Annotated in this window: 225 protein-coding genes, 3 tRNA genes, 14 pseudogenes and 1 other annotated feature (2 of these 243 running past the window's edge); of the genes and pseudogenes, 41 read left to right on the plus strand and 201 right to left on the minus strand. The window is 39.8% G+C overall.

The annotated features are described in order from the left end of the window. The 4 genes from L6410_RS05180 to xerS all read left to right on the plus strand — a co-directional run. Positions 1-350: the end of a hypothetical protein gene (locus L6410_RS05180; RefSeq protein WP_024397526.1), read on the plus strand. The gene continues 1,480 nt to the left of window position 1, outside the view; only the last 350 of its 1,830 coding nucleotides appear in the window; the start codon falls outside the window, past its left edge; it ends in the stop codon at positions 348-350. A gap of 91 nt (positions 351-441) precedes the next feature. After that, the gene (locus tag L6410_RS05185; protein WP_237396511.1) at positions 442-1,500 is read left to right on the plus strand and encodes a sensor domain-containing diguanylate cyclase; all 1,059 of its coding nucleotides are present in this window, start codon (positions 442-444) and stop codon (positions 1,498-1,500) included. A gap of 74 nt (positions 1,501-1,574) precedes the next feature. After that, positions 1,575-2,288: an EAL domain-containing protein gene (locus L6410_RS05190; RefSeq protein WP_024392139.1), complete on the plus strand. Its 714-nt coding sequence runs from the start codon at positions 1,575-1,577 to the stop codon at positions 2,286-2,288. Between the two features lie 274 nt (positions 2,289-2,562). Beyond that, positions 2,563-3,633 (plus strand): tyrosine recombinase XerS, encoded by a 1,071-nt coding sequence (gene xerS / locus L6410_RS05195; RefSeq protein ID WP_237396716.1) that lies wholly within the window; start codon positions 2,563-2,565, stop codon positions 3,631-3,633. Between the two features lie 69 nt (positions 3,634-3,702). Here xerS and L6410_RS05200 read toward each other — a convergent pair whose 3' ends face one another. From L6410_RS05200 to L6410_RS05330, 27 genes are all read right to left on the minus strand, one after another. Next, the gene (locus L6410_RS05200; RefSeq protein ID WP_237396513.1) at positions 3,703-5,211 is read right to left on the minus strand and encodes a phosphohexomutase domain-containing protein; all 1,509 of its coding nucleotides are present in this window, start codon (positions 5,209-5,211) and stop codon (positions 3,703-3,705) included. A gap of 176 nt (positions 5,212-5,387) precedes the next feature. Next, positions 5,388-6,329 carry a sensor histidine kinase gene (locus L6410_RS05205; RefSeq protein WP_237396515.1) on the minus strand — a complete coding sequence of 314 codons (942 nt, stop codon included), beginning with the start codon at positions 6,327-6,329 and terminating at the stop codon, positions 5,388-5,390. Then, positions 6,326-6,994 (minus strand): response regulator transcription factor, encoded by a 669-nt coding sequence (locus tag L6410_RS05210; RefSeq protein WP_024381849.1) that lies wholly within the window; start codon positions 6,992-6,994, stop codon positions 6,326-6,328. Before L6410_RS05210 ends, L6410_RS05205 begins: the two co-directional genes overlap by 4 nt. Before the next feature lie 39 nt (positions 6,995-7,033). After that, complete coding sequence (locus L6410_RS05215) at positions 7,034-7,291, minus strand: type II toxin-antitoxin system RelE family toxin (protein WP_024397534.1); 258 nt, start codon at positions 7,289-7,291, stop codon at positions 7,034-7,036. After that, a complete protein-coding gene (relB, locus tag L6410_RS05220; RefSeq protein WP_024385224.1) occupies positions 7,275-7,526 on the minus strand; it encodes a type II toxin-antitoxin system RelB family antitoxin in 252 nt (83 codons plus the stop codon). Before relB ends, L6410_RS05215 begins: the two co-directional genes overlap by 17 nt. Before the next feature lie 90 nt (positions 7,527-7,616). Continuing rightward, a complete protein-coding gene (locus tag L6410_RS05225) occupies positions 7,617-9,587 on the minus strand; it encodes an FtsX-like permease family protein (RefSeq protein WP_237396518.1) in 1,971 nt (656 codons plus the stop codon). Continuing rightward, complete coding sequence (locus tag L6410_RS05230; protein ID WP_024407069.1) at positions 9,588-10,340, minus strand: ABC transporter ATP-binding protein; 753 nt, start codon at positions 10,338-10,340, stop codon at positions 9,588-9,590. 8 nt (positions 10,341-10,348) lie between these two features. Then, positions 10,349-10,738 carry a NisI/SpaI family lantibiotic immunity lipoprotein gene (locus tag L6410_RS05235; RefSeq protein ID WP_105139035.1) on the minus strand — a complete coding sequence of 130 codons (390 nt, stop codon included), beginning with the start codon at positions 10,736-10,738 and terminating at the stop codon, positions 10,349-10,351. A 12-nt stretch (positions 10,739-10,750) separates the two neighbouring features. Continuing rightward, positions 10,751-10,891 (minus strand): hypothetical protein, encoded by a 141-nt coding sequence (locus tag L6410_RS05240; RefSeq protein ID WP_237396520.1) that lies wholly within the window; start codon positions 10,889-10,891, stop codon positions 10,751-10,753. 140 nt (positions 10,892-11,031) lie between these two features. Then, positions 11,032-12,198: an ATP-grasp domain-containing protein gene (locus tag L6410_RS05245; protein WP_237396535.1), complete on the minus strand. Its 1,167-nt coding sequence runs from the start codon at positions 12,196-12,198 to the stop codon at positions 11,032-11,034. A 17-nt stretch (positions 12,199-12,215) separates the two neighbouring features. Beyond that, the gene (locus tag L6410_RS05250; protein WP_024392152.1) at positions 12,216-12,962 is read right to left on the minus strand and encodes an esterase family protein; all 747 of its coding nucleotides are present in this window, start codon (positions 12,960-12,962) and stop codon (positions 12,216-12,218) included. A gap of 29 nt (positions 12,963-12,991) precedes the next feature. After that, positions 12,992-13,819 carry an alpha/beta hydrolase gene (locus L6410_RS05255; RefSeq protein ID WP_237396718.1) on the minus strand — a complete coding sequence of 276 codons (828 nt, stop codon included), beginning with the start codon at positions 13,817-13,819 and terminating at the stop codon, positions 12,992-12,994. A 108-nt stretch (positions 13,820-13,927) separates the two neighbouring features. Next, positions 13,928-14,938, minus strand: a complete 1,011-nt coding sequence (locus L6410_RS05260; protein WP_237396537.1) for a DNA glycosylase AlkZ-like family protein — start codon at positions 14,936-14,938, stop codon at positions 13,928-13,930. Positions 14,939-15,004: 66 nt separating this feature from the next. Continuing rightward, on the minus strand, positions 15,005-15,841 hold the full coding sequence (locus L6410_RS05265) for an AraC family transcriptional regulator (protein WP_014636394.1): 837 nt from the start codon (positions 15,839-15,841) through the stop codon (positions 15,005-15,007). 76 nt (positions 15,842-15,917) lie between these two features. Beyond that, entirely contained in the window at positions 15,918-17,252 is a 1,335-nt protein-coding gene (gene trmFO / locus L6410_RS05270; protein ID WP_237396538.1) for a methylenetetrahydrofolate--tRNA-(uracil(54)-C(5))-methyltransferase (FADH(2)-oxidizing) TrmFO, read from the minus strand. Positions 17,253-17,529: 277 nt separating this feature from the next. Beyond that, complete coding sequence (locus L6410_RS05275; protein WP_172040354.1) at positions 17,530-18,282, minus strand: HAD family hydrolase; 753 nt, start codon at positions 18,280-18,282, stop codon at positions 17,530-17,532. A gap of 134 nt (positions 18,283-18,416) precedes the next feature. Beyond that, positions 18,417-18,908, minus strand: coding sequence for a YkgJ family cysteine cluster protein (locus L6410_RS05280; protein WP_237396539.1), 492 nt, complete (start codon positions 18,906-18,908; stop codon positions 18,417-18,419). A 51-nt stretch (positions 18,909-18,959) separates the two neighbouring features. Next, positions 18,960-19,607, minus strand: a complete 648-nt coding sequence (locus L6410_RS05285; RefSeq protein ID WP_237396541.1) for a Maf family protein — start codon at positions 19,605-19,607, stop codon at positions 18,960-18,962. A gap of 51 nt (positions 19,608-19,658) precedes the next feature. Further along, the gene (nt5e, locus tag L6410_RS05290; protein ID WP_237396543.1) at positions 19,659-21,851 is read right to left on the minus strand and encodes a cell surface ecto-5'-nucleotidase Nt5e; all 2,193 of its coding nucleotides are present in this window, start codon (positions 21,849-21,851) and stop codon (positions 19,659-19,661) included. 335 nt (positions 21,852-22,186) lie between these two features. Next, the gene (locus L6410_RS05295; protein ID WP_237396545.1) at positions 22,187-23,458 is read right to left on the minus strand and encodes a dihydroorotase; all 1,272 of its coding nucleotides are present in this window, start codon (positions 23,456-23,458) and stop codon (positions 22,187-22,189) included. A 30-nt stretch (positions 23,459-23,488) separates the two neighbouring features. Further along, positions 23,489-24,142, minus strand: a complete 654-nt coding sequence (locus L6410_RS05300) for a uracil-DNA glycosylase (protein WP_237396547.1) — start codon at positions 24,140-24,142, stop codon at positions 23,489-23,491. A 9-nt stretch (positions 24,143-24,151) separates the two neighbouring features. Beyond that, on the minus strand, positions 24,152-25,078 hold the full coding sequence (locus L6410_RS05305) for a glycosyltransferase family 2 protein (RefSeq protein ID WP_237396549.1): 927 nt from the start codon (positions 25,076-25,078) through the stop codon (positions 24,152-24,154). Positions 25,079-25,183: 105 nt separating this feature from the next. Next, positions 25,184-25,816, minus strand: a complete 633-nt coding sequence (gene pyrE, locus L6410_RS05310; RefSeq protein WP_172025024.1) for an orotate phosphoribosyltransferase — start codon at positions 25,814-25,816, stop codon at positions 25,184-25,186. Between the two features lie 138 nt (positions 25,817-25,954). Beyond that, a complete protein-coding gene (locus L6410_RS05315; protein WP_023370228.1) occupies positions 25,955-26,281 on the minus strand; it encodes an inorganic diphosphatase in 327 nt (108 codons plus the stop codon). Beyond that, a complete protein-coding gene (gene pyrF / locus L6410_RS05320) occupies positions 26,274-26,969 on the minus strand; it encodes an orotidine-5'-phosphate decarboxylase (RefSeq protein ID WP_237396558.1) in 696 nt (231 codons plus the stop codon). The genes L6410_RS05315 and pyrF overlap by 8 nt, the downstream gene beginning before the upstream one ends. Positions 26,970-27,136: 167 nt before the next feature. Further along, entirely contained in the window at positions 27,137-28,078 is a 942-nt protein-coding gene (locus tag L6410_RS05325; protein ID WP_222368093.1) for a dihydroorotate dehydrogenase, read from the minus strand. A gap of 9 nt (positions 28,079-28,087) precedes the next feature. After that, positions 28,088-28,861, minus strand: coding sequence for a dihydroorotate dehydrogenase electron transfer subunit (locus L6410_RS05330; protein WP_237396560.1), 774 nt, complete (start codon positions 28,859-28,861; stop codon positions 28,088-28,090). 208 nt (positions 28,862-29,069) lie between these two features. On the opposite strand from L6410_RS05330, the gene L6410_RS05335 reads away from it, so the two are divergent. The 5 genes from L6410_RS05335 (at position 29,070) to glgB (ending at position 35,744) form a co-directional block, all read left to right on the plus strand. Beyond that, on the plus strand, positions 29,070-29,981 hold the full coding sequence (locus L6410_RS05335; protein ID WP_024392170.1) for a LysR family transcriptional regulator: 912 nt from the start codon (positions 29,070-29,072) through the stop codon (positions 29,979-29,981). 148 nt (positions 29,982-30,129) lie between these two features. Beyond that, positions 30,130-31,257: a glucose-1-phosphate adenylyltransferase gene (locus tag L6410_RS05340; RefSeq protein WP_237396563.1), complete on the plus strand. Its 1,128-nt coding sequence runs from the start codon at positions 30,130-30,132 to the stop codon at positions 31,255-31,257. A gap of 12 nt (positions 31,258-31,269) precedes the next feature. Next, the gene (gene glgD / locus L6410_RS05345) at positions 31,270-32,385 is read left to right on the plus strand and encodes a glucose-1-phosphate adenylyltransferase subunit GlgD (RefSeq protein ID WP_024392172.1); all 1,116 of its coding nucleotides are present in this window, start codon (positions 31,270-31,272) and stop codon (positions 32,383-32,385) included. An 8-nt stretch (positions 32,386-32,393) separates the two neighbouring features. Next, on the plus strand, positions 32,394-33,839 hold the full coding sequence (glgA, locus tag L6410_RS05350) for a glycogen synthase GlgA (protein WP_237396564.1): 1,446 nt from the start codon (positions 32,394-32,396) through the stop codon (positions 33,837-33,839). A 66-nt stretch (positions 33,840-33,905) separates the two neighbouring features. Beyond that, positions 33,906-35,744: a 1,4-alpha-glucan branching protein GlgB gene (glgB, locus tag L6410_RS05355; protein WP_237396566.1), complete on the plus strand. Its 1,839-nt coding sequence runs from the start codon at positions 33,906-33,908 to the stop codon at positions 35,742-35,744. 47 nt (positions 35,745-35,791) lie between these two features. On the opposite strand, the gene L6410_RS05360 is transcribed toward glgB, so the two are convergent. The 3 genes from L6410_RS05360 to L6410_RS05370 all read right to left on the minus strand — a co-directional run bounded on the left by L6410_RS05360 (position 35,792) and on the right by L6410_RS05370 (position 38,724). Beyond that, complete coding sequence (locus L6410_RS05360; RefSeq protein WP_024392175.1) at positions 35,792-36,604, minus strand: transporter substrate-binding domain-containing protein; 813 nt, start codon at positions 36,602-36,604, stop codon at positions 35,792-35,794. A 127-nt stretch (positions 36,605-36,731) separates the two neighbouring features. After that, the gene (locus tag L6410_RS05365; protein WP_419580015.1) at positions 36,732-37,544 is read right to left on the minus strand and encodes a transporter substrate-binding domain-containing protein; all 813 of its coding nucleotides are present in this window, start codon (positions 37,542-37,544) and stop codon (positions 36,732-36,734) included. A gap of 151 nt (positions 37,545-37,695) precedes the next feature. Continuing rightward, positions 37,696-38,724, minus strand: coding sequence for a threonine aldolase family protein (locus tag L6410_RS05370; protein WP_237396570.1), 1,029 nt, complete (start codon positions 38,722-38,724; stop codon positions 37,696-37,698). Between the two features lie 145 nt (positions 38,725-38,869). Here L6410_RS05370 and L6410_RS05375 point away from each other — a divergent pair, with 145 nt between their 5' ends. Further along, entirely contained in the window at positions 38,870-40,126 is a 1,257-nt protein-coding gene (locus tag L6410_RS05375; protein ID WP_237396572.1) for an ISL3 family transposase, read from the plus strand. Positions 40,127-40,242: 116 nt separating this feature from the next. Here the strand turns inward: L6410_RS05375 and L6410_RS05380 are convergent. The 12 genes and pseudogenes from L6410_RS05380 to parE all read right to left on the minus strand — a co-directional run bounded on the left by L6410_RS05380 (position 40,243) and on the right by parE (position 50,921). Then, a tRNA-Arg gene (locus tag L6410_RS05380) sits at positions 40,243-40,314 on the minus strand. A gap of 36 nt (positions 40,315-40,350) precedes the next feature. Then, a complete protein-coding gene (rpsA, locus tag L6410_RS05385; protein WP_172040365.1) occupies positions 40,351-41,556 on the minus strand; it encodes a 30S ribosomal protein S1 in 1,206 nt (401 codons plus the stop codon). A gap of 119 nt (positions 41,557-41,675) precedes the next feature. Next, a tRNA-Gln gene (locus tag L6410_RS05390) sits at positions 41,676-41,747 on the minus strand. A 138-nt stretch (positions 41,748-41,885) separates the two neighbouring features. Next, positions 41,886-41,966: transfer RNA gene (locus tag L6410_RS05395), tRNA-Tyr, on the minus strand. Between the two features lie 51 nt (positions 41,967-42,017). After that, a complete protein-coding gene (locus L6410_RS05400) occupies positions 42,018-42,251 on the minus strand; it encodes a DUF2969 domain-containing protein (RefSeq protein ID WP_024392179.1) in 234 nt (77 codons plus the stop codon). Between the two features lie 67 nt (positions 42,252-42,318). After that, on the minus strand, positions 42,319-43,341 hold the full coding sequence (locus L6410_RS05405) for a branched-chain amino acid aminotransferase (RefSeq protein ID WP_024392180.1): 1,023 nt from the start codon (positions 43,339-43,341) through the stop codon (positions 42,319-42,321). 107 nt (positions 43,342-43,448) lie between these two features. Further along, positions 43,449-44,513 carry a YncE family protein gene (locus L6410_RS05410; protein WP_024392181.1) on the minus strand — a complete coding sequence of 355 codons (1,065 nt, stop codon included), beginning with the start codon at positions 44,511-44,513 and terminating at the stop codon, positions 43,449-43,451. A 180-nt stretch (positions 44,514-44,693) separates the two neighbouring features. Continuing rightward, positions 44,694-47,156: a DNA topoisomerase IV subunit A gene (gene parC / locus L6410_RS05415; protein WP_024392182.1), complete on the minus strand. Its 2,463-nt coding sequence runs from the start codon at positions 47,154-47,156 to the stop codon at positions 44,694-44,696. Positions 47,157-47,357: 201 nt separating this feature from the next. Continuing rightward, entirely contained in the window at positions 47,358-47,810 is a 453-nt protein-coding gene (locus L6410_RS05420) for a hypothetical protein (protein ID WP_024392183.1), read from the minus strand. A gap of 2 nt (positions 47,811-47,812) precedes the next feature. Continuing rightward, positions 47,813-48,316 (minus strand): YkvA family protein, encoded by a 504-nt coding sequence (locus tag L6410_RS05425; protein WP_237396575.1) that lies wholly within the window; start codon positions 48,314-48,316, stop codon positions 47,813-47,815. Between the two features lie 30 nt (positions 48,317-48,346). Beyond that, positions 48,347-48,949: pseudogene (fic, locus tag L6410_RS05430) on the minus strand (protein adenylyltransferase Fic). A gap of 22 nt (positions 48,950-48,971) precedes the next feature. Beyond that, on the minus strand, positions 48,972-50,921 hold the full coding sequence (gene parE / locus L6410_RS05435; RefSeq protein WP_237396577.1) for a DNA topoisomerase IV subunit B: 1,950 nt from the start codon (positions 50,919-50,921) through the stop codon (positions 48,972-48,974). Between the two features lie 141 nt (positions 50,922-51,062). On the opposite strand from parE, the gene plsY reads away from it, so the two are divergent. Together plsY and L6410_RS05445 are read left to right on the plus strand one after the other, a co-directional pair. After that, a complete protein-coding gene (gene plsY / locus L6410_RS05440) occupies positions 51,063-51,704 on the plus strand; it encodes a glycerol-3-phosphate 1-O-acyltransferase PlsY (protein WP_024404625.1) in 642 nt (213 codons plus the stop codon). A 343-nt stretch (positions 51,705-52,047) separates the two neighbouring features. Then, positions 52,048-52,905, plus strand: coding sequence for a hypothetical protein (locus L6410_RS05445; protein WP_336512758.1), 858 nt, complete (start codon positions 52,048-52,050; stop codon positions 52,903-52,905). An 18-nt stretch (positions 52,906-52,923) separates the two neighbouring features. Here L6410_RS05445 and L6410_RS05450 read toward each other — a convergent pair whose 3' ends face one another. From L6410_RS05450 to L6410_RS05500, 11 genes are all read right to left on the minus strand, one after another. After that, complete coding sequence (locus L6410_RS05450; protein ID WP_237396582.1) at positions 52,924-53,268, minus strand: HIRAN domain-containing protein; 345 nt, start codon at positions 53,266-53,268, stop codon at positions 52,924-52,926. 20 nt (positions 53,269-53,288) lie between these two features. Next, positions 53,289-54,044 (minus strand): DUF6287 domain-containing protein, encoded by a 756-nt coding sequence (locus L6410_RS05455; RefSeq protein WP_237396584.1) that lies wholly within the window; start codon positions 54,042-54,044, stop codon positions 53,289-53,291. 9 nt (positions 54,045-54,053) lie between these two features. Further along, positions 54,054-54,812 (minus strand): SDR family NAD(P)-dependent oxidoreductase, encoded by a 759-nt coding sequence (locus L6410_RS05460; RefSeq protein ID WP_237396720.1) that lies wholly within the window; start codon positions 54,810-54,812, stop codon positions 54,054-54,056. A 116-nt stretch (positions 54,813-54,928) separates the two neighbouring features. Then, entirely contained in the window at positions 54,929-58,339 is a 3,411-nt protein-coding gene (locus tag L6410_RS05465; protein WP_237396586.1) for a starch-binding protein, read from the minus strand. A gap of 325 nt (positions 58,340-58,664) precedes the next feature. Beyond that, positions 58,665-59,264 (minus strand): lysozyme family protein, encoded by a 600-nt coding sequence (locus tag L6410_RS05470; protein ID WP_237396587.1) that lies wholly within the window; start codon positions 59,262-59,264, stop codon positions 58,665-58,667. Next, the gene (locus L6410_RS05475; protein WP_237396589.1) at positions 59,265-60,239 is read right to left on the minus strand and encodes a nucleoid-associated protein; all 975 of its coding nucleotides are present in this window, start codon (positions 60,237-60,239) and stop codon (positions 59,265-59,267) included. After that, positions 60,239-61,498, minus strand: a complete 1,260-nt coding sequence (gene glyA / locus L6410_RS05480) for a serine hydroxymethyltransferase (RefSeq protein ID WP_237396591.1) — start codon at positions 61,496-61,498, stop codon at positions 60,239-60,241. The genes L6410_RS05475 and glyA overlap by 1 nt, the downstream gene beginning before the upstream one ends. A gap of 154 nt (positions 61,499-61,652) precedes the next feature. Further along, positions 61,653-62,255, minus strand: a complete 603-nt coding sequence (locus L6410_RS05485) for an L-threonylcarbamoyladenylate synthase (protein ID WP_172085720.1) — start codon at positions 62,253-62,255, stop codon at positions 61,653-61,655. Next, a complete protein-coding gene (gene prmC, locus L6410_RS05490) occupies positions 62,242-63,075 on the minus strand; it encodes a peptide chain release factor N(5)-glutamine methyltransferase (protein ID WP_237395064.1) in 834 nt (277 codons plus the stop codon). The genes L6410_RS05485 and prmC overlap by 14 nt, the downstream gene beginning before the upstream one ends. Further along, positions 63,075-64,154, minus strand: a complete 1,080-nt coding sequence (prfA, locus tag L6410_RS05495; protein ID WP_015646857.1) for a peptide chain release factor 1 — start codon at positions 64,152-64,154, stop codon at positions 63,075-63,077. The genes prmC and prfA overlap by 1 nt, the downstream gene beginning before the upstream one ends. 592 nt (positions 64,155-64,746) lie before the next feature. After that, positions 64,747-65,319 (minus strand): thymidine kinase, encoded by a 573-nt coding sequence (locus L6410_RS05500; protein WP_024392197.1) that lies wholly within the window; start codon positions 65,317-65,319, stop codon positions 64,747-64,749. Positions 65,320-65,560: 241 nt separating this feature from the next. On the opposite strand from L6410_RS05500, the gene L6410_RS05505 reads away from it, so the two are divergent. After that, complete coding sequence (locus L6410_RS05505; protein ID WP_002934978.1) at positions 65,561-65,743, plus strand: 4-oxalocrotonate tautomerase; 183 nt, start codon at positions 65,561-65,563, stop codon at positions 65,741-65,743. Positions 65,744-65,807: 64 nt separating this feature from the next. Here the strand turns inward: L6410_RS05505 and L6410_RS05510 are convergent. From L6410_RS05510 to pdxR, 4 genes and pseudogenes are all read right to left on the minus strand, one after another. Continuing rightward, positions 65,808-65,966, minus strand: a pseudogene (locus L6410_RS05510) (IS3 family transposase); the annotation flags it as partial. 60 nt (positions 65,967-66,026) lie between these two features. After that, positions 66,027-66,278 (minus strand): annotated as a pseudogene (locus L6410_RS05515) (DUF5966 family protein). Between the two features lie 63 nt (positions 66,279-66,341). Next, a complete protein-coding gene (locus L6410_RS05520) occupies positions 66,342-66,632 on the minus strand; it encodes a DUF5962 family protein (protein ID WP_336512759.1) in 291 nt (96 codons plus the stop codon). Positions 66,633-66,715: 83 nt separating this feature from the next. Then, a complete protein-coding gene (gene pdxR, locus L6410_RS05525; protein ID WP_024392199.1) occupies positions 66,716-68,125 on the minus strand; it encodes a MocR-like pyridoxine biosynthesis transcription factor PdxR in 1,410 nt (469 codons plus the stop codon). Positions 68,126-68,225: 100 nt separating this feature from the next. On the opposite strand from pdxR, the gene L6410_RS05530 reads away from it, so the two are divergent. Further along, on the plus strand, positions 68,226-68,705 hold the full coding sequence (locus tag L6410_RS05530; protein ID WP_050571162.1) for a PLP-dependent cysteine synthase family protein: 480 nt from the start codon (positions 68,226-68,228) through the stop codon (positions 68,703-68,705). 221 nt (positions 68,706-68,926) lie between these two features. Next, positions 68,927-69,796 carry a DMT family transporter gene (locus L6410_RS05535; RefSeq protein ID WP_237395065.1) on the plus strand — a complete coding sequence of 290 codons (870 nt, stop codon included), beginning with the start codon at positions 68,927-68,929 and terminating at the stop codon, positions 69,794-69,796. A gap of 52 nt (positions 69,797-69,848) precedes the next feature. On the opposite strand, the pseudogene L6410_RS05540 reads toward L6410_RS05535, so the two are convergent. The 32 genes and pseudogenes from L6410_RS05540 to L6410_RS05695 form a co-directional block, all read right to left on the minus strand. Continuing rightward, positions 69,849-70,471, minus strand: a pseudogene (locus L6410_RS05540) (helicase SNF2); the annotation flags it as partial. Continuing rightward, a pseudogene (locus L6410_RS05545) lies at positions 70,467-70,670 on the minus strand (helix-turn-helix domain-containing protein); the annotation flags it as partial. The pseudogenes L6410_RS05545 and L6410_RS05540, both read right to left, overlap by 5 nt. Positions 70,671-70,759: 89 nt before the next feature. Next, positions 70,760-72,592, minus strand: a complete 1,833-nt coding sequence (gene lepA / locus L6410_RS05550) for a translation elongation factor 4 (protein ID WP_237395066.1) — start codon at positions 72,590-72,592, stop codon at positions 70,760-70,762. Positions 72,593-72,689: 97 nt separating this feature from the next. Further along, on the minus strand, positions 72,690-73,103 hold the full coding sequence (gene ndk, locus L6410_RS05555; protein WP_237395067.1) for a nucleoside-diphosphate kinase: 414 nt from the start codon (positions 73,101-73,103) through the stop codon (positions 72,690-72,692). 21 nt (positions 73,104-73,124) lie between these two features. Further along, positions 73,125-73,712 (minus strand): ribosome biogenesis GTP-binding protein YihA/YsxC, encoded by a 588-nt coding sequence (gene yihA / locus L6410_RS05560; RefSeq protein WP_024392204.1) that lies wholly within the window; start codon positions 73,710-73,712, stop codon positions 73,125-73,127. 60 nt (positions 73,713-73,772) lie between these two features. Continuing rightward, positions 73,773-74,999 carry an ATP-dependent Clp protease ATP-binding subunit ClpX gene (gene clpX, locus L6410_RS05565; RefSeq protein WP_024404609.1) on the minus strand — a complete coding sequence of 409 codons (1,227 nt, stop codon included), beginning with the start codon at positions 74,997-74,999 and terminating at the stop codon, positions 73,773-73,775. Positions 75,000-75,196: 197 nt separating this feature from the next. Continuing rightward, the gene (locus tag L6410_RS05570; protein WP_024392207.1) at positions 75,197-75,709 is read right to left on the minus strand and encodes a dihydrofolate reductase; all 513 of its coding nucleotides are present in this window, start codon (positions 75,707-75,709) and stop codon (positions 75,197-75,199) included. 301 nt (positions 75,710-76,010) lie between these two features. Beyond that, positions 76,011-76,850: a thymidylate synthase gene (locus tag L6410_RS05575; protein WP_237395068.1), complete on the minus strand. Its 840-nt coding sequence runs from the start codon at positions 76,848-76,850 to the stop codon at positions 76,011-76,013. 52 nt (positions 76,851-76,902) lie between these two features. Continuing rightward, positions 76,903-77,205, minus strand: a complete 303-nt coding sequence (locus L6410_RS05580; RefSeq protein ID WP_024392209.1) for a hypothetical protein — start codon at positions 77,203-77,205, stop codon at positions 76,903-76,905. 12 nt (positions 77,206-77,217) lie between these two features. Further along, positions 77,218-77,496 carry a hypothetical protein gene (locus L6410_RS05585; RefSeq protein ID WP_172024832.1) on the minus strand — a complete coding sequence of 93 codons (279 nt, stop codon included), beginning with the start codon at positions 77,494-77,496 and terminating at the stop codon, positions 77,218-77,220. Between the two features lie 123 nt (positions 77,497-77,619). Then, entirely contained in the window at positions 77,620-78,579 is a 960-nt protein-coding gene (locus L6410_RS05590) for an ROK family glucokinase (protein WP_024404604.1), read from the minus strand. 160 nt (positions 78,580-78,739) lie between these two features. Then, positions 78,740-79,075, minus strand: coding sequence for a hypothetical protein (locus L6410_RS05595; RefSeq protein WP_160863524.1), 336 nt, complete (start codon positions 79,073-79,075; stop codon positions 78,740-78,742). After that, a complete protein-coding gene (locus L6410_RS05600) occupies positions 79,076-80,944 on the minus strand; it encodes an ABC-F family ATP-binding cassette domain-containing protein (protein WP_237395069.1) in 1,869 nt (622 codons plus the stop codon). It lies immediately after the preceding gene. After that, positions 80,937-82,148, minus strand: coding sequence for a CCA tRNA nucleotidyltransferase (locus tag L6410_RS05605; RefSeq protein ID WP_160863526.1), 1,212 nt, complete (start codon positions 82,146-82,148; stop codon positions 80,937-80,939). The genes L6410_RS05600 and L6410_RS05605 overlap by 8 nt, the downstream gene beginning before the upstream one ends. Then, positions 82,145-82,912 (minus strand): 4-hydroxy-tetrahydrodipicolinate reductase, encoded by a 768-nt coding sequence (dapB, locus tag L6410_RS05610; protein WP_237395070.1) that lies wholly within the window; start codon positions 82,910-82,912, stop codon positions 82,145-82,147. Before dapB ends, L6410_RS05605 begins: the two co-directional genes overlap by 4 nt. 8 nt (positions 82,913-82,920) lie before the next feature. Beyond that, the gene (locus L6410_RS05615; RefSeq protein ID WP_237395071.1) at positions 82,921-83,772 is read right to left on the minus strand and encodes a DegV family protein; all 852 of its coding nucleotides are present in this window, start codon (positions 83,770-83,772) and stop codon (positions 82,921-82,923) included. Further along, a complete protein-coding gene (locus L6410_RS05620; RefSeq protein ID WP_237395072.1) occupies positions 83,773-84,147 on the minus strand; it encodes a DUF1149 family protein in 375 nt (124 codons plus the stop codon). It lies immediately after the preceding gene. A gap of 93 nt (positions 84,148-84,240) precedes the next feature. Beyond that, on the minus strand, positions 84,241-86,196 hold the full coding sequence (locus L6410_RS05625) for a PTS fructose transporter subunit IIABC (protein ID WP_237395073.1): 1,956 nt from the start codon (positions 86,194-86,196) through the stop codon (positions 84,241-84,243). Next, positions 86,193-87,104 (minus strand): 1-phosphofructokinase, encoded by a 912-nt coding sequence (pfkB, locus tag L6410_RS05630; protein ID WP_237395074.1) that lies wholly within the window; start codon positions 87,102-87,104, stop codon positions 86,193-86,195. The genes L6410_RS05625 and pfkB overlap by 4 nt, the downstream gene beginning before the upstream one ends. After that, a complete protein-coding gene (locus L6410_RS05635; RefSeq protein ID WP_336512760.1) occupies positions 87,101-87,853 on the minus strand; it encodes a DeoR/GlpR family DNA-binding transcription regulator in 753 nt (250 codons plus the stop codon). The genes pfkB and L6410_RS05635 overlap by 4 nt, the downstream gene beginning before the upstream one ends. 429 nt (positions 87,854-88,282) lie before the next feature. Next, positions 88,283-89,347 (minus strand): pyridoxal phosphate-dependent aminotransferase, encoded by a 1,065-nt coding sequence (locus L6410_RS05640; RefSeq protein WP_237395076.1) that lies wholly within the window; start codon positions 89,345-89,347, stop codon positions 88,283-88,285. A 149-nt stretch (positions 89,348-89,496) separates the two neighbouring features. Then, entirely contained in the window at positions 89,497-90,840 is a 1,344-nt protein-coding gene (locus tag L6410_RS05645) for an MATE family efflux transporter (protein WP_024396529.1), read from the minus strand. A gap of 146 nt (positions 90,841-90,986) precedes the next feature. Beyond that, positions 90,987-91,970: a GMP reductase gene (guaC, locus tag L6410_RS05650; RefSeq protein WP_024392222.1), complete on the minus strand. Its 984-nt coding sequence runs from the start codon at positions 91,968-91,970 to the stop codon at positions 90,987-90,989. Positions 91,971-92,256: 286 nt separating this feature from the next. Next, the gene (gene nth / locus L6410_RS05655; protein WP_024392223.1) at positions 92,257-92,880 is read right to left on the minus strand and encodes an endonuclease III; all 624 of its coding nucleotides are present in this window, start codon (positions 92,878-92,880) and stop codon (positions 92,257-92,259) included. Between the two features lie 89 nt (positions 92,881-92,969). Then, a complete protein-coding gene (locus L6410_RS05660; protein ID WP_237395077.1) occupies positions 92,970-94,508 on the minus strand; it encodes a ClC family H(+)/Cl(-) exchange transporter in 1,539 nt (512 codons plus the stop codon). A 117-nt stretch (positions 94,509-94,625) separates the two neighbouring features. Further along, positions 94,626-95,696, minus strand: coding sequence for an ABC transporter substrate-binding protein (locus tag L6410_RS05665; RefSeq protein WP_237395078.1), 1,071 nt, complete (start codon positions 95,694-95,696; stop codon positions 94,626-94,628). Further along, positions 95,696-96,466 (minus strand): ABC transporter permease, encoded by a 771-nt coding sequence (locus L6410_RS05670; RefSeq protein WP_172006377.1) that lies wholly within the window; start codon positions 96,464-96,466, stop codon positions 95,696-95,698. The genes L6410_RS05665 and L6410_RS05670 overlap by 1 nt, the downstream gene beginning before the upstream one ends. Beyond that, the gene (locus L6410_RS05675) at positions 96,466-97,266 is read right to left on the minus strand and encodes an ABC transporter permease (RefSeq protein ID WP_024396533.1); all 801 of its coding nucleotides are present in this window, start codon (positions 97,264-97,266) and stop codon (positions 96,466-96,468) included. The genes L6410_RS05670 and L6410_RS05675 overlap by 1 nt, the downstream gene beginning before the upstream one ends. Beyond that, the gene (locus tag L6410_RS05680; RefSeq protein WP_105127206.1) at positions 97,250-98,404 is read right to left on the minus strand and encodes an ABC transporter ATP-binding protein; all 1,155 of its coding nucleotides are present in this window, start codon (positions 98,402-98,404) and stop codon (positions 97,250-97,252) included. Before L6410_RS05680 ends, L6410_RS05675 begins: the two co-directional genes overlap by 17 nt. 37 nt (positions 98,405-98,441) lie before the next feature. Beyond that, positions 98,442-99,350, minus strand: coding sequence for a UDP-N-acetylmuramate dehydrogenase (gene murB / locus L6410_RS05685; protein ID WP_160863536.1), 909 nt, complete (start codon positions 99,348-99,350; stop codon positions 98,442-98,444). 124 nt (positions 99,351-99,474) lie between these two features. After that, positions 99,475-100,338 (minus strand): homoserine kinase, encoded by an 864-nt coding sequence (gene thrB / locus L6410_RS05690; protein ID WP_237395079.1) that lies wholly within the window; start codon positions 100,336-100,338, stop codon positions 99,475-99,477. 3 nt (positions 100,339-100,341) lie between these two features. Next, the gene (locus tag L6410_RS05695) at positions 100,342-101,628 is read right to left on the minus strand and encodes a homoserine dehydrogenase (protein WP_172075687.1); all 1,287 of its coding nucleotides are present in this window, start codon (positions 101,626-101,628) and stop codon (positions 100,342-100,344) included. A 106-nt stretch (positions 101,629-101,734) separates the two neighbouring features. Here L6410_RS05695 and L6410_RS05700 point away from each other — a divergent pair, with 106 nt between their 5' ends. Beyond that, positions 101,735-102,670 (plus strand): polysaccharide deacetylase family protein, encoded by a 936-nt coding sequence (locus L6410_RS05700; protein ID WP_222368457.1) that lies wholly within the window; start codon positions 101,735-101,737, stop codon positions 102,668-102,670. Positions 102,671-102,794: 124 nt separating this feature from the next. On the opposite strand, the gene trmD is transcribed toward L6410_RS05700, so the two are convergent. The 18 genes from trmD to L6410_RS05790 form a co-directional block, all read right to left on the minus strand. Further along, on the minus strand, positions 102,795-103,529 hold the full coding sequence (trmD, locus tag L6410_RS05705; protein ID WP_024392233.1) for a tRNA (guanosine(37)-N1)-methyltransferase TrmD: 735 nt from the start codon (positions 103,527-103,529) through the stop codon (positions 102,795-102,797). Further along, positions 103,519-104,037, minus strand: a complete 519-nt coding sequence (gene rimM, locus L6410_RS05710; RefSeq protein WP_024392234.1) for a ribosome maturation factor RimM — start codon at positions 104,035-104,037, stop codon at positions 103,519-103,521. The genes trmD and rimM overlap by 11 nt, the downstream gene beginning before the upstream one ends. 112 nt (positions 104,038-104,149) lie before the next feature. After that, entirely contained in the window at positions 104,150-105,919 is a 1,770-nt protein-coding gene (locus tag L6410_RS05715) for an ABC transporter ATP-binding protein (RefSeq protein ID WP_237395080.1), read from the minus strand. Positions 105,920-105,927: 8 nt separating this feature from the next. Further along, positions 105,928-107,664: an ABC transporter ATP-binding protein gene (locus L6410_RS05720; protein WP_237395081.1), complete on the minus strand. Its 1,737-nt coding sequence runs from the start codon at positions 107,662-107,664 to the stop codon at positions 105,928-105,930. A gap of 75 nt (positions 107,665-107,739) precedes the next feature. Beyond that, positions 107,740-107,982, minus strand: a complete 243-nt coding sequence (locus tag L6410_RS05725) for a KH domain-containing protein (RefSeq protein ID WP_024392237.1) — start codon at positions 107,980-107,982, stop codon at positions 107,740-107,742. 21 nt (positions 107,983-108,003) lie between these two features. Continuing rightward, positions 108,004-108,276, minus strand: coding sequence for a 30S ribosomal protein S16 (rpsP, locus tag L6410_RS05730; RefSeq protein WP_024392238.1), 273 nt, complete (start codon positions 108,274-108,276; stop codon positions 108,004-108,006). A gap of 137 nt (positions 108,277-108,413) precedes the next feature. After that, on the minus strand, positions 108,414-108,710 hold the full coding sequence (locus L6410_RS05735; RefSeq protein ID WP_237395082.1) for a DUF4298 domain-containing protein: 297 nt from the start codon (positions 108,708-108,710) through the stop codon (positions 108,414-108,416). A 12-nt stretch (positions 108,711-108,722) separates the two neighbouring features. Then, the gene (pcp, locus tag L6410_RS05740) at positions 108,723-109,370 is read right to left on the minus strand and encodes a pyroglutamyl-peptidase I (RefSeq protein ID WP_237395083.1); all 648 of its coding nucleotides are present in this window, start codon (positions 109,368-109,370) and stop codon (positions 108,723-108,725) included. 7 nt (positions 109,371-109,377) lie between these two features. After that, positions 109,378-110,133, minus strand: coding sequence for a class I SAM-dependent methyltransferase (locus tag L6410_RS05745; RefSeq protein WP_237395084.1), 756 nt, complete (start codon positions 110,131-110,133; stop codon positions 109,378-109,380). A 62-nt stretch (positions 110,134-110,195) separates the two neighbouring features. Next, positions 110,196-113,375 carry a carbamoyl-phosphate synthase large subunit gene (gene carB / locus L6410_RS05750; RefSeq protein WP_024392242.1) on the minus strand — a complete coding sequence of 1,060 codons (3,180 nt, stop codon included), beginning with the start codon at positions 113,373-113,375 and terminating at the stop codon, positions 110,196-110,198. Positions 113,376-114,192: 817 nt separating this feature from the next. After that, a complete protein-coding gene (locus tag L6410_RS05755) occupies positions 114,193-115,275 on the minus strand; it encodes a carbamoyl phosphate synthase small subunit (protein WP_024392243.1) in 1,083 nt (360 codons plus the stop codon). A gap of 545 nt (positions 115,276-115,820) precedes the next feature. Next, positions 115,821-116,744: an aspartate carbamoyltransferase catalytic subunit gene (locus L6410_RS05760; RefSeq protein WP_172071155.1), complete on the minus strand. Its 924-nt coding sequence runs from the start codon at positions 116,742-116,744 to the stop codon at positions 115,821-115,823. A 28-nt stretch (positions 116,745-116,772) separates the two neighbouring features. After that, positions 116,773-117,294 carry a bifunctional pyr operon transcriptional regulator/uracil phosphoribosyltransferase PyrR gene (gene pyrR / locus L6410_RS05765; RefSeq protein WP_024392245.1) on the minus strand — a complete coding sequence of 174 codons (522 nt, stop codon included), beginning with the start codon at positions 117,292-117,294 and terminating at the stop codon, positions 116,773-116,775. A 327-nt stretch (positions 117,295-117,621) separates the two neighbouring features. Then, a complete protein-coding gene (locus L6410_RS05770; protein ID WP_237395085.1) occupies positions 117,622-118,248 on the minus strand; it encodes a Pr6Pr family membrane protein in 627 nt (208 codons plus the stop codon). 55 nt (positions 118,249-118,303) lie between these two features. Continuing rightward, the gene (locus L6410_RS05775; RefSeq protein ID WP_024392247.1) at positions 118,304-118,642 is read right to left on the minus strand and encodes a zinc ribbon domain-containing protein YjdM; all 339 of its coding nucleotides are present in this window, start codon (positions 118,640-118,642) and stop codon (positions 118,304-118,306) included. Between the two features lie 150 nt (positions 118,643-118,792). Next, on the minus strand, positions 118,793-119,692 hold the full coding sequence (locus L6410_RS05780; protein WP_237396722.1) for an RluA family pseudouridine synthase: 900 nt from the start codon (positions 119,690-119,692) through the stop codon (positions 118,793-118,795). Further along, a complete protein-coding gene (gene lspA, locus L6410_RS05785; protein WP_024392249.1) occupies positions 119,676-120,140 on the minus strand; it encodes a signal peptidase II in 465 nt (154 codons plus the stop codon). The genes L6410_RS05780 and lspA overlap by 17 nt, the downstream gene beginning before the upstream one ends. Continuing rightward, positions 120,133-121,047 carry a LysR family transcriptional regulator gene (locus L6410_RS05790; RefSeq protein WP_024397081.1) on the minus strand — a complete coding sequence of 305 codons (915 nt, stop codon included), beginning with the start codon at positions 121,045-121,047 and terminating at the stop codon, positions 120,133-120,135. The genes lspA and L6410_RS05790 overlap by 8 nt, the downstream gene beginning before the upstream one ends. A 205-nt stretch (positions 121,048-121,252) precedes the next feature. Between L6410_RS05790 and L6410_RS05795 the strand changes: the two genes are divergently transcribed. After that, entirely contained in the window at positions 121,253-121,483 is a 231-nt protein-coding gene (locus tag L6410_RS05795) for a tyrosine-type recombinase/integrase (protein ID WP_272877467.1), read from the plus strand. Positions 121,484-121,556: 73 nt separating this feature from the next. On the opposite strand, the gene rpmA is transcribed toward L6410_RS05795, so the two are convergent. From rpmA to L6410_RS05820, 5 genes are all read right to left on the minus strand, one after another. Further along, positions 121,557-121,850, minus strand: coding sequence for a 50S ribosomal protein L27 (gene rpmA / locus L6410_RS05800; RefSeq protein WP_009909754.1), 294 nt, complete (start codon positions 121,848-121,850; stop codon positions 121,557-121,559). Between the two features lie 45 nt (positions 121,851-121,895). Continuing rightward, positions 121,896-122,210, minus strand: a complete 315-nt coding sequence (gene rplU / locus L6410_RS05805; protein WP_002941330.1) for a 50S ribosomal protein L21 — start codon at positions 122,208-122,210, stop codon at positions 121,896-121,898. Positions 122,211-122,488: 278 nt separating this feature from the next. After that, positions 122,489-123,814, minus strand: coding sequence for a branched-chain amino acid transport system II carrier protein (gene brnQ, locus L6410_RS05810; RefSeq protein ID WP_237395086.1), 1,326 nt, complete (start codon positions 123,812-123,814; stop codon positions 122,489-122,491). A gap of 216 nt (positions 123,815-124,030) precedes the next feature. Beyond that, entirely contained in the window at positions 124,031-125,248 is a 1,218-nt protein-coding gene (gene thiI / locus L6410_RS05815; protein WP_024397079.1) for a tRNA uracil 4-sulfurtransferase ThiI, read from the minus strand. A gap of 1 nt (position 125,249) precedes the next feature. Further along, positions 125,250-126,392 (minus strand): cysteine desulfurase family protein, encoded by a 1,143-nt coding sequence (locus tag L6410_RS05820; protein ID WP_024397078.1) that lies wholly within the window; start codon positions 126,390-126,392, stop codon positions 125,250-125,252. A gap of 112 nt (positions 126,393-126,504) precedes the next feature. On the opposite strand from L6410_RS05820, the gene L6410_RS05825 reads away from it, so the two are divergent. Further along, on the plus strand, positions 126,505-126,933 hold the full coding sequence (locus tag L6410_RS05825; RefSeq protein WP_237395087.1) for a DUF6556 family protein: 429 nt from the start codon (positions 126,505-126,507) through the stop codon (positions 126,931-126,933). A gap of 564 nt (positions 126,934-127,497) precedes the next feature. Here L6410_RS05825 and L6410_RS05830 read toward each other — a convergent pair. The 9 genes and pseudogenes from L6410_RS05830 to L6410_RS05870 all read right to left on the minus strand — a co-directional run. After that, positions 127,498-127,770: pseudogene (locus L6410_RS05830) on the minus strand (NUDIX hydrolase); the annotation flags it as partial. A 311-nt stretch (positions 127,771-128,081) separates the two neighbouring features. Then, on the minus strand, positions 128,082-130,244 hold the full coding sequence (locus tag L6410_RS05835; RefSeq protein ID WP_222381060.1) for an ABC transporter ATP-binding protein/permease: 2,163 nt from the start codon (positions 130,242-130,244) through the stop codon (positions 128,082-128,084). 81 nt (positions 130,245-130,325) lie between these two features. Further along, positions 130,326-130,634 (minus strand): hypothetical protein, encoded by a 309-nt coding sequence (locus L6410_RS05840; RefSeq protein ID WP_222381062.1) that lies wholly within the window; start codon positions 130,632-130,634, stop codon positions 130,326-130,328. A gap of 226 nt (positions 130,635-130,860) precedes the next feature. Further along, positions 130,861-131,067, minus strand: a pseudogene (locus tag L6410_RS05845) (ISAs1 family transposase); the annotation flags it as partial. Positions 131,068-131,560: 493 nt separating this feature from the next. Next, complete coding sequence (locus L6410_RS05850; protein WP_153309318.1) at positions 131,561-131,713, minus strand: hypothetical protein; 153 nt, start codon at positions 131,711-131,713, stop codon at positions 131,561-131,563. Between the two features lie 29 nt (positions 131,714-131,742). Then, positions 131,743-132,438 (minus strand): CPBP family intramembrane glutamic endopeptidase, encoded by a 696-nt coding sequence (locus L6410_RS05855; protein ID WP_237395088.1) that lies wholly within the window; start codon positions 132,436-132,438, stop codon positions 131,743-131,745. Between the two features lie 3 nt (positions 132,439-132,441). Continuing rightward, a complete protein-coding gene (locus L6410_RS05860) occupies positions 132,442-133,467 on the minus strand; it encodes a thioredoxin family protein (RefSeq protein ID WP_237395089.1) in 1,026 nt (341 codons plus the stop codon). A gap of 840 nt (positions 133,468-134,307) precedes the next feature. Then, positions 134,308-134,499, minus strand: coding sequence for a class IIb bacteriocin, lactobin A/cerein 7B family (locus tag L6410_RS05865; RefSeq protein ID WP_172103808.1), 192 nt, complete (start codon positions 134,497-134,499; stop codon positions 134,308-134,310). 10 nt (positions 134,500-134,509) lie between these two features. Beyond that, entirely contained in the window at positions 134,510-134,767 is a 258-nt protein-coding gene (locus L6410_RS05870; protein WP_172096808.1) for a Blp family class II bacteriocin, read from the minus strand. A 302-nt stretch (positions 134,768-135,069) separates the two neighbouring features. Here L6410_RS05870 and L6410_RS05875 point away from each other — a divergent pair. Further along, a pseudogene (locus tag L6410_RS05875) lies at positions 135,070-135,225 on the plus strand (cysteine peptidase family C39 domain-containing protein); the annotation flags it as partial. 360 nt (positions 135,226-135,585) lie between these two features. Here the strand turns inward: L6410_RS05875 and L6410_RS05880 are convergent. The 15 genes and pseudogenes from L6410_RS05880 to L6410_RS05950 all read right to left on the minus strand — a co-directional run bounded on the left by L6410_RS05880 (position 135,586) and on the right by L6410_RS05950 (position 143,528). Further along, the gene (locus L6410_RS05880) at positions 135,586-136,209 is read right to left on the minus strand and encodes a CPBP family intramembrane glutamic endopeptidase (RefSeq protein WP_172103807.1); all 624 of its coding nucleotides are present in this window, start codon (positions 136,207-136,209) and stop codon (positions 135,586-135,588) included. A gap of 29 nt (positions 136,210-136,238) precedes the next feature. Next, positions 136,239-136,379 carry a hypothetical protein gene (locus tag L6410_RS05885; protein ID WP_172096806.1) on the minus strand — a complete coding sequence of 47 codons (141 nt, stop codon included), beginning with the start codon at positions 136,377-136,379 and terminating at the stop codon, positions 136,239-136,241. Positions 136,380-136,395: 16 nt separating this feature from the next. Continuing rightward, a complete protein-coding gene (locus tag L6410_RS05890) occupies positions 136,396-136,563 on the minus strand; it encodes a hypothetical protein (protein WP_172096805.1) in 168 nt (55 codons plus the stop codon). 47 nt (positions 136,564-136,610) lie between these two features. Next, positions 136,611-136,772 carry a hypothetical protein gene (locus L6410_RS05895; protein ID WP_172103806.1) on the minus strand — a complete coding sequence of 54 codons (162 nt, stop codon included), beginning with the start codon at positions 136,770-136,772 and terminating at the stop codon, positions 136,611-136,613. Between the two features lie 21 nt (positions 136,773-136,793). After that, entirely contained in the window at positions 136,794-137,459 is a 666-nt protein-coding gene (locus L6410_RS05900) for a CPBP family intramembrane glutamic endopeptidase (protein WP_172103805.1), read from the minus strand. 38 nt (positions 137,460-137,497) lie between these two features. Next, positions 137,498-137,674: a ComC/BlpC family leader-containing pheromone/bacteriocin gene (locus tag L6410_RS05905; protein ID WP_153309315.1), complete on the minus strand. Its 177-nt coding sequence runs from the start codon at positions 137,672-137,674 to the stop codon at positions 137,498-137,500. A 276-nt stretch (positions 137,675-137,950) separates the two neighbouring features. Further along, positions 137,951-138,427: pseudogene (locus tag L6410_RS05910) on the minus strand (group II intron maturase-specific domain-containing protein); the annotation flags it as partial. Between the two features lie 2 nt (positions 138,428-138,429). Further along, a protein-coding gene (locus L6410_RS05915) for an IS630 family transposase (protein ID WP_419579990.1) occupies positions 138,430-139,486 on the minus strand; the annotation gives its coding sequence in 2 pieces (ribosomal slippage) (positions 138,430-139,020 and positions 139,022-139,486; 1,056 coding nt in all). Between the two features lie 39 nt (positions 139,487-139,525). After that, positions 139,526-140,317 (minus strand): annotated as a pseudogene (ltrA, locus tag L6410_RS05920) (group II intron reverse transcriptase/maturase); the annotation flags it as partial. A gap of 858 nt (positions 140,318-141,175) precedes the next feature. Next, positions 141,176-141,394 carry a hypothetical protein gene (locus L6410_RS05925; protein WP_024404836.1) on the minus strand — a complete coding sequence of 73 codons (219 nt, stop codon included), beginning with the start codon at positions 141,392-141,394 and terminating at the stop codon, positions 141,176-141,178. Positions 141,395-141,402: 8 nt separating this feature from the next. Continuing rightward, the gene (locus L6410_RS05930; protein WP_024404835.1) at positions 141,403-141,618 is read right to left on the minus strand and encodes a hypothetical protein; all 216 of its coding nucleotides are present in this window, start codon (positions 141,616-141,618) and stop codon (positions 141,403-141,405) included. A 632-nt stretch (positions 141,619-142,250) separates the two neighbouring features. Beyond that, positions 142,251-142,859: a CPBP family intramembrane glutamic endopeptidase gene (locus tag L6410_RS05935; RefSeq protein ID WP_024404834.1), complete on the minus strand. Its 609-nt coding sequence runs from the start codon at positions 142,857-142,859 to the stop codon at positions 142,251-142,253. A 35-nt stretch (positions 142,860-142,894) separates the two neighbouring features. Continuing rightward, positions 142,895-143,092: a hypothetical protein gene (locus L6410_RS05940; RefSeq protein ID WP_237395090.1), complete on the minus strand. Its 198-nt coding sequence runs from the start codon at positions 143,090-143,092 to the stop codon at positions 142,895-142,897. 14 nt (positions 143,093-143,106) lie between these two features. Next, positions 143,107-143,313, minus strand: a complete 207-nt coding sequence (locus tag L6410_RS05945; protein ID WP_024404832.1) for a hypothetical protein — start codon at positions 143,311-143,313, stop codon at positions 143,107-143,109. Between the two features lie 29 nt (positions 143,314-143,342). Continuing rightward, on the minus strand, positions 143,343-143,528 hold the full coding sequence (locus tag L6410_RS05950; RefSeq protein WP_024404831.1) for a hypothetical protein: 186 nt from the start codon (positions 143,526-143,528) through the stop codon (positions 143,343-143,345). A gap of 303 nt (positions 143,529-143,831) precedes the next feature. On the opposite strand from L6410_RS05950, the gene L6410_RS05955 reads away from it, so the two are divergent. The 4 genes and pseudogenes from L6410_RS05955 to tnpA (L6410_RS05970) all read left to right on the plus strand — a co-directional run bounded on the left by L6410_RS05955 (position 143,832) and on the right by tnpA (L6410_RS05970) (position 148,285). Beyond that, positions 143,832-145,985 carry a peptide cleavage/export ABC transporter gene (locus L6410_RS05955; RefSeq protein ID WP_024404830.1) on the plus strand — a complete coding sequence of 718 codons (2,154 nt, stop codon included), beginning with the start codon at positions 143,832-143,834 and terminating at the stop codon, positions 145,983-145,985. An 11-nt stretch (positions 145,986-145,996) separates the two neighbouring features. Further along, positions 145,997-147,358 (plus strand): annotated as a pseudogene (locus tag L6410_RS05960) (bacteriocin secretion accessory protein). Positions 147,359-147,456: 98 nt separating this feature from the next. Beyond that, positions 147,457-147,612, plus strand: coding sequence for a ComC/BlpC family leader-containing pheromone/bacteriocin (locus L6410_RS05965; RefSeq protein WP_237395091.1), 156 nt, complete (start codon positions 147,457-147,459; stop codon positions 147,610-147,612). 208 nt (positions 147,613-147,820) lie between these two features. Beyond that, positions 147,821-148,285 (plus strand): IS200/IS605-like element ISSsu4 family transposase, encoded by a 465-nt coding sequence (gene tnpA, locus L6410_RS05970; protein WP_029172398.1) that lies wholly within the window; start codon positions 147,821-147,823, stop codon positions 148,283-148,285. Between the two features lie 135 nt (positions 148,286-148,420). Here tnpA (L6410_RS05970) and L6410_RS05975 read toward each other — a convergent pair whose 3' ends face one another. The 3 genes from L6410_RS05975 to L6410_RS05985 are packed head-to-tail and all read right to left on the minus strand — an operon-like array spanning position 148,421 to position 150,861. After that, the gene (locus L6410_RS05975; RefSeq protein WP_237395092.1) at positions 148,421-149,767 is read right to left on the minus strand and encodes a GHKL domain-containing protein; all 1,347 of its coding nucleotides are present in this window, start codon (positions 149,765-149,767) and stop codon (positions 148,421-148,423) included. 10 nt (positions 149,768-149,777) lie between these two features. Next, the gene (locus L6410_RS05980) at positions 149,778-150,518 is read right to left on the minus strand and encodes a response regulator transcription factor (RefSeq protein WP_222381069.1); all 741 of its coding nucleotides are present in this window, start codon (positions 150,516-150,518) and stop codon (positions 149,778-149,780) included. Between the two features lies 1 nt (position 150,519). Further along, on the minus strand, positions 150,520-150,861 hold the full coding sequence (locus L6410_RS05985) for a LytR/AlgR family response regulator transcription factor (protein WP_222381070.1): 342 nt from the start codon (positions 150,859-150,861) through the stop codon (positions 150,520-150,522). A gap of 198 nt (positions 150,862-151,059) precedes the next feature. Between L6410_RS05985 and L6410_RS05990 the strand changes: the two genes are divergently transcribed. Next, positions 151,060-151,455 carry a hypothetical protein gene (locus tag L6410_RS05990; RefSeq protein WP_237395093.1) on the plus strand — a complete coding sequence of 132 codons (396 nt, stop codon included), beginning with the start codon at positions 151,060-151,062 and terminating at the stop codon, positions 151,453-151,455. On the opposite strand, the pseudogene L6410_RS05995 reads toward L6410_RS05990, so the two are convergent. Continuing rightward, positions 151,391-151,801, minus strand: a pseudogene (locus L6410_RS05995) (helical hairpin domain-containing protein); the annotation flags it as partial. The gene L6410_RS05990 and the pseudogene L6410_RS05995 sit on opposite strands and share 65 nt — an antisense overlap. A gap of 49 nt (positions 151,802-151,850) precedes the next feature. Between L6410_RS05995 and L6410_RS06000 the strand changes: the two are divergent. After that, a protein-coding gene (locus L6410_RS06000) for an IS630 family transposase (RefSeq protein WP_237395094.1) occupies positions 151,851-152,698 on the plus strand; the annotation gives its coding sequence in 2 pieces (ribosomal slippage) (positions 151,851-152,154 and positions 152,154-152,698; 849 coding nt in all). A gap of 215 nt (positions 152,699-152,913) precedes the next feature. On the opposite strand, the gene L6410_RS06005 is transcribed toward L6410_RS06000, so the two are convergent. From L6410_RS06005 to uvrC, 7 genes are all read right to left on the minus strand, one after another. Then, a complete protein-coding gene (locus L6410_RS06005; RefSeq protein ID WP_172130292.1) occupies positions 152,914-153,381 on the minus strand; it encodes an 8-oxo-dGTP diphosphatase in 468 nt (155 codons plus the stop codon). A gap of 29 nt (positions 153,382-153,410) precedes the next feature. Beyond that, positions 153,411-157,079: a helicase-exonuclease AddAB subunit AddA gene (addA, locus tag L6410_RS06010; protein WP_237395095.1), complete on the minus strand. Its 3,669-nt coding sequence runs from the start codon at positions 157,077-157,079 to the stop codon at positions 153,411-153,413. Next, a complete protein-coding gene (rexB, locus tag L6410_RS06015) occupies positions 157,079-160,345 on the minus strand; it encodes an ATP-dependent nuclease subunit B (RefSeq protein WP_237395096.1) in 3,267 nt (1,088 codons plus the stop codon). Before rexB ends, addA begins: the two co-directional genes overlap by 1 nt. 97 nt (positions 160,346-160,442) lie before the next feature. Continuing rightward, positions 160,443-160,610 carry a hypothetical protein gene (locus tag L6410_RS06020; protein WP_024392259.1) on the minus strand — a complete coding sequence of 56 codons (168 nt, stop codon included), beginning with the start codon at positions 160,608-160,610 and terminating at the stop codon, positions 160,443-160,445. 487 nt (positions 160,611-161,097) lie between these two features. Then, positions 161,098-162,411: a GTPase ObgE gene (gene obgE, locus L6410_RS06025; RefSeq protein ID WP_237395097.1), complete on the minus strand. Its 1,314-nt coding sequence runs from the start codon at positions 162,409-162,411 to the stop codon at positions 161,098-161,100. A gap of 204 nt (positions 162,412-162,615) precedes the next feature. Then, positions 162,616-162,744, minus strand: coding sequence for a DUF4044 domain-containing protein (locus tag L6410_RS06030; protein WP_024388852.1), 129 nt, complete (start codon positions 162,742-162,744; stop codon positions 162,616-162,618). 56 nt (positions 162,745-162,800) lie between these two features. Beyond that, positions 162,801-164,585, minus strand: coding sequence for an excinuclease ABC subunit UvrC (gene uvrC / locus L6410_RS06035; RefSeq protein ID WP_237395098.1), 1,785 nt, complete (start codon positions 164,583-164,585; stop codon positions 162,801-162,803). 281 nt (positions 164,586-164,866) lie between these two features. Here uvrC and L6410_RS06040 point away from each other — a divergent pair, with 281 nt between their 5' ends. After that, the gene (locus L6410_RS06040) at positions 164,867-165,610 is read left to right on the plus strand and encodes an ABC transporter ATP-binding protein (protein WP_024392262.1); all 744 of its coding nucleotides are present in this window, start codon (positions 164,867-164,869) and stop codon (positions 165,608-165,610) included. Further along, positions 165,607-167,217 (plus strand): permease, encoded by a 1,611-nt coding sequence (locus tag L6410_RS06045; RefSeq protein WP_160863554.1) that lies wholly within the window; start codon positions 165,607-165,609, stop codon positions 167,215-167,217. Before L6410_RS06040 ends, L6410_RS06045 begins: the two co-directional genes overlap by 4 nt. A gap of 63 nt (positions 167,218-167,280) precedes the next feature. Here the strand turns inward: L6410_RS06045 and L6410_RS06050 are convergent, their stop codons facing one another. The 9 genes and pseudogenes from L6410_RS06050 to L6410_RS06090 all read right to left on the minus strand — a co-directional run bounded on the left by L6410_RS06050 (position 167,281) and on the right by L6410_RS06090 (position 174,938). Then, the gene (locus tag L6410_RS06050) at positions 167,281-167,730 is read right to left on the minus strand and encodes a VOC family protein (protein WP_172018025.1); all 450 of its coding nucleotides are present in this window, start codon (positions 167,728-167,730) and stop codon (positions 167,281-167,283) included. A 94-nt stretch (positions 167,731-167,824) separates the two neighbouring features. Further along, positions 167,825-168,583, minus strand: a complete 759-nt coding sequence (gene ldcB, locus L6410_RS06055; protein WP_222368432.1) for an LD-carboxypeptidase LdcB/DacB — start codon at positions 168,581-168,583, stop codon at positions 167,825-167,827. A 679-nt stretch (positions 168,584-169,262) separates the two neighbouring features. After that, a pseudogene (locus L6410_RS06060) lies at positions 169,263-169,391 on the minus strand (nucleotidyl transferase AbiEii/AbiGii toxin family protein); the annotation flags it as partial. A 129-nt stretch (positions 169,392-169,520) separates the two neighbouring features. Next, the gene (gene rplL, locus L6410_RS06065) at positions 169,521-169,883 is read right to left on the minus strand and encodes a 50S ribosomal protein L7/L12 (protein ID WP_024392290.1); all 363 of its coding nucleotides are present in this window, start codon (positions 169,881-169,883) and stop codon (positions 169,521-169,523) included. 67 nt (positions 169,884-169,950) lie between these two features. Continuing rightward, the gene (gene rplJ, locus L6410_RS06070) at positions 169,951-170,448 is read right to left on the minus strand and encodes a 50S ribosomal protein L10 (protein WP_024392291.1); all 498 of its coding nucleotides are present in this window, start codon (positions 170,446-170,448) and stop codon (positions 169,951-169,953) included. 26 nt (positions 170,449-170,474) lie between these two features. After that, positions 170,475-170,611 (minus strand) — a sequence feature (ribosomal protein L10 leader region). 218 nt (positions 170,612-170,829) lie between these two features. Further along, complete coding sequence (gene topA / locus L6410_RS06075; protein ID WP_237395099.1) at positions 170,830-172,923, minus strand: type I DNA topoisomerase; 2,094 nt, start codon at positions 172,921-172,923, stop codon at positions 170,830-170,832. A 92-nt stretch (positions 172,924-173,015) separates the two neighbouring features. Beyond that, positions 173,016-173,858, minus strand: coding sequence for a DNA-processing protein DprA (gene dprA / locus L6410_RS06080; RefSeq protein ID WP_237395100.1), 843 nt, complete (start codon positions 173,856-173,858; stop codon positions 173,016-173,018). Between the two features lie 251 nt (positions 173,859-174,109). Next, positions 174,110-174,667, minus strand: coding sequence for a sugar O-acetyltransferase (locus tag L6410_RS06085; protein WP_237395101.1), 558 nt, complete (start codon positions 174,665-174,667; stop codon positions 174,110-174,112). A gap of 10 nt (positions 174,668-174,677) precedes the next feature. After that, entirely contained in the window at positions 174,678-174,938 is a 261-nt protein-coding gene (locus L6410_RS06090) for a metal-sensitive transcriptional regulator (protein ID WP_024392295.1), read from the minus strand. Between the two features lie 106 nt (positions 174,939-175,044). Here L6410_RS06090 and L6410_RS06095 point away from each other — a divergent pair, with 106 nt between their 5' ends. From L6410_RS06095 to trhA, 4 genes are all read left to right on the plus strand, one after another. Beyond that, on the plus strand, positions 175,045-175,380 hold the full coding sequence (locus L6410_RS06095; RefSeq protein ID WP_237395102.1) for a rhodanese-like domain-containing protein: 336 nt from the start codon (positions 175,045-175,047) through the stop codon (positions 175,378-175,380). Continuing rightward, positions 175,377-177,032: an FAD-dependent oxidoreductase gene (locus tag L6410_RS06100; RefSeq protein WP_237395103.1), complete on the plus strand. Its 1,656-nt coding sequence runs from the start codon at positions 175,377-175,379 to the stop codon at positions 177,030-177,032. Before L6410_RS06095 ends, L6410_RS06100 begins: the two co-directional genes overlap by 4 nt. A 108-nt stretch (positions 177,033-177,140) precedes the next feature. Beyond that, positions 177,141-177,692 (plus strand): DUF1836 domain-containing protein, encoded by a 552-nt coding sequence (locus L6410_RS06105; protein ID WP_237396725.1) that lies wholly within the window; start codon positions 177,141-177,143, stop codon positions 177,690-177,692. Then, entirely contained in the window at positions 177,682-178,332 is a 651-nt protein-coding gene (trhA, locus tag L6410_RS06110) for a PAQR family membrane homeostasis protein TrhA (protein ID WP_024397131.1), read from the plus strand. The genes L6410_RS06105 and trhA overlap by 11 nt, the downstream gene beginning before the upstream one ends. 33 nt (positions 178,333-178,365) lie before the next feature. Here the strand turns inward: trhA and L6410_RS06115 are convergent, their stop codons facing one another. The 5 genes from L6410_RS06115 to L6410_RS06135 form a co-directional block, all read right to left on the minus strand. Next, on the minus strand, positions 178,366-179,376 hold the full coding sequence (locus tag L6410_RS06115) for a YdcF family protein (RefSeq protein ID WP_237395104.1): 1,011 nt from the start codon (positions 179,374-179,376) through the stop codon (positions 178,366-178,368). Between the two features lie 2 nt (positions 179,377-179,378). Beyond that, a complete protein-coding gene (locus L6410_RS06120; RefSeq protein WP_237395105.1) occupies positions 179,379-180,152 on the minus strand; it encodes a ribonuclease HII in 774 nt (257 codons plus the stop codon). After that, entirely contained in the window at positions 180,139-180,990 is an 852-nt protein-coding gene (gene ylqF / locus L6410_RS06125) for a ribosome biogenesis GTPase YlqF (RefSeq protein WP_237395106.1), read from the minus strand. Before ylqF ends, L6410_RS06120 begins: the two co-directional genes overlap by 14 nt. Positions 180,991-181,257: 267 nt before the next feature. After that, on the minus strand, positions 181,258-182,295 hold the full coding sequence (locus L6410_RS06130; protein WP_237395107.1) for an NADH:flavin oxidoreductase/NADH oxidase: 1,038 nt from the start codon (positions 182,293-182,295) through the stop codon (positions 181,258-181,260). A gap of 191 nt (positions 182,296-182,486) precedes the next feature. Beyond that, positions 182,487-182,924 carry a DUF3795 domain-containing protein gene (locus tag L6410_RS06135; protein ID WP_237395108.1) on the minus strand — a complete coding sequence of 146 codons (438 nt, stop codon included), beginning with the start codon at positions 182,922-182,924 and terminating at the stop codon, positions 182,487-182,489. 159 nt (positions 182,925-183,083) lie between these two features. Between L6410_RS06135 and L6410_RS06140 the strand changes: the two genes are divergently transcribed. Then, complete coding sequence (locus L6410_RS06140; RefSeq protein WP_024397136.1) at positions 183,084-183,437, plus strand: helix-turn-helix transcriptional regulator; 354 nt, start codon at positions 183,084-183,086, stop codon at positions 183,435-183,437. 226 nt (positions 183,438-183,663) lie between these two features. After that, complete coding sequence (locus L6410_RS11140; RefSeq protein WP_435533097.1) at positions 183,664-184,257, plus strand: plasmid mobilization protein; 594 nt, start codon at positions 183,664-183,666, stop codon at positions 184,255-184,257. A 156-nt stretch (positions 184,258-184,413) separates the two neighbouring features. Here the strand turns inward: L6410_RS11140 and L6410_RS06150 are convergent, their stop codons facing one another. The 6 genes from L6410_RS06150 to folE form a co-directional block, all read right to left on the minus strand. Next, a complete protein-coding gene (locus L6410_RS06150; RefSeq protein WP_024392307.1) occupies positions 184,414-184,776 on the minus strand; it encodes a hypothetical protein in 363 nt (120 codons plus the stop codon). A 172-nt stretch (positions 184,777-184,948) separates the two neighbouring features. Beyond that, complete coding sequence (locus L6410_RS06155; protein ID WP_237395109.1) at positions 184,949-186,259, minus strand: GntP family permease; 1,311 nt, start codon at positions 186,257-186,259, stop codon at positions 184,949-184,951. After that, positions 186,256-186,756 carry a 2-amino-4-hydroxy-6-hydroxymethyldihydropteridine diphosphokinase gene (folK, locus tag L6410_RS06160; protein WP_024397139.1) on the minus strand — a complete coding sequence of 167 codons (501 nt, stop codon included), beginning with the start codon at positions 186,754-186,756 and terminating at the stop codon, positions 186,256-186,258. The genes L6410_RS06155 and folK overlap by 4 nt, the downstream gene beginning before the upstream one ends. Further along, positions 186,753-187,115 carry a dihydroneopterin aldolase gene (folB, locus tag L6410_RS06165; protein ID WP_105127372.1) on the minus strand — a complete coding sequence of 121 codons (363 nt, stop codon included), beginning with the start codon at positions 187,113-187,115 and terminating at the stop codon, positions 186,753-186,755. Before folB ends, folK begins: the two co-directional genes overlap by 4 nt. Beyond that, on the minus strand, positions 187,108-187,920 hold the full coding sequence (gene folP / locus L6410_RS06170) for a dihydropteroate synthase (protein WP_237395110.1): 813 nt from the start codon (positions 187,918-187,920) through the stop codon (positions 187,108-187,110). The genes folB and folP overlap by 8 nt, the downstream gene beginning before the upstream one ends. 8 nt (positions 187,921-187,928) lie before the next feature. Next, a complete protein-coding gene (gene folE, locus L6410_RS06175) occupies positions 187,929-188,492 on the minus strand; it encodes a GTP cyclohydrolase I FolE (RefSeq protein WP_237395111.1) in 564 nt (187 codons plus the stop codon). 168 nt (positions 188,493-188,660) lie between these two features. Here folE and L6410_RS06180 point away from each other — a divergent pair, with 168 nt between their 5' ends. Next, positions 188,661-189,143, plus strand: coding sequence for an NUDIX hydrolase (locus L6410_RS06180; protein ID WP_024392313.1), 483 nt, complete (start codon positions 188,661-188,663; stop codon positions 189,141-189,143). A gap of 65 nt (positions 189,144-189,208) precedes the next feature. Here L6410_RS06180 and L6410_RS06185 read toward each other — a convergent pair whose 3' ends face one another. After that, positions 189,209-189,886, minus strand: a complete 678-nt coding sequence (locus tag L6410_RS06185) for a DUF4956 domain-containing protein (RefSeq protein WP_237395112.1) — start codon at positions 189,884-189,886, stop codon at positions 189,209-189,211. After that, positions 189,873-190,616 (minus strand): polyphosphate polymerase domain-containing protein, encoded by a 744-nt coding sequence (locus L6410_RS06190; RefSeq protein ID WP_237395113.1) that lies wholly within the window; start codon positions 190,614-190,616, stop codon positions 189,873-189,875. Before L6410_RS06190 ends, L6410_RS06185 begins: the two co-directional genes overlap by 14 nt. 198 nt (positions 190,617-190,814) lie before the next feature. On the opposite strand from L6410_RS06190, the gene L6410_RS06195 reads away from it, so the two are divergent. After that, positions 190,815-191,117, plus strand: coding sequence for a hypothetical protein (locus L6410_RS06195; RefSeq protein ID WP_024392316.1), 303 nt, complete (start codon positions 190,815-190,817; stop codon positions 191,115-191,117). Between the two features lie 20 nt (positions 191,118-191,137). Here the strand turns inward: L6410_RS06195 and L6410_RS06200 are convergent. The 25 genes and pseudogenes from L6410_RS06200 to ligA all read right to left on the minus strand — a co-directional run. Continuing rightward, positions 191,138-191,311 (minus strand): annotated as a pseudogene (locus tag L6410_RS06200) (DUF2087 domain-containing protein); the annotation flags it as partial. Between the two features lie 199 nt (positions 191,312-191,510). Then, positions 191,511-193,910 carry a phenylalanine--tRNA ligase subunit beta gene (gene pheT, locus L6410_RS06205; RefSeq protein ID WP_237395114.1) on the minus strand — a complete coding sequence of 800 codons (2,400 nt, stop codon included), beginning with the start codon at positions 193,908-193,910 and terminating at the stop codon, positions 191,511-191,513. 1 nt (position 193,911) lies between these two features. Beyond that, positions 193,912-194,433 (minus strand): GNAT family N-acetyltransferase, encoded by a 522-nt coding sequence (locus L6410_RS06210; RefSeq protein WP_105127377.1) that lies wholly within the window; start codon positions 194,431-194,433, stop codon positions 193,912-193,914. Positions 194,434-194,632: 199 nt separating this feature from the next. Beyond that, a complete protein-coding gene (gene pheS / locus L6410_RS06215; RefSeq protein WP_024392320.1) occupies positions 194,633-195,676 on the minus strand; it encodes a phenylalanine--tRNA ligase subunit alpha in 1,044 nt (347 codons plus the stop codon). A gap of 301 nt (positions 195,677-195,977) precedes the next feature. Beyond that, positions 195,978-196,817, minus strand: a complete 840-nt coding sequence (locus L6410_RS06220) for a DNA/RNA non-specific endonuclease (RefSeq protein ID WP_237395115.1) — start codon at positions 196,815-196,817, stop codon at positions 195,978-195,980. Between the two features lie 29 nt (positions 196,818-196,846). After that, positions 196,847-197,038 carry a DNA-directed RNA polymerase subunit beta gene (locus L6410_RS06225; RefSeq protein WP_172041070.1) on the minus strand — a complete coding sequence of 64 codons (192 nt, stop codon included), beginning with the start codon at positions 197,036-197,038 and terminating at the stop codon, positions 196,847-196,849. After that, complete coding sequence (murA, locus tag L6410_RS06230) at positions 197,031-198,314, minus strand: UDP-N-acetylglucosamine 1-carboxyvinyltransferase (protein ID WP_237395116.1); 1,284 nt, start codon at positions 198,312-198,314, stop codon at positions 197,031-197,033. The genes L6410_RS06225 and murA overlap by 8 nt, the downstream gene beginning before the upstream one ends. A 22-nt stretch (positions 198,315-198,336) precedes the next feature. After that, positions 198,337-198,564, minus strand: coding sequence for a DUF1146 family protein (locus L6410_RS06235; protein WP_237395117.1), 228 nt, complete (start codon positions 198,562-198,564; stop codon positions 198,337-198,339). 183 nt (positions 198,565-198,747) lie between these two features. Then, entirely contained in the window at positions 198,748-199,854 is a 1,107-nt protein-coding gene (locus tag L6410_RS06240; protein WP_237395118.1) for an ABC transporter ATP-binding protein, read from the minus strand. After that, complete coding sequence (locus L6410_RS06245; protein WP_172019170.1) at positions 199,855-200,592, minus strand: HAD family hydrolase; 738 nt, start codon at positions 200,590-200,592, stop codon at positions 199,855-199,857. Beyond that, the gene (locus L6410_RS06250; RefSeq protein ID WP_237395119.1) at positions 200,589-202,112 is read right to left on the minus strand and encodes a CehA/McbA family metallohydrolase; all 1,524 of its coding nucleotides are present in this window, start codon (positions 202,110-202,112) and stop codon (positions 200,589-200,591) included. Before L6410_RS06250 ends, L6410_RS06245 begins: the two co-directional genes overlap by 4 nt. A 13-nt stretch (positions 202,113-202,125) precedes the next feature. Further along, on the minus strand, positions 202,126-203,448 hold the full coding sequence (locus tag L6410_RS06255; RefSeq protein ID WP_237395120.1) for an extracellular solute-binding protein: 1,323 nt from the start codon (positions 203,446-203,448) through the stop codon (positions 202,126-202,128). Between the two features lie 34 nt (positions 203,449-203,482). Then, positions 203,483-204,334, minus strand: a complete 852-nt coding sequence (locus L6410_RS06260) for a carbohydrate ABC transporter permease (RefSeq protein ID WP_237395121.1) — start codon at positions 204,332-204,334, stop codon at positions 203,483-203,485. 9 nt (positions 204,335-204,343) lie between these two features. Further along, a complete protein-coding gene (locus L6410_RS06265) occupies positions 204,344-205,231 on the minus strand; it encodes a carbohydrate ABC transporter permease (protein WP_237395122.1) in 888 nt (295 codons plus the stop codon). A gap of 6 nt (positions 205,232-205,237) precedes the next feature. Next, entirely contained in the window at positions 205,238-205,555 is a 318-nt protein-coding gene (locus L6410_RS06270) for a DMT family transporter (protein ID WP_172019166.1), read from the minus strand. 767 nt (positions 205,556-206,322) lie between these two features. Then, entirely contained in the window at positions 206,323-206,739 is a 417-nt protein-coding gene (locus L6410_RS06275; RefSeq protein ID WP_024392324.1) for a F0F1 ATP synthase subunit epsilon, read from the minus strand. Positions 206,740-206,748: 9 nt separating this feature from the next. After that, positions 206,749-208,155 carry a F0F1 ATP synthase subunit beta gene (gene atpD / locus L6410_RS06280; protein ID WP_024392325.1) on the minus strand — a complete coding sequence of 469 codons (1,407 nt, stop codon included), beginning with the start codon at positions 208,153-208,155 and terminating at the stop codon, positions 206,749-206,751. 21 nt (positions 208,156-208,176) lie between these two features. Continuing rightward, the gene (locus L6410_RS06285; RefSeq protein WP_024392326.1) at positions 208,177-209,055 is read right to left on the minus strand and encodes a F0F1 ATP synthase subunit gamma; all 879 of its coding nucleotides are present in this window, start codon (positions 209,053-209,055) and stop codon (positions 208,177-208,179) included. 11 nt (positions 209,056-209,066) lie between these two features. After that, on the minus strand, positions 209,067-210,587 hold the full coding sequence (atpA, locus tag L6410_RS06290; protein ID WP_032512110.1) for a F0F1 ATP synthase subunit alpha: 1,521 nt from the start codon (positions 210,585-210,587) through the stop codon (positions 209,067-209,069). Next, positions 210,584-211,117, minus strand: coding sequence for a F0F1 ATP synthase subunit delta (locus tag L6410_RS06295; protein WP_237395123.1), 534 nt, complete (start codon positions 211,115-211,117; stop codon positions 210,584-210,586). Before L6410_RS06295 ends, atpA begins: the two co-directional genes overlap by 4 nt. Beyond that, a complete protein-coding gene (gene atpF / locus L6410_RS06300; protein ID WP_237395124.1) occupies positions 211,118-211,624 on the minus strand; it encodes a F0F1 ATP synthase subunit B in 507 nt (168 codons plus the stop codon). Between the two features lie 14 nt (positions 211,625-211,638). After that, on the minus strand, positions 211,639-212,355 hold the full coding sequence (gene atpB / locus L6410_RS06305; protein ID WP_024392330.1) for a F0F1 ATP synthase subunit A: 717 nt from the start codon (positions 212,353-212,355) through the stop codon (positions 211,639-211,641). A 36-nt stretch (positions 212,356-212,391) separates the two neighbouring features. After that, positions 212,392-212,592: a F0F1 ATP synthase subunit C gene (locus L6410_RS06310; RefSeq protein WP_024392331.1), complete on the minus strand. Its 201-nt coding sequence runs from the start codon at positions 212,590-212,592 to the stop codon at positions 212,392-212,394. Positions 212,593-212,726: 134 nt separating this feature from the next. Continuing rightward, positions 212,727-213,770 (minus strand): diacylglycerol kinase family lipid kinase, encoded by a 1,044-nt coding sequence (locus tag L6410_RS06315; protein WP_024392332.1) that lies wholly within the window; start codon positions 213,768-213,770, stop codon positions 212,727-212,729. A 12-nt stretch (positions 213,771-213,782) separates the two neighbouring features. Then, complete coding sequence (ligA, locus tag L6410_RS06320; protein ID WP_237395125.1) at positions 213,783-215,741, minus strand: NAD-dependent DNA ligase LigA; 1,959 nt, start codon at positions 215,739-215,741, stop codon at positions 213,783-213,785. A 123-nt stretch (positions 215,742-215,864) separates the two neighbouring features. Between ligA and L6410_RS06325 the strand changes: the two genes are divergently transcribed. From L6410_RS06325 to L6410_RS06345, 5 genes are all read left to right on the plus strand, one after another. Then, positions 215,865-216,011 (plus strand): SPJ_0845 family protein, encoded by a 147-nt coding sequence (locus L6410_RS06325; protein ID WP_172024885.1) that lies wholly within the window; start codon positions 215,865-215,867, stop codon positions 216,009-216,011. Between the two features lies 1 nt (position 216,012). After that, complete coding sequence (locus L6410_RS06330) at positions 216,013-216,918, plus strand: permease (protein ID WP_237395126.1); 906 nt, start codon at positions 216,013-216,015, stop codon at positions 216,916-216,918. After that, on the plus strand, positions 216,915-217,730 hold the full coding sequence (locus L6410_RS06335; RefSeq protein ID WP_237395127.1) for a TIGR03943 family putative permease subunit: 816 nt from the start codon (positions 216,915-216,917) through the stop codon (positions 217,728-217,730). Before L6410_RS06330 ends, L6410_RS06335 begins: the two co-directional genes overlap by 4 nt. A 77-nt stretch (positions 217,731-217,807) precedes the next feature. Next, on the plus strand, positions 217,808-219,292 hold the full coding sequence (gene zwf / locus L6410_RS06340) for a glucose-6-phosphate dehydrogenase (RefSeq protein ID WP_024397320.1): 1,485 nt from the start codon (positions 217,808-217,810) through the stop codon (positions 219,290-219,292). Between the two features lie 52 nt (positions 219,293-219,344). Further along, positions 219,345-220,019: a DNA alkylation repair protein gene (locus L6410_RS06345; RefSeq protein WP_172090137.1), complete on the plus strand. Its 675-nt coding sequence runs from the start codon at positions 219,345-219,347 to the stop codon at positions 220,017-220,019. A gap of 144 nt (positions 220,020-220,163) precedes the next feature. Here L6410_RS06345 and tnpA (L6410_RS06350) read toward each other — a convergent pair whose 3' ends face one another. The 6 genes from tnpA (L6410_RS06350) to rnc all read right to left on the minus strand — a co-directional run bounded on the left by tnpA (L6410_RS06350) (position 220,164) and on the right by rnc (position 227,919). Further along, complete coding sequence (tnpA, locus tag L6410_RS06350; protein ID WP_029172398.1) at positions 220,164-220,628, minus strand: IS200/IS605-like element ISSsu4 family transposase; 465 nt, start codon at positions 220,626-220,628, stop codon at positions 220,164-220,166. A 192-nt stretch (positions 220,629-220,820) separates the two neighbouring features. Next, complete coding sequence (gene ftsY, locus L6410_RS06355) at positions 220,821-222,086, minus strand: signal recognition particle-docking protein FtsY (RefSeq protein WP_024397322.1); 1,266 nt, start codon at positions 222,084-222,086, stop codon at positions 220,821-220,823. A gap of 2 nt (positions 222,087-222,088) precedes the next feature. Then, positions 222,089-222,901 carry a Cof-type HAD-IIB family hydrolase gene (locus L6410_RS06360; protein ID WP_237395128.1) on the minus strand — a complete coding sequence of 271 codons (813 nt, stop codon included), beginning with the start codon at positions 222,899-222,901 and terminating at the stop codon, positions 222,089-222,091. Beyond that, positions 222,891-223,700, minus strand: coding sequence for a Cof-type HAD-IIB family hydrolase (locus L6410_RS06365; RefSeq protein ID WP_032538276.1), 810 nt, complete (start codon positions 223,698-223,700; stop codon positions 222,891-222,893). The genes L6410_RS06360 and L6410_RS06365 overlap by 11 nt, the downstream gene beginning before the upstream one ends. Further along, complete coding sequence (smc, locus tag L6410_RS06370) at positions 223,697-227,230, minus strand: chromosome segregation protein SMC (RefSeq protein WP_237395129.1); 3,534 nt, start codon at positions 227,228-227,230, stop codon at positions 223,697-223,699. The genes L6410_RS06365 and smc overlap by 4 nt, the downstream gene beginning before the upstream one ends. Positions 227,231-227,232: 2 nt before the next feature. Beyond that, complete coding sequence (rnc, locus tag L6410_RS06375; RefSeq protein WP_024397326.1) at positions 227,233-227,919, minus strand: ribonuclease III; 687 nt, start codon at positions 227,917-227,919, stop codon at positions 227,233-227,235. A gap of 342 nt (positions 227,920-228,261) precedes the next feature. Between rnc and L6410_RS06380 the strand changes: the two genes are divergently transcribed. Further along, positions 228,262-229,749 (plus strand): DUF1846 domain-containing protein, encoded by a 1,488-nt coding sequence (locus L6410_RS06380; protein ID WP_172024892.1) that lies wholly within the window; start codon positions 228,262-228,264, stop codon positions 229,747-229,749. A 42-nt stretch (positions 229,750-229,791) separates the two neighbouring features. On the opposite strand, the gene L6410_RS06385 is transcribed toward L6410_RS06380, so the two are convergent. Further along, positions 229,792-230,686 carry the 3' portion of an NADP-dependent glyceraldehyde-3-phosphate dehydrogenase gene (locus L6410_RS06385; RefSeq protein ID WP_172024893.1) on the minus strand. 530 nt of this gene lie beyond the right edge of the window, so 895 of the gene's 1,425 nt are visible here — the last part of the coding sequence; its start codon lies off the right edge, out of view; its stop codon occupies positions 229,792-229,794.

Here is a 230,686-nt window from a genome sequence, read left to right on the forward strand (position 1 = left end):
GTATGTCTGAGCAAATGAATACCGTCTTAGAAGAACAAAGTGCGTTAAATGAAATTGCAAAAGAGAAACACCTAGAATCGGGAAATTATTTGGTAGTTTCGGCAAACCAAGAACAGGTAGATAATTATTTTCTACAATATTACGCCAGGTATGTTTTATGGAATCCACATGTTGATGCCCGATATGATTTTATTGTCACTGACAATGAGTTTGAAACTATTATCAAACAATATGATGGTGTATTACTGCTGGATAATCACTATACTTTCGTAGCAACTATGAAGAAATTAACTCAGCGCACACTATCACCTGGTTACTATCCTGTGGAACAATTTCATTTTGACAAGTAGGAAAACCAAGCTGGTAAAAGATGTCTCTATTTGTTATACTAATAACTAATTACTCCGATGAATGAATACATGTTGGGAGTGTATATTTACAATGGAAGCAGATACAAACAAATTCAGAAAGAAAACACGATTTCATATCTTATTAATCTATGGGTTCTTATTATTGTTATTTTTGTTTTTCTTTTATACAGAAATAAGAAATGATGATTTCAAGTCGGTTTTATTCATCTGTATCATAGCGTTAATCTTATTTGGTTTATTTTTTGAAATCGTACAATTTTCCAGATTATTAAAAGCATCCGAAAAACAAAATATCCTATTACAAAATAGTTTTGACGTATTAGAAAACATCAATCTCTATATTATTGATAGAGATTACAATTATCTTTATATGAACCAACCAGATGTCACCTTTATGGAAAAGAATTTTCATGTTAGTCCGAAGGTTGGGAAAAATGTTTCTGACTACTTATCAGCAGAACACTTTGATTCTTTAAAAGCAAATGTGAATGCAGCATTAGAAAATAATTTTCATACTTCTGAGGAAGTCTTTGATCATGAGGGAGAGAATTTTGTGCTCTATACCTCATATTCTCCAATTAAAAATAAGCGGGGAGAAGTAGTAGCCATATGTTGCATCACTACAAATGTTACAGACGTTGTCAATGAGAAGGAAAAAATGTTAAAATTAATTTATCAAGATCCTCTTACAGAAGTCTATAATCGTAGAAAACTCCACGAATATTACGCTGAAGTTATCCAAAAAGACAATTTAAGTATATGGGTTTTTGTTTTTGATTTAGATAATTTTAAATCCTCAAATGATGCGTTTGGACATGCTGTAGGAGATCAAATTCTTATTCAATTTAGTAATATTCTAATGAATGAGTTTCCATCAACTGCACTTGTTTCAAGGTTGGGAGGAGATGAATTCTGTGTTCTCTTGCCAGAAACAACACATTTCGATATTTTACGCATTCAATCGAATATTGTCCTCAAAATGCAAGAGTTTAATCTCTTTGGGGTATCCGTTTCAATTGGTAAGACATTTGCTAGAAATCCAAGATATCATGAATTGGATGAGTTTTTGGCAGAAGCAGACAGTAATATGTATGCGCAAAAAAAATCTCAAAAAATACAGTCTAAATAATGATGATAACTCTTACTGTCTTGGAAAAAACGTGTGACAGTATCCTCATAATAGAAAGAGGTTGAAAATATTTAGTGCGAACCGATGATTTTTATTTGCTATTTCAACCAATTGTTAATGTGGAAACTAGCAAAACGAATGTTGCAAAAGCTGACGAATATGAAGTATTGCTCCGTTCATACAAAACAGATACCTTCCCATCAGATGAATTTCACTTTATTCTATCTAATGAAGAATACTATATGATCTTCATGGACTGGTTTAGTGAAAAAATTGAAGAAAAATTAAAGCAGCATCCCGAGATTGTACTTTCTGTGAATTTTGATTTAGATCAATTTCAATATATTGGAACCATTCAATTTTTAGAACGATTTACCTCTTATTCTGAAAATATCTTAATTGAAATAACCGAACACTTTCCAACTAGGAACCCTGAATTATTAGATAGTTTGCATGAAATCCTAAAAAAAATAAAACAATATCACTATAAAATTGCAATTGATGATTTTACAGAAGGAATTAATACCTATTTTCTTTATAAAAAATATAGAAGCTATTATAACCGAATCAAGATTACCTATAGGAACAATGTTTTATCATGGCTTAATATTGTATTTTTAGCCAATTATGTGAGACTAATAAATAAAATTTACTCTAAAGAGATTAGCGTTGTAGTTGAGAAAATTGATACAGAGAATAAGGCAAAATGGATGAGAAAATTTGGTCTATATCGTCAGCAAGGGTATTATTGGGGAAAAGGCTCAGAAAAGATTGAACAATTAGATTAAATGAATATTTTAAAAAAAATACAGGAGTCTTGTCTAAATGACAGATCCTGTATTTTTAGTTTTAGTTTAATTGATTCTTATGAAGAGAAATATTGTTGTTTAAAATTCCAAAGGTAAACATTTCCTTTGGAATTTAACTTAAGGAGATATGAGGGCTATTCATTATAAAAAGATCATCAAAGACTCCATGCATCTTTCCGAAAAACTATAATTTTCTTGAAACTTATATAGGATTATGCTATACTACTCATATAGCTAAAATCAGGAGAAAATGATGAGACGCGAGTTATTATTGGAAAAAATTGATCAACTAAAAGAAATTATGCCTTGGTATGTCTTGGAATATTATCAGTCCAAGTTGTCTGTGCCCTACAGTTTTACAACCTTGTATGAATACTTGAAAGAATACCGTCGTTTTTTTGAGTGGTTACAGGATTCGGATTTGGTGTCTGTTGAACGGATTGCTGACATTCCATTAGATGTCTTGGAACATCTGACCAAAAAAGATATGGAGGCCTTTATTCTTTATCTGCGGGAGCGTCCTTTGCTGAACGCCAATACCACGCAGAATGGTGTGTCGCAGACCACCATTAACCGTACCCTCTCGGCCCTTTCTAGTCTCTTCAAGTATTTAACCGAAGAAGTGGAAAATGAGCAGGGCGAGCCCTACTTCTACCGCAATGTCATGAAGAAGGTGTCGACCAAAAAGAAGAAGGAAACCTTGGCAGCGCGGGCGGAGAACATCAAGCAAAAGCTCTTTTTGGGCGATGAAACCATGGAGTTTTTGGACTATGTAGACAATGAATACCAAGCCAAGCTATCCAAGCGGGCCCTCTCCTCTTTCCAGAAAAACAAGGAGCGGGATTTGGCGATTCTGGCCCTTCTCTTGGCTTCTGGCGTCCGTCTGTCAGAAGCGGTAAATTTGGATCTTCGAGATGTCAACCTCAATATGATGATGATCGAAGTAACCCGTAAGGGTGGTAAGCGGGACTCGGTTAATGTGGCTGGGTTTGCTAAGCCCTATCTGGAAGCCTATATGAGCATCCGTCAGCAACGCTACAAGGCTGAAAAAACGGATACGGCCTTCTTCCTATCCGAATACCGTGGTCTGCCCAATCGTATTGATGCTTCATCTATCGAAAAAATGGTTGCGAAATATTCTGCGGACTTCAAGATACGAGTGACACCCCACAAACTCCGTCACACGCTGGCAACACGGCTCTATGATGCCACCAAGTCGCAAGTTCTGGTCAGTCATCAGCTGGGTCACGCCAATACCCAGGTTACCGACCTCTATACCCATATCGTCAACGATGAGCAGAAAAATGCTCTGGATCAATTATGATGTTGCGTAAATTTAATTATGTAAATTAATAAAGGAGTAAGCTCAAACTTACTCCTTTTTCTACTAAATCTAAATCAATTCTTTCAATTTTTCCTGATTAACTGCTGGGTACTGGTCCAAAAAGACTGAGAGGGTTCGTAAAACTGCAGGAATATAGCCAATCTGGTCATTCTCCACCTGCAGGACTAAAAGTGGCTCGTGGAGGCTCATACGGAGCAAGAACCATCCGTCACCATAAGGCTCAGTCAGGTCAAACCGCACTCCTTCTTCGTTTTCTGGGTTAAAAGCAAAGCCTTCGATAGTGGTTTGACGGAGGTCAGCTATCACCTGTTCACCAAGGGCTCGATAGTCTGCCACTTCTAGTTTGAAACGCACTTCTTGGGTTTCAAGTGGTTGTTTGAGCTGGGCAATCAAGTCGTCCAAGGACTTGCCTTCCGCTTGCAGTTTTGGTAAGAGCATGAGAATCTTAGCCGCCACATAGGTGCCGTCATCAAGGAAGTAATTTTCCTTAAAGGCAGCGTGTCCAGAGGTTTCGATAGCCAACTGGCAATCAACTCCCTCTTGGTTGGCTAAAATAGCACGGTTGATCACATTACGGTAGCCTGAAATATAGCGAATTTGTTTGCCACCCAGGCTTTCTATAAAGAATTTCAGGTGTTCAGTTGTTGGGGAATTGGTCACAATGCTGGTTCCTGGGTGTTCCGCCAAAGTAATCTGGCTGAGAACGGCAATCAGGTTGTTACGATTGAGAATTTCTCCTGACTTGGTGACCAGGGCGGCACGGTCAACGTCGGTATCAAAGATAATGCCTAGGTCTGCACCTTGCTTCAAGACAGCCTGACGAATGCTTTCCATAGCTTCCTTGTTATCAGGGTTTGGAACGTGATTTGGGAAGGTTCCGTCTGGGTCTAGGAATTGTGAGCCTGTGGTATCTGCTCCCAATTCTGCCAACACTTTCTCAGCAAAGAATCCACCCGCACCGTTTCCAGCATCGACAATGATATTAAGACCTGTCAGTGGTTTTTCTTGTCCACCACAGGCGGTACGAATTTTACCAACCAAGTCATGGGCATAAGGCGTAATCAGGTCTGCACTGGTGACACTTCCAAGGGAAGAAGCTGGCAAGTCTTCACTATGCGAGAGGATGAAGTCGATATCTTCATGTTCTGCTCCGCCATTTTCCGAAAAAATCTTAATGCCGTTGAAGTAATAGGGCAGGTGGCTGGCAGTGATCATGACACCAGCGTGGCACTTGAACTGAGGGTACTGGGTGCTCATGAAAAGGGCTGGCGTGGTGGCCATGCCAAAGTCAATCAGCTGAACCCCCAGACGAACGGCTTCTTCTGTAAAGGCTGAAACCAAATCTGGACCGCTAAGACGGCTGTCTCGACCAATACCGATGGTCAATTGGCCTTTTTGATAGGCCTGCGCCAGTTCTGGCTTCTGAGTTAGCCAATGAATAAGTCCGCGAACCACTTCCTTGGTGGCTTGTGGAGTGAGATTGACAGCATATTCGTCTGTAGCAATGGCAATGCCACGAATATCTGATCCATTTTGCAAGATGTGATGATGGGACATAGTAACCTCCTAATCGCCGTTTAGTTTATCTTTTATTACGTCGTTAACTCGCATTGCCGTACTCCAGTACTGCCTGCAGCTCGTTGCCTAGTACTAAAAGCATACTAAATGACTTTATCAGTTATTCTAGTATAGCATAATTTCAAAACGCTTTCAAAATGAAAAAAGCACAGCTTTTACTGTACTTTAGTGATGCTTACAGTTGTACCAACTTCCAGTTGACTTTCCACGGAAATAGCTAGTTCCAACTGATTCAAGACTCGCTTGGTCAGATACAAGCCAAAACCTGTAGCTTTTTGGTGTTCACGGCCATTAAAACCTGTAAAACCTTCGTCAAACAGGCGTGGAATATCTTCTGCCAGAATCCCAATTCCTGTATCGGAAATGGAAATTCCACCATTCAATTCAATGGCTACCTTTCCACCAGTCTTATTGTACTTGAGGGCGTTGTCGATAATCTGTGACAAGGCAAAGCTGAGCCATTTTCTGTCGGTCTTCAGTAGCCAATTTCCATCGATGGTCACTGAAATGTCCTTTTGTAAGAACTGATTGCGGTATTTTTTGACCAAATCGACCACCACATCTCTGACTTCCACCTGCTCAAATCGAAAATCACTTGCATGGTTGGTCAGCTTGAGGTAGTTGAGGAGATTTGCCATATAATTGTCCAAGCGTAATAGCTGGTGATTGACATCCTGCTGGTTGAGATTGTCAGTCTGGCTCATCAAAGACAGGGCAGCCAAGGGCACCTTCATCTGGTGGGACCACATTTTGACCATGGCTTGTAGGTCTTCTTCACGTGACTTATAGACCAAAAGCTGTTCACGTGTCGCCTCCTTCTCTGCCTCAATCAAGTTGAGATAGGCAAGGTCCACAGGCTTATTGAGCAGGGGCAGAGCTTCTTCATGGACATAGTCTTCCAAGGCTCTCATGCGGTTGCGAAACTTCCAGAACAGGCCTACTGTCAGTAGGATGATAAGGGTTAGGGACAATAGCAGAGCGTTTTGCAGGAATTCGGTGGGCAGTTGATAGAGAAAGAAAAGCAAGATAAAACTAGTAGCCAGAACAATGTAGGAGAAGTAAAAACTCCGGTATTCACGGATAAATTTTGCTATCATTTGACCAAGTACCCCACGCCACGAACGGTATGAATTCGTTCAAACCCGACTTCGCTCACCTTCTTACGTAGTCTGGTCATGTTTACATTGAGTGTATTTTGGTCAATAAATTCCTCATTTTCCCAGAGTTTTTCCAAGAGTTCTTCCTTGCTAACAATCTGCCCTTGTCGTTCTAGTAAGGCGGACAAAATCTTGGTTTCCGTAGGAGATAATTGAACCTGTTCCGATTCATTTGAAAATCGCCCGTCCAAACTAAGCTGGAACTGGTCAATTGACAAATCAGTTGATTTGCTGAATTGATTGACTCGACGCAGGAAGGCACCGATTTTGGCATCCAAAATCCCCAGTGAAAAAGGCTTGGACACAAAATCATCACCACCCATGTTCATAGCCATGACCGCATTCATCTCGTCATCGCTAGAGGAGATAAAGATAATGGGCATGGTCATGGTTTTACGGATTTCTGTCGTCCAGTAAAAGCCGTTGTAATAGGGTAGGCTAATGTCCATCAGCACCAAGTCTGGTTTGATTTCTGCAACTTCCTGACTGACAGCTCGGAAATTCTGCACACTTTCTACCTGATAAGATTTTCCCAAATGTTGCTTCAAGAGTTGGACAATCATCTCATCATCTTCAACAATATAAATCTTTTCTTTTTTCATCATTTTCATTCTGCAAAAGCCAGGACACAGGTCTTGGCTTTCTTATATACTTCCATTTCTCATTTTTAGACTTGTCAAAATCAATTTGTCATCTTCAATGCTGACGATAACCCTGTAATTGCCGATACGGTAGCGCCATTGGCCAGAACGATTGGCAGTTAAGGCTTTTCCGTATTGCCTGGGGTTGTCAGTCACATGACTGGACAGGTAGTTGGTAATCTGCTTTTGAGTAAATTTATCCAGCTTTTTCAACTGTTTGATAAAACGACTGGTTGGTACGAGTTTATAACAAGTCTTCATTCGTCAATCCCAACTCTTCCAACATTTCCTCCCAGCTAATCGGCTCAATGCCGTTTGCCAAGTCTTCTTGGTATTCTGCCCAGGCTATGTCTGCCACGCGGGCATCGTATTCGTCCTCAAGAGCTTCAAGGGTTTTAGTCCGAATGAGTTCTGACAAACTGACACCTTCAAACTTTGCCATAGCCTGCATAAAGAGCTTGTCCTGCTCAGAAACTTTCAATGTAATAGCTGCCATTTTCTCACCTCTTCTAGTATTCCTTTGGTATTACCATTGTAACACCGTTTCCTAAAAAAAGCAAGAAATCCCGCATAAGCGAGACTTCTGCTACCGTTCAATAATACGATAATAGGTCCGACTGGTCCACTTGTAAATGATAAAGTAGATCAAGGCAACTGCAAGCAATGTAATACCACTAACCGTGTAAATCATGCTGGAAGAAACCACACCAAACATCATCAGCATTTGTTTGAGCATAACCAGGGCAACGACAAAGTGCAGAGTCGCCATAGCCAGTGGCATAAAGAAGACCAAGAGTGTTTGAGAGTTGATGGTTTTCTTAACAGCCTGCTGGCTCATACCCACTTCCTGTAAAATCTTGTAGGATTTCTTGTCCTCATGCCCTTCCGAGTACTGTTTGTAGTAGATAATCAAGGCGGCACCCAGCAAGAAACTAATGCCCAACAAGAAACCTGTGAAGAGGAAACCACCTGTGAAGCCCATGATCATATTATTAAAGTCTGTTTTTTGCATGACGTATCCAATAAATTCTCCATTAGCACCGCTGATATTATAGGCATCGCCTGCCTGCTCACCAAGAGTGGCCACTTCCTCATTGGTCATATCAGTAAAGACACGGTAGTCCAGACTAACCTGATAGCCTTGCGGATTATTTGCTTCAAAGTAACTACGAATGGTTTCAAGAACACTATCATCACTAACCACCATGACGGCAGCATTGAGCGTATTTGTGATGTCTGGGAAAATTGCTTTATCAAGATCGGCTACGTTCTCAAAGCTACTATCACCCAAAGTGACTTTCTCTAGCGAAGGCTTTTCACTCGGACGCATAAAGGCAACTTGATTGGCAGCCAGCTCTGGCAAGTCATTGCCCAACTTCCTGAAATCATCCTGGGTGATGAAGTAGGTAAAGGCCATCTTGCTAAAGTCTGGATTGGCAATAGTTTCTGGACTAATGACAATCTCACTGCCACCATCATAGACCAGACCAGCTTGATAGGTCAGGTAGGTCAGACTATCTTCCGCTTTTTCTGGAAAATGGCTGAGCACCGATTGCTGAAAGGCCATTTCACCCTGACTCCTATCCGCAACAGGATAGGTAATGGATGTTTCCTTTGGATATAGTCCACTTGACATACTGGCCATACCTGTATAGAGGGAGGTCGTTGTCGCAATAGTGACAAAGGCCATGACCGCAAGTAGTGTGATATTGGCCAAGCCTGTTGCGTGCTGCTTCATCCGAAAAATCATCTGCGATGTAGTAATAAAATGCTCTGGCGTGTAGAAATAGCGTTTGTTTTTCCGCCGAGCCTTCAAATACCAAGTCATAAAGCTTATGTAGAACAAGTAGGTCCCCGCAATGACAAAGAGCACAGCGATAAAGAAACGATAGATGACAGCCAACCCTGCTGCTTTCGATGAAAGCGATAGGTAGTAGCCAACGCCTAGGCTAATGACACCGAGAGCAGCCAAGAGGAGATTCCCACGTGGCTCCTTCTCACCCTTTTCACTAGCTCGGAATAAAATCAGCGGACTGGTCTTGCCAATAGTCCGAACGGCCAGTAATTCCAAGATAAAGAAGATACCCGCAAAGAGAAAAGCCGTGAGGACAAATGCCAGAGGTGAAATACTAAAGTGTAAGTCACTATAATTGGTCAGATTCACAAAAATCAAGTAGAGAACATTGGCAAATACACCAGCTAATGCAGAACCCAGCACAATGACCAAGAGGAAGATGAAAAACAGCTCAATACTAGCAACCAAGGCCACCTTCTTCTTGTTCATCCCCAGCATATTGTAAAGTCCAAACTCTCTAGTCCGTTGTTGCATAAGGAAATTAAAACTATATATTTCCATAATCAGCGAGAAAATGGTCAATACAACGACACCCAGTCCGATAGACACGGCACCTGTTCCCATGGATTTCATGACTGGACTGAGCATGAGCAAGAACATAGAACAAATCAAGGTAAAGAGGACCAGGCTGGCTAAAACAAAGGGAGAAAACACACCCATGGATTTCCGGATATTTTGCCCAGCAAGTTTGAGGTAAAACATCTACTCACCCCCTAAAAGTGCAGACATATTGAGCGAAATTTCCTTGGCAAAGTCCTGATTGCTCTTACCTGCCTTGTATAACTGATGGAAAATCCGACCATCTTTGATAAAGAGAACGCGTTTGGCATGGCTGGCTGCGTTGGCTGAGTGGGTCACCATGAGAATGGTTTGTCCATCTAAGTTGATGTCTTCAAACAAATTCAGCAAGTCTTCCGAATTGCGGTAATCTAGGGCAGCTGTCGGTTCGTCCGCTAGGACAATTTGTGGCTGGGTAATCAAACTACGGGCAATGGCCACGCGCTGCTTTTGTCCACCAGACAGTTCAAAAGGACGTTTTTTCAGCAAATCTTGAATCCGCAGTTTTGGTGCTAAAACCTTCAAACGTTTTTCCATTTCCTCATGGCTGGTACGGGCCAATACCAGAGGTAAAAAGATATTGTCTTGGATGGACAGGGTGTCCAAGAGATTAAAATCTTGGAAGACAAAACCTAGGTTACGCAAACGGAAATCTGCTAGCTTGCTTTCCTTGATTTTAGTAATATCCTGATTGTTTAAGATAACAGAGCCCCTCGTCGGCTTGTCCAGGGTTGCTAGAATGTTGAGCAAAGTCGTCTTACCTGAACCACTTTCACCCATGATGGCGATAAACTCGCCCTCTTCTACCTTAAAATCCACATCTTGCAAGGCACGAGTTTCCTCTTTTGAAAAGCGCGTGCGGTAAACTTTTTCTAAATGATTGATTTCTAATAACATACAAACTCCTAATTGTTTTCTTTGGATAAATCAACTGTATCAAGTAATGCTTGATAGTCGATTCGGTCTGATTCAGCAATATTATCTTCTAAATCCACCTTATAATAACCATCCTGGACACCGATGGCCCATTCCTTGCCAGTAGTTATAAAGAGATTATTCAAGGACACTGTTTTTTTCACTAACCCCTCTTCTTTGACAACAGGCCATTCCATAAACTTAACTTCTGTTCCTCGAATACTATCTTTGGCAACTTCCTGTTTGCTAACGGCATAGTCTTTTCCCTTGTAATGGAAAGTTTGATAGCCCTCATCAAAGCTAAGGCCTGCTGAAGAAGAAGAACAAGCGGTTAGCATTATACTGCCCAAAGCTAGCAAGCCAAATACTTTCTTTTTCATAGTTTCCTCCCTCTAGTATGCCATAAATCTTATACTTTGCAAATCATGGGCGAGCTCTTCTAAGAATACGGCTTGTTCCAAGAGTTCAGCTTTCTCTTTTTCTGAGAATGCAATTTCTTCGATTCTCTTTGCTTGTAAAAATTTGAATGACATATGATTTCCTTCTTTCTATTTCTTATGAGTCTATTATAGAAAATATTCCTCCTGCATTCTCTTACAGTTCTGATTAAAAAACTTACAGCTTTGTAAGGAAAGCAAAAAAAAGACACCATTCTGGCATCTTTCAATCTAGTCTATTTTGTTTCCCCGATAAAGGCAATCATGTCGTCTAATTCTTCCTTGCTTTTGGTTACAAGTAGATAGGCATCATTTCCCTGCAATTCTGCGAAGGCGTCAGGCATGCGTTTTACTGTTTTTAGCTTATCCGCATAACGATCACGAATAGCATCTGCAGAATGTACATAATCTGTTGCATCACGACGGGTTGCTACCAAACAATATTGTGGCTCAAAACGCCGTTCCTCAACTGAACCTCCAGAAACAACATTGGCATAATCACGGAAAAGATCAATTGAATGGGCATAGTTATATGATTCTACTGTAAAGCCACCGGCCATACGGTTATTGTATTCAATAGCAATATAATCTTTACCATCCTTGAAAAATTCAATATGGAAGAAACGCTCTTTCATGCCAAATGCTTTGATAATGGCACGTCCGTAGGATACCAATTTGGGGTCAAGCTCTTTTTCAATGTAATAGGCATTATCTTTTTTGCTTTGTACCAATTCAAAAGGTGTATGTACATAAGTTAATCCTGTTTCAAATACAACATTTCCCTTGCTGTCAATCAAGCCATCATAAGTTGTAATGATACTTGAATTGACAAATTTCTCAAAGAAATAAGCTGTACGACCATCCCAGGCTGTTTTAAAGTCTTCCAAATCGGCTTTCTTTGTCAGCTTAAAGGTTCCTGATGCTCCCACCCCATTGTCAGGTTTAGCAATCAGTGGGAAACCAATCTTTTTCACAGCTTTTTCAATATCTTTTTCAGTTTTTACAACCATACCTGGAACTACAGGAACACCTGCTTTAGTAAAGTATTTCTTCATTTCAGACTTAAACTTTGTCTTTTTAAGATTGCTTGGCTTAGCCCCAAAGATATTGAATTGTTCACGAAGAGCTGCATCTGTCTCTAACCAATGCTCATTATGAGATTCTACCCGATCCATTGGACCATGCTTGTAAATAAGAAAGGCTGCTGCACGCTTGACTTCATCCAAGTTTTCAAGGTTCTCAACACGGAAGTATTCTGTTAAGGCATTACGAAGTTCTTCAGGGAGCTGATCATAAGGCTCTTGTCCAATACCAAGAACAGTAAAGCCTTCTTTTTTTGCCAATTCAATAGTAAATGGCTGGAAATTTTCAGGATAAAAAGGGGAAATGACGAGATAATTCATAAAAGGTCCTTTCTAGCTTATAATCCAATCGAATGAAGGAAAAATGGCATCTGTTTTCTCCACCATACCCAGTCATGGGCTACATCTGTACCCCATGTATCAAACCAAGCAGGAATATTTTTTTCTTCAAATGCGCGTTTTAGGTTGTAGAATGAATCCAGACCATCTTGTTCCCAATCGCCTAGACCGGTACATACAATAATATCCGCTTGGCGGTATTTATCAATAAACCAGCCATCATGTTGATTCCAAATATAGTCTGCTGGAGAGTTTTGATAAACAACTTCATCATTTCCATAATCTTGATGATGATTGAAATATCGTGCATCGTAAATCCCAGAAAGTGCAATGACTTTTGTAAAAACATCTGGATGTTGTAAGAAGAAATTCAGTGCATGATAAGCTCCCATTGAGCAACCTGTTGCCATCATACCATCAAACCAGCCAGTTTTATGTTTAATAAATGGAATCGCTTCTTCAATCACATAGCGTTCATAGGCACGGTGAGCCTCTGCCTTATCATGAATGGATTTCCAATCGGCCAACCAACTTTCATTATCAAAGCTGGTAAGGGTGAAAAATTGTACATGACCTGCTTCGATAGACCCGCGGCAAGCCTCAATCATACCAAAATCAGCATATTCATTGTAGGAACCACCTGATGAAGCAAAGACGAGCACCGGAATACCTGCGTGACCATAACGATTCAAGTTCATTTCACGACCAAGGTTTCCTGACCAATGACTTAAAAATTCGACATGCATAATGACGTCCTCCTTTGATATTTATTGATTTATGACCAATGTTCACTTAAAAAACGTAGACAATCTGGTAAGTATAAAGCCCAAGCCTCCTCGTTGTGTACCGCACCTGAAATCACTTCTAACTCTAAATTGTCCAAATGAACTCCACCAGAGATCAATTGACGATAGTAAGTCAATGATGAATTGATATAAGCTTGCTTGATATTGCCTGCCATCAATGTTTTGTCAGTATCATCAGCTTCTTCAGTACCCACATAAATGTAAACTCGTTGATTTGGGTCTAGTTTTTTACGCTCAATCAAACGATCAAATGCATCTTGATGAAGCCAGTTAGCAGATGAAAAGACGCCTAAACAGCCAATTTGATCTTGGTAGGCTAATCCCATAAACTGTGTGATATTGCCACCCAATGACGAACCAATCATAGCCGTATGTGCCTTGTCGGATTTGGTCCGATACTCTTTATCAATAAAGGGTTTTACCACATCCATGACAAATTCGGCGTACAAGGTCCCTTTCCCGCCAAATTGAACACCTGGTATGCTTGTTTCACTGTACTTCCAAGCTGCATACTCATGCATCCGTTCCATTCCATCATTATCAATCGCCACCACAATCATTTTACTAATATCTGGATTGCGCTTGATCGTTGGAATAACTTTCCAAGAATGACCTGAAAATGCTTCTTTGCTATAGAGAACATTTTGTCCATCATGGAAATAGACAACAGGATAGGCCGTTTCTGTATCTTCAGCATATCCCTTAGGTAACAATACGCGGACACGACGGTTCCTCCCTGTGAAGGGAACTTCTAATTCATGTGTTTTCATGTCCAAATAAAAGTAAGACTTATTCATAGTAATCTCTTTCATAGGTATTTTAAGTATTATATCATAGTTTTTATGAAATATTCAGAAAATTTAGTTATTTATTTACAACTTTCGTATTTACCGAACATAAACCAGCTATTGCTTCAGGACTTCCTCGTACATTTGGCGGTAATCTTCCAATTCTTTCTTTTCTTGTTGGCTGATGTCTTCAAAGATGTCAAGTAAAATAGTGCCTTTATCACGTTTCCAAGTTGCCACAAATCGCCCTTTATAAAAAACTACAGGTTTGACAATACCTGTCAACGTATAAATGTTACGGATGTATTTTGGAGCGAAAAATGGGTTGTTTTTCTTTTCATACCCCAAAAGTAATTGATCAAACCCAGCAACGAAAAGACACTGAGGTAAATTTGCCTCATCAAGCGTCCCAAGGTAAAACCGTTCCTCTCCATCTACTTGAATTGTTTTTAAATCTAATTGAGCCATCCACTCTAGAATGGTTGACTTATTTTCTTTAAAATAATAACGAGCATCTGCCAAACTGACAGGACCAAAGCCTGAAAAATACCGACGTGCTATTTCCAGCTCAGCTTCTTTCTTTGGTAGTGGTTGAAAGTCACGTAACCGATGAAACCTTTTTACCTCATACTCTTGGTAAATTTCTCCTCGTTCAACCATATAACGAAGGAGCCCGCCCCATGCATTGAAAACTTGTTTTTCTTCTTCCACTCCAATATTCTCAGCTCGGCAAAGAATCTTCAACTCTTCACGAGTCATAGGGCCAGTTTCTAAGGCTTCCAAAATAACTTGATGAAATTTTTTCTTAACCTGTGGTAGAGCACCATCCCAACTTACTGTTTCAAGATAATCAACGCTTGCCATTCTCCCTTCATGAATATAGAGAGGAATTTCCGATTTGAGGTAGGCATGAACTGTCCGTCGAAGTGACCATTGGCGTGTCAGTGAGGCTTGCCAGTCCTGATTTTGAAATGCTTCATTGGTCATTCGATTTCGAAAACCGATATGTACATAGGGCTGAAATTGTGCCTGCAAACCATTGAGGTTTTGGCAGATTTGCTGAACAGACTGGGGTTTCAACAGACCTTGTTTCTGCAGAATAATTCCCTTCCAAGTCTCCTGATTCATAACTTCCCTCTTTCAACTTTACTAAGTCCAGTATATCATAAAAGACACCCGAAGGTGTCCTGTACATTATGCTTTCACAATGGGAATCCAGAGTTCCATTTGGTAGTCTGGGGAACTCATGTCTCCTTCAAAATAGTACTCAAAATCTGGTGCACCTGAATGGCGATAGCCGTGTTCAGGAAAAAAAGTTTCTAGCGCATAACGCCATCCTGCATGAATAGATTGAGGAACAGGGCCTGTTAGGGTAAAAATAGCATAGTCAGCTTCGTGAACATCAAGAAGTTCTAAGCCTAACTTAGTCGCTTTTTCACTATCTGTGACATCATAAGCAGCCATATAATTAATCGTCTCATCCGCTTGAGCTAATGTACAAACTCCAAAGGACTGCCCACTTCCTAGAGCAGCTAACTCTTCATAAGTATGGTTCTTGAACAAGTCTTCCCATACCTGCGGACACACTTCGTTACTGATTGCTGTGCGAAGAAGTCCAGCAACTGTAAAACCAGCCTTCTTTTCAATACGAACATCCATTTCTTTACCTCCTTGGATGGTTAATGATAGTTGCAAGGGTAAGAGGACCTTAAAAGGCAACCCCTTACGCACTTGACTAGGAGAAATCTGATGAAATTGTTTGAAGGCAAAGGCAAAAGAATCCGAAGATTCATACCCATATTTAAGGGCTATATCTATAATCTTTGCCTGTCCTTCACGAATGTCCATAGCAGCTCGCGTCAACTTTCGTAACCGAACGTATTCTGACAAGGACATATCTGTCAGAATCGAAAAGAGACGACTAAACATGGGAACGGAATATCCTGATATGCGCAAAAATTCCCGTTCATCGATTTCGCTTTCTAAAACGGACTCTAGGTAACGTACGGTTGCATTGAACTCTTTTATCATCAACTTCCCCTTTCCCTATCAGTTTACCATCTACCATCCAAGTTTTCCCGATACTTTTCGTCGGAAAACTATCGGCTTAAACCGTCAAAAACTCTTCCAAGTCCTTGAGGGAACGCTCTGCTATTGCTTCATAACGCTCCTTCTTATCGCGGATACGTGGCCCATCCAGCTCCTTGATGATACCAAAATTGACATTCATAGGCTGGAAGTGCTTGCTTTCGGTGTGGGTGATGTAAAATGGCAGAGCTCCGATGGCTGTGGTCTGTGGGAAGATGACTGGCTCTTCGCCATGGAAACGGCGAACAGCATTGATACCGGCTACTAAGCCAGAGGCGGCAGACTCGACATAGCCTTCTACTCCTGTCATTTGACCTGCAAAGAAAAGATTGGGATTTTTCTTGGTCGCAAAGGTCTGTTCCAATAAGTTTGGCGAATCCATGTAGGAATTGCGGTGCATAACACCATAGCGGACAAACTCAGCATTTTCAAGCCCTGGAATCATCTGGAAGACCCGCTTCTGCTCACCCCACTTAAGGTGGGTCTGGAAGCCAACAATGTTGTAAAGACTACCTGCTGCATTGTCCTGACGGAGTTGGACAACAGCATAGGGGGTCTTGTATTCACCATCACGTGGTCCCTTGTAATCTTCAGGGTATTCCAGACCGACTGGCTTCATTGGGCCATATAGCATGGTTTTGATTCCACGTTTGGCCATGACTTCAATAGGCATACAGCCTTCAAAGTATTTTTCTTTTTCAAAGGAATTGAGCGGCGCCTCCTCGGCTGAAATCAAGGCTTCATAGAAAAAGGTGAACTGCTCCTTGTTCATCGGAGCATTGAGATAGGCAGCTTCTCCCTTGTCGTAACGGGACTTAAGATAAACTAAGTCCATGTTAATGGTCGAACTGTCGACAATCGGTGCTGCCGCATCGTAGAAGTAAAAACCGTCGCCACCATTAAGCGCGTGAATCTTCTCCGCCAAGGCGTCAGATGTCAAAGGTCCCGTCGCGATAACTGTAATAGCATCTTCTGGAATCTCTGTAATCTCCTCACGAATAACCTCAATCAGTGGGTGATTGTAAATCTCATCAGTTACCGCTTGGGAAAAATTCTCACGATCCATGGCCATGGCACCGCCTGCAGGCACACGGTGGGCTTCACCAGCTCGCATGATAATGGAATCCAAACGACGCATTTCTTCCTTGAGAAGGCCGACAGCGTTGGTCAAACTATCGCCACGGAATGAATTGGAACAAACCAACTCAGCAAACTTGTCTGTCTTGTGCTGAGGAGTCGGCTTGACACCACGCATCTCGTAGAGTTTGACAGGGATGCCGCGTTTGGCAATCTGATAAGCAGCTTCTGAGCCAGCCAAGCCAGCTCCGATAACATTAATATGGGTTTGAGACATGAAACTAATACCTCTAGCCAGAATATCTGACTACTGTTTGGGAATACCCCAAAACAGAACCTTTCTAATTTATAATACTACTCCAGTATATCAGATAATGAATAGAAATGGCAAAAACGAACCTTTACGGTAATAATAAATTATATATTTACATAATATAATTTACGAAAACAAACTGGTATTTTCTCACCCGAAGGTCTGTTATACCTCTCTTCGACATAGAAGCAATGATAGAAAAAAGAACTACTTTCATGTATGAATGTAGTTCTTTGATTAGTTAACGAATCAGTTCGATAATATCATCGATAATCGTAAAGTCCCAACCTTTTTCTTGGTAAGCAAAAATCTCATCAGGACTATAAGGGAAAGTATTCAGTAAGACACCATCAATTCCAACAGCTTGAGCAATAGCAATGTCTGAAGTCAAGTCATTACCGACAAAGACTGTTTCAGCTGGATCTAACTGATTTTCACCCATTAAACCTAGCAGAAATTCGGGTTCAGGTTTCTTAATGCGATAATCTGAGGAAATATAAATTTTCTCCATAAAGGTTGCGCACCCTGTTAGTTCAATCTCAGCTTGGGTAAATATTCGCTGAGCATTGGATAAGATAAACAATCGTGCACCCCTATTTTGTAGTTCCTCTAGGGTAGCTAAGGTATGCTGATAAGCTTCTAATTTTTCGCGAGAAAGGACCCGGAATACGGTAGCTACCATTTGTCCGAAAGTCTTTAAATCAGCAGGTTTATTTTGGGTTTCCCGTCCATATTTGGTATCAGTCAGTAATTGAACAAATACTTTCTCTAAGTCAATTTCGACATCGTGGTAAGGACTGATCCGGATCAAATCAAGCTCTGCTTCATTCGCAGTTTCTTGGAATGCACTTCTCAGCTGTCTAGAACCATAAGAACATCCAAAAGAATTATAGATAGCAGCCATCTTTTCCCATAATTCCAACTTGTTTTCATCCGTTACAATATCTACTAGAGTACCATAAAAATCAAAGATGTAATTCTTATATTGTTTCACTAAGTTCTCCTATCTATGAGATATATAAGATATTATAACGCAATACGCAAGCGTTTGCAACAAAAGTTTGAAAATTAGTCTGGAAGTTTTCGAAAAAATTCCGAAGAAGTAAAACTATGTAGGAATGGAAAACATTAACTGATTTTTTCCCGCAGTTTTTCAACAAAGAGATAAGCTGCTGGGCAAATCAAGGTGTTTTTTATGGTTAAATTGTTGATTTGATAGATTTTTTTACGATCGGTATGTGGAAATTCTCGGCAAGCTTTTGGTCTCGCATCATAGATGCTGCAAAGATTATCTCCACCTAGGAATGGGCAGGGCATTGCCTGAAATACCTTATCTCCATCTTCGTCTATTCTCAAATACATCTCTTCGAAAACAGGTAGTTTCATTCGAAGATACTTGGCTATGCGAGTTATATCAGCTTCGGTAAAAAGTGGCCCCAATGTTTTGCAACAGTTTGCACATTCTGTACAATCAATTTCAGAAAAGACTTCTGCGTGTATGTCCTGTACGATTCTGTCTAAATTCTTAGGCGCTCTTTTCTTGAGATTTGCTAGAAATTTTCTGTGTTCTCCTTGCTTCTGCAGGGCCAATTGCTTGTATTTTTCAATGTCGACACTCATAAACTCTCCTTTTCGTCCTCCATTATACCACAAACCAGACTGCCAGCTCTGCTATTTTTCAAAATCGCTGTCGTCAAATATCCTGCGAGATACTTCCGCTACTGGAAGACCGATAATGGTATGAACATCCCCGTAAATACTCGCCACAAATCGTGGATCCAGCTCCTGAATACCATAGGCACCTGCCTTATCAAGTGGTTGCTTTTCAAAAATATAGGACTGAATTAGCTCCTCTAGTGCGGGATAATAGTCAACAAAATCAATCTGTGCCAGCGTATAGAAAACATCCAGTGATTCCGACGTTCGTAGACAAACTGAGGTCACCACATAATGACTCTTGCCAAAATAGGATCGAAACATCTCTTCAGCCTCGGTCAAATCTTTTGGTTTATTAAAAATCTGTTCGTCTGCGATTACAATTGTATCTGCCGAAATATAGAGATGACCTGGGGTCAACTTGATCTCAGACTTGGCCTTGGAAATCTCACAACACGATTTAGCTGCCCGAGTGAGAAAATCATCGGAAGCAAATTGGTTCATAAAATATTCTTCAATTCCTCGTTCATCCACTTCAACAGAGGTAATGTGTGGTTTCAAGAACTTTAATAACTCCTTACGACGTGGTGAATTACTGAGCAAGACATAGGATGAAATCGGTTCACGTTTGCCTTCTCTTTGATATTGAAATACAGTTTTCATAGTTCCTCCATTAAAAAACAGAGTCCGAAGACCCTGTTTCAAAAAAATTGCTTACATTTCTTCTTTACGACGTAGAGCCATTGCCAGTCCCGCGAGACCTAAACCAAACAGGCTGAGCGTCAGATTCATCTGGTCACCAGTATTTGGCAAGACTCCTGCTTTTGTAGTTTTTACTGGACTTGCTACTTCTGGTTTTTTATCTCCTACTTTCGGAGAATCAACTGGGGCCTTCTTGTCCGTTGCTGAAGTATTTTGTACTTGATTAGATGGTGAATCCGTATTTTCGGCTGGAACAGTTTCTGGATTTGAGGCTGGATTTTCTGGATCAGTATCCAATAAAATTTTGATAAAGTCTGGGTAGCCATCTTCATCCGTATCAATACTTGAATTTACAGGAATGATACGTGAATATGGGTTGATATCTGCATAGGCTGATAGGTCTGCAGTTTTTAAGTAATCTGCAAATACACTATCCATTGACGGGCCTTCTTCGCGAGCACCACCAAGCATTGTGTAGCCATCACCACCAGCAGCAAGGAAGTCATTTGTTGCTAAATAGTACGTTTTTTCAAGATCCAAGGCGTCATATTCGCCAGTCTCTGGATTAAGAATACCGATAAGAAGAACACGTTCTTCTACAGGAAGAGTTGGATCGTAGAATACATTTGCTCCTGAAATGTGTAGGAATCCACCACTAGCTTCAAAGAGTGGCATGCCATTTTCATCTAAAAGCATCTCGCCAGTTTCTGGATTCACTTGCAATGTAGATGATAAAGACTTGGTAAACATATCATAAATTTGCTGACCAGTCACTGTAATTTGTGAAATGATATTACCGAATGGTAAAACTGCAATAATATCACCTTTTGTAACCGGTTGATCTTTAGCAATAGTTGCGCGAAGACCACCACCGTTAGTCACAGCAAGGCTAGTTTTATTTGAGAAACCTGTTTGACCATAAGCATAGATCGCATCTGTTACTGCATTACCTAAGTTTGTTTCACGTACACGAACATTTGAACGCTCACCATTCAATTCAACTGGGTTGTTTTCAATCACTACTTGTGCATTTTCAGCTTCATATTTTGCTTTGATTTCATTCACAAGCTCAGTAATTGCAGAATCTGGTGTCACAGAGGCCGTATCTGCAGCAGAAATAAGACTTGCTTCGCCCAATAATTGTTCAGATTTTAAGGTAACTTTACCAATATTATTCAAATAGGAACCTGTCTGGTTATAGGTTACATTGTCACCATATGTAGCAGATTGAACAGTATGGGAATGGCCATCAATAACAATCACACGTTTGCCAGCAAGTTTGCTATTTTGTGATAAGGCTTCTGCAAGCGTTGAACCTCTCCACTCTACTGGAGTAGTCGCATCAACACCTAAGTGCGCAAGAATGATGTAGTTGTTATAGACACGATTATCAGCAAGTGCACGTGCTTCTACTTCATCAATGACCTTATTTACTTCGGTAATAGGATCTGCAAATGTAACACCTTCAATATTTTTTGGGTGTGTCTTTGTAGCAGTTTCTGGTGTAGTGACACCGATAACTACAAATTCATCACCGACAACAGTTGGCGTTTTATCAACGATAGTTGAAGCTTCAAAAACTCGAGCGCCATTAACGTATTTGTTTGCACTCAATAGTGGAAAGTTCAAGGTCTCTTTGTATTTGATTGCTTGATCCATCCCAAAGTCAAATTCATGGTTACCAACAGCCATGGCATCATAGCCGACTTGGTTCATGATATTAGCTCTGTCTTCACCTTTTGTAGAGTTGGAAATTGGCAGTCCTTGGAAGGCATCACCAGCATCCACCACAATTGTATTTTCAACTTTGCTACGTTCTTCTTCAATGACTGCAGCAGCCTTGGCATCACCGATTACGCCTTTTTCTTCAAGAATTCGACCATGAACATCGTTTGTGTGAATGATAACTGCATCAATCGAATCAGTGGCTGTATTAGAGGCAGTAATTTCAGTCGGGGTACTAGCTTCGATAGCCACTACATCAGCAGTTGCCCCATCTGTAGTTGAACCAGATGATCCTGTCTCTGTAGTATTTAAAGCTGAATTAGAAACACTTGCACTTGTCCCTGTAGTTTCAGTCTGTTGGACAATAGTTGATGAGGTATCTACAGTCTGTACTTCATCAGCTTGAACTTGTTGAGCCAAAATCACCGGCGACAACAACAGGGTAGACAACACAGGCAACAATAAATCTTTCTTTTTCATAAATCGACCTTTCTTAAGTGAGTTATATAGTTATTATACACTTTTTCATCTAAAAACAAAAACATTGAATTCGTTATCATAGTTAAAATGTTCGTAAAATATTTGTATTAGAATGGCATTGGGGATTCAAAAATGAATTTTGGAACGAATTCCTTATTGTTATACAGATATTTGAAATGACACCGTTGAAAATTTCATTGGAATACCTGATAATATTTTGAACACTTCCACAATCATTTCCATCTCAACAAGACTTGACTTCCTATATGATGCATCTAAATGTGGCTTTAACGATTAAAAAACTGCAACCAAGTTGGCTACAGTTCCATATGCTTTTATTTTTTATGATAAACGATGCTTCCATCTGAAATTGTAAAGTAGACATCGCCTTTCAAACTATCACCGATAAATGGAGAATTTGCGGATTTTGATGCAAAATTCGCTGTGACTGTTCGATTTGCATCTGGATTGAAAATAACAAGGTCTGCAGGACCGTTTTCCGCAAGATAGCCAGCATCAAGGCCATAGAGCTTGGCAGGATTAATAGTCATTTTTTCCAGCAATTGCAAGAGTGTCAAGTGTCCTTCATCTACCAAGTGAGTCAGGCCAAGCGAAAGCGATGTTTCCAAGCCTGTCATTCCTGATGGGGCTTTTGTGAGATCTTCAACATTTTTTTCATCCGCGTGATGAGGAGCATGATCCGTTGCAATCACAGAGATAACACCAGATTTCAATCCTTCAATCACTGCCAACCGATCGCTCTCCAAGCGTAACGGCGGATTCATCTTGGCATTGGCACCTTTTGTTAGAAGTAAGTCTTCTGTCCGTGAAAAATGTTGTGGTGCTACTTCTGCTGTAACATTTGCTCCGAGACCTTGAACAAATTCAACCACCTTGACCGACTCGGCTTTGGATAGATGCTGAATATGAACACGCGCACCCGTTTCATAGGCAATCATGACATCGCGAGCGACCATACTGTATTCTGCTACGCCAGTTGCACCACAAACATGAAAATGTTTTTCAGCCACTTGCTCGTTGAGTCCCAAGACACCATTCAGGTCAGGATCTTCTTCATGCAAACTGATGAGACAGCCCTGCTCTTTGGCTAATTTCATAGCCTTTCTCACCACGCCAGCATTTGTCAAAGGAATACCGTCGTCCGAAAAGGCGACCGCTCCCGCCTCTTGCAAAGCAGGAAAATCGGTCAGATTTTGGCCATCAAATTGATTGGTAATGGTTGCCACACTATAAATATGGATGGCTTCTTTTTTAGCAGATTCCAGAACTTCAGTTAGAGTTTCTACTGTAGAAATCGTCGGATTTGTGTTAGCCATCATGACAACAGAAGTAAAGCCACCAGCTGCGGCTGCTAAGGCTCCTGTGTGAATATCTTCTTTATGGGTCTGACCAGGTTCACGAAAATGGACATGAACATCAACCAAACCAGGAGCAACGACTAATCCTGTTGCATCAAGAACCTGTTCAACGTCAGCAGAAATCGACTCCGCAATTTTTACAATTCTCTTTCCATCTATTAAGATGTCGCAAGTTTTGTCTAGTCCAGTTTGAGGATCTAAAACACGACCATTTTTTACTAATAACATTCTTATTCTCCTTATATGACCAAGTAACAATTATTGGAGCCAATTAATTCCCGTACTTCCATGAGATGTTAAAAAAGCATTTGCTTGTGAGAAGGGCTTGCTTCCAAAGAAACCTCGATAGGCTGAAAGAGGGCTTGGATGGGCAGATTCGATAACCATATGTTTTTGATTGGTTATCAACACCTTTTTCTTGCGAGCATAAGCACCCCAAAGAATGTAGACGACAGGCTGGTCTAAGCTATTGACCACCTTAATAACAGCATCCGTAAAAGGCTCCCAGATTTGCCCTGCATGCCCATTTGCCTGACCTGCTGGAACAGTTAAACAAGCATTGAGCAAAAGCACACCTTGTTCCGCCCATGCTGTCAAATCATGATCTTGTTTGACGCCAATATCATCCGTCAATTCTTTTAAGATGTTTTGAAGAGATGGCGGAGCTGGTACCGAGTTCGGAACAGAAAATGACAAGCCCTGTGCCTGACCAGGTCCGTGATAGGGATCCTGTCCCAAAATAACTACTTTAACCTCTTCCAAATCCGTTGTTTGAATAGCAGCAAATACCTTATCTCGAGGCGGATAAATGGTACCACTGGCATAAACTTGATCTAAGAATTGATTAATTTTGTTAAAATAATGATCCGGCAACTGTGCCTTTATCGATTCGTGCCAAGCCGAATGTTCCATACATCACTCCTAGTTTGAACTTCTCTCTTTAACAATGTAAATCGGACGTTTCTTCGTTTCCAAGAAAACTTTTGCCAAATATTTACCGAGTATACCAATAGTCATCAACTGCAGGCCACCTAAAAATAAGATAATACAGATAGTCGATGGCCAGCCAATTGTCGGATCTCCGAATACCAAGGTTTTGATGACTACGAAAACCATTAAAACCAGAGACAACAAGAATGTAAAGAATCCTGTGTAGGATGCAATATTTAAAGGTGTATCCGAAAAGTTGATAATTCCTTCAATGGAGTAAGACAGTAACTTCCAAAAAGACCAACTAGTTTCACCAGCAACACGCTCAACATTTTTATAGGGCAGGTATTCTGTTTTAAAACCTACCCAAGCAAATAAGCCTTTGGAAAAACGGTTATATTCAGAAACTGAAAGAATGGCATCAACCATATGACGCCGCATGAGACGGAAATCACGGGCACCGTCAACGACCTCGACCTGGCTGATTTTATTCATCAATTTGTAGAATAATGTTGCAAAAAAACTACGAATCGGTGGCTCACCGTCTCGACTAACACGACGAGTTCCCACACAATCCAAGTCTGAATTATCGTCAAGCATTTGTTTCATTTCCATCAACATTTCAGGTGGGTCTTGTAAGTCAGCATCCATGACTGTTACTAAATGACCATTGGCCGCCTCGAGACCCGCAAAAAGGGCAGCTTCTTTGCCGAAATTACGAGAAAATGAAAGATAACGCACAGATCGATTTTGCACAGACAATGAACGTAAAATGGATAAAGTACTATCTTTAGAACCATCATTGACAAAAATATATTCAAACTCCTCATTCATTTTTATTCGAACCTTTTCCATCGCCTGATAAAAATAATGAATCGTTTCTTCCTCATTAAAACACGGTACAATAACTGAAATCATTTTAACTCCCTCAAAGAATCTTTCTGTGTATCTTCACTTCTCTTAGAAGTCCATTATACCACTTTGAAAGTTGAGTTCCCAAAAAACAGTCAATTCCTTAACATCCTACTTTTCTTGCCAAGTTTCTTGATTTTGACGAAACTTTTTAAGTAAGTCTAAACCATCCGCACTAATGTAACCTTGCACTTTTGCAACCTTGATTAACTCTGAATAATTGCTGAGTGTCACCAATTTCACGCCAGCATTGTCAAAATTTCGTTCTGCCTTTGGCAACTCATATGTGAAAATAGCTACCACACCAATCACTTCAGCACCTTCACGCTCAGCTGCTGCTACGGCATCTAGTACAGAACCACCGGTTGAAATCAAGTCTTCAACAACCACCATTTTTTGTCCCTTGATGATGCGACCTTCTAATTGATTCCCTGCACCATGATCTTTTGGTTTGCTACGGATATAAGCAAATGGCAAATTCATCCGATCAGCAATGATAGCACCATGGGGGATACCGGCTGTGGCAGTTCCGGCAATCACCTCAACCTCAGGAAATTCCTCTTCAATTCGTTGAACAAAGCCATCTTCAATCAGATTTCGAGTTTCAGGATAAGATAGTGTAATACGATTATCTGTATAGATAGGGGATTTGATACCTGATGCCCATGTAAATGGCTTTTCAGGACGCAGATGAACTGCCTTAATATCCAATAAGTGTGATGCGATTTCTGTTGCTAATGTCATAATAGACCTCCTTTTAAATGCGTGCCTTCTCTACATGACCATCCCGCCGAATAGCCTGTCACTCCTAAAGTATTGGTTCAATCTATGAACCCTACAAAAAACTATATTTATCCCCTGTTGAATTCTTACAGATTTCTCCTAGTCCACCATTTCAATCCATGAATCAAAATACTGTTCAATGAAATTAGTTTTCTCTTTTATTTCTGTCACGGTAAGTTTTTCATCAAGGCCTGTCAGAACCCACTTATCCTCAACATCATCTCTACGATGGATAATTGCAACCAATTTCCCCTCGAAAGCTGTCAAGGGCTGCCGAACAGCTTTGGAAATGATGTAGACATCTTGCTCTTCACCATCTCCAGCCAATAGATTTGGAACATAGCCGTAATTAATAGGGTACTGGTTGCCAAATTTATCAATATACCCGATAGGTCTATCGATGATAACCTGATAAACCTTATCCACGATTCCACTCCTCTTTAATAGCCAGATAGGCCTGATAAGGATCTTTTGCTTTGGTAATGGGACGACCAACCACAATATAATCACTACCGATTCGAGCGGCATCTGCTGGTGTCATGACTCGTTTTTGATCACCGATTTCTCCACCACTTGGCCGAATTCCAGGTGTCAGACAAACAAATTCGGGATTTGTAGCTTCTTTTATGAGTTTCACTTCATGAGCGGAACAGACAACTCCGTCTAAACCTGCTTCTTGAGCCTTTTGGGCATAATGTACTACCGCATCCTGTAAGCTGGTTTGAATATTCTGGTCCTTTCTCATCTGCTCTTCAGAAGTTGAGGTCAACTGAGTAACAGCGATTAAAATCGCATCCTCCCCCAATCCTCTACGAGCCGCCTGCATCATCTCCACACCACCAGCAGCGTGAACGTTAGTCATATCCACACCGAGTTTTGCCAAGACTCGCATCGCAGACTCAACGGTATTGGGAATATCATGGAGTTTCAAGTCTAAGAAAATACTGTGACCGCAGCCTTTCAAATAATTGATAATACCTGGTCCCTCCGCATAATACAACTCCATTCCAACCTTTACATAGAGTTTCTCATCTGGTGGGAACTGTTCCAGAAAAGACTGAACTTCTTCTTTACCTGCAAAGTCAAGGGCAATAATAGGTCTTGTTTCTTTCATAAAATCCTTTCAAATATGCATAAAAACCCTGCCAATTGAGACAGGGTTGTACACGAAGTCAGCCTGAAAAATACATTTTCAAGCAATTTACATGACACCTTCCCAGCCTCTCTGGACATAGTTAAAGGAGTTAGTTTCTTTAATATTACTCTTTTATATGAAGCTTGTCAATCTTGATTCAAGCTTGTACGAATCTCTTTCCGTAACTGTTCCAAACATTCAACGCCATAAATTTCCATGCATTTTGGCAAGTCTTGAATAATCTTTGGACAAGCAAATGGGTCTGTAAAGTTGGCTGTTCCTACCCCTACGGCTGAAGCTCCTGCAATCATCATCTCAAGGGCTTTATCTGCCGAATCTACACCGCCCATTCCTATGATAGGAAGATTCGTCATCTGAGTGACTTGACGGATGAGCTTGAGTGCAACTGGAAACACAGCTGGCCCAGACATACCACCCGTACCATTTGCCAGAATCGGTTGTCGAGTTTTCAAATTAAATCGCATACCAACTAGGGTATTAATCATCGTTAAGCCACTTGCACCTGCATCCTCAGCCGCTTTAGCCAAGAGGGTAATATCGGCTACACTGGGTGTGAGTTTGACATAGACTGGCACGGATGATGCTGTAACTGCTGCTTTTACAGCTTCATAAGCTAATTCTGGTACCTGTCCTATTAGAAGACCATTGTTGCCATGGTCCACATTGGGACAAGAAATGTTTAGTTCAATCGCCTTCACATTAGGAGCCTTTGAAATTTTTCCTGAAACGTAGGCATATTCTTCATTTGAAAAACCAGCTACATTGGCAATGATAGGCAAATCTGGAAAATGCTGTTGCAACCAGGGGAGTTTTTCGGACAAGACGGCATCAACACCAGGATTTTGAAGACCAATGGCATTGAGCATACCTGCTGGAGTTTCCGCAACACGGGGAGTCGCATTGCCATAGCGAGGATGACGAGTGGTCGCCTTAATCATAATGGATCCAAGCTGGTTAAGGTCATAATAATCTGCATACTCTTGACCAAAACCAAAACAACCAGATGCAGGAATAATGGGATTTTTTAATTCTAAACCTGGTAAGGAAATCGCTAAACGTTTCTCCATGTTGTCCTCCTATAAAACCAGACTTCCAGTCTCAAACACTGGACCTTCTTTGCAGACGCGCTTGTTCTCGTGCTCTTGTCCTCCCTTGGGTTTGACAACACAGGCATAGCAGGCGCCCATCCCACAAGCCATGCGGGCTTCAAGCGAGAGGTAAGCATGTGGATGATCTTGGAACCGTTGGTCAACATACTTCATCATGCCAGGCGCTCCACAGGAATAGATGGCAGAAAAGTCATTTGTCAGCTGCTCCACTACTGTTGCCACAGACCCTTTAATTCCATAGGAACCATCATCTGTTGTGACATGAACAGAGCCATACTGCGCCAACTCCTCCTCCAAAATCACAGCTTCTTTAGTGGCAAAGCCAATGACTGACGTGACCTTAGCACCACGCTTCGCAGCTTGTTTTGCTACCTCCACCAGAGGAGGAACACCGATGCCACCACCAATAATAAGTATCGGGTCGCCATCTTTTAGAAAATCAATCTCAAAACCATTTCCGAGTGGCCCCATGACATCCAAATAATCTCCTGCAACCATGTTTGAGAAAACATCTGTCCCAAGACCCTCCACACGGTAAATAATCCGACATTGGGACCTACCATAATCAATTTCAGAAATGGAAATCGGTCTGCGCAAGAGCATTGCATCATTTGGAACCCGAATATGGATAAATTGTCCAATCCTCATCTCGGAAACCATCTTTCCTTGCAAAATCATTGAAAAAATTCGCGGTGCAAGTTGTACTTGTTCAACAAGTAACATTTGTTCTTTTAAAATCATTTTTCCCCTATTCTATGATTCTCAGAATACAAGAAAGTCGGTGCAGAGAAAAAACCTTGCTGGCTAGCAAGGTTACACGAAAAGAAGACAGAATCTGTCCTTTTTATCACGTTCCCTTCTTCGCCTCTCTGGACTCAGTTAAAGGTTATATTCTCAGCATTATACATTTTTTCATATCATTTGTCAATTTTCATGTTAAAATAGATTTATGAGAATTCAACAATTATTTTACATTATCAAAATCGCTGAAACAGGCAGTATGAATGAAGCTGCCAAACAATTATTTATCACACAACCAAGTCTTTCAAATGCTGTGCGAGATCTTGAAAAAGAAATGAATATCAAAATATTCTACCGAAACCCCAAAGGAATTACCTTAACAAAGGACGGGATGGAATTTCTTTCTTACGCACGGCAGATTGTTGAACAGACTGAATTATTGGAAGACCGCTATAAAAATCCGAATGCCAAACGACAATTATTCAGTGTCTCTTCTCAGCACTATGCATTTGTCGTAAATGCTTTCGTTTCCTTGTTAAAGGAAACAGAGATGGAAGACTATGAACTATTCTTAAGGGAAACGCGGACTTGGGAAATTATCGATGACGTGAAGAATTTCCGTTCTGAGATAGGAGTACTTTTTTTGAATAACTATAACCGTGAGGTTCTTCTCAAATTACTAGATGATTATCGCTTGTCTCATACGTATCTTTTTACAGCAAGTCCTCATATTTTTGTTAGTAAAACCAATCCCCTTGCCTCTAAGAAATCAATTAAACTGTCTGACTTAGTTGATTTCCCTTATCTCAGCTACGAACAAGGGATTCATAACTCCTTCTACTTCTCAGAAGAAATTTTATCTCAAGAACACCATAAAAAGTCAATCGTTGTCTCTGACCGTGCAACTCTTTTTAATTTATTAATTGGACTTGATGGCTACACTATTGCAACAGGTATTCTTAACTCCAATTTGAACGGAGATAATATCGTTTCAATCCCTCTAGAATATGATGACGAAATTGAATTGGTCTATATCAAGCATGAGAAAGCCGTTCTTTCTGATATGGGTGAAAAATTTATAGAGTTTCTTCTTGAGGAAGTAAAATTCGATAAAATTTAAATTTTTTATGCTTATGAATTTAATATAATATATTTGTGAAAGTGTTTCGTAAAATTATTGAAAATTTTTCAATTTTGACCTAGGAAACGCTTTCATTTTTTTCCATTCTGTGCTATAATACATGTATCAAATATAAAGGAGTGGTTAGATGGCTCAAAATAAAATGTTAGCTATGATCCTTGCTGGTGGACGGGGAACCCGTCTAGAAGGGTTGACTAAAAAAGTCGCTAAACCAGCAGTCGCATTTGGGGGAAAATATCGTATCATCGATTTTCCACTTAGTAACTGTGCCAACTCAGGTATTGATATTGTTGGTGTTTTAACCCAGTATGAGCCTGTTCTCTTGAATTCATATGTTGCTCAATCACAACGTTGGGGACTTGATGTACAAGGATCTGGTGTCTTTGTATTGCCACCGAGTGAAAAAATCGAAGGTTTTGGATTATATAAAGGAACAGCTGATGCGATTACGCAAAACATTGACTTTATTGATCTCCATGATCCTGAGTATGTACTTATTCTATCTGGTGACCATATCTACAAGATGAACTATGATAAACTCCTTGATACGCACATTCATAAGAAAGCGGATGCTACTATCGCCGTTATTGAAGTCCCTATCAAAGAGGCTTCACGTTTTGGTATCATGAATACCGACGAAGAATACCGCATCCAAGAATTTGAAGAGAAACCATCGAATCCAAAGAGCAATCTGGCTTCGATGGGGATTTACATTTTCACCTGGAAAACCCTTAAAAAATATCTACAAGAAGATGATAAATCAGAAACTTCTACACACGACTTTGGTCACGATATTATTCCAAAATATCTTTCAGATGGCCGTACCCTTATTGCCCATCCATTCCAAGGTTATTGGAAAGATGTTGGTACAGTGAATAGCCTATGGGAGTCAAATATGGACTTAATTGACCATTCTGGTGATTTAGATTTGTCCGATAGAACTTGGAGAATTTACTCTGAAGACAAAGGTTCACCTGCCCAAGTTATTAGTGCTTCTGCAACTGTTAAATCTGCCTATATTGATAAAGGGGCAGTTATTGATGGTTATGTTGAACATTCTGTTATTTCAAACGATGTTCAGGTAAATAAGGATGCGGTTGTTAAAAACTCTGTTCTGTTACCGGGATCAGTGATTGGTGAAGGCGCAGAGCTTGACTATGTCATTGTTGCTGAGGATGTGAAAATTGCTGATAATGTCAAACTTTCAGGAACACTTGATAAAATTCTTTTGGTTGACAAAAATGTAAGTAAGTAAGAAAGGAATGCTATGCTAAGAAATACACTCGGAATTGTAAATATTGAAGGAAACAATGTGCATTTTGGTGACGTTATGAGTCACCGTGGTGTTCAAGCTTTTAGCTTCCTAGGTCGCTACCGTCTAATCGACTTTGTGCTATCAAATATGTCTAACTCAGGCATTACAGAATTTCAAGTTTATATGCCTGCAAGAATGCGTTCTACCATTCAGCACGTTGGTACCGGTAAACACTACAACATCAACAGTAAACGTGGCTCATTACGCTTGCTGAACAGTGTGACAGATCCAAACTCAGTTTATCAGCATGATGTTAACGCATTTTCTGAAAATATCCATTATATCGAAAGCTCAACAAAGGAATATGTCTTAATCGCTCCTTCCTACTTTATCTATAGTCAAGATTTTTCAAAAGTAATGGAGGAACATATCGCAAACGAAGCTGACATCACTGTACTCTATAAAAATGTTTCAGATGCGAAGGAAAATTTCATCGGCTGCCAAACCTTGAAATTCGGTGATGACCGTCGAGTGATTGCATTTGAAGAAAATCATGGCAAATACAAGAATCGTCCCGTTTCATTAGAGGCTTACTTCATGAAACGTACGACCTTTATCGAATTGATTCAACGTGCGAATAAGGTTTCTTCTTTATACTGGCTTAAAGATATTCTAAGAGATGTTGTGGATCAATACAAAATCATGGGATATGCTCATCGAGATTTTGTTGCTTGTATCAACAGCGTGGAAGCCTATTTTACAACTCAGCTGGAGTTGCTTCAACGGGATACCCGTAAATTGCTCTTCAAACATGACTGGCCTATCCATACACAGACGAGTGACTCTTCTCCTACCTTGTATGGTCCGTTAGCTGAAGTAAAAGGTTGTATTATTGCAAATGGAGCGAATATCAATGGTCAAGTTGAAAATTCTGTCATTGACCGTGATGTTGTCATCGAAGAGGGTGTTGTGATAAAGAACTCAATCATTCTCAATGGTGTGACCATTAAGACCGGCGCAAATATTGAAAATGCCATTGTTGATAAAGCCACCAAAATTATCCACCCAATTGACATCAAAGGAAGTCAAACTTCCCCTTCATACCTGAAACCTCATCAAATCATTTAGGAGTTGATATGACTAAAAAATCTGTTCTTTTTGTTGCATCAGAAGGTCTCCCATTTATCAAAACTGGTGGCTTAGCTGATGTTATCGGTTCACTTCCTAAAGAACTTGTTAAGCAAGGTCTGGATGTACGGGTAGTACTTCCTCTCTATAAAAAGATTGCAATACACAATCATTCTGATTTTGACTATGTATCAAGTTTTGATGTGCGAGCAGGGGATATTCAATCCATGGCCAATGTATACAGTCAAGTTATTGACGGGGTAACCTTTTATTTCATAGAGCATCGTGATTTCTTTGAACGGGATGAATTATATGGATATGATGATGACGCTATGCGATTTGGTTATTTCCAACATGCCACTTGTCGCCTCTTAGAAGCCTTGAACTACTTCCCAGATGTCATGCACACACACGATTGGCATACTGCTGCACTTCCTTTCCTATGCCGTACATTCTATAGCTACCGTGAAGAATTCCGTAACATCAAACATGTCTTTACCATTCATAATTTAGCCTTCCAAGGTATTTTTCATAAGCAGGCACTTTGGTCCGCACTTGGCATGGACTATAGCTACTACTTGGATGGTATTGCACGTTTTCATGATGAATGCATCAGTTTCATGAAATTAGGAATTTTGTATGCTGATAAGGTAACAACTGTTTCAGAAACCTACGCGCAAGAAATTCTGACAGAAGAATTTGGTGAAAATATGCAACACGTTTTAGAGTTGCGTAAACATGATCTTGTCGGTATTGTCAATGGTATAGACTATGATAGTTGGGATAGCCAAACAGATCACTATTTAGTAAAGAATTACAGCTTGGAAAATATAGCTGAGAAAAAAGCAAACAAATTGGCATTACAAGCCCAATTTGCACTGCCACAAGATGAGAATGTCATTCTGGTAGGAATTGTATCACGTTTAACCTGGCAGAAAGGCTTCTATCTTTTGACAGAGGTACTCGGACATCTTCTACAAGCTCATGTTCAATTTGTAATATTAGGCAATGGTGAAACTGATATTGAAAATGCCTTTAATCATTTCAAACAGGTATATCCTGATAAATTCGCCTTCTATCGTGGGTACAATGAGCCACTCGCCCACCAAATTTACGCAGCAAGTGACCTCTTCCTAATGCCGTCTATGTTTGAACCATGCGGTATTAGCCAGCTGATTTCTATGCACTATGGAACACTCCCTTTGGTTCGTGAAACAGGTGGGCTTGTTGATACCGTCACACCTTATAACATGGAAACAAAAGAAGGTACTGGTTTTAGTTTTGGAGGACGTGATGCCTACAGTATGCGTCAAGTCTACGATTTAGCCCTTCAAACTTACTATGACCGGCCAGAAGATTGGTTTAGGATGGTTGACCAAGCGATGAAGCGAGACTTTAGCTGGACTGTTTCGGCTGAAAAATACATCTGGCTCTATCGTGAAATAAGTGGTTAGAATACAAATAAAGATTGATTTGGAGTGAGACCCCCCGTCCACTCCTTTTGCACAATGGAGATTGCTATGAAAGAATTTACTGATTTAGACCTATATTATATGAATTCCGGTGAACATACCACCCTTTACGAAAAGATGGGGGCACACATGGTAAAAGAGAGAAACAAGATACTCGGTACCCATTTTCGTGTCTATGCTCCTAATGCTAAGGAGGTATTTGTGATTGGTGATTTTAATGCGTGGCAAAGAAGTCATCAAATGCAGTGGGAAATTGATGGTGTTTTTCAACTCTATGTTGAAGGATTAAAGTCACTTGAGAATTATAAATATTTGATTATTACCCATGACGGTCGGGAATTGTATAAGGCTGATCCATACGCGTTTTTCAGTCAAGTTCGCCCAGAGACTGCTTCTACCACCTACAACTCGCGCTATAAATTCAAAGATCAAGCTTGGATGAATGAGAGAGTGGAATATGACTTCAAAGAACAACCTGTCTCCATCTATGAAGTGCATTTGGGATCTTGGAAGCAAAAATTCGTCAATAGAAATGAAGGTGGGGCTCCGGTAGAGGCCTTCAATAGTTATAAGGATATCACCCCGCTTTTGATCGAGCATCTCAAAGAAAACAACTATACGCATGTCGAGTTGCTTCCGATTACTGAGCACCCATTAGACGCTTCATGGGGCTATCAAGTCACAGGTTATTATAGTCCCACCAGTCGGTTTGGTAAGCCAGACGAATTAAAATATTTAGTTGATCAGCTTCATCAAGCTGGGATTGGCGTTATCTTAGACTGGGTTCCATTACATTTTTGTAAAGATGCACATGGTCTATACCAGTTTGATGGTAGTTGGTTGTATGAATACCCTTATGAGCATGATCGAGAAAATCATCAGTGGGGAACTGCCAATTTTGACCTTGGTAAGGGGATGACACGGTCTTTCTTACTTTCAAATTTGAAATATTGGCTAGAATATTTCCATTTCGATGGCATCCGCGTTGACGCTCTATCCTATCTCCTTTATTGGCGAGGGGAAACGACTGAAGACAAAATAAACCATGCTGCCATCGATTTTATCAAGCGTGTCAATGCAATGGTTCATACGGACTATAAAGGTGTTCTAATGATTGCAGAAGATTCTTCTAGCTTTCCAAAAGTAACCCATTCCTTAGAAGATGGCGGTATCGGATTCGATATGAAATGGGATTTGGGCTGGATGAACGATACGCTTAAATACATGGGGCGCCCATCTGTCTATCGCAAATACCATTCAAACGAAATAACGTTCGGAATGTATTACAACCAAAACGAGCATTTCCTCCTTCCGCTTTCACATGATGAAGTTGTGCATGGAAAACACTCTATCATAGAGAAAATGGATGGAAATTACGAAGATCAATTTAATTTGGCGCGTGCCTACTATAGCTTCTATTTTGCGCATCCTGGTAAAAAATTACTCTTTATGGGCAATGAATGGGGACATGTTCGTGAATGGCATGAATATACTGAAATGGATTGGAATTTACTACAATTTCCAATTCACCAATCCTTCTATCAAATGATGAAAACCTTATCTACTTTCTATAAAGAAAATGATGCCTTTTGGAAGTATGATTATCAAGCCTACGAAAAAGGGTTTAATTGGGTAAAAATTGATGGTGATAGTAATCTCTTTGCATTTTCACGTATGAGTGATGACCAAGAAATTCTAACGATCCATAATTTTAATGACCAAGAACTCTTCGACGTACATTTAGATCTGCCTGCAGAATCCGAATACAAGCTAGTCTTCTCATCTAGTACCATCCCAATGGAATCATTTAGTATTTATCCAAATGAGAATGGTGTTACGATAACAATGCCACGCTTAACTAGTTTCTATTTAGAGAGAATGAAGTAAAAAAAAACTTGTAAGTCTAAAAGTAGAGACTTACAAGTTTTTTTATTCTATTCAACAGCCGTATAAGTGGCTGCTTTTTCTAAGAAGGTATCAAATTCACCACTTGACTTAACTTCGTTAATAACCTTATCAATGCTTGTTTTTAAGTCATCACTTCCTTTTGGAAGAGCAATAACTTTTGAATTTTCATCAATAGTTGGGAATTCAATTGAAGCAATGGCTAAATCTGAATTTTGTGAAACATATCCAGCTGCGACAGGTGAATCCATCAAAACAGCATCAACTTTACCAGCTTTAAGTTCATTTACTGCTTCTCCCATTAATGTCAATGAAACAATTTTAGCCTGACTTATTTCTGATTTAGCATATGTTTCCTGAGTAGAACCTTTTTGGACAGCCAGGTTTTTACCTGACATTGCATCAATTGAAGTTAAGGTACTTGCATCATCTTTTTTGACAAGCAAAACATCAGCAATTTGGTAATAGCTTTCTGAGAAGTCAAAAACTTTCGCACGTTCATCTGAGTAAGATAGACCAGCAATAGCAATGTCGGCTTTCCCGTTTTGTACACTAGATAAGACATTATCGAAACTCATTGCTGAAACTTCAAGTTTTACTCCCAATTCATCAGCAATCTTTTGTGCAAGCATAATATCTGCACCAACGACTTCATTTTTGCCATCAACAAGGGCTTGAAACTCAAATGGTGCATAGTCTGGACTAGTAGCAACAACCAACGTACCTTTTTCTTTAATCTTTTCTAATGTGGATTGGCTGGAATCTGAACTAGAGCTTGCTGAACAAGCAGCTAGAGATAGGGTAGCGACAAATGTCGTAGCTAGGGTAAGCATTTTTTTCAATTTCATTAATAAACAGTTCCTTTTCATTCATTTCCAAATCAATCTTTTTTGATTCGATAGTGAATATTCTATCGTATTTTTATTCAGTTGTCAACCAATCGAATTGAATATTTATTCTCAAAAACAATTAATTATTACTGATGGATTGCTGGTAGGCTTCCTCAACAAATTGATCCATTTTACCAGAGTCAACTAACTCAGTAATGACTTTGTCAATTTTTTCCTTTAATTCGGTACTACCCTTTGGCATTGCAACCGCGTAAGAATCCGAAATAGAAGATTCAATATCCATATCAACTATTTGCAAGTCACTATTGACCCCCACGTAGGCTTTGGCAATTGGCTCTTCAAAGATGACACCATCAAGCTGACCAGCCTTTAATTGTTGAATCAAATCGCCATTTTTATCTAAACTAATCATTGTGGCCCCAGTGAATTCTTCTTTTCCGACACTTTCTTGAATGGTACCCTTCTGCGTTCCAATTGATGTACCAACGAAATCCTCGATGCTTGTTAAGCGAGTTGCGTCAGATTTCTTAATGATCATTTTGTTTACCGATTGATAATAGGCCTCAGAAAAATCATAGATTTTTGCACGCTCTTCGGTTGCAGAAATACCCGAAATGGCAATATCAGACTTACCGCTCTGTACACTCGCTAATACATTTGAAAAGCTCATGCTAGAGAATTCAACTTCAACTCCTAACTCCTCCCCGATAGCTTTCGCTAGCTCAATATCCGCACCGACAATTGTATCTTTCCCATCTACAATTGTTTTGTATTCAAATGGAGGAAATTCTGGATTTAAAGCAACAACAATTTTTCCTTTGTCTTCAATTTTTTGCAAAGTATTTGAAGTTGAGCTTGAGTTACAAGCTACAAGGATAGTAGAGGCAAAACAAACAGTCGCAAACCTATAAATTGACTTAAATTTCATAATAATCTCCTGTATAAAAAATCATAATATCAAACATACCAGCGGTTGTTTTTGTATGTTTATGCTATTCTAAATCATATTTATACATTTGTCAACTGTTTTTTGTATTTTTATTCGTTTTAATTATAAATTTATAGTCTATATGAATGTAATGTTATAACAATCTTTCTAATTCAGTGATATCTTCTTCAGTTGTTGACCAGCTTGTTGCTAAGCGAATTACCGTACTACGTTCATCATATTTTTCCCAAAAACTATAACCAATTCCTAATTCGTCAAAATGTTTTAGGTCTGTATTCGAAACAATGATAAACTGTTGATTAGTAGGTGATTGCAGATAAAATTGATATCCTTTTTCAGTCAAGATTCTTTTTAAACGCTCTGCCATTTCAATCGCATGACGTCCAATCTCCAAATATAGATTTTCTGTAAAAAATCGATCGAATTGAACACCGACTACACGTCCTTTTGCAAGTAATGCTCCATGTTGTTTTACAATTGTTGAAAAGTGCTTTGGCTGATTATTTTTAGTGAAGACAACTGCTTCACCAAGTAAGGCTCCCATTTTAGTTCCACCGATGTAGAAGACATCTGTTAAGGCAGCGATTGCTTTCAAATCGAGATCTGTGTCCCTTGCACCTAGTCCATATCCCAAACGAGCTCCATCTAAATACAAAGGAATTTGAAAGTGTCTACAAACACTAGCAAGGTCACTCAATTCTTGTTCTGTATACAAGGTTCCATATTCTGTAGGATGTGAGATATAGACCATACCAGGAAATACCATATGTTCGTGATTGGCATCAGCATAAAAGTCAGTAATATATTGTTCAACGATTGATGCTACTAGCTTACCTTGTGAATGCGGTAAGGCCAACACTTTATGGCCTGAAAATTCAATAGCACCTGCCTCATGAGTTGTCACATGCCCTGTTTCTGCAGCAATTACTCCCTCATATGATGCAAGCATTGAATTTATGACCAATTGGTTTGTTTGTGTCCCACCAGCTAAGAAAGTAACTTGAGCATGCGTACAATCTGTTGCTTCACGGATTTTCTCTACAGCACGGACAGTATAAAGATCAGTCCCATATCCAGACAACCCTTCATTGTTTGTTTCAATGATAGCTTCTAGAAGCGCAGGATGAACCCCTTTATTATAATCATTTTCAAAATGTAACATAGATACCTCCAGTAAAAAATGGCTCTATAATTTCTGTAGTGGGTAAAACCACCGTGGAGATTATGGAGCCTTTTTAAGTATATACAAAAAGTCCCATATGACCTATAATGAAAAGTGCTCAAACTATCATTTTAGAAAGACTCATATGGAACAACTAAATCTTATCACAAATTTTCTCAGAATTAAAGACAAAAATATCACTATCACTGATGAATATGATATGGAAACTCACTTAGAACTCCACGGTTACTTGGATTACATGGCTCCTAAATGTCAAGAATGCAAGGGACAAATGGCTAAGTACGACTACCAGAAAGCATCAAAAATCCCTTACCTAGAAACTGCTGGTTATCCACTCCTTATCCGCCTTAAAAAGCGTCGTTTCAAGTGTAAAGAATGTGGGAAAATGGCTGTTGCTGAAACTCCTCTTGTCAAGAAGAACCACCAAATCTCCGTCGCTGTTAGTCAGAAGATTGCTCAATTACTCATCGAAAATCAAGCAATGACACATATTGCACACAGGCTATCTATCTCAACATCATCAGTTATGAGAAAGCTCAATGAGTTCAAGTTTGAAACGGATTGGAATACCCTACCTGAGGTGATGAGTTGGGACGAGTATGCCTTCAAGAAGGGGAAAATGAGCTTCATCGCTCAAGATTTCGACTCCCTAAACGTCATCGCCATTCTCGACGGAAGAACTCAAGCAACCATCCGAAACCACTTTCTACGCTATCCTAGAAAGGTTAGAAATCAGGTCAAAGTGATTACCATGGATATGTTTAGTCCCTATTATCAACTTGCTAAACAGCTTTTTCCGAATGCAAAAATCGTACTAGACCGCTTTCATATTGTTCAACTCCTTAGCCGTGCTATGAACCGTGTCCGTATTCAAATCATGAATCAATTTGATAGAAAATCGCAGGAATACCGAGCCTTGAAACGCTACTGGAAATTGATACAACAAGATAGCCGTAAAATCAATGATAAACGATTTTATCGCCCTATGTTTCGAATGCATTTGACTAACAAGGAAATCCTGGAAAAACTCTTGTCTTTCTCTGAGGAACTACGACAGCACTATGAACTCTATCAGCTTCTCTTATTCCATTTCCAAGAGAAGAACTCAGACCATTTCTTTGACCTCGTCGAACAGGAAATAGCCACTGTTAATCCTATTTTCCAGACGGTATTTAAGACATTGCTAAAGGATAAAGACAAGGTTTTGAATGCCCTAGAATTGCATTATTCCAACGCCAAACTGGAAGCTACTAATAATCTCATCAAAGTCATTAAGAGAAATGCCTTTGGTTTCAGGAACTTTGAAAACTTTAAAAAACGCATTTTGATTGCTTTGAACATAAAGAAAGAGAGAACGAAGTTCGTCCTCTCTAGGTGTTAGCTTTTCATCTACCCACTACAGTTGACAAAGAGCCTAAAAAATAAACTCCACCTATAATTTTGGACAGTTGATACGACAAAAACCCTTGTAAATCAAGGGTTTTTAAGTATATTTAGTCCACCCTGAGGGAATCGAACCCCCATCTCAAGAACCGGAATCTTACGTGATATCCATTACACTAAGGGTGGAAAGGAAAAACTTGCCGAGGCAAGTTTTTAAGTGAATTACAATTCAATGTCACCGAAAAGGTCAGCCATTGAGAAACCTGATTGAGTTTCTGGTAATTCGTAATCACGTTTTTCTTCACGTTTTTGGCGACGTGGACGTGGAGCACGTTTTTCAGCTTTTTCTTCGCCTTCAGCTGCTGCTGGACGTTCTTCCAAAGCCTTGATAGAAAGTGACACACGTTCATCTGCTGCGTTCACTTCAAGAACTTTAACAGTTACGTCTTGACCTACTGTTAAAGCATCTTTAGGATTTTCAACACGTTTGTGTGAAATTTGTGAGATGTGAACCAAACCGTCGATACCAGGTAATACTTCAACGAATGCACCAAAATCAGTCAAACGTTTTACTTTACCTTCGATTACATCGCCAGCTGCCAATTTTTGCTCAACGCCATCCCATGGGCCAGGCTGTGTAGCTTTCAATGACAATGATACACGGCCTTCAACTTCGTCGATAGCAAGAACTTTAACTTCTACTTCTTCACCAACAGTTACAGCTGATTTAGGAGATACGTTACGCTCATGTGACAACTCAGTCAAGTGAACCAAACCATCAACACCACCTAAGTCGATGAAAGCACCAAAGCTTGTAATGCGAGCAACTTTACCAGTTACAACATCACCAACAGCCAATTTACCGAATACTTCAGCACGTGCTGAAGCAGCTGCTTCTTCAACTACATCACGACGTGACAAGATGAAACGATTTTCTGCTGGATCAACTTCTTTGATTTTAGCGTCAAATTCTTGACCTACAAAACGCTCAGTGTTACGAGTGAAACGGCTATCAATCATTGAAGCAGGAATGAAACCACGCAAGCCTTCAAATTCAACTGCCAATCCACCTTTAACTGCACGAGTAACTTTGACAGTTACAACTTCACCTTCGCGACCAACAAGCTTGTCCCATGCTTTACGAGCTTCCAAACGTTTTTTAGATACAAGATATGTAACAGTGTCTGTATCTTTACCAACAACTTGGCGAAGAACAAGTAATTCAAGTGTTTCACCAACTTTTACAAGGTCGTTGATGTCAGCATTACGATCGTTTGTCAACTCACGAAGCGTTAACACACCTTCAACACCAGTACCTGAGATAGCAACATTAGCTTGTCCAGCATCAACTGTCAATACCTCAGCTGTTACTACATCACCTGGTGTAACTTCACTTACACTGTTCAACAAATCTTCAAATTCGTTCATTATTAATAAACCTCCGACAATCGGGTTTCTACACCCAACATAAAATATATTTTATTAAGGCACACGCAAGGACAACTTATGGACATCTTTGACGAATTAGGACTTGCCTAATACCTTTACTGGGGTAGCTGGATTCGAACCAACGCATGAGGGAGTCAAAGTCCCTTGCCTTACCGCTTGGCGATACCCCAATATACACCACTAAGATAACGTTCTGAAATGAACTCGGGCTAAACGCTGTGTAAAAAAGATAAGTTGCCTAGCAAATCAGGATTTGCTGTCAACTTCCTATTTTTACTGTGCGTTTGACGCCCTTAGTATCTTAGATATGGAGAGAGAGGGATTCGAACCCCCGAACCCGAAGGAGCGGATTTACAGTCCGCCGCGTTTAGCCTCTTCGCTATCTCTCCGTGCACTAACAGACACTATTCTACCATAAAATAGTACCAATTACAATACTTTTAGTTGCTTAAATTATAATTTTCAATAATATTTCCGACTGCTTTTTCCAATGTTTTATAAAAGCCTTCGGCATTTCCGTTTTTTACAATTGTAAAATTATTTTCAGCTAATTCTGCGATCTCACCAATAACTTTTTTTCCAATGACGAGACGGTAACCATCATATTTTTCATTGTTCACAACAACAGTTGCATCTTCAATCTGGATTTCAATTTTTTTATCTTTTTTACTCATTTTTAAAACCTCACTGTTTCTATTCTACAAAAAATGAGAAAAGCTTGCAAGTGCAAGCCTTCCGAAATTATTCAACCTCTACAATCCAACCTTCTGGCGCTTCAATATCACCAAACTGAATTCCTGTCAATTCTTCATAAAGTTTGCGGGTCACAGGACCAACCTCTGTTTCACTATGGAACACATGGAATGTATCACCAATTTGAATACCACCAATCGGGGAAATAACAGCGGCGGTTCCACAGGCTCCTGCTTCAACAAAATCATCTAGTTCATCCACAAAGACTTCCCTTTCAATTGCTTTTAATCCCAATCGTTTTTCTGCTAAGTAAAGAAGAGAATACTTGGTAATTGAAGGTAGGATAGATGGTGAAACTGGCGTAACAAATTCATTTTCAGCTGTGATACCAAAGAAGTTAGCTGACCCAACTTCTTCAATTTTCGTGTGAGTAGCTGGGTCCAGGTAGATAACATCTGAAAATCCTTGATTTTTTGCATACTTCCCTGGCAGTAATGAAGCCGCATAGTTCCCACCAACTTTTGCCGCTCCTGTACCATTCGGCGCAGCTCGGTCATATTCATCTTGAATAAGGAAATTAGTTGGTGCTAAACCACCTTTGAAGTAGTTTCCTACCGGCATAGCAAAGACAGTAAAGATATAATCGTCAGCTGGCTTAACCCCAATAATGTCACCAACACCAATCAAAAGCGGTCTTAGATAAAGTGTACCACCTGTTCCATATGGAGGTACATAATCAGCGTTAGCTTTTACTACTTGCTTACAAGCTTCGATAAATAATTCTGTTGGAACTTGAGGCATAAGAAGTCGGTCAGCGGTTCGTTGCAAACGCTCAGCATTTTGATCTGGACGGAAAAGCTGCAACTTCCCTTCCTTAGTTCGATAGGCTTTAAGACCTTCAAATGCTTGTTGACCATAGTGTAGAGCAGGTGAACTTTCGGAAATATGTAATTCTGCATCCTCAGTCAATTCACCATTATTCCAATGACCGTCCTTGTAATAAGCAATAAAACGATAAGGTAATTTCATATAGGAAAATCCTAAATTCTCCCAGTCAATAGTTACTGTCATAAGTTTTCTCCAAATTTTTTTTTTATTATTTTACTACTTTTGAAAATGATTTTCAATTAAAAATTCAGAAAATTTTGTATGTTCGTTTTTTTCTTATAACTTTTTCTCTATTTTAGCTTTTCAAGAGAAAGGGCGACAACTCGGTCCATAGATGTAACAGTAGGATTGATTCGATATTTTAAGGATGAAGATTCAAAAAGTAAGTAAAGGAATTGATCCTCCACAAGGATTTGTTGCAAATATGGAGGAGCGACTAATTCCTTCTTTGGTATAGACATATCTGTCAAGGTATCATACCCAGTAAAATCAAACCAAAGAATTTTTGAATCCTTATTACCATATGATTGAGAGAATAGAATTTGGTCTTCGTATACCACAATACCTTGTACCTGATCAGGAGTTTTAACGACAGTTAAAGGTTGATATAGCTCCGTCTCCTCGTCCTTATCGGCAGGAAAACCTGCTGGATCGAGTTGGTAAATTCCCAGATGACCGTGTTCGTCCTTATCAAAATAACCCACCAATAGCTTTTCCTGGTCGTAGGCCATATAAGAAGAACGCTCAACCTGATCCAGATTGAACTGATAGTCGAATGTAACCGGATCGTTAGTAGAAACAAAGTCATCCTCTTCAATGGTCTGCAAATCCAGTGCTGATACCTGTGCTGAACTCTCCTCATCAGTTGTCGTTACCCAAAGCCGTTCATTTTTTGAATCATAGGCCATACCACCAACATGACTAGTCGAAGGTAAGACAATGGTTTTGATATAGTCGCCGCTTTCCTTATCCAATACCCAGATGACTGAATTAACTTCTCCACCCTTACTGTAAGCTGATATTAGGACATACTTTTCCAGAAAGCTCAAACCTTGTGGCGTCATGTCCTCTGTCTGCTCTGTGTCTCCCCTGTCCTCACCTTTAGCTTGAATAGATTCCGATTGCACCAGACCAGGAATAACAAAGGTTGACTGACTTTCTCTTGGAATCTTCTTGTAAAAATCTGGATAATAGGCCTCTAGCTCTGCATAAAAATCTTCCAAATCCTTACTAGCTGAATTTATATTTGTACCATTTTCCTCCTCATATTTGGTTCCATTATATAATGAGTAACCATACAGCATTAGCCCACAAACGCCAATACATGCTAATAAAATAAAAAAATATTTTTTCACTTAAACTCTCCTCAAAGAACAATAGATATTAGTATATCAAAAAAGATTGTCAAATGACAATCTTTCCAACTGTGATTACTAAATAATAATTTGACAAAATATGATGGAATGATATTTAAGTAAAATGATCTCCAATACATGCTTTAAAACCATAAAATAAGGATGTCAGATATTCAATACCTAGCCCTTTTTATCAATCCAAGCATTAAATACTTCTTCATCAGAAATAGTATCCGAAATAAAGCTACCATTGCTAGTCCGCTCGGAGAAGCTAAGCTGAGTCACATCAACCTCATAATTCTTGCCTGTTTTAGACAAGACATGGAGCAGTTGACCAGTAGTTTGCTCCTCGACCTGACTAGTAAACAAATCAAAATCACCTTGGTCTGTCAAGACTGGACCCGCCGCAAAGACACGGTGAGGCTTAGCCTTGAGTTCGCGAAGTACCTGCAAACCACGCTTGGCACGACTTGTCACAGGGATTTCCTCCACCGCCATCCGCTTCAAACTACCACGCTGAGTAAGGAGATAGACGGAGCTGGTATTACAGATGAAAGCCGCGGCCACCACATCCTCATCCTTGAGGTTGACCGCCTTGACACCAGCTGCCTTGGCACCGATGATTGGCACTTCTTCGATGTTAAATCGCAGAGCGTAGCCCTTTTCTGTCATGAGCATGATGTCATCCAAGACTACAGGCGATACAGTAATAACTATATCTTCTTCATCTTTGAGTTTGGCATACTTGGTTGACTTAGACTTGTAAGTCCGCCAAGGAGCAAACTCCTTCCGCTCCACACGTTTAATTTGGCCAAATTTAGTCACCGCGAAATAAGTTCCCTCATCAAAATTCTCGACCAGTTCAGCGAAGATAATCTCTTCATTGGTATCAAAGTTCATCAAGGTCTGGCTCAGGTGTTCACCAATGTCCTTCCAGCGAATATCTATCAGTTCATGGACAGGTCGGTAGATGACATTTCCAAGATTGGTAAAGAGCAAGAGGTGCTGGGTTGTCTTGGCATTCTGCAAGAAAATCAGCTGATCATCATCTCGCTTGCCCATTTCTTCTAGCGTTGAGGCATTGAAAGAACGAGGACTTGTACGTTTGATATAGCCTGCCTTAGTCACGCTGACAAAGGTTTCTTCTTCGACAATCAAGCTGGCGGTGTCAATTTCAATCGTTTCTGCCTGATCTTGCAATTCGCTCAAACGAGGATTACCAAACTGCTTCTTGACCTCACGCAATTCCTTCTTCATAAGATTAAACATGGTCCGCTCATCGCCGATAATAGCTGCCAAGGTCTGAATCTGCTCGCGAAGGGCAGCTTCTTCATTTTCCAATATCACAATGTCGGTATTGGTCAAGCGGTAAAGTTGCAAGGTTACAATTGCCTCTGCCTGTTCCTCGCTGAAATCATAGCTGATTTTCAGATTTTCCTTGGCATCAGCCTTGTTTTCAGATGCACGGATAAGAGCAATGACTTCATCTAAGATGGAAATGACACGGATTAAACCCTCAACGATGTGAAGACGTTTCTCTGCCTTTTCCTTGTCGAACTTAGAACGAGCAATGATAATCTCACGACGGTGGGCAATATAGCTAGACAGAATCTTCTGTAAGCCGACCTGACGCGGTGTGAAATTATCAATCGCCACCATATTGAAGTTGTAATTGATTTGTAAATCGGTGTACTTGTAAAGGTAGTTGAGAATGGTTTGCTCGTCGCTGTCTTTTTTCAGCTCAATGGCAATCCGCAGACCTGTACGGTCTGATTCATCACGCACCTCAGCAATACCAGGCACCTTGTTGTTGACACGGACATCATCAATCTTTTTAACCAGAACAGCCTTATTTACTTCGTACGGAATCTCCGTCACAATGATCTGTTTCTTTCCACCCTTCAGTTGTTCAATGTCACAACGGCTACGGACTGCGACACGGCCCTTTCCAGTTTCATAGGCTTTCTTGATTTCGTCAGCCCCTTGGATAATGGCACCTGTTGGGAAGTCAGGTCCAGGCAAGAACTCCATTAGCTTTTCTAACTTAGCAGTCGGATGATCAATCATGTAAACAACGGCATCGATGACCTCCGCCAGATTATGCGGCGGGATGTCAGTCGCGTATCCTGCTGAAATTCCTGTCGCTCCATTAACCAAGAGATTAGGGAAGGCAGCTGGTAGCACAGTGGGTTCTTTTTCCGTATCGTCAAAGTTCCAGGCAAATGGTACTGTCTTTTTCTCGATGTCAGCCAGCAAATAACCTGCCATTTCCGACAGACGAGCCTCGGTGTAACGCATGGCCGCAGGCGGATCGCCGTCCATAGAACCGTTGTTACCGTGCATCTCCACCAAAATCTCGCGGTTTTTCCAGTCCTGACTCATGCGGACCATGGCATCATAAATAGAGGAATCACCGTGCGGGTGGAAATTCCCCATGATATTCCCGACAGACTTGGCAGACTTGCGGTAGCCCTTGTCAAACGTGTTGCCGTCCTTATTCATGGAATAAAGAATCCGACGTTGCACGGGCTTTAGACCGTCACGAATGTCCGGCAGAGCCCGCTCCTGAATAATGTATTTGGAGTAGCGACCAAAGCGCTCTCCCATGATGTCCTCAAGGGACATATTTTGAATGTTAGACATAAATTAAGATACAAAGGGACGATTCAGTCCCGTGTTCAGTTAGACAGACTAGCTGAACATTCCTTTCTTTGTTTCTTGGTGAGTAGTTAAATTTTCTTTCTTTTTTATTTTTTTTGATAATCGCCTTAAGTAGTGAGAACGGAAGAGACCTTATATAGCAATTTCTATTGCTATATCCTTAGCTAAACATTAGTTCTTTACCTAAGTTCTCTGATAAAAGAAAGCAATCATATCCCCTACTCTATCATAAAGATTATCATCAACATATGCTAATTTCTCAATTTCTAGTTCCTCATCATCAATCAAATTTTCTTGATAAGCTTGAGCATATTCACCACACGATTTTAGATAATCCATTATTAAAACTAACTCTTGCTTCTGTTGAGAAGAAAGGACTTTTCCTTTATAGAGAGTCTCCTTTATGAATCGACAGTAGTTTGAGTGCTCTTCACACCAATTGACATTGCCATTTGCTTGAGCTTCCCAGCGAAGTTTTTCTAATTGTCGAAGTAATTCACCTTGTAAAGTAGAAGAAATCCCGTATTTAGGCACATCTGCTCGCCAAATTGAACGTAGAACCTCTGTATGCTGAGAAGCATACGGAACTTTCTTAAGTTGCTCGATAGTTGGCTTTTTTCTTAAAAACTTTAGCATAGCTACTCTTCTGCCTTCCGTTGACTTGCTTGCCAGTTTCTAAAATCATCAACATCTGACTTAACTAGTTTCAAACAAGCATTTAAGACAAAAGCATCATCTAAGAGTCCAGGTCCAAATAGAAAATCCGGAAGGACATCTAGCGGACTAAAGAAATAAATCAAGGCTCCAGTAATCGCTAGTAAGGTACTTTTTGGAATTGCAGTATATTCACGCTTTATAAAACTACGTAATAAAGAAATGAAACCTGGAATTGCTGCAAATTTGTCCCCACTAAAAGGTAAACGAGCCAATTTTCGTTCAGTGTTTTGTAAGAAATGTTCTAATTTTCCCTCATCCGAGAGTAAATTCTCTGCTCGTTGTTTTGTTTTAGATGACTTCCAACTTTCTAAAGCCTGATCAAATTTTTCTTCCAGTTCTTTTTTATTCTTAAAAGGCTTGTGTATCATGGACCATTGCTGCAAACGGTCAGTTAATTGTTTTTTTATTGTTACTCGTAATGGCATAAGTCACCTCACTTTATTTATCGTTACATTTTACAAATCCTCAGTACGATAAAGGTTATAACCCTCATAGTAATAAGAATGGCCGGTGCCTTCGAAATAAGTAGCTTGACCAAGATCATCAGTCAAAGAATGTAGCAAGAGGTATTTGAGTTCACCTGTTGATACATGACTTCTAATCATCGCATTGAAACATTCATCTTTATCAATACTATTCCAATCAACCACCTTGCCCAAACTATCCCTTAGCATACAATCCAACCAGATACGCATACTGCGTCCATTTCCTTCTCAGAATGGATGTGCAATGTTCATATCCGCATATTTTTCAACGATTTCGTCAAAGGTTTCATGAGGTAGCTTGTCAATATAGGCCAAAGACTGATCCAGAAAGATTCGTGGAGCGAATTGAAAATTATCTTTGGCAATGTTGACATCACGAATTTTCCCTGCAAAGTCGTAAATATCATTAAATAAAGCCTGATGAATGTGTACCAAACCTGCAAATGTCCCAACATCTATTTTGAATAACTGACCTGTTTCGAACAGTTGAGCTGCTTTTTTCTTACTGATTTGTTCTTGAAGACGGGCTAATTCAGCCGAATTTTCAATCCCCAATTTATTTTCTAAAACCATATGGCATCTCAACATCCATAGATTATTTGGTAAATACAGTTGCTTCTTCCAAAGTAAATGTTACATTATCCTCTATCCACTTACGGCGTGGCTCGACCTTGTCCCCCATAAGGACAGATACACGGCGTTCCGCACGCGCCAAATCTTCAATCGTCACACGAATCAGGGTTCTAGTCTCAGGGTTCATGGTCGTTTCCCAGAGCTGATCAGCATTCATTTCACCAAGACCTTTATAGCGTTGGAGGGTTGAGCCTTTGCCAAAATCCTTGCGGAGATCTTCTAGCTCTCCATCAGACCAAGCGTAGGCAATCTTTTCTGTCTTCCCTTTTCCTTTAGACATCTTATATAAAGGAGGCAATGCAATATAAACTCGCCCTGCTTCTACTAAGGGTCTCATATAGCGATAAAAGAATGTTAACAATAGCGTCTGAATATGGGCACCATCTGTATCCGCATCGGTCATGATAATAATCTTGTCATAGTTGACATCTTCCAGCGTAAAGTCTGATCCAACACCTGCACCAATTGTATAAATCATGGTGTTGATTTCTTCGTTTTTGAGGATGTCCGCCATTTTTGCCTTGGCTGTGTTGATAACCTTACCGCGCAAAGGTAAAATGGCTTGGAACTTGCGGTCACGGCCTTGTTTGGCAGAGCCTCCGGCTGAATCTCCCTCGACCAGATAGAGTTCGTTTTTGGCTGGATTTTTAGACTGGGCTGGAGTTAGCTTACCTGACAGAAGCCCCTTATCCTTCTTGTTTTTCTTACCGTTTCGGGATTCGTCTCGGGCTTTACGTGCCGCTTCACGCGCGTCACGCGCCTTAATGGCTTTACGAACTAGATTTGAAGCTAATTCCCCATTTTCCAAAAGGAAGAACGTTAATTTCTCTGAAACGATTCCATCTACAATCGGACGGGCAAGTGGGCTTCCAAGTTTATCTTTAGTTTGACCTTCAAATTGAAGATGTTCTTCCGGAACGAGAACTGACAAGACAGCTGACAAGCCTTCACGGTAGTCAGAGCCTTCCAAGTTCTTGTCCTTTTCCTTGAGCAAGTTGGTCTTGCGGGCATAGTCGTTCATAGCCTTGGTAATAGCAAGTTTCAATCCTGTCTCATGAGTACCACCATCCTTGGTACGAACATTGTTTACAAATGAGAGTATGTTATCTGAATAGCCATCATTGTACTGCATGGCTACTTGTACTTGAAAACCAGATTCTTCACCTTCAAAATAGAGGACTGGTGTCAGAGTTTCCTTGTCTTCATTTAAATAAGATACAAAATCCTGAACACCATTTTCGTAGTGATACTCTTCTTGTTCACCAGTTCGCTCATCTTTCAAGGTCATCGTCACTTGCTTGAGCAAGAAGGCAGATTCCTTCAACCGCTCTGCAATGGTATTAAATTTAAAATCAATTGTTGAGAAAATGGTATCGTCAGGCATAAAGGTAACTTTGGTACCTGTTTTTGATTTTGGTGCACTACCAATTTTTTTCAAGGTAGTAACAGGCTTACCTCCCTGCTCAAAGCGTTGTTTATAAACTGCACCATCACGGGTAATTTCCACTTCTAACCAACTAGATAGGGCATTAACCACCGAAGAACCAACCCCATGCAGACCACCTGACGTTTTATACCCACCTTGGCCAAACTTACCACCTGCATGGAGAACGGTGAAGATGACTTCAACTGTTGGCTTGCCTGTAGCATGCATACCAACTGGCATACCGCGACCACAGTCTGTTACGGATAAACTCCCATCTTTATGAATCGTTACTTCAATTCTATTCCCGAATCCAGACAATGCTTCATCTACCGCATTATCGACAATCTCCCAAACCATATGGTGTAGACCGTTGCCGTCTGTTGATCCGATATACATGCCGGGACGTTTACGAACAGCATCTAACCCTTCCAAGACCTGAATGGCATCATCGTTATAATTATTAATATCAATCTCTTTCTTAGCCAAATTTGACCTCCATACTTATCATCTTTTCTATATTACAAGTTTTTTTGTATTTTTGCAAAATATTTCTGTTCTTTTCCGGTGCAACAAGATAATTAGTGTCCAATTCAAAATTCTTGATAAAAAATATGCTATAATGAAACTATGTTAAAGATTGTATTACTATTCATTACTGCCTACTTATTAGGCTCAATACCTTCTGGTCTTTGGATTGGTCAAGCGTTTTTTAATATCAATATTCGTGACCATGGATCTGGCAATACGGGAACAACTAATACATTTCGGATTCTGGGACCAAAAGCAGGGACAGTTGTATTTATTGTTGATTTCTTAAAAGGAACCTTAGCAGCCCTTTTACCTATTCTCTTCCATGTGCAAGACATTTCACCAATCGTTTTCGGTCTTCTAGCTGTTCTAGGACATACCTTCCCAATTTTTGCTCAATTTAAGGGTGGGAAGGCTGTTGCTACGTCTGCAGGAATGCTTTTGGGAGTTGCACCTGCATTTTGCCTTTATCTAGTAATCATTTTCGCAGTATCCCTTTATTTGACGTCTATGGTCTCTTTCTCCAGTGTCTTTTCAGCCGGCTTAGCCATTTTGGGAGTCTTAGTGTTTCCAGCGTTTGACTTCCTATTTATTGAATATGATTGGTTATTTACACTGATTATTGTCTTTCTCGGACTCTTTGTGATTATCCGTCATAAAGAAAATATCAAACGATTTCTTCGCAAAGAAGAAAATTTGGTTCCCTTTGGATTGAACCTAACGAAACAAAAGAAAAAATAGTTTAATCAAATACCTCTTACACCCTTATTTGGACCCTCGGCCTAGTAAGGGTTTTATTATGGAAAAACATAGTCATCTGAATTAATACTCTACGAGAGTGACTTGTTTCGCAAGTCATATTTCTAACCTAGAAAAGCCTCAAGGTTGCTCTAGCTACCTGTACCAAAGTCCAGGTCTGAAAGCATTTCATCCGACTAAACAACAATTGAAACCAGCCTCACACTTCCCAAGTAACGGAAATCTAACATCCCAAAATACTGGTAGAATCTTGAACACCACACCTAGGTTTAACGTATTAAACTTTTTGGTAGATTTGAAAATTCATTTTTGTTATACTAATTGTATGAAAACATTAACGCTTGGAAAACTATTAGGATTACCAAATTTTCATCATTTTTATTTGGTTCCTGTGAAGAGACTTGAGCAAACCACAGACAATTATATACTTGTTTTTAAACAGGATAAAGAACTTGTTTTTGTCGACTTAGAAAGTGAGACCGGAAAGACTCAGGAAGCTAGATTTGCTAGTCATTTTCAGAATGATCATCTGTTAATCGGTTTGGGAGCAATTCCTGTTTCTGCATGGTCTACCTGTCAAGTCATTGAAGTAAGGAAAAATACTAATCAACGAGGAGTCAGTCTCTCACATTTGATGGAAAGCCACGGACAATTACCTATTTTTAAGTCAATAGCAGAGCAATATCGAGCACGTGAACAAGCAACAGTTTATGATCCCTACCGTTACTCCTACACTGTTGATGAGAAATCTGCTATTAAAGACAATCAATTAAAAGTCATTCCTAGAAAAGAATATGAAAAAATAAAAGATTTTCATCCCTTTTTGAAAACAAGACATGGAAATGTTTATGCTGTTCCCTGCCTCTATCAAGACATAAAACGAAAACAAGTGACTAAGATTTATATCATGGGATGGTATTTTTACGAAAAACAACTAAAAATATCCTGGAAACCCTCCCACTCTCGAAAAAGTCGCTGGCGTTCCTCACTTGTTTCTGTTGATAAACTGTCAGACCGCTACTTCTTCCAAGGTGAATTATACAAGAAAGGCTCATATCCAGTTTTTCTAGACCAGCTAACAATAAAAAATAAGGCTTACCAACAACGTCTAGACGACGAGTTTGCAGCCTTTATAAGTATCATTGAAATTCAAAAACAAAAAGCGCAGCTCCGTTTGAGATAAGGTATCGATGGACACCTCTTATTTCCGACGATTGTCTTTTAATTTCACAACTACGCGAAATTGGCGATCTGGATGGTTCTCTGTGTTAGACATTTGAATACGAGCCTCAAGAATTTCTCCATGTCCAAAGTAAATCAATCGGCTAATTAGAGAATTCTTATCAGAAGGGATGTAGCCTAATTTTGTTCCTTGATAAAAGATAGCTACCGCTTCTGAATCATGTGGATTAGAGGGCTCTCCTACTAGTTCTACTGGCGTTCCTGGTTTTAGTTGATCGATGACATCCAATCCGTCATAATATGCAAATGCAGCTAAATGAAAATCTTGAACATTGCGGGTTGGTCCAAATGAAGCAAATGACATTGGTAATCTCCCTAAAAATCTTATGGTTGGTAGACAATTTGATAGTCAGCATTGACAATTACACCGTTTTGATAAATAGTATATAGACTGTCGTCATCCCCTTCTATAGTGTTATAAGGGATAGATTCTGTACGAGTATAATTTCCTTCAATGACCTGCCAATTATTCTCACCTAAAATAGCGTTTGCGTATTCAATTGTTTTAGGACCACTTTCCAGCTGAACACCTGTTTCAGTGTTTTTTAGAGGGTCAATACCACTATCAGCTGATTGAGATAGACGATAATAGACTTCCATTGAATCTGCGGAAGCCGGGCTAATCACTATCATTCTATCACGTGTGGAGTCAGATGTATCTGTACCAGTTGTTTGGTAGGTTGCACTCAATTGAGTTCCTCCCGGAACCATCAGTAATGTTACATCTCCAATTTTTGCATCTACATAGCCTGTTTCAAATACCCCATCCATAATTTTTCCGCGTCCAAGCAAAGCACGATCCTCTGTGACCAAGCCCTTGCTATTAAATATCAAGGAATCTCCTTGGGCATTCTGCCAAGTACCAAGAATACTGTCGTAATTTCCCTGCATCAAAGCATCTATATCCATTAAAATTGGAAGAATGCCTTTCTGACTGGTAGATGAGGTACTCGTGCTTGAGGATTGACTTGTTGATGAAGCAGTGTTTGACGATGTCGTAGACGTCTTACTGGCATAACAAGCTGGAAGTAGAAAAACTGTAATCATACCCAGAATAATACATAAAATTCTCTTTGACATGCCGTTCTCCTATTCTCTATGAATAGTAAATCCAGTTGCCTGTTTGGTTGCCATAATAGTCATATCAGAAATCTGAACGTGTGCAGGTTGATTTGCAACGAAAAGAGTACATTGTGCAATATCGCTAGCTTGCAAAGCATCAATCCCTTGATAAACTGTCGCTGCTCTCTCCTTATCTCCATGAAAACGAACTTGACTAAAATCAGTCTCAACAATACCTGGTTGTAAGGTAGTTACCTTGATATTTTTTTCAATCGTATCAATACGAATACCGTCCGAAAGCACCTTAACAGCAGATTTGGTTGCAGCGTAGACAGCAGCTCCTGCATAAGCGTAAATACCGGCCGTTGATCCAATATTGATAATATGGCCTTCATTGTAGCTAACCATCTGTGGCAATAATTGTCGAGTGACGGTTAAAAGGCCTTTAATGTTGGTATCAATCATCGTCATCATATCTGTCAAATCATAATCTTGAAATTTGTCTAACCCCAAAGCCAGGCCAGCATTGTTTACCAAAATATGAATTTGTCCAACTTCTTCTATGATTTTTTGACAATTTATGATTGTTTGCTCCATATTCGTAATATCAAATGAATAAATGGATACGTGAACTTGGTATTGCTTTTCAATATCTTTTTTAATTTCTTCTAGTTTGTCAAATCTACGACCCGTAATAACGAGATTATCACCATTTTCTGCAAAGGCGTAAGCAATTGCTTTACCGATTCCGCTACTTGCACCTGTAATCAATACATTTCGTTTCATCATTCTTTCTCCTATTTCTATATTATACTACTTTTTTGAATAGAATGGAAAAACACAGAGCACAAAATAAGATCCCCTATCGACAGGGGACCTTATTTTTTAGGAAGGAAACACACTTATTTTAGACCATCTTTGGTATAATGGCCATCTACTTTAAAATCAAAACCAACTGAGACTGGGAATTGAATAGTAGAATTTGGTTTATTAAATAATATTTTTACATTAGAATTTGCATATTCTTCTGGTAAATCGATATAGAAATGTCCTTTGCTATCTTTCAGCATAGCTTGACCAGGCCAAGCTCCCAAAGGCATTTGAATTGGATTACCATAATAGGCATAGACATTTGCAGCACTCCATCCACCAGGATTTTCGAAGGTAATACGAGTAAAGCCTTCGGCAACTGGTTCTGGTAAAACGGCTCTATGGCTACCGTCTATTTCATAGACTTGTCCAAGTTCCAAATCATAGCCAGGTTTATTTTGTGCTGGGAATTGAACTTTCGTATCAGGATTATTGAAAATTACTTTACCACCTGCAAATTCTTCACCAAGCTCAATATAATATCCGTACTCATCTTGACTCATTTCTTTACCTGGCCAATTTCCAACGAGTGGTACACCTTTATTATCATAAACATAGGCGTAGACCTTAGACCAACCTTGTGAGTTGTTGAAGTAAACACGGTTGGCAATTTGTTGCTCAATGTTTGGGACTTTTGTACCGACTTCAACCACTTGTGTAACCGGTTCTTTGCTAACAGTTTCACTGATCTTTGTCTTAGAGACAAGTTGACTACCAATGTACTCTGAACGGTAAGTTATTGTCTTCACTCCGTCTTGACCTTCAAGGCGAGTTACTTTCTGTCCTTTTTCAAGTTCAGGATTGTCTACATACTGTGTTTCAAATGGGATTGGAAGCTCTTCACTTTCTTCTTTGAACTCGCTAGAAGGTTGTTCGGCAACTAAACCATCTTTAGAATATGTTCCGCCTGATTTAAATTCAAAACCAATGGATTGTGGATACTGCGCTCCTTTGTTGTTAGAAAAGAGTACTTTTACGCCATCAGTCTCGTATGATGTTGGAAGAGTGACGGCGAAAAGACCTGTACCATCTTTTTCCATCTTAGTTCCTGGCCATGCGCCTAACAATTTTTCACCTTTGGCATTATACATATAAACAAAGACATCTGTCCATTTATCTGGATTTTCAAAGCGAATAGTTGTTTGGGTGGCTGGTTCTTCTACTTTCTTCGTGATAGAATATACTTTCGTCACTAATTCACCAGCTGAATCTTTTGCTGATAGCGTCAATCTCAACGATTCACCATTTTTCAGATCTTGTCCTAGTGTCAATTTGTCCCCATCATTAAAGGAAACTGCATCACCATCATTCATCTGATAGGTCGCATCCGTTACGTGACTAGCTTGTAAAATCAACTCAATAGCATCTGTAATAGTAATCTCAGTTGTTGTTTGACCTTTTAATCCAAGCACTGCAGGTACTGTAATTTGTTTCTCGACAACTTTTACAAAGCCATCACGAGAATATAGACCATTTGAATTTACTTCAAATCCCACATTCTGAGGATACTGAGCACCTTGATTGTTAGTGAACAATACCTTAGCACCTTTGCTGATAAATGAATTTGGAACAGTAATAGTGTAATAGCCCGTTGCACTATCTTTACTCATAGCAGTTCCAGGCCATTTGTTCAGGAGAACGGTATCTGTACCGCTATACATATAGGCATATACTTGATTCCAATTTTCAGGATTGTCAAAATAGATGGTTGTATTGGCATTCGGATCCTCTTTTGTAAAGCGATAAACGGATTGAACTGTCTGACCTTTAGAGTTTTTAGCCGATAATGTAACCGTTACTGTTTCACCAAATTGCACTTGACTTCCGATTGTAATGACTTTTCCATTTTCAAATTTAATTGGAGCGCCATTATTGACAGAATAGGTAGCCTCACTCGTATTAGAAGTTTGTAATGTAAGATTTAATGTATCTGTCAAGAAAGTATGGCTGCCTTCTTGATATCCTTGAACTGACAAGGATGCTAGATTATCAAAACTTTCACCATTTGTTAATACTAATACTGATCGTCTCGCAATGGAACCACTTAATCGTCCGTTCGAAACAGTGTAGGTTTTACCAGAAATTTGGTCTTTATAGGTTCCATTCGCCAATTTTGTCTCAGTATTTAAGCTTTTCTCACTGTCGGAAAGGTTTGCAATTACTGCGCCTTGAGTGCCTCGTTCAATCATGGCAACGGTTGTATCACCATTCGGGTTCCGAATATATTCTGATTGACCAACCATGGCATTATGGAATTTGTTTACTGCTACAATCGTAGGGTCTTTATAAAGATTGCTACCCGCATCACCCATTTTAGATTGTTCAGGGAAACGGACACCATTACCGCCACCAACTGGACGTGAGAAGAATAGAGGTGTACCTTTGGCGCGTGCAGTAATCATTGCCCAGCCTAGTTTCAAATCTTCATCGCTCATCCAAGCTGATTCGGATTCACTATCCGTTTTTCCGTTTGCATATGTATCGTGAGATTCGACCCAAAGTACGAGTTTAGATGGATCTACTCCTGCTTGGTAGTTGCCAAGATTTCCAGCATGGACATTTCGATTGCGGAGCATGTCTCGGATAGAGTGTCCATATTGGGATGCAGTAATGCTCATCAAGTTCGCATAATCTGCATCGCGTGAAATATTGTCTTGTAACACTTCACCATATTGGAACTCAGTACCATTATTTAATATAACATTCCAGAAATTACTACCAAATTCGTTTGGATATTCTCCTGGTAATTCGATATGTTTTGCAGCATCATAACGGAAACCATCAGCCCCATCAGCAACTGCATTTTTTAAGAATTTCAACAAATACTGTTGTACTTCTGGATTTTGTGTATTCCATTCCCAGAGCCCAAGCAGAGACTTTTGAGTTACTTCCCAACGACTCTTCCAGTTTTCAATTTCATTATTTCCACGATTCCATTTTGTAATGGATGTAATTTCTGAAGAGACCTTTTTATAATCAGAAGTAGTATGATTCAGTACTGCATCAACTATGATTTTAATGCCATACTGCTCTGCGACACGATTCATCTCGATAAATTCAGCTTCAGTACCAAGCTGATAGTTACCAATCGTATAGGCGGTTGGTTGATAATGATAATACCATTGCTCTGTAAATTTCTTATCTCCTCCATTCCCAACAACTACAGCATTAATTGGGGATGTTTGAACACTTGTATAGCCTGCTTCTTTAATGGCTGCCATATTTTCTTTGATAGCATTAAACGACCAACACCAAGCATGCAAAATAGTCCCATCTTTCATTGAAACCTGCTGGTTGGAGCTGGCAACGATTGTTTCACCATTTACTGAAGTGATTGCGAATGCCTGTTCAATTCCAGCAAACATGGATAAAATCAGGGAAATACTAACCCCTTTTTTTACCAATTTGGATAGTTTTCTCTTACTCTGACTTTGATAAGCCATATAAACCTCCTAAAAAATAATAAGAAAACGTTTGCATTTCCTTGAAAAATATATCTACAGTTGATGACCTCGAAACCAGCAATCAACTGTAGAGGAATAAGTACTCTCCTTTCTTTCAAAATTAAATCATTTTGCTAAATGCAAACGGTTGCAAAATGATAATATCATATTTGTTGGTTAATTTCAAACAGCTAAAAAATCATGAAAAACCGCTCTGTATAAGGTTTTTCTGTCAATTTATGCTACTTTAGGGAAAATTTTGTTACCGATAACATTTTTTGACAAACAAAAAGCTCATTGAACGTCAACGAGTTTTTGTATATCATCAGAAAAAATTAAAGAATTGCATGAGTCGCATATTGAACTGAACCTGTCTAGCATAGTAGATATTTCCACCATTTACATATAACTTACCACCATTCAGCAAAGCCAAAGGATGAAAATAGGTATACGTTTCTTCTGTAGTATTCCCTAAGCTTGGTGCTACTACTGTTCTGGAGTATTCTTTCGCTAAAGAGAGCGTATGTTCTCCACCATGTTCTGCGATATAGTCAATATAGGCCGGCCCAAAATTATAGGCTTGAACTGCTGTCCAAACTTCTACCCCTTTTTCTTCCGCCAGTCGCAAATTTTCAGTAAGATAGATTACACCTTGGCGAATACTTTCTTTACTATCTGTAATAGTATTCGTATAACCAGTTGCGGACTCACTAGATTGCATGACATCAGCTTCTAATCCTTTAGTTTCTGTATAAATCATGGCCAAAACCAATTCTTCATTGGCAGGTGTATCATTTTCAGCTAGTACTTCTTGTACCATTGATTGATAGGCCATTACTTGCTTGACAGCGTGATAGGTCTGGTAACCTTTATAGCCAAGAAAAATCAATAAAAGCAACACTAGAATGCGTCTCAGTTTTTTCATTTACTTACTCTTTATATCTTCAATATTTTTGATGAGAATCGAATAGGTTCCGTTATCATTTTGAATAAATTCAACAGATTCAGCATCCTCATAGATTGCGTTAGGTACAATCAATTCAATGCCATTTGATAAAGAAAGCTTTTGGTTTTCAAATTTCTTGAGTTGACGACTACTATCAATCTCATCAAATGAAATCTTATCAGGTATGACCTCTTTCAGTTGATCGACGAAATTTAAACGTGCGGTCAGGTTGTTATCGAATAACTGATCAGCTAATTTTTCAGGTGAAAGCTCATTATCTTCTTCCAAATTGTTGAAAATAGCTGACTTGACTTTCGATTGAAATTGAAAATCGCCTTGATGGAAATTGTCAGCAATTTTCTGTGCAGTTTGCTCTACTGCTTTGATTGATTTTTTTGCAGAAATAGCTGGTGTAACTTGCAGAAGATTATCTGAGAAATAATTGAGGAAGGCTCCATTGTGTTTGATTCTTTTCTCAATCAAATGATACTTCCACGTTTGAAGATTGACAATCAAAGCTTCATCAGGTGCTGAACCTGCTCCAGGTAAATTATTCTGGGTGATTTTTAAAGGACTTCCACTTTCCAAACCAACGTGGGCGAGATTTTCACGCAGTGAGATTCTCAAAAAGGCAAAATGTTCAACACCATTTCGCTCAAACTCGATGAAAATGAGGTCATTGGTTTTTAAATTCTCAGAAATTGAAAATTCTTCTTTCCAGAGATTAGCAATCTTTACTGAATTCGACAACAAATCACCCTTTAGATGATCTAGAAAGGGATTCTCAGAATTGAATTGACCTGTTTTAGCCTCATCAGAAAAAACACGTTCAATTTTTTTGCGCAAATATTCTTCTATTTTGGGACTAACAGTCAAAAGCTGGTCGGCAAGGACCAGCTCTGTATCATCAGGACTAAATTGATGTATGATGGCTTTTTTTACAAATATATCCATTATAAACCTTCGTAAAGTGGGAATTGATCTGTCAAAGCACGCACTTCTTGACGGACTTCCTCAAGAGCTTTTTCATTTTCTGCATTTTCAAGTGCTTTGATAGTTAGTTGTGCAACCTTGCGAGCTTCCTCTACTCCAAAACCGCGAGCAGTAATGGCCGCAGAGCCAATACGGATACCGCTTGTTTTGAATGGTGAGAGTTTTTCATAAGGAATTGAATTTTTATTAAGTGTTATATTTACTTCATCTAGGAGATGCTGAGCTACCTTACCGTTTTCAACGACTTTGGTCACGTCAACTAGGAAGAGATGGTTGTCTGTTCCTCCTGTGATGACTTTAAAGTTAGGGTTTGCAAGGAAGACCTCAGCCATGGCCTTGCTGTTTTCAATCACTTTTTGAGCATAGTCTTTGAAAGCTGGATCCAAAACTTCTTTGAAAGACACAGCTTTGGCAGCGATGACATGTTCTAGTGGACCACCTTGAATTCCAGGGAAAATGGCTGAGTTGATTTTCTTGATGAGCTCTTCATCATTGGTCAAAATCAAACCACCACGTGGGCCACGAAGCGTTTTATGCGTTGTTGTAGTAGTGATATGAGCATGCGGAACTGGGTTTGGATGGAGGCCAGCAGCTACTAGTCCAGCAATATGTGCCATATCCACCATCAATTTTGCACCAACTGCATCAGCAATCTCACGGAATTTAGCAAAGTCAATTGTACGGGCATAGGCTGAAGCACCTGCTACAATCAATTTTGGTTGTACTTCTTTTGCTTGCTCTAAAATCGCATCGTAATCAAGCAAGCCAGTTTCTTCGTCGACATTGTAAGCGACAAAGTTGTAAGTTTGTCCTGAGAAGCTAACGGATGCACCGTGAGTCAAGTGACCACCTGCTGCTAAGTCCATCCCCATAACAGTGTCTCCTGGCTCAATCAAGGCCATGTAGGCAGCACAATTGGCCTGGCTTCCTGAGTGTGGCTGAACGTTCGCAAATTTTGCACCGAATATTTCTTTAGCACGTTCAATAGCTAAACTTTCAACTACGTCAACGCATTCCGTACCGCCATAGTAACGACGGCCTGGATAGCCTTCAGCATACTTATTGGTCAAAATAGAACCTTGAGCTGCCATAACAGCTTTAGAAACAACGTTTTCAGACGCGATCAATTCGATATTATTTTGTTGGCGTTTTTCTTCAGCTTGAATAGCATCCCAAACCTCTTTATCGAAGTCTTTAAAGTCAACTTTATCAAAAATCATATGCGTTACTCCTTTATTAGTGCTTGATGTAATGGTTATGCGACTTGTCAGATAGGCATCCCTAGTATTAGCAAAAAACTTATATTTGAATTTCTTAGAGATAAATGATGGTTTAAATATGTGAATGGACCCATTCATCTACTCGAATCATTCTTCAATCCTCGAATTCAATTTCAGGTATTTCTTTTTGAATGAGCTCACGACTTATTGCACCTTGACGCAAAATCCGCGCTTTCTGTCCAGAAAGGTCTAAAATCGTTGAATCAATGCCTGTCAAGGCTTGGTCGTCCTCAACGCCAGACAAATCAACTGAAAATTGTGCCTGGATGTCCGAAAACTTCTTGCCACTTTCATTTCCTGAAATATTGGCGGACGGTCCAATAAGCGGGCCAGTCTCAGAAATCAATTGTAAGGTTTTTACGTGATTAGGTACACGGAATCCAACAGTATCCAGTCCAGAATTAACCCAAAAAGGAACATTGTGATTCGCTTTCAGGATAATCGTTAGCGGTCCTGGCATAAACCTATTATACAGTTTTTCCAGAAAAAAGGGAGTATTTTGACTGAAAAAATGAATATCGTTCAGATTTGAGACATTTAAGTTCATTGCCTTGTCCCTAGGGCGCTGTTTCAACTGATAGACACGATTGACCGCCTCTTCATTTAAGGCTTGGGCAAAGAGTCCGTAGACCGTCTCGGTCGGCAAAACCACAGCTCCACCATTTTCAAGGATTGTTCGGAGTTTATCCATTGTCATCCGCTACGACCTTTCTATCCAGTCCAAATTGGTCTTTGAGGACTCGAATTCGCTTTTTGGGGAAATGCAGAGCAAGTAAGTCGGTTAGGTCTTGCCCTTGTTTATAGCCAATTTCAAAGTAGAGTTTTCCATTTTTCTTCAAAAATGCACCTGCTTGCTCCGCAATTTGTCTATAGATAGCCATACCATTTTCTTCCGCAAATAAGGCCAGATGTGGCTCAGAAGTCAATACATTGAGTCCAACTTCGTCTGTGTCATCTGGTGAGATGTAGGGCGGATTGGAAACAATGATGTCAAATTGCCCTGTCACAGCTTGCAAGACATCCGATTCTAGAAAGTGAACAGAGACTTGGTTGGTTCTTGCATTTTCCTGAGCCACTGCTAAGGCGTCCTCTGAAATATCCACTGCTACCACTTCCCAGTCAGGTCTAGCTTTTGCAAGGGAAATAGCTATGGCACCGCTTCCTGTACCGATGTCTAAAATACGCAAATCTGCTCCGCTATTTTCCTGCAAAATCAAATCAACTAATTCTTCCGTTTCAGGTCTTGGAATCAAGACTCGCTCATCCACCGCAAACTCCAAGCCATGAAAATCAGCCTTGCCGATAATGTACTGGGCGGGTCGGTGCTGGGAAAGTTGCTGAAAAATCGCATCAATCTCTTCTTTGTCAGTCGGTGTGACTTCCTGACGGAGCAGGAGGAGAAATTCCGTAAAGTTCAATCCCTTTAAGCCACGAAAGGTGAAGGACAGGGATTCTGCCTCTTCACCGATTGCGACTAATTGTTCTTCATATGCTGCAAATAATTGAGCGTAATTCATTATTTGTTAAGCTCTTCTAGTTTTTGCGTCTGATCGTAAAGTACAAGAGCATCTACGACTTCGTCCATCTTACCTGACAAGATGGTATCGAGCTTTTGCAAGGTCAAGCCGATACGATGGTCGGTCACACGGTTTTGTGGGAAGTTATAAGTACGGATACGCTCTGAACGGTCACCTGTACCGATAGTTGATTTACGCTCAGCATCCTGCTCATCTTGGGCAATCTGTGCAAAGTGATCCGCAACACGGGCACGGATAATTTTCATGGCCTTTTCACGGTTTTTCTGCTGGGTCCGTTCTTCCTGCATTTCTACCTTGATGTTGGTTGGCAAGTGAACGATACGCACGGCAGTTGCAACCTTGTTGACGTTCTGTCCACCAGCACCAGATGCATGGTAAATATCGACACGAAGATCTTTGGGATCGATGTCATATTCCACTTCTTCAACTTCTGGCATGATGAGGACAGTTGCTGTTGAGGTGTGGACACGACCTTGGCTTTCTGTCACAGGGACACGTTGAACACGGTGAGCTCCTGATTCATACTTGAGTTTTGAATAAACGGATTGACCAGAGACCATGGCAACCACTTCCTTGATACCGCCGACACCATTATAAGAAGCCTCCATGACTTCAAAACGCCAGCCTTGACCTTCTGCATATTTTTGATACATGGTCAAAAGGTCACCAGCAAAGAGGGCAGCTTCATCACCACCTGCGGCACCACGGATTTCCAAGATGATATTTTTGTCATCGTTAGGGTCTTTTGGTAAAAGAAGGATTTTGAGCTTTTCTTCGTAAGCCTCTTTATCAGCCTTAGCTTGTTTGAGTTCTTCCTTAGCCATTTCCTCCAGGTCTGCATCACCAGAAGATTCTTTAATCATCTCTTCTGCATCGACAATGTTTTGAAGTACAGTCTTATATTCGCGGTAGGCTGTTACTGTATCACGAGTCGCAGCTTCTTCCTTAGACAACTCCATAAAACGCTTGGTATCGCTGACTACATCAGGGTCAGACAACAATTCACCAAGTTCCTCATAGCGGTCCTCCACCGCCTGTAATTGATCGTAGATGTTCATAAGATTAAGATACAAAGCCCGTTAAGCAAGCACAGTCAAAATAGGAATTTCGACCAAGTGTTACAAACACTTGGAGAAATTATCTTTTTGACACAGCTTGTAGGGCGTGTTCATTTCCTTTCTGTAATATGTAGGTCATGAAACAGGCACCGTTCGTAGCCCGTATTCAGTTCCTTTCTAAAAATTTGGAAAGAAGACACTTCTAGTTAACTTGTAGGGCGTGTTCATTTCCATTAAGATACAAAGCCCGTTAAGCAAGCACAGTCAAAATAGGAATTTTGACCAAGTGTTATAAACACTTGGAGAAATTATCTTTTTGACACAGCTTGTAGGGCGTGTTCAATTCCGTTAAGATATTAACGCTGATAACCGACTCAAAGGAAATTAGGAATTCTGATGTAGAAACGTCGGTTTCTAGGAAGAATAATCTATTTCTACAGAGTCGTAGGCGTATTCAGTTCTGTTCGTATTTTAACAGAATTCAGCTAGAACAGGCACAGTTCGTAGCCGTATTCATTTTTTTCTAAAAAATGTTTGGAATGAAACCACGCTAAAATTTCTTTTGGGTATATTCAGTCCATTAACTAAATGATTATTTTATTTCTGGTGAAAAATAATGTTTGCGACAGACAGGAATGTAGGTTTCATTGCCACCAATTTGGATTTGTTCTCCTTCATAAGTAGGTTTTCCATCCTGCGTTCTCAAAACCATTGTCGCTTTTTTAGAACAATATTGGCAGATTGTTTTGATTTCATCTAATTTATCAGCCAATAAAAGCAAATGTTGGGAACCTTCAAACAATTCATTTCGGAAATCATTTTTAAGACCGAAAGCCATAACAGGTACATCCAATTCATCTACAACACGCGCAAGAGCATATACATGATGACGTCGAAGAAATTGAGCTTCATCAATCAGAACACAATAAGGTCGGGGTTCCATTTTTTCGATAAAAGCAAAAATATCCATCTCATCGTCAATAGCTACTGCTTCACGTCGCATGCCAATTCGACTGGATACAACACCAAAGGCATCACGGGTATCAAGCGCAGATGTCATGATAACAACAGGTTTTCCTTGTTCTTCATAGTTGTGGGCAACCTTGAGAATTTCAATAGTCTTACCTGAGTTCATTGTCCCATATTTATAATATAATTGAGCCACTTTTCTCTTTCCAATCTTAAAATTTCACTCCTTTCATTCTATCATAAATTGGAGTTTATGGGAAATAGAAAAAAAGTACTTCCTATTAATGAAACAGTGTGAAACAAACTTTTTATTTATTAAAAAAAATCATTCAGAAGCAAAATAATATTATTAAACTCTTTTTAATTACTTTATTGAATAAATAACCTCAATTCTATGGTATACTAGCTTTATAATGAAAGAAATTAAGGAGTTTTTTATGCCATTTGTACGTATTGATTTGTTTGAAGGACGCACAGAAGAACAAAAGATTGCTCTTGCACGTGAAGTAACTGAGGTTGTATCTCGTAATACCAACGCACCAAAAGAAGCCATTCATGTTTTCATCAATGATATGCCAGAAGGGACTTACTACCCACAAGGTGAAATGAAACGTAAATAAGAGAAAACACTCTTGCAACAAAATGAATTGCTCCCTGTCAAGTGGACAATGAAATAATAAAAGATTAGGCAACGGCCTTGTTCCTCATTTCAAGAGGGGCAAGGCCGTTATTGCGCTCTTGAAAGCGTTGATGATTGTAAAAGTAGATGTAGTTATCAATGTCTGATACTAGCTCCACAAAGGTCTTATACTTCTTCAAATCGTAGCACTCCGTCTTAAAGTGTCAAAAGAAACATAATTCTAAGAGCTTCATCTTCAGTTCGGGCTACCTCACTAAGGTAGCCTAATATTTATCTCGTGTAATACAATTTCTCACGACTTTGGGTACTAAATAAAATACAATTAATATGTTTAAGATTGTATAGAAAGTGGTAAAACTCCAAACTCGATTAGCTTTTAAATCTTCAATATATTGGTATCGTTCTGTGAAAAAGGAGTAAAATCCATAGATTTCAATAAAGATTAAGCCACTGATGATTCCGACAAGAAACAAAGCACCTGAATCTTTCACAATCTGTTAAAGGACAAGCAACATCAGTCCTATTACGACGATAATTAAAAGCCTTTATAAAATTTGCTCCAACATTTTCACCTCTTTCTAGGATAGCTGCATACGGTAATAGTTGGCTTGTTCCTGCTCAAGTTCATCTAGTTGAGCAACCAAATAAAGGTATTCTGCCTTCGTCACCTCATCTAAGCTTGGAAAATCAACCTCACGACTTGTGATGATGAGTTCCAGGTGTCCAGTGATTTCACGCTTTGAAAAACTATAATCAAGGTTCTCATCTTCATATTGTTCCTTTAAGGTTTGGTAGTTGGCTCTATCCTCTGGACTCGTAAAGCTTTGTGCCAACCATTCTTCTTGTTGATAACGCATTTCTTCTACTATTTGGGCCGGAGCTGATTCTCCTTTTCTGGTTTCTTGACTTCATTTTACCGCGTTCAAAATTATTTGTCAGCCTTTATCAAATGTTATATATCCCAAGCTTTTTTCAATCTCTCCATACAATCAGGTATATCTTCCAACTCAATTTTACTAAATCCCAAAAATAAATGTTCATGAGGACACTCTGCTTCTTCTTGCCAAAACTGCATCGTATCATATACTTTAACACCCTCATCAAGTGCACGTTTTATCATTTCATACTGATTGATTTTCGTTGGAAAACTGACCAAAAAATATTGTCCACTTACATTATGGGAAACCCTGATAGGCACTTGAAAAGTATCAAACCCATTTTGAAACGCCTCATATCTTTTTTTAAAAATATGGCTCATTTTTCTAACCAATCGATCATAATCGCCACTACTCAATACATTAGCTAGTGCAATCTGATTAATAAGATTCACAGTACTGTTGTGTAACCTAAATCGTTCTAAAAAGCCTTCAGTAAATTGTTTAGGTAGAACAATATAACTCATTCTAAAAGATGGCGATAAAATTTTTGAGAAGGTCCCTAGATAAATAACTCGATCAGGATAATCTATTGATTTTAATGCCGGAACAGGTTTCTCATAATAACGTAATTCACTATCATAATCATCTTCAATAACAAACGAATCGTTCTGTTCAGCAAATTCTAACAGCTTTTGACGTCTAGAAATTGGCATAATCATCCCCAATGGAAATTGATGCGATGGAGTCGTATAAATCATATCAATATTAACTGCATTAGAAAGTTTACTTATGTCTAATCCTTTTACGTCGACCTTTCCCGTACTAATATTACAAGAATTCTTTATAAAAATCTCTCTTGCTTTTGGATAACTTGGCTCCTCCATCAGTACATTTTTATTTTTACCTAAAAACTGACATAAATAATCTAAAGATTGTTGTAAGCCACTTGTGATAATAACCTGTCTAGGGTGACAAACAACACCTCTTATTCGCTCTAAATAACGACAAATTTCTTTTCTGAGGACTACATCACCTTGAAAAGGTTGTAAACTTGACAATCTTTCTGCTAATTCAAGTTGTTCAAGTGCAGTTATATAGTGCTTCTTCCATACTTTTTTTGGAAAAAGATTACTTGTATGGCTACTGTTAGTCAAGTCATAAACAATATTCTCTTGTCTCAATATTTCCTCATCCATGTAGTTTTCATCAAATGGATTTTTCTCTCTGCTAGAACATAGCACCTTCGGAAGTCTTAAAACATAAAATCCCGCATTTTTTCTACTTTCAATATATCCTTCAAGCGTTAATTGAAGATAGGCTCTATCAACAGTATTCCTACTGACATCTAGCATTTTAGCTAATGTTCTTGTTCCTAAGATTCTTTCATTTGGCGATAGGTAACCATTTATAATATCTAACTTTATCTGACTATAAATTTGCTCATATAATGGACGATGCTCCTTGCCTTTTTTAAGGTTTATCATAACTCCTCCCTCCAAAGTGGCACCTAAAAATTTTCTATTACTGGTACTTTTTATTATACCACTTATCTATTAAAATTTTAAAAAAGGAGGTTAAATAACAATGTCTATTCTTAAAGATATGGGAAATACACCTTTGGTAAAGTTAAAAAATCCATTTGGTGATAATTTTGCTCAGGTTTATTTGAAAATGGAAGAATTCAATCCAGGTGGTAGTATAAAATCTCGTGTTGCATTGCAAATGATAGAAGATGCAGAAACATCCGGTGTTTTGAAATCTGGAGACACTCTGATAGAGCCAACTGGGGGCAATACAGGCATTGGACTAGCTGTGGCCAGTTCATTAAAAGGTTATCAATTAGTTTTAACAACCCCAGATCACTTTAGTGCTGAAAAAATTGAAGTTTTAAAAAAATATGGTGCCAAAGTTGTTCTTGCTGATCATAGATTAGGCAATGATTGTCATATTCAGAAAGCTAAAGAATTGTTAAAAGATAATCCCGATTGGATTTGTTTAAACCAATTTGAAAATCCTTCAAATCCTAAAACACATTATCTATACAGGATATCAAGTCATAGATAATAATCTTATTATCTATTTTAATGATTTGAATAAAAATATGTTAAGCGAAATTCAATATTTATCAAAAAATAACACTTTTAAGTCATCCATTCTAAATGGTAATAGCATAACTGTTGAAAAAAATGGTTTTCTGTCACCTCTTAAACTACATTTTCTTAAAAATAATCGAATCATTAATGAAATGATTATACATGTTCAATAGATACAAGGAGAAAAATATCATGAAGTCTAACCGTTCAAATTCAAACATCCATATATTTCTAATCTTTGTTGCTATATGTTTTCTAGCAACAGGAGGTATATTTGTTAAATTAAGTTCCCTACCACCAATAAATACTGGTTTTTACCGTGTACTTTTTTCTATTCCTATGTTACTCCCCTTTATTAAAAAAGAAGATGTACAATTAAGTAAAAAAAATATTTTAACTATTGTATTAGCTGGAGCATTTTTAGCAGGAGACCTAGCACTATGGAATATTTCTTTCTCATATACAAGTGTCGCAAATGCAAATTTACTTGCTAACTTAACTCCTTTTACAGTAATTCCTTTCAGCTACTTTTCCTTTAAAGAAAAAATGACTAAACGTTTTTTTCTAGGAAGTATAATCACTTTTTTTGGTGTCATAATTTTAATGGGAAATAAACTGACCCTAACTTCAGATAGATTATTAGGTGATATCCTAAGTCTCAGCACCTCTGTGTTCTATGCAATGTTCATGCTTACAGTGTATAAACTAAGAGATAATATTAAAAGCAATGTTATTATGTTCATTAGTGCTTTCGGAAGCTTGCTTGTCCTTGGAATTGTAATTATATTTACTGAAGGATTCTATTTTCCACATAACTTCTCTGATCTCTGGCCACTTTTGGCGCTTGCACTAATTTCACAAATTCTAGGTCAAGGGTTACTGGCTTATTGTCTTGGAAAGGTAAATGCAAGTCTGTCATCACTGATTACATTATCTCAACCTGTTGTAGCCGCAGTCTACGCATGGATTATATTTCAAGAAAGATTAAATACACAATCAATTATTGCGATTTTAATTACTTTAGTTGGTGTTTATTTGGCTAAAACACAGACCAAACAATGAAAAGGAGCTCAAAAACAATCAATTACTTATGCTTGTTTTTTCTGACCACTATTCACTCCGTTACTTTTAAATCAAGTAATATATCTTGGTTCTTTGGCAGATGATGGGTATTTCGATTAAATTGTTCCAAAGCTGCATCTATCTCCTCAATCTCTACTTCTTTTTCAACCAAGAGAGCCAAAACATCATACTTAGCCTTTACAAGCTGATAGTCATCTTCCTTGGAAAAATTTTCTCTACTTCTACTTTTCCTACTTGTAGCTTATCTTTTTTAATACTTTACCAGCCCTTCTGTCTTTTCTTGGTCATCTATAATATGGTCAATGGCATTACTGATCCGTTGATTCGTTCCCACGTCTGATTTCAAATCAAGAGCGACTGTATATTGGTTATCACCTACAATCATCAAAGAAACCGTCTCTGGTAAGGGCTCACTAGGACCTCGTGTAGTCATTTTTAAGTCAAATCCTCTAAAGCTGGCAAGTGCTCTGACTTCCTTGGTCTCTGAGCGGTTATAGGTAATGAGTTTTCGCAGGTAGTCCCCTGCTTCTGCACGATTATCCATTACTTGATTGTCAAATCGAATGACATAAACTTGCTACTTTGTTGCCAAAGATTTAGCAATATCTTACTTAATAATTTTTCAATAATTGGGAGGAGCTTGTTCTTATAGCTCCTTACTACACTTCGTCCAGCAACTACTCTCCTCTAGCCTCTCGGCACCAGCTTCTTTGTACTTCCGAACCCAATTTAATAGTGTTTCCTTTGAGATACCATGGTTCCTAGCTAACCAACTAATTGATTCCCCTACTTTCAAGTGAATTAGAATTATTTCTAGTTTCTCAGAAACAGACTTTAGACTTCTTTTGGACATATTAAATCTCCCCTAATAGTTTCTAGTGAAAAAATTTTATTTTTCACTGTCCACTATAAGGGGAGCATATCAAAATGTTTGTATCCAGCTTATTTCTTATCGTCTTCATCCATGCTGAGAACGCTGAGGAAGGCTTCTTGAGGTACTTCGACAGATCCGATGGCCTTCATCCGTTTTTTACCAGCTTTTTGTTTTTCTAGGAGTTTGCGTTTACGGGAAACGTCACCACCATAACACTTGGCCAAAACGTTCTTCCGAAGAGCCTTGATGTCGCTACGGGCAACGATTTTTTGACCGATAGCAGCTTGGATTGGCACTTCAAACTGTTGACGCGGAATGATTTTCTTGAGTTTGTCCACGATGATTTTCCCACGTTCGTAAGCAAATTCCTTGTGGACGATAAAGCTGAGGGCATCTACCTTGTCGCCGTTCAAGAGAATATCCATTTTCACTAACTTAGATGAACGGTACTCAGAAATTTCATAGTCAAAGCTAGCATATCCACGAGTAGATGACTTGAGTTTATCAAAGAAATCAAAGACAATCTCCGCAAGTGGAATTTGGTAGATAACATTGACACGGTTATCATCTATATAATCCATGGTCACAAAGTCACCACGTTTGCGTTGGGCCAATTCCATCACCGCACCGACGTATTCCTGTGGAACCATGATTTGTGCCTTAACGTAAGGCTCTTCGATAGTGGCGATCTTGGTTGGGTCTGGGAATTCGGATGGGTTGGCTACATCAATCATATCACCATCCGTCATGTTGACATGGTAAACCACCGACGGTGCAGTCATGATGAGGTCAATGTTAAATTCACGCTCTATCCGTTCTTGAATAACATCCATGTGCAAGAGACCTAAGAAGCCACAACGGAAACCAAAGCCGAGGGCCTGCGATGTTTCAGGTTCGAACTGCAAACTGGCATCGTTGAGCTGGAGCTTTTCCAAGGCTTCACGGAGGTCATTGTACTTGTTGGAGTCAATTGGATAGATCCCAGCGAATACCATTGGATTCATCTGCTTGTAGCCTGCTAGTGGTTCGCTAGCAGGATTTTCCGCTAAGGTCACCGTATCACCGACACGGGTATCTGCCACGGTCTTGATAGAAGCTGCGATATAACCAACATCTCCAACTGCTAGAAAATCACGGCCAATAGCTTTTGGTGTAAAAATTCCAACTTCCGTAACATCGAAGGTCTTGCCATTGCTCATCATCTGGATGGTATCACCAGGCTTCACAACCCCATTGACAATACGGACTTGGAGGATGACCCCACGATAGGGATCATAGACAGAGTCAAAAATTAAAGCCTGCAATGGAGCTTCAACATCACCTGTTGGAGCGGGAACTTTCTCAACGATTTGTTCAAGAATCTCTTCAATACCAATTCCTGATTTAGCTGAAGCGGGAACCGCTTCCGAAGCGTCCAAACCAATGACATCTTCAATTTCTTGACGAACACGCTCAGGATCTGCAGCTGGTAGATCAATCTTATTAATGACTGGCAAGATTTCAAGATCATTATCCAGAGCCAAATAAACATTTGCAAGTGTTTGTGCTTCAATACCTTGGGCTGCATCAACTACCAGAATTGCTCCTTCACAGGCAGCAAGCGAACGAGAAACTTCATAGGTAAAATCCACGTGTCCTGGAGTGTCTATCAAATGGAAGATATAGGTTTCTCCATCTTTGGCAGTATAGTTAAGCTCGATAGCATTTAGCTTAATGGTTATGCCGCGTTCACGCTCCAAATCCATGCTATCTAACAATTGAGCCTGCATTTCACGACTAGAAACTGTTTCTGTCTTTTCGAGTATGCGGTCAGCCAAGGTTGATTTCCCATGGTCAATGTGGGCAATAATGGAGAAATTACGGATTTTCTCCTGTCGTTCTTTTAATTCTTCTAAATTCATGTTTCATCCTTTACAAGGGTATAATACTCTTCATTATATCAGATTTGGCTAGAACTTTCCATAAGAAAAACACCTAGAAATATAGGTGCCTACTCTGCTATTGTCCTAACCATAAAGAAATTTCTCGTTCAGCTGCTTCTGAGCAATCTGATCCATGTACGACATTCTCTACCATTCCACCAACTGGTGCCGTTGCAAAATCCCCACGAATAGTTCCTGGAAGTGCATTGACCGGATTAGTTGCACCCATCATATCTCTCCATGATTTGATAACTTCTGGACCTTCCAAAATCCCAGCAATGACAGGACCACTAGTCATATATTGAACCAATTGCGGAAAGAAAGGTTTGTCAGTCAAATGATCATAATGTTGCGCAATTAATGCCTCTGTTGCAGTCAGCATCTTCAAATCACGAATCTTGAATCCTCTACGTTCAATACGTGAAAGAATTTGTCCTGCCAATCCTCGCTCAAGCGCATCCGGTTTGATAATGAAGAATGTACGTTCCATGGCTTTTCTCCTGTCTATAAATTAGATATTTTTCAAGATTGCATCCCAAGCCTGATCATAGCCATGACGAGTTTCAGAAGAAAACACGACAAATTGATCCTTCTTATCAAAGTCCAACTTTTTCTTGATTATTGATTCGTGTTTGTTCCACTTGCCACGCGGTATTTTATCAGCCTTCGTTGCCACAATAATAACAGGGATGTCATAATATTTCAAGAAATCATACATCTGAACGTCATCAGCTGAAGGCTCATGGCGCATATCCACTAGGCTAACAACAACCCGTAAATTCTCTCTTGTTGTCAAATATTCTTCAATCATTTTGCCCCACTTGGCACGCTCTGTTTTTGAAACTTTTGCATAACCATAACCTGGAACATCCACAAAACGAATTTTATCATCTATGTTATAAAAATTAAGTTGTTGAGTTTTTCCAGGCTTTCCTGATGTACGAGCAAGATTTTTTCTACCTAAGAGGGTATTAATAAAGGAAGACTTCCCAACGTTTGATCGGCCAGCAAGGGCGATTTCCGGAAGATCGTCTTCTGGATATTGGGCTTTCGAAACCGCACTAAGCAGAATCTCAGCATTATGTGTATTGATTTCCATTTTGTACCTTTCATAAATAAGGGGAGAAAGTCAAAACCTATCACCCCTTATTGTACTTATTTAAGCAGTTTCTAGCAAAGGTTTTTCCTTACCATCTACTGCATCTTTTGTAACACGAACACGTTTTACATTCTCTTGACTAGGAACTTCAAACATCACATCCATCATGGTTTCTTCAATAATCGAACGAAGTCCCCGTGCACCTGTTTTCCGTTCAATAGCCTTTTTGGCAATTTCCTCCAAGGCATCCTGGTCAAATTCTAACTCCACATTATCGTAGGATAAAAGAGTTTGGTACTGTTTTACCAAAGCATTCTTCGGCTCAGTCAAAATACGAATCAAATCCTCTGTCGTTAATTGATCTAAGGCTGCAAAAACAGGTAATCGTCCAATCAATTCAGGAATAATACCAAATTTTTGAATATCATCAGCAATGATATGTTGCATGTATGATTCTTTTTCATCAATAGCACGATTGTTTTGACCAAAACCAATGATTTTCTCTCCTAATCGTTGCTTAACAATTTCCTCGATACCATCAAACGCACCGCCAACGATGAAAAGAATGTTTTTCGTATCGACGTGAATCATTTCTTGATTAGGGTGTTTTCGTCCACCTTGTGGAGGTACACTAGCTACGGTTCCTTCAATAATTTTTAAGAGAGCTTGTTGGACACCTTCACCCGAGACGTCACGGGTAATGGACACATTTTCACCTTTTTTGGCAATTTTATCAATTTCATCCACATAGATGATACCTCTTTCAGCACGGTCAATGTTAAAATCTGCAGCCTGCAATAATTTAAGTAAAATGTTTTCAACATCTTCACCCACATAACCAGCCTCAGTCAGCGCAGTTGCATCTGCAATCGCGAAAGGTACATTCAAACTCTTAGCTAAGGTTTGTGCTAAGAATGTTTTACCGGATCCAGTTGGACCAATCATCAAGATGTTAGATTTTTGCAAATCAACATCGTTTTCATCGCGACTATCTTGGAAATTAATACGTTTGTAGTGATTATAAACAGCCACTGCCAATGCACGTTTAGCACGATCTTGTCCAATGACATAATTGTTTAAAATATTGAGTAATTCTTGTGGCTTTGGTGTGTCTGCCAAATCTGTCAGTACTTCTTCAGCCAATTCTTCACGAATGATTTCTTGAGCTAACTCAACACACTCATTACAAATGAAAACATTATTTCCTGCAATAATTTTTTTAACTTCTTCTTGATTTTTACCACAAAATGAGCAATAGATAAGCTCTTGTGTATGCTTAACAGCCATGTGTTTCCTCTTTCATATCTCTTATCTGAATAAAAAGCCATAAATTGCATGAATACTGTTAACCAAATTGGTAAACGCATTCAGTAAAAATAAAATGGCCAGACCAAAACGTTTCTTTCTAAAGGCTTGAACAGCACAAAGAACGCATATTCCGCAGAGAAACGCTGTAAATAAACCGAATAAACTTCTCTCCATGCCTAACTTTCTCTTCTTTCGTAGGTTTTTATAGTAAAATCAAATGGATTTGCCTCATCTTTTAATCGGAGTGTCTTCTTCTTCAGGCAAAATTGTTCCATCGGAAAATCTTTCGGAAAGAAAGTATCTCCATCAAATTGACCATGAATATCTGTCACAATCAATTGATCAATATATGCCGCAAATGCCATAAAAATCTGACTCCCACCAACTACAAATAAAGTCTGCTCTTGATGTGCATACAAAGCCAACACTTCCTCCACACTATGAACAACTGTAACCCGATCATTTTCTACTACATATGATTGGTCCGTTGTCAAAACGATTGTGTGACGATTTGGAAGTGCACGCTTGCCCATACCATCAAAGGTAATACGTCCCATCACCATTGTGTGACCAGTTGTCGTTTCTTTAAAATGAGCTAAGTCAGCGGGTAAGGACCAAGGTAGTTTATCACCTTTTCCAATCAATCCATTTTCATCTTGAGCCCAAATAGCAACAATCTTTTTCGTCATTTTCTCTCACTTTCCGTCCTATCATTCTATCAAAAATTCACAAAAAATGCACTTACCAAGTAGGTCTAGTGCAAATTTTTATAGCTCTAAAAATATAGCAGTACTCAAAGAATACTTGGGGAGTGAAACAGTCTGAGTATAGACTGTTTTAGCCCGAGCTTAAATTTAAAGTAGCGAGGTAAAAGAACGAAGCTCTTCACTGCTAATCCAGTTAAATTGCTAAATCGAATTTTAATTGCTCCAACACTTTGGGAAAGTGTTGGAGGTTGGAAATAAGGGCTGTTGGAAAACAGCCTACAACTTAAATAGCAAGATCAAACTTTAACTGCGGTTTAACTGGATTGTAGTCCAACAACTCAAAATCTTCTGCTTTAATATCAAAAAAGTTTGTTCCGTCTGGGACGTTGAGCACTAAACGAGGCTCAACTTCTGAAGGAGTCCGACGTAGCAATTCTTCAGCTTGTTCAAACTGATTGTCATAGATGTGAAGATTGTTGATGAAATAGAAAAACTTCCCAACCTTCCAGCCAAAATGTTTAGCAATCATCATCTGGAGGGCTACATACTGCATCGCATTGATATGGTGGGCAACCAACATATCATTTGAGCGTTGAGTAAGAGTTGCGTCCAGATAAATATCCCCATCCACTCGTCGAACGTCAAACATGGTCTGAAAGGCACATGGCAAGAGACCTGCAGATTGGTCAAAAGCCTCATAGTCCCATAACGAAATGACATTGCGGCGATTCCAAGGATTTTCTTCCAATTGTTTGAGAATCTTGGAAATGATGTCATGCTTCTTAACAATAGCACCATAGCGTTCGCCAATCGTGCCGGTTCCAGCCACTTCCCAGTCATTCCAATACTGGACACCGTACTTTTCTTGTAAAACAGACAAGTCATTGGTTTGGTCTTGGTAAATCCAGAGAATTTCTTTAATGGCTGACTTGATTGGGATAGGTCTTAATGTAGTAATAGGGAACTCGCCCTTGGCCAAGTCATACTCCGCAAAGGCACCTGTAATGTACTTGGAATTAGCAACATTTCCATCCTTGTAACGGGGGCGAGCATTTTCTGAAAAAACGCCCTCTTCCATAATCTTACGAATGTTTTCTTTAAAAATACTATCTGCTTTTGTCATAGTTTTAGTATAGCAAATTCTAACAAAAAACTCCAGTTTTGAACTGGAGTCCTCATTTATACAGCAAGGGGTAGAGATTGAGCTGAAATAGACCAGAAAGGGCAGTTATTAAGCTGAACAATATAAAATACAAAACAACCAAGACGGTACTCAATAATATCTGGCGAATATTCTTAGTGTAAATAGCCGTTGGTAAACTGGCTAGACCGAAAAAGGGAATGATGAAAAATGTTAGTTTAAAATTCACATTTACAATATCAAACCATTGACCTATTGGTAAAAATAGCATGACAATGAGAAATGTTGCAACGCTGTACAAGACTAAATTTAACCTTTTTAATAGTGTCACACTCATAAGAAACTCCTTCTAGGGGCCAAATATAAAGTAGCCAAGGCCAAATATCAAAGGAAATGAGATAATTAAAAAGATACTGATTAAACCAGTCCACAATTTTTTATAGTAGATAGATAGTATAAGAATTAGAGTACCCAGCAGAGGGAGAATCAACATGGTTGCTACGTTTCCCCAGCTAGACGGGAAAAACCAGTCTCGAATCCAGTTATCAAGGAAAAAGGCAGATAACAAAATCAATAAACCAAGAATGGTCAGATAGTTGATTATTTTAGACATGTTTACCTGTTTCATAGGTGACGCTCCTTTCTCTTTACGCTTTCATTGTACGCTAAAACACTACATTTTTCAATATATGTATATAAGGAAATTGTCACAGCGGAATTGAAAAAGCAGAGTTTCCCCTGCTTCTAACAATTATTTTAATACAAGTGATGCTGCGCCTAATACACCTGCATCATTGCCACGTGTTGCCAATACGATTTGTGTACTTTCCTTAATTTGTGGGAAGCTATTTTCGGCAAATACATTACGAACACCATCTAATAGGAATTCACCTGCAGCTGAAACACCACCACCAAGAACAATGTAGGCTGGATTTAAAACTGCTGCAATATTTGCACAAGCAACACCAAGGTAATTTGAAAAATGACGGTATACAATTAGTGCCAAATCGTCACCTTCTTTAGCTAAGTCGAACACATCTTTTGCAGTAACTTCTTCTCCGTCGTCAATCAATTGTTTCAGTTTGGCATCACCTGCGTATTCTTCAGCATAACGGCGTGTCAAATTCACAATACCTGTTGCTGAAGCAACAGTTTCCAAACAACCTTTTTTACCACAAGTACATGCAAATGGTGCATCAAAGTCAACTGTGATATGCCCCAATTCACCACCAGCACCTTTGACTCCACGAATCAAGTTTCCAGCAGCGATGACACCGCCACCGACACCTGTACCAAGAGTCATGAAGACAACATTCGGATTGTTATTTCCTGCACCAACCCATTGTTCACCAAGAGCCGCTACGTTGGCATCATTATCAATGTAAAAAGGTAAGCCGAGGGCAGATTCAAACTGATCTTTAACCAATTGCAAGGTTTTCCAATTGAGGTTGTAGGCACCGATAACAGTACCAGCTTCACTATCAACGACACCTGGAGACCCCATACCAACACCAAGAAAATCTTCTTTCGTTAAACCATGTGTTTCAAAACGATGTTTGATGCTGTCAATGATATCAGGAACAATGTGGCTTCCCTCATCTAAAATATTTGTTTTGATAGACCATTTTTCTTGAATTTCACCTTCGGTAGTCAAAATCGCCAATTTAACAGAAGTTCCCCCAAGGTCAATTCCGATGATTTTTTTAGACATAAGATACTCCTAAAATCTGTTTTTTACAATTATACCACAATGCAAACATTTGCGTAAAGCCTTTTCATGGATAAAATAATCCTTTGTTCAGGATTATCATTCCTATTCAATAGCTTTTATTCCAAAGAACTGTGCTAAAATATTCTAAAAATAAGAAGCTCTATCGAAAAAGATAGAGCAAGATAATGAATTGAATATGCAAAATAAATCGACCCACGGAAAATAGCATCACAGTCGCAAATTGACTGCCTTCTTTGGTACCATTATACAAAAATAAGGTCGAGTTAAAGGTAAATCCTAATGCAAATCCGAGCATTTGCAAATCATGATAGGATTGAGCATAAAAATAAAGGGTTATGGCTAGTAATACCATAGACAAGACTGTCAAAACAAGTCTGAGCCCATTCATCTTTCTTGTTTTAAAATAACTAAATAAGGCTGCAACCAAGGTAACTAGCAGATAAATGACCATATAGGAAATGACAAGAATTTTCATCTAGCCCTCCAATTCACTTAAGTATTCATAACGCTCATATTTTTCCAATAGAGAATCATTTTTCTCATCCAACTCCTTTTGTAAGTCGGACAATTTTGTAAAATCACTTCCGCAAGTGAGCATTTCCGATTCAATCACCTGGATTCGATCTTCTAAACTAGTGATTTCATCTTCAATACTTGCCCATTCCTGCTTTTCAAAATAGGACATCCGCTTCTTGCTTGTCTTGACCTTTTCTGTTTTTTCCTTTGGCATTTCAAGCGAAATAGCAGAGCTGGAAGCCAGAAAGGCCTTCTCATCCAGATAGTCTGTGTAGTTGCCAAAGAAGGTTTCGATACCGCTATCTTCGAATGCCAAAATTTTATTGGCTACCTTATCTAGGAAATACCGATCATGGCTAACGGTAATCACTGGACCAGAAAAACCTTGTAAGAAATGTTCGAGTACTGTCAAGGTTGCAATATCCAAATCATTTGTTGGTTCATCTAAGAGAAGTACATTTGGTCGTTGCAAAAGAATTTTGAGTAAATAAAGCCGCTTCTTCTCCCCGCCTGACAACTTTTCGATCAGAGTGCCATGCATATTCCGCGGAAAGAGAAATTGTTCTAGGAGCTCCGCAATTGAGACCATGCCAGAACTTGTCTTAGCTTCTTCAGCCACTTCTTGCAAAAAATTGATAACACGTTTGCTTTCATCTAATCCTTTGATAGTTTGCGAGAAATAGCCGATTCGGATGGTTTCCCCAATGTCCACTTTTCCGCTATCTGCTTGTAACTCACCAGCAATCAGATTCAAAAGGGTGGATTTTCCTTTACCATTGTCTCCGACAATCCCAATGCGATCCTTATTTTGAATGAGTAAATTAAAGTCTGATAAAATGGGCTTATCTGGATACGAAAAGCTGACATGATCAAAGTTGATGACTTTTTTACCAATACGTGAAGTTTCAAAATTTAATTCCAACTCACTGTCATCTATTGACTGAGCTAAATCACCCTTTAGGTCATGAAAACGATTGATACGAGCTTGTTGCTTTGTTGCACGCGCTTGTGGCTGTCTTCGCATCCATGCCAGTTCCTGCTTGTACAATTGCTCTTTCTTATGGCGAAGAGCTGCGTCACGCTCATCCTGTTCAGCTTTTAAGCGCACATAATCTTGGTAATTTCCCTGATATTCAGTTAAATTTGCACGGTCTAGCTCAAAAATCCGTGTTGCAACATTGTCCAAGAAATAGCGATCATGGGTAATAAAGAGGACAGACTTTTTGGTATTTTTTAAAAACGTTGTTAACCACTCAATCGTATCAATATCTAAGTGGTTGGTAGGTTCATCGAGTAATAAAAGGTCTGCATGACCAAGAAGGACTTGGGCCAATTGAACACGTCTACGCAAACCACCTGAGAGTTCAGAAACAGTCTTATTTAACTCAGTAAGGCCTAACTTTGAAAGAACCGTTTTGACCTGACTTTCGATTTCCCAAGCATTTAATGCATCCATTTCAGTCATTACAATTTCTAACTTTGATTGACTTGCTTCATCATAATTCGACATGAGCATCTCGTACTCACGAATCAACTGCATTTCGCGTAAATCCGAAGATAAAACCGTATCTAAAACTGTTTTACTCTCATCAAAAACAGGCTCCTGAGTCAAATATGAAATTTTATATGTATTTTTTGTACGAAATGGAGATATATCCCCATCAAATCCAATTCGACCTGATAAGACATCCAAGAGAGTTGTTTTTCCAGTTCCATTGACCCCGATTATCCCAATGCGATCTCCTTGGTGAATAATGAAAGAAAGGTCAGAAAAGACCGTCTTATCTCCTACTGACTTGGTAAGATGTTCAACGATAAAATCACTCATTATCTAAGATTCCTTTCACAAATGTCATAATTTCTGCAGATGAATTAGCTAAGTTCCCCTCAACGATTTGGAATTCAATTTCTTTTAATAACTCACCTAGAACTGGCCCTGGTTTAAGACCAAATGCTTGCATGAGATGACCACCATTAACAACAATTTCGTGTCTATCATGTATTGTTAAAGATTGGTCAACTCTTTCTATTGCTTTGAAATCTGTAGAGAAACCTTGAGCTTGACGCAATTCCTCAACCAAATAGAGTAATTCTTTGCCATACTTGAAACAAATTTGTTTTGTGACAGTTCCTGCATGCCGCATGTGGTATATTTCTACTAATTGAATAACCGTCCGTTGAAAATCATTACTGGTCTTCCATTTTTTCAGGAAAGATTTGATATTTTCAATTTCCAAGCAAACAAAAAGCATGGCCCAAGCTTGTTCAGAAGTTGAAAATCGGAAAGCCTCATCTAAACGAGTTAACATGGTCTCTAACTGTTCACCTTTTCCTGCCAAATCAGGCAAGAACTGATAAGCCTTAGAATCTATCATCGCACGCAAGCCATTTCGCCAATAATCAGCGACCAGGAGCTTATCAAATTCGATAAAACTCCGTTCTACAGATATTTTTTCCAAGAGCGGTGCAGTATCTACCATTGCTTTAAAAGTCTTTTCCTCAATTTTAAAGTTCAGTGTTGCTGCGAAACGAAAGCCCCGCATGATTCGTAAGGCATCCTCATTAAAACGTTCAGACGGAATACCAACAGCCCGAAGTGTATGATTTTCTAGGTCAGAAAGCCCTTGAAATAGGTCAATGATTGTTGACTCCTCATCAAGAGCGAACGCATTCACAGTGAAATCACGGCGTTTCAAATCTTCTTCCAGGGAGCGCACAAAAGAAACCTGACTCGGTCGACGGAAGTCAACATAGTCCTCTTCTGTCCGGAAGGTGGTAATTTCATACTCTTTTTGTCCTTCCAAAACCAAGACTGTTCCATGTTCAATGCCAACGTCAAATGTGCGTGGAAAAATTTGCTTGGTCTCTTGCGGATAACTGGATGTGGCAATATCGACATCATGAATAGGCCTTCCAAGAATCGCGTCACGAACAGACCCTCCTACAAAATAGGCCTCATATCCAGCTGATTTAATTTTCTCTAAAATCGGCAAAGCCTCCTGAAACTCAGAAGGCAGATTGGTTAATTTCATAATAAGTGTTCCAAACCATAAACGAGTTGTGAGCGATGAACAACCTCTTTAATGCCAAGGTTAACACCACTCATAAAAGAAATACGATCGTATGAATCATGTCGAATTGTCAGACCCTCACCTTGTGCACCAAAGATGACCTCTTGGTGAGCGACCAATCCTGGTAAGCGAACGGAATGAATGCGGAACCCATCGAATGCTGCGCCACGAGCTCCAGCAATTAATTCTTCTTCATCTGCAACACCTTGAAGTAGGGTTGGCCGTACTTGAGAAATCAGTTCGGCTGTTTTTACAGCTGTACCACTTGGAGCATCTTTCTTCTTATCATGGTGAAGTTCAATAATTTCAAGATTAGGGAAATACTTAGCTGCTTGTGCGGCAAATTGCATTAACAAAATCGCTCCGATTGCAAAGTTTGGTGCAATCAATCCACCTAAACCTTTTTCAGCAGACAAAGCTGTCAACTCTTCAATTTCTTCCGAAGAAAATCCAGTCGTCCCAACGACAGGTGCAAACCCATTTTCTAAAGCAAAACGGGTATTTTCGTAAGCAAATTTTGGTGTCGTAAAGTCAACCCAAACATCCGCTTCCACACCCGCAACTTCTTCCTTGGTTTTGAAAACAGGAACACCATCAACTTCGGTCTCAGTTGCAAATGGATCTACTAAGGCAGCCAACGAGAGGTCTGCGTCACCATTGACCATTTCTACGGCTGTTGATCCCATTTTCCCTTTAAAACCAGCAATAATCACATTAATTGTCATAAGAACTCCTATTCAATAATGGGGGAAATACCAAAAGCAATGGCACCTTCGCCTAAATGAGTACCAATTACAGAACCAAATGTGACGATTGGTAACTCGCTAGTAACCCCAGCTTCTTCCAACAAATCCTTGAAATTATCTGCTTTTTCAGGAGCATTTGCATGAATAATAGCTAATTGATAGTGTCCATCCGCAGTTTTTTCCTGTAAAATTTCAAGAAGTCGTTTCACAGCCTTTTTCTCTGTACGAACTTTTTCGTATACTTCAATCTTCCCTTCGGAAGTAAAACAAAGAATTGGTTTGATACTCAAAAGATTTCCCAGAATCGCTGCAGCATTCGACAAGCGTCCCCCTTTTACCAAATGATCTAAATCATCTACCATAATAAAAGCAGAGGTTTGTTCGATTTGACAGTTAAGTTTTTCACAAATCGTCTCAAAATCCTGACCTGCATCAGCCCATCTGAGAACATTCTCTACCATCATGCCAAGCGGTGCAGAAGTAATTTTTGAATCTGGGAATGCAATGGTTAGATTTTCAAATTCATCAACCAAATACTGAATATTTTGATAAAAACCTGAAATTCCTGATGATAAAAACAGACCAATTGCATGAGTAAATCCTTGTTCCGATACTTGAGACAGGACTTCTTCCAATTTCATCAAACTTGGCTGACTCGTTTTTGGTAATTCTGCTGAAGCAGCCATTTTTTGATAGAATTCTGTTGCTGTTAAATTCTGTCCTTCTATATAAGACTCCCCATCAATCGTAACAGGAATGGGTAGAACAAAGACACGCTCATCAGAAATAATCGTTTCGCTTAAAACAGCCGAGCTGTCCGTAATAACTGCTATTTTCATTTAAATCTCCAAATTCACACCGGGTGCATCAAATGCAATTTCGGTTACATCATATGTCATTCTCTTTAAAATATCCAAAAGTGGTTCAACCAAGACACGCTTATCTTCGTTTGTAAATTCAGTTGGTTCTTCAACGAAACGGTTTTGCAAGTGAACACCTTGGCTCATCGCTCCAGAAATAACATGTTGATTCAATACAATCATAAATCGGAGAATTGTAATCATAGATGTTTTATTTTCCTCACGACTATGCTTGAGCAATTGAAAATCAACGTTCAATTTTGTCACTGGGACTCCATTTTCTTTTTCCCATTCGTAATTACGAGCATCAAAATGATATTGATTAACAAATTCTTTTTCGCGAATAATTTCCATCTTTTTTCTCCAATACACAGTAATAGAATTATTATACCATAGTTTGTGGTGAAAATGAAAAAAACCTTGTCAACAGACAAGGTTTTTATATTCTTATTTAGGTTGACGTAGTGCTCCGTAAAGGACACCTGAAACTACTGCACCGATTGCAACATAAGCAAGGTATAGAAATGGATTAGATGTAAGAGCAATTACGAAGATACCACCGTGTGGAGCCATCAATTGGATGCCTGACAAACCAACCAAGGCACCTGCAAGGGCAGAACCTGCGATAAAGCTTGGGATTGCACGAGCTGGGTCAGCAGCACCAAACGGAATCGCACCTTCAGTGATGAATGAAAGCCCCATAACAATGTTGGTCAAACCTGAGTTACGCTCTTCTTGTGTAAATTTGTCTTTGAAAAGAAGGGTTGCAACGAATACTGCCAATGGTGGAACCATACCACCAGCCATAACGGCAGCCATTGCAACTGAACCACCATTTGCGACAGTTGCTGCAAGTGTACCAGTACCAAATACATACGCTGCTTTATTGACAGGTCCACCCATGTCAACTGCCATCATTCCACCAAGAACAAGTCCAAGTAGAACAGCTGAACTACCTTCAAGACCAGATAGGAAGTTGTTCATACCTGTGTTGATAGCTGCCATTGGGATGTTAACGAAGAACATCAAGAAACCAGTGATTGCTGTACCTAAAAGTGGCAAGAGTAAGATAGCATTCAAACCTTGAAGGGATTTTGGAAGGTTGCGCAAAGCGTTGCGAAGAACGAGCACTACACCACCAGCAAGGAAACCACCGACAAGGGCACCCAAGAAACCAGATGATACACCAGCAAGAGCAAGGGTTTCTTCACCACCAGCTGCATAAGAAATTTTACCGAAAGCAAGACCACTGTTGGCAATAGCACCAGCTACAAAACCTGCAACCAAACCTGGTTTTTCAGCGATTGAGTAAGCAATGTAACCTGCAAGAAGTGGTAACATGAAGCCGAAGGCTGCTCCACCAATCTTCATAAACATGGAGGCTAATTCATTGTAAGAACCAAGACTACTTAAGCTATCATTAGGAACACCAAGTAAGTTATCGACTAAGAAGGCTAAAGCAATCAGGATGCCACCACCGATAACGAATGGCAACATTTGAGATACACCGCTCATCAAGTGCTTATAGAAAGCTTTACCAAGACTAAGTTTTTCTGAAGATTCCACAGTAGCTACTCCTTCTGATGCTGTATAAGCTGATGCTTTACCTTCCAAGATAAGGTTAATCAATTCTTCTGGCTGTTTGATACCAGCTGCAACTGGGCGAGATACCAATGGCTTACCATTGAAACGCGGCATATCGACAGCCTTATCTGCTGCGATGATGACACCTGCAGCATTCTTGATATCTTCAGCAGTTAATTTGTTACCCACACCTGAGGCACCATTTGTTTCAACTTTGATATCAACTCCCATTTCTGCTGCTTGCTTCTTAAGAGCTTCTTCCGCCATATATGTGTGGGCAATACCTGTTGTACATGCAGTAACAGCAACGATAAATGGACGGTCACCACTTGGTGCTGCAACTACTTCTTCAGCAGCCTTATCTGTTGCTTCGGCTTCGTCAAAGACTGCAATGACATCTTCTGGACTAGATACACTACGAAGTTTGTCAGCAAAACCTGGTTTCATCAAGTATTTAGATAATTCAGCAAGAGCAGCCAAGTGAGTATCGTTAGCACCTTCTGGCGCTGCAATCATAAAGAACAAGTCAGTAGGTTGACCATCAAGACTTGCATAGTCAACGCCTTTATTTGATTTTGCAAAGAGAACAGTCGCTTCTTTTACAGCAGCATTCTTAGCGTGTGGCATTGCGATACCGTCCCCAAGACCTGTTGTCGTTTGTGCTTCACGGTTCATAATACCTGTTTTGAATACGTCAAAATCCGTTACATAACCTTTATCAACTAAGCTAGTAATCATTTCATCGATAACTGCTTCCTTGCTTGTCGCTTGCAAATCAAGCAACATGACATCTTTTCTCAAAACGTCTTGAATTTTCATAGTGTTTCTACCTCAACTTTTTCATAAGTTTCCTTAATAAATTCGATACTTGCCAGATCATCTGAAAAGGCTGTTGCCGTACCGCAAGCAACTCCCCATTTAAGGGCTTCGATTGGGTCTTGTGAGCGAACATATTCACCTGTAAAACCTGCCACCATTGAATCTCCAGCTCCGACAGAGTTTTTCACTGTACCCTTAATTGGTTTAGCAAAGTAAGTAGCTGCTGGAGTGACCAACAAAGCACCATCACCAGCCATAGAAATGATCACATTCTGAGCCCCCATGTCTAAGATTTTCTTAGCATAGGTCTCGATGTCGGCAATGCCACTCAATTCGACATTGAAGATTGCTTCAAGTTCATGGTTGTTTGGCTTGACCAATAGTGGTTGGTGTGACAGTGAGTCAAGAAGTGTTTGACCTTCAAAGTCACAGACAACCTGTGCCCCTGTTTCCCTCACCACTGGAATTAATCGGTTATATACTTCGTTACCAAGGCTTGCCGGTGCAGAACCTGCAAATACAACAATGTCGTCTTTGGTAAGACCTGCAAGAATCATCTCTAATTCTGCCAACTGTAAATCTGTCACGACTGGTCCCAATCCATTGATTTCAGTTTCTTGATCAGCCTTGATTTTTACATTTATCCTTGTATCTTGATCTACTTGAACAAAATCAGTTTCAATCCCTTCGGCTACCAATCCATCCTCAATAAATTGACCTGTAAAGCCTCCAAGAAAGCCAGTTGCTGTATTGGAATACCCTAAACGCTTTAAGACACGACTAACATTAATTCCTTTACCACCAGCATACTTATCATCGCTCTCCATACGATTGACACTGCCTGTTTCAACATGCTCTAAACGAACAATATAGTCAATAGCTGGATTGAGCGTAACTGTATAAATCATACCTCGATAACCCTCGTTTTCTCTTTTATTATATCCAATAAACTGCTTTCTGATGTTTGGCAGATAATGTTGGCTTTTTCGATTGCAGCAACCTTCACAAAGGAAAATTGTCCAATTTTAGATGCATCCACAAGTACATAACTTTCTTTTGCGTTATCAATAACAGTCCTTTTTATCGTTGCCTCTTCAACATCTGGTGTTGTCAAGTAGTGTTTGTCAATACCATTCATACCAAGAAATGCCTTGTCAAAATTGAGTTGCCGTATTTGATCTATTGCTACCGCACCAACGGAAGCATCTGTTGATTGCTTGACAAACCCACCAATAATAATGGTTTTTATCTTGCGTTCAACCAACTTAACCGCGTGATGAATCGAATTTGTCACAACTGTAAGATTCTCTTGATGAAGATAGTCAATCAGCAGTCCTGTAGTGGTTCCGGCGTCTAAAAAGATTACATCGCCATCTCCAATTAGCTGAACTGCTCGTTCAGCAATCTCTCGTTTTTCTTGAACGTTTTTGACAGATTTTTCCAGTATCGATTCTTCTAACTGTAAATTGCTTGTTGATTCAGCTCCTCCGTGCACACGTCTCAGTTTCCCCTCATTCTCTAATTCATCTAAATCCCTACGAACAGTGGACTCAGACGTTTCGAGAATCTCAACCAACTCTTCCAAACGAACATACTGTTGTGTTTGTATTCGCTCTAAAATGAGTTGTTTTCGTTCTGATTTGAGTATGTTTAACACCTCCTGCAATCGTTTACAAAATCTATTATACACGAAAAATTTATCCTGTCAATCATTTTCTATCAAATCCCATCAAAAAACTTCAATTTTTAAATTTTGAAAAAATTCATGAACTAAAAATCAATGAAAATAAAAAGTAACCTAGCTTCACCTATCTGGAAGATAAGTGAATGTTGGAAATATAGAGAACTGTGTTGGCGTCATTAAGCCGACGATGTTACTCTGTCACTTTCCCATTTCAAGGTAGCAGGCTGAAAAGCTGCACTTAATCTTTTCACTCATCAAGGCACTTGACAGGGATATTTTTTCATTTTCAAAGAGTATAAATGGTTCCTATTATTTTATTATGACGAAAAAAAACGATCCATCAAACGATGAATCAGTCTTATACTTTTTCTCTATATCATTAAATATTAAACAGAAGATCTACTATTCGGCAGTGGCAATGTTACGTATCATTTCTTTCATCATTTCCATCTCTTCTTTTCTGCCAATAGCCATTCGAATATGGTTGGACAATTTTCCACTTGGATAATACTTAAAATTCCACTCTTTTTCCAAGGCATATTTATGCAATTCTTGAGCCCATGGTGCAGAAAAAGTTACAAAGTTGGTTTGACTTGCCAGAACACAACAGTTTGGCATTGTTTCCAAAAATTCAATAAATGTTGCACGACTACTTTTTATTTCCTGGATTTTTTCTTGAACCAAGACAGTATATCCAAGGGCCATTGTCCCTATTTTAGCTGTCAGGTTTGGCACACTGTAAGGAGGAATAACCCGATTTAATTCAAAAATAAGTTGCTCGTCTGCAACTGCAAATCCAAGGCGGACACCTGCTAAACCAAAGGCTTTTGATAAGGTTCGAAGAACAATCAGATTCTTATATTGGTTTATGCGGTTAACAAAACTAGTTGTGTCAGAAAATTCTATGTAAGCTTCATCGATCACGACTAAGCCATCAAAATTGCGTATGAGTTCTTCGACCTCTTTTTCATCAAATACCACTGAAGAAGGATTATTCGGATTAGAAAACATAATCATTTTCGCTCCTACAAGGTTCGCATAAGCTAGTATATCATCAGCTTTCAGACGAAGTGTTTCTCCGTCACTAGGCAATTCATATTGTTTGAATCGGCTACCATGTAACTGATTGTAAACTTCATACATAAAGAAATCAGGATCGATAGTTAAAAAGACTTCATCCACTTTCAGAACCCCTGTAATCAGCATATGGATGATGAAATCTGATCCAACCCCAACCGTCAATTGCTGAGGCTGCACCCCAAGATAGGCCGCATAAGTCTCAATCAATTCAGCATACCGATTATCTCCGTAGAAAGATAACTCACCAGCTGTAACAGCCTCCAAGGCCTCCTGTAAGAGAAAAGACCAATCAATCAGTCGATTCTCATTATCACCTAAATTGTACTTTGCCTGACCTGGCAATTTATAGGGCTCTAAATTTTCTATATCAGTTCTAAATAAGTTCATTTTTCTCCTACTTTCTATTGTTTTGAACCTATCACATACTTGAGTTCGTTAAAAAGCCTCAGGCCCTGAAAGAAAATTCTCGACAGTTACTATGATACTCTTCGAATAGTAGCAATGATAGATACAAACAAATAACTGATAAAATATCCCTACTGAACCGTTCGTTTTTCTACAATATGCATACGAATGTTTAAGGAAATACCACAGACAAAAATACCAACTATCAAACCAACCCAGTAAGCCTTAGGCCCTAAATCTGTCGTGCCTTCTAGTAAATATGCAATTGGAAACGTCAATGACCAAAAAGAAATGAGGCCAAGTAAAAATGGGACAGTTGTGTCTTTGTATCCGCGCAGAATTCCCTGAATCGGAGCTGTAAACGCATCTGCTAACTGGAAGAATAAAGCAAAAACTAAAAAATCTGCTGTTAATCGGATAAACTCAGGATCTTGACCATACCAACCCGCCACCATCTGCCGATTAAAATAGAGGAATGTTAGGGTTAAACCAGCAAATAAAATGGCAGTCAAACGACCGATAACAGCATACTGTCGCGCCGCTTGAGGCCGGTTTGCACCTATTTCATATGAAATCACAATCGGTAAGGCCATAGAGATACTAACTGGAAAAGCATATAACAAGGTCGCAAAATTCATCGCAGACTGGTGAGCAGCAATAACCTGAGAAGAAAATTTTGCCATTTGTAAACCGACAACTGCAAAAATAGCAACTTCAGCAAAGACTTGCAAACCAATTGGAAGACCCAATTTTAACCCAGCTTTTAAGAGGGGGGATTGAACAGGGCTCCATTTCCACAGTTGATACGAAGCGATACGCTTATTTTTAAGCATGACTAAGATAATGACCACTAGGACAGCCCAATAGGCTAAAGCAGTTCCCAACCCAGCTCCTGCCCCGCCCAAAGTCGGGAATCCCAGCTTACCATAAATAAATAGATAATTAAATAAGCTATTAAAGGGAACTAGCAATAACATTAAATTCATGGACAAGCGTGTCATCCCTAATGCATCGAAAAATGAACGACAGACACTAAAGAGTAAAAGAGGCAAAATTCCAATTGAAATATAGTTAAGATACGATTTTGCTATAGACTCTACCTCAGCGTCCAAGTGCAAGAGACCAAGAACCGGAGCCGCAGCAAACTTTATCAATACAAACAAGATGACTGCCAAACCAAGAGCTAGATAAACAAATTGGTGGAATTCCTCTCTGATTTTATCACGGTTTCCCCGCCCTAAGTGATGACCAATAATAGGTACCATAGCGGAAACAATTCCTGTTAGAAAAGAGAAAAACGGATTCCAAAGACTTGTTGCCATAGAAACTCCTGCCAAATCAAGGGTCCGATATTGACCGGTCATCATAGTATCAATAAAAGATGCAGAAAAATTTGCAAATTGATATATGAGAATGGGGAGAAAAATCTTTAAAAATAGAAGAAACTTATCTTTTCGAGTGTGAGTTGGATACATAATGATTCCTTTTTCATTCTAAGGCACCTTTTAAATAAATACAATTGACTTGATTATCAAACTGTCAACGGGTACCTCTATTATTGTAACAGGACTGAAAGCATTCTGCAAACAAAGAAAGGACCTGCATTGCAAGTCCAATGGAATTATAAGGAATCACCGTTCCAAATTGAATTTTTTACTACAACATAATCCACATGTTTTAAGCTTGTGAGATCACGTCCACCAGCATAAGAAATAGAAGATTGCAAATCTTGCTCCATTTCAATCAGAGTATCTTTCAAGTGACCTTTAGCTGGCAATAAAATTTTCTTACCCTCAACGTTTTTATAAGCACCTTTTTGGTATTCAGAAGCAGAACCATAGTACTCTTTAAACTTCTCACCATCTACTTCAACTGTTTTTCCTGGGCTTTCGATATGTCCTGCAAAAAGCGAACCAATCATGACCATACTTGCCCCGAAACGGATGGATTTAGCAATATCTCCGTGGGTACGGATACCGCCGTCCGCAATGATTGGTTTACGAGCTGCTTTTGCACACCAACGTAGGGCAGCCAATTGCCAACCACCTGTACCAAAACCAGTTTTAACTTTAGTAATACATACCTTCCCTGGGCCGATACCAACTTTTGTGGCATCTGCACCAGCATTTTCCAATTCACGAACTGCTTCTGGTGTGCCAACATTTCCAGCAATCACAAATGTTTCTGGCAATTCTTTTTTAATATGCTGAATCATATTTATCACACTATCAGCATGACCATGAGCAATATCAATGGTAATAAACTCAGGAGCATCTGCTTTCAAACTGGATACAAAGTCATATTCATATTCTTTTACACCAACAGAGATAGAAGCTATCAAGCCCTGTTCATGCATGCGTTTGATAAATGGAAGACGGCCAGCTTCATCGAAACGGTGCATAATATAGAAATAACCATCCTTTGCTAACATCTCTGCAACATCTTCATCTATTATCGTCTGCATATTGGCCGGAACTACAGGTAACTTAAAGCTGTATTTTCCCAGAGTTACACTCGTATCTGCCTCTGAACGACTATTGATAATACATTTATTTGGGATAAGCTGAATATCTTCGTAGTCAAAAATCGGAGTCTCGTTAATCATAATCGCACCTCTATTTTCATATAATTTTCAAAAAAAAACGACAAATTTTCGTAATTAAACGAATTCACATGTATTATTATAGCTTATTGTTTGGTTTTTGTCAATAACAACCAAGAAAATTGGTTAATCATTCGTATATTCAGTTGCTTTTTATTTTTCTGATAAATAAGTATAGGGATTGTTCAGATTTTAAGAAAGATTTCTAGTGTTTTCGAAAAAAATATTCTGAATTTACCATTTATTTCTGTCTCAAAAACGAAAAAAATCTCCAAAAACTGAAGATTTTTTAATCAAATTCATATAATTGCGGATATTTGTGACACTCAGGATTCTTTGGATGGCATACTTCTCTTCCAAAATAAATCATCGCCTGATGAGCTGGAAGCCATCGTTCAGGTGGTAAAACCTCCATAACCCGCTTTTCTGTTTCTAAAGGTGTTGCAGATTTTTTCACAATATCATGGTGTTTGCAGATGCGTCCTACATGGGTATCGACAGCAAACGCTGGAATCCCAAATCCGACACTCAAAACTACGTTAGCAGTTTTTCGGCCCACACCTGCCAGCGCCTCCAATTCCTCACGTGTTTGAGGAACCACCCCATCATGACGATCCATCAACTGCTGGGCACATTCTTTTAAGAACTTTGCCTTATTTCGATACAAACCCAAGCGAGAAATAAAGGGTTCAATATCCTCCACATTCGCAGCTGCCATTGCTTGAGGGGTTGGAAAAACAGCAAACAAACCTGGAGTAGCTTTATTTACAGCAGCATCAGTCGTTTGAGCAGAAAGTAGTACAGCGCACAACAATTCGAAATGGTTCCGAAAATCCAAACTAGGTTTGGCATCAGGATAGAGTGCAATAATTTCTTCAATAACTTTTCTAGCACGTTTTTTTGATAATACCATAAAACCATTATAACATACGATAAATGAGAAACGAAATCAGAATGCCTAAGGTGTTAACATCCTTTCGATGGAAACTTGATACTAACTATCTAAGCACCTTCCAGTATCTTACGAACAGTGTGAATTTGTGAAATTGGAACTGCAACAAGCAAGGAATCACCCATAAAAAGTTGGCTATTTCCTTTCACAATCCTAGACTTTCCGTGATGAATTTGACTGGTAATCAAGCATGAATCCGGCAAATATAACTCACTTACAAAGGTTTGATCCAAAGTTTCGTTGACAACAACCTCTATTAAGGTCATATGTTCTTGCTGTTCTACCTCTTCTGGCAGAATTTTTTCCAACATCGCTTCGTAGACGGGCGCGCCACCTAAGAGGTCCATTATCACATAGGAACTCAAAGCCACCAACCCAATGACCATCAATTGATTCAAACTTCCTACCATTTCAGTTACTAAAATAATAGCAGTTAGAGGGGCTTTGGAAATCGCTGAAAAGAAGCCTGCCATCCCTAATACAATAAACAATAGCATCTGGTCCTGACTGATGAAACCAATATCAAGGAAGAACCGTGCAACAAATAGTCCAAGAAGACTTCCTAAGGTTAATATAGGCAAAAAGATACCCCCTGGTAGACCAGAACCATAAGAAATCATACTCCATACAAATCGTATTAAAATCAAGATTACTAATGTCAGTAGCCCTTGATCCAAATGTGGAAGCTCTAAAATCAAATGATGCCCACCACCTAATAGGTTAGGGAAATAATAACCAATCGGTATGATGAACAAAAAGGCAAATACACTATAATACGGAGCTGGGAGAGGAATGATTTTTGCAAGCAGAGTATAGAAAACTTGTATGTTGAGGATAACAACTTCATATACATATCCAGCAAGTCCAAGGAAAATACCAAGTAAGATATAAATCCAATATTGGTCAAGAGATAAAAGTTGTAAATCTTCCGGCATGTGCAAAACTGGTGTTAATCCAAAAACATGTAAAGAAATAAAGTTTGCAGTGATACTGGCAGCTAAGGCTGAGACCCAAACCAGCCGTGAAAACTGATGATAGACTTCCTCTACAACAAATAAAAGTCCAGCGATTGGGGCATTGAAAGCTGCTGCCAAACCAGCCGCGGCACCACTAGCAATTAAACTCCTTCTTTCCATTTCACTGGATTTAAGAAGAACTGATACACCTTTAGCTGTTACAGCACCTAGTTGAATACTGGGACCTTCTCGACCTAGCATTAAGCCTGATGCAATGGATAAAACGCCACCGATAAATTTTTTCCAAAGAACTGACCACCAACTTAAATCCATCAATCCTTTTAGTTCCGCTTCAACTTGAGGAATTCCGGAACCTTTTGCATTGGGTTCGTCCTTAATCAAGTGGCCAACAAGTAAAGCTATAACCAGATAAAGCCCTCCAATAAGAAGTAAATAGATTGGATTGTCTGTTGCCAGAGAATAGAGGTGTGTAAAGACAACAAATAGTTTTTCAATGGCTAAACGAAATACAACAACCACTAGACCAGCCGCAATACCAACTATACTACCACGCAGAACCGAATATAGGATTGATTGCGAAATAAAACTAACTTCTTTCCGGTGATTTTCCATTGGAATTCCTTTTCCCTTCTTTCTATAGCATATACACCCAAAAAATAGGAGCAATAAGTACTTAGTAAAGAACCTCACTCCCATTCTTATATTTATGTCGCTACCTGTCCAATCAAATTATTTACGATACATTTTAAATTGAAGGTACAAATCATTGTAAGTACCAAGTAGTTCTTTTCCTAAATTATCATAAACTTCCATCTGCTTCATCGTTTCCTCAGAAGGATAGAAAGCTTCATCACTTTGTGTTTCTTCATCCAACATAGCCTTTGCTGCAGGAATTGGAGTGGAATAACCCACGTATTCTGCATTACGCAATGCATTTTCAGGACTGAGCATGAAACTCATAAAAGCATAGGCGCCATCAATATTTTTAGCTGTTTTGGGAATTACCATATTATCAAACCAAAGGTTCGATCCTTTCGATGGCACGACATAGTGAAGATGCTCATTTCCATCCAACATTTCACTAGCTTCACCTGAGAAAGACACCGCAATGGCTGCTGCATCTTGTATCATATAGCCCTTTATTTCGTCAGCAACAATAGCCTTGATATTTGGTGTCAGGTTGTAGAGATGTTCAGCTGCTTCTTCAATCTCTACAGGATTTTTAGAATTCAGGCTATAACCCAGGGATTGTAGACCAAAGCCCATAACCTCACGCACGCCATCAATTAACATGATGTTATCACGGTATTCGTCGGACCATAGGTCTTCCCACTCTTGAGGAGGATTTTCAACCATAGTATCGTTGTACACAATCCCCAAGGTTCCCCAAAAGTAGGGGATAGAATAGTCATTATTCTTATCAAAGCTCAATCCCATAAATTGAGGGTCAATATTCTCCAAACCTTCGATTTTAGACTTATCGAGCTTAACCAGCATATTTTCTTCCGTCATTTTGGAAATCATATACTCTGATGGAACTGCTAAATCGTAGGTTGTTCCGCCCTGCTTGATCTTAGTGTACATGGACTCATTGGAATCAAAAGTCTGATAATCAACCTGAATTCCTGTCTCGGCAGTAAATTCATCTAATAATTCGGGATCAATATAATCGCCCCAATTATAGATGACCAATTTATCTGTCGTTCCTTGTGTCGAATCGGCTTCTAACTTGTAGCTGATTCCCCATAAAACAAGGATAATAGCTACAATACCTACAAAAAATGAATACAGTCTTTTCATTAGTTGGCCTCCTTTTCACGTGAAATGAAATAATAACCCACTACCAATAAGATAGAGAAAAGGAACACAACCGCTGACAAGGCATTGATTTCCAAAGAAATACCTTGTCGAGCCCTTGAGTAGATTTCAACCGAAAGATTTGAATAGCCATTTCCTGTTACGAAAAAGGTTACAGCAAAGTCATCCAAAGAGTAAGTAAAAGCCATGAAATAACCTGCGATAATTGCCGGCGTCAGATAAGGCAACATAATTTCTTTCAGCATTTGCGGCTGAGTTGCGCCCAAATCATATGCAGCTGAAATCATATCCGCGTTCATTTCTTTCAAACGGGGTAAAACCATCAAGACGACGATTGGAATCGAAAAGGCAATGTGACTGAGTAAGACAGAAACAAACCCCAATTGAAATCCAATCATGGTAAAGAGAATCAAGAAACTTGCCCCAATCATAACGTCAGGTGCCACCATCAAGATATTATTGATAGACAAGAGGGCATTTTGAAAACGAGGTTTTGCCTGATAAATATAAATAGCTCCAAATGTCCCAATAATGGTTGCAATCAAAGAACTTAAGAAAGCAAGTAAGAAAGTCTGTGCTAAAATCAGCATCAGTCGGCTGTCACCAAGCATCGAAGAAAAATGCTCCAAGGTAAAGCCAGTAAAACCATTCATATCTCCACCAGCATTAAAGGCATAGAAAATGAGATAAAAAATGGGTAAATAAAGCACGAGGAAGGCAATAGTTAAGTAGACATTTGCAAATTTCTTCATTATTTCTTCCTCTCTTTCGTCATCCACATAATCAAGAGCATGGCTAATATCAAGACCACACCAATGGTTGAACCCATTCCCCAGTTTTGTGTTGTGAGGAAATGCTGTTCGATGGCAGTACCCAAAGTAATCACTCGGTTACCTCCAATCAAACGAGTCAACATAAAGAGGCTTAAACTTGGAATGAAAACGGCCTGTACCCCAGAACGGACGCCATTCATAGAGAGAGGAAAAATAACCTTTGAAAATGTTTGCCAAGAAGTTGCACCCAAATCACGACTAGCGTTGATGAGATTTTTATCCAAGTCATCCAAAGCGTTAAAGATTGGCAAAATCATAAATGGAATCTCAATATAGGCTGCAACAGCAATAAAGGAGAAATCTGTAAAGAGAATTTGTTGAGTCCCTAACCCCAGAAACTCTAAAAATTGATTAATGGAACCATGTTGACCGAAAATACCGATAAAGGCATAAGCTTTCAGCAAAAGATTGACCCAGGTTGGCAAGATAATCAACATGAGCCAGAGTTGTCGATGCTTGAGCTTGGTCAAGAAATAGGCAGTCGGATAGGATACCAAAAGAGTGACCAAGGTAATAATACCTGCGTAAAAAATGGAGTTGAAACTCATTCGCAGATAGGTCATATTGGGTGAATTAAAATAAGTTTGATAGTTAGCCAAAGTGAAATTGCCATGAATATCAAAGAAAGATTTAAAGATAATCAAAGCAACGGGTGCTAGTACAAAGAGAAAGACCCATAAGGCATAGGGAATTGCAAAAAGCCTAGAGGTTTTCTTCATTGCGTTCCTCCTCGATGGCATTAATCAAACCATCTTCCACTTCTTCCACCTCAACATACTCTTCGATACGGGCATCAAATTCTTCTTCAGTTTCATTGAGGCGCATGATATGAATATCTTCTGGCTCAAAACTGAGACCAATCACCTCACCCACAATGGCTTTACGAGTGGAATGAATCATCCATTCGTTGCCCAAATCATCGTAGGCTATAATTTCATAGTGAACACCACGGAAGAGCTGTGTATCGACTTTAACCTGTAGTTTTCCTTCTTCAGGTAAGGTAATTCGTAAATCCTCTGGGCGAATGACTACCTCAACTTCCTCATTCGGTCGCATACCACCGTCGACAGCCTCAAACCGTTTGCCATTGAATTCTACAAGATAGTCTTCAATCATACGACCCGGAAGAATGTTGGACTCACCGATAAAGGTTGCAACAAAATGGTTAATTGGCTCATCATAGATATCTACAGGTGTTCCAGATTGAACAATCTCACCCTCATTCATGACAAAAATCCAATCGCTCATGGCCAAGGCTTCTTCTTGATCATGCGTTACGAAAACGAAGGTGATTCCAAGGCGCTGTTGCAACTCACGCAATTCATACTGCATTTCAGTCCGAAGTTTTAAGTCTAAAGCAGATAAGGGTTCATCCAGCAAGACAACGCGTGGTTGATTGATAATGGCACGCGCGATGGCAACACGCTGCCGTTGTCCACCAGATAATTTCTGAATGGAACGTTTCTCATAGCCAGAGAGGCGAACCATCTGTAAGGCTTCTGTCACACGACGTTCAATTTCGGACTTATCTACCTTACGCAATTTTAGAGGAAAAGCCACATTTTCAAAGACAGTCATATGAGGGAAAAGGGCATAAGACTGAAAAACGGTATGGACATCACGCTTGTTGGTTGGCACATCATTTATCCGTTGGCCATCCAAATAAATATCGCCAGAGCTTGCATCCAATAAGCCAGCGATAATATTCAAAATAGTTGATTTTCCAGAACCAGAGGCGCCTAACAAAGTGTAAAATTTGCCCTCCTCTAATTCAAAACTAATGTCCTTTAAAACAGTTGTTCCACTATCTTCAAAAACTTTAGATACATGTTTAAATTCAATAATCGGCTTTTTCAATTCACATAAATTCCTTCTTTATATAGTAGCCAATTGGCTAAAGAGTTTCGGCAGGGTCGCCAATAATACGTACTTCACGCTCTAAGGTAATGCCTGAAGATTTTTCTACAGTTTCAATGACATGCTTAATGAGACTTTCATAATCATTTGCAGTCCCGTTTTCAACGTTTACCATAAAACCAGCATGTTTTTGAGAAACTTCTACACCACCAATGCGATAGCCCTTCAAGCCTGCTTCCATTATCAGTTGACCAGCAAAATGCCCAAGTGGCCGTTTAAAGACAGAACCACATGATGGTAATTCCAATGGTTGTTTTAACTCACGCAAATGGGTCAGACGGGCCATTTCTTGCTCGATAACTGTGTAATTACCAGGACGAAGAGCAAATTTTGCAGATAAAACAATTGCGCCATTTTCCTGTAAAATAGAAGAACGATAGCCAAAACGTAATTCACGATTATCTAATGTTTCTACATAGCCAGCTGGCGTCAAAATTTGTGCAGATACTAAAATATGCGATACTTCGCCACCATAAGCGCCAGCATTCATATAGACAGCTCCACCGATGCTACCAGGTATTCCACAAGCAAACTCGAAACCGGTCAGTGAATGAAATAGCGCAACTCTAGTTGTCTCAATCAAGTTAGCTCCAGCTTCTGCTTCGATAGTATAGCCAGAAACAGTTACCGTATTTAATTTATCCATTCGGATAACAAAACCACGAATACCACCATCACGAACGATGACATTACTTGAATTACCAAGCACTTGCCAGGGAATCCCTTCACGTTTCGCAAATTCAATGACACGAACAATTTCATAACGGTTTCGAGGAAAGACCAAATAATCAACTGCCCCACCGACTTTTGTGTATGTGTACTCTTTCAAAGGCTCATCAAAACGGATATCGATGCCTTCAAGTTCTACTCTTATTTTATTTTTCATATCCTTCTCTTTTCCAAGTTATATACGGAGAATATTATACCAAAAATTCGGATAAAAAACGAATAGAAAATAAAATATATTAAATTGAAGCCTTAAATAAAAAAGCCCAGAACTGGACTTTCATTTATAAAATAACTTGAATTCCCTTTGTATCAACGGTTAGGGAATGGACAGAGCCATCTAGTTTCAGAGCTTCAATCGCCGCAATAAGTTCCGTTTCTTTCTCAGCAGGTGCCAATACCATCACGGTCGGTCCAGCTCCAGAGAGATAGGTTGCATAAGCGCCAATTTCTTGCGCCAACTGCTTAATCGGACAAAACTCTTTAACAAGTAGTTGCCGATAGGGTTCGTGAAACATATCTAACTGAATCAGTTGACCCGCTTTTTCAATATCTCCTGACATAAGGCTTGCAATTGCAACGTTTGCTATCGAACTAGCAGCAACCGCCTTTTTATAGCCCATTTGTGAAGGAAGTACACCTCGACTTTCACTTGTACGAAGAGGATAATTTGGAATAAACGCAACAAAACTTGTTGGTGGAAAGTCAGTTACAACTGCTTGAACTTTTTTATTGACATAGCTTGAAATGACCAAATTTCCATAAATAGCTGGAGCTACATTATCTGGATGTCCTTCAATCTTTGTAGCCAATTGCAACTTTTCATCCTGGCTCAGGTTAAGTTTCCCTAACTGATTGGCCAGTTCGATACCTGCAACAATGACTGAACTAGATGAACCTAAGCCACGAGCTAAGGGAATATCGCTTTCCATTTTTAAACGATGTGGTTGTAAATGTTTTGCAACTGTCAGGGCAGTCCGGATGAGTAAATTATTTTGATCAGAGGGAACATGTTCTAATTGATGCTCAACAATCCACTCATTAGTAGGTTCTAGAACTTCAACCGAAAGATATTTTGAGAGTGCTACACCAACAGAATCAAATCCTGGTCCAATATTTGCTGATGTCGCTGGAACAATAATTTTCATAGACTATTCCCCCAAAACCTTAAAGGTGTTAACGAGTGTGAAATCAGTCGCTTCTGCTAATTTTCTAGTCACTTGTTCCAACTGTGTTTTGTTCATCGCATGTGTAACAATTACAAGGCGAGCAGTGTCGTCCTTTGTACCTTTTTGTAGGATTTGTTTAAATGAAATTCCCTCAGAATGGAAGATCTCTGCAATTCGTAACATTTTTCCACTTGTGTCTGGAGTCAGAATTGAGAAATAGTATTCGCTTGTCACATCTTCTGGTATAGCTAATTGAAGCGGGCGAGAATATTCATTAAATAGTTTGCCTACAGTTTTATCTTTCATCCTGCGCACAATTCGAATGATATCAGCGGTCACACTAGTTGCAGTTGGCTTTTGCCCCGCACCTGGCCCATAATACATGGATTGGCCAATACCGATAGACTCAACAAAGACCGCATTCATTACTCCATTTACACTTGCTAACGGATGGTTCTTAGGTAAAAATGTTGGTGAGACTTCGGCCGCGATTCCTGAAGCTGTTTCTCGGATATCACCCACCAACTTGATGACATACCCCAGCTCTTGAGCTACTGCAACATCTTCTGGTGTAATTGTGGTAATTCCTTTATGTCCTACAGCATCAAAATCAACGGTCATCCCAAAACCAAACTGACTCAAGATAACTGCTTTATAGGCAGCATCAATTCCTTCTACGTCATTTGTTGGATCAGACTCAGCATAACCCAACTCTTGGGCTGTTTCCAATGCTTTCTCATATGTCCAACCTTCATCTACCATTTTGGTCAGCATAAAGTTTGACGTACCATTTAAGACACCCAAAATGCGGGTAATTTTATCCGCAGCAAATGAATTCACAAGCGTACGCAAGATAGGAATGCCCCCAGCTACTGCTGCCTCATAATAAAGTGCTAACCCTTTCTCTTCAGCAAGTGTACGCAACTCTGTACCATGAACGGCCAATAAATCTTTGTTAGCTGTTACAACATGTTTGCCAGCTTCTAAAGCACGAGTGATAAATGTTTTTGCCGGTTCAATTCGCCCCATCAATTCTACAACAAGAGCAATCTCTGCATCATCTAAAATATCATCAATATTGGTCACAAAATGAAATTGATGACCAGCAGCTACCAAACGGTCTTTTTCAGCCTCATCTTTTACCAATACCTTAGCAATTTCAATCGAATCCCCAGCAGCTTTTTCAATTTTTTCTTTATTTTCTTTCAATAGAAATGGTACACCACTTGCTACTGTACCGAATCCTAATAATCCTACCTTGATAGCCATGTTCTCTCCTTATTTAAATGTATTTTGACTATTATACCAAATATTCTGATAATTTTCCAAATAATTTGATATAATTAATTTATCTAGACTCAAAAGGAGAACAATCATGGCGCGTAGACGTAGAAAACAACCTCAACCATCCAAGAAATATATTCATTATATTTTTCTCTCTCTTCTTACAATTCTTGTACTAAGTTTGATATATCTTCTACTCCCCACCTTGATTCCTCGCTCTTCAAATGCTTCACAGACTACTGTTTCTAGCCAATCAAGCAGTCAAGCATCTACTCAAAACACTACTACAGCTGATTCCAATTCATCAACCCAAACAAGTTCTGTAAACTGGGTTAAAGTGGATGAGCCTGTCCAAATACCGATTCTCATGTACCATGCGATTCACGAAATGGCTCCTGAAGAGGAAGCAAATGCCAACTTAATCGTCTCACCAGCAGTTTTTGAAAGTCATTTGCAAGTTTTAGAACAAAATGGCTACTACACGCTTACACCGGAAGAAGCCTATAAAGTTCTAACTGAAAATGTTCTTCCACAGGACAAAAAAGTCGTTTGGTTAACCTTTGATGATAGCCTTTGGGATTTTTATTCTTATGCCTATCCTCTTTTGGCAAAATACCACATGAAGGCGACAAACAATGTAATAACTGGTTTTACCGAAAATGGAATTGAAGGATATTTAACCCTTGATCAGATGAAAGAGATGCAAGCAAATGGGATGTCTTTCCAAGGACATACAGTCAATCATCCTGACTTAGAGGTAAGCAGCACGGATGATCAGATGAGCGAATTGAGCCAATCCAAAAATTATTTAGATAGCCAACTTAATCAAGAGACTCTTGCAGTAGCTTATCCATCTGGTAGCTACTCACAAGATACCCTAAACATCAGTGAGCAAGCCGGTTATAAATTAGGTTTAACTACAAATAATGGCTTAGCTAGTCTAGCGGATGGCTTATTAAGTCTTAATCGTGTTCGCGTTCTTCCAACTACAAGTGCAGAAGGACTCCTAAATGAAATAACACCATAATATCCACTGATAGATACCATCCTTTTTTCAAACCATGTCCTTTCAAAGGGGCTTGGTTTTTTCTTTTAGTAATTGCAGATGATACACATTTTCTGAAAAAAATAGAGATACCCATTTAGGCATCTCATTTGAACTCATCTAATGATTGTTCTGATATGATCTTATCCAAAATGAAGCGTTCTTCATCCGATAATTCATAGCAAGCTAGTAAATCTGGACGTCGCTCATAGGTTTTTCTAATACTTTGTTCCAGTCGCCACTTCCGAATATTTTCATGATGACCACTCATCAACACATCAGGTACGACCATTCCACGATATTCATAGGGACGAGTATATTGTGGGTATTCCAATAAACCAGAAGAAAAACTATCATCTGTATGACTGGCTTCTTTCCCAATGACCTCTGGTATGAGACGAACAGTCGCATCTATCATGGTCATTGCCGCCAATTCTCCACCTGTCAAGACATAATCACCAAGTGAAATTTCATCGGTGACTAGTGTCTTGATACGCTCATCATAGCCCTCATAATGTCCACAGATAAAAATTAACTGGTCTTCTTTTGATAATTCTTCTGCATAGGCTTGATTAAATGTCCGACCAGCAGGATCCAATAAAATAACGCGAGGATTTGTCTGTTCAATCGCATCCATTGTATCAAAAATTGGTTGAGCCCTTAATAGCATCCCTTGCCCGCCACCATACGGCTCATCATCAACATGTCGCGCTTTCTCTGCTTTTTCTCGAAAATTATGGTAGTTTACTTCGAGAATTCCCTTCTCCCTCGCCTTTCCGACAATTGAGTGCTCTAACGGGGCAAACATCTCAGGAAACAGCGTTAAAATATCAATTCTCATCGTCCAAACCCTCAAGTAATTCCACATCTACACGATTGTTTGGAATATCAATATTCAACACAACTGGTGGGATATATGGTAAAAGCAAATCTTTCTTACCTTTTCGCTTAACCACCCAAACATCATTGGCACCTGGTTGGAGAATTTCCTTTATTTGACCAATAACTTGATTATTTTCATAGACATCCAACCCAATAATTTCATGATAGTAAAATTCACCATCTTCGAGGTCCGTCAGGTTTTCTTCAGCAATTTTTAAACTGTACCCTTTATATTTTTCAATATCATTAATATGGTACATTCCCTTAAACTTGATAATATCAAAATTCTTTGCCTTGCGATGGTTAGCAATTTCCACATCCATAACAAATTGGTCTTTTTCATCGAAAAGTGCTAGGACCGAACCTTTTTTAAACCGTTCCTCCGTGAAATCTGTTACGGATAAAACCCGCATTTCTCCTTGCAAACCTTGAGTATTGACAATTTTACCGACATTAAAATAATTCATGATAACTTCCTTTGTATTTCTATCCATATATTTTAACATGTAGCGGAAGAATGCACAAGGATTAGAAAAAGTACCGATTGAACCGATAATTTTCACTATACACTATTATCCCCTATTTAGACTGGCTGAACTGGCTTTGATAGAGGTTATAATAGAAACCTTTGTCAGCCAAAAGACTTTCATGATTACCTTGCTCGATAATCTGTCCATCTTTCAAGACCAAAATCTTATCAGCTTCCTGAATGGTTGATAAGCGATGGGCGATGACGAAACTTGTCCGCCCCTTCATCAATCGTTTCATAGCCTTTTGAATCAAAAGTTCCAAGCGAGTATCAACTGAGGAAGTCGCTTCATCAAGGATAAGAATGGCTGGGTCCGCCAACAAGGCACGCGCAATGGTCAAAAGCTGTTTCTGACCTTGGGAAATATTGCTGGATTCCTGGTTCATTTCCATATTATAACCGCCAGGCAGGGTACGAATAAAATGATCTACGTTGGCGGCTTTAGCAGCTTCCACAATTTCCTCATCCGTCGCATCCAGACGCCCAAAACGTAAGTTTTCCTTAATGGTCCCCTCGTAAAGCCATGCATCCTGCAAGACCATACCAAATTGACTACGGTAGGATTGACGAGAAATATTCCGAATATCCTGACCATCCACCTTGATAGCACCGGATGTGACATCATAGAAACGCATGAGAAGGTTGATGAGGGTTGTTTTACCAGCCCCTGTTGGTCCTACGATAGCCACCATTTCTCCAGGCTTAACATCAAGATTAAAGTTACGGATAAGCGGCTTATCTTCTGAATAGCCAAATTCAACCTGTTCAAAGCTGACTTGTCCTGTCAGACTTTCTGTCAACTCTAGCGCATTGGCGTCTTCTTCGTCAAGCTCATCTAAGACTGAAAAGATGCGTTCAAGGGAAGATTTGGCAGACTGCAACTGTGGTGCCAACTGGGTCAAGGTTTGGACGGGCTGAGAAATCTGCCAAACGTATTGGACGAAGGCCTGCATGTTACCAACCGTTAGTTTACCCGCTAGGACTTTCAAACCAGCAAGCAAGGCTACGACGACATAGGCAATATTAGAAAAACCGTGAACTAAAGGCATGAGCAAACCTGATACGAAACTGGCTTTGAAGCCAACTTCCTGCAAATCCGAAGTAATCTGGCGAAATTCTTCTGTAGAGATTTCCTCTCGTCCATAGAGTTTGAGGACGTTAAAACCTGTTAGGTTTTCCTGCACAAAACCGTTCAATAGTCCCAATGCATCCGCCTGTTGTTTAAAGTAGGGCTGGGACTTGCCCATGACAAACTTGGAACCCAAATAGGTCACTGGAACCAAGGTTACGACTACGAGAGCCAGGGATATATCCAACCAAAAACACATAAAAATGGCTAAAGAAAGGGTTAGTACAGCATTGACGAGCTGAAGAAAACTTTGCTGCAAGGCATTTGAGACTGTCTCCACATCACTTGTAAATCGACCTAATAGGTCACCATACTGGTGTTTATCAAAATAGGAAACGGGAATTTTGTTAATCTTGTGACTCAAATCCTGCCGCAGTTCCTTTGTTGCTCCCTGTACCGCCTTAGTCATGAAATAGGTAGAACCATAGGCGCCGATTTCATACATAAGGGCACGGAGGGCATATAGCGCAAGCATGATGGCAATATAGGAAACATTGATATGGGCCCCTTCTACTCCATTTGCAATATCTAACAGATTTTTAGTCAATTCTGTGATGATCAGTCCCAAAACGAAGGGTTCCAGAGCATTCATCACTGCGCTAATGGTTTTTAGAAAAACAGCTAAAAATACTGAAGATTGATAATGACGTAAATAGTCCCAAACACGGATAAATACTGATCTATTCTTCATAATTCCTCCTATTCTTCTGTCAAAGATTGACGGTTGAGCTGAGAATTCGCGATTTCACGATAAATCTCGTTGGTCTCCATCAATTCATTGTGGGTTCCGCGACCAACGATTTCACCTTCATTCAGTACAATGATTTGGTCTGCATCCATAATGGTTCCAACACGTTGAGCAACAATCAGCACTGTCGCATTTTCCGTTACTTCCTTCAACCGACTCCGCAAAATTGCGTCCGTCTTATAATCCAATGCTGAGAAGGAATCATCAAAAATGTAAATATCCGGCTGCTTCACAATAGCACGCGCAATCGAAAGACGTTGTTTCTGCCCACCAGACAAATTGCTTCCGCCCTCAGCAAGATGGGTGTCAAACTTCTCTTCCTTACTCTCGATAAATTCCTTAGCTTGAGCCACATCCGTCGCTTCGTGAAGCTCCATAAGACTAGCATCTACCTTACCGTACTTTAAATTTTCCGCGATAGTTCCGGTAAATAGCAGAGCTTTCTGCGGAATAAAACCAATCTTACTACGAAGTGCTTTTAGATTGTAACGTCTGACATCCACACCATCCACCAAGATACGACCAAGTGTCACATCATAGAAACGTGGAATCAAGTTGACCAAGGAAGACTTGCCAGAACCTGTTGAACCAATAAAGGCAATGGTTTCACCGGGCTTAGCCTTAAATGAAATATTGTGTAGAACAGGGGACTCCGTTTCACCAGGATAGGCAAAAGTTACATTTTCAAATTCCAAATAACCATGTGAATCAGTCTCAGTGATGCCATCTTCATTCTTAGAAATGGAAATGGACATATCCAAGACTTCTTGAATCCGATGACTCGATACCGACATACGTGGATACATGTTAAACAAGTTAGCAAAGAGCAAGAAAGAGAAAAGTGCATGGAAACTATATTCGATAAAGGCTACCAAATCACCAATTTGTAAACTGCCCTCCTGTAAAGGGGTCAAAGCAAACCAAACGATTGCCACAATCATAGCAATGATAATCTGCACAAACAAGGGCTCCGTCAACCCAGTAAGGTTGAAAAGCTTTTTAGATGTTTCTGTATATTGTTCATTGACATCTGAAAAACGCTCTTCCTGAAACTCCTCACGAGTAAAGGCACGAATGACACGAAGTCCCATTAAGTTCTCACGAACATACTGGTTAATGGTATCCAACCGTTTTTGTTGTTTTTCGGATAAGGGACGTGTTTTAGTCGCAACATAATAGATAACGAAAATAAGGAAAGGAATAGCGACCGCCACTGTCCATGCTAAACTTGGACTCGTAACCAAGGTCATCACAACGCTTGCTACCATCATCAACGGAGTAATAATTCCCAATTTCAAAACCATCTCAGAGAATTGCATCAAAACAAAGGCATCATTTGTCATACGAGCAACTAGGGAAGAAACACCAATTTGCTCGTATTCATGATGGGAATAGTCTTGAATTTTCTCATACAGATCATTCCGAATATCTTTTACGATAGTTGTCGTTAACTTCCCAGCTGCATAAGCCAAAATCACCCGACCAGCAATTCCTAATAAGACAATAAGCCCCATCATCCCAGCCCAGAAATAGAGCTGACTGGCATCGTTTTTGGTAATACCTTGGTCAATCATTCTTGCCAAAAATGTAGGCAAGCCTAAGTTTACTACAACAAATAAAATAGCTCCCAATAAATCTAATGCTAACCATTTTGGATATTTTTTCAAATAAGTCCAAATCAGATTCATTTTTTCATCCTTTCTATATGTTAAAAGGGGCAAGGCCCCTGACTGTAAATTTAAAAGCCACCAAAAGGTGACTTTCTATTCTTTCTCGTCGATCACTAAACGAACTTTTTTATCACTTGTAGGGACAGAATAAACAATCGTTCTGATTGCAGAAATGGTACGTCCTTTTTTACCGATGACACGGCCGATGTCCGATTGATCTAAATCCAAATGGTATTCTAAGAATTCAGGTGTATCAACGATTTTAATCGTCAAGTTTTCAGGCTGTGAAATCAAAGGTTTCACAATCGCAATAATGAGATTTTCAATCATGTCCATAAGTGTTCTCGCTTACTGTTCTTATTTAGAGAATTTTTGTTCGTGGAATTTTTTCAATACGCCAGCGTTTGAAAGAAGAGCACGAACAGTGTCAGATGGTTGTGCACCTTTTGCCAACCACTCAAGTACACGTTCTTCTTTAAGAGTTACTGAGTTTTCAGCCAAAAGTGGGTTGTAAGTACCAACTGTTTCAATGAAACGACCATCACGTGGTGCACGTGAGTCTGCAACGTTAATACGGTAGAAAGGTTTCTTTTTAGAACCCATACGAGTCAAACGGATTTTTACTGCCATTTTTTAATGTCTCTTTTCTTTTAATTTTTATTATTCGGTGAAATAGCAGAGCTATTTAGCACATGTTCTATTATAACACACTTTAACAGGGTGTCAAGAAAAAAACTTGACACTTTTTAAAAATTTTATTGCCATTTTTATTGCTCCAGCAGATCCGCTAATTCTCTCAGTTGACTTGCTAAATTCGAGCGGTCAAAAAGCAAATTATAGACTCCATCTTCACTCAATACACCGCAAGGAATACCATCAAAATAACCCTTATTGGATAAATCAAGATCTTCCATATAGGTCTGGCTTTGATAATAATCTAGCAACCGTAAATAACTTGATTGTGCCTGATTGAGTTGGGTAACACTATCAGCAAGGGACTTGTTCATCTCCAGATGCATATTAAATATTTTTTCCATCTCTACGACACGTTTCCTAGCTTCCATACAATCCCCCCATCAATGTGTTGCACCTCCAACGTTCTTCACATCCTCTTTGTCTTTATATGCAACTATTGCTCCAATGGCTGCTTCAACTCCTCTAACAATATCGGCTAGAGACATAGAGGCAAAGCCTGGTTTGTCAAGAACCTGTTCCGGAAGAAACGGAATATGAAGAAAACCAGCCTTAGTCTTTGGAAATTGTTTATCAGCTAAGTAAAGAGCTTGGTACATGAGATGGTTGCAGACAAAGGTCCCTGCAGTATTAGAAACAGAGGCTGGAAGACCTGCTGCACGAATGGCTTCAACCATTGCTTTGATGGGTAAGGTTGAAAAATAAGCAGGTTGCCCATCTTCACGAATCATAGTGTCAATTGGTTGTTGTCCTAAATTATCTGGAATGCGAGCATCGTCTTGATTAATGGCTACACGCTCGGGTGTTAATTCCGTCCTTCCACCAGCCTGTCCAATACATAGCACAATATCTGGTGCATACTTAGCCATGGCTTCTTCAAGAACACTTGCAGCTTGATAAAAAACAGTTGGAATCTCCTCAAGAAGAATCTCTGCGCCTGCAATCTGCTTCGGTAAAGATTTAATGACCTCCTGTGCAGGATTGATAGACTCACCTCCAAATGGATCAAAACCAGTTACTAATATTTTCATTCTGTTCTCACTCCTTCAAACGAATTTCTCCATAATGAAATTTTTGATTGGGTCTTACATGACGTTTAAAGCCAAATTCTTCAAAAACACTGTCTCTGAAATGAGCCTTGACAAGAATTTTTTCCCTTGCAACCCGTTTTGCCTCAAGAAGCAACTCTTTTGACAATCGACTTCCGTCAGCCATCTCCACTAAACCAGCAAGATTGTTTGATTCCTTGATTTCTTCTGAAAACATGGGATCAAAGTAAATGACATCAACAGACTTATCTATTTGTTCTTTCAGATAGGTTAAACTATCTATACATTTAGTTTGAACGGATCGCATAGCACAATCCACCAGCACATTACTACTGTTGAAATCCTGTAAACCACGACTAACAATAAAATAAATAAGCCGTGAACTCTCCAAGGATGTCACCTGATGACCTGCACTTGCTAATACGATACTATCAGAAGCCAGTCCCATGGTACAATCTAAAATCGTTTTCTTTGATGCCCCAATTAGATCTAATAGCGGATCATGTCCTGCTTTTATTCGCAACATCGCTGTGTCAGGGTGGAAAAAGAAGGTTTGACCATTTCTCTGCTCTAAAACAATCTTATTTTGATAGAGCACAAGCACCTTTTCTGCTCCCTTTAATAAAGAAGAAACGGACTGCTTGTTTCTTTTCAAGTATTCTATACCTAACTCCTCAGCCAGCTGTTTCGCCTTTGCAACAAGATTATCGTCCATCCTCAGACTCGTAGTGATTATTACTTTCATACTGTATCTAGTATACTCAAAAAACAGAATGAACTCAACATTCATCCTGTTTTTAGATCCTATTAAATTGCCTGTGTCATAAAGCTACGGCTTTCTAGAACTTTAACCATGGCTTCGGCAGTATCAAGAGCTGTAAAGAGAGGAATTCCTCCTTCGATAGCAGAACTACGAATCACTTGCCCAGCACCATCTGCTACACGCTTTTTACCAACTGTGTTAATAATAGCTTGGACTTTCCCAGCTCGAACGAGACTAGGAATATCTTGATTTTCAGGATCTCCAAGTTTTCCAATGAGCGTAACAGGTAAGCCATTTTCAATCAGATAGTCTGAAGTACCGACTGTCGCAAACAGACCATAACCCAATTCGTAGAACCGTTTTGCAAGAGCAAGGGCCTCTTCCTTATCTTCATCTGCAATAGTGAAGACAATGTTCCCAAATTCTTCTAGATGCTGATAACTTGCTTCAAAAGCCTTATAGAGGGCTTTTTCAAGTGTGACGTCTGAACCCATAATTTCACCAGTTGACTTCATTTCTGGGCCTAAAAGACTATCTACTTTAGCTAATTTTGAGAATGAGAAGACAGGAGCTTTGACGTGGACTTGTTGACTTTCAGGATAGAGTCCATCTTCATAACCAAGTTCTGATAGGCCTTGCCCCAAAATCAATTTCGTTGCCACTTGCGCCATCGGAATATCTGTTACTTTTGACAAGAATGGAACCGTACGACTGGCACGAGGATTTACCTCGATGACATAAACTATTTCGTCTTTGATGACAAACTGAATATTCATCATACCAATACAGTTCAAGCCGATAGCTAGACGTTTTGTATAATCCGCAATCGTTTCTTGCACCTTTTTTGATAAAGTCTGTGGTGGATAAACTGCCATTGAGTCCCCTGAGTGAACCCCAGCACGTTCAATGTGCTCCATGATACCAGGAATTAACACATCAGTACCATCTGATATAGCATCCACTTCACATTCACGACCTACAATATATGAGTCAACCAAGACAGGGTGTTCGGGCGACGCCTTAACTGCTGTTCGCATATAAGAACGTAGGTCATTTTCATTTTCAACAATTTCCATCGCGCGCCCCCCCAAAACATAAGATGGCCGTACAAGCACAGGGAATCCAATCTTGCGAGCTGCTTCTAAGGCTTCCTCTTCATTTGTTGCAGTTTGCCCAGGTGGTTGTGGAATACCCAAATCTTTCAAGGCTTTTTCAAATAAATCACGATCTTCTGCTCGATCCAAATCAGCTACTTGCGTACCTAAGATTGGAATACCAGCTTTTTCCAATGGTTCCGCCAAGTTGATAGCAGTCTGTCCACCGAATTGAACGATAACACCTTTTGGTTGTTCCAAGTCAATCACGTTGAGGACATCTTCAAGAGTCAGAGGCTCAAAATATAACTTGTCAGAAACAGAGAAGTCTGTCGAAACTGTTTCAGGGTTTGAATTCATAATAATCGCTTCATAGCCTGCGGCCTGAATGGCTTTTACCGAATGGACTGTCGCGTAGTCAAACTCAACACCTTGCCCAATCCGAATCGGACCTGATCCTAACACAAGGACAGATTCTTTCTCAGACCGAATGGATTCATTTTCCCACTCATAGGTCGAATAGAAATAAGGTGTTGAACTTTCAAATTCAGCTGCACAGGTGTCCACCATCTTATAAACAGGAATAATCTTATGATCTGTACGCAACTGACGAATATAGGACTCTGTTCTACCCCAAAGTTCTGCAATTTTACGATCTGCAAAGCCATATTTTTTAGCTTTTTTCAACAAATCAATATTATCATGATTGATTGCTAATTCCTGCTCGATTTCTAATATATGAAGCAGTTTATCAAGGAAGAAGATATCAATTTTTGTTAATTGAGCAAGCTCCTCAACAGTATATCCTCGTCTTAGACCTTCTGAAAGATAGAAAAGACGGTCATCTTGAGCCTTAACAATTTTTTCTACTAAAGCATCATCAGACAAGTGACTTAGCTCAGGCATTTCATTGTGGTAAACACCAATTTCCAAGGAACGACAAGCCTTCAGAAGACTTTCTTCAATGTTACGACCTATTGCCATCACTTCCCCAGTTGCTTTCATCTGTGTACCAAGACGACGTTCCCCTTTTTCAAATTTATCAAAAGGGAAGCGAGGAATTTTAGCAACAACGTAGTCGAGTGCTGGCTCAAACATAGCGTAAGTTGTTCCCGTTACAGGGTTTACCATCTCGTCCAAGGTCAAACCGACAGCAATTTTAGCAGCTAATTTGGCAATTGGATAGCCTGTTGCTTTTGAAGCTAAGGCTGATGAACGAGAAACACGTGGATTCACCTCAATGACGTAGTATTTGAAACTATGTGGATCTAAAGCCAATTGAACATTACAACCACCTTCGATTTTCAAGGCACGAATGATTGTCAGACTGGCATCACGTAGCATTTGATTTTCAATATCTGAAAGCGTCTGAGTTGGCGCAAATACAATCGAGTCACCTGTATGAATTCCAACAGGGTCAAAGTTTTCCATGTTACACACAACAAGGGCATTATCCGCAGCATCACGCATGACCTCGTATTCTATTTCTTTAAATCCAGCAATCGAACGTTCAATCAAACATTGAGTAACAGGCGAAAGTTTCAATCCATTTTCAGCAATTTCTTTCAACTCCGACTCATTGCTACACATACCGCCACCGGTACCTCCTAAGGTAAAGGCTGGACGAACAATTACTGGATAGCCAATTGTCTTAGCAAAAGCCAAGGCCTCCTCAACCGTTGTAACAATTTCAGATTCAGGAATTGGCTGTTGCAAATCCTCCATCAGTTGCTTAAATAGGTCACGATCCTCAGCCTGATCAATTGCAGACAGCTTAGTTCCCAATAACTCAACACCAAGTTCATCTAAAATACCAGCTTTAGACAGTTCCATAGCCATATTTAGACCAGTTTGACCACCAAGTGTTGGTAAAAGAGCATCTGGACGCTCTTTCCGCAAAATACGTGTAACAAATTCAATCGTGATAGGTTCAATGTAAACCTTATCCGCGATTTCTTTATCTGTCATGATTGTTGCAGGATTTGAATTGACCAAGACAACGCTATAGCCTTCTTCTTTCAAAGCTAAACAAGCCTGTGTCCCAGCATAGTCAAACTCAGCAGCCTGACCAATCACAATGGGACCAGACCCAATCACCATAATTTTTTTAATATCCGTACGTTTAGGCATAATTTATGATACAGAGCCCGTTAAGAGGACAAAGCGAAAATAGGAAACTCGACGCTGATGCTTAGAGCATCAAGACGATGTTTATCTTTTTCGCACAATCCTTAGGGCGTGTTCGAATAGGATAATCAAATCTTACTCAAACCTGTATCTTCTCCTTTCTATTTGTCAACTCACAGGTTGACATTAAATAAGATAAGTCCGACGCTTAACAGTTCAGCTCGATAATAGATGAACTGTTAAGCTAGTGCAAGGGATAGCCTGACCTCCATAGAGGCAGGCGTAGGGAAATGAGTTGCTGGCAACCATCGACCTGTCCCTTGCCTTTCTATTTTCTATCTCTCCGGATAGAATTAAACAATAGTCCGACGCAGTAAGGGTTAGCTCGATATTAGTTAAACCTTACTGCTAGTGTCAGAGTTAGCAAAGATCCCATAGGACTTTGCGTAGGAGGACAAATGCGTTCGCATGAAGTCCGACTTGCTCTGACCGACGTGAGAAAATGGATTCGACATTAATCCATTTTCGAGCTAGTGCAAGGGATAGCCTGACCTCCATAGAGGCAGGCGTAGGGAAATGAGTTGCTGGCAACCATTGACCTGTCCCTTGCCTTTCTATTTTCTATCTCTCCGGATAGAATGAAATAATCAACCGATGTCTGAAATCTCTATTCAATCATAATTGAGGTTTTAAAACTAGTGTCTAAGCTAGCAACTGAACGAAAATGCAGCACTAGTTCTCAGAATTCGACTCAACTTTTCAGCTTAGTGGACAATTGCATACGCGCATGTAATCTCGAAGTCGCACTATATTTTGTTTGTCAATTGTGCTCTTGTTTAAATGAGTCCATCAAGTCCATGAATTCATCAAAAAGATAGCTAGCATCGTGAGGACCGGGTGCTGCATCTGGGTGAAATTGTACCGAGAATCCTGGAAGGTATTTATGACGCACACCCTCGACCGATTTATCGTTGATTTCTTCATGCGTAATCATGAGACAATCCGGCAGATCTTCACGCGAAACCGCAAAACCATGGTTTTGGCTTGTAAAGTCTACACGACCAGTTACAATTTCTCTAACAGCATGGTTGAAACCACGGTGTCCAAATTTCATCTTATACGTCTTAGCACCATTTGCCTTGGCATACAATTGATGGCCCATACAAATACCAAAAATAGGGATTTTCCCTTGGATACCACGAATCATTTCCAACGCTTCCGGTACATCATCTGGATTTCCAGGACCATTGGACAACATCACACCATCTGGAGAGAGTGCTAAGATTTCTTCTGCTGTCGTATCAAATGGAACTACAGTAACATTGCATTCACGCTTGGACAATTCACGTAAGATTGAATGCTTCAAACCAAAATCAACCAAGACCACGCTACGCCCAATTCCCGGAGCAGGATAAGCTGTTTTCGTTGATACTTGCTGAATATTATTGGTCGGTAATACTGTCGCACGCAACTGATCTGTCAAATGCTCAATGGAATCACCCACATTTGCAATTGTTGCCTTCATAGTCCCATGTTTACGAATAATTTTTGTTAAGGCACGCGTATCGATACCAGAAATCCCTGGAATATTTTTTGCTTTTAAAAATTCATCTAATGTTAGTTGGTTCCGCCAGTTGCTTGCCCGTCTAGCCCACTCACTAACAACTACTCCTTTACAAGTTGGATTAATGGACTCATAATCATCACGATTGACACCATAATTCCCTACCAAAGGATACGTAAATGTTAAAATTTGACCATTATATGATTGGTCTGTAATGGACTCTTGGTAACCTGTCATGCCCGTTGAAAAAACCAGTTCACCAGTCACATCTAATTCGGAACCAAAGGCTTCCCCTTCAAAAATAGTTCCATCTTCCAAAATTAATCGTCTTTTTGACATAATCAATGATACAAAGCCCGTTAAAAGGACAAAGCGAAAATAGGAAACGCGACGCTGATGCACCAAGCATCAAGACGACGTTTATCTTTTTCGCACAGTCCTTAGGGCGTGTTCGAATATGATAATCAAATCATAGTCGAACACGTATCTTCTCCTTTCTATTTGTCAACTCACAGGTTGACATTAAATAAGATAAGTCCGACGCTTAACAGTTCAGCTTGATAATAGTTGAACTGTTAAGCTAGTGCAAGGGATAGCCTGACCTCCATTGAGGCAGGCGTAGGGAAATGAGTTGCTTGCAACCATTGACCTGTCCCTTGCCTTTCTATTTTCTATCTCTCCGGATAGAATTAAATAATAGTCCGATGCAGTAAGGGTTAGCTCGATATTAGTTAAACCCCACTGCTAGTGTCAGAGTTAGCAAAGGTCCCATAGGACTTTGCGTAGGAGGACAAATGCGTTCGCATGAAGTCCGACTTGCTCTGACCGACGTGAGAAAATGGATTCGACATTAATCCATTTTCGAGCTAGTGCAAGGGAAACTTTTATGCCTTGCCATTCACTATCGCTTCTAAGATAGCCATTCGGACAAATACACCATTTTGCATTTGACGGACAATGCGTGATTTAGGTGCTTCAACCAAATGATCAGCAATTTCTACATCACGATTAACTGGTGCTGGATGCATTACAATTGTCTGTTCTTTTAGTCGTTTATATCTATCCTCAGTTAATCCATGCAAACGATGGTAATGTTCTTTTGAAAAACTTTCTGACCCATCATGTCGTTCGTGTTGAACACGGAGCAACATCAAGACATCTACTTCTTCAATAATCTCATCAATGTTTACATGTTTACCATAAATATCAAATTCTTCCGCATACCATTCTTCAGGACCAGTAAAGTAAATATCAGCTCCCAATCGTTTGAGAATTTGCATATTTGATTTAGCAACCCTCGAATGAGTGATGTCCCCTGCAATAGCGATTTTTAACTGATCAAAGCGGCCAAATTCTTCATAAATTGTCATCAAATCAAGCAGAGATTGACTCGGATGCTGACCTGAACCATCTCCTCCATTGACAATTGAAGTCTGTATTGTCGGACTATCAATCAATTGTTTGTAGTAATCTACCTCTGAGTGTCGAATCACACAAATATCGACTCCTAATGCCGACATGGTTAGAATTGTATCATAAAGGGTTTCGCCTTTATTTACCGAACTCGTACGGGCATCGAAATCTATCATTCCCATGTCTAATCTAAGTTCAGCCATTTCAAATGATTTGTGAGTGCGTGTTGAATCCTCAAAGAATAAATTTGAGGCATAATATTTACGATTTAAAGCAACAGGCTCACCTTTTTTGAAAGCTAATCCCCGTTGGATAAGTCCCAGCACTTCTTCATTCGAAAGTGTTTCCATTGTCACCAAATGTTTTAGAGATACTTTACCATCTACAATTGTCATGATACTTACCGCCTTTAATCTACTTGACTTATTCCGCTTCTACTAATAAAACAGCATCTTGTTGGTCAATTTCCGTCATATGAACAATGATTTCCTCTGTCCGACTTGTTGGAATATTTTTTCCAACATAATCTGCACGAATCGGTAATTCTCTATGACCGCGGTCAACCAATACAGCCAAACTAACGCGAGCGGGTCTTCCAAGTGACACAATATTATCAATTGCTGCACGAATGGTTCGTCCAGTATAGAGTACATCATCTACCAAGATGACATCCCGATCATTGACATCCGCAGTAAAATTCGTTGTATCTTCTTCAACTTTCACATCATCTCGGAAAGGCTTGGTATCTAATTCACCCAGAGGTACATCAATCCCCTCAATTTGCTTCAGCCTTTCTTGAATTCGCTTCGCTATAAAAACACCTCGTGTTTTAATGCCAGCAAGAACGATATTGTCTAAATTTTTGTTGCGTTCGATAATTTCATATGTGATGCGGGTAATCGCCCGCTTCATGGTCATATCATCAACGATTTCTTTTGTCTTCATAAGACCTCCAAAAAATATAGAAAAAGTCTCCTTTTCCAAGGAGACTTTGAAAATATCAGCTAATATGGTCTTTGAGTCCTACGATTATTATGGCAACGAATAAAAAACATTGTTTCCTATTTCCCAATGCTGAGAACCTTGCTCAATATCAAAAGTAAACTAAAAGACAATCAAGACCAGCCTAATGATCATCCGACTCCTTGTCTGCCTCTCTGGACAGGTATTAAAGGATTTATTAAGCAGAGTATAGCATAAAATACTGTCCTTGACAATTTTTTTGTTGAAAAAAATACTAACTTTCGGTTTTTAGTGGAAATCATTTTTAATCTATTTATTAGGCGCAACACGTAGACACTTGATTCCAGCTAATCCAAATCCGCAGATAAGATAGGCCGCAAAAATAATTCCTACATAGGTCAATACATACGACCAGCCATATTTAGGCACATTTAAAAAGAAATAGGCAAATGGACTATCCTTGGCATCCGGAATTGGAATCTTGAGGAAAAAGCCATTGATTAATCCAAAAATCATATACAGAACTGGTAATAACGTCCACCAAATCGGATCAAACCATTTATACTGGCGCTGCTGATCTACAAAGAGGGTATCCAACAAAAAGTACAAAGGAACAACATAGTGGCAAAGTATATTCTCAACACGCCAAAAATCTTCGGCCAGTGGTGCCAACATAAAATGATAGACCACACAGGTAATCATTATTGACATTGTTACCGCAGCCTTTATTCGAAGGAACTGAGGACCTTGTAAATCGTTTCCCTTGAACATGGCATAAACCATATACACAGCGAACAGGGAGACCAGTAAGTTAGACTGTACTGTGTAGTACATAAGCATGCCGATGCCATACTTGATAATCTCCAAAGCTGTACCAGTAACAGCTAAAATAGCCAGCAGACACCTACTGTAAAACAAAATACTTTGATATTTCATAATATCCTTTCAAAAACGCGAAAAGACTGGTCAACCAGTCCTTTCCAAATCTATACTAAATTTTCTTAACGAACTCAGATTTTAACTTCATCGCACCGAACCCATCGATTTTGCAATCAATGTTGTGGTCACCTTCGACGATACGAATCCCTTTAACACGTGTACCTTGCTTCAAATCCTTAGGTGCACCCTTGACTTTCAAGTCTTTTATAAGTGTAACAGTATCGCCATCAGCCAAACGATTGCCATTTGCATCAATTGCCACTGGACCATTTTCTTCTTCAGCCACATCAGCTGGGTTCCATTCATAGGCACATTCAGGGCAAACTAATAGTGCTCCATCCTCATAAACGTATTCAGAATTGCATTTTGGGCAATTTGGTAAAGTTTCCATTCATTTTCTCCTCAAATGTTATCTGTACTAGTCTATCATCTTTTTATAAAATGAGCAAGTGGGCCAAAATCAGCAAGCTCCATTGCCACTTCCATTCACCAAACTGAAATTTTCACAATTTTTTCAGAGAATGGTCTGTTCTCGCGCCCCCTAGCCTTTAGCAGTTCGACGAAGATACTCTAGTGTATCTTGAAAAATAGCTGGCGCTTCTGCTGTAAAAGCAACTACCTCTCCAGTTTTCGGATGAGTGAATCCAAGAGTTCTGGCATGGAGAAATTGGCCATGTCCTTTTAAAGTTTTTCGGGGACCATAAACTTCGTCCCCAGCAACTGGATGACCAATATAAGCCATGTGAACCCGAATTTGGTGGGTTCTACCTGTTTCTAATGTCAATTCAACTAAGGTATAGTCACCAAATCGTTCCAATACTTGGAATCTCGTGACCGCTTCTTTCCCTTTTGCCGTCACAGCCTGTTTCTTACGATCCTTTTCAGAACGACCAATAGGTGCTTCAATGACTCCACGATCATTTGGAAGGTTTCCATGTACAATGGCCCAATACTTGCGAAGGGATTTTTTATCTTTTAACTCAGTTGCGAGTTTTGTATGAGCATCATCGTTTTTAGCAATCATTAATAAACCTGAGGTATCCTTATCAATTCGATGAACAATCCCAGGACGAAGGACTCCATTGATACCTGACAAGTCTTTGACATGGTATAGAAGTGCATTAACTAAGGTCCCAGAAGTATGCCCAGCTGAGGGGTGCACAACCATTCCTTGAGGTTTGTTGACAACAGCGACATCTTCATCTTGATAAACAATATCTAAAGGAATATCTTCAGCGACATAATCAATTTCTTCAATCTCTGGTACTTGATAGGTAATGATTTCCCCTTCTTGTACAGTATATTTTGCCTTCTTTACTTGACCATTGACCAATACCTGACCAGCCTTGATTTGGTCATTTGCCACCGAACGAGATAACTCTGTCAATTCTGACAATGCCTTATCCAGACGAACACCGCCTGTTTCAACCTTTATTTCCATCATACTCTTCTTTCAATATACAAATAAATAACAATCCAACCCCAACCGACAAGCACATATCAGCGACATTAAAAATCGGAAAATTTATAAAATCCAGGTGAAACATATCAACAACATACCCCAAACGAACACGGTCAATAAAGTTACCCAAAGCTCCAGCCATCATCAAAGAAAGACTAAATAATGTCCATAGACTTCCTTTTATCTGTCGAATATAGTACCAAACCAGCCCAATCAATACAACAATAGTTACAATCGTAAAAAACCATTGTTGATTTTGCAAAATCGACCAAGCTGCACCATAGTTGCGCAAATAGGCCAAACTCATGAAACCTGGTAAAAATTCTCTTACTGAATCTAACTCAATATTCGCAACTGTCCAAGCTTTCACATATTGATCAATAGCAATTAAAACCGCCGCAAGGAGCGGAAACCCAAATTTACGCATGTTCTTCCTTCTTTTTATCAAAATATGACTGCATAGTCTCCACAAAATCCTGTGCGCATTGACTCAATTCATCACTCGCACGTTTAACGTAGACCATGCGATTGTCAACTTTTCCTTTAAATGGTATTACTGTAATCCCATTCACACTCTCATCATCCAAGTAACCCGAACCAGTCGCATAAGCGTCTGTACGTTCTAAAATGCCATTTAAGGTAGCTCGATCTGTCACATCAAAAACTACTGATGAGTCAGAGGTGTCAATCAGATTTTCTGAATAATATAGATAGGCTTCCTTCTCTTGGGTAAATCGAACAGTTGGTAAACCAACCAAATCTGCTGGTTCAATTTCTTCTTTATTTGTCAAGGGATGGTCTTCCCGAAGGTAGATATGTGTTTGGAAATCAGATAAATCAATCGCTTGCAAATGAAGTTTATCTAACTTTTGCATAATACCTTTCGTATTTTTATCATTTAAATAGATAATACCTAATTCACTATATCCTTGGGCAACCTCATCTAAAATCTGTGCTGTGGTTGATTCAAAAATACGAAAATGAGGATATTGTGGATGTTGTCTCGAAAACTCGGTAATCAATGGAGGTAAAAAATCATAGTGTTGACTAGAAATAGAAAAAGTTTTCTCACCTTCTTCAGGTTGCAAATAAAGATGTTCAAACTGATCAAAACCTTTTACCAAATTTTGAGCTTTTTCATAAAAATCCATCCCTTTTTGCGTTAAAAAGGTGCCAGAACTGGTTCGACTAAAGATTTGAAAACCAAGCTCTGTTTCCAAATCTTTAATGGAAATGGATAAACTTGGCTGAGAAACATACATCTTTTCCGCTGCTTCTCGAAACGTTCCACTATTAGCAATAGCCACTACGTATCGTAATTGTTGAATATTCATCGTGAAATCCTCTTTTATACTACTTTTTCTATTATACCAGAAATATGCAGATTTTGGGAGACTTCAAATTACATCATAAAGCGTCACTTCTATACCAACCTAGAAAAGGGTAAAAGACCGAGGGTTAAAACACACATTTCAACAATCATCAGTCCAAAGTTGGATAGTATCTTTTTCTAATCATTAAAAAAATGGCAATCAAAAGATTGATTTTTCAAATGTTTGGAGAAAACACCTAGACTTCAAACGCATTACACCACACGGCTCCCAACGCATCCACTGCTCCCTACTCTTTAAAGCTGATTCCACCATCAAGAAAGTGCAGGAAAGATTAGGTCACAAGAACATCCAAACCACCATGGACATCTATGCCCATGTCACTCAAAAAGCAAAGAATGAAGTTGCTGATAAGTTCGCTTCCTACATTGGATTTTAAAATATGGGTACCAAAACAAAAAAAACAGACCTTCCGAAATCTCGGAAAGCCTATTGTTAAGCCATTTTCAGACTTATTTTGCGATTGGGTAAACAGATACTTGTTTCTTATCGCGACCTTTACGTTCGAAGCGTACAACGCCTTCTACTTTAGCGTAAAGAGTGTCATCTCCACCACGACCTACGTTAGCTCCTGGGTAGATTTTTGTACCACGTTGACGGTAAAGAATTGAACCACCTGATACAGTTTGGCCGTCAGCAGCTTTCGCACCAAGGCGTTTCGCTTGTGAGTCACGACCGTTTGACGTTGAACCTCCACCTTTTTTGTGGGCCATAAATTGCAAGTTAGCAAGATTCAAGTTTAACATATGTTATTCCTCCGAATTTCTGTAATGATTGCTTCAACCTACGCCTTAAGCGTTGATAGCGTTGATAACAACTTTTGTGTAAGGTTGACGGTGACCTTGTTTGCGGTGGCTACCTTTTTTAGGTTTGTACTTGAAGGTAACAACTTTTTTCTGTTTACCTTGTTTTTCAACAGTACCAACAACAGTAGCGCCTGCTACAAGTGGAGTACCCACAACAGTTTTCTCACCACCAACAAGAACTACTTCTTCGAAAGTAACTTCTTGACCTGCTTCAACGTTCAATTTTTCAACGTAGATAGCTTGACCGACTTCAACTTTAACTTGTTTGCCGCCAGTTTTAATGATTGCGTATGTGCTCATTATGCACCTCCTATGATTTTTGGGCCTTGCCCGAATTTGATGTGAAGACTCGCCTAGTACCGTGGGACGAACCACTTTATCTTGCTCAATAAAAATTAAGTTCAGACTAGGCGACGCAGACGCAGGTAGAACTTAGGTTCACCAAGTTAAGTCAACGACGTTTGAGCTTAATTTTTGCAGAGCAACGGCATTCGTGCGGTTGCACAGGATGTGTGCATAGTCAACAGTCCTATTATAACAAAAACACCTGCAAATGCAAGTGTTTTGTATCACTTTTCTTACATTTCGAAAACTTCGCTCTCCTGCTTGTTTGGTAAGAACAGAGAGAGGACAATTCCGACCAAGGCTAGCAAGAGCCAGGTCAGAGACTGTTGGGATAATGGCAGAGCTGCATAGAAAGCTTTGACTGGCTCCAAGCCCAACTGACCTGCCACTACTTCCACAAGAGACATAACCGTCACCACACCCACTGTTAGCTGCATACCGTAGACAGAAAGTGGAACAAATTTACTAACAATAATAATCATAACCAGACAAATGGTAATCGGATAAAGGACCAAGAGCACCGGAATCGAAAAGGCGATAATCTTACTCAAGCCAAGATTGGCAATTCCAAAACCAATCAAGGTGAAAATAGTTGCATAGACTTTATAAGATAATCGTGGGAAACGGTCATTGAAAAACTGTCCAGTCGATACAATCAAGCCAACTGTTGTTGTGAAGCAGGTTACCGTTACCATCAGAGCCAAGAAAAGCTGAGCTGACGGACCAAAAATTGCCTGTGTTGCAGCCGATAAGATATAGACCCCTTTGTGCGTATCCGATGCCAACACATCTGCCGGTACTGGGAAATGATTCCCAAGAAAAGCTAAGCCTACATAGAGTGCTGAGAAGGCTAGGGCTACAACAATACCCACAGCCCAGATAGTTGAAATGTATTCTTTCTTAGAAGAAAAGCCGAGCTGTTTCAAGGTTGTCACTGCCACCACACTGAAGGCAACAGAAGCTAAGGCATCCAAGGTATTGTAGCCTTCTATAAATCCTGTACCAAAGGCCTGGCTAGCTGAATAGGCCTCTGAAGCTGCCAGTGGTTGTGTCTGCCCATACTTGACAATACCCAGAACGACCAAAATGACGATTAAAATCGCAAAAACAGGTGTCAAAATTCGGCCGATGCTATCCAAAATCTTTGATGGATTGAGCGAAATGAGATAGGCGATAAAAAAGTACAAGGCAGTAAAGACAAATAACCACAGTTGTGTGTTTTGTCCCTCCAACATGGGTGCAATCCCCATATCAAAAGCAGTTGTTGCTGTACGTGGAATTGCAAAAAATGGTCCAATCGCCAAATACAAGGCAACAAGATAAACAGTAGCAAACAAGGGTGAAATCTTGCGTGAGATCTCATGCACGTACCCTTTAGGGTTAAGTGTTCCTACAATCAAAGCAATCACGGCAATACCGACACCAGATACAACAAATCCTAAAATAGCTGGCCAGAAATGTTCACCAGACAAAACACCGAGCGCTGGAGGAAAAATCAAATTTCCTGCACCAAAAAACATTCCAAACAGTAGTAAACCTGTTAAGGCTCCTTTTTTCATAAAAACTCCTTCAAATCTTTTTCGAAAGTCCATTATACCACAAAAATTCGATTTTTCCGAACGTTAGGTTATAATGGTAACGACACCTAAGTCAAATAATTAAAAAACGCATCAAATCAAGTTAATAGTAACCTTCATTTGATGCGCTGAATGAATTTCTTTCTAAAATTGTCTATTCTTTCCCAACCGTGTCAGGCATTAAACTTCGTCAACAGTTTACAGTAAATCTTCGATTAAATTGTCAATCTCATCTTTTGCTTCCACTTTTGGAGTAATTTCTGTCACAATAATTCCTGCAACAGCACGTTCTACCAATCCTTCTACATCCATACGAGCTTCGTACTGCTCGACATTTTTGATTTTAGGGTTGGTTTTTGGACGGTCAGGGGCAAAGATGGTACAGCAATCCTCAAATGGCTGGATGGAAATGTCAAATGTATCAATTTCTTGAGCAATATCAATAATTTCCAACTTGTCCATGGTAACGACAGGACGGATAACAGGTGTATTGGTCACCGCATTGATAGCCTGCATGGATTCCAAGGTCTGACTTGCCACTTGTCCTAGACTTTCACCGTTGATAATAACCATGGCACCACGTTCTTCACGAACTCGGTCTGTAATCCGCATCATGAAGCGACGTGTTAAGGTCATCAAATAAGCTTCAGGTGCCTTTTCCTTGATTTCTTCCTGAATTTCTGTAAATGGCACTTCAATAAAGGTGATATTACCACCAAAGGCAGTCAATTTACGAGTCAAATCATGGGCTTTCTTAAGTGCACCTGGACTCGTGTAAGGCGGGCTAGCAAAGTGAAGAGCTTCGATTTCGACCCCACGTTTGAGAGCCAAATAGCCCGCAACAGGCGAATCAATACCGCCCGATAACATCAGCGTTCCTTTTCCAGATGTTCCAACTGGAAGACCACCTGCTCCCTTGATTTCTTCATGGGAAATATAAGCAGCGTCAGGACGGATTTCCACTCGCAAGGTAATATCTGGAGACTTCATTTGCACTTGCACATTTGGAATAGCTGAGAAGACCGCATCTCCAAGGACTTGGTTAAGGTCACGGCTGTCCAATTCAAAATTGTGGTCACTACGACGCGCAGCAATCTTGAAGGTCATACCGTCCTTATAAATGTTTTTCATGATGTCTTGAACCGCTTCTTTCAAAGCTGGAACAGACTTTTCAACCTTATAAGATGGCGCAAAATTTTGGATTCCAAAAATCTTCTTCAAAGAAGCGGAAACTTCCTGATAGTCTGCTCCATTCAAATAGACATGACCACGGTCACGGTCAAAATAAACCGTCACTTCTGGGTAAACAGAAAGGACATGCTTGATATTATTGCGGAGTTTGTTAACAAACCGCATCTTGTTTTTCCCTTTGGTTGACAATTCGCCATAGCGAATCATAATTTCTGAATAGTTCATTCTACCTTACTTTCTGTGTATTGTGATAAATTTGTTTAAAAATTGTGAGGAATTGTTCGATTTGCCCCATATCATTGTCATCATCCAAGCTGACACGGACAGCAGTTTGTGCCAACTTCTGAGGAACGCCCATGGCAATTAATGTACCCGCAGGTTTCCCAGCCTTAGACGAGCAGGCAGATGTAGTTGAAATATAAATCTGATGGTCCTCAAAAGCATGAACAATGACCTCACCACGAATATTCTTAATTCCAAAGGTCAAAATACTAGGTACAAAGTTTTCCATTCCAGAAAAGACCGTCACATCTTGATACTTACTCAATTCATTCACCAGAATCTGCTTCATAGCTGCTAGTTGCTTTTGGCTATCTGATGCCTTGTCCAGGGTCAAGCGAAGCGCCTTAGCTGTAGCGGCAATACCAGCCACATTTTCAGTTGTTGAGCGTTTGTCGCTTTCCTGTCCTCCTCCTGTCAATAGCGGAGCGATTTTCTTACCTGCTTTGATATAGACGAACCCTACACCTCTTACAGAATGGAATTTGTGACCTGAAAAACTGGCAAAATCAACTCGGTCTGTCAGATACCGTTCCGTTGGCACCTTGCCGATAGCCTGCACAGCGTCCACATGGAAGGAGATGGTGGGTTTATCAGCTAGAAGTTGTGAAATTTCCTGAATCGGCTGAATGGCACCGATTTCATTGTTGACGGCCATGATAGAAACCAATGTAGTTTCTGGACGAATCAAGCTTTCTAAGGCTGAAACATCAACAAATCCTTGGGCATTGACCGGAGCCAAATCCACCTCAAAACCTTGTGTTTTGAGCCAAAGTGCTGACTCTTTTACCGCTGGATGCTCGATAGCTGAAACGATGATGTGCTTACCCAGATGAGCTTTCTCAAAAGCAACTCCCTTGATGACCCAGTTATCACCTTCTGTACCGCCTGAAGTAAAAAAGATTTCCTTGCTTTCTTTCCCCAATAGCTCTGCTATTTGCTTACGGGATGCTTCTAGGATTCGTGTCGCCTGAGTGCCCAGATTGTGCAGGCTGGAGGGATTTCCCCAAATTTTCGTAGCAACTTCCGTGTACGTTTTAATAACTTCTGGATGAGTCTGTGTTGTGGCTGCGTTATCGAAATAGATCATTATTTTCATTCCTTTGTTTGCAATAGTCCTATTTTATCACGTTTCACATCTTGTTTCCACTCTTTAAGTTAGATTTAAACTTCATTTCGTACACTAGGTTCGGAGGTATAACATGAATACACGTACAAAAAAAGAAAAACCGACAAAAGTCGCTGGTCTTTCCCATTTCCAAAAGGTTCTGACCTTTATTGGATCCATCTTAGGGATTATCACTGCATGCATTACAATTTACACTTTTAGCTCCAAATCATCTGCTCAATCAGTGTCAAGTACAAGCAGCTCAACTGTACAAGTGCCTTCTAGTACTGCTACACAAAGTTCTAGTCAAGAAGGAACGACCAGTAGTTCTTCAACTGACTCATCTACATCAACAGCAGATGAGACTACTCAAACAACTACAAGTAGCTCAACAGCAACATCAGAAGTCTCCTCTGCTTCTACTGATTCCTCCTCAACAGGAACAAGCACTGAAACAAGTTCAACTACAACTTCCAGTGAAGAAGTGACTAGCGGAGCTTCTGAAAATACTTCTGGTCAATAAAAACACATAAATACTTGTCTCCCTATTTACTATTTGATATACTAATTTTGGGAGGTGATGGAATGAAATACTTCATCCTAAAGGTGCCAACTTTCTTATGGCTACTCACTTTAACAATTTTAGGTAATTTTTTCCTATATTCACTTTTTCCAAATCCGTTTGTGTCCTATTTTCTCATTGTCTTAGGAAACCTAACTGTTTATAGTATATATATTTCAAATAAGATTTATGATGAAAATGGGCAATATACTCCTTTACAGACTCTTTGGTGGTGGGTTTTGGGTTTTGTAGTCATATCCATTGTGATGAAATTTTTCTTTCAAACCACTTTAACACAATTATTTGTAATTATAATATTCATCATACTCGGCGGATTTGGTTACCGTCTTATTGAACACTTTGCCATTTACAGATATCATTACTTGGAAAAGGAACGTCAAAAACGCCTTTAATTCATCTCCACAAAAAAATCAAAAACAGATTGGGTATCACAAGGAAAACTCAATCTGTTTTTTATATACTTCATTCAAGATTCGAAAACGTCTTCGAGGCGGTTCATAACCCTCACCTAAAATTCCGGTCCCATTCCCTAGTTTGGTCCTTCTTGGTGTAAAAGAATTCAGATAAGGTTGGGTCATCCATAACTTTTACGATTTCAAGCAAATCATAGGCTAAATCTAATTGACTCAGTTCGGATTTCTTAACCCATCGAACTTCTCCCTCTTCAGTTGAGTGGATAGTTCCTGAAAACTCCGTAGCCTTATAAAGAAAGACAATATAGCGATGTCCTTCTTTGTCAGGCCAGTGCTTAGTACCAACCAAGCGGGGATTTGAGATCTTCTGAATAAATAAAAATGCCAGGATTGAACACCCAGCTTCATTATCTTATTTATTTTGATATGTCCTACATGCAATAACTAAGCAAAATTTCCAAATAATTTCTATAGCAATTGTTCTATTTCTAAAATTACAATTAAATTTCTCATACATGTTTAATTAGATTCCAAAAGATTCAATTTCCTCAGATTCTCGTTTCTTAAAAAAGCATCTACTTCACTTTGAATAGCACAAAAGAGAAGACGACACCCATCTCCTCTCATGCTTATTTATAAGTCAACTCAATACAGTTGACAATGAGCCTCTTACAATCAAATGCTATTCAAAGATTTTTTTAAATTCCCTAATTTCACACCTCGCATATTCCAAATAACAGAAATTAAAGTGATCAATAGGATAAGCATGGTGACTAATCGTACCACTTGAAGGGTAAACATCACACTCAAACCTGAAAAATAGGGTATCTGCCGTAGATAAAATTTGTAAATGAGTTTATCTAAACCGTAAGCTAAACCTAGACAAGTAAGAAAGACAATAAGATTTTCACATAAAATCAGCCAAGCAAGTTGTCCCCTACTATACCCTAGGCTATACAAAACAGCCAGTTCCCGATTTCTTTTTCTAAAATAACCTTTGTTCAAAAAAGTAATTACTAAACCTAAAGTGAGTGAGATAATACATGTGATGCTCAGCATTTTCTTGGTCTCATACTGATAAATCTTAGCATACTCCCCTGTTTTCCAACTTAACTGACTGGTCAGTCGATATTTTGGAAAGAGTTGGTCTAAATTTTGAGAAATCGTCTCAACATCTTTCGGCGATTGCGCTTTAACAAGTAGGGTCGTGTAGCCCAATCCAACAGCTGTTTTATAGCTATCAAGCGTATCAAATATATTTGAGAGATAGGCTGCATTTTCTTTTGACGAACCAATAAATGCGATTTTATCCTCTTCATACATTTGTGCAATATCTGTCTCTTCATCCAAAATCCCTTGGCCATCCCAGCCCAAATAGATAGCGTAAGTTGGCTGAAGTGTATCTTGATAGTTAGTTCGATAAATCCCCGACACTTGGTAGCTTCTCTCAACCAAATTCGTAGATTCTCCATATTTAAATGTAGTTAAATTGACCGAATGCCCTATAAACTGATCAAAATCATCACTTCCAAAGTAAATCTGCGCAAAAATATCAGGTAAAACGACTTCTAAACTTTGATTTTGTGGAAATTCTCCCGTAAGTAAAGTGATATTTTGGGTATTGTAATCTTTAGCAAAAGCTTTCGGACTACTCAATCCTAAAAATTTAAAAGTCAACTTAGTATCTTGGTTTAAAAAGCCAATATCCTTTTTTAAAAAGTCTGGCAACTCTTCTACTTCATAAGTCAAATCAATTTCATAGCCGTCTTTATCCGACAATGCCATTTGACGCCCTAAGGTTAAAGCGACATCTTCAACACCTTTAATTTGGCGTACCTGTTCATAATCTGCCTGAGAAAAATAAATCCGCTGGCCATCTAAACTCGAAGAAATATTGTTCTCACGATTTTGGACTGTGACATCATTTTTAAGCTCTTGCGTATCAATCATGATGAGCCTATCAGAGACACCTGAAAACATGCGATTGTAAGTACCAACGACTGTACTGTAATAAAAAGAAAAGCCTAAAATAAACAAAGAAAAAATAAGCATTATCGGGACAGCAAGCAATAACAATTCAAACTTATTAGCTCGCAGGGCTGATAAAATATAGCGCCCCAACTTTTTCTTTTTTATCTCTGTAGACTGGATCTCTGTAGGCTGGTGGAAAAGAGCAATTTCCGGCTCAGTTTTTCCCACCTCACGGCGAACCTTTAAATTTTTTTCTTTAATCTCTAAGACAATGTCCGAGTAGTCAATAATCAGGCGATCATGACTAATAATCAAAACTGTAACCCCTGTATGTTTTATCGCTGTTAGATATTCCAGCAATTTTTCTGTCGTCTCAGTATCCAAGCCACTGGTTGGTTCATCTAACAGTAATATTTTAGGTTTAAACAGCATCGCTCGCGCAATCGCAACACGTTGCTTTTGCCCACCACTTAAGTCTGCTACACGCTGATCAGCGAATTCTAAAATATCTAATTTTTTTAATACTTCTGTTATAGCCGCATCATCAAAATCGCCTGCATTTTTTAAATTATCAAGAACACTCAAACCCTCCGTGAGTTTGTAATCTTGAAAAACTAGCTGTAAATCCCTATTTCTTATGGTTTGCCAGTCTTTTTGCTTTAACTCTCGGACATTTCGTTCAAATAAAAAATAGTCGCCCTCATAATCAAAATCTAAGCCAAAAATAATATTTAAAAGCGTTGTCTTGCCTGAACCGCTCGCACCAATGACCGTATAAATCAAACCGGATTGTTCTATGGTAAAGTCTAATTGATGAAAAATTTCTCTCTTACTGTACTTTTTATTGATATTACTAAGGTTTATCATAGAATCCCCCTTAAAGATCGCTATAACTATAAAACAGACTACGTTTTCTATTTAAACAAGCTAATAAATCATATTAATGTTTTAGCTATTAAACCAAGGGTCATAGGATGTACTAGAAGTAATCACTTCTCCATATCTATCTAATGCTGGTTGACCCCAACATATGTGAACATCACTTTTATTCTTTCCTATACGAACCGTCTTGCTACCAATAGTATCCCCATTTGCCCGCATTACTTTTAAAGTAAAGGTCGTTGAGTCTGAACGGTTTACAGTACCTGTTTCAGAAACACCATTTGCATCCCATTGGATAACCGATTTCCAATTACCAGAGGCTGCAAGTACTGGAGCTGCTGTTCCAATAATACTAGAAAAAATAGCAAGACTCATAAGAGCAGTTATAATTCTTTTCTTCTTGATTATATTCTCCTAAAAATGAAGAGATAGCTTAAGAAAACTTAGTCCGTTCTCTATTATTATAGTATTTTTTCCTCCTTCAGTCAAGCGCTTTCACTTTTCAAACACGCCGTACGCATGAAAACTTTCATCTCTCCTTTTGTCCCCGGAAATAACCGCTTTAAACTTGGTATCTACCTTTTTACAACCACCTTTATCCTCAATGTCCAAATAATTGTGGCAAATAATCCTCCAAATGGACAGAAATATAGCGTTGTTTACGGCGGTAACTCAATTTCTCCTTAGGGAAGGTCATCATTTGTAAGTGATGAAGACAAACTTTACGAATAGCATTCAAATTGAAGGCGGCTCGTTTATCTAATGTTTGGTTCTTATCTTCTCTGTAAACTACATCTAACAACCAATACTTCGGTTAATTGTTCAGCCCTTCGCTCCACCTCTATTACAGAAGTTTCATCGCTACTATGGCCTCGGCTGACTTCTCATGATTCGTTGTTACTACGTCTTTGACGCTCATGAGACCTCACGGGATAAGTCGTACATCTTTCCTCGTTTACTCTCGTGATTTACGTCTATAGGTTACGACTACCTTTTTTGGACTTTAGACTTATATGCCCCCTCATCCCCTATATATGCCTTGTTATCACGTTTCTGTTCGTAGAGCCACGATTTCGCTATCCCTTCCTCTGACGGTCTTGGTTTCTAGCGTCAGACTTAAAACAGTCTCTCCCCAGACCGTTTTAATCCGCTACCTCACGATAGTCAGGCTTGGGAGTCGCTTTGGGGTTCACCGGTAGCGGGTGTCCACGGAGGACTTTCACCTCAGATGTACGACATGCCCGTCGTACATATAAAAAAGCGATAAAGCAAACTGCTCTATCGCCTAGATTGTAATAACCTTACATGATTTCAGCTGGTGGTAAAATGGGCTTTGGTATAGGAATCGGCTTCGGATATTTAATTGGTTTAATTGTTCCGATTCCATATAGTGGTGGTCGAAGGCTTCCGCCTGAAATATGGGACAGTTGAGAGAGATCTAGTTCTTTAAGCATCTAATATGCCTCCTTCTATAAAATTATTATTAACCAAGCATTAGAATAAGATAATTAACAACAGATACAATAACCAGTAATCCGTTATTCAGTAGATGCACAACAATCGAATCGACAATGTTTTCACGACGAGCGTATGCCAAGTAAAAAATTGCTCCTAACAGGAAATACACAATAAACTCGATTGGATAGAATATATGTAACAATGCAAAAATGGAAGAGCTCACAGTCAATTTCAACCACTTACGATTGTTTTTGAAAAAATAACGACCAAAGAATCCTCTGAACACAAGTTCTTCCAAGATAGGAGCAAAGATACCAATTGCAAGATGAAAGGCTACAAAGTATAAAGGGAACATCCGGCTAAGCTGCTCATTGGTTGCCATCAAGGCTGCATCATTTGCTGATGTTGCATTAGCCGTGACCATTTGAATTAAAAAGGTCCCACCAATGGCTACTAGACGAGTAGCAAGATAAAAGAGAAGAGCAATTCCAAAGTCTTTCCAGCTAAAGGGTAATTTTTCCTTTTCATCCTTGTTTTTATATTTTTTCCAAACAAGAACAAGGACGATACCAGTAACCAATAAATAACCTAGACTAGCAAGCCACTGTATATAAGTTGGCGTTGTCTCCTGAGTAGCAATCAATCTCATTGGAAAGATATTGACACTTAAGGTAAGAAAGATTAGCCCAATAAACTTCAGTATATTTTTAAAACGTTGCATTATCTAACCCTCCTGCTTAGTTCTCAAACGACTGATGCCTGTGAATCCCGAAGCTAGCAAGAAGGCTAGACCGATACGCACAAGATTAATCGAATTAACCTCTCCAGTTCTAGGCAAAGTTGTGGCTCCAGAAACTCCAGTAACACGACTTGCTAGTGGTGTGACCTGTGATGTGGAGCTTACTGGCTTAATCAAGGTTTCTTCTTGATTTTCTTGCTCTTTACCATCAACTTTGAGACTCTCATCTTTGGTACTGACATTTTCTATAGATCTATCTGTAACCTCTTTGGATTGTTCTGAAGAATCAGCCTTGGTTTTATCAGAGGAAGAGTCGGTTTCAGACAACTCTTGATTCGAAATCTCCTCAGTGTTAGCTTGATTATCAAAAGCAGTACCTGACTGTGTCCCTTCCTCTTGATTGGTTGTATTCTGTTCACCATTCTCAAGCTCTTCTGCAGGTTGTTCAGGTGATTTTCCAAGATAGAGGTAGTCGTAAAGTTGCTGAGCATTAACTCCTCCACCGACCCATCCAGAAACAGGCTGACCATTTTTAAGGTAGAGAATGGTTGGCGTTCCAGGGATACCGACTGTTTTGAACAAGAACTCTTTAGCCTCATCATCTGCACTATCTGTATCGTAATACTCCAACTGACCAGCAATCAGCTGATTAAACTCCTTCAAGTCTGGTGAAAATTGACGGCAATAGTAACAGGTTCCACGACCGAAATACAAGGTGTGTTCCAAACCGTCAGCCGTAAAAGCTGCATGAACATCGTCAATAGTTACCTTCTTAAAATCAGCGACATTTGTCGCATACTCCTCGCTGGTCACTTCTGCAAGTTCCTCACCGGTTGTAGCTTCACCTGTCTGATCAGGTGTTGTTTGGCTAGATGGCTGTTCTGCCAATAGAGAAGGACTCTGTGCTTCTAATGCATTAGTTTCAGAACTGTCAGCCAAAACAGAACTAGTAACCAAAACCGCCAAAGCCGCTGTACTTAAAAGTAGTGATTTGAATAGTGTTTTCTTCATGATGAAACTCCTTTGTTATTGATAATCTTATTCTATAATTTTTACGAGAAAAATATCGCGCAAATCCTAAACAGTCATCGAAACGTCCTGAATGTTTTTTTAAAGTGTCTTAATGTTATTCTTAGTTGAAAAGGAACGGATTTTTATCTCCGCTCCTTCTATTAATTTTGCTTGCGATTAGCTTTATGATGTTAAATAAGCTTAGGCATCTCTATTTCTTATCAATATAGTATTTCAAACCTAATATAAATAGAGACATGATAATTAAACAAATTATTGCTTATAAGTAACCAATAAATCTCTGATAAAATTCAAGCGCAAACAATCCTCTAAAGATACCTAGTGTCCCCATAACTCCAGTAATAAAGATAAATATAAGTTGCATCCTCTTTAATGAATAACTGATTTCTCGTTTAGCCCTTCTCGTACTCCTAATAACGATTATCGTACTAACAATAGCAATTATAACTACGATAACTTGGGTGACAATATAAATATCTAACATTCGACGCAAAAAACAAGAATGAAATCAATAATAATGGTAAGTAACCAAATTGGAGAGAATAAGCTCCATTTAGAAATTTCTTGAAGAGGTTACCATTCAAATTATTAAATTCTTATCCCCAAAAATGTTTGTCCTACAAGTGATGAGTAAATTTCTTTAGAGTGGCTTACTTCAATATAATATTTAATTATTATAAGTTCTATAATAACAACCAAGCAGTTATACATAATGAGGCTAGCATTAATCTATCCATCATCTGTTTTTTATTCGGGAAAATCTTTTTCAGAAAAACGTAAGGCAGGGTGTTAATCATTAGGTAAATGATTAATTTATCATCAAAAGTAATAATAGGTCGCCAATCCAGCAGTACCACAAACAACTGCATAGCCCAATCCTGTTACCGGCCCCCCTGCCCAAGCCAATAACATACCACCTAAACAGCCGCCTACTGCAGCACCAAGGTTACCACCTCCAAGGATCCCACATAACTCTTCTGCATTGATTTCTTGATAAACAATAAGATCCATTACCTTCTCCTTATCCAAACTTACTTCCAATTTTACCACCTACACATACAAGACCACCAGCTATTGCTCCAACATGAAATCCTACAAATGCTCCCGGCAAGGAAGTTACACCAAATGTTGCCATACCACCCACAAAGCCTGCTCCCGCTGTTGTAATTGCAGTACCAAATATCGCATTTACGCAATCTCTATCTGAAAAACCACCCTCTACAGTAGCAAGAGTATCAGTACTAATCACGTTGAATTGTTCGATTGTTTTTGTATTCATAATTAAATACCTCCTTTATGATATAGATTTATATTTTGTCGGGTTGCAACCTTGACAAGTCTAGTATAGCACTTCTTCAAAAAATAATTTCCCCATTTCCTGAACAGTCATTTAACTTTCCTATATGGGAAAATTTTACCGTTCAAGAAGATAAAATAACCGTTCAGGTATGTATTATTTAGGAAGAGCCGAAATATCTTTTTCCCATTCAGGACGTTTCGATGACCATTTAAGATTTGGACATTTTTTTCTTTGATTTTTTGTCATAATAGTATTGTCACTAACAAGAAAGGATTTGTCAAATGACAGCTTACAAACGAACCTCTGTTCCTCAAATCGATGCCAGAGACTGTGGTGTGGCTGCTTTAGCCTCTATTGCCAAGTTTTATGGCTCTGATTATTCCCTAGCTCATTTGAGAGAGTTGGCCAAAACCAATAAGGAAGGAACGACCGCTGTTATTAATAATCTTATTCTATAATTTTTACGAGAAAAATATCACGCAAATCCTAAACAGTTATCGAAACGTCTTGAATGGGAAAATATCCATGCCAAACAGAAATTATCCCTCAAGATATTCTCTATAATGGTTTCTCAGAGAGCATTTCTTTTCTCCTCGTAAAATTTTTATGGGGACCTCTAAAAACTAATTTTCTAAAATTTAAAATGTTGATTTAACAAGGTTTTCGTAACTCCAAATTCGCAATTTTGGGAGTTTATAGAGGTGCCCTTATAAATTATGATTATATCGTTACAAATAAAAACCACAATATCTAAAAAATAATAGACATTGCGGTTTTAAGAGACCTTATAGATAATACTAACTAGAAACCCAGAAGAGCCAAGCATTCCAAATAATATGTAGGATTAGGGCAGGATAAATCGTTTTCGAACGCTTAAATAGAGTACCGTAAATCAGACCTATTCCAAAATAAACAACAAAATCAGATAATTTAATGCCCTGAAGAACTGTATGAGCAAGGGAGAAAAATACTGCTGACACCAAGAGGTCCAAGCCTATACTTCTAAAACGTTCCAAATTTTTAATAATCAAGGCACGAAACACAAGTTCTTCGCTAATTGGACCGATGAAAATTCCATAAATATAAAAGAGATATAATTCTAATCCTGTTCCACTATAAGTATCGAGAAGCTTTTGATTTTCTGGTACAGGAAAGAGACGATTCACAATGATTGACCAAATGGTCAAGGCAACAAAACCTAAACAAATAGCCAGTATTGGTCTTCTACTAATTTTATCTAACTGAAATATTTTCCCATATCCCTGATAGTACAGCAATATAAGCGTTACACAGCCAATAAGTAAGACTGAAAGATCGAACAACAACTCACTCTTGATAAATCCCACTCCAAATACATATAACAGTAAGATTGCAAGAGCATAAATATGGTTATTTTTAAAACCAGTAGTAGTCTCCCCCATGTTCTGAATTCCTCCTACAACATCATTTTTTATTTTCGTTTCCGGATAACACTACCAATACCATCTATAAAACCATTCCACATATCTCTCAACCCTTTAAAAGGGTCGAAACCGCCATTAATTTTTTCAAGATGATATTCTGAGATTGAATTAAACTTATCATACTTCATAATTGATTACTCCTCTCTAACGACAAATATAATCACTTGGAACAATTCTTTGGCCTAGAACCTTTTTAGCAAATATTCTTCCCCAAATTTGTCCCGTACAATAGTCGTTCGACTTTCCGCCAGTAATATCGGCAAGAGAATCTAGATTCAATTGATCGAATTTTGGGTTTGTTTTTGTATTCATAATTAAATACCTCCTTTTTTCTTAATTTTAAAGGTAATTCATATTTATTAGCACCAAGGGGCAACTCCACAGATAGCTTTACCTACTGCATTGATGGCTTTACGAGTATTTTTCCCGATTCTGTACCAAAAATCATATGATTCATTGTCACCGCCATTGATGTATTGCAAGTCAGATGTCGTCAAAGTTTTAAAATGTTTAGTTTTCATTGTTTTTCTCCGCTATTAAAATTATTTCAGCAGTAGTCCTGCTATAATATATGACACAGTGATGAGTGAATTTGTTAAAATATGAGCAAATATGCTATCTCGTAATTGTCTTTGTTTACAATATAAGACACTAAAAAGGAGGCCGCTTATAAAATAATCCAGTAAATTAGCAGATAGTACATAGGTATGGGCATAAGCAAAAAGAAATGATGAGAGGAAGATAGGAAGGTATTTTTGAGTTGGGTTTAATCTCATAAGACTCTCTTGAAAAATCCCCCTAAAGACAACTTCTTCAAGAATTGGACCTGTGAAATGAAGAGCCACTAGCATAACCAACATATTGGGTGAATTGAATTGTTGCACGATATCGTCATTGTTAGCAGAAGCCAAATCCAAGCCGAAACCTATCAACATCGATTTAATCCCAATAATTAACAAGAATGATAATAGCGTCCAACCTACAGTCGTTCTCAAAGAGAGATATTTTTTAACAGGGATATTAGGAAAACACTTGACTTTGACCAGTGATAAGCATCCCAATAACAGCAAGAAAGCTATTAACAAAATCGTTATTTTAAGAACAACACTCCCTTTAAACATATTAATCCCTAAATAAATTGGAATTTGTACCACTAAACTTAAGAAGATTGTTAACACAATCAAACCACATAGTTTTAGTAACCTCATTTTGCTTTTCCTATCTATTACTTGTAGCTAGCTACTTTCTAGCAACTTCCTTTATGCTTTCTACCTTTCAACCCATCTGCAAGACCGCAAATACTAGATAAAATTTGACTATAAGTTGGTAACAATGGGAGAAACCATCCTCCCTCACCACCTTGAACAGTTGCAAGGGCCTCAGAGTTAAGTGTGTTAAATCGTTCCATTTTCTTTGTATTCATCTCGAATACCTCCTTTATGATATAGATTTTATATTTTGTCGGGTTGCAATCTTGACAAGTTTAGTATAGCACTTCTTCAAAAAATAATTTCCCCATTTCCTGAACAGTCATTTAACTTTCCTAAATGGGAAAATTTTACCACTCAAGAAGGTAAAGTGATCTTTTATATAAGTTGACCATACAGATGAATAATCCTTAATAAGTTTGAGCGATCGAGTAGGGACTAATTTCTAGTCCCTCTCACACCACCGTGCGTGCCGTTCGGCACACGGCGGTTCAACTAACTTTTAACGCATGTCGTTTTAGATAATAATCTAGGCAAGAAACCAGTCCACGTTTAGCGAGGACTGGTTTTGATATGGCACGTTTCAGTACAGACCTCTGAGCCACTAATTGATAATGGTCTCCCCAGCCAGATACTTTATCCGCTATCCACTTCGGTACTCCTAATTTGAGAAGTCCCCATAATCGCCTAGATTTCTTCTTCCATTGTTTCCAGATAATAACTCTTATTCGAGTTCTTAGTCGTTCATCAATGCTTTCCATGACTGATTTCATGTTCGTCATAGAAAAGTAGTTTATCCAACCTCGGATGACCCAGTTTAGTCGTTCAATTCGGCTGTCTAAGTCAGTACTCCACTTACGGGCCGTTAGTTTCTTGAGTTTTCTCTTGAAACTCTGTACGCTATCCTGATGCGGACGACTTTTCCAGCCCTCAGATGATTTCCAGAACCCAAATCCTAGGTACTTTATACTCAGTTAAAATCAAAAATAGCGGAAGTCCAGTCTCTATGTACAATTGATTTTAGTTGATAAGCAGTTAAGGTTTGAATAACCTCTTCAAGTTTATCGATTACCTCATTTAACGTCCTAAATACTTTATTCTTGAAACCAAGTTTACGAATCTCAGCCCAGACTTGCTCAATAGGATTCATTTCAGGGGTATAGGGTGGAATGAATGTAAATTCAATATTCTTAGGAATATTTAAGGTCTGAGATTTATGCCAGATGGCATTATCCATGACTAAAATAATATAATCCTCTGGATAAGCTGCTGATAACTGGAGTAAAAACTCATTCATCCAATCACTATTGCATCCACCTGCTATGATGAAAAATGAGTCACCTGTATGGGCATCCACAGCTCCATAACAATAGCGGTACTCACGAATATGGTGACTTGCTACGTGAGGCCGATAACCTTTTGGAGACCAACACGAACCAAGTTTACTGATACGCCCGAAACCCGCCTCATCTTGATACATAAGGCGGATTTTTTGATATTCTTTCTCATCAATAAAGCGCTTACTCGTTCTCTCCTCGAATAAAGATTTTATTTTTAGACGCTAAAATGGTTTCGGCGTCTGCTTTTTTCGGATGTTGGGGACGTGGGCTAACTTTACGCCAACCATGACGTTTCAGGAGAGCATAGAAACCTTCTCGGGTTGTCTTGTGCCCAACTCTCTCTTGATAAGCTTTAAAGAGGGTATTAACGGTAACGAATTCTCCATTCAAAGAGGAAGAGAGATGCTCTTTAAGGAAAACTTCTTCCTCCTCATGCGTCATATACGAACGGCGGCGACCACCACGATTTTCCTTTAATAGGGCCTCTAAGCCACCATTTAGATAGCGATTCAATAAGTTTCGGACTGTCTGATGGACAAAACCTACCGATTTAGCTACGGATGTTAAATTATGGCATTCAGAATAAAGAATGAGTGCCTGTATTTTTCTATGATGCGGAGCATTATTTTTGTTTTTAAGTGCTTGCTTTAATTCTTCAACTTGTGTCTGGGTAAATTCTTTTGTCATAATACTATCATATCGCTATTTTTGATTTTTGTTAAGTATTAATTTGCTCGGTCTCACAATCTTGGTCTTGGTCATGTTGACTTTCAAACCTAATCGTTTTTCAATATAACGACTAATTGAATGCATCACACGTTTAGCCGCCGCCTCACTACCGACTGTGATGACGCAGTCATCTGCGTAGCGAACGAAGCGTTCCAACTCTTTATCTAGCTCATTAAGCATGATATTGGACAGGAGCGGTGATAGGTTTCCTCCCTGTGGAGTTCCAACTAGTGTTTTATACCGTTGTCCGTTGATGACTACACCTGAATGAAGGTACTTACGAATTAAAGATTCTGTATCTCCATCTTGGATAATGTTATGAACAAGTGACATCAGTCTATCTTGAGGAACGGTATCGAAGAACTTCTCAAGGTCTATGTCTACTATCCACTCATAGCCGTCATTAAGGTATTCTAATAACTGGATAACGGCATGTTCGCAGGACCGATTGGGTCTGAATCCGTAGCTCTTATCAGAGAAATAGGGTTCACAGATAGGACTAATGACTTGGACAATGGCTTGTTGTATCATTCTATCCATGACCGTTGGAATGCCTAGCTGGCGAACTCCGCCGTTAGGCTTGGGAATTTCAACTCGTAAAACGGGCTGTGGTTTGTACTTTCTCTGCTTTATGAGTTCTTTAGTTGAACGCCAGTGTTTGCGGAGATAGTCATCTATTTCGTCAATAGTTACGCCGTCAATTCCTGCTGAACCTTTATTGGCTCTAACTTGATTGTAAGCATCCAACATATTTGAACGTGATAGGATATTATCTAATAACTGTGACATGTGCGTACTCCTTTCTTGTTTCGGTGTCTGTAGGATATCTTATATTGATGAGCTTTCTTCCAGTCAATACGTGACCATCTCCAGTTCTATCAGACCATTCTTTACAGACACAATCGAAGTAGGTATACTTCGGTTTGACAGCCTTTATTTTCAATGTCAAACTTTCAACAGTCACTCCCCTGACTGTTGAAATATTCAGCCCTTCGCTCCACCTCTATTACAGAAATTTCATCGCTACTATGACCTCGGCTGACTTCTCATGATTCGTTGTTACTACGTCTTATTGACGCTCATGAGACCTCACGGGATAAGTCGTACATCTTTCCTCGTTTAGACAAGATATGAGGACGTAAAAGGTCTAAGTGAAAATAGGAATTCTGACGAAGAGTCCAGTGACTCTAGGAGGAATTATCTTTTTCACACTGACCTTAGTCCGAATTCAATTACACTCGTGATTTACGCATATAGGTTACGACTACCTTTTTTGGACTTTGGTGCTTGTAGCCACCTTATCCGCTATATACGCCTTTGTATCACGTTTCTGTTCGTAGCGCCACGATTTCGCTATCCCTTCCTCTGACGATCTTGGTTTCTAGCGTCAGACTTAAAACGGTCTCTCCCCAGACCGTTTTAATCCGCTACCTCACGATAGTCAGGCTTGGGAGTCGCTATAGGGTTCACCGGTAGCGGGTGCCCGCAGAGGACTTTCACCTCAGATGTACGACATGCCCGTCGTACTACAAAAAAGACTGGACATTTTTGCCCAGTCTTTAAAATCACACCTGTATCTGAAGTATAGTTATTTGTCAATAATGAATATCTTTTAGCTATCTAAAAAATTTTCATTATTGTCCAAATTTAATCTCCTTCAAAGTATAACTTAGTACAATTATATCCTGTTAGAAATCCAAAACCAGCTGCTGACACTAAAGCAACACCCCAACCAATAGGACCTGTTACTGCTCCAGCTCCAGCAATTGTGCCTAGTGCACCACTTGCGGACAGAAAACAATCTGATACATTTCCTCCACCTGAAACTTTTTCTAAAATATCATCTTTAATTTCTGCTATCATCATTGTTCCTCCTAGTCTCCATTGTAATAAAGTGCAGTACATGACCATCCAGTGGCAAAACCAGCGGTACCAGCTGCGCCACCAAGAGCAGCAAGTGCTAACCACCCTGTAGGGCCTGTAGCAGCAATTGCCAAGACCCCAGCAGAGGCAAGAATACCATTCACACAGTCATTCACATTTCCGCCTCCAGAAATCGTCTCTAATTTTTCGACATTTAATTCTAACATATCTACTCCTTTTGTTTTGATTTTATAAGTCCTATTATCGAAAAAACTACTAGAACTATTGACATTAAACTAGTAAAAATAACTACCTTTGATTCTAAACCAATGGAAAAAATTAATATTCCGTAAAGAATATTTGCAATATAGTAAATTTTACTCTTTAACATTGTCCACCTCCAGATACAAATTTTTTGACGGGTTGCAACCTTGACAAATTAAGTATAGCACTTCTTCAAAAATAATTTCCCCATTTCCTGAACAGTCATTTAACTTTCCTAAATGGGTAAAATTTATCGTTACTTATTGATATTGGTAAACCAAATCAAAAGTCACACCAATAATTTATATTAGTGTGACGACAAACAATATTAGAAACATCAAGTTTTACTGGACCAGAAAAGCTGATCTACCAATACATTAGCAACAGTGATAAAACCAAACTCAAGCAGTATACCCAACTTTCTAAGCCATACTTATCCAATAAATAGCCACTCAGATAGAGCTATAAATCTCCATAAAGAGCCAATTTAAGAAATCGATTCATACAATCATACTTACCTTTCCTCACAAATAATCTACCGTAATCCTTATCTTTGAAAACTCTCCTCAATCACATTGGTAAAAATTGAAAATATTTACAAGAGAGAGACTAGTATAACAAAGCTATTGTAGCCAATATGACTTAAAATTGGCAAAGATAAATTATCACTTACTTTATAGGAAATACCATAAATTATTCCAGAGATTGCATAAAATAGGAAAGAAATCATGTTTACCGGACCGTGAACAAAAGCAAATAAGCAGGAAGTTAAGATTAGTCCTAATACTGAATTTTGGAATACTCCATTTTGAATAAAACCTCTAAAGATAAGCTCTTCTTCAATAGGACCAAAAATTGACACTGATAAAATATATGAAATACTGTAACCAGTAACTCTTTGCTCTGAAAAAGCAGTCGAAGCTCTTGAAGAGACATGAAAGATACTTGCATAGATATAAACAAAGAGAATATCCAATAATAATAATAGCAATAACTGAATGCATTCTTTTTTTGTTAGAAAGCGAACCACAATCAGATTCACTCTCTGGGCATACTTAATAGCTCCAATTAGAAATATCAGGCATACTATAACTACTAGCATTTCGCGATATTTGTAATCTCCCTGATTAACAACAAATCTTGCTATTCCAAAAATGATTGGGAAAATCAAAGCAATTACTAAATATTTTATTCTCTTTGCCATAAAAACTTCCTACCATTTACTAAATAATTATCTCTCTAACACTGAGGTAAAACTTTACCCGGATAAGCAGGGGTATAATAGTCACACACAGGACAAGTTCCTCCCTTACCAGGATTTTTCAAGCTTTCTTCAAACCAAGCCCACCAATTTTTCGGATGAAGTGTTGAACCATATCCGTTTCCACCCAAAATTACTTCCAAATCATCTAAATTAATATTATTAAAATTTTCCATATTACCTACTCCTCTTAATGACATGGTAAAACTGGTGCTGGGTACGCTGAACCATAGTTATAACAGAATGGTGGCGGGCTACTAGGTTTATCAGGTCTGTGGGCTAGCCACCTACCAATACTATCGCCCAATTTAAAATAATTAGGCAAATCTCCCCAAGGAGTGTCTGCACCATTGATATTTTCTAATTCTAAATCTGACAATATTTTTAGATGTTTCATTTTGCTTTCCTCATCATTTCTTTAAGCATTTAAGGTAACTTGGCACAATACCAGTGTTTTCCATTGTCCATAATACACTTCTCATCTGTATATCCAGCCACAACACCATATACGAATACACCCGCAGGTATAACCCACCAGGCTACTCCACCTTCTACCATACAAAGTATAGTATCATCAATTAGTTCAAATTGTTCCATCGTCTTCGTATTCATGATGAATACCTCCAGTATAATATTAATTTTTTCTTTCGTCTTGTTGCAACCTTGACAAGTCTAGTGTAGCATTTTCTCAAAAAATAATTTCCCCATTTCCTGAACAGTCATTTAACTTTCCTAAATGGGAAAATTTTACCATTCAAGAAGGGAAAGCGACCGTTCAGGTATGTATTGTTTAGGAAGAGCCGAAATATCTTTTTACCATTCAGGACGTTTCGATGACCATTTAAGATTTGGATATTTTTTTCTGTGATTTTTTTGTCATAATAGTCTTGTCACTAACAAGAAAGGATTTGACAAATGACAGCTTACAAACGAACTTTTGTTCCTCAAATCGATGCCAGAGACTGTGGTGTGGCTGCTTTAGCCTCTATTGCCAAGTTTTATGGTTCTGATTATTCCCTAGCTCATTTGAGAGAATTGGCCAAAACCAATAAGGAAGGAACGACCGCACTTGGTATCGTCAAAGCAGCCAAAGAGATGGGCTTTGAAACTAGAGCCATCCAGGCTGACATGAGCCTCTTTGATATGGATGATGTTCCCTATCCCTTCATCGTTCACGTCAATAAAGAAGGCAAACTGCAACACTACTATGTGGTCTATCACAACAAAAAAGACCACCTCATCATTGGTGATCCTGACCCTACTGTCAAAGTCACCAAGATGACCAAGGAGCGGTTTGCTTCTGAATGGACAGGCGTCGCTATCTTTCTGGCTCCAGAACCCAGCTATAAGCCTCACAAAGATAAAAAGAACGGCCTGATGAGCTTTCTCCCTCTTATTTTCAGGCAACGTGCGCTTATCTTTTATATCGTCTTGGCTAGCCTTTTGGTGACGCTTATCAATATTGGTGGTTCTTACTACCTGCAAGGGATTTTGGATGAATACATTCCTAATCAAATGAAGTCAACCTTGGGGATTATCTCCATCGGCCTGATTATCACCTACATCCTCCAGCAGATGATGAGTTTCTCACGAGATTACCTTTTGACTGTGCTCAGCCAGCGGCTAAGTATTGATGTGATTCTTTCCTATATCCGTCATATCTTTGAACTGCCCATGTCCTTCTTCGCGACGCGGCGGACTGGTGAGGTTATCTCTCGCTTTACAGATGCCAATTCAATCATTGATGCCCTGGCATCGACCATTTTGTCACTCTTCCTTGATGTCTCTATTTTGACCATCGTCGGTGGTGTGCTTTTGGTACAAAACACCAACCTCTTCCTGCTCTCCTTAATTTCAGTTCCCATTTACATCATCATTATTTTTGCTTTTATGAAGCCGTTTGAGAAGATGAATAACGATGTTATGCAGAGCAATTCCATGGTCAGCTCTGCCATTATCGAAGACATCAACGGCATTGAAACCATCAAATCCTTGACCAGCGAAGAAAGCCGCTACCAGAAGATTGATAGCGAGTTCGTAGATTACCTGGACAAATCCTTCAAACTCAGTAAATACTCTATCCTGCAAACTACCCTTAAACAGGGAGCTCAGCTCATTCTAAATATTGTCATCTTGTGGTTTGGGGCTCAGCTAGTCATGAACGGACACATTTCAGTTGGACAACTGATCACCTTCAACACCCTTCTATCTTATTTTACCAATCCTTTAGAAAATATTATAAACCTCCAAACCAAGCTCCAGTCTGCCAAGGTGGCTAACAATCGCCTGAATGAAGTCTATCTGGTTGAGTCTGAATTCAGTAACAGTCAGACCTTAACAGATTCACAGTTCCTGACTGGCGATATTCGCTTTGAAGACCTTTCCTATAAGTACGGTTTCGGACGTGACACCCTATCGGATATCAATCTGACCATCAAACAAGGCGATAAGGTCAGTCTAGTGGGAATTAGCGGCTCAGGAAAGACAACCTTGGCCAAGATGATTGTCAATTTCTTTGAGCCTTACAAGGGTCGAATCACCATCAACAACAATGACCTTAAACTAATTGATAAAAAGACGCTTCGGCAACACATTAACTACCTCCCACAACAAGCTTATATCTTCAGTGGTTCAATCTTAGAAAACTTGACTTTAGGGGCTAATCAACTGATTAGTCAGGAAGATATTATCAGAGCTTGTGAGATCGCTGAAATTCGACAAGATATCGAGCAGATGCCTATGGGCTATCAAACAGAATTGTCTGACGGAGCTGGCTTATCGGGTGGTCAAAAGCAACGGATTGCTTTGGCTAGGGCTCTACTGACTAAAGCCCCTGTTCTTATTCTTGATGAAGCCACTAGCGGCCTTGATGTGCTAACGGAGAAAAAGGTCATTGATAATTTAATGGCCATGGCAGACAAGACCATTATCTTTGTCGCACACCGCCTCAGTATTTCTGAGCGAACCAACCAAGTTATCGTTCTTGACCAAGGGAAGGTCATTGAGACTGGTTCACATCACGAATTGATGACCAAACAAGGTTTCTACCATCATCTATTTAGCAAGTAAGGAGACTAAGCATGAACCCTAATTTGTTCAAAAGTGCTGAATTTTACCAGCGGCGCTACCATAATTTTGCGACACACTTAATTGTCCCCTTGATATTATTAGTCGGCTTTCTTCTAACCTTCTCCCTTTTTGCCCAAAAGGAGGTTACCGTCACATCAAGAGGTGAAATTACTCCGACGACAATCATCGCTTCCATCCAATCCACCAGCAATAACCCTATCACAACCAATAATCTAGCCAATAACAAGCTGGTTAAAAAGAATGAGCTCATCATCCAATACGCTGAAACTATGGAGAGTTCCCAAAAACAAGCCCTTGAAACCCAGCTAGCCACTCTAAATAGACAGAAAACTGGACTTGAAACCCTCAAAGAAAGCCTGTCACAGGGAACGAACCTCTTTACAGGGGAGGACGAATTTGGCTATATCAATACTTTTAACAACTTTATCACCCAGTCACAGGACATCGAACTAGGAATTTCCAAAACCAATGCAGAGGTGAGTAACCAGGCCGCCCTAGCAGGTAATACCATTGCTGCGATTGACACGCAAATCAATCAAATCTATCACCAAATAGCAGAATACGAGGAGCTTCGTCAAGACATTACCAATAGACAGACCAGTTTATCAGCTGACAATCCACACCAAGCCACCTTAAACAATTTCTTAGCCCAATCCCAACAAGACTCCCAGACAGGATTAACTGATCAATACCTTTCTCAAATCAACCAAAGTATCTCAGGGCTAGAATCATCCATAGCTAGTCTGAACATCCAACGAGCTGGAACTGGCTCTGTTGCAACCTATGATAACAGCTTTGTAACAAAGGTTTAGGTCCTAAGAACACAGTTTTTACAATCGGCCTCTCAGCAGCTGACCACCCTTGAAACGCAAATCACAGAGCTAGTGGCACAGCTAGAGCAAGCATCCGTCCGACTAGAAAACAATACCATTACAGCTCCTGAAACAGGGGTAATCCATCTCAATAGTGAGTTTGAAGGAAAGTCTTTGATTCCAAGCGGTAGTGAAATCGCTCAGATTTACCCCAATATCAATCAAACCAAAGAATTCCTCATTACTTACTACGTGACTTCAGAACATGTCGCCTTACTCAAAGAAAAACAAGACGTACGCCTGAGCTTAGAAAAAGTTGGCAACCAAAGCATCACTGTTGTTGGAAAAATTAAGTCTATCGATAAAACTGCTACTAAAACTGAGGAGGGGAATCTTTTCAAAGTTACTGCCTTGGCTCAACTATCCGACAAGCATAGCGACGTCATCCAGTACGGTCTCCAGGGTCGAGTCACAAGTATCATTGCCAAGAAGACTTACTTTGATTACTACAAGGATAAAATTTTATCCAACCATGATTAACCATTTAGGAAAGTTAAATGACTGTTCAGGATTTGAATGTCAAAAATCGCCATATTTTGTGTATAATAAATTAAAACTTATATAAAGGAGGTCCTTATATGACCAAGCATCGAACTTCTCTCACTGCATTCACAGAGCTTTCTCCTTCAGAACTTCACCGCATCTCTGGGGGAGATTGGTGGAGTGATTGGATGAAATATTTTCCTAGGTCAAAGCAAACCATAGACAGCAATAATAAATATAAACTGGGCTAACATCAAAAAATCTGGACCGAGGGATTAAATCCCACGGTCCAACTTTTTTTATTATGTGACTTTTAGTCCGTCACGCTCCGTAAGATGCGTGACACGTGACAAATAAACCACCCGCTATGCGGGTGCGCGACGAAGGTTATACCAAAAAAACTCCAAACGCGATACAATAAAGGTGTTCAAGCCTATTGTAAAGCGAGAGGAGAAAAGTATGGCACAAAAGGCACATAGTTTATCACATACAAAGTGGTTGTGTAAGTACCACATTGTCTTCACACCTAAGTATAGACGAAAAATCATCTATAATCAATATCGAAGTAGTTTGGGAGAAATATTCCGACGTTTGTGTAGTTATAAAGGCGTAGAAATTATCGAAGGACATCTGATGCCGGATCATGTTCATATGTTAGTCAGTATTCCTCCGAGATTAAGTGTATCAAGCTTTATGGGATATTTAAAAGGTAAGAGTGCTCTTATGATGTTTGATAAACACGCTAATCTCAAATATAAATTTGGCAATCGTCATTTCTGGGCAGAGGGATACTATGTAAGTACGGTTGGACTTAATGAAGCCACAATAAAGAAATATATACAAGAACAGGAAAAACATGATATAGCACTTGATAAGTTAAGTGTAAAAGAGTATGAAGATCCCTTTAGGGATAATGGCAAGTAGTACGAATGCCTCTTTAAGAGGCTAGTGACGAGTCAAAAGCAGTGAGGCTTGAACAAAGTGAAAGCCACCGTCTTTAGGCGCTGGCTGGTGATGTGGGCTTATAGCCCTTGTTCAAACCACCCGTTTGACGGGTGGTCATGATTTCGATGACAAGTCAATTTCTAGAGATTGGCCAAACAGATGAGCCTTACTAGTCGTGTTCAGCGAAATCAGTGGGTAACGCTCTAGAATTTTCATGACATTATATAGACCAATACCTCTGCCCTCGCCTTTAGAACTATGACCAAAGGCATAAAGCTCTGAAAGGTCAACTCTTTCTTCCTTGGTGTTATTTTCGATAATAAACATCTGCTTATCATTGACCAGCAAAAAAGCGATGGTTAGCTTTGGACTGGCTGCATTTATCGCAGCCTCTATGGCGTTATCACATAATATCGATACTATTGTGATAAAATCTACCAACTCCATTCCTTGCAGTTTGATCACTTCTGGCACCTCCAAGCTAACTGATATATTGTTATCATTAGCCTGTAAGAACTTGGAGGCCAGTAGACTTTTCAAGCCGGAGTTATCAATATTGACCAAGCATCCGATGTCATATTTACTGGCTCGAAGTTGTTTACTTGAATCGTTTAATACTGTTTGGTAAATGTCCCTTATTTGCTCAATGTCATTATCTTCAATAGCCAAGCGTAATGTGGTCATCAGATTAGCATAATCATGCCTAAAACATTTCACTTCACGATAAAGATCCTCAACTTGCTTACTATAATCTTCCAAGCTTTTGAGCTGCAAGGCTTGTTGAAAATCAAGCTGTTCTTGTAGCTTTTTTCGCAAATGGAAATCAAGTTGTTTGATAATTCCCATGAAGATAACAAGATAGGTCACTAGAATAAATTGACGATGAGCCATGGTCGGCAATCCGATGTCATACTCTAAATAAGTCAAGGTCTGTATCAAGATGTAATACGCAACCATCACCCAGTTGGTCAGATAGAGTAGCCGTTTGTCTTCAGTTACAAGATTGTCTGTTCTTAACTTGACAAAGTCATACTTTAGCCATTTTAAAAAGAAAAGAGCAGCCGATATAGACAAGAAATTAACGAGAATAAAAGTTGGTGTATCTTCTATAATTCCCGATGACTGCCCCAATAAAGGTAAAACAAAATAGGACACCATGCGATAAAAGAGATTTTCTAAGGTAAAGGGCAGTAGACCATAGAAAATCAAAAGGGTCTTCGGTAAGGGCCGCAGCAATATCATGGCTAGGAGAAAACCATACAAAGGGGTGTCAAAATAAGATAAAAATTGACTTGAAAATAACTGACTTAAAGTCGCGAAAAGGGCTGCAACGGATACTCTGAGCAGAATGACCAAGAGGATTGAACGGATGGAATACTTTAGGCGGTTAACACTAAAAAAGAGAACAATGAGTGAACCCAATGAAACAACGGATTCAATAATATAGTTTAAAACAGACATCCTTTCTCCTTTATCTATGCAGTCTATCAATAACAGCTAAAGTTGATTCTAGCTTTTGCCTTGAGACAAGACAGGTAGAGCTATTTGGAAAATAGACCTGCTTTTCTTGCCGATCAACCTTAACAACATTCCTCGGATTGATTGCAAATGAACGATGACATTGTAACAGTCGCTTATCTTGTTTCAGAATATCTGATAAACTTGCTGTAAACTCCATTCGGTCTGTTTTGGTGTAAAGGATAACACGATGAGGACGTGGAGAAGTCTCGATGTAGTAAACTTCATTAAAGGGGTACTGTACTTGGGCATATTTAGATTTAAAATAAAATGAATCCTCCGCCACTGCTTTATGATTCTTACCATAAACATGAAATAAAGCAGCTTCTATTCGCGATTCAAATTCAGTAGCTCCAAGTTCTTTATCAATATAATCTAGGGCAGATACCTGGTACCTGAAAGATAAGGGCATAAACTCGGAGTGTGTTGTCACAAAAACAATACTAGCATAAGGGTCAATCTCTCTAATTTGTTTAGCGACTTGAAGTCCTTTTAGTTCGTCTTCCTTAATCTCAATATCTAAAAAGAAGAGCTGATGTACTCCTTTTTCTTCTATTGCTTGAAGTAGCTGATGAGGTTTTCCTGAAATTTCAAATTTTTTCGGAACGATGTTGTGCTTTTCTAACAGCTTAGTAATAATCTTCTCAATTCTCGCTTGTTGCTTAAAATCATCTTCCAATACAAAGATATTCATGCTACATTCCTCCTTTGTTAATCCACTGACGCAGTATGTCCTGATAACGACGTCTTGAAAAAGTAAGGCAATGTTCTCCTTTTTCTCCAAGAAAAATACGTTTTTCTCGAGAATTGATAACCTTAATTTTTGAACGGTTAACTAGACTAGAACGATGACATCTAATAAAATATTCTGGATACATTTCCTCTATGTTTTGTAGCTTTTGTAAACAATCATAAATCTCTTTCTCAGTCACAATTTGAATGTAATGTGGCTTAGATGGATGCGATATGATATATAGTATATCTGACAGCAGCACTTTCTTTGTTTCATCCTTGACTTTGATAATCATAAAGTTCATAGCTATTTCCTCCTATGAACACTATAGCATAGGAGCAAAATCATTTTTCCTTCAAATCCTAAATGGTTATCTAAACGTCTTGAATGGTAAGATTTTACCATTTAGGAAAGTTAGAGGTCTATTCAGGAAATTAAGCTCACTAAACCAACAATAACTGATATAATTAAATTCCTAAATCATTGAAAAAGAAAGGATACTATGATTGAAATCTTTCCTTATTCCCCATTAAGTATTTTTATCGCAATCGTCATTAAAGGTTACTTAATCAGTCATCAGATTTATTCAAAAATCAAACTATCTTTCTCTTATTATCCGTATAAGTACGATAGTCCTACTACCTATTTTATCATAAAATCTAAGTTTTTAACATCAGAGAAGATGAACAATTACATAAAGAATGTACGAGATTATTCAGAACTAGCGACTATCATTATTATTGGCCAAAATATCGATTATGAAGAACTCTTCAAAAATCATTATCGGGTATTTGGCGTGATTAATACGACAAACAATAAATCATTAACATTTATCAGAGACCAAGTTCATTTTTATTTGGACGGTCTCTATGGTCTGAAGAAGAAAGAGAGTGACTAAGTGTCTGGACTAAAATCTCCAGTCTCCTAACCTTATATTCGTAATCATCTATCCATTTCGTCATAGATTTTTGATTTTTTTCTATTTCTTCTTCCACCTGTTCAAGTGTAATTGCCGCAGTCAAATTCATCTTGGCGTAGTCGTATCGTGCCAGTCTTCGATTTTCTGAATCAGAATTGTTAAGGTTGATCAATACTTCCGCCACCTTATTGAGATAAGCAACCTTATCTTGCAAATCCGTAATGGTCAAATCCAGCTGGGCAATTTCGTTGATGAGTTCGTCTTTGACTTCTTGGTAGGACTGGTTGTTGAGGTCTATCTCGATAAGAAGATTGAGCTCTGCGATATTATAGCAAAATGAAACAAAAACAGTACATTTGTGGTATAATGTACTTATGGCATATTCATTAGATTTTCGTAAAAAAGTTCTCGCATACTGTGAGAAAACCGGCAGTATTACTGAAGCATCTGTTGTTTTCGAAATTTCACGCAACACCATCTATCAATGGCTAAAATTAATGGAGAGTACAGGCGAGCTTCATCACCATGTTAAGGGAACCAAACCAAGAAAAGTTGATAGAGAAAAATTAAAGAACTATCTTGAAGCTCATCCAGATGCTTTTTTGACTGAAATAGCTTCTGAATTTGGCTGTCATCCAACAGCTATTCATTACGCTCTCAAAGCTATGGGGTATACTCGAAAAAAAAGAGCTGTACCTACTATGAACAAGACCCTGAGAAAGTAAATCAGTTCCTTAAAGAATTTAATAACTTAAGTCACTTGACACCTGTTTATATTGACGAGACAGGGTTTGAGACATATTTTCATCGAGAATATGGTCGCTCTTTGAAAGGTCAGTTGATCACAGGTCAGGTCTCTGGAAGAAGATTCCAGCGGCTACCTTTAGTTGCAGGTCTTATAAACGGTAAGATTATAGCCCCAATGACCTACAAAGAAACCATGACTAGTGACTTTTTCGAAGCTTGGTTTAAAACATTCTTACTGCCCACTTTAGATAGACCATCTGTTATCATTATGGACAATGCAAGGTTTCATCGGATGAGTAAGCTAAAAGAGTTATGCAAGGAGCAGGGTCATAGACTTTTACCACTTCCACCTTACTCACCTGAGTATAATCCTATTGAGAAAACATGGGCTCAAATCAAAAAACACCTCAGAAAAGTATTGCCAAATTTCGATACTTTTCTTGAGGCTCTTCTGTCCTTCTCTTGTTTCAATTGAATATATTTCAAGGGAACAGGCTGTCAAGCTCCACTAGAGCTTGAAGCTCATCAAATCAAGTCAACAACGTCTAACTTTGATTTTCGAAGAGTATTACTGGCTAGTTTCTGCCCAGCCTCATTGCAAAACTAAAAATGAGTTGATACAAATATATGATGTACCAACTCATTTTTAATCCAAATTACATGAAAAATCTTATTTCAAATATACATACCTCACCTAAAATTCCGGTCCCATTCCCCAGTTTGGTCCTTCTTGGTGTAAAAGAATTCGGATAAGGTTGGGTCATCCATGACTTTTACGATTTCAAGCAAATCATAGGCTAATTCCAATTGACTCAGTTCGGATTTCTTAACCCATCGAACTTCTCCCTCTTCAGTTGAGTGGATAGTTCCTGAAAACTCCGTAGCCTTATAAAGAAAGACAATATAGCGATGTCCTTCTTTGTCAGGCCAGTGCTTGGTGCCCACCAAGCGGGGATTTGAAATCGTCAAGCCAGTCTCTTCAAAAACCTCACGTATAACAGAGTCAGAGAAATTCTCACCTTCTTCAATATGTCCACCTGGAAATGCTGCGCCAGACCAACGATACCGTTTAGGATCTCGAATCTGAACTACTACATTTCCATCCTGATCCTCTATCATACACATATTCGTAAGTGTAACCAATTGTTTACGTGACATATAATCTCCTACTCTCTATCCAATACCTTTCACAATGAAGGCTTACCCTTCAAATTGACCTCTACCACTTCAATCCTCTCCCCACCAAGCAAAATCAAATGGCAGTCTACACGATCTATCTTGTAGGCTTTTTTCAATGCCTCCGCATAGAGTTGCATTTGAGCTTGGTAACGTTGACTGAGTTGGCTTGGTTGGTCGTATTTGTCTGTCTTATAATCAAAGAGGACAATATGATCATCGTACAGTAGGTAGCCATCGATAATCCCACGAAGGACAAATTGTTCCTGTGACAAAGAATCTGTCTGCAAACTTGCAAATGGAGCTTCTCGGTGGAGTTTGTCCGTATTGGCTAGAATTTCTCTTCCTAAGTCTGTATCAAAGAAATCTAAAATCATCTGAATATTGATTTTATCTTTAATCGCTTGCTCAGCATGAACAGCTTCTAGGGCATCTCTTACCGTATCTTCTGTCACCAACCAAGACAGATCCAAGCGTTGCATGAGTTCATGGACTGCTGAACCGACTTGGGCTCCAGTAATTTTTGGTTTCTTGGAGAAATCTGGCAGGTTGAAGGTCCGTTTTGGCTGGTATTTTTCCATAACTTCCATGCCTTCTTGTTCCAAGACAGGCTCATAGAGTTTCTTGATTTGACTTGGAGTCCGTAAACTTGGTAATTCGATAGCAGCCTTATAGCGGGCATTCAACTCTTGGACAGAAGATAGTTGGTCCAAGGCCTGGTCAATGTCTTCTGATTGACGAATATCTTTAAGGCTGGCGTTTTCTAGCTTACTCTTCAATGTGAGTTTACCAATCTTCTCCTCTGTCAAATCCTCATCCGTCACAAAGACTTTCTTGAAGTGCAAGTCTTCTCCTGAAAAAGCCTCATCAATGGCTAGAATCCAGTCTTGGAAGGTCGCCAGACTTTCACGTGTTGATTGGGCAAGTACGCCATCTTCCTTCTTGCCATCGTATTTTTCAGCTAACTTGTCAGCATTGCCCTTTCCAACCAGATACAGCTTCTTCTCAGCACGCGTTAGTGCAACATAAAGCAACCGCATTTGTTCTGAAAGATTGGCGATTTTTAGCTCTTGGAGATTATTTTGATAAGGTAGAGTGTTCATTAAGACTCGCACCTGAGGCAATGGGCTAGTTACCTTATCTTTCATATCCGCTAAATATTGGATACCCAGACCATTTTTTCGGCTGATGATGACTGACTGGTAATGGTCTTCCAAGTTGAATCGCTTATCGATGTTCATGAGGAAGACATACTTGAACTCCAAACCTTTTGACTTGTGGATAGTCATAAGCTGTACAGCATTTTGCGGTAGAAACTCTTGTACGTCTGCCAAGTCCTTGTCATTTGCTAAGGCACGGTCAATCATGGCGATGAAGCGGGACAAGCCCTTGTAGCCTGTTTTTTCAAACTGGTTGGCACGCAGACCTAGTGCATATAGATTGGCCTGACGCTTGCTGCCATTTGGAAGAGCACCGACATAGTCATAGTAGAATTTTTCATTGAAAATCTTCCAAATCAAATCATAGATAGAATGCAGTTTGGCAAAGGCACGCCAGTTTTCCAAAATAGACAAGAAATCCTTGATTTTCTTCTTCAACTCTCCTGACATAAGTTCAGGATGTTGCCCACTTGCTTGCTGGGCTACTTCCATTTTCTGATAGAAGAATCCTGTCTTAGCTTGTAGGGAAATCCGTGTCAGTTCATCCTCATCGAATCGGAACATAGGCGATTTAAGCAGGGCAACCAAGGCATAGTCATTGAGCGGATTGTTGATAACCCGCAAGGTATCCAGCATGATCATGACTTCTAAAGATTGCAGATAGGAGGCTGCTCCGCCATCTGCCACAATAGGAATCCCATGTTTTTCAAAAATGGACATAATGAGGTCATTGTGCGTCCGTTTTTGCACCAAGAGAGTGATGTCCTTGAAGTCTGCTCCTTCTTCATTGTGAAGACGAATAATCTCTTTTGCAACGACCTCAATTTCACCAGCAGTCAGAGGTGTTTCCTCCTCAGCATCCGTTGAAGAAGGCGCGCTCTCCTGCTGGTCGTAAATGAAGTATTCCATTTCATGCTTGGGCTGGGCAATTTTTTGACCAGGACTACCAGCCACTAGACTGTGGGTATCGTCATACTTGATTTCCCCTACTTGACGGTCCATCAGGCGCGTGAAAATAGCATTTGTTGCCTCCAAGACCTCAATCTGACTACGGAAATTTTCCTTGAGCAAAATCAATTTTCCAGCCTGAGGATTTGCCTGGTACAGTTCAAATTTCTCTTGAAAAATCATCGGATCCGCCTGACGGAATCGATAGATGGACTGCTTAATGTCACCCACCATAAAGCGGTTGTGACCGTTAGACAGCAGGTCCAGCATTCGTTCTTGGCTATGGTTGTTATCCTGGTACTCGTCCACCATGACTTCGTGGTATTTTTCTTGGAAAAACTGGCGGATGTCCGCATTTTCTTCTAAAATACGAATAGCGAAATGTCCAATATCGCCAAATTCAAAGGCTGCTTCCTTGATTTTGACATCCAGATAAGCCTGCGAAAAATCCAAGACAAAGTCACGTAATAATACAAGCAGTGGCAAAGCTTGAACCTGATAGTCTTTCAGCAGGGTCAATTCATAAACTTCCTGACCCAAATCTCGTAGTCCTGAGATAATCTGGCTCTTGCCAGCATTGTATTCTTCTTTAAAGGCTATCAAATGCTCATCTTTTGGTCGATTGGCATTGGTCAGGCCTTTTCCTCTGGACTGGTCATTGATGAGAAGGATTCTTTCAACCCGTTCCATCAAGTCCTTCTGGTTCAGACTATCTAAACCTGTCAACAAATCCAAGACTTCTTCCATATTGGCAAAATACTTGGCGGAACCAAAGTCATTTCTGCCCCATTCCACATGGTAGCGGAAGAAATCTGCAGCTTGATAGAGTTTGTCTAATACTTTTTCTTTAAAGCCTTGCTCTAAGATCTGCTCTATACGCTCTTGACTGTACAAATCAGCTTGAACAGCCTGCTCTTTCAGCCATTTAGTTGGACTGCTCGTCGATTGGCTAAAATCATGCACCTGATAAACAACCTGACGAAAACCACTATTATCCTTGCGGTTGCCCAAAAAATTGCGAACTAGTTTGCGGAATGCACCATTTTCATCCTGTTCAAGATAATCTGCAAAAAGCTGATCGAAAACCTCTTTTTTCAGACTTGCTTTTTCTGTCTCATCCTGTAAAATCCGAAACTGCGGAGAAATACCAAGGCTATAACCGTAGGTTGTCACCAATTTCTGCGAAAAGGAGTCCATGGTCCCGATGTCTGCCTTGGTCAAATCCGCCAACTGGGCCGACAAATGCCGACGCAATTCCATATCGGTCGTCTCAGCAATGGTTTCGTTGAGATTTTTCTCAATCCGCTCCTTCAATTCACCAGCCGCTTTGACTGTAAAGGTCGAGATAAAGAGCTGGTCGATTCCCACACCACGCTTCAACATATCCAAAATCCGTTGAACCATGACGAAGGTCTTTCCTGACCCAGCCGATGCAGAGACCAGAACATTCTGACCGTGCGTGTAGATGGCTTCAATCTGCTCAGGTGTGCGTTTTTGTTGCTTATCAGAATTGGCTTCCGCCAGCTGCATAGCCTTGATTTCTTCCGCGCTTAAAAATTGTTCAAAAGCCATTAGTCCTGACCTCCTTTCATTCGTTCCATCCAATCTTGACGCTTGGCCTCTTTGACCAACCGCCGTGCCATGCCCATGTGCCGATCCGCCTCAAAACCAGTGATTGCCTTCAGCTGCTCACCTGCCACCGAACGCCCATCTTTGGTATACGGGTTAACAGCAAAGCGACCAGCCAGAATGTCCATGGCAGCTTGTTTGTAGAGTTCTTGGTTGTGGTTCAATAAAACCGCAAACTCATCTTCCGTGTAGAGTTGGTTACGAGTCTGATAAAAATGATTGAGCCCCAGACTTTCCTCCTTCAAGAAAAGCCCCTTGTAAACCAAGCTCGTATTGGCAGCTCCTTCTAGCTGTTCTAAATTCTTCGTGTCTTTTAATTTGATAATCGGATCCTGCAAATGCAAATACATAGCTCCAAAAACAGGTTTATCCTTGGTTTCATCTAGCTCTTGTAAGGCTGCCAAGTAGGTTACCAACTGAGGTTTGAGACCATTGTAAAAATCCCCAACTGAAAAAGATTGGTCGCTGGACTTGTAATCCACAATACCGACAGCCTGATTGATTTGTAAGGTATCCAAGCGGTCAATGGTACCATTTACATGCACACTCTTGCCATTTTGAAGGTCAAAAACCAGCGCCTTATCCTGACGGAAACTCTTTTCCTGACCATCAATTTCAACCAAATCATTATCCCGCAAAATGGTCGCACTGGAGCGAGCAATCTTATCCAGCACCTCCTCCGTATAACGAGCATCCGCATCCTGGTTATAAAACATAGCAAATTCTGCCTCGTCACGCGTACGCAGGATGGCCTTGTCCACTTTTTGATCAAAATCTAGCTCAGATTGGTCCATGACCACTCGTTCAAAAATCCGATGCAAGAATAAACCATGCTGAAAGGCAGTCGGATGGATGGATTCCTGTTCCCGCAAACGAAGAACATTACGGACAAAGTAAAGATATTGATTATTGTAGAAATTGGTCAAGCTGGATGCAGAAAGATTGAACGGCTTATCCTCTGGATATAAAGCAGCCAAGGTATCAGCTGCAAGCTGTTTAGAAGTAATTTCGCCAGTAATGGTCGGAATTTCAATGCCTTGCGACTCCAATTTCTTCTTCAAATGGCGAACCAAGACTGTCCAGAAGGCCCTCTGCCCTTCCCATTCTTCATTATCAAGAGATGGTCTTTCTGACTCAATCAAACGGGATAAGAGACTCTTGTAGTGACCGATGTCTTGCGGACTAAGTGTTTTAATCCGTCCACGTTCTTCGGATTTCAGCCCCATTTTTTGGAGAATCTTGATATAAGGGGAGAGACTATCCTCACCTTCGTTATAAATCTGAGGTGTGGAAATAACTAACTGTTCCGTCGCAGCATTCAGCAGAGACATCATGGCAGCATGGTTCTTCTTGATATTCTCTCGGCTGACCAAGTCAAAACGTGAAGAACTAGCCGAAACAAGATTGACTTTTTCCATCTCTTCTTCTGTCAATAGACTGGTATTCTTGGCAACTTTAGGAAAATTAGACTGGCCCATCCCGATAGCATAAACATACTTTGCAGTGTGCGGCTCGATCAAATCATAGGATTTGACATTGACCACATCAACTGTTGCAGGAACGGTACGATAGTGACTGGCCTGCATTCCAGCCTGTAAAATAGCCAGAAAATCATCCATTTTCAATTTTTCTTTTCCGAAAATCTGATGAAAATTCTCAAGAATATGGGTAAAACTTTTCCAGACCTGCTCTTCTTTTTCTTGCTCTACTTCGCTCAAATTTCGAGACATTTTTTCCATATTTTTAGGAAGCTCAATCGCCTCCAAAAATGCCATAAATTTCTCAAGCAAGGCAGCTCCAGATTGTGATCCAGCCTTAAACAGCTGGTTCAAAGGTTCCATAATCTTAGCACGTAGGGGTTCCAAGACATTCAAATCATAGACAAGTCGCTTCTCCTTGACAGTCTCAACATCGTAGTCCGCTCTGCCATTGACCGAAAAAGCCCTCGAAAAAGCAGCCTGCCCCTTCATATCCGCAAAAAGGATGTAAGACTCAAATAGGTCCAGCTCCTTTTGGGAAATGCTGGCGTACAAACCAGATTTGAGGAGATTGAGCAGGTCTTCCGCTCGGAAACGATAGCGACGCAAGCGCTCCAAGGACTCTACAAAATGGACCAACGGATGATGACTCATCTCCTCTGCCTTGCCGAAATAGTAAGGAATATCATACTTGTCAAAAATCTTGCCAATCTGCAACTTGTAGCTATCCACATCACCCAAGAGCAATAAGATGTCTTTATAACGAGCCCCTTGATGCACATGCTGACGAATTGCAGTCGCAACTTGCTCCACTTCTTCTTTTTGGTTAACAACCTCCCAGAGTTGGATTTTTTCTTGATCTGCTGGAGTCAAGGCTATCATGGTCCCGCTGTAGTCATAAAAGGCTTCCATATTCTTTGAAAATTTACCGATACTGTCCAAGACTGGCTCTTGACCAATATAAGTAGCCTTAGTCTGGAACTGCGCTGATAACTGACGTAAAAAGTCAACATTAGCTTGATAGACATTGCCTTCCGCATAGGTCGCTTGCACAGCTTTCTTGCTGGCATATACACCAATCAGGATTTCCGACACCCGTTCATTTAAAGCACTTACTAAAGCTTCTTCTTCTGCCGAAAAACGAGAAAATCCGTCTACCACCAGCACAATGTTCTTCAACTGCTCATCCAACTGACCAGTTTCTACCAAGCGAGTCAGCTGTGCTAACTTAGACTGATGCTCAAAACCTTCTTTGGACAAAATGTCTGTTACAGCCAGAAAAATCTTCACCAAATCAGCCTGCTTATCTGGTGACTCCATGGCTTCCAGGTCCAAAATAGACATATTTGCCCGTTGCAATTCTTTGTATAAAGCAACTAGCTGGTTAATAAACCCAAAATCTGTCTGTAAACGACCATAGACTTTCAAGTCGCCGTCATCAAATTGCGATAGAACACGAAAGAAAATCATGGCAAGACCAACATCATCCAGCGGTTGACCTGCTTCTTTCCTATCAATCATCAAATAGCGGGCCAATTGCCCAAAACGGGTCACAATAATATCAAAAGTTGCCTGTTCAGGCAGGTATTCCAAGACCTTGCGCTCCATCTCAAAGGATAGAGAGTTTGGAGCAATGTAAAAAACTCGCTTAGCTTCCTTAGCAAACTCTGCTGCGGTATCCGTTAAATACTGCGTCAGAGGATTGCGAATATCTGTATAGACCAATTTCATCTTTCGTTCTCATTCTTTCCTGAATATACTATGTCTAGTATATCAAAATCTAACAAAAAAATGGTCCAATGGACCATTTTTCGGAAAGATAAATTTTCTAACTACTCTTTTCTTGCTCTTTAGCTAAACGCTCGCGTTCCAACCGTAACTTGCGATTGGGATTGAGCTTGTTAAAAAGTTCTTCTAATTTTTCAGCATTCCAAACATCGGCTGCCGAAACAAAATTCCCATTTTTATCCTTGAAGGATATCGGCTTATCACCCATAAAGACCTCCAATTTTTTATTACTTATTCATAATTAACCGTCACTAACGGAACAAAATTAGTAAGGTAGCTAGCCAAGGTCCCCTAGGACTTGGCGTAGTTTGACTAGCAAGTTAACTTGCAGTCAAACTGCTTACCTCGCTTTCGAATTTTCTGGCTTGGGCTACTCTGGTCGCTTTCATATTTCAAGGCGACCAGCTGAAATAGTTCCCCAAACTGTTTCACTCCACTGGACAAGTTACGACATGGAGTACAGGCAGTCGATACTACTGCCTGTGCGGAATTAGTAAGGTTAGTAGGTAGTCCGCCATAGCGGCTACCGTACTACATCAAGTCCATTAGATCTTAGATGTGATTCCAACGTTACGACATGGAGTACAGGCAGTCGATACTACTGCCTGTGCGGAATTAGTAAGGTTGGTAGGTAGTCCGCCATAGCGGCTACCGTACTACATCAAGTCCTTTAGGACTTAGAGGTAGTTCCAACGTTAATCCACAAACTCAAATTCAAATTTTCCTATACGGACGATATCCCCATCCTTGGCTCCACGCGCTCGAAGAGCTTCATCAACACCCATGCCACGTAACTGGCGAGCAAATTTCATGACTGACTCATCGCGATCGAAGTTCGTCATGGTAAAGAGTTTTTCCAACTTGTCACCAGATAGTATCCAACTTGCATCATCTGCACGACTGATTTCAAATTCTGGTTCATCAGGATGAAAGCCATAATATGCTTCTTCCTCTTGAAAGTCAGCTTCATCATAGAGCAGGAACTCTGGTGTTTTTTCAAGTAATTCTGCTGTTGCTTCTAGTAGATTTTCCAAACCTTGGTGAGCAATACCAGAAATTGGGAAAATCTGTGGCAATTCGTCAAATTCATCATAGTTGGCTGCCAATTTTTTCTTAAATTCTTTCAGATTTTCCTCTGATTCCGGCATGTCCATCTTATTGGCAACGATAATCTGTGGACGTTCCATGAGGCGAAGATTGTAGGTTTCCAATTCGTTGTTGATGGCCACGTAATCTTCATAAGGATCACGACCCTCACTTGCTGACATGTCCAAAACATGCAAGATAACACGTGTCCGCTCGATGTGACGAAGGAATTGCGTTCCCAATCCAACACCTTGACTAGCACCCTCAATCAAACCTGGTAAGTCTGCCACAGCAAATGACTCGCCAGATTTGGTCCGAACCATTCCCAAATTTGGCACAATGGTTGTAAAATGGTAGGCACCAATTTTAGGTTTAGCTGCTGTAATAACACTGAGAAGCGTTGACTTACCAACTGATGGGAAACCTACAAGACCTACATCAGCCAACACTTTCAATTCTAATTCAAGATTACGCTCCTCACCTGGTTCTCCATTTTCAGAAATCTCTGGTGCTGGGTTCTTAGGTGTCGCAAAACGAATATTTCCACGACCACCACGACCACCGTGGGCAATAACAAATTCCTGCCCATTCTCAACCAAGTCTGTGATAATTTTTCCTGTATCAGCATCACGCACAGTTGTTCCTTGCGGTACACGAACAACTAAATCTTCCGCACCACGACCATGCATGCCCTTGGTCATTCCCTTTTCGCCATCGTCAGCCTTAAAGCGACGGTTGTAACGGAAGTCCATTAGGGTACGCAAGCCTTCATCTACAACAAAGACAACATTCCCACCATGACCACCGTCACCGCCCCAAGGACCGCCATTTGGTACATACTTTTCACGACGGAAGGCAACCATTCCATCGCCTCCCTTACCTGCCTTGACCTTAATCTTAGCAGTATCTAAAAACATACTCATAATTAACCTATTCTTTCCTAGAAAAAAACGCTTAATAGCGTTTTATATCCTGTATTCACAAACAAAGTGCTAATAAATAAGAAACCATTTTTAAGGAATCGATCTCGTTTTTTTAAGAAATACTGACAGTATCTTGAAAAAACTAACCTTGAGTAGCTTAAAAACTAGCCTTAGATAGAAGAGCTGAACTGTGAATACAGTTTCTTAATTCATCAATGCATTGATTGCTGGTAAAATCAAGCCTGCTAATGTCACGACTACCATCACGACAACAATTACTAAAGTAACTTTTTCAAATGTTGATTTCTTGTGTTTTTCTTCACCAAAAGCCATTGCTTTCTCCTTATTCAGTCATTGATAGTTTATTCTAACACATTATGGGAATGTTTTCAAATCTCATCCTTTGAAGAAAGGCTTTCTTTGACTTTCTCCGCCACCTTATAGGGAACACCTACATCTGCAATTTCTTGGACACTTGCCAATTGGATTTTTCCAATTGATTTGAAGTGTTTCATCAATGCCTGCTTTCGTTTTGGTCCTAAGCCATCAATACCATCCAATTTAGATGAGAAAGAATTTTTAGACCGGACCTGACGATGAAACTCAATGGCAAAGCGGTGAACCTCATCCTGAATCCGATGCAGGAGGAAAAATTCCTGTGAATTACGAGGCAACTCAACTACTTCCAACGGATTACCAAAAAGCAACTCATGAGTCTGGTGCTTGTCATTCTTCTGCAACCCTGCAATTGGTATAGACATGCCTAATTCCTGCTCAATCACCTGCTTGGCAATATTGACCTGCCCCTGACCACCGTCAATGATAATCAAGTCAGGCGGCGTTAATCCGTCCCGCAGTACCCGACTGTACCGCCGCTGCAAAACTTCCCGCATGGAAGCATAGTCATCTGGCCCTTCCACCGTCTTAATCTTATACTTGCGGTATTCTTTTTTATTAGGCACCCCATTTTCAAAGACCACCATGGCCGACACAGGACTGGTCCCCATGATGTTGGAGTTATCGAAAGCCTCAATCCGCACAGGCGTCGGAATCCCCAAAAGCTGACCGATATTCTCCACCGCACCGTAGGTCTTCTCCAGATTTTTCTCCAAAAGATTAAACTTCTGCTCCAGACTAACACGCGCATTCTTGGTAGCCAGATTGATGAGTTGCTTCTTCTCGCCACGCTGAGGCTTGATGACCTTAGTATCTACCAGTGCTTCTACGGCTTCTTGGTCAATATCCTGCGGTATCAAGACCTCAGAGGGAATCAAATGTTGTTGGTCCCTGTAAAACTGACCGATGTAGGTCAAAAAGTCTTCGTCCGCATCATTATAATATGGAAAAAGATTGACATTCCGCTCAATCAATTTCCCCTGACGAACAAAGAAAACCTGCACACACATCCATCCCTTGTCAACATAGTAACCAAAGACATCCCGATTCTGCAAATCATGAGCCATCACCCGTTGCTTGGTCCGCAAGGTTGAAATAGATTGAAGAATATCACGATATTCCGCAGCTCTTTCGAATTCAAGATTGGCTGCAGCAACTTTCATTTTTTCTTGCACCTGTCTAACAATCTTATCATCATGACCTGTTAAGAATTGAGCAACTTCCTTACTCATCTTATCATAATCAGAAAGACTAGGCATCTTGTCCCCGTGGGCCAAACATTGGCCCAAGTGATAATACATACAGTACTTGTTCTCAGGCAATTTGCACTTGCGGAAAGGATACAGACGCTCCAATAGTTTGAGGGTCTGGTTAGCCGCACCCACATCTGGATAGGGACCAAAATACTGACCACCATCCTTTTTAATTTGCCGTGTAATCATCAGCCGTGGATGACGTTCTTTGGTAATTTTGATAAAGGGATAGGACTTGTCATCCTTTAACATGATGTTATAGCGAGGCTTGTTTTCCTGAATCAGATTGATTTCCAGTAAGAGTGCCTCGATATTGGAATCTGTTACGATAAATTCAAAATCAGCAATTTCAGATACTAAAGCTTCAGTCTTGGTATCATGGGCCCCACGAAAATAAGACCGCACCCGATTGCGCAGGTTTTTGGCCTTGCCTACATAGATAATCTTTCCGTACTTGTTTTTATGGAGATAGCAGCCAGGACTATCTGGAAGCAACTCTAACTTATGTTTAATGATTTCGTTCATAGGATAATTATATCAAAATCAGAAATAGTAAGTCTATTATTGATCATCAAACTGATTCATTCTCAAATTCTTTAAAACAGCTGTATGGTCACTACCTAACAAAAAATAATTGATTTTGTATTAATAAAGTAGTATAATAACATTAAAAATATAAATATGTTTATTCTTTTACACTTCTAAAATGGCTTTACGATCCATTGGTTTACTATTCGATGACTAAAAGAAATGCCATTTTAAAGCATGTAGAATAGGCAAGCCTAGGGAAATATGAGGAGCAAAATATGATACAATTTGACCACGTTACAAAAGCATATGGCGAAACCCTTGCACTTGACGATCTTAATTTAAGGATTGAAAGCGGAGAGATTTTCGGTTTGATTGGACACAATGGTGCTGGAAAAACAACAACGATCAGTCTATTAACCTCTATTATTGAAGCGACTGAGGGTCTCGTCTTAGTCGATCAGTTAAATTTAGCTGAACACCGCAATGCCATTAAAAAACGTATCGCTTACGTTCCAGACTCTCCAGATATCTTTCTCCACCTAACTGCATACGAGTATTGGAATTTTATGGGTAAAGTCTACGAGGTCCCTCAGAATTTGATTGATGAACGAATCGGCAAATTAGGACAACTGTTCGATATGACAACTCGTCAGCACGAAACCATTGACAGCTTTTCTCATGGTATGCGGCAAAAGACAATTATCATTGGCGCGCTTATTTCCAATCCTGATATTTGGATATTGGACGAACCATTAACTGGACTGGATCCACAGGCTTCCTTTGATTTGAAACAGATGATGAAAGAACATGCAGCTGCTGGCAATACCGTCTTATTCTCAACACATGTTTTGTCTGTTGCAGAACAATTATGTGACCGTATCGGTATTTTACGAAAAGGCCGCTTGATTTTTCTTGGAAGTCTTGACGAATTGAAATCACAATATCCAGATAAAGATTTAGAAACAATTTATCTGGAATTAGCAGGACGCCAACAAGATAAGGCAGGTGAGGAAGTATGAAGAAGTCCATCATCTGGGAATTGATTAAAATTAATATTTTATATTCCAACCCACAACTGCTGGCCTCTGTCAAAAAGAAACAGAATAAAAAGAAAAATGCATCATTTTCAGCCTATAAAAGTATCCTACGGCAACAAATCTTTATGATGATCATGTTCGCCTTTATTTACACTATTTTCTTTTTAGGCGTAGATTATTCAGAATCAGTCGGATTTTTCTCACTCCAACTTTCTATCTTTGCCATTATGTCGATTGTCTATGGATTCACTGGATTTTTCTCAGTGTTCTACGACAGTAAGGATACAAAATTGTACCTCGCTTTACCACTGCGTTCACAGGACGTATTCATCGCAAAAGTCTTGTCTGCACAAGGCATGGTTCTACCTTTCCTCATGCCCTGTCTTTCTCTTTTATCAATTACCTATTGGCAAATTGGAGGAGCTCCTGCACTCATTGCTGTTCTACCATCATTTATCGTATTGTGGCTGTTCATAAACATTATCAACTTGGTCCTTTTGCATTTTATCGGTCAAGTATTGCGTAAAAGTTCACAAAAAACCATGATTTCAACAATCCTGATGACAGTGTCTACGCTCATTGCGATTGGTGCAATGCTGTTTCTTCAATCTCAACAAGTTGTTTCTTTAGAATCTAATGGGTTTGTCAACTTTCCAATAATTCCAATTTTTGTAGGATTTCATTACATCGTCAGCCAACCTTTATCACTAGGAACTGCCATCAACTTCCTACTACCGCTCGCAATCACACTTGGCTTAGTATACTATATCGTAAAAGAGATAATGCCTCACTATTTCGATCAGTTATTAGAAATTGATGCGGTTTCTGGACAAACCCGCAAGAAAAAACCTGCAAAACTACCAAGTAATTTACAAAAAGCCTTGGTAAAACACCATCTATCTACATTGAAAGATAGCAACTTGTTGGTTCAAAGTTTTGTCCAGCCTGTTGTGATTGGTTTTGCTTTGTATCCTAGTGTCTCACGATTTGCTAATGACGGAGGATTGAGTACACTATCACCTGATTATTTTGGCATTGCTATGTTAATCGGTATCCTATTAGGAAGTATGTTTGCCGGTGCAACAACATTTTTAGGAGTTGCAATGTCCCTAGAGAAGGAAAATTATCATTTTATCCGTACATTACCTCTCTCCTTTAAACAATTTACTATTCAAAAATTTAAAGTCATCGCATTTGTACAATTCCTACTTCCAACTATTTTATACTTCACCTTAGCCTTTGTGCTATTTAAAGTTCACCTTCTTTTATCCATTTTCTTTACAATAGGGCTTCTACTTTCTGCCCTATTGGTTGGCCAGATTTACTATTGGCGCGATCAACGACTATTAGTTCTCAATTGGCAAAACAGCAATCAATTATTTGGCCGTGGAAGTGGGCAATGGCTGATAGCTGGAAGCATCCTCTTGACCATGATGGTTGGTGCTATCTTAGTCACTATCAGCATCATTGTCGCAAATGCCTATAATGCTGTTTATGTTAGTGCAGCTCTACTAACCCTTATTTTGGTTGCAGCAACCTTACTCCAAGTATTTCTTCACAAGGCATATTGGAGCAAACTACCGCAATAAGAAAGACAAAATAGATTATAAAAACGACACAGCATGTTCAGACTGTGTCGTTTTGAATTGTTATTATTCTTGTTCTGCGTAGTATTCCTGACCATAATTTGCAACTTCAGCATTCACTTGCCATGAAATACCAAATTTATCCGTTACATTGCCATAGGCTGGTGACCATGGAACTGCTTGAAGTTCCATATTAATGGCTTTCGCATCTACTGATAATTTGTCATAGAAATTCTTAGCAGTTTCTGCGTCATCGGTAATCAAGGCAACAGTGATGTTATCGCCTACTGAATAAGGCATTTCTGGGTTGTTGTCTGACAACATGAAACGTTGACCATTCGGTAAACGGAATTGTGCATTCATAACAAAATTTTCCAATTCTGCTGGGCAATCTGGCAAGAAATCTTTGAATAAATTCACTCGTTCGATAGATGCACCGAGCGCCTCTTTGTAAAACTCAATAGCTTCCAAACCATTACCGTTTGTTACCAAATATACTTCCATTGCTTTAAGCATGATGGACCTCCAACTGTTTGATGATTCATTATAACACGAGTGAATCATACGGACAAATCTTTGGTCTCGGTCTTAAATTTTTATTTTGATAAGCTTATTCTTGGTAATCGCCACCAGGAACACCATAATATTCTTCTAAGGTTAAACCAGATTGATAAATTTCCGTTGCTTCTTGACCAATGTAGCGAACATGCCACGTTTCTGCAATATAGCCAGTACTACTTTCCTTTCCTGGTTGATAGCGTACTATAAATCCGTACAAATGCGCGTTTTCTGCTAGCCATTTTGAAGCTGTCGGTTCTTCTAACAAATTACCTGCAGAATCCAACAAATCAAATGCTAAACCAGTTTGGTGCTCACTATAGCCTGGTCGAGCAGAATAAGTGTCTGCTGCAGCCTGTCCTTCTTGATTTACATAGGATTGGTAGAGTGTAGCCTGGGTTTCATAAGACCGGAAGCCACTGTAATTATTTGAAACATCAAATCCTTTCGCTTGCATGTCTGCAACTAATTGCTGAAAAGCAGCAAGAGCTTCTGGATTTTCCCCTGGTGCATAGTCTTTCGCAAGAGGGTGTTTCTTATTGGCAATAACTACTTCACCATATTTCCCTTGAACACTATAATAAGAACCATTGAAGGTTGCCTTTGTGGATGTTCCTGTTTCCGAACTACTAGAAGAGGATTCAATCGTTTCTTCTCCCGTTGAAGAGCTCTGAGCAGAGCTACTAGTTGTCTGAGTTTGAGACTCAGTAATTTCAGTTGATGTTGAGGAGCTTACTTTAGTAGAATTACTCTGCTGGCTACAACCAGCTAATACTAAACAACACACCATTCCGAACATGTATTTTTTCATTTTTTTATCACACTTCTTTCATTCATTGCTTACATTGTAACAAAAATAGGAAATAAATTCTAATATTTGTGATAATCAATCGTTTCGATATAATGATACCAAGGTTTCTGTTTGTTCAGATATTGCAATAGAATATAATTTAGATAACTAAGTAGATAGATTTTCCACTCATTGAGTAGCTGCGTTAACAGATGTTACACCTTCATGGAAGTATGAAGCTGTACCTTCCCAAGCAACTTCAGCAATCACCATGTTATCAAAATCAACCGAAAGTATTTTAAGGAACTTTAAAATATAATCTTTACTGCTGAATCCGAATTGACTAAAGTAGATAAAAAACTTCCTTTGGTTATACAAATCCCTTCACTCTTTTATATAGTAAGAAAGCACGGTTTTGCTGTCATATCAAAGAAATATAATAACTAGGGTAGCACATCTGATAGCTTCAAAGGATTTAAAAAATGGGAGGACTGACGCATCAGACCCTCCCAGACGTGACTAGCACGCCCCAATTCGACACAACAATAATACCAATAAATCTATTTTTCGTCAAAAATTTGACTTATTGGCTAAATCGACGATTCTCTACAGTATATATTTTTACAGAACTATTATTAGCCAATTAATATTATATTATAAAACTCTTCTATTTTCTGTAAGTTCCTGTAAGCATACAATACTAAACCTCCAAATGATTTAAAATAATTGCTACTACGTCCACAGATTCCTCAAAACTCGTTTCACTGGCATATCTGAATGATTTTTGATAACGAGACCAGAGCTGTTTCTGATAGTCAGAGCTACGTAAAGTAATAATCGATCTCTTTGGTAACTAAAACTCATTTAAAATCAAATGGATATTCTTTCCAACAAAAAACCGCTACTCCGAAGAATAGCGGTTTAATATTGTTTTTAGGCTACTTGAGTAGTTGCTCTCTTATTTAAGAGTAACTGAAGCGCCAGCTTCTTCAAGTTTAGCTTTGATTTCTTCAGCTTCTGCAGTTGCAACGCCTTCTTTAACGACAGCTGGTGCACCATCAACAAGTTCTTTAGCTTCTTTAAGACCAAGACCAGTGATTTCACGTACAACTTTGATAACGCCAACTTTTTTGTCGCCAGCAGATGTCAATTCAACGTCAAATGAATCTTTAGCTTCTTCAACTGGACCAGCTGCAGCAACAGCTACAGGAGCAGCTGCAGTTACACCAAATTCTTCTTCGATAGCTTTAACAAGGTCGTTAAGCTCAAGGATAGTAGCTTCTTTAATTTCAGCAATAATGTTTTCAATGTTCAATGCCATTGTGATTTTCCTCCAATTTAGGTTTTTTTAAATAGTGTGTAGCACTAAGCAGCTACGCTCTGACACATTAAGCAGCGTCTTCTTCTTTTTCTGCAACAGCTTTGACAGCGTATGCAACGTTGCGAACTGGTGCTTGAAGTACAGAAAGCAACATAGAAAGCATGCCTTCGCGGTTTGGCAATGTAGCAAGTGCTTCGATTTCTTCTTTAGAAGAAACTTTACCTTCTACAGCTCCACCTTTGATTTCAAGAGCATCAGCAGTTTTCGCGAAATCGTAAATTGTTTTAGCTGGAGCAACTGCATCGTTTGAGAATGCAACAGCAGATGGACCTACAAACAATTCTGCAAGACCTTCAAGACCAGCTTGCTCAGCAGCACGACGCAAGATTGAGTTTTTGATAACTTTGTACTCAACTTCTGCACCACGCAAGTTACGACGAAGAACTGTATCTTGTTCTACTGTCAAACCACGAGCGTCTACTACAACGATAGATGTTGCAGCTTTCATTTGCTCAGCAACGGCATTTACTAATTCCGCTTTTTTAGCGATAATAGCTTCACTCATTTTTTTACCTCCGTTTTTATTTTGGGCTAGGCACAAAAAAATCGCACCTAAACCTAGACACGAAAGTACAAATACGTTTATAAATCAATAATCGTTTTGTGCCTCGGTAGGATGTTTATGAGTCTAGCTCCCCTACTGTCTTAGGTCAGTTTTTTCAAACCTTATTCATATTACCATACAAATCCTAAGAATGCAAGAACTTTTTACTATTTTTTTCAAATAAATTTCTATTTCTCATTGAAAGGCATCGTTAAAGTCAGCTAGTCATTCACTCTAAAATAGAAAAAAGCTTAAGATCCTGTTGTTGAGTACAGTGACCTTAAGCTATTATTATGCAGGACTTTCACAAATATGGTAACTATATAGGTCACCAGACTGATACTATTTTACTTTTTCTTCTTCGTAATCACCATTTGGACAAACGACTTGTTTACCACCACCACGAACTTTTTTCTCTACGAGATAGTGGTCACATTTCGGACAAGAACGCCCGACTGGCTTGTCCCAAGAAGTAAATTCACACTCTGGGTAGCGATCACAACCATAGAAAAGACGGTTGCGTTTGCTTTTACGTTCAATGACCTGTCCTTGATGACAAACTGGACAAGTCACACCAATTTCTTTAGTGATTTGCTTGGTATTGCGGCAATCTGGGAAATTGCTACAAGCGTAGAATTTTCCAAAACGTCCTAATTTAATGACCATCTCATGTCCACAAACATCACAGTCAAAGCCAGCTGGTTCATCCTTGATTTGGATTTTTTCCATCTGTTCCTCAGCCTTTGATAATTCAACCTTAAATGGCTGGTAGAAACTATCAATGACCTTCTGCCACTGCTCTTTCCCAATTTCAACATCATCCAATTTTTGTTCCATTTCTGCTGTAAAGGTGACGTTTACAATATCAGGGAAGAATTCAACAATCAGTTTATTTACGATTTCACCCAACTCTGTCGGTTCAAATCGTTTCGCAGCAAGCTTGACATAATACCGTTTTTGAATGGTTTCAATCGTTGGTGCATAAGTTGAGGGACGACCTACTCCATTTTCTTCCAAGGTTTTAATCAAAGTGGCTTCTGAATAACGAGCTGGTGGCTGAGTGAAATGTTGTTCAGGAGTTGTAGCTGTTCTAACAACAGTGTCACCCTCCTCCATTTCTGGTAACATTTTATTTTTATCAGCATCATTATAAACAGCCATGTAACCATCAAACTTGATTTGACTGCCATTAGCAGCGAAGATAACGCCATTTTGTCCCAAACGGACACTCATGGTATCAAAGACAGCCGCAGCCATCTGACTAGCAACAAAACGATTCCAAATAAGAGTATAAAGTCGTAATTGATCTTTGTCCAAGTACTTAGCAATCGACTCTGGTGTTAAGTTTACATTTGATGGACGAATGGCTTCGTGGGCATCTTGTGCACCACTAGCATTTTTGACTTTATTGCTATGTTTTGAATACTTAGAACCAAAGCGCTCAGTAATAAATTCAGCAGCTTGCGCCTGGGCAACAGGACTGATACGAGTTGAATCCGTACGCATATAGGTAATCAAACCTTGTGTACCGCCTGTACCAAGACTTACCCCTTCGTATAATTGTTGCGCAACCATCATGGTTTTACGAGTACGGAAGTTGATTTTATTGGCCGCATCCATCTGCATGGTGGATGTTGTGTAAGGCAGAGGCGCATTTCGTTTGCGTTCTTTTCGTTCAACCTGCTGGACAAGAAAGTCATTTCCATCAAGACGAGCAAGTATTTCCTTAACTTGGTCGTTAGTTTCAATTTTGATCTTCTTACCATCTAAGCCATAAAAAGAAGCCTGAAACTTCTTACTACCCTTTTTAAAGGTTCCATCAATTGTCCAGTATTCTTCTGGCTTAAAATTACTGATTTCATTTTCGCGGTCAATAATCAGCTTGAGAGCAACTGATTGGACACGCCCTGCAGACAAACCTTTTTTAACCTTCTTCCATAGAATGGGAGAAATAGAGTAGCCGACAATGCGGTCCAAAACACGACGCGCTTGTTGAGCATCTACTAAATCTAAGTTAATAGCACGTGGTTCTTGAAAGGCATTTTTAACGGCATCTTTTGTGATTTCATTGAAGACAACACGGTTTTTGTCATTTTCATCCAAACCCAATATGTGAGCCAAATGCCAAGAAATAGCCTCCCCTTCACGGTCCGGGTCACTCGCTAAATAGACTTGTTTGGCATTTTTTGCTTCTTTTTTCAATGAATTAATCAGTGGACCTTTTCCCCGAATATTTATATATTCAGGTTCATAATTATTGTCAAAGTCAATAGACATACTCGATTTTTTCAAATCACGAATATGTCCTACTGAAGCAACAACCTTATAATTTTTCCCAAGATACTTTTCAATTGTTTTCGCCTTAGCAGGCGACTCCACAATCACAAGATTTTTCTTGGTTGTTGATTTTTTCTTACTAACTGTTTTTGTAGTCATTCTTTTACCTTACTGATATTGTTAATCTCACAAAGAATATACTATTTTTTAGTCAGTGTCAAGATTTTTATTTTCCTATAGGAAAACTTGTTTTAAAATCGGTAGTCCGAAAGGATGTCCAAGCCTGATGTAATGCACTTTGCTCCTTCCTGTATCAAATGATGACAGCCATCTGATTTTCCATCCACAATAGAACCAGGAATGGCATAAACTTCTCTTCCTTCTTCCAAGGCACGTTCGCAAGTAATCAAGCTACCAGACCGCATTTTTGCCTCACAGACCACCAGACCTTCAACCAATCCGGCAATAATGCGATTTCGCTCAGGGAAATGGTATTTTAAAGGCTGGGCATTCGGTTCATACTCTGTCAGTACTAAATGATGTTTTCCAATATAGTGTTGTAACTCCTTGTTTTCCTTAGGATATACCTTATCTAATCCAGTTCCAATCACTGCAATGGTTTGTCCGCCATTTTTCAAACTCGCAATATGAGCTGCCGAATCAATCCCTCTAGCCATACCACTCACAATGACAAAGCGATTATTGAGTTCTTTGATAATTTTCTGAACAGATTGCATGCCATTTTCACTGGCATTGCGCGTACCTACTACTGCCAATTTTGATTTTTCAAGTAATTCAAGATCACCTTGATAAAATAAGAGAACTGGTGGATTATAAATTTGTTTTAAAGCTGTGGGATAAATATCATCTAAAATTGAAAAAGATGGATACTTATTAAATTCCTCCCGGCAAGCTTTCGTATCTAAATTCTTATAATTTTCCATGAAAAGAATTGGGTTTTTACATTCAGATACAACAGCGACATTCCGTAGAGTTAATTTTTTACCTTGTTTTTCTTGATAGGCCAAAACTTTATTAATATTAAGATTGGACAAGCCTGCTTTTTTCCATTTAAACAATTCAAAATTATTCATTTTCTTCACCTCACTTATACTATTCGCAAGGGAAAGAAAAAATCTCCCAAAGGGAGAATCAGAACGTAGACAAACTCCTAAAAATATAAAAAATTGAAGAAGTTTGCGAAAGATAGCAAGTCATTAAACTCTTAGAAACATTGATATTTCAGCGTTTCTGAGATTTTTTTATTTTCAACATAAAGAAAAAAAATTGAAGAAAATTGTCCAAAATGGACTTTTTCTTCAATCTGAATCTCCCAAAGGGAGAATTAGTGATAAGGTATTTCTTTGATAACACGCGCAGGATTACCAGCCAACACGACATTATCTCCAAAAGATTTTGTAACAACACTACCTGCACCGACAACGACGTTGTTGCCCAAGGTCACGCCTGGTAAGATTGTCACACCACCGCCAGCCCAGAAATTATCACCAATGGTAATGGGTGCACCATATTCTTTTCCTGAATTTCTTTCTTCAGGATCTAAAGGATGTAATGGTGTCAACAATTGAACATTTGGACCGAGCATAGCATTTTTCCCAATTCGTATCGGACAGACATCAAGCATAGTACAGTTGAAATTAGCATAGAAATCCTCTCCGACATGAATGTTGCTTCCGTAATCACAATAGAAATTAGGTTCCATGTAAATGCGATTGCCAGTCTTTCCAAACAAAGTCTTCAAAATCTCCGATCGTTTAGCTCCATCGAGTTCATTATTAAAGACTTGCATCTGTTGACGGGCGGTTTTCCTCATATGTCTTAATTCTGGATCCGCTGCAATGTACAATTGGCCAGCAACCATTTTTTCTCTCTCAGTTTGCATACCCTATCCCCTATTTTTTAACAATCAAGTTGATTGCTTCTTGTAACCGAGCTTCCTGTTCTTCAGGATTATCAGATGGATGCTCAATACAAGCTTGTACTTTTTGAGCAATCACTAACCCCATGATACTATTAATACTTGAACGGACAGCGCTCAATTGAGTCACAATATCAATACATTCTTGCTCCTCATCAATCATTTTTTGGATACCACGAAGTTGACCTTCTGCGCGTTTTAGACGATTTATCATATTCTTTTTTTCTGTTTTCATACTAACTATGGTACAGTTAGTTTTAGGAATTGTCAATTATTATACTTGACAGCTTCAAATATAATTGATATATTTATTATACCCCAGAGGGTATAAAGGAGTAACTATGTTTAAACAAATTTTTTCAGGAATGTTTTCAACAGGAGAAGGCATTCCAATTTCTGCCTTAGAGCAAACACTAACAGAGAATAACACCATTTTACTTGACGTTCGCGAAGAGGACGAATTTATCAATGGTCATATACCACAAGCGAAAAATATGCCATTGAGCCAACTTGATTCTTTCAAAGGTAATAAAGATACACATTATGTTATCATCTGTCAATCAGGTATGCGCAGTCAGCGTGCGACAGATTTTCTCAAGCAGCAAGGCTATCACGTAACCAATATTGAGGGTGGTATGAATGCCTGGAATGGACCAATAAAAGGAGGAAATAAATGAAAATCATTATTGTCGGTGGTGTTGCAGGTGGAATGTCCGCTGCCACACGCCTTCGCCGTCTCATGGAAGATGCAGAAATCATCATTTTTGAAAAAGGGCCTTTTGTCTCCTTTGCCAACTGTGGTCTACCCTATTATATCTCTGGAGAAATAGCTGAGCACGATAGCTTATTACTTCAAACGCCAGAAAGTTTGAGAAATAGATTTAACTTAGATGTCCGCCCCTACCACGAGGTAGTCAACATCAACCCTGACCTTCAAACAGTTACAGTTCAAACATCGAATGGTGAAATCATGGAATCCTATGATAAACTCATTTTGTCACCGGGAGCTAAGCCTGTCATCCCACCACTAAAAGGGATTGCTGAAGCTGAAAATCTTTTTACCTTGCGGAACGTACCTGACTTAGATAAGATTATGGCAAAATTAGAACAAATAAATTCAGGAAAGGCAGTTGTAATTGGTGCTGGTTTTATCGGTTTAGAGATGGCTGAAAACTTGGCCCTAAAAGGACTGACAGTCACTCTAGTTGAGCAAGCTCCTCATGTCTTACCAACTTTTGATTTGGAAATGGCTCGGTACATTGAGACAGAGTTAAGCGAAAAAGGTGTCCATGTGATGACAGGTCAATCTGTTACCGCTTTTCATGATAAGGGACAAATTTTAGAATTGTCTAATGGTCAAACCTTAGCTTCAGATATTACAATTCTTTCAGTCGGTGTTGCACCAGATAGTGAATTAGCAAGTCAAGCAGGAATCGAACTAGGACTTCGAGGGGGCATTCTAGTTGATCAGAACTATCAAACTAGTCAAAAACATATCTATGCTGTTGGAGACGCCATCATTGTCAAACAAGAAATCACAGGTCAGGATGCCTTAATTTCATTAGCCTCACCTGCAAACCGTCAGGGGCGACAAGTGGCCGATGTCATTGCAGGTCTCCCTCGCAAGAATAGGGGTTCAATCGGAACTGCAATCGTTAAGGTCTTTGATCTTGCTGCTGCTTCAACAGGATTAAGCGAACGGGCTGTACAAGCATTAGGTTACAAACATGCCGTTGTCCATACAACAGGTAAAGACCATGCTGGTTACTATCCTGGTGCAACAGACATTGTTCTAAAACTCATTTTCTCACCAACTGATGGTAAAATCTTTGGTGCTCAAGCTGTTGGAAAAAAAGGGATTGACAAGCGAATCGATGTACTGGCCACTGCTATCAAAGCTGGTCTAACTATTTTTGATTTGCCAGAATTAGAATTGACTTATGCTCCGCCATTTGGCTCAGCCAAAGATCCAGTCAATATGATTGGATATGCTGCCATGAATATCGCTGAAGGAATTAGCCAAAACATCCAATGGCACCAGTTAGAGGAAGAGCTCGCTGCTGGAAAAATCTTGCTGGATGTTCGTAATCCAGCAGAGCTTCAAAATGGACAATTCATGGGCTTTCTTCATATCCCTCTGGATCAACTACGTGATCGAATTGATGAATTGGACCCTGCAAAAGAATACATCGTCAGCTGTCACAGCGGACTTCGTTCTTATATTGCCGAACGGCTTTTGAAAGAAATGGGATTCACCGTAAAAAATTTGGATGGCGCTTATTCGCTATACAAAATGGCCTTGCCAGAAAAAATTGTTGTACCAACTTAAGAAAAAAGTATCTGTCATTTCCGAATGCAGATACTTTTTTTCTTGACAATAGAAAAGGATTGTCTTACAATCTAGTTATGAATACTAGATAAGAGAAAGTAAATGATTATGAAACAAACCCTCCCCTACTGGCATGAATTACCTGACTTAGATTTGTATTTGGACCAAGTTCTGCTGTATGTCAATCAAGTAGTCAATTCTCAGGAAAGCCTTGAACAGAAGAGTTTATACTCAATGAAAATCTACAGTAGCCTAGGAAACGAAGCCGATGATAGAACTGGGGTTCATCAAGGCAAGTTGACAAGGGATAATGTTGATTTTCGAAGAGTATTAACTGCTGCAATGATCAATAACTATGTCAAACACAAACAGATTGAAAAACCTGTTAAGAAAAAATATCAAAAACAGCAAGTTGCCCGCTTGATAGCATTGACTATCTTAAAAAATGTCTTTTCCATTCAAGAAATCAGTCAGACCTTAAATCTTCTTCTCCACTCGAACAACTCTGAAACCTTATACAATCATTTTGTTGACTGTATGCGAAATGAGGAGAGCGATGAAACTCCTGACATCATTCGTTATGCCTGCCAGTCTGTTAAACTATATTACAAAACCCGTCAACTCACTATGGAATTAGAAAGGAGTCACCATGAATCCTAGTTTGAAATTAAGCCTACAACTTTCCTTTGGTGAAGAAGTTGCTAATAGTGTCACACATGCGGTTGGAGCTCTATTGATGCTTGCTTTGCTTCCTGTCACAGCTATTCATTCCTTTCAAGATTATAATGTGACAGCGGTAGTTGGCATGTCTATCTTTGTCATCAGCCTATTTCTCATGTTCCTATCCTCTTCCATCTACCACTCCATGCCCTACGCTTCTACTCACAAATACATCCTAAGGATTATCGACCACAGCATGATTTACATTGCTATCGCTGGAAGCTACACACCTGTTGCCCTATCCTTGGTCGGTGGTTGGTTGGGGTATCTAATTGTTGGTTTGCAGTGGGGATTAACTATTTTTGGTATTCTCTACAAAATATTTGCCAAAAAAATCAATGAAAAATTCAGCCTTTTTCTCTATCTCTTTATGGGCTGGTTGGTTGTCTTTATTCTGCCAGCTATTCTGCAAAAGACTGGACTTGTTTTCGGAATTCTAATGCTAGCTGGTGGTTTATCTTATACCATTGGCGCCCTCTTCTACGCCAAGAAAAAGCCCTATTTCCATATGATTTGGCATCTCTTTATCCTACTAGCTTCGGCACTGCAATATATCGCCATTGTCTACTTTATGTTATAAGAAAACAGCTTCTAGAAACCTAGAGGCTGTTTTTTAATGCATTAAACTGATGATCACTCCAATCAGATAAAGGGCTGACACGATGCTCAAAAATACCAAATGCGCCTTTCGGCTCATAACCAAGTACCCAACAAATTCCCGAATGAAAGCATTAAGGCTAAAGTAAAATCTGGTTTTTGCGCCGTAGCCGATACATTTGATTTTCAATTGTCGTGCCAATAGCAGAGCTCTGAAAACGTGATAGTAATTGGTTACAAGTGCAAATCGACTACCAGGTTTCACCAGGGCATAGGAAAATTTCAAGTTTTCCTCGGTATTAGTTGATTGGTTTTCTATCACAATATCTTCCGCAGGAATCCCCTGTTCCAAGGCATAATTAGCCATAGCCTGCCCCTCTGCCAAGAGTTCATCAGGACCCTGTCCGCCTGACATGATGAGCTTGCTACCAGGGTGTTTCTGGTAGATCGCTATGCCTTTTTCAATCCGCGAAGCCAAAAGTGGCGTCACCTTGTCACCAATCAGACCTGCTCCCAGCACCACCACATAATCAAGCTTGCCTGGAAAAAGATTGACCAAATTGACAAAGCTAGACGTGGTATAGAGCATGCTGATGATAATAGCATATGACACCAAAAAACCAACGTAGACGAACAGCATGTTGAAAAAGCTGATGCCTGAAAGGGATTGAACCACAAAGGGAGCGATGAAGAGATAGAAAGTCAGGGCGACTGCCAGTCCCATGGATAGGAAATTATGGAAACGAACCCCTTCTCTCTTCAAAATCTGAAAACCATTTAGATAAAGTGTGAAAAGCAGGACAAATGGACCACTTAACAAGGCTAAAAAGAGCACCATCGCCACAGCTATAGCCAGCAAGCGCAAGATTTCATTGTTTTCGAGAATGCCTGTTGAGATAATCCATGCCAAGGCCCAGACGAGGATGTTCAAGGCAAACAGTGAGATGAAAATCGACCGCCGCTCCCAGAAATAGATGAGAGCAAACAGACTGATAGCTGCTAAAAATAAGCAGAAAAAGACTGTCAAGACTAGTTTCCCCCTGCTACCATAGACTTAATGGGCTCAAAGGTCTTACGGTGAATGGGCGTGATGCCAAGCTTGTTCAAGCCTCCCAAGTGCTCTGCCGTTCCATAGCCTGCATTCTTTGCGAAGCCGTAGCCTGAGAACTCCTTGTCATAATCCGCCATCATCTTGTCCCGCGTCACCTTGGCCACGATAGAGGCAGCTGCGATAGACAGGCTATTGGCGTCCCCCTTGATGATAGAGGTTTGCGATATGGAGGTATCCAACTTCATTGCATCTATCAAGAGGTGTTCAGGCTCTTGGCTCAACTGCCCCAAAGCCTCCAGCATAGCTAACTTGGTTGCCTCGTAGATGTTGACCTGGTCGATGACAGCTGCATCTTTGACGCCCACACCGACTGCTACAGCATGCTCAATTATTTCATTGTAAATAGCCTCGTGCTTGGACTTTGGAATTTTCTTGGAGTCGTTGAGGTAGCGGATTTTGCAACCCTTGGGCAAGATAACCGCTGCAGCCACCACAGGACCTGCTAGAGGCCCCCGGCCGACTTCGTCGATGCCAGCGATTAACTCCACCCCATTTTCATAAAGGGCTTTTTCGTAGAATAGCATAGCTTCTAAGCGAGCGTCTTCTGCTGCTTCTTTTTCCAACTCCTTTTGGCGTTTCTTGATGGCAGCCTGGACCCCTGCTCGCACGTCCTGAGCCAACTCTGCCCAGACAGGGCTGTCTAAACTGTCCACCTGAGCCAGCAGAGCGGTCACTTCCTTAATCGTTGCCATCTAAGTCACTCACCCTGTCTAATGTATAGGTGCCCAAACGCCCGTCTCGAACATCCTTGATAAAGAGGTTGTAAAAACGGTCATAATCATCACGGAAACCCAATTTCTTGGTCCAGTCCATGATGAGTTCAGACGTTTCCTGCTCCAAATCCATGCCCTTGAACCGCTCTTGTAAGCGTTCTGGGTAGTTGGCCTTGAAATAGTCCAAACCAAAAATAGTGACTTCATCCATAGGCAAGAGCTGGTCCTTAATGGCTCCTGTCAGAGCCAACTTAAGTCCAACTTCCTGGTCCTCAAATTTAGGCCAGAGAATACCTGGTGTATCAAGGATTTCAAGATCTTTATTGGACTTGAGCCACTGTTGACCTTTCGTCACACCTGGTTTGTTGCCAACAACGGCGATTTTCTTTCCAGCCAGACGGTTCATAAGGGTGGATTTTCCAGCATTTGGAATACCGATAATCATGGTTCGCAGGGTTTCTTTTTGAATCCCTCTTTCGCGGAGACGTTCAATCTTGTCTTTCATCAGACTCTTGGCTGCGTCGGTCACCTTTTTCACCGTCGCTTGCTCTTTTGAGTTGATGGCAAGGGTACGAATGCCCTGACCTTCAAAGTAGCTCTGCCATTCTTTGGTTCGAACAGGGTCAGCCAAATCGACCTTGTTGAGAATCATGAGCTTGGGCTTGTCACCAACAATCTTAGTCAACATTGGGTTTTGACTGGATAAAGGCAGGCGGGCATCGACCAAAATAGTCACGAAATCAACATGCTTGATGTTTTCCTGCACCTGACGGCGCGCTTTTGACATGTGGCCCGGATACCATTGAATAATTGCCATGTAGTGTAAATCCTTTCCTAGCAAGGGTTTGAAGTCCTTGTGTTGTTTCTATAAAACAATTGAGCCGAACTAAATAGTCAATTATTTTAATGTTTTAAAAGCTTATACTGTATCTTTTCTATTGTACCATAAACTGAGAAGAAATGGGAGAATCAAAAAAGCCATCCACAAAGGTAGATAGCTGATAATTGTTTATTTAGTAATTGTTGAATCTAATGCTTTTTAGCTTGGAGACATAGACAAGTTGTCTCTTAATATACCAGAAAATCACCTCACCTGTCCTCGTTTGTAGGAGTTGTTATAGACCTGAAAATCATGATCGTGTAGTGTCTCTGCTGCATCAGCCAACCAATTGACATTTCGTATTAGACCGCGTCCCACTTGAATGAGATCAGCTTGTCCTGTTTGCAATAGATACTCGGCTAACTCTGGATTATGTAACAAACCAACTGCTGTTACTGGAATAGAGACTGCTTGTTTGATTTGTGCTGAAAATGTAGCTTGATAGCCTCCATAAATAGGGATATTGGGCTTCACATCCATCAAACCACCCGTAGAAATATCTAAACAAGCCACCCCAAGTTCTTCTAGCCATTTGGCAATTTGTTGGTAATCTTGAAGAGTATTTTGTGTTCCTGTTTCATCATAAGCTGTTACTGATAAACGTACCCAAATTGGTCCATTAAATGCTGATTTAACTCCTTCAACAATCTCCCTCAGAAACCGGAAACGATTTTCTAAAGTTCCGCCATATTCATCCGAACGTAGGTTAGTTAAGGGCTCTAAAAACTCATTTACCAGGTAACCATGTGCACCGTGTATCTCAATCATATCGTAACCAGCTTCTTGAGCTCGTCGAGCAGCAGATACAAAAGCTGACTGAACACGTTGAATATCGTCTAAGGTCATTTCTTTTGGTACTTGGTATTCTTCACTGTACCGTACAGCACTTGGGCCGATTGGCTGTATAGCATCAGCAGCTTTTCGCCCACCATGGCTAAGCTGAATTCCAACTTTACTTCCAAATGCTTTCAACTCCCTTACTAAGTCCGCTAAGGCCCTACCTTGACAATCAGACCATATTCCCAAATCACGATTGGACAAGCGCCCATCTGGTTCTACCGCTGTAGCCTCTTGAATAATGAGTCCAACTCCACCAATCGCACGCGCCCCATAATGAACATGATGAAAAGCCGTTGGCAAGCCATCCTCATTTTTAACCTCGTACATGCACATAGGTGGCATAACCACACGATTCTTTAATGACAAACCTGCAATTTCAACTGGTGATAAGAGTAAAGACATAAGAACCTCCTTTAAATGCTAATACTCAATTAAAATCACTAACTTCAATTAAATAATAGTATACCACGATTTTTACAAAATATAAGAAAAACGGCGGCTTTGATTGTTATTTCAAAACCGCCGTAAGGTCGTCTTTATTCTGTTAGGCGCGTAAAAACTGTACCGCCAAACAACGGTTTTTTTGTTTACCGTTAGGCGGGCAATAATTTTTGATTTATTTCCTTTCCACATTCAGTACAAACTTTATCATGTAGGGAAATTATGCCACCACATTCGGGGCAAGCGTATTTCTGAATATGGGCTTCCATGAGATGAGGTATTCCCTTTTGCATTACAATTCTGCTATTTTCAATAAGGCTTTCGCTATAACGTTTGTTATAACTTTTTTCAAGGCTCTTTATTAGCTTACAAGGAAAGTCACTACATTCATAGCAATAGGTTATTCCTTTTGATTGAACACAATCTTTAATTTTGCACTTGCGGCAATGCTCTGGTTTTCCTTTACTCTCTACCATACAACCACCACAAGGCTGTTTTGTTTTCTTAATATAACAATGCTTATAACAGACCATACAATTCATTCCGCATGGTGCAAACATTTCCGTTTCAATTTTCATAGGCATTTTCATTAGGCTTTTACCTCCTTTAGCTATAATTATATACGGTCAGCCGAATAAACACAAGATTCTTTCTGTAAACAGTTAAGAACTATTTTGGCTACTTAATAGAACTATGTAAACATATCCAAAAAGAAAGGTGAACAGTAAAATGTAATAGGGTGAATTATTATGGCAAAAAGACCAGTACCTTTATATGACTTTGCAACTTTCGGGCAAGCAATAAAAGCGGCGCGGACGAGCAGAAATGAGCGCCGCAAGAAAGTAAGCGACGAAATGAACATTTCCCCTCGCTACCTTGCGAATATCGAAAACAAAGGGCAACAGCCAAGCCTGCAAATCTTTTATGAGCTTGTTACCCGTTATGACATATCCTTAGACCAATTCTTTTTCCAGGATAAGACAGCGGAAAAATCGACTCAAAGGCGGCAGCTCGACACGCTGCTTGACAGCATGAGCGATAAGGGAATACGGATTGTTACCGCAACAGCGAAAGAAATTGCAGAAGTCGAAAACGAAAAATGAATAGGCTTTAGGAAGCGTTGTTATCTTTTTGAGATTGCAGCGTTTTTCTTTTGCGTAAGTTTGGCAAAACGGGGCTTTCCGTTGTAGTAGGGAATAAGGAAAAACTTTCTTAGAAAGCATAGGAAGCGGGTACCCACTTCCGTATTTTCGTCCTCCTGCGCTACGACGCGTCGGTTGAAAATGGCTTATTGGGAAGTATCCCAAACCCTCGGAAAGGAGCGAAAGCATGGACGGACGCAAAAGAACGGTACAAATCAAATTTAGAGTAACAGAAGCGGAACGGGATTTAATTCTTGAAAAAATGAAGCTCGTCCCCACCCAGAACATGGCGGCATATCTTAGGAAGATTGCCATTGACGGGTACATTATTCAAATAGACCATAGCTACATAAAAGCCATGACAGCGGAGATACAGAAAATCGGGGTCAATGTCAATCAGATTGCAAAGCGCGTTAATTCGACGGGTAGCGTCTACCAAGAGGACATAGAGGAAATAAAGGGGGTGCTTAATGAGATATGGCGGTTACAAAGATTAAAGAGTGTTGAAAAGCGGCTTGCGGATATGGCGGTGCTGATGAAGCACGTCGTCGCCTATCAAAAGACAAAGCCTGTCTATGACGCATACCGCAAGGCAAAGAACAAAGAGCGATACCGCGCCGAACATGAGCGCGATATTATCCTCCATAAAGCTGCGGCAAGGGCACTCAAAACAGCGGGCATTTCCAAGCTCCCCAATCCCGCCACACTGCAAAAGGAATATGTAGCATGCTTCATCACTCCTTTGCTGCATACCTGTTACGCAATAGAAACGCGATTTTGAGGGTTTAGGTATCAATCCCTTATCCGCTGAGAACCGCGCCCGCAAAGCCGCGTAAATCAAGGGCTTTTTCATCCCTACTGCGTAACAAAGGGCATGAAAAAAGTGGCGTTCCTGTTCTTCCTTGTGGGAAGTGAGAAACGCCGCCTGTGCGGTGCGTTATTCGGTTTCTTCGGCTATGAGGTCTTGTATGACTTCGCCAAAGTCTGCAGTAAAGGAAAAAATGAAGTATTCCAAAACGGCGGGGTCTGCGTCCATAGGCTCAGCTTCCTCGGAAAAGGGTAAGCCCATAAGCCCATAGAGCATTTTTATGATTTTGAACAGCTTTCCCCGGTCAGCGGGGGTGTTCATGGTAACAAGTACGTCGGTCAAGTGGTTTACGGCTTCCATGTCGCCGCCTGTCGTTACCCATATCATTTCTGCGAATGGCTGCGTGATTGCTCCGGTTACAAGGTTTACCTTATCCTTGCTGATTTCGCCGGACGGGAGTATAATACCCTTGTCTAAAAGTACGTTTTTCATGTCGTCCTCCTATAATTTGTGGTGCCAAAATGGTGCCCGGTCTTACAAAATCATCTTATACGGAGATATGGCAAGATAAATGACGATATGCGGAAAACCCTGATTTTAAGCCATTTTCACAAGGTATTATTAACACTTGCGCGGGCTTATTAGAAGATTTCCGTCTATCAAATCAATAAAAAATAGGAGCTAATAGCAAGATAACCAACAAAGCTAAAATATGACCTACTGTCACTAGGATAAACGAATACTTAAGCCCACGTTTCATACTTAGTCTTGATAGATTGTGGAAGGTAATCATTACACCAGACTGAGGCACAACTGTCAAAATAGCTGACGCAACCACTACCACACGATGGAGTAATTCTGGATTCATTCCCATTTCCATATAGGTTGGTAAAAATTGACTGGAGGCGATACCAACAGCCCCTGATGAAGAGCCAATAATACCACTAACCAGTGCTGTCGAGACAGACAAACTAATCAATGGGGACCCAGGAATTTGTTGAATCCATTCTTGAATGACTGCAAATCCAGCAGACAGGGTTAACACTGTCCCAAAAGCTACAGTGCTAGAAGTCGCAAATGCTGGTACAACAGATGCTAGCGTTGCAGTATTTAAAATCTCTTTTTGGTTTGGTAAGTATGGAAAGAAAATCAAGGCTGATAGGATGATAGAGACAAGCAATCCTATCGCTAAGACGTTGGGAGTTTGACTCATGAGGAAAATCGTTCCAATCAAACTCAATAAAGGCAAAACTGATAAAAATAGATTAGGGGCCTTATCAGCTAACGCTACTACAGTTTCATCCTCTTCCTCTGTATAAGTTTCTCCATTTGCTAGACTTTTCTTTAAACAGTAGGCCATATAGAGCAGTCCGAATACTAATAGTGTTAAACTAGCTGCCAAACTGATAACTGGTGCCGCTGTCAAACTGGTTCCCAATACCTTTGTTGGAATAACATTTTGAATAGAGGGGGCCCCTGGTAAAGTGGTCATTGTGTAGGTCCCTGCTCCCAAAAAGACTGGTAGCGGGAAAAGCGCCCAGTTAATATTTAATTCTTTAAACAGGGGGCGAGACAAAGGGAGTAAGGTAAAAATCACTACAAAGATACTCACGCCACCATAGGTTAAAATAGAAGCAATCAATGTAATAGCCAACAAACCTTTATAAGGACTATCTTTGCCCATCACTTTTAAAATACTATTAGCAATCGTCTGCGTAGCTCCACTTGCTTCCATATACTGGGCTAAAATAGACCCCAACATAAAAATGGTAAAATTATTGATTAAAAAACCAGCTAACCCAGCCATATAAGACTGGTCTTTCCCCAACATGACTTCCAAAACATTCATTTGGTTTGTCAAGATAATGATTAAACTAGCAAGCGGGGCAGCAATAATCACATGTAAGTTCTTTGATGTCCAATAAATAATGGCAATAATAGCCAATAACACTCCTAAAGTCGCTAAGATTGTCATAAATCTCCTAAAACGTATCTCCTTATCTCATTTTGTTCCCCTAGATCTCTTAACATTTCTCCAACTGTCTTGTTTAAACCTGGGTGGCGATAATCTATCGCTATATCAGAAAGTGGCTTAAGTACAAAACCACGCTCATGGGCATAGGGGTGAGGAACGATTAAATTCTCCTCCTGAATCATTTCCTTATTCCAGAACACAATATCCAAATCAATGGTTCGTTGACCCCATTTTTCAATCCTTACTCTGTCTAAGGCTAGTTCGATTTTCTGGCAAACACTAAGAAAATCTGCTGCCGACAAATCGGTATATACCAAACAAGCTAAATTTAGGAAATCTGCTTGATCTGTCTTTCCCCAAGCTGGAGTTTCATAAATGGAGGAAACCAAATCAAGTTGGCAGTCTGGATGGTTGTCTAATTGCTCCAAAGCGGCTTGCAAATAAGCCAGTCTGTCCCCCATATTGCTCCCAATGCTCAGATAGGCCTGATGTTTCATGGTCGCTCACGCTCCAATTCAATCCCAACAGCATCATAATGGCCAGCAATTGGTGGATTTTCCTTGTAAATAGCCAAACGAATCTTTTCCACTTTTGGAAACTGACTAAAAATTTCTTGGCAAATGACACCTGCCACCTTTTCAATGAGAAGATAAGGCTTTCCCTCCACGACTGCTTTAATCGTTTCAAAAACCATACCATAGTGAACTGTATCTTCTAAATTGTCAGTTTTGGAGGCCGCAGTTAGGTCAACAAACAAATCACAGTCTACAGTGAAAATTTGACCAAGGACTTGTTCTTCCTTAAAGGCTCCATGATAGCCATAAAATCGACATTTTTTCAGCGAAATCTTATCCATTCTGCCCTCCTGCAGTTAACTGAGCCAAAACTTTTACAATATCTCTGTTGTCTGCCACATTATGAACACGGACCATTTTGCATCCCTTTTGCACTGCCCATGCAGACAGGGCTGCTGTTGCTTGATCACGGTCAACAGGTAAACTATTTCCACCAAGCAGATAATCTACCACGCGCTTACGAGATATTCCAAATAGAACAGGGTAACCAAGAGCAGTAATCTGTTCCAGACCTTGAAGGAGGTCCAAATTATGTTGAACATTTTTTGAAAAACCAAATCCTGGATCCAACCAAATGTTATCTGCTGCAACTCCAGCCTCTAAGGCTGCTTGCGCACGCTCCACCAGAAAGTTTTTTACTTCTCCTACAATATCGTCATAGACTTCTTCTTTTTGATTGTGCATGAGAATGATTGGTACTTTATACTCTGCGGCTAAAGCCAGCATATTTCCGTCATAAAGGCCAGCCCATACATCATTCAAGATATCAGCACCCGCTTCTAAGGCTGCACGAGCCGTGCTCGTTTTATAGGTGTCAATGCTGACCAAACAATCGTATTTTTCTTTAATTGCGCGGATAATCGGAACCACTCGTGCGATCTCATCTTCTTCAGACACAAATGTTGCACCAGGTCGAGTGGACTCCCCTCCAACATCAATGACAGTCGCACCTTCCGACAACAACTTTTCAACTTGGGCTAGAGCAGATTCGATTTCATTATAGGCGCCACCATCCGAAAAAGAATCCGGTGTCACATTGAGTATTCCCATAATTGATACTTGATGGGCTAATTGTTCAATAGACATAGAACCTCCTATTTATTGTGAATCATGGACAAGAGTTCTCGGCGCAAAACAGAATCTTCTTTATATTTTCCTAGAGCAACTGTGGTCACTGTCTTACTACCTGGCTTGCGTATACCACGCATACTCATGCACAAATGCTCCGCTTCAACCATGACAAATACACCTTCTGGCTCAAGGGCATCTTGAAGGGCATGAGCCACTTGATGAGTTAAGCGCTCCTGCAATTGAGGTCGCCGGCTTGCCACCTCCACTGCACGCGCTAGCTTACTCAGACCAGTTACACGGCCTTTGCTTGGAATATAGGCTACATGGGCTATCCCATAAAAAGGTACCAGATGGTGCTCGCACATGGAGTGGAAAGGAATATCCTTCACCAAAACAACCTCTTCATGACCTTCTGAAAAAACGGCTGTAAACTGATCTTTTGGATCCTCTTTTAGCCCATTAAACATTTCCAAGTACATCTTAGCTACTCGTTTTGGTGTATCAAGTAGACCTTCACGGTTTGGATCTTCACCCAATAATTCCAATAATTGGTAAATTGTTTGTTCGATTTGTTCTTGTTTTGACATAATACATCCTAAATCATTTGATTCTTTATTATACCCTAAATTAGATTTTCAGAAAAGACCTTTCATCTTCTCAATTTCAAGACTGTACCCATCCAGAAAACCACTCAAAGATTTCTCTCCATTCTCCTTTGTGGTATAATGGAATCATTCATTTACAAGGAGCCCTCTATGACTAAGAAACCAGTCCAATTAGCGACAATTTGTTACATTGATAATGGCAAGGAATTTCTCCTCCTTCATCGAAATAAGAAAGAAAATGATGTCCATGAAGGGAAGTGGATTGGAGTTGGTGGCAAACTTGAACCAGGCGAAACCCCTCAAGCCTGCGCCATTCGTGAGGTATTTGAAGAGACAGGCCTAACTGTCACAAAGCATGCCTTAAAAGGAATTATCACCTTTCCAGATTTCACCCCTAATTGTGATTGGTACACCTATGTCTTTAAAATTACTGGCTTTGAAGGAACAATTATTGAGTGTAATGAAGGCGATTTGGAATGGGTTCCCTACGATCAGGTTTTAACAAAGCCGACTTGGGAAGGCGACCGTCATTTTCAACAGTGGCTTCTGGAAAATCGCCCCTTCTTCTCTGCAAGTTTTCAATATGATGGAGACACACTCGTCGACTATAGTGTCGATTTTTATGGTGAGTAGGCTATCCCATTTTTCTATTTCAAAATAGAAAAAACCTTGGTACACACAAACCAAGGTTTTCTGTATTATAAGAATTTCTTCTTAGGCATTTGTTTGTTTAATACAACATCCAGCGGACCCGCTGCTAAGACTGTATCTACCAAACGCTTATCTGTAATTTTCTTATCAAGAAGGACTTGATATTCTAAAACAAGTGCTTCTTTTTTCTTTTTGTATTTAAGGGATAATAAATCAGACTGCTTACAAGACTTACCAAATTGATTTTCAAAAAACTGATCATAATTGAAATCCATAGGGACTGTCACTAAGAGATGACGACGATTTTGATTGACTTGAGCAAAATTGATATTTTCAAAAACCAAGATACAAGCTGATAAGATGACTGTTGTAAATACGGCTAAACCAAGGAAGCCCATTCCTGTTGCAAGACCAATTGCCATCGCCAGCAAAACTGCAAGCATTTCTTTTGATGAACCTGCTGCCGAGCGGAATTTAATTAGACTAAAGGTCCCTGCTACCGCAACACCTGCACCTAAGTTCCCATTTACCAAAGCAATGATTACAGCAATCAAGGCCGGCATGAGACTTAGAGTGATAACGAATTCCTTTGTATAATTCGATTTATATTTGTAAACAGCCGCCAAGAGTACCCCCATGGATAGACTGACTCCGAATACCAGGACCATCTGGACTAGGGTGATACTACTATTGGCTGTTGAAAAGATACTATTAAACAGCTGCATGATGAATGACTTCCTCTTCTACGATGTCGTGGGCTAGCCTATAAGCATTGCCATATTTTGAAAACGATTGTTTTTCGATATTGTATTTTTCCAACAAGGCAACCAACCAATCTGGACGTTCCTCTGGAACTTTGATTTCCATGATAACCTTTTTAGGATCTAGCAAGGCCTTACCAAATTTCCCTACCATTACATTGACATTATAGTCACGATATAAAAGGTTTTTATCAATGGTTAAGCGAACTTTTTTGTCCTCAATACCCTTATATGATACGCGATCATAATAAATATACATTTTAGGTTTGATGATACCATAACGTTTTCTCAACTGTTCCAGTTCTGATGTTACTTTTTCATCTTTGATAGTTGCATCAATAATACCATTTTCAATGTAATTTGTAACAGATACTGGATTAGATGTTAGACGGTATTTATAGCCAATTTTATTTTCTTTTTTCTTGATTTCCAAAAAGGCTTGACTTGTTTCTGATGGAATTTCATCATACACACGCATACGAATTTTTTCACGTCCATTTTTCTTAGCAAGAGAATCTTGAATCATATCAAAATCTTCATTGTCAAAGTAAATATTCGTAATCGTTGATGTCGCAAATTCATCTTCGGTCATATATTGACGAAGTTCTTTCTCAAACTCTGCAAATACATCCATATCAACAATATATTTAGTTTCTTTACGTTTAAATTGCTTTTGTACGATTCTTGTTTTCATTGCTTTGCCTCTTCTATCCTAAATGTTGAATCTTGACAGGTTCCTATCTTGTTTACAAGATATAGTTTACCGACCAAGCTTTAAACAAAACTGAAAATAGCATTAAACAAAACTTAAACTGAAGAAAGGTGAAATTCTTTTGTCACGTAAAAAGCTGTGCTACAATAGTCCTATCAATAGTAAGGCAAGGAGAAACCCATGTACGAATTTGTCCTAGAATACGGCTCTTTCCCCGTAAAACTCATCGACGGTTTTGTCAACAATCGCTCAGAAATTCCTGATTTTCTCAAAGAAGATGAAGAAATGATTGCCCGTTTGAACCAAATAAATGAACTCTTCCACCAACTTTTCTTAACCATCGAATGCAAGTTTGACTACATCGGCAAGCAATTCCCTGACAAGATTGAACAACTACGAGCACTCTATCATCCCCTTGCAGACGATTTACTAGCCAAGTATAGCAACCAGATAGAGTTGAAGATTGAACCCTTTATTTTGTAAGACAAAAGAGATGACCCCAATCATCTCTTTTCTTCTATTCTGTATTCCAAACCATACTGGTCACGCGATAGGTAACCATAATCCACCAAGTAGCGTCTCAATATAGCATAGTCATCATAAAACTCAGCTAGAAAGGCATTAACCTCTTTTTCAGTGAATGTCGAGCCCTTCTTAGCTAATTCTTCTTGTAAATAGATAGCCCCCTCCACTTCTCAAGACTTGTGTCAACATCTCAGCGCAGTGGTTGATTGGCAGTTTTGTTCGTGCTACGCACTCCAAATCTGACCTAATCAACTGTGCGGGGGCGGGACGACGAACTCCCTTACTTCTCTGAGTTCTGTCCCGCTCCCAAAAATCCTAGCCCGCAGGCTAGGATTTCACAATATTTACAAATTAACGAATTTCAGCACCAAGCTCAACCAAAGCCTTACTGATTTTCTCCATGTACTTAGCCACTTCCTCATCCGTCAGGCTATCCGCAGGATTTTGGAAGGTCAGGTTATAAGCCATAGACTTCTTACCAGCCTCAATATTGCTACCCGCGTAAACGTCAAAGAGGGTCACCTTAGTCAAGCGTTTGACACCAGCACCGGCAATAGCATCCAGGACATCCTGATGCTTGACATCACTGCTCAAAAGTAGGGCAATATCACGGCTAACCGCTGGGAATTTGGAGATTTCCGTAAATGGCTGAGCAGGCTGGAGGGCTTCTTCAATCGCATCCAGATTGATTTCAGCCACGTAAGTCTCAGGAATACCGTAATCCTTAGCCGTTTGAGGGTGTACCTGACCGACAAAGCCGATTACCGCCCCATTCAAATGAATTTCAGCTGTCCGACCTGGGTGCAAGGCAGCAATCTCACTAGTCGCCACAAAGTCAACTGCTAACTTGTAGTGACCAAAGATAGCTTCCAAGATACCTTTAGCATGGAAGAAATCAACTGGTACAGCTGGTGTCTGGAAGTCTTTTTCAGCTACCAAGCCAGTCAAAACAAGGGCGAACTTGTTGATTTCTTGTGGCAGGTCTTCTTTTGGATTGCCAGACTGTTCAAAGATTTTACCGATTTCGTAGAGGGCCAAGTTCTTGTTCTTACGAGCCACGTTGTAGGCAACTGTTTCCAGCATACCAGACACCATGTTCTGACGAAGGGCAGAGCGGTCAACGGTCATTGGCCACATGAGTTCGGTCACAGTGGTTGGACGAGCCGCAAACTCCACAGCCTTTTCAGGTGTTGTCAAGGCGTAGGAAATGATTTCTGTCAGGCCTGCACCTTCTGCCAGGCTACGCACTTGGCGACGGATGTTCTGGGTCAGGGTTAACTCACCTGCTGTTCCATCCTCCTTGGGAAGAGTGGTCGACAGATTATTATAGCCATAAATACGTGCGATTTCCTCTACCAAGTCTGCTGGAATGCGAATGTCCCAACGACGACGCGGTACTGCTACTGTAAACTGACTTGCATCGCCAGTTGTTTCCATACCTAAACGACGGAAAATGTCTGCGATTTGGGCATAGTCCAGATTGGTCCCGAGCGAGCGGTTAACGTAATCAATGGTCGCTGTGACTGGGACATCCGAAGTGTCCACGCTACCCTCAGAAACGATACCAGACAAGACCTGACCGCCAGCCAGTTCTGCAATCATAGCAGCTGCTGTGTCCATAGCCTCCGTCAAAGTTGCTACGTTGATGCCTTTTTCAAAGCGAGAAGAGGACTCAGAGCGAAGGTTGAGGCGACCTGAGGTCTTGCGGATAGACTTGCCGTCAAAGAGAGCCGCTTCCAGCACAACCGTCTTAGAGTTGTTGTCAATCTCTGTGTTGGCACCACCCATGACACCACCAAGGGCAACTGCCTTGTCCCCAACGGAAATGACAATGTCATCAGCAATCAAGTCACGCTCTTCGCCGTCAAGCGTTACCATATTCTCACCTTCTTTTGCCTGACGAGCCACGATTTTCTTGTCGTCAAACTTGTCAAAGTCAAAGGCGTGCATTGGCTGACCGAAGTAGAGCAAGATGTAGTTAGTGATGTCCACCACGTTGTTGAGCGGGCGGATACCTGCGTTCATGAGCAGGTTTTGCAACCACTGTGGGCTCGGTGCGATAGTCACATTTTCAATGACACGGGCCGTGTAGGCAGCCACCTTGTCTGACTCAATGGCCACTTCAATCACATCGCTGGCCTTCTTGTCGCTTTCCTCCAAGACTACAGGCTTGAAGTTGACCTTACTGTCATAGATTGCTGCCACTTCGTGAGCCACGCCACGCATAGAGAGGGCGTCGGCACGGTTTGGCGTGATAGACAGCTCGATAATCTCGTCGTCGAGGTCCAGGTATGAAAAGACTGGCTCACCTACGACTGCATCTTCAGGCAGGTGGTAGATTCCGTCCGCATAGACTTTTGGCACCACTGAGTCGGACACACCGATTTCGCTCAATGAGCAGAGCATCCCCAAGGACTCAACTCCGCGGATTTTGCCTTTCTTGATCTTGTAGTTGCCAGCGATACGCGCACCTGGTAGAGCGACAATCACCTTGATACCTGGTTTGACATTTGGAGCACCGCAAACGATTTGCGTGACTTCCTCACCGACATTGACCTGGCAGATGTTGAGGTGGGTATCTGGAATCGGCTCAGCAGACACAACCTGACCAACAACCAACTTAGAAAGGCCTGCGCTCTTTTGCTCAACCCCTTCTACCTCAATCCCTGTTGTTGACATTTTTTCAGACAAGTCATGGCTTGTCGCATCAAAGTCAACGAGTTCTTTTAACCATTTGTAACTTACTAACATATTATCCTTTCTGGTGCAAAGGCCGTTTTAGTAGCCAATCCACATCTATCTTATCACCGACCGCAAATTCATGCTGGCCAAATTTTTCAAATCCGTATTTGGAATAGAATTTCTGAGCTTTGTAATTATGTTCCCAAACTCCCAGCCAGACCCAATCACAGCTTGACTGCTCTGCTTTTTCCAAAGCAAACTCAAAAAGTTTCTTACCCAACCCCTGACCTTGATAGGCCTTTAAGAGATAGATACGCTGGATTTCAAAGGCATTTTCCAGCTCCTGTTCTGTCTGAGCAGGACCCTGGTTAAGCTTGAGATAACCAGCTATCTGATGATCTACTCTTAGAAAATAGTGCTGGCAGTTGGAATCCGATAACTCACTAGTCAAGACCTCCAAGGAATAAGCTTCCTCGAAGAATGCCTCCAGTTCCTTCGGGTCATTATCGTGAGCAAAGGTCTCTGCAAAAGTCTGTTTAGCCAGCTCCTGCAAAGCGGAAACCTCTTCTAAACGTATAGGATCAATCTGCATCTCATTGCCTCTCATTTCTAACTGGGCTAGGAAAGTCGCTTAATGACGATTTCCTTCTACTCACTCCTGCGGAGTTAGGACGTTCTAATGTTGAAAACGATACTTTTTCAGCCTTAGAACTAGTGAGGCGATTAGACAGTTCGCCATAGCGACTGTCGTCTCATAAATAGGTGCTTCAGCACCATTTATGAGTATCGGATTAAAACTGCTCCGAGAATCGTACATCGCCTTGATAGAATCCACGAATATCGTTGATACCGTAACGGAGCATGGCAATGCGTTCCTGACCAAGACCAAAGGCAAAGCCAGAGTACTTGGTTGAATCAATGCCACTCATTTCCAATACTTGTGGGTGGACCATACCGGCACCGAGGATTTCAATCCAGCCTGTTTTCTTACATACGTTACAGCCGTCACCACCGCACTTGAAGCAGGAAACATCCACCTCAACAGAAGGCTCAGTGAATGGGAAGTAAGATGGACGGAGACGAATTTGACGCTCTTCACCAAACATTTTCTTGATGATCATTTCAAGCGTACCTTTGAGATCACCCATGGATACATTTTCACCGACAACCAAACCTTCAATCTGGTGGAACTGGTGGCTGTGGGTCGCATCGTCCGTATCACGACGGAAAACACGTCCTGGCGAAATCATCTTCAAGGCACCTTTTGAGAAATCATGCTGGTCCATGGTCCGTGCCTGAACAGGTGACGTATGGGTCCGCATAAGGATTTCTTCTGTGATGTAGAAGGTATCTTGCATATCACGTGCTGGGTGGTCTTTTGGCAAATTCATGCGCTCAAAGTTGTAGTAATCTTTTTCCACTTCAAATCCGTCAACGATTTGGAAGCCCATGCCCAAGAAAATATCTTCGATTTCTTCAGAAGTCTGGGTCAAGACATGACGTTTTCCGACCTTAACCTGACGACCTGGCAAGGTCACATCAATGGTTTCTGAAGCTAGTTGCTGTTGGATTTTTGCTGCTGCAACCTTCTGAGCGGTTTCTTCAAAAGCAGCTGTCAGCACATCACGCACCTCATTGACCTGCTTACCAACGATTGGTTTCATATCGCTAGACAGGTCTTTCAAGCCTTTCAACAAGTCAGTCAAGGACCCTTTTTTGCCCAAAACCGCAACACGCAGGTCTTGAAGTTCTTTTTCTCCTTGGTGCTGGATTTCTTTTAGCTTTTCAAGTGTAGTTTGGCTTAATTCAGCCAACTGTTGTTCAATGTTTGACATAATTCCTCCAATAAAAAAACGCATGACACCACTCGTATCGGAGCGTTGTCACGCGGTACCATCCGTTTTCATCTGCAAGGCAGACCTTAGTTCTATGAACCTGTATTCACAAGTGAAGTACTTATATTAGTGAATAAAGGTTCTAAGTCCTTGTGTGAGTGAATTCGACCAACTTTCACTGATTGAGCTTGCAGTCACGGCTCAACTCCCTGGACAGTTTCCATAGGTGTACTAGTCTCACAGACTTCTATTCAATTAAAAATATTTTATCAAAAATAAGCGTTTTTGGCAATTGATTTCTTTACTCATTCACCGTAATTTCCCCACTACGATAGTTGATACTGAGACCGCTCTGAACATTTGGAACGAACACATTGAACTCTAGGCTACCATCTGCTGCTTTTGCCTCTAGATGACTTCCGACAGGAACAAGGTCTTCACTCTCAGCATACACCAAAGTCACACGATAGCGGACACGCTTATTTTTATCCAAGGCCCGCCGAATCTGACTTTCAAAATAATTCTGCCCAGTTGAAGTTTGATCGTTGGCTTGGTTGGACCAAGCTGTTTGAACTGCAATATTCTTAGGATTGCTGGTTGAAGCATCAAAGCCAGACAATCCACCAATCAAAGCATAACCTAGTAGGTGACCACGGTCCACTGCATGGTCATATTCTCCAGTTAAATCATGGATCTGATGCCAACCCGCAGGTGTCCAAGAAGTTCGACCATTTCCTGTTTCTTCGCGGTCCTTATACTGACGTGTAGATTTGGCTAAAAGCGCATTGGCTACTGTTGGAACTGTTTCTCCCTGGACTGTTTTTGTCTTATTATCACCATAAGGAACACTGGCAACCGATGCATCTAAATCCGTCTGATTCCCGTTAATAATAAATGCTCCAGCACCATTCCATTCAATCGAATTCCCCAGTTGCTTCTTTACATCTTCTGTCAATACCGAACTAGCCAGTTCCTGACTAGGTGTGCCTTCACTTGCCTTAGACTGATTGACATAATAGGAATAATCAGCAACATTACTGCTCTTGTTATCGCTTAAAAGATAGCCACCCGCTACTACAACAATCGTAGCCAATAAGCTGAGCAAACTCATTGCTTGTTTTTTTACATTTTTCTTCGCCATAAAATCTCCATTAAAAAAGTAGGGCTAGCCTACTTTCCAGTAAATTTAGAAATGAATTCTTGCCATTTTTCTACTGATAGTATTGAAAACATATTGTCACCATCACCTACGACTCCGTATCCAACCATCAGCCCAAAGGCAAATATTAAAATTGCAAGCAGTAAAATTATCACTACCAAGAGTAAATTTTTACCCACATTTCCAAGATTTTCCTTATCCATTTTCACCTTCTCCACTCACACGCTCAATTGACGCACCTAAGGCAGCTAATTTTTCATGAAAACGATAATAACCACGATCAAGATGCGTTAACTTTCCAACAATTGTTTCCCCTTCCGCAACTAATCCAGCTAAAATCAAGGCTGCACTTGCTCGTAAATCAGTAGACATAACCTGAGCACCTTGCAGAGCTTGTCCTCCCGTGATAATAGCTGTATCTCGTAAAATTTCCGAATGCAAATCCATACGTCGCATTTCTTCCAAATGCTGGAAACGATTCTCAAACACCGTTTCAATCATGGTTGACTCACCTTTTGCAACTGCCATTAATGCTGTAAACTGGGCCTGCATGTCGGTCGGAAAGCCAGGGTGTGGTAGGGTTTTTACTGTTACAGGTTTGAGTTTGTCCACTTGTGAACGCACTCGAATACCTTCTGCTTCTTCCGTTACTTCAACTCCCATTTCTACCATTTTAGAAATAAGCGGACGATTGTGCTCCCAGACTGCATCCTTAATCAAAACATCTCCACCGGTCATTGCAGCAGCCACCATAAATGTACCTGCTTCGATACGGTCTTGAACAACTTGATGCTTTGCTCCTACCAATTCTTCTACACCCGTAATGGTAATTGTCTCAGTACCTGCTCCCTTAACATTCGCACCCATCTTATTCAGAAAAATAGCCAAATCAACGATTTCAGGTTCGCGCGCAGCATTTTCAAGTATTGTCGTACCATGAGCAAGCGTTGCAGCCATCATCAAATTTTGTGTCGCACCGACACTTGGAAAATCAAGATAAATATGAGCACCTTGCAAGGCCTCCGCACTGGCTTCAATGTAACCAGCCCGTTGCTTAATTCTTGCGCCCATCGCTTGTAGACCTTTCAAATGAAGATCAATTGGACGACTTCCGATTGTACAACCACCCGGCATAGATACTTTCGCATAGCCATTACGAGCTAAAATTGGACCAAGAATGACAATGGATGCACGCATTTGACTAACATATTTATAGGGAGTTTCACTACCTAATTTTCCAGTCGCATCAACATCAATTGTCTTCGTTTCCTCGTCAAATTTTACACGAACACCCAAACCACGAACAACATTGTTCATTGTGAACACATCAGATAAAATAGGTACTTGCGTCAGCTGAGTCTGACCCTTACTTGCCAAAACTGTCGCTGCTAACAAGGGTAGAACTGCATTTTTTGCACCCTCAATCTCAACTTGACCCTTTAATCCATCCTGACTTCCTTTAACAATGATTGTTTCCATTCACTTCCCTCTTCTTAACCTATTAAGACATAGTTGCAAAAGAACGTCCAATTAGTAACAACTCTAAAAAGAAAGTTGAGACTAAATAACCTAATGCAATAGCAATAAATAATATCAGCATGTTGATTTTTGGCTGATTATCTCCCGTAACTTTTAACCATCGTACCCAATCTACTGTCGTTATCAATAGATGATAACTTATATAGATAAAGAGTAGATGACTTATAAATTGTAAAATTGATTGTATCATATCTCCATTATACCATGAAATTAAAAAAAGGAACTGAACCAAGTTCAATCCCAATTTTATCAATGTTTCCCAACACGAATACGGTTGATTGCTCGTTGGAGGTTTTAGCAAACAATTATATCTATTTATTCCAGGTCCCTTACAATCATAGTTCAGTTCAGTAAAAAGATAATTTAGCCATACTCAATTTACAATCGCTATCCCCGTTTCCTTATCAAATAGATGGAGATGGTTTTCCAGTATTCTTACACTCACTTGTTCTCCAATAGAAAATGGCTCTAAGGAATCCGTTTTTACAACAATCTGAGTATCTGTAGCTGCAAGATGAATATGCAAGAAGGCATCATCTCCAAACATTTCATAAACTTCCACCCTGCCTTCTACTGCCTTAGAAATTGTTAAATCTCTGGATACAACAATATTATTCGGACGAATTCCTACGATTACTTGATTTCCTGCCATTTCGCTATTGACTACCACTGTTTCCTTATCGCTAGTTAATAAGAGCAACATTTGACCAACCTCAACTGCCAATCCTTGATCTGTTTCTAACAAGCTCCCTTCAATGAAATTCATCGGAGGGGTACCAATGAACCCTGCGACAAACAAATTTGCTGGATTGTGATAGAGATTCTGAGGAGTGTCAACCTGTTGAATCACACCGTCCTTCATCACTACAATCCTAGTTCCTAATGTCATAGCTTCCGTCTGGTCATGTGTTACATAAATAAATGTAGAGTCTAGTTGCTGATAAAGGTTGGCAATCTCCACTCTCATCTGGCCTCGTAGCTTTGCATCCAAATTTGATAATGGCTCATCCATTAGAAATAGTTTAGGCTGTCGAACCATTGCTCTGCCCATGGCCACCCGCTGCTTTTGTCCACCCGATAATTGAGATGGTTTTCTATTTAGGTACGGTGTCAAACTTAATACATCTGCAATTTCTGCTACCTTTTCCTTAATTTTTTGCTTCTTAAGTCCCTTGATTTTGAGACTATAGCCAATATTTTGGGCGACTGTCATATGCGGATATAAGGCATAATTTTGAAAAACCATCGCAATATCTCGGTCACTTGGACTGATATGGTTGATGGTTTCCCCATCCACCAGCAGTTCTCCCGAGGTAATATCTTCTAAACCTGCAATCATCCGTAAAGTCGTTGATTTCCCGCAACCAGAAGGACCCACAAAAATGATAAATTCTTTATCAGCTATCTCCAAGTTAAAATTATGGACAGCTATATGGTTGTCATAGGCCTTGACGATATTTCTTAATTCTATTTTTGCCACCTATATTTCCTCATTTCTTCTATCAATAAACTCTAACAACTCAGCTAAAGATGGAATAATCGTATCTGTATAGTGACTGAGCGACTTATACGTTCCTACCCCGCTTAACACTCCAATCGGTACCCCACCACCATTCAATGCAAAACGCATATCATTTGGCGTATCACCTACCACTGCAACTTCTTCACAAGTTAGTTGCCACTCCCTCAGTACATCTCGAAACAGACGCTCACTCGGTTTGATAGGGTGACCACTATCTGCTGTTGCACAATAACTGACATACTTCTCAATCGCAAGGCTTGATAAACAATCCTGTGTAGCATCCGAGTTATCTGTCGTAACTATACCGATTTTGATTTTCCTTTTTCTTAATTCTTCAAACAATACAGACATATCGGTAAACACAGGGTAGTCTGTGATGGTCTGGAAATATTCTGAAAAATACCGTTCTAGCAACATCTGCAATGCCCCAATCTCCAGATTAGGTCGCTCTTTTTCAAGTATAACTGCTAAATCGGCAGCAATCTGTTCATAAGGTTTCCAAGCCAAGGCCCCTTCCGGATCAAGTACATCATTTTTGATACCAATAGCCTCCTCCAAAGGAAGTATGTTATCCATTGTAGGTGGAAGATCAAGGAAGGATAATAGATTTATCAGAACAGGCCTAACTGCTGGTTGCCAGACCTTGAAAAAATCAATTATAGTGCCATCTTTATCAAATAATATCCCTTTAATCATCCAGAAATTCCTAGCTTTTCTTTTGCCTGACGGAAGGTTCTTATATCAGGCACCCGATGGCCTTTCGTCAGGGCATTTCCATAGAACCTAAAATCACCATCTTGATTCGTAGCCCCAAACCGAATCCACTGATAGGAGGCTTCATTCAGCGTAATCCGTCCAGAAGCAGTATAGACTCCCTCAGTACTGACCTCGGTGGTGAGTTCGACTTTTTGGCCATCTATATAGCAAAATAGCAACGCCTCATCAAAATCCATTTTTAAGGAAAGCCTATAATCCAGAAATGCACATTCTGCATGAAGTTGATCACCGAAAGACAGCGTGCCAAGATTCACCTCTTTCGCACTTCGTTGAATAATTTCAAAGTCCAGGCTACTGAAACGAGTGACATAAGCACGGCACTGTCTCAGTGCAGAGTAGAGATTATTCGGAGTAAGATTTTCCATATACACCCACGTTGCTGGATCCCCAGGTATGGATGAAAATTTCGAACTTGGATAGCGTTCCCCTTTCACCATATGAGAATCACTTCCACCGATTGCACAAATACGGTAACCTTGCGACCAGAATAAATCTGCCAACTCTACAGCTTGCTGATTGGCTAATCTTCCATTCGCATCTTCCTCTAGCTCATACGTTGGGTCATTGATAATCTCAATACAATCCAACAAGTCTAAACTTAATGTATCATGAAGCCATTTCCAAAGATATAAGAAGGGATGGTTAATTGAAAACAACCAACCATTATCCTTGGCCTCAGCTATTAGCTCATCCAAGGCCTGCAACACATCTTCTTTTTGGTGAGCCAAAATCAGTGCATCCAACGATTCTGGCCGTTTTGTCAGTCCAAATAAATTAGCGTGACCCTGTCCTGTCGTAATTTCTATACCTGGTAAGACCATTAGGGATGTTTCAGGCCAACCAGTATGCAAAAGATTATGCTCGGTCGCAAGGTAAAAATCTAAGTTCTGCTCTGCAATGACCTTTTCTACAACCGACCGTGGCAAATCCCTCCCATCCGATAATTGGGTATGGGTATGAAAATCCCCCTTGTACCATTTCGTCCCCCTCTGGTAGATCTTACTCGGTTCCAAAAAGCTGTAGTTAAAATTCTCATCAACCCAGATTGGACCATCAATCATCTCCGTCTCATTTCTACCCTCAGAAAACTGAATTTCAATACAGGAATGAATATGGCTTCCGTCGAAATATTTTCCATATTCCTGATTGAAAATAAATTCCAATGTCCATTGCCCAGAATTTATTTTTCCTGGAATGCCTCCAATGGTTGTATATTCTGCGGTCTCTCCTAAATAGACTGTCTTGCTACTGTGACCGAGTTGCTTTTGAAACCTTAACCGCCCATGATTGTCCCGAATCATTAAAATAACCAGCATGCTATAAGGAGTATCAATGGTATGTGTGAAACTAATTCCCGAACAATTCTGAGGAACAAAGAAGGCCCCTACTTGCTTGATTGGTACTTTATCATGCAATTCAAACATTAATGTATGGCTCATATATCACCCTTTCTTATTCATTCAATGCCTTATCCAACGCCTGTTGAGCTATTTTTTGAGCTGAGTCCAAGGCTTTTTGTGCTGGGATATTTTCTAATTCGACTTGATCTGCAGCAACAGTCAAGGCATCATAAATTGCTCCACCAGTCGGATCGATTGGAAGCACAGAACCGTGACTCGCCTGTGTAAATGGAACCAGTGCTTGAGGATGTTCTTTAACATACGAAAGATACTCTTCATTTGTAGCAATGTCCTTGTTTACTGCTACATAACCGACTTCCTTAGTCCATTGGATTTGATTTTCAATATTTGTGAAAAATTGAATAAATTCAAATGCTCCTGCTTTTTCCTGTTCGGAGGATGTTTCTACTACACTAAATAACAAGGCATCTGCAGCTGGTGCGGATGCCGAATCCTCATCCCATGCTGGTTGCTCCATCGCCTGGACAATATTAAAATCCAAATCAGCCTGATCACCAGATGAACCCGTATAACCACCAGCAGTATTATCCAATACATCATCAATGGTATTGTACCAGTACTCCCAACCTTGACCACCTGAATTGACAGCCATAATTTCATCATCATGAATCCAAGTTCTAAACGATTCCCAGACGCTAACCCATTCTTCAGAGTTAATCGTTACTGTTTTACCGTCTTCACTGAACATCTTCGCTCCATTACTTAGGGAAGCATCAATCAAGTTGTACGGTCCCCACATCGGTTCCCAGCCATATGTAAATTCTCCCGTGGCCTTAATGGCCTTAGCTGCTGCTGCCAAATCTTGCCATGTAGCAATCGAGTTTGGATCAATATTTGCCTTTTCAAATGCTGAAATATTATAATATAAAACCTGAGTTGTTCCATAAGCAGGCAGACCGAAGCGAGCACCCGACTCCGACAATCCCTGTTCTGCAAAAACTTCCAGATAATCCTCTTCCTTAACAGTTACATCTTCTGTCAGATAGGCATTCAAATCAGCCAGAAGCCCACTTTCATTCAATGTCCGTCCAGCACTTGGAGAGATTAACACCATATCTGGTGCAGCATTACCAGCAATTCCAGCCTGCAATTTTTCGTAAGTTTCCCCATAATCTGCCTGGGTTACAGCTTTTACATAATAGATATCTTGTGACGCATTGTACTCATCAATAATCTCTTGAACAACAGTAACAGCTGTTTTACCACCAGCATACCAGAACTCAACCTCAACCTTATTCCCCGCTTCTGAACCAGCAGAAGACTGCGAGTTGGTAGAGGAATTTGTCCCACATGCGGACAAAACAGATGAAGCAACAGTTGTCATTAATAATATGGACGCAATTTTCTTTTTCATAATAATTCCTTTGTTCTATTTCTTAATAAGGCTATTAGCCCTTAACGCCAGTTTCTCCGCCAATCCCGTTGATGAACCATTTTTGCGTAAAAGCAAAAATTATCAAAATCGGTATAACAATAACGCTAGAAGCAGCCATCACTTTTGCCCACTCAGTTCCATAGGCACCGCCCTCTATAAAGAAGCGTCTCAACCCTTGTGAAACCAAGTATTTACTCGGATCATTTGTAATCAATGATGGCCACATATAGCTATTGTAAGCAGAGATAAAACTCATTAAAGCAAATGTTATAAAAGATGACTTTGTAACAGGACAGACAATCTCCCATAAGATTCTGAAATGTTTTGCCCCATCCATTCTAGCAGCCTCAACCAAAGCTTTTGGTACCTGCATGAAGGCTTGACGGAGTAAAAATATCCCAAAAATGCTTATCGTACTTGAGATAATTAGACCTGTAAATGTATTCAACATCCCCCCTTTTGATAAAATAATATAACTAGGAATATAAGTTGCTGCCACAGGTAGCATATAAGTTCCCATCACGACAATAAATATAAATTTCTGTCCTCGGAAGGATAAAAATACTAAGGCGTAAGCCAACATGGCACCAGTTAATACTTGAAGAAATACAATTAACAGAGAGGTCCATAGGCTGTTGAGTATGTAGGTCAGAATGGGCGAATCAAATAATATTTCCAGATAATTTGTTATTCGCGGTACTGCTGGGAGAAATTGACTACCATCTAGCACCTCTGACTTGGTTTTTAAGGAGCTAACCACCATCCATAGAAACGGAAATACGGTATATAGCGAAATGGCGGTCAAAAGTAGGAAACAAATTCCTTGCTTCAGATAGTTTATATATAACTGATACCTTGTCTGCATTTCGTCCCCCTAGTAATGAACCCATTTTTTGGAAGTGAAAAACTGGATATACGATAATACCACAGTTATAACTACCATAACAAGTGCGACTGCTGTCGCCTGACCCATCTTAAATTCTTCGAAACCTAATTGATAATACAAATATAATAAGGTTCTTGTACTCCCCGATGGACCACCTTGAGTTAGAATTTGAATCTGATCATAAGCTTGCAAAGAGTTTACCGTTGTAATAATCATCAAAAAGAAGGTTGTGGGCGAAATACATGGTAGGGTCATATCAATAAAACGCCTCCAGGACTTGGCCCCATCTAAGCTACTAGCTTCATAGATTTCCTGCGGTACTTTTTCTAACGCAGATAAGTAAAAAATCATTGCGTAGCCCAAGCTTTTCCAAACTGTTACAATAATCACTGACAACATAGCAGTATCAGAACTCGCTATCCAATCCAATCCTGGCGAACCAAAAAATCCTAAAATCTGATTAGCAAATCCATCTTTCGGCTGAAATATCCATGTCCATACAATAGAAATAGCAACCGTTGGGGTAACCCATGGTGAGAATAATACAAACTTGAAAAATGAATTTCCTTTAAATGGCTTCTGAAGTAATAAGGCCAGTAAGAGTCCGCACATTAGAGTCGGTAATACTGTTCCAACCGTGAAAAGAAGCGTATGTTTTAAGGCCTCATAAAATCGACTGTCACTGAATAAATCTCGGTAGTTCTCCCAAAAAATAACATCATAATCAGGAGTCATAAAATTCCAGTTGGTAAAACTTAACCACAGCGATCGAACAATTGGGTAAATCCAAAAAACAAACAATGGAATCATTGCTGGCAACGTGAACAATAGAACAATGCCAAGAGATTTAAATTTATCAATAGCTATTTGCTTCATAGATTATCAATACCCTCCTAAGTTAACCAAGATGGTTCCAAGTAAAATCAAAGCAACGCCACTTAAGCTAGGCCAAGATACATGTTCCCTATAGATACTGTAAGAGACTATGGTCGTTACAAGTATACCTATGCCACACCACAAGGCGTATGCCACTCCTAGATTAAGTGAAAGAATCGCCTTGGAAAAAGTATAATGACACACAACATAAGCAATACCACAAATAAGTGATGGTCCTAAATTTGTAAATCCCTTAGTCTCCCGTAAATAAGATGTAGCAAACAGTTCTGCTATAATAGATATGACCAGATAAACAAAATTCATATATGCTCCTTTCAATAAACATACTCACATTCTACCGAACATTTGTGAATCAATTATGGGAATCAGGTAAATTTCTTGTAAATCACAAAAATTTTAAAGTAATCTGATAAAAAATTTACATTACCTGAAATTTTTATCTCTAAGTGTCACTATTCAGTAAAACAATATAAGAGTCTGTATTCACAGTTTGCACTTCCATCTAAGGTTAGTTTTTAAGCTACTCCCCGTTCGTTTTTTTAAAAAATACAGTGACTATTCCCTCAAAAAACAGCCTTGATGAGCGAAAAACTATTCCTTACATCAAGTACTTTACTTGAAAATATAGGTTCCATTACTCACAAGAAATCAAAACCAACTCTCTGCTACTGACCTGGATTATTAGCAAAAAAGTCCTCTCATTCTGCATTTTTGATGTATCGGAGTAAAATATTCCTGCATAGTAAAAAGCCTCAAAATCATAGATTTTGAAGCTTTTTAGCAACTATTTTAACTTGAGGGCAAGCAACGTGTGAAGTATTATCACACTTGTCTGTCTTATCTGTTATTCTCCATATATTGGGCCTATAAGTTCTAAAAAAGATAGGAGACTAACACACCACTGCTCTTAAACTTTTACAGCCGCAACTGATTTTCTACAAAAAATACATCATAAAAAGAGCGATGTGAGACTAAACTTATGCCCAATCCCATTCACTCTTCGACTTATAAAATACAATTTTTCCTAAGTTCGCTTATCACGGACGGAACAAGGTCCAATCCCATAGGTCTTAATGTTTCCCAACACGAATACGGTTGATTGCCCGTTGAAGTGCAACTGCGGCACGTTTTTCCATATCAATATTTCGAGCGTTCTGAGCTTCTTCTAATTCACGCTCTGCGCGTAACTTCGCACGTTCCGCACGACTAATATCAATGTCTCGTTCCCTCTCAGCAGAATCAGAGACAATTGTTATCAAATCTTTATTGATTTCGATGATACCACCATTGACTGCAATCCAATCCACGTGGTTTTCATCATCAACACGACGTACTTTCATCTCATCAATTTCTAAAACAGCAATCAATTCTAAGTGACCTGGATAAATCCCCAATTCCCCCTCTTTGGTTTTAACCAAAACAAAGGCTGCATGGTGATCATATTTTATTCCATCTGGTGTCACTACTTGAACAGTCATATGTGCCATATGCCACCTCTAGTATTTCATTTTAGCAGCTTTAGCGACTACATCCTCAATTGAACCAACATTTCGGAAAGCATCTTCAGGTAAATGATCATGTTTACCATCTAAAATTTCCTTAAATCCTTTAACGGTTTCTGCAACAGGAACGTAGGAACCTGGCATACCTGTAAATTGTTCAGCAACGTTAAAGTTTTGAGACAAGAAGAATTGAATCCGACGTGCACGACCAACTAAAGTCTTTTCCTCATCAGACAATTCATCCATACCGAGAATGGCAATAATATCTTGCAATTCTTGGTAACGTTGAAGAACACGTTTTACTTCCATCGCTACAGCATAGTGCTCCTCACCTACAACTTCAGGAGCCAAGGCACGAGAAGATGATGCTAATGGATCAACCGCTGGATAAATACCTAATTGAGTCAACTTACGCTCCAAGTTGGTTGTAGAATCCAAATGGGCAAACGCTGTTGCTGGAGCAGGGTCAGTATAGTCATCCGCAGGAACGTAAATCGCCTGAATAGAAGTTACAGAACCCTTCTTAGTTGAAGTAATCCGTTCTTGCAATTGTCCCATCTCAGTAGCAAGGGTTGGCTGATAACCAACGGCTGAAGGCATACGCCCCAAGAGGGCTGACACTTCTGAACCTGCTTGAGTGAAACGGAAAATATTATCAATAAATAAGAGAACGTCTTGACCTTCAACATCACGGAAATATTCAGCTATCGTCAAACCAGTAAGGGCAACACGCATACGTGCACCTGGTGGCTCATTCATCTGACCAAAGACCATGGCTGTTTTTTCAATAACACCAGACTCTTTCATTTCCCAGTAAAGGTCGTTCCCTTCACGAGTACGCTCACCAACACCAGTAAATACAGAAATACCACCATGTTCTTGAGCGATGTTATGAATCAATTCTTGGATAAGAACTGTCTTCCCAACACCGGCACCACCGAAAAGTCCAACTTTACCACCTTTAAGATAAGGAGCTAAAAGGTCAATAACTTTAATACCTGTTTCCAAAATTTCATTTGAAGTCGATAATTCATCAAAAGAAGGAGCCTTTTTGTGAATCGGTTCACGCTCAAAATCTGACGGAAACGGTTCCTCAAGGTCAATTGTATCCCCTAAAACGTTAAAGACACGACCCAGCGTCTCTTTACCAACTGGTACTGAAATCGGACGACCTGTGTCAAGCACTTCCATTCCACGAGTCAAACCGTCAGTTGATTCCATAGCAATTGTCCGAATAACCCCGTCACCAAGCTCCAGTGCAACTTCTAGCACAACTTTTTGTTTAGAATCATCATTTTTATATACAACAAGTGCATTGTTAATCTCAGGAAGTTTATCTTCTGCTGCAAACGCGACGTCTACAACAGGACCAACAACCTGAGTAATTTTACCTGAACTCATTCTATTTCCTCTTTTTCTAACCTACTCAAGAGCTGATGCGCCGGCAACAATCTCAGTGATTTCCTGAGTAATAGCAGCCTGACGCGCCCTATTGTATTGAATTGTTAAATCCGAAATAACATTCTTCGCATTATCTGTCGCAGTCTGCATCGCAGTCATACCAGCAGCATTTTCAGCAGTCTTAGCATCCAAAAGTGCCCCGTAAATGGTTGATTCTGCATATTGAGTCAACAATTGGTCCAATATCATTTCACGATTTGGTTCCAATTCAAATGTCGCCGTATAGCCATCTACTTCATTGTGGTCTAAATCTTCAACAGGAAGCATTTGCTGTACACGTACCTGGCTAGTCAAACTATTTACATGATGATTGTAACAAACATAAAGTTCATCAAACAGCTCATTTTTATACATTTCTACAGATTTAGAAATGATTTTTTGGACTTCTTCAAAGCTAGGGTTATCAGCAATTCCACGTAATTCAAACACAGGGTTGATACCACGTGCACGGAAAAAATCAGCACCCATCCCCCCAATAGCAATAATCTCAAACTCTTCATTTGACTGATGGTCCTGATCAATCATTTCCATAACAGCTTTTAAAATACTAGAATTATAAGAACCTTTTAAACCGCTATCTGAGGTGATGACAATATAACCCACTTTTTGAATCGGACGCCGAATGAGCATCGGATTGCTAGTATCTGATGTCATTAGTTCACCACGTAACAAATCCGTCGTAATCGCCCGAACTTTACTAGCATAAATCTGAAATGATTTCGCCAACTGCTCTGATTTCGCCAACTTTGATGCAGAAACCATCTGCATGGCACCTGTGATTTGACTGGTTTTCTTGGTTGATGCTATTCTTGATTTAATTTCATTAAGAGAACCTGCCATCCTAGACTCCTTTATTTAAAGATTGATTGGTCTTTGAATGTTTGAATAGCAGTATTCAACTCATCCGTATCTGGAAGATCTTTCGTTGTACGAATGACATCCAAAAGATTATCATAGTGCAAATCAAAGTATGCATACAACTCTTCTTCAAATGCTAAAATATCATCAATCGGAACTGAATCCAAATATCCATTTGTCAAAGCATACAAAATCAAAACCTGTTTTTCAACTGGAAGTGGTTTGTGCAATGGTTGTTTCAAAACTTCCACTGTACGACGACCACGATTGAGTTTTGCTTGTGTTGCTGCATCCAAATCAGAACCAAATTGCGTAAATGCTTCCAATTCACGATAAGAAGCCAAATCGATACGAAGGGTACCAGCAACCTTTTTCATGGCTTTAATTTGGGCGGAACCACCAACACGTGATACAGAAGATCCGGCATCAATCGCTGGACGAATACCAGAGTTAAACAAATCATCTTTTAAGAAAATTTGTCCATCTGTAATGGAAATCACGTTAGTCGCAATATAAGCAGAGATATCACCAGCTTGTGTTTCAATAAATGGCAAGGCTGTAATGGAACCTCCACCCAATTCATCAGAAACTTTTGCAGAACGTTCCAATAAACGACTGTGCAAGTAGAATACATCCCCTGGATATGCTTCACGACCTGGAGGACGACGAAGCAAGAGAGACAATTCACGATATGCTACCGCTTGTTTTGATAAATCATCATAGACAATCAAAACATGTTTGCCTTCATACATAAATTCTTCCGCCATTGCAACCCCAGCATAAGGTGCCAAGAAAAGTAATGGAGATGGTTGTGAAGCAGATGCTGTCACAACAATAGTATAATCTAACGCGCCATATTGACGAAGTGTTTCTACTTGAGTACGAACTGTAGATTCTTTTTGACCGATTGCTACATAGATACAAATCATATCTTGACCTTTTTGGTTCAAGATAGCATCAATAGCTACAGAAGTTTTACCTGTTTGACGGTCACCGATAATCAACTCACGTTGTCCACGACCAATTGGTACCAAGGCATCAATCGCTTTAAGACCAGTTTGAAGGGGTTCAGTTACTGATTTACGTTGCATAACACCTGGTGCAGGATTTTCAATCGGACGAGTTTTGCTTGTACGAATTTCGCCCAATCCATCGACTGGTTGCCCCAAAGGATTAATGACACGACCAATCAATCCAGACCCGACCGGTACTTCCATGATTTTACCTGTACGACGGACAACAGAACCCTCACGAATATCTGTAAATCCGCCAAGAATAATGATACCGACGTCATTTGTCTCCAAGTTCTGAGCCATACCAATGGTGCCATTTTCAAAAATTAATAGCTCTCCACTCATGGCATTATCAAGACCTTGCGCACGTGCAATACCATCACCAATGTAGGTAACTACACCAGTCTCTGTATAATCAAAGTCAGGTTGAAACTCTTCGATTTGTTGTTTTAGTAAAGCGCTAATTTCTTGTGCATTTATCAAAAGAACACCACTTTCTATAGTTTTTTTCTAACATCCTTTAATTGTGTACGAACACTTGCATCAATTACTTTATGGTTAATGGTCAAAACAAAACCACCCAATAATGAAGCATCCTGTTCTTCAACAATATTACGGACACGCAAACCAAACCGTTCCTCGACTAATTGACGTAAACGAGATTTTTGTTGTTCCGTTAATGGATAAACTGATGCAATATATGCATCAAACTCATTTTTTAATTTACTGATTTGAAGTTGAGCGCGTTCAAGAGTTTCCAGAAGTAAATCTGCATGTCCATCTCGAATCACATCTTCAATTAAATCATTGATTTGCCAATAACTAGATTGACGAACAGTGCGTACAAAAGCTGCTTTTTCTTCTCTTGAAACTGTAGCCGACAATAAGAGACGGTTCAATTTACTATCATGAATGATAGCTATCAACTCAGAAATCTGATCATACATGTTCCAAATTTCTGAACTGTCACTGACTTTTTCAACAAATGATAGAGCATATTTTTGCACGAGGGCATTTTCTCTAGCGTTCATCTACTTGTCTCCTAATTTGTCCAAATACCGATCAATCAAATTGCTGTGTGCCTGTTGATCTAAATCCTCAAAAATAATTTTTCCTGCAATATCAACTGCCAAATTAGCAACCTGAACACGAAGTGTTTCTTGAACCTCACGTTTTTCAGCTTCAATTTCCATTTGTGCTTTTGTTTTCAAGCCTTCCACTTCAACTTCAGCCTGTTCAAGAATTCGCTTTTTCTCCAATTTAGCACGTTCTACTGCGTCTTGAATGATTTTTTGTCCTTCAATACGGCCCTGCACTAATTCATCTTCGCGTTGTTTCACTAGGTCAGCTGCAACTGCTAATTTTTCTTCAGCCGCATCAATATCACCTGCAATCTTATTTTCACGTTCTTCAAAAATTCCAGTAATTTTATTCCAAGCGAATACACGAATTAAAATAATTAAAACTGCAAAAGATGCTGTAACGAGGATAAAATTTCCTAGTACAGTACTTGCCTGCATTGTAATTTGTGTCGTCATTATTTATCCCTCTCTTACTCACTCTCTCCATTGATTTTCTTGTTCAGATACATAGATACCAACATAACAAATACATAACTCTGTAAACATGAAATAAATACAGAGAAACCTGTCCAAACAATGTTTAGAACAAAGGCTATTGGGTATGCAAATGCATTTTGTTGAGATAATTGTAGAAGAAGAGAAACAAGCACTTCACCGGCATAAATATTACCATATAAACGAAGAGCAAGCGACACAAGATTGGTCACTTCTTCCAAAATATTCATTGGAGCCATCGCCCAAGGTGTCACAAAAGATTTAAGGTATTCTTTAAAGCCACGGCGGCGAATCCCTTCAAAATGGCAAAAAAGTATTGCTATACCAGCAAGACCAAAGTCGTATGCCATATTAGCCGTTGGAGAAGTCCACAAATTTTGTCCCTCTGGTGTTTCCAACTTCGTCATTAATCCCAAATTATTGGCAAGCAAAAGAAAAGTGAAAACTGTAAAGAAAAACAAAGAATAGCGCTTTGCTTCCTCATCACCAAGGTTTCCTTTTGTAAAGTTGACGGTTAGTTCGTAAACATATTCCAAAACATTTTGTTTTCCTTTTGGCTTAAGTTCCATCCGACGACTAGCCCAAAACACAAGTAAGAAAATAACCGAAATGGTAATGACTGAAACCAATACCATGGTCAGGTCAAAGGTTACGGGACCAAGGGTAAGGGTTGGACTTAAAGTTTCTTCCAATTGAGGTTCCCCCCTTTTCTATTTCTCTATTTTCTACTATTTCAAGACAAACGTCATAGCCAAAGTGACGAAGAAAGTTCCCTCGATAAAGGCAACACCCAAGAAAACACCAGACATCAATTTACTTTGCATTTCTGGTTGACGTGCAGACGAACTAAGATAAGAAGCTACCAAAAGTCCCTCACCGATACTTACACCAAGACAGGCCAAACCAAGGGCCAATGCGCCTAAATTCATAACGAATTCTCCTTTTAAAATTTAATACCATGTAAGGATACTCCTAAAACACCTATTTGTCAAGAAAATATCGCTATTGGAAGCGTTTAATTCGCATTTCTAAAAAAAAAGAAAAGACTTTTCATCTTTTCTTCCTATTTAATAGTTTCATCCATATGATCAGATTCTTCAATAAATCGTTTAGCCATTTTTTCTCGATTGATTTGATCCATATCGAGTGTGATGGCATCATCTGATACAAGGTCTGTGTCTGCAAAGAATTCAATATGATTTGCTAAATTCTCCAGTTCAACTGGCGCATCCCCTCCAAACTCACCATCCAAATTAATCATCAATCTGTTTGTAGATTGAAGGTTTTCTATTGACAAACTCTTAGTCTTAATGTACTCAATTAAGTTACTGTCGATATGTTTTCCACCATCTAAAACCTGACGAATTAAATGCAAAATTTCAAATAAGTTGCCTGTTTTAACCATCAATAGTGTAAAATTGCCATCATCTAATTTTGCATCTGGAACAATTTGTTCAAAACCTCCAATTGAGTTGGTAAGGGCTACAAAAATTAAGGATACAGATCCTTCAAACACCCCTTGATCATGCTTCACTCGAACTGGTGTAAATTGAACTCTTGGTAACAACTCGGCCCCTTTTACCACATATGCCAAATAGCCAAACATCGTCTTAAGCTGACTTGGAACGCTATAAGTAAGCTCAGTCAAGGTTCCAGCAGCTGCAATATTTATAAAATAATGCTCTTGTTGAGTACCATTTTTTTTATTTTTTGCTAAGCCAATATCCATTAAAATGGTCTGCTTCTTGCCAATTATCTTTGCTGCCTCGACTGGATTTCCTCTTGGAATTTTCAATGCACGCGCGTAGTCGTTTGTTGTTCCAGTAGGAATAATAGCCATTTTAGGCCTTTTTTCAAGTGGAGCAATGCCATTGACCACTTCATTAATAGTACCATCACCACCTGCAGCAATGATTAAATCAAATCCATCAAGTGCGGCTCTTTTTGCTTCATTTTTTGCAGAATCTGGCTCAGGAGTAGTTTGAAAAGCAGACGTATCATATCCATAACCTTCAAAAATGTGCAATACTTCTGCTACATTTTTTTTCATAATTTCCTGACCCGAAGTCGGATTATAAATCAATCGCGCACGTTTTCTTTTTTTCATCGTTCATTCCTTTTAAAGGTTTTCTAGCCAAGCCTCATCTTTTATTTCAATCCCAAGTTCTTGTGCCTTGACCAATTTACTACCAGCATCCGTTCCTGCGACAACAAGATTTGTTTTCTTAGAAACTGAGCCAGCTACATTCGCTCCTAAGGATTCTAATTTAGCCTTAGCCTCATTGCGTTTCATTCTTTCCAATTTGCCCGTTAATACAACTGTCATACCGGATAAGGCAGCATTTTCATCCGCTACCTGTCCAAGATAAGCTAAGTTTACCCCAACTTCCTTAAGTTCGTCTAAAAGTTGTTGAGCTCCTTGGCTAGCAAAATAAGTTGTAATTGACTTTGCAATGACTTGTCCTAATCCTTCTAACGAGGCAATAGTATCTTGATCAGCTTTTGCTAACGATTCTAAATCACCAAATTTTTCCAATAATATTTTACTTGCTTTGCTACCAACATGACGAATTCCCAAACCAAACAAGAGACGCTCGGCTGAATTTGTTTTGGAACTTTGGATTGCTTGATATAATTTTTCAGCTGATTTTTCCTTAAACCCATCTAGAGTGAGTAAATCTGTGACTGTTAATTGATAAATATCTGCAACATCATGAACTAATTGTGACAAGAACAATTTTTCAACGATAGACGTTCCCAATCCTGCAATATTCATGGCATCACGACTAGCAAAATGTTCCAACTTACTCATCAACTGACTAGGACACAAAGGATTGATACAGCGCAGGGCAACTTCATCTTCATAATGTTGTAGGATACCAGCACAACTTGGACAGATAGTTGGGATAGGCATCGGTTCTTGAATGGTACGATACTTATCCACCACTTTCAGCACTGCTGGAATAATGTCTCCTGCTTTATATACAATAACTGTATCACCAATACGAATATCTTTTTCGGCGATATAGTCTACGTTGTGCAAGGTCGCTCGACTGACCGTCGTTCCTGCCAGTTGAACAGGACTTAGGTTTGCAGTTGGAGTTACGACACCCGTACGACCAACAGTCCAATCAACCGACAAGATTTCAGCTTCCTTTTCCTCGGCTGGGAATTTATAGGCAACAGCCCATCGTGGTGCCTTGACCGTAAAACCCAACTCTTCTTGTGCAGCTAAATCATTTACTTTAATGACTATGCCATCAATCTCATAGGGGAGATCATCTCGGCGCTCTGCCATTTTTTCAATAAACTCCCACACATCATCAATGGTATTTGCCAAATGATAATCGTGATTTGTCGTAAAACCAAGAGTATCTAGCTTATGAAGAACCTCTGATTGACTGACTACATCAGATGGACTCGCCTCTTGGTAAAGGAAGGTAGCAAGTCCACGTTGAGCAACGACAGATGTATCTAATTGACGGAGGGTTCCTGCAGCGGCATTTCTAGGGTTAGCAAACTCAGCTTCTCCAGCCTCTTCACGTTGTTTGTTAACACGAGCAAAAGAAGCTTTGGGCATATAACATTCCCCTCGAACGGTAATATCAATCGCCTCGGGCAAGGTCAAAGGAATATCAGCTACACGTTTTAAATTCTCAGTAATATTTTCACCAATACTACCATCCCCGCGTGTAGCTCCAACAACAAGTTTTCCAGCTTCATAGGTAAGGGAGATGGAAAGACCATCAATCTTCAGCTCACAAATATAACTTGCCTGTGGAAATTCCTTGCGTACACGCTGATCAAATGTTTCTAATTCTGCACGCGAAAAAGCATCCTGCAGACTAAAAAGAGGATAAACATGGCTATATTTCTCAAAACCATCTAAAACTTTCCCACCCACTCGATGGGTTGGGCTATCTGGTAAAATCAGTTCTGGATGTGCTGTTTCAAGCTCAACTAACTCACGATAGAGCTGGTCGTATTCGGCATCCGATACACTTGGTCTATCCAATTGATAATATTCTTTAGCATACTGATTCAGCAAGCTAACTAATTCTGCTATTCTTGTTTCCATAAGAGTATTATAACATGATTTGAAGTTGCTAAGTATATTTTGGACTTCAAATCAATCAGATTCTTTTAGATATTTTTGGGTAAAAAAGGTATAATGAGCATATAGAATTTTTGGAGGTGCCCCATGGCTGTAACATATAAACGACAAGATGATTTAGAAAAAATGCTTGAAGAATTTGCTTCATTTGAAAATCTAGAAGAAATTGAGTATCCCGATCCAAAATCAAAAATAAATTCCGGAAAAAACAAGTTGAAGCAGGATGATAAATAGTATGTTTGGTTTTAATCAACTGCCTACCTCCGTCCTGCAGGCGGGGGCTATTTTCCTGTCTATTATCATTGAAGCCCTACCCTTTGTTTTGATTGGAGCATTGATTTCTGGTTTTATCGATGTGTTTATCACCCCTGAAAAAGTACATAAACTCCTTCCCAAAAATAGGTTTCTTGCCATTTTATTTGGCACCTTTATTGGTTTTATTTTTCCTTCCTGCGAATGTGGGATTGTTCCAATTGTCAATCGATTATTGGAGAAAAAAGTTCCCCAATATACAGCTATCCCATTTCTAGTTACTGCTCCTGTAATCAATCCCATTGTACTATTTGCAACGTATACTGCATTTGGTAATTCTATGCTTTTTGCCACGTATCGTGCCTTAGGAGCAATCCTAGTTTCCGTTGTTTTGGGGATCATTCTAGGTTTCTTTGTGAAAAATCCGATACTGAAAGAAAATAAAATAAGCCATCACCAACATGATTATTCCAATAAGACAAGCTGGCAAAAAGTCGGTTTTGCACTTATTCATGCTATTAATGAATTTTTTGATACGGGCCGCTATCTGGTTTTCGGTTGCCTTTTTGCTAGTTTGGTTCAGGTTTATATTCCAACTGCAGTACTCACGACCATTGGCCACAATCCATTATCTGCCATTCTGCTGATGATGTTACTGGCGTTTCTTCTTTCCCTTTGCTCAGAGGCAGATGCCTTCATCGCTGCATCTCTTTTATCAAGTTTTGGCTTTGCTCCGGTAATGGCCTTCTTGGTCATCGGACCAATGATTGATGTAAAAAATTTACTCATGATGAAACATTACTTTACAGGTAAATTTATTATTGGATTTATCTCGGTTATAACTCTAGTCATTCTAGGGTATAGTCTCCTACTTGGAGGTATGGCATGATTCGATTTTTAATTCTTGCAGGCTATTTTGAGATGACCATGTATCTTTATGTCTCTGGAAAATTAGACCAATATATTAACTTACACTATAGTTACTTAGCATTTCTATCTATGGCTTTGTCCTTTATATTAGCTATTGTACAATTGTATATTTGGGTGAAAGAGATAGAGACACACAGCCATTTGTCAAAGAAATCAGCCAAGTTTGCCAGTGTAGCCCTCTTATTGATACCACTTTTAGTTGCCTGGCTTTTCCCGACCGTCAACTTGGATTCAACTACTGTCGCAGCAAAAGGCTACCATTTCCCGTTAGCTGCGGAGAATGATGCGATGACTCAGACGCAAGAAGGAACGACAGTTCAGTATCTCAAACCAGACAGTTCTATTTATTTTACAAAATCTGCCTATCAGAGTCAGATGCGTGAAATTGCCAATCACTACCTCGCTGAAGATCAGATTATTGTCACTAGTGAAAATTACATGGAGGTGATGGAGGCAATCTATGACTATCCTACGGAATTTTCAGGAAAAACTGTTGAGATGGTAGGTTTTGTCTATAATGATCCTGACAATGCTCATCAACAATTCATCTTCCGCTTCGGAATTATACACTGCATTGCAGACTCAGGGGTATATGGCCTGCTCTCTACTGGTTCTGATACTCCATTTTCAAATAACACCTGGGTTAAAGCCAAAGGCACAATCAGGGTTTCTTACCATACCTCATTGAAACAAAATCTTCCAACTTTAGAATTGCAATCTATTGTCCAGATTGAACAACCAGACTCTCCATATGTTTACCGTGTTTTCTAATAATTTCGACTTAAAAGTGAATTTTCTGACAATTTATGCTATAATAGTTTTTATACTCAACAGATAGGAATGAAATTATGTCATCACATGTATTGTTTACTATTTTTGGTGCTAGTGGCGACCTTGCCAAACGCAAACTCTATCCATCATTATTCCGTCTCTACAAGGCTGGACATATCAGAGAAAACTTTGCCGTTATTGGTACAGCTCGAAGACCTTGGACCAAAGAATTTTTTGAACAAACTGTTATTGAATCACTTGGAGACTTACCAGATACTCCACGCCAAGCCCATGAATTTGCCAGCCATTTCTACTATCAAAGCCATGATGTTAATGATACAGAGCATTATGTAGCATTACGTAAATTGCAGGACGACTTGTGTGAAAAATACGACACACAGCATAACAAGGTCTTCTTCCTTTCTATGGCGCCTGAATTTTTCGGTACAATTGCTAAACATCTCAAATCTGAGCAAATTGTTGACGGACAAGGTTTTGAACGCTTGATTATTGAAAAACCTTTCGGAACCAGTCTTGCCACTGCTGAGAAGCTCAATGATGAGTTGGCTGCTGCATTTAATGAAAACCAAATCTATCGTATCGACCATTACTTAGGGAAAGAAATGGTGCAAAATATCTTTGCAGTTCGGTTTGCCAATATTATTTTTGAGCATATCTGGAACCGTGATTATATCGATAATGTCCAAATTACTTTCGCTGAATCAATCGGGGTTGAGGACCGTGGTGGCTACTATGATCATTCTGGTGCATTAAAAGATATGGTACAAAATCACGCACTTCAAGTTCTGTCACTTTTAGCAATGGATAAACCAGCTAGTTTCAAAGAAGAAGATGTTCGCGCTGAGAAAATTAAGGTTTTCCAACATCTTCGCCATCAAACTGATGAAGAATTGAAACAAAACTTTATTCGTGGCCAATATGCTGCAGGTTCAATTGATGGGAAAGATTATGTCAGCTACCTAGATGAACCAAATATTGCCGATGGTTCACAGACTGAAACATTTGCTAGCGGTGTCTTTTTTGTCGACACAGACCGTTTCCGCGATGTACCATTCTTCTTCCGTACAGGTAAACGACTAACCGAGAAAGGAACTCGTGTTACAATTACCTTTAAACATGCTGAAGATATTTTTGGTCAGCCTTCTGAAGCAAACGTATTGACAATCTATATTCAGCCTACTGAAGGCTTTATGTTATCCATAAATGGAAAAGAAGTTGGTTCGCACTTTGCCCTTACTCCTGCCAAGCTCAACTTCCGTCACAATGCTACTGCTCTTGGCAATTCACCTGAAGCCTATGAAAAACTCTTTTTCGATGTCTTAAATGGCGATTCCACTAATTTTAGCCATTGGGAAGAAGTAAAAGCAAGTTGGAGTTTGATTGACCGGATCATCGATATTTGGTCAAGTAATCAAGTTCCATTGCATACCTATCCTGCTGGTACAATGGGGCCACAGGCCGCCTTTGATTTACTAGATCACTACGGATGCAAGTGGGTCTGGACACCTGAAGTGTGGTATCATGAGCGTGGACTCCTATAATAAATCATGTACAAAACTGGAGTAATCCAGTTTTTTTCGGAGAAATATTCTAATGACTGAAATAAACACAATTCTGAGCCAACTCGAGGAAGCCAGCCATGCTGGAACTCTCAAACGCTATGATAAAATTGGTGAGACAAAGCCATATTATGGTGTACCAATGGGAGCCCTCTCAAAAATCGCAAAGACTTACATAAATCAATCCGATCTCTTTGTACCGCTTTGGCAAACCGGCATTCTTGAAGCTCAATATCTAGCCATTCAAATTGTCAAAAACAAGCCAGACCAACTTGTGGCTTCTGACCTAAAAAGTAGTATTAGTGAACAAGTCTCCCACAATGTTCTTGATAAATTTGCCTCCCTTATTCTTAGTAAACGCAAGGATAGCAAAGACTGGGAAAAATACTTACTCACCCAAGACCAAGCTATTTTTCAACGAGTTGGTTGGTTCCTTCATGCCAAATACTTTGCTGGAAAAACCGCTACAGACCAAGAAATTGAACAAACACTTACTTATATCAATGAACATTTACAAACTGCGGATCCACTGATCCAGTGGACCATGAACCAGTGCTTGGTAGAAATCGCAGTTACATATCCTGACTATCTGGAAAAAGGGCGGGCAATCGGACAGAAATTAGGAGTATATTCTGAAATGAAAGTTGCCAAAGGTTGTACTTCAGCCTATGCACCTGACTGGATAGAAGCTTTATTGCGGAAAAAATGAAAATCATGACCACCCGTCAAACGGGTGGTTTGAACAAGGGCTATAAGCCCACATCACCAGCCAGCGCCTAAAGACGCTGGCTTTCACTTTGTTCAAGCCTCACTGCTTTTGACTCGTCACTTGCCTCTTAAAGAGGCATTCGTACTACTTGCCATTATCCCTAAAGGGATCTTCATACTCTTTTACACTTAACTTATCAAGTGCTATATCATGTTTTTCCTGTTCTTGTATATATTTCTTAATTGTGGCTTCATTAAGTCCAACTGTACTTACATAATATCCCTCTGCCCAGAAATGACGATTGCCAAATTTATATTTGAGATTGGCGTGTTTATCAAACATCATAAGAGCACTCTTACCTTTTAAATAACCCATAAAGCTTGATACACTTAATCTCGGAGGAATACTGACTAACATATGAACATGATCCGGCATCAGATGTCCTTCGATAATTTCTACGCCCTTATAACTACACAAACGCCGGAATATTTCTCCCAAACTACTTCGATATTGATTATAGATGATTTTTCGTCTATACTTAGGTGTGAAGACAATGTGGTACTTACACAACCACTTTGTATGTGATAAACTATGTGCCTTTTGCGCCATACTTTTCTCCTCTCGCTTTACAATTGGCTTGAACACCTTTATTGTATCGCGTTTGGAGTTTTTTTGGTATAACCTTCGTCGCGCACCCGCATAGCGGGTGGTTTATTTGTCACGCACCTTACGGAGCGTGACGGACTAAAAGTCACATAATACAAAAGTAGCTAACTGTCTCAGTTAACTACTTTTTTCATTCTATACCAATCCTTCTAAGAGCCCACGCATGAACTCTTCGGATTTGAACTCACCTATATCATCGATTTTCTCACCGAAACCAATCAGTTTAACAGGAATATCCAACTCCTGACGGATGGCAAGGACTACACCACCCTTTGCTGTACCGTCCAGTTTGGTCAAGACCAAGCCTGTCAATGGGGTAATTTTTGCAAATTCCTTAGCTTGACTGAGAGCGTTTTGACCTGTGGAAGCATCCAAGGCTAAGAGGGTTTCATGCGGTGCATCAGGAAGAGTCCGTTTGATGATGCGACCAATTTTTTCCAGCTCTGCCATGAGGTTATCTTTATTTTGCAGGCGACCAGCTGTATCAATCATGAGAATATCTACGCCTTCTACCACGGCACGTTGGACACCGTCAAAGACCACACTAGCTGGATCTGATTTTTCAGGTCCTGTGACTACAGGCACATTAACACGGCGCCCCCACTCGACCAGCTGGGCTACCGCCCCCGCACGGAAGGTGTCCGCCGCAACCAGCATGACCTTCTTGCCAGCCTGCTTGTATTTGTAAGCCAACTTACCGATAGAAGTCGTCTTCCCAACACCATTGACACCGACAAAGAGCATGACTGTCAAATCGTCTTGGAAATTGATCTGCTCACTAAACTGACCATCCTTTTCATAAATATCCACCAATTTTTCAATGATGACACGACGGAGCTCCTCTGTCTTTTTGGCATTTTGCAATTTAGCCTCATAGCGGAGCTCCTCAGTCAGAGTCGAAGCTACTTGCACACCAACGTCTGACAAAATCAACAATTCTTCTAACTCCTCGAAAAATTCCTCATCTACTGAACGGAAATTGGCAAAGAATTCATTGAGCCTTGCGCCGAATCCAGTTCTTGTTTTCTTCAAAGTCCGCTGGTACTTGTCTTGCTCACTCTCCTGTACTTCTTGTACAATTTCTTGAACAGGTTCTTCTTTTGGTTTTGTCTGAATAGCAGGATCAAAACCTTTTTCTTGCGCCTCTTTCATGCGGGCAGCAGCTGCTTCTTTGGCCGCATAATACTGGGCCATCATGTCAAGTGTCCGTTGTTTTTGCGCTTCTTGTTCAGCAGTCAAGGGTACAGCTTCTCCAACTTCAGATGAACTATCATCAGAATCGGTTGCAACCACAGCCACTTGTTCATTTTCAGCAGTCTGGTGCGTTCCAACTTCTTCACCAACTTCAACTTGTTTTTCTTCCTGCGATTCTTGTCCAAATAATCGATCAAATAATCCCATACTTAGTCCTCATTTAATACATACTGTTGGATAGCCCAGGCAATGCCATCTTCATCGTTTGTTTTTGGTAAAACAAGGTTTGCAGCAGACTTAATTTCGTCTGTTGCATTAGCCATTGCAACACCTAAACCAGCCCATTCGATCATCGAAAGATCGTTACCTTCATCACCACAGGCCATCACTTCTGATTGATCAATTCCCAAATGCCCAATCAATTTTGCCAATCCATTTGCCTTATGGACTCCTTTTGGACTCCATTCTAACAGCATGTCACGCGACTTGAAAATTTCAAAACGATCGTACAATTCTCTAGGAATTTTTGGAATTTGTCCATCCAGAAAATCAGCTGCTACAGCTATCACCGCCTTATTATAGACAAAATCTTCTGGCATCTCTTCATCTGTCACATCAATTTTATTCAACAAAGGATTGGCTGTTAGATACAGAGATTCATTGACTGCTGGTAATGAGTAAACATCTCCTCCATACAAGACATCCAGAGGTAGGTCCAATTGATTGGTTACTTGTCGAATTGCACGAACATCATCAATGCTGAAGCCAGTTTTATCTAAAATGCGCCCTGTATTTTCTTGTACCAATCCACCATTAAAGGTAATGGAATATTGATTTTCACCTAAGAGGTCTAATTCTTCCAAAAAGGCACCAATAGCTTGTAAAGGCCGTCCTGTTGTTAAGACAACATAAGCACCTTGTTGCCGAGCTGCTAACAAGGCCTGCTTATTGGCTTCTGAAATTCGTTTATCCGACGTCAGAAGAGTTCCATCCAAATCTAGTGCAATCAATTTAATTGCCATATACTTCCTCCTCTAAATAAGCCAGTACAGCTCCATCATTGCAATGACCAATAATCTGATCAGCTAGAGCCTTCACTTCTTCTCTTGCATTTTCTGTTGCAATGGCAAGACCTGCGAAGTCCAACATATCCAAATCATTTTGATTATCCCCAAAGGCAACTACATCTCGTCCTGTAATTCCAAAATGACTGCACAAATGACTCAAACCAACTGATTTATTTGAACCATTAGGAATAATATCAATATTGTCAAAACCTGTTGTCATGGCTGTCACACCTTCAAAGGTCTGATTGAGCCACAATCTTGCTTGGTCCATCTCATCTGGGGTAAATTTGGCATTAATTTTTATTATTTTTTCCTGGACATCTTCAAACGAGTCCACCAATTGAAAATGAGCATAATAATTTGTCATTGCTCCTAAAAACTGAGGCTCAGCATTTTTTAACAAATAAAAGTTTTCGAGTCCAGACAAAACCATGGAACGACTACTTCCATAAGGACCAGCATCAATTCCAGCAATAATAGGCAAGTAAACTTCTGGATGAATCGGTTCATCCAGAAAAATCATCTGACCTTGATACTCAACAATAGAACCATTTTCAGCAACAAACCCGATTTCATCTGCAAATTCTTCAAAAACTAACTTTAGACTCTGCAAAGATCTCCCGCTTGCTGCCACAAATAAATAGTCTTTTTTCTTAAACTGATCCAGAATCCTTCGGAAACTTTTTTTATCAAAGTTATGATCCTCACGTAAAAACGTACCATCCATATCACTGGCATAAATCTTTTTTATCATAATTTCTCCACATCCTTCAATTTGACAGATACAATCTTTGATACGCCAGATTCCTGCATGGTTACCCCATAAATGGCATCCGCTGCAGCCATTGTGCCCTTTCGGTGTGTCACAACAATAAACTGACTTTCTTTATCAAAGCGATTGAGATAGTCTCCGAAGCGTTTGACATTGGCCTCATCCAAGGCAGCCTCCACCTCGTCCAGTATCACAAACGGAATGGTCTTCACTCGGATAATGGAAAATAGCAGAGCGAGGGCCGAAAGAGCCTTTTCGCCACCGGACATGAGGTTGAGCGATTGGATTTTCTTACCCGGAGGCTGAACAGATATTTCAACACCTGCAGTCAAAATATCATTCTCTGTCAAAATCAAATCAGCTGAACCACCGCCAAACATTTGTTTGAAAGTTTGCTTGAAACTTTCACGAATAGCTTCAAATGTGACTTTAAAGCGTTCTTTCACCTCATCATCCATCTCATGAATGGTATCAAGAAGAAGATCACGCGCTGACAAAATATCCATCCGTTGCTCATTGAGGAAGGTTAGACGATTATTGACTTCGTCATACTGCTCAATAGCATCCAAATTGACTGGGCCCAAAGATCGAATGGCTCTTTCCAAGTTCTTAAGATTTTGTTCGGCACTAGCAAGGTTTTCAACTGCCTTGGCCTGAGACTGGGCGGCTTCAAAACTTAATTTAAAATGCTCGGTCAAATTACCAAGTAAAGTCCGTAATGTATCGCCCGCTTGCTCACAATCCGCCTCTAACTTAGCCTGCTTACGAATCAAATCATCATTCTTAGTCCGAGCTTGTTGCAATCTTTCTTCCAAGTCTTCAAACTGCCCATCAATATCTTCCAATTCAAACTTTAAGCGAATTAGTATCTGATTGGTCTGGTTTTGCTTATCAGATGCCGCCTGCAACTGCTCTTCCAGTATCTCTATAGTCGTATCTTCTAAAGCCACTACTTTCTGATTGATCAAATCTTCAAGGATAGCAATATCCTTTTCGGTAGTTGCTTTTTCTTCTTGCAAACGTCTCAGATCTGTCTGTTCAAAACGCAGTTGACTGGTCGCTTCAGCCTGTACCAAAGTTAGTTGCCCCTTCTGAGTCTGTAGTTTCTGCAAGCTTTCTTGAATACTATCGCGATTATCACGAACTTGATTGATTTGTTGATCCAAGGCTTGTTTTTTCTCATTCAAGGCTTGGACGTTCGCTTCTTCCTTAGTAGCTTCTTCTTCTAGCTCAGTCAAAATGGTCGGACTAACCTGACTCATTTGCAGGTCATATTGAGCTGATAGCTGAGCCAGTCTATTTTCTGCCTGTTCCTGATGAATCCTTGCGCTCTGCTGGTTCAATCTAGCTTCTTCCCCCTCAGCCTTAATCGTTTCCAAGGCTTCTCTGGTCTGGTCTAAGCTAGTTTTCTTAGCTGCAACCAAGCTTTCTTGCTCCTGCAACTGGCTGGACAGCTCTGCTATTTCTCCTAAAAGAGCATCGAGTTCTGGTTTGATAAAGGTCGTGCTGTTATTTCGATTGCTACCACCAGCAAAGGCTCCACCAGGACGGATTTCCGCTCCATCCATGGTCACCATACGCACTTGAAACTTGGTTGCCCGCGCTGCCTGATTGGCATGGTCAATGGTATCAAAAATCGCGATAGTGCCTAGCAAATTTTGGAAAATCGCATCTAAATTTGGCTGATAAGTCACCAAATCACTCGCTAAACCCAAAAATCCATCGGAAGATTCTAGTAAAGAGATTTGCTGTCCAGAAAGCTGTCGTGGCTTGATCGTTGTCAGAGGTAAGAAGGTTGCCCGTCCTTGCCGTTTTTCTTTCAAAAATGTGATAGCACGTTTAGCAGTCGTTTCATCTTCAACAATGACGTTTTGACTAGCACCACCAAGAGCAATTTCCAAAGCCGTTTGGTAACGAGTATCAAAGGTCAATTGTTCACTGACTGCTCCAATAATTCCTCCTAAGCTAGGTGCCTCCTGTAAGACAGCCTTAACCCCCGCGTAAAAATTGGAGTGATTTTTCAAAATAGCTTCCAAACTAGACTGGCGAGCCTGTTTGCCTTTCAACAGATCCAACAAATCAAACAAACGACCTTGTTCAGACTGATAAGTAGCCTGAACTTGATCCAATTCTGATTTTTTGGTCTGATAGCGCTCAAGTAGCTGGCGTAACACGTGATCAGCTTCTTCTAAACTTTTCCGACTCTTTTCAAGTTCTTCTTGAGCTGTTTGTTTTTCCGTCTGCAGGCGTGCCAAGTCTTCAGATTTACTCTCAGAAAGACTGATTTGATTGGCAATATCCTGCTGAATCTTGGTCAGACGGTTTGAAGCTTCTGCCTCTTCTTGCATCAGAGCCACGTACTGTTCACGCAGATGGTCTAAAACTTGATCAGGATCTTCTGAAAAGTAGGAAATTTCTTTGTCTACCGCAGCAATATCTTCTTTCAAACTAGACAATGAATTCTCTAATTGCTCAAGAACACCCTGCTTTTGTTTAATTTGTTCTTCCAACTGCTCTCGTCGATTCAACAAGTTTTCCAAACGCGCCTGCGCTTCTTGACGACTTGATTCGTTTTGACTAGATTCCAGTTTATGGACCTCAATTTTTCGCTCCAAATCACTGATTAACTTGGTCACATCCAATAAAACAGCCTGTTCGCGGTCCAATTGTACTGACAAGCGGTGGCGCTTCTCTTTTAAAGATTGGTTTTCTTGCTCTAGCTCTGAACGCTGTTTGTAGTAACTAGTCAATTCAGTTTTGACAGATTCTAGTTCGGCTTCTTTTTCCGATAACTTTTCCTTACCAAGCGACAACTGAGCCACCAAAACATCTAAGTATAATTCCTTACGTTGACCATCTAATTCTAGAAATTTCTTAGCAGTTTGTGCCTGTTTCTCCAATGGCTTGACCTGATTATCCAATTCGTAGATAATATCGTCCAAGCGATCCAAATTTCCTTGGGCTTGAGCCAGCTTACTTTCTGTTTCCTTTTTACGAGTTTTATATTTTAAAACACCTGCAGCCTCTTCAAAAATTGCACGGCGTTCCTCAGGTTTGGAATTGAAAATTGCTTCAACCCGCCCTTGTGAAATGATAGAAAATGAATCTCTTCCTAAGCCCGTATCCATGAAAAGATCATGAATATCTCGCAGACGAACCTTTTGCCCATCAATCAAGTACTCACTATCACCAGAACGATAAATATGACGCTCGACTTTAATTTCCTTGTTTTTATTTGCAATAAAGCCTGAGCTATTATCTAGGGTTACCACGACAGAAGCAAAATTGAGTGGCTTACGATTTTCCGTTCCTGCAAAGATAACATCAGGCATCTTGCCTCCACGTAGGCTTTTAGCAGACGACTCGCCCAAGGCCCAACGCAGACTTTCAGTGATATTGGACTTTCCAGAACCATTTGGTCCTACAACAGCCGTCACTCCACGGTCAAAGACGACTTTGGTCTTATCCGCAAAGGACTTAAAGCCCTGCATTTCAATCGATTTAAGATACATACTTATCCTCTAGCCTCCACAGCATTTTTTGCGGCGGCTTGTTCAGCTAATTTCTTAGAGCGACCACGACCACGGCCAATCACACGCTGATCCGCAGACACTTCCACTTCAAAAGTCTTATCGTGTGCTGGACCAGTTTCCGCTACAACCTGGTAAGAAATGACAATTTCCCCATTAACCTGTAGGATTTCCTGTAAGGCTGTTTTATAGTCCGTTACCCTTTCAAAGTTCCCCTCTTCCAGACGAGGAATCATGACTTGATGGATGAACTCCTCTACGGTCTTTTCTCCCTTGTCCAATAGCAGAGCTCCTAAAAAAGCCTCGAAAGCATCTCCTAAAATGGTATCACGATTCCGTCCTCCGGACTTTTCTTCCCCTTTCCCAAGGCGAAGAAACCGATCAAAGCCACAGGCTCGAGAAAAACCAGCCAATGACTCCTCACGAACAAAGGTAGAACGCAATTTAGACATTTCTCCTTCAGGCTTATTGGGATACTTCTGGTAGAGGTATTTAGAAATCATCAACTGGAGTACAGCGTCTCCTAAAAATTCCAAGCGCTCATTATGTGAAATTTTTAGAAGGCGATGCTCATTAGCGTAGGAAGTATGGGTAAAAGCCGTTTCTAATAAATTCAAATCTGAAAAATTAATCCCAAAATCAGTCAATAATTTTGCATGTAAATCTTTCATCTATTTGCTCCTTTCTATACAAACTCAAAGCAATTGATAAACAGGAGATTTTTTCACCCTCCGTCCCAATATTATACCATATTTTCGACCACTCTTCCTATCTCAGCCTCATTTCCTACTAAGCTATAGACCAGCTATAGATATTTGAATTAGCTTAGATACAACGTCACGCTTCATACGTACGGCGTGTTTTACTCAGACTTTTCCTTGACAAGCGAAGCACAGTTTGTTATAGTATTGTTCGGGCACCTCTTTTAAGAGGTCGGAGAAAAAGCTCCCTAGTTTTAGGGAGCTATTTTTTGTTTTTCCCAGAGATTAATACACATTTGGAGGACTTATTGGATGAAGAAAATCGCATTTGATTCAAATAAGTATTTGAATTTACAACGTGATCATATTTTAGAGCGCATAGCTCAGTTTGAAGGCAAATTGTATATGGAATTTGGTGGGAAAATGTTGGAAGATTTCCATGCAGCCCGTGTACTTCCTGGCTATGAACCTGATAATAAAATCAAACTTCTCCAAGAGTTAAAAGATCAAGTAGAAATCGTCATCGCCATCAATGCAAGCAACATCGAACATTCTAAGGCACGTGGCGACTTGGGTATTTCTTATGACCAAGAAGTCTTCCGCTTGATTGATACCTTCAATGATATTGATATTTATGTTGGTTCTGTCGTCATTACCCAATACCGTAACCAACCAGCCGCAGATGCCTTCCGCAAACAGTTGGAAAAATATGGTATCAAGTCCTATCTCCACTACCCAATCAAGGGCTATCCTTCTGACATTGACCACATCATCTCACAAGAGGGGATGGGCAAAAATGACTACATCGAAACTAGTCGCAATCTCGTCGTTGTCACCGCACCTGGACCTGGTTCAGGTAAATTGGCGACTTGTATCTCCCAACTTTACCACGACCAACTGCATGGCGTTACATCAGGCTATGCTAAGTTTGAAACCTTCCCAGTGTGGAACTTACCACTTCACCATCCGGTAAACTTAGCCTATGAAGCAGCAACTGCCGACCTGGACGACCTCAACATGATTGATCCTTTCCACCTTCAAACTTATGGCAAAACTGCGGTCAACTACAACCGTGACATCGAAGTCTTCCCTGTCCTCAACCGTACCTTTGAACGTATTTTGAGTAAATCACCATACGCATCTCCGACAGATATGGGTGTCAACATGGTAGGTTATTCCATCATCAATGAAGAAGCTGCAATCGAAGCATCTAAGCAAGAAATTATCCGCCGCTACTACCAGACCTTGGTTGATTTCAAGGCAGAGCGGGTTAGCGAGCAGGCCGTGAAGAAAATCGAACTCCTCATGAATGAAGTCGGTGTGACACCAGCAGATCGAAAGGTTGTTATCGCTGCGCGCGAAAAAGCAGAGCTGACAACTAGCCCAGCCCTTGCTATTCAGTTGCCTACTGGAGAGATTGTAACAGGTAAAACATCCGACCTCCTTAAACCAACTGCATCTGTCCTCTTAAACGCCATCAAACAAATTGCGGCAATTGAAGATGAAACCCTCTTAATCGAACCAACCTACATACGCCCAATCCAGCAATTGAAAACAGATTACCTCGATAAAACCAATACAAGACTGGATGCCAGCGAAATACTCAACGCATTGGCGATTACCGCACAAGATAGCCCAATTGCAGCAAGTGCCATGAAAGAATTGGGCCAATTAAATGGTAGCGAAGCCCACTCAACCGTTATCCTGTCAGATGAAGACAAGAGTGTCCTTCGTAAGCTTGGAATCAATTTAACATTTGATCCAATTTACCAACACAATAAATTTTATCAAGCAAAATAACCGAAAAAAGGAAGTATCCATTAATTGGAAACTTCCTTTTTCTTATTGTATATCAAACACAACAGATTTTACCTTAGTCATGGCTTCAATACTATATTTAATACCTTGGACTCCCGCACCAGAGCCTTTAATCCCTAGGAATGGGAAATTATCGGGCCCACGTTGCGTTTTAGCATTAATATGCACAGTACCGACCTCCAATTTTGAAGCAAATTCAAAGGCTAATGGGTAGTTTTTCGTAAATATAGATGACTGCAAACCATATTCTGATTGATTACATAACTCAAGTGCTTCTTCAATAGATGATACGCGAATAATTGGAAGCACAGGACCGAACGGCTCTTCCCAAGCAATGTCCATCTCAGGAGTGACCTGATCCAACAAGGTTGGCCAAATTAGATTTTTCTCACGTTTGTAGGGAGTTAACTCCACTGCCCCTTTTGCTTGTGCATCCTGTACCAAACCTTCGATAAAGACAGCAGACTGTTCATCAATGACAGGCGTAATATCCTTATTTTCAAATGGATCCCCTACCGTTAATTTTTCAACTTCAGCCTGAAGCTTCTCAGCCAATTTGTCTGCAACTTCATTTACAACTAATACTCGCTTAATAGCAGTACAACGTTGACCAGAATAACTAAAGGCCCCACTAACGATTTCCTTCGCTGCATGATCCAAATCCGCATCGCTTAAGACAACAGCTGCATCCTTACCACCCAACTCAAGCATAATTGGACGAATACCAGCTAATTTCCCAACTTTTTGACCAATTGGTGTCGAACCTGTGAAATTGATAAAATTCACTTCAGGATGTTCAATAATATAGTCACCAATTTCTGATCCACGACCTGTTATTGTATTGAAAACACCAGCTGGAATACCTGCATCAGCAAAAGCTTGAGCCAAAAGCAAGCCCGAAATCGATCCTTGTGTTGGT

It is taken from the genome of Streptococcus parasuis (genome assembly GCF_021654455.1).
GTDB classification, from domain to species: domain Bacteria; phylum Bacillota; class Bacilli; order Lactobacillales; family Streptococcaceae; genus Streptococcus; species Streptococcus parasuis.

Bases quoted from the DNA above. Each gene is read 5' to 3' on its own strand.
- L6410_RS06150 (WP_024392307.1), bottom strand. From the start codon at position 184,776: ATGAAAAACGTACTTTTAGACAAGGGTATTATACTCCCGTCCGGCGAA.
- L6410_RS05895 (WP_172103806.1), bottom strand. From the start codon at position 136,772: ATGAAAACTAAACATTTTAAAACTTTGACGACATCTGACTTGCAATAC.
- L6410_RS05790 (WP_024397081.1), bottom strand. From the start codon at position 121,047: ATGAATATTCAACAATTACGATACGTAGTGGCTATTGCTAATAGTGGA.
- L6410_RS05590 (WP_024404604.1), bottom strand. From the start codon at position 78,579: ATGTCTAAAAAAATCATCGGAATTGACCTTGGGGGAACTTCTGTTAAA.
- L6410_RS06100 (WP_237395103.1), top strand. From the start codon at position 175,377: ATGAAAATCATTATTGTCGGTGGTGTTGCAGGTGGAATGTCCGCTGCC.
- L6410_RS05865 (WP_172103808.1), bottom strand. From the start codon at position 134,499: ATGGATCTTATTGTTTATCAAGAAATCAATGCAGAAGAGTTATGTGGG.
- glgA (WP_237396564.1), top strand. From the start codon at position 32,394: ATGACTAAAAAATCTGTTCTTTTTGTTGCATCAGAAGGTCTCCCATTT.
- L6410_RS05240 (WP_237396520.1), bottom strand. From the start codon at position 10,891: ATGTCATTCAAATTTTTACAAGCAAAGAGAATCGAAGAAATTGCATTC.
- L6410_RS06120 (WP_237395105.1), bottom strand. From the start codon at position 180,152: ATGGCAACGATTAAGGAAGTGACCGCTCTGCTGGCTCAGGTGGACAGT.
- prfA (WP_015646857.1), bottom strand. From the start codon at position 64,154: ATGAACATCTACGATCAATTACAGGCGGTGGAGGACCGCTATGAGGAA.
- L6410_RS05265 (WP_014636394.1), bottom strand. From the start codon at position 15,841: ATGATAAAAGAGTTCAATGCAACCGTACGTTACCTAGAGTCCGTTTTA.
- L6410_RS06330 (WP_237395126.1), top strand. From the start codon at position 216,013: ATGTTTGGTTTTAATCAACTGCCTACCTCCGTCCTGCAGGCGGGGGCT.
- murA (WP_237395116.1), bottom strand. From the start codon at position 198,314: ATGGAAACAATCATTGTTAAAGGAAGTCAGGATGGATTAAAGGGTCAA.
- L6410_RS06335 (WP_237395127.1), top strand. From the start codon at position 216,915: ATGATTCGATTTTTAATTCTTGCAGGCTATTTTGAGATGACCATGTAT.
- L6410_RS05245 (WP_237396535.1), bottom strand. From the start codon at position 12,198: ATGAATTATCTCGTCATTTCCCCTTTTTATCCTGAAAATTTCCAGCCA.
- L6410_RS05890 (WP_172096805.1), bottom strand. From the start codon at position 136,563: ATGAATACAAAAACAAACCCAAAATTCGATCAATTGAATCTAGATTCT.
- L6410_RS05600 (WP_237395069.1), bottom strand. From the start codon at position 80,944: ATGAGTGATTTTATCGTTGAACATCTTACCAAGTCAGTAGGAGATAAG.
- L6410_RS05205 (WP_237396515.1), bottom strand. From the start codon at position 6,329: ATGATAGCAAAATTTATCCGTGAATACCGGAGTTTTTACTTCTCCTAC.
- tnpA (WP_029172398.1), bottom strand. From the start codon at position 220,628: ATGGCGCAAAAGGCACATAGTTTATCACATACAAAGTGGTTGTGTAAG.
- L6410_RS06130 (WP_237395107.1), bottom strand. From the start codon at position 182,295: ATGTCTTTACTCTTATCACCAGTTGAAATTGCAGGTTTGTCATTAAAG.
- carB (WP_024392242.1), bottom strand. From the start codon at position 113,375: ATGCCTAAACGTACGGATATTAAAAAAATTATGGTGATTGGGTCTGGT.
- ldcB (WP_222368432.1), bottom strand. From the start codon at position 168,583: ATGAAAAAATACATGTTCGGAATGGTGTGTTGTTTAGTATTAGCTGGT.
- pheS (WP_024392320.1), bottom strand. From the start codon at position 195,676: ATGTCAAACATTGAACAACAGTTGGCTGAATTAAGCCAAACTACACTT.
- L6410_RS05735 (WP_237395082.1), bottom strand. From the start codon at position 108,710: ATGGAAGCTAGGAAACGTGTCGTAGAGATGGAAAAAATATTTAATATG.
- pheT (WP_237395114.1), bottom strand. From the start codon at position 193,910: ATGTTAGTAAGTTACAAATGGTTAAAAGAACTCGTTGACTTTGATGCG.
- L6410_RS06140 (WP_024397136.1), top strand. From the start codon at position 183,084: ATGGCAAAAAGACCAGTACCTTTATATGACTTTGCAACTTTCGGGCAA.
- L6410_RS05725 (WP_024392237.1), bottom strand. From the start codon at position 107,982: ATGGACATGATTGAAAATCTCATTATTGCGATTGTGAAACCTTTGATT.
- L6410_RS05980 (WP_222381069.1), bottom strand. From the start codon at position 150,518: ATGAATATCTTTGTATTGGAAGATGATTTTAAGCAACAAGCGAGAATT.
- L6410_RS05945 (WP_024404832.1), bottom strand. From the start codon at position 143,313: ATGAAACATCTAAAAATATTGTCAGATTTAGAATTAGAAAATATCAAT.
- L6410_RS05860 (WP_237395089.1), bottom strand. From the start codon at position 133,467: ATGAAGAAAACACTATTCAAATCACTACTTTTAAGTACAGCGGCTTTG.
- L6410_RS05950 (WP_024404831.1), bottom strand. From the start codon at position 143,528: ATGAATACGAAGACGATGGAACAATTTGAACTAATTGATGATACTATA.
- L6410_RS05780 (WP_237396722.1), bottom strand. From the start codon at position 119,692: ATGGAAATAAAGGTTGAAACAGGCGGTGTTCGTCTGGATAAGGCATTG.
- L6410_RS05825 (WP_237395087.1), top strand. From the start codon at position 126,505: ATGAATACACGTACAAAAAAAGAAAAACCGACAAAAGTCGCTGGTCTT.
- L6410_RS06225 (WP_172041070.1), bottom strand. From the start codon at position 197,038: ATGGATAAGGAAAATCTTGGAAATGTGGGTAAAAATTTACTCTTGGTA.
- L6410_RS06345 (WP_172090137.1), top strand. From the start codon at position 219,345: ATGACTGAAATAAACACAATTCTGAGCCAACTCGAGGAAGCCAGCCAT.
- L6410_RS05990 (WP_237395093.1), top strand. From the start codon at position 151,060: ATGATTGAAATCTTTCCTTATTCCCCATTAAGTATTTTTATCGCAATC.
- L6410_RS05470 (WP_237396587.1), bottom strand. From the start codon at position 59,264: ATGAAAAAACTGAGACGCATTCTAGTGTTGCTTTTATTGATTTTTCTT.
- L6410_RS05835 (WP_222381060.1), bottom strand. From the start codon at position 130,244: ATGATAAACCTTAGTAATATCAATAAAAAGTACAGTAAGAGAGAAATT.
- dprA (WP_237395100.1), bottom strand. From the start codon at position 173,858: ATGAATAATTTTGAATTGTTTAAATGGAAAAAAGCAGGCTTGTCCAAT.
- L6410_RS05840 (WP_222381062.1), bottom strand. From the start codon at position 130,634: ATGAGTCTTGCTATTTTTTCTAGTATTATTGGAACAGCAGCTCCAGTA.
- ftsY (WP_024397322.1), bottom strand. From the start codon at position 222,086: ATGGGATTATTTGATCGATTATTTGGACAAGAATCGCAGGAAGAAAAA.
- L6410_RS05660 (WP_237395077.1), bottom strand. From the start codon at position 94,508: ATGGAAAATCACCGGAAAGAAGTTAGTTTTATTTCGCAATCAATCCTA.
- pyrE (WP_172025024.1), bottom strand. From the start codon at position 25,816: ATGACATTAGCAACAGAAATCGCATCACACTTATTGGATATTAAGGCA.
- L6410_RS05670 (WP_172006377.1), bottom strand. From the start codon at position 96,466: ATGAAGAAATTTGCAAATGTCTACTTAACTATTGCCTTCCTCGTGCTT.
- smc (WP_237395129.1), bottom strand. From the start codon at position 227,230: ATGTATCTTAAATCGATTGAAATGCAGGGCTTTAAGTCCTTTGCGGAT.
- brnQ (WP_237395086.1), bottom strand. From the start codon at position 123,814: ATGAAAAAAGGAGCCTTAACAGGTTTACTACTGTTTGGAATGTTTTTT.
- rplL (WP_024392290.1), bottom strand. From the start codon at position 169,883: ATGGCATTGAACATTGAAAACATTATTGCTGAAATTAAAGAAGCTACT.
- L6410_RS05215 (WP_024397534.1), bottom strand. From the start codon at position 7,291: ATGAAGACTTGTTATAAACTCGTACCAACCAGTCGTTTTATCAAACAG.
- L6410_RS05295 (WP_237396545.1), bottom strand. From the start codon at position 23,458: ATGTTATTAGTAAAAAATGGTCGTGTTTTAGATCCTCAAACTGGACTA.
- L6410_RS05820 (WP_024397078.1), bottom strand. From the start codon at position 126,392: ATGATCTATTTCGATAACGCAGCCACAACACAGACTCATCCAGAAGTT.
- L6410_RS05870 (WP_172096808.1), bottom strand. From the start codon at position 134,767: ATGAATACAAAAACAATCGAACAATTCAACGTGATTAGTACTGATACT.
- L6410_RS06260 (WP_237395121.1), bottom strand. From the start codon at position 204,334: ATGCAGACAAGGTATCAGTTATATATAAACTATCTGAAGCAAGGAATT.
- guaC (WP_024392222.1), bottom strand. From the start codon at position 91,970: ATGATTAACGAGACTCCGATTTTTGACTACGAAGATATTCAGCTTATC.
- L6410_RS05335 (WP_024392170.1), top strand. From the start codon at position 29,070: ATGAGAATTCAACAATTATTTTACATTATCAAAATCGCTGAAACAGGC.
- trmFO (WP_237396538.1), bottom strand. From the start codon at position 17,252: ATGTCTCAAACCCATATTAATGTTATCGGAGCTGGCTTGGCTGGCTCA.
- L6410_RS06045 (WP_160863554.1), top strand. From the start codon at position 165,607: ATGAAGAAGTCCATCATCTGGGAATTGATTAAAATTAATATTTTATAT.
- rpsP (WP_024392238.1), bottom strand. From the start codon at position 108,276: ATGGCAGTAAAAATCCGTTTGACTCGTATGGGTTCTAAAAAGAAACCT.
- L6410_RS05570 (WP_024392207.1), bottom strand. From the start codon at position 75,709: ATGACGAAAAAGATTGTTGCTATTTGGGCTCAAGATGAAAATGGATTG.
- rplU (WP_002941330.1), bottom strand. From the start codon at position 122,210: ATGAGCACATACGCAATCATTAAAACTGGCGGCAAACAAGTTAAAGTT.
- ligA (WP_237395125.1), bottom strand. From the start codon at position 215,741: ATGGAAACAAGAATAGCAGAATTAGTTAGCTTGCTGAATCAGTATGCT.
- L6410_RS06360 (WP_237395128.1), bottom strand. From the start codon at position 222,901: ATGGCAATTAAATTGATTGCACTAGATTTGGATGGAACTCTTCTGACG.
- nth (WP_024392223.1), bottom strand. From the start codon at position 92,880: ATGGTATTATCAAAAAAACGTGCTAGAAAAGTTATTGAAGAAATTATT.
- L6410_RS06220 (WP_237395115.1), bottom strand. From the start codon at position 196,817: ATGGCGAAGAAAAATGTAAAAAAACAAGCAATGAGTTTGCTCAGCTTA.
- L6410_RS06090 (WP_024392295.1), bottom strand. From the start codon at position 174,938: ATGAAAACAGAAAAAAAGAATATGATAAATCGTCTAAAACGCGCAGAA.
- xerS (WP_237396716.1), top strand. From the start codon at position 2,563: ATGAGACGCGAGTTATTATTGGAAAAAATTGATCAACTAAAAGAAATT.
- L6410_RS05715 (WP_237395080.1), bottom strand. From the start codon at position 105,919: ATGAAGAATAGATCAGTATTTATCCGTGTTTGGGACTATTTACGTCAT.
- L6410_RS06365 (WP_032538276.1), bottom strand. From the start codon at position 223,700: ATGATAAAAAAGATTTATGCCAGTGATATGGATGGTACGTTTTTACGT.
- zwf (WP_024397320.1), top strand. From the start codon at position 217,808: ATGTCATCACATGTATTGTTTACTATTTTTGGTGCTAGTGGCGACCTT.
- L6410_RS05465 (WP_237396586.1), bottom strand. From the start codon at position 58,339: ATGGCTTATCAAAGTCAGAGTAAGAGAAAACTATCCAAATTGGTAAAA.
- rpsA (WP_172040365.1), bottom strand. From the start codon at position 41,556: ATGAACGAATTTGAAGATTTGTTGAACAGTGTAAGTGAAGTTACACCA.
- L6410_RS06195 (WP_024392316.1), top strand. From the start codon at position 190,815: ATGTACGAATTTGTCCTAGAATACGGCTCTTTCCCCGTAAAACTCATC.
- tnpA (WP_029172398.1), top strand. From the start codon at position 147,821: ATGGCACAAAAGGCACATAGTTTATCACATACAAAGTGGTTGTGTAAG.
- L6410_RS06295 (WP_237395123.1), bottom strand. From the start codon at position 211,117: ATGAACGCTAGAGAAAATGCCCTCGTGCAAAAATATGCTCTATCATTT.
- L6410_RS06270 (WP_172019166.1), bottom strand. From the start codon at position 205,555: ATGAATTTTGTTTATCTGGTCATATCTATTATAGCAGAACTGTTTGCT.
- nt5e (WP_237396543.1), bottom strand. From the start codon at position 21,851: ATGAAAAAGAAAGATTTATTGTTGCCTGTGTTGTCTACCCTGTTGTTG.
- L6410_RS05400 (WP_024392179.1), bottom strand. From the start codon at position 42,251: ATGAGTAAAAAAGATAAAAAAATTGAAATCCAGATTGAAGATGCAACT.
- L6410_RS06265 (WP_237395122.1), bottom strand. From the start codon at position 205,231: ATGAAGCAAATAGCTATTGATAAATTTAAATCTCTTGGCATTGTTCTA.
- L6410_RS05645 (WP_024396529.1), bottom strand. From the start codon at position 90,840: ATGTATCCAACTCACACTCGAAAAGATAAGTTTCTTCTATTTTTAAAG.
- L6410_RS05940 (WP_237395090.1), bottom strand. From the start codon at position 143,092: ATGGAAAATTTTAATAATATTAATTTAGATGATTTGGAAGTAATTTTG.
- glgB (WP_237396566.1), top strand. From the start codon at position 33,906: ATGAAAGAATTTACTGATTTAGACCTATATTATATGAATTCCGGTGAA.
- L6410_RS05280 (WP_237396539.1), bottom strand. From the start codon at position 18,908: ATGAGTGTCGACATTGAAAAATACAAGCAATTGGCCCTGCAGAAGCAA.
- folK (WP_024397139.1), bottom strand. From the start codon at position 186,756: ATGAAACATCAGGCCTATCTGAGCATTGGGAGCAATATGGGGGACAGA.
- L6410_RS06095 (WP_237395102.1), top strand. From the start codon at position 175,045: ATGTTTAAACAAATTTTTTCAGGAATGTTTTCAACAGGAGAAGGCATT.
- dapB (WP_237395070.1), bottom strand. From the start codon at position 82,912: ATGACAATTAATGTGATTATTGCTGGTTTTAAAGGGAAAATGGGATCA.
- L6410_RS05255 (WP_237396718.1), bottom strand. From the start codon at position 13,819: ATGAATAAGTCTTACTTTTATTTGGACATGAAAACACATGAATTAGAA.
- uvrC (WP_237395098.1), bottom strand. From the start codon at position 164,585: ATGAACGAAATCATTAAACATAAGTTAGAGTTGCTTCCAGATAGTCCT.
- addA (WP_237395095.1), bottom strand. From the start codon at position 157,079: ATGGCTTTTGAACAATTTTTAAGCGCGGAAGAAATCAAGGCTATGCAG.
- folB (WP_105127372.1), bottom strand. From the start codon at position 187,115: ATGGATAAGATTTCGCTGAAAAAATGTCGATTTTATGGCTATCATGGA.
- L6410_RS05445 (WP_336512758.1), top strand. From the start codon at position 52,048: ATGAAAACATTAACGCTTGGAAAACTATTAGGATTACCAAATTTTCAT.
- trhA (WP_024397131.1), top strand. From the start codon at position 177,682: ATGAATCCTAGTTTGAAATTAAGCCTACAACTTTCCTTTGGTGAAGAA.
- rpmA (WP_009909754.1), bottom strand. From the start codon at position 121,850: ATGTTAAACTTGAATCTTGCTAACTTGCAATTTATGGCCCACAAAAAA.
- L6410_RS05225 (WP_237396518.1), bottom strand. From the start codon at position 9,587: ATGTTTTACCTCAAACTTGCTGGGCAAAATATCCGGAAATCCATGGGT.
- L6410_RS05760 (WP_172071155.1), bottom strand. From the start codon at position 116,744: ATGACAATTGTAGATGGTAAAGTATCTCTAAAACATTTGGTGACAATG.
- L6410_RS05615 (WP_237395071.1), bottom strand. From the start codon at position 83,772: ATGAAAATAGCAGTTATTACGGACAGCTCGGCTGTTTTAAGCGAAACG.
- L6410_RS05620 (WP_237395072.1), bottom strand. From the start codon at position 84,147: ATGGAAATTATTCGCGAAAAAGAATTTGTTAATCAATATCATTTTGAT.
- L6410_RS05185 (WP_237396511.1), top strand. From the start codon at position 442: ATGGAAGCAGATACAAACAAATTCAGAAAGAAAACACGATTTCATATC.
- murB (WP_160863536.1), bottom strand. From the start codon at position 99,350: ATGAAAAATAAAATAAGAGTAGAACTTGAAGGCATCGATATCCGTTTT.
- L6410_RS06325 (WP_172024885.1), top strand. From the start codon at position 215,865: ATGGCTGTAACATATAAACGACAAGATGATTTAGAAAAAATGCTTGAA.
- thiI (WP_024397079.1), bottom strand. From the start codon at position 125,248: ATGAACTATTCAGAAATTATGATTCGCTATGGCGAATTGTCAACCAAA.
- L6410_RS05985 (WP_222381070.1), bottom strand. From the start codon at position 150,861: ATGAACTTTATGATTATCAAAGTCAAGGATGAAACAAAGAAAGTGCTG.
- L6410_RS05850 (WP_153309318.1), bottom strand. From the start codon at position 131,713: ATGCTTAAAGAACTAGATCTCTCTCAACTGTCCCATATTTCAGGCGGA.
- L6410_RS05700 (WP_222368457.1), top strand. From the start codon at position 101,735: ATGGCGCGTAGACGTAGAAAACAACCTCAACCATCCAAGAAATATATT.
- L6410_RS05210 (WP_024381849.1), bottom strand. From the start codon at position 6,994: ATGATGAAAAAAGAAAAGATTTATATTGTTGAAGATGATGAGATGATT.
- L6410_RS05625 (WP_237395073.1), bottom strand. From the start codon at position 86,196: ATGAAAATTCAAGACGTTTTGAGAAAAGATGTCATGTTGCTTGATTTG.
- L6410_RS06310 (WP_024392331.1), bottom strand. From the start codon at position 212,592: ATGAATTTAGGCGCATTGGCCCTTGGTTTGGCCTGTCTTGGTGTAAGT.
- L6410_RS11140 (WP_435533097.1), top strand. From the start codon at position 183,664: ATGGACGGACGCAAAAGAACGGTACAAATCAAATTTAGAGTAACAGAA.
- L6410_RS05530 (WP_050571162.1), top strand. From the start codon at position 68,226: ATGTCTATTCTTAAAGATATGGGAAATACACCTTTGGTAAAGTTAAAA.
- thrB (WP_237395079.1), bottom strand. From the start codon at position 100,338: ATGAAAATTATTGTTCCAGCGACATCAGCAAATATTGGACCAGGATTT.
- atpD (WP_024392325.1), bottom strand. From the start codon at position 208,155: ATGAGTTCAGGTAAAATTACTCAGGTTGTTGGTCCTGTTGTAGACGTC.
- L6410_RS06030 (WP_024388852.1), bottom strand. From the start codon at position 162,744: ATGGCTTTTGGTGAAGAAAAACACAAGAAATCAACATTTGAAAAAGTT.
- L6410_RS05505 (WP_002934978.1), top strand. From the start codon at position 65,561: ATGCCATTTGTACGTATTGATTTGTTTGAAGGACGCACAGAAGAACAA.
- L6410_RS06105 (WP_237396725.1), top strand. From the start codon at position 177,141: ATGAAACAAACCCTCCCCTACTGGCATGAATTACCTGACTTAGATTTG.
- L6410_RS05855 (WP_237395088.1), bottom strand. From the start codon at position 132,438: ATGCAACGTTTTAAAAATATACTGAAGTTTATTGGGCTAATCTTTCTT.
- L6410_RS05605 (WP_160863526.1), bottom strand. From the start codon at position 82,148: ATGAAATTAACCAATCTGCCTTCTGAGTTTCAGGAGGCTTTGCCGATT.
- L6410_RS05965 (WP_237395091.1), top strand. From the start codon at position 147,457: ATGACCAAGCATCGAACTTCTCTCACTGCATTCACAGAGCTTTCTCCT.
- L6410_RS05305 (WP_237396549.1), bottom strand. From the start codon at position 25,078: ATGATTTCAGTTATTGTACCGTGTTTTAATGAGGAAGAAACGATTCAT.
- L6410_RS06020 (WP_024392259.1), bottom strand. From the start codon at position 160,610: ATGGGTGATAAGCCGATATCCTTCAAGGATAAAAATGGGAATTTTGTT.
- L6410_RS05250 (WP_024392152.1), bottom strand. From the start codon at position 12,962: ATGCATGTCGAATTTTTAAGTCATTGGTCAGGAAACCTTGGTCGTGAA.
- L6410_RS06155 (WP_237395109.1), bottom strand. From the start codon at position 186,259: ATGACAATCTTAGCGACTTTAGGAGTGTTATTGGCTATTATTGCCATT.
- L6410_RS05930 (WP_024404835.1), bottom strand. From the start codon at position 141,618: ATGTTAGAATTAAATGTCGAAAAATTAGAGACGATTTCTGGAGGCGGA.
- L6410_RS05450 (WP_237396582.1), bottom strand. From the start codon at position 53,268: ATGTCATTTGCTTCATTTGGACCAACCCGCAATGTTCAAGATTTTCAT.
- L6410_RS05420 (WP_024392183.1), bottom strand. From the start codon at position 47,810: ATGCTAAAGTTTTTAAGAAAAAAGCCAACTATCGAGCAACTTAAGAAA.
- L6410_RS05770 (WP_237395085.1), bottom strand. From the start codon at position 118,248: ATGAAATATCAAAGTATTTTGTTTTACAGTAGGTGTCTGCTGGCTATT.
- L6410_RS05745 (WP_237395084.1), bottom strand. From the start codon at position 110,133: ATGAAAGTAATAATCACTACGAGTCTGAGGATGGACGATAATCTTGTT.
- L6410_RS06185 (WP_237395112.1), bottom strand. From the start codon at position 189,886: ATGCAGCTGTTTAATAGTATCTTTTCAACAGCCAATAGTAGTATCACC.
- L6410_RS05300 (WP_237396547.1), bottom strand. From the start codon at position 24,142: ATGGAACATTCGGCTTGGCACGAATCGATAAAGGCACAGTTGCCGGAT.
- L6410_RS06245 (WP_172019170.1), bottom strand. From the start codon at position 200,592: ATGATTAAAGGGATATTATTTGATAAAGATGGCACTATAATTGATTTT.
- L6410_RS05880 (WP_172103807.1), bottom strand. From the start codon at position 136,209: ATGGGGGAGACTACTACTGGTTTTAAAAATAACCATATTTATGCTCTT.
- L6410_RS06235 (WP_237395117.1), bottom strand. From the start codon at position 198,564: ATGATACAATCAATTTTACAATTTATAAGTCATCTACTCTTTATCTAT.
- glgD (WP_024392172.1), top strand. From the start codon at position 31,270: ATGCTAAGAAATACACTCGGAATTGTAAATATTGAAGGAAACAATGTG.
- L6410_RS05905 (WP_153309315.1), bottom strand. From the start codon at position 137,674: ATGAATACAAAGAAAATGGAACGATTTAACACACTTAACTCTGAGGCC.
- L6410_RS05260 (WP_237396537.1), bottom strand. From the start codon at position 14,938: ATGAATCAGGAGACTTGGAAGGGAATTATTCTGCAGAAACAAGGTCTG.
- atpF (WP_237395124.1), bottom strand. From the start codon at position 211,624: ATGACGACACAAATTACAATGCAGGCAAGTACTGTACTAGGAAATTTT.
- L6410_RS06135 (WP_237395108.1), bottom strand. From the start codon at position 182,924: ATGAAAATGCCTATGAAAATTGAAACGGAAATGTTTGCACCATGCGGA.
- L6410_RS06180 (WP_024392313.1), top strand. From the start codon at position 188,661: ATGACTAAGAAACCAGTCCAATTAGCGACAATTTGTTACATTGATAAT.
- ylqF (WP_237395106.1), bottom strand. From the start codon at position 180,990: ATGGCAATTATTCAATGGTATCCGGGCCACATGTCAAAAGCGCGCCGT.
- L6410_RS06255 (WP_237395120.1), bottom strand. From the start codon at position 203,448: ATGAAAAAGAAAATTGCGTCCATATTATTAATGACAACTGTTGCTTCA.
- L6410_RS05595 (WP_160863524.1), bottom strand. From the start codon at position 79,075: ATGAAAATTCTTGTCATTTCCTATATGGTCATTTATCTGCTAGTTACC.
- L6410_RS06315 (WP_024392332.1), bottom strand. From the start codon at position 213,770: ATGAAAAAAAGAAAACGTGCGCGATTGATTTATAATCCGACTTCGGGT.
- L6410_RS05455 (WP_237396584.1), bottom strand. From the start codon at position 54,044: ATGTCAAAGAGAATTTTATGTATTATTCTGGGTATGATTACAGTTTTT.
- yihA (WP_024392204.1), bottom strand. From the start codon at position 73,712: ATGGAAATCAATACACATAATGCTGAGATTCTGCTTAGTGCGGTTTCG.
- pcp (WP_237395083.1), bottom strand. From the start codon at position 109,370: ATGAAAATATTAGTAACTGGTTTTGATCCATTTGGAGGTGAGTCTATC.
- L6410_RS05720 (WP_237395081.1), bottom strand. From the start codon at position 107,664: ATGAATCTGATTTGGACTTATTTGAAAAAATATCCAAAATGGTTAGCA.
- L6410_RS05370 (WP_237396570.1), bottom strand. From the start codon at position 38,724: ATGTTACATTTTGAAAATGATTATAATAAAGGGGTTCATCCTGCGCTT.
- L6410_RS05375 (WP_237396572.1), top strand. From the start codon at position 38,870: ATGGAACAACTAAATCTTATCACAAATTTTCTCAGAATTAAAGACAAA.
- L6410_RS05695 (WP_172075687.1), bottom strand. From the start codon at position 101,628: ATGGCTATCAAGGTAGGATTATTAGGATTCGGTACAGTAGCAAGTGGT.
- L6410_RS05460 (WP_237396720.1), bottom strand. From the start codon at position 54,812: ATGAAACGAAATGTATTGATTACAGGTGCAAGTAGCGGAATCGGTAAA.
- L6410_RS05485 (WP_172085720.1), bottom strand. From the start codon at position 62,255: ATGACAATGGATAAACTCCGAACAATCCTTGAAAATGGTGGAGCTGTG.
- pdxR (WP_024392199.1), bottom strand. From the start codon at position 68,125: ATGATAAACCTTAAAAAAGGCAAGGAGCATCGTCCATTATATGAGCAA.
- pyrR (WP_024392245.1), bottom strand. From the start codon at position 117,294: ATGAAGACAAAAGAAATCGTTGATGATATGACCATGAAGCGGGCGATT.
- L6410_RS05665 (WP_237395078.1), bottom strand. From the start codon at position 95,696: ATGAAAAGACTGTATTCATTTTTTGTAGGTATTGTAGCTATTATCCTT.
- L6410_RS06210 (WP_105127377.1), bottom strand. From the start codon at position 194,433: ATGCAGATTGATCCTATACGTTTAGAAGAGGTTTCCGCTTTGCAGGAG.
- L6410_RS05580 (WP_024392209.1), bottom strand. From the start codon at position 77,205: ATGAGTGTGACACTATTAAAAAGGTTAAATTTAGTCTTGTACAGCGTT.
- L6410_RS06085 (WP_237395101.1), bottom strand. From the start codon at position 174,667: ATGCAAACTGAGAGAGAAAAAATGGTTGCTGGCCAATTGTACATTGCA.
- L6410_RS05775 (WP_024392247.1), bottom strand. From the start codon at position 118,642: ATGGAAACTTTACCAAATTGCCCAAAATGCAATTCTGAATACGTTTAT.
- L6410_RS05475 (WP_237396589.1), bottom strand. From the start codon at position 60,239: ATGGATATATTTGTAAAAAAAGCCATCATACATCAATTTAGTCCTGAT.
- folP (WP_237395110.1), bottom strand. From the start codon at position 187,920: ATGTCTATTGAACAATTAGCCCATCAAGTATCAATTATGGGAATACTC.
- folE (WP_237395111.1), bottom strand. From the start codon at position 188,492: ATGTCAAAACAAGAACAAATCGAACAAACAATTTACCAATTATTGGAA.
- L6410_RS05285 (WP_237396541.1), bottom strand. From the start codon at position 19,607: ATGAAAACTGTATTTCAATATCAAAGAGAAGGCAAACGTGAACCGATT.
- topA (WP_237395099.1), bottom strand. From the start codon at position 172,923: ATGACTACAAAAACAGTTAGTAAGAAAAAATCAACAACCAAGAAAAAT.
- trmD (WP_024392233.1), bottom strand. From the start codon at position 103,529: ATGAGAATTGATATTTTAACGCTGTTTCCTGAGATGTTTGCCCCGTTA.
- rplJ (WP_024392291.1), bottom strand. From the start codon at position 170,448: ATGAGTGAAGCTATTATCGCTAAAAAAGCGGAATTAGTAAATGCCGTT.
- L6410_RS05575 (WP_237395068.1), bottom strand. From the start codon at position 76,850: ATGACAAAAGCAGATAGTATTTTTAAAGAAAACATTCGTAAGATTATG.
- L6410_RS05935 (WP_024404834.1), bottom strand. From the start codon at position 142,859: ATGGCAAAGAGAATAAAATATTTAGTAATTGCTTTGATTTTCCCAATC.
- rimM (WP_024392234.1), bottom strand. From the start codon at position 104,037: ATGAATTATTTTAATGTCGGTAAAATTGTCAATACTCAAGGTTTGCAA.
- L6410_RS05585 (WP_172024832.1), bottom strand. From the start codon at position 77,496: ATGAAACAGGTAAACATGTCTAAAATAATCAACTATCTGACCATTCTT.
- L6410_RS05325 (WP_222368093.1), bottom strand. From the start codon at position 28,078: ATGGAGAAACGTTTAGCGATTTCCTTACCAGGTTTAGAATTAAAAAAT.
- L6410_RS06380 (WP_172024892.1), top strand. From the start codon at position 228,262: ATGAAGAAAATCGCATTTGATTCAAATAAGTATTTGAATTTACAACGT.
- rexB (WP_237395096.1), bottom strand. From the start codon at position 160,345: ATGAAATTGGTCTATACAGATATTCGCAATCCTCTGACGCAGTATTTA.
- pyrF (WP_237396558.1), bottom strand. From the start codon at position 26,969: ATGAAAGAAACAAGACCTATTATTGCCCTTGACTTTGCAGGTAAAGAA.
- L6410_RS05330 (WP_237396560.1), bottom strand. From the start codon at position 28,861: ATGATTTTAAAAGAACAAATGTTACTTGTTGAACAAGTACAACTTGCA.
- L6410_RS05535 (WP_237395065.1), top strand. From the start codon at position 68,927: ATGAAGTCTAACCGTTCAAATTCAAACATCCATATATTTCTAATCTTT.
- L6410_RS05200 (WP_237396513.1), bottom strand. From the start codon at position 5,211: ATGTCCCATCATCACATCTTGCAAAATGGATCAGATATTCGTGGCATT.
- L6410_RS05640 (WP_237395076.1), bottom strand. From the start codon at position 89,347: ATGAACTTATTTAGAACTGATATAGAAAATTTAGAGCCCTATAAATTG.
- lepA (WP_237395066.1), bottom strand. From the start codon at position 72,592: ATGAATTTAGAAGAATTAAAAGAACGACAGGAGAAAATCCGTAATTTC.
- pfkB (WP_237395074.1), bottom strand. From the start codon at position 87,104: ATGATTTATACAGTTACGCTCAATCCAGCTATTGACTATATTGTTCGT.
- L6410_RS06285 (WP_024392326.1), bottom strand. From the start codon at position 209,055: ATGGCAGGTTCTCTTAATGAAATTAAATCAAGAATAGCATCAACCAAG.
- L6410_RS06040 (WP_024392262.1), top strand. From the start codon at position 164,867: ATGATACAATTTGACCACGTTACAAAAGCATATGGCGAAACCCTTGCA.
- obgE (WP_237395097.1), bottom strand. From the start codon at position 162,411: ATGAGTATGTTTTTAGATACTGCTAAGATTAAGGTCAAGGCAGGTAAG.
- prmC (WP_237395064.1), bottom strand. From the start codon at position 63,075: ATGAATTACGCTCAATTATTTGCAGCATATGAAGAACAATTAGTCGCA.
- relB (WP_024385224.1), bottom strand. From the start codon at position 7,526: ATGGCAGCTATTACATTGAAAGTTTCTGAGCAGGACAAGCTCTTTATG.
- L6410_RS05675 (WP_024396533.1), bottom strand. From the start codon at position 97,266: ATGAAGAAAACCTCTAGGCTTTTTGCAATTCCCTATGCCTTATGGGTC.
- L6410_RS05235 (WP_105139035.1), bottom strand. From the start codon at position 10,738: ATGAAAAAGAAAGTATTTGGCTTGCTAGCTTTGGGCAGTATAATGCTA.
- L6410_RS05340 (WP_237396563.1), top strand. From the start codon at position 30,130: ATGGCTCAAAATAAAATGTTAGCTATGATCCTTGCTGGTGGACGGGGA.
- L6410_RS06005 (WP_172130292.1), bottom strand. From the start codon at position 153,381: ATGTCACGTAAACAATTGGTTACACTTACGAATATGTGTATGATAGAG.
- L6410_RS06190 (WP_237395113.1), bottom strand. From the start codon at position 190,616: ATGAAAACAAGAATCGTACAAAAGCAATTTAAACGTAAAGAAACTAAA.
- lspA (WP_024392249.1), bottom strand. From the start codon at position 120,140: ATGCGTAAATTTGGGTTTCCGCTCCTTGCGGCGGTTTTAATTGCTATT.
- L6410_RS06250 (WP_237395119.1), bottom strand. From the start codon at position 202,112: ATGAGCCATACATTAATGTTTGAATTGCATGATAAAGTACCAATCAAG.
- L6410_RS05900 (WP_172103805.1), bottom strand. From the start codon at position 137,459: ATGAGGTTACTAAAACTATGTGGTTTGATTGTGTTAACAATCTTCTTA.
- L6410_RS05755 (WP_024392243.1), bottom strand. From the start codon at position 115,275: ATGTCAAAAAGACGATTAATTTTGGAAGATGGAACTATTTTTGAAGGG.
- plsY (WP_024404625.1), top strand. From the start codon at position 51,063: ATGTTAAAGATTGTATTACTATTCATTACTGCCTACTTATTAGGCTCA.
- clpX (WP_024404609.1), bottom strand. From the start codon at position 74,999: ATGGCTGTTAAGCATACACAAGAGCTTATCTATTGCTCATTTTGTGGT.
- L6410_RS05975 (WP_237395092.1), bottom strand. From the start codon at position 149,767: ATGTCTGTTTTAAACTATATTATTGAATCCGTTGTTTCATTGGGTTCA.
- parC (WP_024392182.1), bottom strand. From the start codon at position 47,156: ATGTCTAACATTCAAAATATGTCCCTTGAGGACATCATGGGAGAGCGC.
- L6410_RS05425 (WP_237396575.1), bottom strand. From the start codon at position 48,316: ATGCCATTACGAGTAACAATAAAAAAACAATTAACTGACCGTTTGCAG.
- L6410_RS06275 (WP_024392324.1), bottom strand. From the start codon at position 206,739: ATGGCACATATGACTGTTCAAGTAGTGACACCAGATGGAATAAAATAT.
- rnc (WP_024397326.1), bottom strand. From the start codon at position 227,919: ATGAAAGATTTACATGCAAAATTATTGACTGATTTTGGGATTAATTTT.
- L6410_RS05955 (WP_024404830.1), top strand. From the start codon at position 143,832: ATGACAGCTTACAAACGAACTTTTGTTCCTCAAATCGATGCCAGAGAC.
- L6410_RS06050 (WP_172018025.1), bottom strand. From the start codon at position 167,730: ATGCTTAAAGCAATGGAAGTATATTTGGTAACAAACGGTAATGGTTTG.
- ndk (WP_237395067.1), bottom strand. From the start codon at position 73,103: ATGGAACGTACATTCTTCATTATCAAACCGGATGCGCTTGAGCGAGGA.
- glyA (WP_237396591.1), bottom strand. From the start codon at position 61,498: ATGATTTTTGATAAAGTTGACTTTAAAGACTTCGATAAAGAGGTTTGG.
- L6410_RS05885 (WP_172096806.1), bottom strand. From the start codon at position 136,379: ATGAAGTATGATAAGTTTAATTCAATCTCAGAATATCATCTTGAAAAA.
- L6410_RS05925 (WP_024404836.1), bottom strand. From the start codon at position 141,394: ATGATGATAGCAGAAATTAAAGATGATATTTTAGAAAAAGTTTCAGGT.
- L6410_RS05405 (WP_024392180.1), bottom strand. From the start codon at position 43,341: ATGACAGTAACTATTGACTGGGAGAATTTAGGATTTTCCTATATGAAA.
- L6410_RS05230 (WP_024407069.1), bottom strand. From the start codon at position 10,340: ATGTTATTAGAAATCAATCATTTAGAAAAAGTTTACCGCACGCGCTTT.